At 45.1% G+C, this 230686-nt stretch carries 212 protein-coding genes and 2 pseudogenes (2 of these 214 only partly in view); 158 read left to right on the forward strand and 56 right to left on the reverse strand.

The genetic code is table 11. The features are described from left to right. The 7 genes from QP794_RS05260 to QP794_RS05290 all read left to right on the forward strand — a co-directional run. Window positions 1–470, forward strand: partial view of a hypothetical protein gene (locus QP794_RS05260; RefSeq protein ID WP_285075256.1) — the 3' end only. 922 nt of this gene lie to the left of the window's left edge; only the last 470 of its 1392 coding nucleotides appear in the window; the start codon falls outside the window, past its left edge; the stop codon is at window positions 468–470. A 22-nt stretch (window positions 471–492) separates the two neighbouring features. Next, a complete protein-coding gene (locus QP794_RS05265; protein WP_285075257.1) occupies window positions 493–1599 on the forward strand; it encodes a glycosyltransferase family protein in 1107 nt (368 codons plus the stop codon). Continuing rightward, entirely contained in the window at window positions 1571–2746 is a 1176-nt protein-coding gene (locus QP794_RS05270) for a radical SAM protein (RefSeq protein ID WP_285075258.1), read from the forward strand. The genes QP794_RS05265 and QP794_RS05270 overlap by 29 nt, the downstream gene beginning before the upstream one ends. Before the next feature lie 60 nt (window positions 2747–2806). Beyond that, window positions 2807–3790, forward strand: coding sequence for an ABC transporter ATP-binding protein (locus QP794_RS05275; protein WP_079349192.1), 984 nt, complete (start codon window positions 2807–2809; stop codon window positions 3788–3790). Beyond that, on the forward strand, window positions 3787–4596 hold the full coding sequence (locus QP794_RS05280; RefSeq protein WP_079349191.1) for an ABC transporter permease: 810 nt from the start codon (window positions 3787–3789) through the stop codon (window positions 4594–4596). Before QP794_RS05275 ends, QP794_RS05280 begins: the two co-directional genes overlap by 4 nt. A 24-nt stretch (window positions 4597–4620) precedes the next feature. After that, window positions 4621–5412: an ABC transporter permease gene (locus tag QP794_RS05285; protein ID WP_285075259.1), complete on the forward strand. Its 792-nt coding sequence runs from the start codon at window positions 4621–4623 to the stop codon at window positions 5410–5412. Between the two features lie 64 nt (window positions 5413–5476). Then, window positions 5477–6520: a hypothetical protein gene (locus tag QP794_RS05290; RefSeq protein ID WP_285075260.1), complete on the forward strand. Its 1044-nt coding sequence runs from the start codon at window positions 5477–5479 to the stop codon at window positions 6518–6520. Window positions 6521–6605: 85 nt separating this feature from the next. Here QP794_RS05290 and nrdF read toward each other — a convergent pair whose 3' ends face one another. Genes nrdF through nrdI form a run of 3 tightly spaced genes read right to left on the reverse strand, consistent with a single transcriptional unit; the run spans window position 6606 to window position 10041 of the window. Next, window positions 6606–7568, reverse strand: a complete 963-nt coding sequence (gene nrdF, locus QP794_RS05295) for a class 1b ribonucleoside-diphosphate reductase subunit beta (RefSeq protein WP_285075261.1) — start codon at window positions 7566–7568, stop codon at window positions 6606–6608. A gap of 42 nt (window positions 7569–7610) precedes the next feature. Beyond that, entirely contained in the window at window positions 7611–9695 is a 2085-nt protein-coding gene (nrdE, locus tag QP794_RS05300) for a class 1b ribonucleoside-diphosphate reductase subunit alpha (protein ID WP_285075262.1), read from the reverse strand. Continuing rightward, the gene (nrdI, locus tag QP794_RS05305) at window positions 9682–10041 is read right to left on the reverse strand and encodes a class Ib ribonucleoside-diphosphate reductase assembly flavoprotein NrdI (RefSeq protein ID WP_024634092.1); all 360 of its coding nucleotides are present in this window, start codon (window positions 10039–10041) and stop codon (window positions 9682–9684) included. Before nrdI ends, nrdE begins: the two co-directional genes overlap by 14 nt. A 417-nt stretch (window positions 10042–10458) precedes the next feature. Between nrdI and QP794_RS05310 the strand changes: the two genes are divergently transcribed. From QP794_RS05310 to cydC, 12 genes are all read left to right on the forward strand, one after another. Further along, on the forward strand, window positions 10459–11187 hold the full coding sequence (locus QP794_RS05310; RefSeq protein ID WP_285075263.1) for a response regulator transcription factor: 729 nt from the start codon (window positions 10459–10461) through the stop codon (window positions 11185–11187). Window positions 11188–11215: 28 nt separating this feature from the next. Beyond that, window positions 11216–12058 carry a sensor histidine kinase gene (locus QP794_RS05315; protein ID WP_285075264.1) on the forward strand — a complete coding sequence of 281 codons (843 nt, stop codon included), beginning with the start codon at window positions 11216–11218 and terminating at the stop codon, window positions 12056–12058. Next, window positions 12058–12711, forward strand: a complete 654-nt coding sequence (locus tag QP794_RS05320) for a response regulator (RefSeq protein WP_285075265.1) — start codon at window positions 12058–12060, stop codon at window positions 12709–12711. The genes QP794_RS05315 and QP794_RS05320 overlap by 1 nt, the downstream gene beginning before the upstream one ends. Window positions 12712–12892: 181 nt before the next feature. Continuing rightward, entirely contained in the window at window positions 12893–14251 is a 1359-nt protein-coding gene (locus tag QP794_RS05325; protein ID WP_285075266.1) for a right-handed parallel beta-helix repeat-containing protein, read from the forward strand. Then, the gene (locus tag QP794_RS05330) at window positions 14248–14835 is read left to right on the forward strand and encodes a nitrous oxide reductase accessory protein NosL (RefSeq protein WP_350338848.1); all 588 of its coding nucleotides are present in this window, start codon (window positions 14248–14250) and stop codon (window positions 14833–14835) included. Before QP794_RS05325 ends, QP794_RS05330 begins: the two co-directional genes overlap by 4 nt. A 25-nt stretch (window positions 14836–14860) precedes the next feature. Beyond that, window positions 14861–15682: an ABC transporter permease gene (locus QP794_RS05335; protein WP_285075763.1), complete on the forward strand. Its 822-nt coding sequence runs from the start codon at window positions 14861–14863 to the stop codon at window positions 15680–15682. Next, window positions 15675–16388 carry a heme ABC exporter ATP-binding protein CcmA gene (gene ccmA, locus QP794_RS05340; protein WP_285075267.1) on the forward strand — a complete coding sequence of 238 codons (714 nt, stop codon included), beginning with the start codon at window positions 15675–15677 and terminating at the stop codon, window positions 16386–16388. Before QP794_RS05335 ends, ccmA begins: the two co-directional genes overlap by 8 nt. A 38-nt stretch (window positions 16389–16426) precedes the next feature. After that, a complete protein-coding gene (locus tag QP794_RS05345) occupies window positions 16427–16966 on the forward strand; it encodes a redoxin domain-containing protein (RefSeq protein WP_285075268.1) in 540 nt (179 codons plus the stop codon). Between the two features lie 528 nt (window positions 16967–17494). Next, a complete protein-coding gene (locus QP794_RS05350; protein ID WP_285075269.1) occupies window positions 17495–18871 on the forward strand; it encodes a cytochrome ubiquinol oxidase subunit I in 1377 nt (458 codons plus the stop codon). Further along, window positions 18868–19884 carry a cytochrome d ubiquinol oxidase subunit II gene (locus QP794_RS05355; protein ID WP_079349178.1) on the forward strand — a complete coding sequence of 339 codons (1017 nt, stop codon included), beginning with the start codon at window positions 18868–18870 and terminating at the stop codon, window positions 19882–19884. The genes QP794_RS05350 and QP794_RS05355 overlap by 4 nt, the downstream gene beginning before the upstream one ends. A 69-nt stretch (window positions 19885–19953) precedes the next feature. Next, window positions 19954–21792, forward strand: a complete 1839-nt coding sequence (gene cydD / locus QP794_RS05360) for a thiol reductant ABC exporter subunit CydD (RefSeq protein ID WP_285075270.1) — start codon at window positions 19954–19956, stop codon at window positions 21790–21792. After that, window positions 21789–23522 carry a thiol reductant ABC exporter subunit CydC gene (cydC, locus tag QP794_RS05365; protein ID WP_285075271.1) on the forward strand — a complete coding sequence of 578 codons (1734 nt, stop codon included), beginning with the start codon at window positions 21789–21791 and terminating at the stop codon, window positions 23520–23522. Before cydD ends, cydC begins: the two co-directional genes overlap by 4 nt. A 195-nt stretch (window positions 23523–23717) precedes the next feature. On the opposite strand, the gene QP794_RS05370 is transcribed toward cydC, so the two are convergent. Further along, window positions 23718–24197, reverse strand: coding sequence for an immunoglobulin domain-containing protein (locus QP794_RS05370; RefSeq protein WP_285075272.1), 480 nt, complete (start codon window positions 24195–24197; stop codon window positions 23718–23720). A gap of 707 nt (window positions 24198–24904) precedes the next feature. Here QP794_RS05370 and QP794_RS05375 point away from each other — a divergent pair. Together QP794_RS05375 and nspC are read left to right on the forward strand one after the other, a co-directional pair. Then, window positions 24905–26143 (forward strand): saccharopine dehydrogenase family protein, encoded by a 1239-nt coding sequence (locus QP794_RS05375; RefSeq protein ID WP_094936163.1) that lies wholly within the window; start codon window positions 24905–24907, stop codon window positions 26141–26143. Between the two features lies 1 nt (window position 26144). Beyond that, window positions 26145–27272, forward strand: a complete 1128-nt coding sequence (gene nspC / locus QP794_RS05380; RefSeq protein ID WP_024634076.1) for a carboxynorspermidine decarboxylase — start codon at window positions 26145–26147, stop codon at window positions 27270–27272. Window positions 27273–27366: 94 nt separating this feature from the next. Here the strand turns inward: nspC and QP794_RS05385 are convergent, their stop codons facing one another. Next, a complete protein-coding gene (locus QP794_RS05385; protein ID WP_285075273.1) occupies window positions 27367–28140 on the reverse strand; it encodes an SDR family NAD(P)-dependent oxidoreductase in 774 nt (257 codons plus the stop codon). Window positions 28141–28249: 109 nt separating this feature from the next. Between QP794_RS05385 and QP794_RS05390 the strand changes: the two genes are divergently transcribed. Together QP794_RS05390 and QP794_RS05395 are read left to right on the forward strand one after the other, a co-directional pair. Next, complete coding sequence (locus QP794_RS05390; protein WP_285075274.1) at window positions 28250–28606, forward strand: MerR family transcriptional regulator; 357 nt, start codon at window positions 28250–28252, stop codon at window positions 28604–28606. Window positions 28607–28728: 122 nt separating this feature from the next. Next, complete coding sequence (locus tag QP794_RS05395; RefSeq protein ID WP_024634073.1) at window positions 28729–29601, forward strand: YitT family protein; 873 nt, start codon at window positions 28729–28731, stop codon at window positions 29599–29601. A 105-nt stretch (window positions 29602–29706) separates the two neighbouring features. Here the strand turns inward: QP794_RS05395 and QP794_RS05400 are convergent, their stop codons facing one another. Further along, window positions 29707–30525: a MerR family transcriptional regulator gene (locus tag QP794_RS05400; RefSeq protein WP_285075275.1), complete on the reverse strand. Its 819-nt coding sequence runs from the start codon at window positions 30523–30525 to the stop codon at window positions 29707–29709. Between the two features lie 20 nt (window positions 30526–30545). Next, window positions 30546–31082: a GNAT family N-acetyltransferase gene (locus QP794_RS05405; protein ID WP_285075764.1), complete on the reverse strand. Its 537-nt coding sequence runs from the start codon at window positions 31080–31082 to the stop codon at window positions 30546–30548. Window positions 31083–31349: 267 nt separating this feature from the next. On the opposite strand from QP794_RS05405, the gene QP794_RS05410 reads away from it, so the two are divergent. After that, window positions 31350–32246 (forward strand): cation diffusion facilitator family transporter, encoded by an 897-nt coding sequence (locus QP794_RS05410; protein ID WP_094936169.1) that lies wholly within the window; start codon window positions 31350–31352, stop codon window positions 32244–32246. A gap of 95 nt (window positions 32247–32341) precedes the next feature. On the opposite strand, the gene QP794_RS05415 is transcribed toward QP794_RS05410, so the two are convergent. Beyond that, a complete protein-coding gene (locus QP794_RS05415; protein WP_285075276.1) occupies window positions 32342–33205 on the reverse strand; it encodes a helix-turn-helix domain-containing protein in 864 nt (287 codons plus the stop codon). A 233-nt stretch (window positions 33206–33438) separates the two neighbouring features. On the opposite strand from QP794_RS05415, the gene QP794_RS05420 reads away from it, so the two are divergent. The 4 genes from QP794_RS05420 (at window position 33439) to QP794_RS05435 (ending at window position 37163) form a co-directional block, all read left to right on the forward strand. Continuing rightward, window positions 33439–34659, forward strand: a complete 1221-nt coding sequence (locus QP794_RS05420) for an MFS transporter (protein WP_285075277.1) — start codon at window positions 33439–33441, stop codon at window positions 34657–34659. Between the two features lie 373 nt (window positions 34660–35032). Next, on the forward strand, window positions 35033–36229 hold the full coding sequence (locus QP794_RS05425; protein WP_285075278.1) for an MFS transporter: 1197 nt from the start codon (window positions 35033–35035) through the stop codon (window positions 36227–36229). Beyond that, window positions 36220–36579: a GIY-YIG nuclease family protein gene (locus QP794_RS05430; protein WP_285075279.1), complete on the forward strand. Its 360-nt coding sequence runs from the start codon at window positions 36220–36222 to the stop codon at window positions 36577–36579. Before QP794_RS05425 ends, QP794_RS05430 begins: the two co-directional genes overlap by 10 nt. Before the next feature lie 104 nt (window positions 36580–36683). Then, window positions 36684–37163: a DUF6530 family protein gene (locus QP794_RS05435; protein WP_024634065.1), complete on the forward strand. Its 480-nt coding sequence runs from the start codon at window positions 36684–36686 to the stop codon at window positions 37161–37163. 89 nt (window positions 37164–37252) lie between these two features. On the opposite strand, the gene QP794_RS05440 is transcribed toward QP794_RS05435, so the two are convergent. After that, complete coding sequence (locus QP794_RS05440; protein ID WP_285075280.1) at window positions 37253–37666, reverse strand: MerR family transcriptional regulator; 414 nt, start codon at window positions 37664–37666, stop codon at window positions 37253–37255. Between the two features lie 248 nt (window positions 37667–37914). Here QP794_RS05440 and QP794_RS05445 point away from each other — a divergent pair, with 248 nt between their 5' ends. After that, window positions 37915–38955 (forward strand): NAD(P)-dependent alcohol dehydrogenase, encoded by a 1041-nt coding sequence (locus QP794_RS05445; RefSeq protein WP_079349161.1) that lies wholly within the window; start codon window positions 37915–37917, stop codon window positions 38953–38955. 118 nt (window positions 38956–39073) lie between these two features. Here QP794_RS05445 and QP794_RS05450 read toward each other — a convergent pair whose 3' ends face one another. From QP794_RS05450 to QP794_RS05465, 4 genes are all read right to left on the reverse strand, one after another. Continuing rightward, on the reverse strand, window positions 39074–39496 hold the full coding sequence (locus QP794_RS05450) for a hypothetical protein (RefSeq protein WP_024633183.1): 423 nt from the start codon (window positions 39494–39496) through the stop codon (window positions 39074–39076). Between the two features lie 216 nt (window positions 39497–39712). Further along, entirely contained in the window at window positions 39713–40543 is an 831-nt protein-coding gene (locus QP794_RS05455; RefSeq protein WP_079349160.1) for a carbohydrate ABC transporter permease, read from the reverse strand. A gap of 1 nt (window position 40544) precedes the next feature. Further along, window positions 40545–41417, reverse strand: a complete 873-nt coding sequence (locus tag QP794_RS05460; RefSeq protein WP_024633185.1) for a carbohydrate ABC transporter permease — start codon at window positions 41415–41417, stop codon at window positions 40545–40547. Between the two features lie 68 nt (window positions 41418–41485). Beyond that, window positions 41486–42799 (reverse strand): ABC transporter substrate-binding protein, encoded by a 1314-nt coding sequence (locus QP794_RS05465; protein ID WP_285075281.1) that lies wholly within the window; start codon window positions 42797–42799, stop codon window positions 41486–41488. Window positions 42800–43005: 206 nt separating this feature from the next. On the opposite strand from QP794_RS05465, the gene QP794_RS05470 reads away from it, so the two are divergent. From QP794_RS05470 to QP794_RS05485, 4 genes are all read left to right on the forward strand, one after another. Then, window positions 43006–44769, forward strand: coding sequence for a cache domain-containing sensor histidine kinase (locus QP794_RS05470; RefSeq protein ID WP_285075282.1), 1764 nt, complete (start codon window positions 43006–43008; stop codon window positions 44767–44769). Window positions 44770–44787: 18 nt separating this feature from the next. Further along, entirely contained in the window at window positions 44788–46296 is a 1509-nt protein-coding gene (locus QP794_RS05475) for a response regulator transcription factor (RefSeq protein ID WP_285075283.1), read from the forward strand. Window positions 46297–46481: 185 nt separating this feature from the next. Continuing rightward, window positions 46482–46997, forward strand: a complete 516-nt coding sequence (gene paiA, locus QP794_RS05480; protein WP_285075284.1) for a spermidine/spermine N(1)-acetyltransferase — start codon at window positions 46482–46484, stop codon at window positions 46995–46997. A gap of 168 nt (window positions 46998–47165) precedes the next feature. Further along, window positions 47166–48299, forward strand: a complete 1134-nt coding sequence (locus QP794_RS05485; protein WP_285075285.1) for a serine hydrolase domain-containing protein — start codon at window positions 47166–47168, stop codon at window positions 48297–48299. 121 nt (window positions 48300–48420) lie between these two features. Here QP794_RS05485 and QP794_RS05490 read toward each other — a convergent pair whose 3' ends face one another. From QP794_RS05490 to QP794_RS05500, 3 genes and pseudogenes are all read right to left on the reverse strand, one after another. Next, entirely contained in the window at window positions 48421–49365 is a 945-nt protein-coding gene (locus QP794_RS05490; protein WP_285075765.1) for a DMT family transporter, read from the reverse strand. 151 nt (window positions 49366–49516) lie between these two features. Next, a complete protein-coding gene (locus tag QP794_RS05495; RefSeq protein WP_285075286.1) occupies window positions 49517–50776 on the reverse strand; it encodes a TraB/GumN family protein in 1260 nt (419 codons plus the stop codon). 15 nt (window positions 50777–50791) lie between these two features. Next, window positions 50792–50932 (reverse strand): annotated as a pseudogene (locus QP794_RS05500) (heavy metal-binding domain-containing protein); the annotation flags it as partial. Between the two features lie 144 nt (window positions 50933–51076). On the opposite strand from QP794_RS05500, the gene QP794_RS05505 reads away from it, so the two are divergent. From QP794_RS05505 to ppsA, 3 genes are all read left to right on the forward strand, one after another. Then, on the forward strand, window positions 51077–51829 hold the full coding sequence (locus tag QP794_RS05505) for a response regulator transcription factor (protein ID WP_285075287.1): 753 nt from the start codon (window positions 51077–51079) through the stop codon (window positions 51827–51829). After that, entirely contained in the window at window positions 51826–53565 is a 1740-nt protein-coding gene (locus QP794_RS05510) for a sensor histidine kinase (RefSeq protein ID WP_285075288.1), read from the forward strand. The genes QP794_RS05505 and QP794_RS05510 overlap by 4 nt, the downstream gene beginning before the upstream one ends. Window positions 53566–53923: 358 nt before the next feature. Beyond that, window positions 53924–56539 carry a phosphoenolpyruvate synthase gene (gene ppsA, locus QP794_RS05515; protein WP_285075289.1) on the forward strand — a complete coding sequence of 872 codons (2616 nt, stop codon included), beginning with the start codon at window positions 53924–53926 and terminating at the stop codon, window positions 56537–56539. 104 nt (window positions 56540–56643) lie between these two features. Here the strand turns inward: ppsA and QP794_RS05520 are convergent, their stop codons facing one another. Next, window positions 56644–57069, reverse strand: a complete 426-nt coding sequence (locus QP794_RS05520; protein ID WP_285075290.1) for a MaoC/PaaZ C-terminal domain-containing protein — start codon at window positions 57067–57069, stop codon at window positions 56644–56646. A 427-nt stretch (window positions 57070–57496) separates the two neighbouring features. Here QP794_RS05520 and QP794_RS05525 point away from each other — a divergent pair, with 427 nt between their 5' ends. The 9 genes from QP794_RS05525 (at window position 57497) to QP794_RS05565 (ending at window position 65467) form a co-directional block, all read left to right on the forward strand. Further along, a complete protein-coding gene (locus QP794_RS05525; RefSeq protein WP_285075291.1) occupies window positions 57497–58486 on the forward strand; it encodes a LacI family DNA-binding transcriptional regulator in 990 nt (329 codons plus the stop codon). Next, complete coding sequence (rbsK, locus tag QP794_RS05530; RefSeq protein ID WP_079349148.1) at window positions 58479–59360, forward strand: ribokinase; 882 nt, start codon at window positions 58479–58481, stop codon at window positions 59358–59360. The genes QP794_RS05525 and rbsK overlap by 8 nt, the downstream gene beginning before the upstream one ends. Next, window positions 59357–59758: a D-ribose pyranase gene (gene rbsD, locus QP794_RS05535; protein WP_285075292.1), complete on the forward strand. Its 402-nt coding sequence runs from the start codon at window positions 59357–59359 to the stop codon at window positions 59756–59758. Before rbsK ends, rbsD begins: the two co-directional genes overlap by 4 nt. Before the next feature lie 15 nt (window positions 59759–59773). After that, complete coding sequence (locus QP794_RS05540) at window positions 59774–61255, forward strand: sugar ABC transporter ATP-binding protein (protein WP_285075293.1); 1482 nt, start codon at window positions 59774–59776, stop codon at window positions 61253–61255. A gap of 1 nt (window position 61256) precedes the next feature. Then, the gene (locus tag QP794_RS05545; RefSeq protein WP_063562749.1) at window positions 61257–62228 is read left to right on the forward strand and encodes an ABC transporter permease subunit; all 972 of its coding nucleotides are present in this window, start codon (window positions 61257–61259) and stop codon (window positions 62226–62228) included. Window positions 62229–62242: 14 nt separating this feature from the next. Further along, window positions 62243–63172 carry a ribose ABC transporter substrate-binding protein RbsB gene (gene rbsB, locus QP794_RS05550; protein ID WP_079349146.1) on the forward strand — a complete coding sequence of 310 codons (930 nt, stop codon included), beginning with the start codon at window positions 62243–62245 and terminating at the stop codon, window positions 63170–63172. A gap of 194 nt (window positions 63173–63366) precedes the next feature. Then, entirely contained in the window at window positions 63367–63732 is a 366-nt protein-coding gene (locus QP794_RS05555) for a hypothetical protein (protein WP_285075294.1), read from the forward strand. A gap of 100 nt (window positions 63733–63832) precedes the next feature. After that, the gene (locus QP794_RS05560; RefSeq protein WP_285075295.1) at window positions 63833–64405 is read left to right on the forward strand and encodes a TetR/AcrR family transcriptional regulator; all 573 of its coding nucleotides are present in this window, start codon (window positions 63833–63835) and stop codon (window positions 64403–64405) included. Between the two features lie 306 nt (window positions 64406–64711). Next, the gene (locus tag QP794_RS05565; RefSeq protein WP_285075296.1) at window positions 64712–65467 is read left to right on the forward strand and encodes an SDR family NAD(P)-dependent oxidoreductase; all 756 of its coding nucleotides are present in this window, start codon (window positions 64712–64714) and stop codon (window positions 65465–65467) included. A gap of 84 nt (window positions 65468–65551) precedes the next feature. Here QP794_RS05565 and QP794_RS05570 read toward each other — a convergent pair whose 3' ends face one another. The 4 genes from QP794_RS05570 to QP794_RS05585 all read right to left on the reverse strand — a co-directional run bounded on the left by QP794_RS05570 (window position 65552) and on the right by QP794_RS05585 (window position 72383). Next, window positions 65552–67261 (reverse strand): extracellular solute-binding protein, encoded by a 1710-nt coding sequence (locus tag QP794_RS05570; RefSeq protein WP_285075297.1) that lies wholly within the window; start codon window positions 67259–67261, stop codon window positions 65552–65554. Then, window positions 67255–68988, reverse strand: a complete 1734-nt coding sequence (locus QP794_RS05575) for a sensor histidine kinase (protein WP_079349142.1) — start codon at window positions 68986–68988, stop codon at window positions 67255–67257. Before QP794_RS05575 ends, QP794_RS05570 begins: the two co-directional genes overlap by 7 nt. Window positions 68989–69006: 18 nt before the next feature. Beyond that, window positions 69007–70644, reverse strand: a complete 1638-nt coding sequence (locus QP794_RS05580; RefSeq protein ID WP_285075298.1) for a response regulator — start codon at window positions 70642–70644, stop codon at window positions 69007–69009. A gap of 170 nt (window positions 70645–70814) precedes the next feature. Beyond that, a complete protein-coding gene (locus QP794_RS05585; protein WP_285075299.1) occupies window positions 70815–72383 on the reverse strand; it encodes a glycoside hydrolase family 31 protein in 1569 nt (522 codons plus the stop codon). A gap of 282 nt (window positions 72384–72665) precedes the next feature. Between QP794_RS05585 and QP794_RS05590 the strand changes: the two genes are divergently transcribed. The 4 genes from QP794_RS05590 (at window position 72666) to QP794_RS05605 (ending at window position 77866) form a co-directional block, all read left to right on the forward strand. Beyond that, on the forward strand, window positions 72666–73955 hold the full coding sequence (locus QP794_RS05590; RefSeq protein ID WP_285075300.1) for an ABC transporter substrate-binding protein: 1290 nt from the start codon (window positions 72666–72668) through the stop codon (window positions 73953–73955). Between the two features lie 108 nt (window positions 73956–74063). After that, window positions 74064–74900 carry a carbohydrate ABC transporter permease gene (locus QP794_RS05595; RefSeq protein WP_236703350.1) on the forward strand — a complete coding sequence of 279 codons (837 nt, stop codon included), beginning with the start codon at window positions 74064–74066 and terminating at the stop codon, window positions 74898–74900. Between the two features lie 12 nt (window positions 74901–74912). Further along, window positions 74913–75749, forward strand: coding sequence for a carbohydrate ABC transporter permease (locus tag QP794_RS05600; RefSeq protein ID WP_285075301.1), 837 nt, complete (start codon window positions 74913–74915; stop codon window positions 75747–75749). A 212-nt stretch (window positions 75750–75961) separates the two neighbouring features. Next, window positions 75962–77866 (forward strand): DUF4832 domain-containing protein, encoded by a 1905-nt coding sequence (locus tag QP794_RS05605; protein ID WP_285075302.1) that lies wholly within the window; start codon window positions 75962–75964, stop codon window positions 77864–77866. A 318-nt stretch (window positions 77867–78184) separates the two neighbouring features. Here QP794_RS05605 and QP794_RS05610 read toward each other — a convergent pair whose 3' ends face one another. After that, window positions 78185–78796, reverse strand: coding sequence for a TetR/AcrR family transcriptional regulator (locus QP794_RS05610; protein ID WP_285075303.1), 612 nt, complete (start codon window positions 78794–78796; stop codon window positions 78185–78187). A gap of 177 nt (window positions 78797–78973) precedes the next feature. Between QP794_RS05610 and QP794_RS05615 the strand changes: the two genes are divergently transcribed. From QP794_RS05615 to QP794_RS05635, 5 genes are all read left to right on the forward strand, one after another. Then, a complete protein-coding gene (locus QP794_RS05615; RefSeq protein ID WP_285075304.1) occupies window positions 78974–79711 on the forward strand; it encodes an SDR family NAD(P)-dependent oxidoreductase in 738 nt (245 codons plus the stop codon). A 307-nt stretch (window positions 79712–80018) separates the two neighbouring features. Next, window positions 80019–82598: a glycosyl hydrolase gene (locus tag QP794_RS05620; protein ID WP_285075305.1), complete on the forward strand. Its 2580-nt coding sequence runs from the start codon at window positions 80019–80021 to the stop codon at window positions 82596–82598. Between the two features lie 159 nt (window positions 82599–82757). Continuing rightward, complete coding sequence (locus tag QP794_RS05625) at window positions 82758–83195, forward strand: ribonuclease (protein WP_285075306.1); 438 nt, start codon at window positions 82758–82760, stop codon at window positions 83193–83195. A gap of 15 nt (window positions 83196–83210) precedes the next feature. Further along, window positions 83211–83489, forward strand: coding sequence for a barstar family protein (locus QP794_RS05630; protein WP_285075307.1), 279 nt, complete (start codon window positions 83211–83213; stop codon window positions 83487–83489). A 96-nt stretch (window positions 83490–83585) separates the two neighbouring features. Further along, window positions 83586–84800: a GNAT family N-acetyltransferase gene (locus QP794_RS05635; RefSeq protein ID WP_285075308.1), complete on the forward strand. Its 1215-nt coding sequence runs from the start codon at window positions 83586–83588 to the stop codon at window positions 84798–84800. A gap of 196 nt (window positions 84801–84996) precedes the next feature. On the opposite strand, the gene dapA is transcribed toward QP794_RS05635, so the two are convergent. Continuing rightward, window positions 84997–85893 (reverse strand): 4-hydroxy-tetrahydrodipicolinate synthase, encoded by an 897-nt coding sequence (gene dapA, locus QP794_RS05640; RefSeq protein WP_285075309.1) that lies wholly within the window; start codon window positions 85891–85893, stop codon window positions 84997–84999. A gap of 111 nt (window positions 85894–86004) precedes the next feature. On the opposite strand from dapA, the gene QP794_RS05645 reads away from it, so the two are divergent. Further along, window positions 86005–86877: a LysR family transcriptional regulator gene (locus QP794_RS05645; RefSeq protein WP_285075766.1), complete on the forward strand. Its 873-nt coding sequence runs from the start codon at window positions 86005–86007 to the stop codon at window positions 86875–86877. 114 nt (window positions 86878–86991) lie between these two features. Here QP794_RS05645 and QP794_RS05650 read toward each other — a convergent pair whose 3' ends face one another. Both QP794_RS05650 and QP794_RS05655 read right to left on the reverse strand, forming a co-directional pair. After that, the gene (locus tag QP794_RS05650) at window positions 86992–89298 is read right to left on the reverse strand and encodes an MMPL family transporter (RefSeq protein ID WP_285075310.1); all 2307 of its coding nucleotides are present in this window, start codon (window positions 89296–89298) and stop codon (window positions 86992–86994) included. 48 nt (window positions 89299–89346) lie between these two features. Continuing rightward, window positions 89347–89970, reverse strand: coding sequence for a TetR/AcrR family transcriptional regulator (locus QP794_RS05655; protein ID WP_079349129.1), 624 nt, complete (start codon window positions 89968–89970; stop codon window positions 89347–89349). Window positions 89971–90296: 326 nt separating this feature from the next. Here QP794_RS05655 and QP794_RS05660 point away from each other — a divergent pair, with 326 nt between their 5' ends. Beyond that, complete coding sequence (locus tag QP794_RS05660) at window positions 90297–91178, forward strand: phosphotransferase family protein (RefSeq protein WP_285075311.1); 882 nt, start codon at window positions 90297–90299, stop codon at window positions 91176–91178. Between the two features lie 35 nt (window positions 91179–91213). Here QP794_RS05660 and QP794_RS05665 read toward each other — a convergent pair whose 3' ends face one another. Further along, entirely contained in the window at window positions 91214–92137 is a 924-nt protein-coding gene (locus tag QP794_RS05665; protein ID WP_285075312.1) for an alpha/beta hydrolase family protein, read from the reverse strand. A 15-nt stretch (window positions 92138–92152) separates the two neighbouring features. Then, window positions 92153–93265 carry a helix-turn-helix domain-containing protein gene (locus QP794_RS05670; protein ID WP_285075313.1) on the reverse strand — a complete coding sequence of 371 codons (1113 nt, stop codon included), beginning with the start codon at window positions 93263–93265 and terminating at the stop codon, window positions 92153–92155. A 333-nt stretch (window positions 93266–93598) separates the two neighbouring features. Between QP794_RS05670 and QP794_RS05675 the strand changes: the two genes are divergently transcribed. From QP794_RS05675 to QP794_RS05690, 4 genes are all read left to right on the forward strand, one after another. Continuing rightward, complete coding sequence (locus QP794_RS05675; RefSeq protein ID WP_285075314.1) at window positions 93599–93868, forward strand: CD3324 family protein; 270 nt, start codon at window positions 93599–93601, stop codon at window positions 93866–93868. A 153-nt stretch (window positions 93869–94021) separates the two neighbouring features. Further along, on the forward strand, window positions 94022–94993 hold the full coding sequence (locus QP794_RS05680) for an alpha/beta hydrolase fold domain-containing protein (RefSeq protein ID WP_285075315.1): 972 nt from the start codon (window positions 94022–94024) through the stop codon (window positions 94991–94993). A gap of 327 nt (window positions 94994–95320) precedes the next feature. Then, window positions 95321–96628 (forward strand): NtaA/DmoA family FMN-dependent monooxygenase, encoded by a 1308-nt coding sequence (locus QP794_RS05685; protein ID WP_285075316.1) that lies wholly within the window; start codon window positions 95321–95323, stop codon window positions 96626–96628. 77 nt (window positions 96629–96705) lie between these two features. Beyond that, the gene (locus QP794_RS05690) at window positions 96706–97653 is read left to right on the forward strand and encodes an ABC transporter substrate-binding protein (RefSeq protein WP_285075317.1); all 948 of its coding nucleotides are present in this window, start codon (window positions 96706–96708) and stop codon (window positions 97651–97653) included. Window positions 97654–98023: 370 nt separating this feature from the next. On the opposite strand, the gene QP794_RS05695 is transcribed toward QP794_RS05690, so the two are convergent. Both QP794_RS05695 and QP794_RS05700 read right to left on the reverse strand, forming a co-directional pair. Beyond that, window positions 98024–98929: an SDR family oxidoreductase gene (locus tag QP794_RS05695; RefSeq protein ID WP_285075318.1), complete on the reverse strand. Its 906-nt coding sequence runs from the start codon at window positions 98927–98929 to the stop codon at window positions 98024–98026. A 285-nt stretch (window positions 98930–99214) separates the two neighbouring features. Next, the gene (locus QP794_RS05700) at window positions 99215–100216 is read right to left on the reverse strand and encodes a DUF3500 domain-containing protein (protein WP_285075319.1); all 1002 of its coding nucleotides are present in this window, start codon (window positions 100214–100216) and stop codon (window positions 99215–99217) included. A gap of 162 nt (window positions 100217–100378) precedes the next feature. Here QP794_RS05700 and QP794_RS05705 point away from each other — a divergent pair, with 162 nt between their 5' ends. From QP794_RS05705 to QP794_RS05730, 6 genes are all read left to right on the forward strand, one after another. Then, on the forward strand, window positions 100379–100963 hold the full coding sequence (locus tag QP794_RS05705; protein ID WP_285075320.1) for a TetR/AcrR family transcriptional regulator: 585 nt from the start codon (window positions 100379–100381) through the stop codon (window positions 100961–100963). Between the two features lie 480 nt (window positions 100964–101443). Next, window positions 101444–101731: an S-layer homology domain-containing protein gene (locus tag QP794_RS05710; protein WP_285075321.1), complete on the forward strand. Its 288-nt coding sequence runs from the start codon at window positions 101444–101446 to the stop codon at window positions 101729–101731. Window positions 101732–101804: 73 nt separating this feature from the next. Then, the gene (locus tag QP794_RS05715) at window positions 101805–102731 is read left to right on the forward strand and encodes a helix-turn-helix transcriptional regulator (RefSeq protein ID WP_285075322.1); all 927 of its coding nucleotides are present in this window, start codon (window positions 101805–101807) and stop codon (window positions 102729–102731) included. Between the two features lie 93 nt (window positions 102732–102824). Continuing rightward, a complete protein-coding gene (locus QP794_RS05720) occupies window positions 102825–104729 on the forward strand; it encodes a class I mannose-6-phosphate isomerase (protein ID WP_285075323.1) in 1905 nt (634 codons plus the stop codon). After that, window positions 104726–105763, forward strand: a complete 1038-nt coding sequence (locus tag QP794_RS05725; RefSeq protein ID WP_285075324.1) for an ROK family protein — start codon at window positions 104726–104728, stop codon at window positions 105761–105763. The genes QP794_RS05720 and QP794_RS05725 overlap by 4 nt, the downstream gene beginning before the upstream one ends. Beyond that, window positions 105717–108233 carry a glycoside hydrolase family 38 N-terminal domain-containing protein gene (locus QP794_RS05730; RefSeq protein WP_285075325.1) on the forward strand — a complete coding sequence of 839 codons (2517 nt, stop codon included), beginning with the start codon at window positions 105717–105719 and terminating at the stop codon, window positions 108231–108233. Before QP794_RS05725 ends, QP794_RS05730 begins: the two co-directional genes overlap by 47 nt. 156 nt (window positions 108234–108389) lie before the next feature. On the opposite strand, the gene QP794_RS05735 is transcribed toward QP794_RS05730, so the two are convergent. Beyond that, on the reverse strand, window positions 108390–109166 hold the full coding sequence (locus QP794_RS05735) for a hypothetical protein (RefSeq protein WP_285075326.1): 777 nt from the start codon (window positions 109164–109166) through the stop codon (window positions 108390–108392). Window positions 109167–109326: 160 nt separating this feature from the next. Between QP794_RS05735 and QP794_RS05740 the strand changes: the two genes are divergently transcribed. Both QP794_RS05740 and QP794_RS05745 read left to right on the forward strand, forming a co-directional pair. Continuing rightward, a complete protein-coding gene (locus QP794_RS05740; protein ID WP_285075327.1) occupies window positions 109327–110043 on the forward strand; it encodes a response regulator transcription factor in 717 nt (238 codons plus the stop codon). A 1-nt stretch (window position 110044) separates the two neighbouring features. Next, window positions 110045–111508 carry a sensor histidine kinase gene (locus QP794_RS05745; RefSeq protein ID WP_285075328.1) on the forward strand — a complete coding sequence of 488 codons (1464 nt, stop codon included), beginning with the start codon at window positions 110045–110047 and terminating at the stop codon, window positions 111506–111508. Between the two features lie 94 nt (window positions 111509–111602). On the opposite strand, the gene QP794_RS05750 is transcribed toward QP794_RS05745, so the two are convergent. Beyond that, window positions 111603–112469 carry a helix-turn-helix domain-containing protein gene (locus tag QP794_RS05750; protein WP_285075329.1) on the reverse strand — a complete coding sequence of 289 codons (867 nt, stop codon included), beginning with the start codon at window positions 112467–112469 and terminating at the stop codon, window positions 111603–111605. 126 nt (window positions 112470–112595) lie between these two features. Between QP794_RS05750 and QP794_RS05755 the strand changes: the two genes are divergently transcribed. From QP794_RS05755 to QP794_RS05795, 9 genes are all read left to right on the forward strand, one after another. Continuing rightward, entirely contained in the window at window positions 112596–115061 is a 2466-nt protein-coding gene (locus QP794_RS05755) for a beta-mannosidase (protein ID WP_285075330.1), read from the forward strand. A 57-nt stretch (window positions 115062–115118) separates the two neighbouring features. Then, window positions 115119–116012 (forward strand): ABC transporter permease, encoded by an 894-nt coding sequence (locus QP794_RS05760; RefSeq protein WP_285075331.1) that lies wholly within the window; start codon window positions 115119–115121, stop codon window positions 116010–116012. A gap of 1 nt (window position 116013) precedes the next feature. After that, a complete protein-coding gene (locus tag QP794_RS05765; RefSeq protein WP_285075332.1) occupies window positions 116014–116910 on the forward strand; it encodes a carbohydrate ABC transporter permease in 897 nt (298 codons plus the stop codon). A 71-nt stretch (window positions 116911–116981) separates the two neighbouring features. Then, window positions 116982–118616, forward strand: coding sequence for a type 2 periplasmic-binding domain-containing protein (locus QP794_RS05770; protein ID WP_285075333.1), 1635 nt, complete (start codon window positions 116982–116984; stop codon window positions 118614–118616). A gap of 208 nt (window positions 118617–118824) precedes the next feature. After that, window positions 118825–119046 (forward strand): DUF896 domain-containing protein, encoded by a 222-nt coding sequence (locus tag QP794_RS05775; protein WP_285075334.1) that lies wholly within the window; start codon window positions 118825–118827, stop codon window positions 119044–119046. Window positions 119047–119321: 275 nt separating this feature from the next. Beyond that, window positions 119322–119561 carry a ribbon-helix-helix domain-containing protein gene (locus QP794_RS05780; RefSeq protein WP_024633241.1) on the forward strand — a complete coding sequence of 80 codons (240 nt, stop codon included), beginning with the start codon at window positions 119322–119324 and terminating at the stop codon, window positions 119559–119561. Beyond that, window positions 119536–120717 carry a DNA polymerase III subunit beta gene (dnaN, locus tag QP794_RS05785; protein ID WP_285075335.1) on the forward strand — a complete coding sequence of 394 codons (1182 nt, stop codon included), beginning with the start codon at window positions 119536–119538 and terminating at the stop codon, window positions 120715–120717. The genes QP794_RS05780 and dnaN overlap by 26 nt, the downstream gene beginning before the upstream one ends. 213 nt (window positions 120718–120930) lie before the next feature. Beyond that, window positions 120931–121467, forward strand: a complete 537-nt coding sequence (locus QP794_RS05790) for a sigma-70 family RNA polymerase sigma factor (RefSeq protein WP_285075336.1) — start codon at window positions 120931–120933, stop codon at window positions 121465–121467. Next, window positions 121443–122711 (forward strand): DUF4179 domain-containing protein, encoded by a 1269-nt coding sequence (locus QP794_RS05795; RefSeq protein ID WP_285075337.1) that lies wholly within the window; start codon window positions 121443–121445, stop codon window positions 122709–122711. Before QP794_RS05790 ends, QP794_RS05795 begins: the two co-directional genes overlap by 25 nt. 109 nt (window positions 122712–122820) lie before the next feature. Here QP794_RS05795 and QP794_RS05800 read toward each other — a convergent pair whose 3' ends face one another. Further along, on the reverse strand, window positions 122821–124173 hold the full coding sequence (locus tag QP794_RS05800) for an MATE family efflux transporter (protein WP_285075767.1): 1353 nt from the start codon (window positions 124171–124173) through the stop codon (window positions 122821–122823). A gap of 169 nt (window positions 124174–124342) precedes the next feature. Between QP794_RS05800 and QP794_RS05805 the strand changes: the two genes are divergently transcribed. The 3 genes from QP794_RS05805 (at window position 124343) to QP794_RS05815 (ending at window position 127415) form a co-directional block, all read left to right on the forward strand. Continuing rightward, window positions 124343–125023, forward strand: a complete 681-nt coding sequence (locus QP794_RS05805; RefSeq protein WP_285075338.1) for a TetR/AcrR family transcriptional regulator — start codon at window positions 124343–124345, stop codon at window positions 125021–125023. 280 nt (window positions 125024–125303) lie between these two features. After that, window positions 125304–126194 carry an AraC family transcriptional regulator gene (locus QP794_RS05810; protein WP_285075339.1) on the forward strand — a complete coding sequence of 297 codons (891 nt, stop codon included), beginning with the start codon at window positions 125304–125306 and terminating at the stop codon, window positions 126192–126194. A gap of 156 nt (window positions 126195–126350) precedes the next feature. Continuing rightward, the gene (locus tag QP794_RS05815) at window positions 126351–127415 is read left to right on the forward strand and encodes a Gfo/Idh/MocA family protein (RefSeq protein WP_285075340.1); all 1065 of its coding nucleotides are present in this window, start codon (window positions 126351–126353) and stop codon (window positions 127413–127415) included. Window positions 127416–127612: 197 nt separating this feature from the next. On the opposite strand, the gene QP794_RS05820 is transcribed toward QP794_RS05815, so the two are convergent. Continuing rightward, window positions 127613–128077, reverse strand: a complete 465-nt coding sequence (locus QP794_RS05820; RefSeq protein ID WP_285075341.1) for a VOC family protein — start codon at window positions 128075–128077, stop codon at window positions 127613–127615. A gap of 109 nt (window positions 128078–128186) precedes the next feature. Between QP794_RS05820 and QP794_RS05825 the strand changes: the two genes are divergently transcribed. Next, the gene (locus QP794_RS05825) at window positions 128187–129098 is read left to right on the forward strand and encodes a helix-turn-helix transcriptional regulator (protein ID WP_285075342.1); all 912 of its coding nucleotides are present in this window, start codon (window positions 128187–128189) and stop codon (window positions 129096–129098) included. Between the two features lie 70 nt (window positions 129099–129168). Further along, the gene (locus tag QP794_RS05830) at window positions 129169–129684 is read left to right on the forward strand and encodes a P-loop nucleotide/nucleoside kinase family protein (protein ID WP_285075343.1); all 516 of its coding nucleotides are present in this window, start codon (window positions 129169–129171) and stop codon (window positions 129682–129684) included. Window positions 129685–129743: 59 nt separating this feature from the next. On the opposite strand, the gene QP794_RS05835 is transcribed toward QP794_RS05830, so the two are convergent. Then, the gene (locus tag QP794_RS05835) at window positions 129744–130628 is read right to left on the reverse strand and encodes a LysR family transcriptional regulator (protein WP_285075344.1); all 885 of its coding nucleotides are present in this window, start codon (window positions 130626–130628) and stop codon (window positions 129744–129746) included. Between the two features lie 160 nt (window positions 130629–130788). On the opposite strand from QP794_RS05835, the gene QP794_RS05840 reads away from it, so the two are divergent. Together QP794_RS05840 and QP794_RS05845 are read left to right on the forward strand one after the other, a co-directional pair. Continuing rightward, entirely contained in the window at window positions 130789–131532 is a 744-nt protein-coding gene (locus QP794_RS05840) for an acetoacetate decarboxylase (protein ID WP_285075345.1), read from the forward strand. Between the two features lie 44 nt (window positions 131533–131576). Beyond that, window positions 131577–132608 (forward strand): ketopantoate reductase family protein, encoded by a 1032-nt coding sequence (locus tag QP794_RS05845; RefSeq protein ID WP_285075346.1) that lies wholly within the window; start codon window positions 131577–131579, stop codon window positions 132606–132608. A 210-nt stretch (window positions 132609–132818) separates the two neighbouring features. Here the strand turns inward: QP794_RS05845 and QP794_RS05850 are convergent, their stop codons facing one another. Next, window positions 132819–133781 (reverse strand): helix-turn-helix transcriptional regulator, encoded by a 963-nt coding sequence (locus QP794_RS05850; RefSeq protein ID WP_285075347.1) that lies wholly within the window; start codon window positions 133779–133781, stop codon window positions 132819–132821. Between the two features lie 106 nt (window positions 133782–133887). Here QP794_RS05850 and QP794_RS05855 point away from each other — a divergent pair, with 106 nt between their 5' ends. The 3 genes from QP794_RS05855 (at window position 133888) to QP794_RS05865 (ending at window position 136166) form a co-directional block, all read left to right on the forward strand. Then, complete coding sequence (locus QP794_RS05855) at window positions 133888–134367, forward strand: GyrI-like domain-containing protein (protein WP_024633256.1); 480 nt, start codon at window positions 133888–133890, stop codon at window positions 134365–134367. Window positions 134368–134385: 18 nt separating this feature from the next. Further along, window positions 134386–134850 (forward strand): phage tail protein, encoded by a 465-nt coding sequence (locus tag QP794_RS05860; protein WP_285075348.1) that lies wholly within the window; start codon window positions 134386–134388, stop codon window positions 134848–134850. A 215-nt stretch (window positions 134851–135065) separates the two neighbouring features. After that, a complete protein-coding gene (locus tag QP794_RS05865) occupies window positions 135066–136166 on the forward strand; it encodes an NAD(P)H-dependent flavin oxidoreductase (RefSeq protein ID WP_285075349.1) in 1101 nt (366 codons plus the stop codon). Between the two features lie 30 nt (window positions 136167–136196). Here QP794_RS05865 and QP794_RS05870 read toward each other — a convergent pair whose 3' ends face one another. Next, window positions 136197–137549 (reverse strand): response regulator, encoded by a 1353-nt coding sequence (locus QP794_RS05870; RefSeq protein WP_285075350.1) that lies wholly within the window; start codon window positions 137547–137549, stop codon window positions 136197–136199. Continuing rightward, the gene (locus tag QP794_RS05875) at window positions 137549–139177 is read right to left on the reverse strand and encodes a sensor histidine kinase (RefSeq protein ID WP_285075768.1); all 1629 of its coding nucleotides are present in this window, start codon (window positions 139175–139177) and stop codon (window positions 137549–137551) included. The genes QP794_RS05870 and QP794_RS05875 overlap by 1 nt, the downstream gene beginning before the upstream one ends. A gap of 398 nt (window positions 139178–139575) precedes the next feature. On the opposite strand from QP794_RS05875, the gene QP794_RS05880 reads away from it, so the two are divergent. The 5 genes from QP794_RS05880 (at window position 139576) to QP794_RS05900 (ending at window position 145863) form a co-directional block, all read left to right on the forward strand. Next, entirely contained in the window at window positions 139576–140460 is an 885-nt protein-coding gene (locus QP794_RS05880; RefSeq protein WP_285075351.1) for an ABC transporter permease, read from the forward strand. A gap of 18 nt (window positions 140461–140478) precedes the next feature. Continuing rightward, window positions 140479–141348, forward strand: a complete 870-nt coding sequence (locus QP794_RS05885; protein ID WP_285075352.1) for a carbohydrate ABC transporter permease — start codon at window positions 140479–140481, stop codon at window positions 141346–141348. A gap of 65 nt (window positions 141349–141413) precedes the next feature. After that, window positions 141414–143099, forward strand: coding sequence for a type 2 periplasmic-binding domain-containing protein (locus QP794_RS05890; RefSeq protein ID WP_285075353.1), 1686 nt, complete (start codon window positions 141414–141416; stop codon window positions 143097–143099). 71 nt (window positions 143100–143170) lie between these two features. Beyond that, entirely contained in the window at window positions 143171–144883 is a 1713-nt protein-coding gene (locus QP794_RS05895) for a discoidin domain-containing protein (protein WP_285075354.1), read from the forward strand. Between the two features lie 41 nt (window positions 144884–144924). After that, window positions 144925–145863, forward strand: a complete 939-nt coding sequence (locus QP794_RS05900; RefSeq protein WP_285075355.1) for a family 43 glycosylhydrolase — start codon at window positions 144925–144927, stop codon at window positions 145861–145863. Window positions 145864–145963: 100 nt separating this feature from the next. Here the strand turns inward: QP794_RS05900 and QP794_RS05905 are convergent, their stop codons facing one another. Both QP794_RS05905 and QP794_RS05910 read right to left on the reverse strand, forming a co-directional pair. Next, a complete protein-coding gene (locus QP794_RS05905) occupies window positions 145964–146491 on the reverse strand; it encodes a DinB family protein (RefSeq protein WP_285075356.1) in 528 nt (175 codons plus the stop codon). Between the two features lie 144 nt (window positions 146492–146635). Continuing rightward, window positions 146636–148657, reverse strand: coding sequence for an ATP-dependent DNA helicase (locus QP794_RS05910; RefSeq protein ID WP_285075357.1), 2022 nt, complete (start codon window positions 148655–148657; stop codon window positions 146636–146638). Window positions 148658–148850: 193 nt separating this feature from the next. On the opposite strand from QP794_RS05910, the gene QP794_RS05915 reads away from it, so the two are divergent. Both QP794_RS05915 and QP794_RS05920 read left to right on the forward strand, forming a co-directional pair. Continuing rightward, window positions 148851–151103, forward strand: a complete 2253-nt coding sequence (locus QP794_RS05915; RefSeq protein WP_285075358.1) for a glycoside hydrolase family 3 N-terminal domain-containing protein — start codon at window positions 148851–148853, stop codon at window positions 151101–151103. A 276-nt stretch (window positions 151104–151379) separates the two neighbouring features. Next, a complete protein-coding gene (locus QP794_RS05920; protein ID WP_285075359.1) occupies window positions 151380–152522 on the forward strand; it encodes a phosphotransferase enzyme family protein in 1143 nt (380 codons plus the stop codon). Window positions 152523–152599: 77 nt separating this feature from the next. Here QP794_RS05920 and QP794_RS05925 read toward each other — a convergent pair whose 3' ends face one another. Next, window positions 152600–153451: a helix-turn-helix transcriptional regulator gene (locus QP794_RS05925; RefSeq protein ID WP_483311881.1), complete on the reverse strand. Its 852-nt coding sequence runs from the start codon at window positions 153449–153451 to the stop codon at window positions 152600–152602. A gap of 177 nt (window positions 153452–153628) precedes the next feature. Here QP794_RS05925 and QP794_RS05930 point away from each other — a divergent pair, with 177 nt between their 5' ends. Continuing rightward, window positions 153629–155035 carry a family 4 glycosyl hydrolase gene (locus QP794_RS05930; protein WP_285075361.1) on the forward strand — a complete coding sequence of 469 codons (1407 nt, stop codon included), beginning with the start codon at window positions 153629–153631 and terminating at the stop codon, window positions 155033–155035. A gap of 162 nt (window positions 155036–155197) precedes the next feature. Here the strand turns inward: QP794_RS05930 and pdxR are convergent, their stop codons facing one another. Beyond that, a complete protein-coding gene (pdxR, locus tag QP794_RS05935; protein ID WP_285075362.1) occupies window positions 155198–156676 on the reverse strand; it encodes a MocR-like pyridoxine biosynthesis transcription factor PdxR in 1479 nt (492 codons plus the stop codon). Window positions 156677–156808: 132 nt separating this feature from the next. On the opposite strand from pdxR, the gene pdxS reads away from it, so the two are divergent. The 12 genes and pseudogenes from pdxS (at window position 156809) to QP794_RS05995 (ending at window position 168794) form a co-directional block, all read left to right on the forward strand. After that, the gene (gene pdxS, locus QP794_RS05940; RefSeq protein WP_285075363.1) at window positions 156809–157690 is read left to right on the forward strand and encodes a pyridoxal 5'-phosphate synthase lyase subunit PdxS; all 882 of its coding nucleotides are present in this window, start codon (window positions 156809–156811) and stop codon (window positions 157688–157690) included. Between the two features lie 283 nt (window positions 157691–157973). Beyond that, window positions 157974–158179, forward strand: a pseudogene (locus tag QP794_RS05945) (phage tail protein); the annotation flags it as partial. A gap of 33 nt (window positions 158180–158212) precedes the next feature. Continuing rightward, a complete protein-coding gene (locus QP794_RS05950; protein WP_285075364.1) occupies window positions 158213–158608 on the forward strand; it encodes a VOC family protein in 396 nt (131 codons plus the stop codon). A gap of 257 nt (window positions 158609–158865) precedes the next feature. Beyond that, window positions 158866–159195, forward strand: a complete 330-nt coding sequence (locus tag QP794_RS05955; protein WP_079349093.1) for a PadR family transcriptional regulator — start codon at window positions 158866–158868, stop codon at window positions 159193–159195. A gap of 14 nt (window positions 159196–159209) precedes the next feature. Next, window positions 159210–160073 carry a pentapeptide repeat-containing protein gene (locus QP794_RS05960; RefSeq protein ID WP_285075365.1) on the forward strand — a complete coding sequence of 288 codons (864 nt, stop codon included), beginning with the start codon at window positions 159210–159212 and terminating at the stop codon, window positions 160071–160073. Window positions 160074–160085: 12 nt separating this feature from the next. Beyond that, entirely contained in the window at window positions 160086–160847 is a 762-nt protein-coding gene (locus QP794_RS05965; protein WP_285075366.1) for an ABC transporter ATP-binding protein, read from the forward strand. Further along, on the forward strand, window positions 160848–161615 hold the full coding sequence (locus tag QP794_RS05970; RefSeq protein ID WP_285075367.1) for an ABC transporter permease: 768 nt from the start codon (window positions 160848–160850) through the stop codon (window positions 161613–161615). A gap of 263 nt (window positions 161616–161878) precedes the next feature. Beyond that, window positions 161879–162619 carry a LytR/AlgR family response regulator transcription factor gene (locus QP794_RS05975; protein WP_285075368.1) on the forward strand — a complete coding sequence of 247 codons (741 nt, stop codon included), beginning with the start codon at window positions 161879–161881 and terminating at the stop codon, window positions 162617–162619. Window position 162620: 1 nt separating this feature from the next. Then, the gene (locus tag QP794_RS05980) at window positions 162621–163919 is read left to right on the forward strand and encodes an ATP-binding protein (protein ID WP_285075369.1); all 1299 of its coding nucleotides are present in this window, start codon (window positions 162621–162623) and stop codon (window positions 163917–163919) included. Between the two features lie 116 nt (window positions 163920–164035). Further along, window positions 164036–166087 (forward strand): serine hydrolase domain-containing protein, encoded by a 2052-nt coding sequence (locus QP794_RS05985; RefSeq protein WP_285075370.1) that lies wholly within the window; start codon window positions 164036–164038, stop codon window positions 166085–166087. A gap of 185 nt (window positions 166088–166272) precedes the next feature. Further along, window positions 166273–167652, forward strand: coding sequence for an FAD-binding oxidoreductase (locus QP794_RS05990; protein WP_285075371.1), 1380 nt, complete (start codon window positions 166273–166275; stop codon window positions 167650–167652). Window positions 167653–167885: 233 nt separating this feature from the next. Further along, window positions 167886–168794 carry an RCC1 domain-containing protein gene (locus QP794_RS05995; protein ID WP_285075372.1) on the forward strand — a complete coding sequence of 303 codons (909 nt, stop codon included), beginning with the start codon at window positions 167886–167888 and terminating at the stop codon, window positions 168792–168794. A 158-nt stretch (window positions 168795–168952) separates the two neighbouring features. Here the strand turns inward: QP794_RS05995 and QP794_RS06000 are convergent, their stop codons facing one another. The 4 genes from QP794_RS06000 to QP794_RS06015 all read right to left on the reverse strand — a co-directional run bounded on the left by QP794_RS06000 (window position 168953) and on the right by QP794_RS06015 (window position 173134). After that, the gene (locus tag QP794_RS06000) at window positions 168953–169663 is read right to left on the reverse strand and encodes a YetF domain-containing protein (RefSeq protein ID WP_285075373.1); all 711 of its coding nucleotides are present in this window, start codon (window positions 169661–169663) and stop codon (window positions 168953–168955) included. Window positions 169664–169864: 201 nt separating this feature from the next. Next, window positions 169865–171379 (reverse strand): DHA2 family efflux MFS transporter permease subunit, encoded by a 1515-nt coding sequence (locus tag QP794_RS06005; RefSeq protein WP_285075374.1) that lies wholly within the window; start codon window positions 171377–171379, stop codon window positions 169865–169867. A 77-nt stretch (window positions 171380–171456) separates the two neighbouring features. Further along, window positions 171457–172071 (reverse strand): TetR/AcrR family transcriptional regulator, encoded by a 615-nt coding sequence (locus QP794_RS06010; RefSeq protein ID WP_285075375.1) that lies wholly within the window; start codon window positions 172069–172071, stop codon window positions 171457–171459. A gap of 163 nt (window positions 172072–172234) precedes the next feature. Next, window positions 172235–173134: a LysR family transcriptional regulator gene (locus tag QP794_RS06015; protein WP_285075376.1), complete on the reverse strand. Its 900-nt coding sequence runs from the start codon at window positions 173132–173134 to the stop codon at window positions 172235–172237. Window positions 173135–173297: 163 nt separating this feature from the next. Between QP794_RS06015 and QP794_RS06020 the strand changes: the two genes are divergently transcribed. Genes QP794_RS06020 through QP794_RS06035 form a run of 4 tightly spaced genes read left to right on the forward strand, consistent with a single transcriptional unit; the run spans window position 173298 to window position 177920 of the window. After that, entirely contained in the window at window positions 173298–174401 is a 1104-nt protein-coding gene (locus tag QP794_RS06020; protein ID WP_285075377.1) for an ABC transporter substrate-binding protein, read from the forward strand. 12 nt (window positions 174402–174413) lie between these two features. Beyond that, the gene (locus QP794_RS06025) at window positions 174414–176162 is read left to right on the forward strand and encodes an ABC transporter permease (RefSeq protein ID WP_285075378.1); all 1749 of its coding nucleotides are present in this window, start codon (window positions 174414–174416) and stop codon (window positions 176160–176162) included. Window positions 176163–176179: 17 nt separating this feature from the next. Continuing rightward, complete coding sequence (locus tag QP794_RS06030) at window positions 176180–177265, forward strand: ABC transporter ATP-binding protein (protein WP_285075379.1); 1086 nt, start codon at window positions 176180–176182, stop codon at window positions 177263–177265. Continuing rightward, the gene (locus QP794_RS06035) at window positions 177258–177920 is read left to right on the forward strand and encodes a metallophosphoesterase (RefSeq protein ID WP_285075380.1); all 663 of its coding nucleotides are present in this window, start codon (window positions 177258–177260) and stop codon (window positions 177918–177920) included. The genes QP794_RS06030 and QP794_RS06035 overlap by 8 nt, the downstream gene beginning before the upstream one ends. A gap of 98 nt (window positions 177921–178018) precedes the next feature. Here QP794_RS06035 and QP794_RS06040 read toward each other — a convergent pair whose 3' ends face one another. The 3 genes from QP794_RS06040 to QP794_RS06050 all read right to left on the reverse strand — a co-directional run bounded on the left by QP794_RS06040 (window position 178019) and on the right by QP794_RS06050 (window position 179818). Next, a complete protein-coding gene (locus QP794_RS06040) occupies window positions 178019–178345 on the reverse strand; it encodes a cupin domain-containing protein (RefSeq protein WP_285075769.1) in 327 nt (108 codons plus the stop codon). Between the two features lie 108 nt (window positions 178346–178453). Continuing rightward, a complete protein-coding gene (locus tag QP794_RS06045; RefSeq protein WP_285075381.1) occupies window positions 178454–179281 on the reverse strand; it encodes a helix-turn-helix transcriptional regulator in 828 nt (275 codons plus the stop codon). A gap of 177 nt (window positions 179282–179458) precedes the next feature. Further along, window positions 179459–179818, reverse strand: a complete 360-nt coding sequence (locus QP794_RS06050) for a MerR family transcriptional regulator (protein WP_285075382.1) — start codon at window positions 179816–179818, stop codon at window positions 179459–179461. Between the two features lie 104 nt (window positions 179819–179922). Here QP794_RS06050 and QP794_RS06055 point away from each other — a divergent pair, with 104 nt between their 5' ends. After that, on the forward strand, window positions 179923–180633 hold the full coding sequence (locus tag QP794_RS06055) for an SDR family NAD(P)-dependent oxidoreductase (RefSeq protein ID WP_285075383.1): 711 nt from the start codon (window positions 179923–179925) through the stop codon (window positions 180631–180633). A 162-nt stretch (window positions 180634–180795) separates the two neighbouring features. On the opposite strand, the gene QP794_RS06060 is transcribed toward QP794_RS06055, so the two are convergent. Further along, a complete protein-coding gene (locus QP794_RS06060; RefSeq protein WP_285075770.1) occupies window positions 180796–181977 on the reverse strand; it encodes a YhgE/Pip domain-containing protein in 1182 nt (393 codons plus the stop codon). A 172-nt stretch (window positions 181978–182149) separates the two neighbouring features. Here QP794_RS06060 and QP794_RS06065 point away from each other — a divergent pair, with 172 nt between their 5' ends. The 3 genes from QP794_RS06065 to QP794_RS06075 all read left to right on the forward strand — a co-directional run bounded on the left by QP794_RS06065 (window position 182150) and on the right by QP794_RS06075 (window position 184463). Then, window positions 182150–182770, forward strand: coding sequence for a TetR/AcrR family transcriptional regulator (locus QP794_RS06065; RefSeq protein WP_285075384.1), 621 nt, complete (start codon window positions 182150–182152; stop codon window positions 182768–182770). A 40-nt stretch (window positions 182771–182810) separates the two neighbouring features. Continuing rightward, window positions 182811–183386 carry a TetR/AcrR family transcriptional regulator gene (locus tag QP794_RS06070; RefSeq protein WP_285075385.1) on the forward strand — a complete coding sequence of 192 codons (576 nt, stop codon included), beginning with the start codon at window positions 182811–182813 and terminating at the stop codon, window positions 183384–183386. Window positions 183387–183572: 186 nt separating this feature from the next. After that, on the forward strand, window positions 183573–184463 hold the full coding sequence (locus QP794_RS06075) for an SDR family NAD(P)-dependent oxidoreductase (protein ID WP_285075386.1): 891 nt from the start codon (window positions 183573–183575) through the stop codon (window positions 184461–184463). A gap of 192 nt (window positions 184464–184655) precedes the next feature. On the opposite strand, the gene QP794_RS06080 is transcribed toward QP794_RS06075, so the two are convergent. After that, on the reverse strand, window positions 184656–185273 hold the full coding sequence (locus QP794_RS06080; protein WP_285075387.1) for a TetR/AcrR family transcriptional regulator: 618 nt from the start codon (window positions 185271–185273) through the stop codon (window positions 184656–184658). Window positions 185274–185451: 178 nt separating this feature from the next. On the opposite strand from QP794_RS06080, the gene QP794_RS06085 reads away from it, so the two are divergent. The 4 genes from QP794_RS06085 to QP794_RS06100 all read left to right on the forward strand — a co-directional run bounded on the left by QP794_RS06085 (window position 185452) and on the right by QP794_RS06100 (window position 188677). After that, window positions 185452–186402 carry an ABC transporter ATP-binding protein gene (locus QP794_RS06085; protein ID WP_285075388.1) on the forward strand — a complete coding sequence of 317 codons (951 nt, stop codon included), beginning with the start codon at window positions 185452–185454 and terminating at the stop codon, window positions 186400–186402. Next, window positions 186383–187285: an ABC transporter ATP-binding protein gene (locus QP794_RS06090; RefSeq protein ID WP_285075389.1), complete on the forward strand. Its 903-nt coding sequence runs from the start codon at window positions 186383–186385 to the stop codon at window positions 187283–187285. Before QP794_RS06085 ends, QP794_RS06090 begins: the two co-directional genes overlap by 20 nt. Next, window positions 187278–188063: an ABC transporter permease subunit gene (locus QP794_RS06095; RefSeq protein ID WP_285075390.1), complete on the forward strand. Its 786-nt coding sequence runs from the start codon at window positions 187278–187280 to the stop codon at window positions 188061–188063. The genes QP794_RS06090 and QP794_RS06095 overlap by 8 nt, the downstream gene beginning before the upstream one ends. A 98-nt stretch (window positions 188064–188161) precedes the next feature. Beyond that, complete coding sequence (locus tag QP794_RS06100; RefSeq protein ID WP_285075391.1) at window positions 188162–188677, forward strand: hypothetical protein; 516 nt, start codon at window positions 188162–188164, stop codon at window positions 188675–188677. A 94-nt stretch (window positions 188678–188771) separates the two neighbouring features. Here the strand turns inward: QP794_RS06100 and QP794_RS06105 are convergent, their stop codons facing one another. After that, the gene (locus QP794_RS06105; protein WP_285075392.1) at window positions 188772–189713 is read right to left on the reverse strand and encodes an NADP-dependent oxidoreductase; all 942 of its coding nucleotides are present in this window, start codon (window positions 189711–189713) and stop codon (window positions 188772–188774) included. Between the two features lie 256 nt (window positions 189714–189969). On the opposite strand from QP794_RS06105, the gene QP794_RS06110 reads away from it, so the two are divergent. From QP794_RS06110 to QP794_RS06195, 18 genes are all read left to right on the forward strand, one after another. Continuing rightward, window positions 189970–190698: an HXXEE domain-containing protein gene (locus tag QP794_RS06110; protein ID WP_285075393.1), complete on the forward strand. Its 729-nt coding sequence runs from the start codon at window positions 189970–189972 to the stop codon at window positions 190696–190698. A gap of 293 nt (window positions 190699–190991) precedes the next feature. After that, the gene (locus QP794_RS06115; RefSeq protein WP_285075394.1) at window positions 190992–191990 is read left to right on the forward strand and encodes a VanZ family protein; all 999 of its coding nucleotides are present in this window, start codon (window positions 190992–190994) and stop codon (window positions 191988–191990) included. A 204-nt stretch (window positions 191991–192194) separates the two neighbouring features. Further along, window positions 192195–192701 carry a hypothetical protein gene (locus QP794_RS06120; protein WP_285075395.1) on the forward strand — a complete coding sequence of 169 codons (507 nt, stop codon included), beginning with the start codon at window positions 192195–192197 and terminating at the stop codon, window positions 192699–192701. Next, a complete protein-coding gene (locus QP794_RS06125) occupies window positions 192698–193777 on the forward strand; it encodes a CehA/McbA family metallohydrolase (RefSeq protein WP_285075396.1) in 1080 nt (359 codons plus the stop codon). The genes QP794_RS06120 and QP794_RS06125 overlap by 4 nt, the downstream gene beginning before the upstream one ends. Beyond that, the gene (locus QP794_RS06130) at window positions 193774–194526 is read left to right on the forward strand and encodes a glycerophosphodiester phosphodiesterase (RefSeq protein WP_285075397.1); all 753 of its coding nucleotides are present in this window, start codon (window positions 193774–193776) and stop codon (window positions 194524–194526) included. The genes QP794_RS06125 and QP794_RS06130 overlap by 4 nt, the downstream gene beginning before the upstream one ends. After that, window positions 194511–195575, forward strand: a complete 1065-nt coding sequence (locus tag QP794_RS06135) for a LacI family DNA-binding transcriptional regulator (protein WP_285075398.1) — start codon at window positions 194511–194513, stop codon at window positions 195573–195575. The genes QP794_RS06130 and QP794_RS06135 overlap by 16 nt, the downstream gene beginning before the upstream one ends. Then, window positions 195551–196375 carry an ABC transporter permease gene (locus QP794_RS06140; protein ID WP_024633298.1) on the forward strand — a complete coding sequence of 275 codons (825 nt, stop codon included), beginning with the start codon at window positions 195551–195553 and terminating at the stop codon, window positions 196373–196375. The genes QP794_RS06135 and QP794_RS06140 overlap by 25 nt, the downstream gene beginning before the upstream one ends. Window positions 196376–196417: 42 nt before the next feature. Next, a complete protein-coding gene (locus tag QP794_RS06145; protein ID WP_024633299.1) occupies window positions 196418–197458 on the forward strand; it encodes an ABC transporter ATP-binding protein in 1041 nt (346 codons plus the stop codon). Window positions 197459–197472: 14 nt separating this feature from the next. Then, a complete protein-coding gene (locus QP794_RS06150) occupies window positions 197473–198636 on the forward strand; it encodes an extracellular solute-binding protein (RefSeq protein ID WP_079349068.1) in 1164 nt (387 codons plus the stop codon). Then, a complete protein-coding gene (locus QP794_RS06155) occupies window positions 198633–199472 on the forward strand; it encodes an ABC transporter permease (RefSeq protein WP_285075399.1) in 840 nt (279 codons plus the stop codon). Before QP794_RS06150 ends, QP794_RS06155 begins: the two co-directional genes overlap by 4 nt. Window positions 199473–199721: 249 nt before the next feature. Continuing rightward, window positions 199722–200261: a glycerol-3-phosphate responsive antiterminator gene (locus tag QP794_RS06160; protein ID WP_024633302.1), complete on the forward strand. Its 540-nt coding sequence runs from the start codon at window positions 199722–199724 to the stop codon at window positions 200259–200261. A 140-nt stretch (window positions 200262–200401) separates the two neighbouring features. After that, window positions 200402–201115 (forward strand): glycerophosphodiester phosphodiesterase, encoded by a 714-nt coding sequence (locus QP794_RS06165; RefSeq protein ID WP_285075400.1) that lies wholly within the window; start codon window positions 200402–200404, stop codon window positions 201113–201115. Window positions 201116–201133: 18 nt separating this feature from the next. Further along, window positions 201134–201967, forward strand: a complete 834-nt coding sequence (locus QP794_RS06170) for an HAD-IIA family hydrolase (RefSeq protein ID WP_285075401.1) — start codon at window positions 201134–201136, stop codon at window positions 201965–201967. A gap of 37 nt (window positions 201968–202004) precedes the next feature. Further along, the gene (locus QP794_RS06175) at window positions 202005–202841 is read left to right on the forward strand and encodes a metallophosphoesterase family protein (protein WP_285075402.1); all 837 of its coding nucleotides are present in this window, start codon (window positions 202005–202007) and stop codon (window positions 202839–202841) included. A gap of 24 nt (window positions 202842–202865) precedes the next feature. Next, a complete protein-coding gene (locus tag QP794_RS06180) occupies window positions 202866–203954 on the forward strand; it encodes an ABC transporter ATP-binding protein (protein ID WP_285075403.1) in 1089 nt (362 codons plus the stop codon). Beyond that, the gene (locus tag QP794_RS06185; RefSeq protein WP_024633307.1) at window positions 203951–204823 is read left to right on the forward strand and encodes a carbohydrate ABC transporter permease; all 873 of its coding nucleotides are present in this window, start codon (window positions 203951–203953) and stop codon (window positions 204821–204823) included. Before QP794_RS06180 ends, QP794_RS06185 begins: the two co-directional genes overlap by 4 nt. A gap of 19 nt (window positions 204824–204842) precedes the next feature. Then, window positions 204843–205667 carry a carbohydrate ABC transporter permease gene (locus QP794_RS06190; protein WP_053779416.1) on the forward strand — a complete coding sequence of 275 codons (825 nt, stop codon included), beginning with the start codon at window positions 204843–204845 and terminating at the stop codon, window positions 205665–205667. Between the two features lie 24 nt (window positions 205668–205691). Further along, window positions 205692–207002 (forward strand): ABC transporter substrate-binding protein, encoded by a 1311-nt coding sequence (locus tag QP794_RS06195; RefSeq protein ID WP_285075404.1) that lies wholly within the window; start codon window positions 205692–205694, stop codon window positions 207000–207002. 84 nt (window positions 207003–207086) lie between these two features. Here QP794_RS06195 and QP794_RS06200 read toward each other — a convergent pair whose 3' ends face one another. Continuing rightward, on the reverse strand, window positions 207087–207944 hold the full coding sequence (locus QP794_RS06200; protein WP_285075405.1) for an SDR family oxidoreductase: 858 nt from the start codon (window positions 207942–207944) through the stop codon (window positions 207087–207089). A gap of 222 nt (window positions 207945–208166) precedes the next feature. Between QP794_RS06200 and QP794_RS06205 the strand changes: the two genes are divergently transcribed. The 5 genes from QP794_RS06205 (at window position 208167) to QP794_RS06225 (ending at window position 213326) form a co-directional block, all read left to right on the forward strand. Continuing rightward, entirely contained in the window at window positions 208167–208760 is a 594-nt protein-coding gene (locus QP794_RS06205; RefSeq protein WP_285075406.1) for a TetR/AcrR family transcriptional regulator, read from the forward strand. 249 nt (window positions 208761–209009) lie between these two features. After that, window positions 209010–209750 (forward strand): type I methionyl aminopeptidase, encoded by a 741-nt coding sequence (map, locus tag QP794_RS06210; protein ID WP_024633312.1) that lies wholly within the window; start codon window positions 209010–209012, stop codon window positions 209748–209750. A 163-nt stretch (window positions 209751–209913) separates the two neighbouring features. Continuing rightward, a complete protein-coding gene (locus tag QP794_RS06215; RefSeq protein ID WP_285075407.1) occupies window positions 209914–211113 on the forward strand; it encodes a phosphoenolpyruvate hydrolase family protein in 1200 nt (399 codons plus the stop codon). A 142-nt stretch (window positions 211114–211255) separates the two neighbouring features. Then, entirely contained in the window at window positions 211256–212503 is a 1248-nt protein-coding gene (locus QP794_RS06220; RefSeq protein ID WP_285075408.1) for a Tm-1-like ATP-binding domain-containing protein, read from the forward strand. Continuing rightward, window positions 212496–213326, forward strand: a complete 831-nt coding sequence (locus QP794_RS06225; RefSeq protein ID WP_285075409.1) for a phosphoenolpyruvate hydrolase family protein — start codon at window positions 212496–212498, stop codon at window positions 213324–213326. The genes QP794_RS06220 and QP794_RS06225 overlap by 8 nt, the downstream gene beginning before the upstream one ends. Window positions 213327–213510: 184 nt before the next feature. Here QP794_RS06225 and QP794_RS06230 read toward each other — a convergent pair whose 3' ends face one another. Further along, window positions 213511–214530 carry an alpha/beta fold hydrolase gene (locus QP794_RS06230; protein WP_285075410.1) on the reverse strand — a complete coding sequence of 340 codons (1020 nt, stop codon included), beginning with the start codon at window positions 214528–214530 and terminating at the stop codon, window positions 213511–213513. A 142-nt stretch (window positions 214531–214672) separates the two neighbouring features. Here QP794_RS06230 and QP794_RS06235 point away from each other — a divergent pair, with 142 nt between their 5' ends. The 9 genes from QP794_RS06235 to QP794_RS06275 all read left to right on the forward strand — a co-directional run bounded on the left by QP794_RS06235 (window position 214673) and on the right by QP794_RS06275 (window position 221955). Continuing rightward, entirely contained in the window at window positions 214673–215563 is an 891-nt protein-coding gene (locus QP794_RS06235; protein ID WP_285075411.1) for a LysR family transcriptional regulator, read from the forward strand. Between the two features lie 316 nt (window positions 215564–215879). Next, window positions 215880–216320 carry a DM13 domain-containing protein gene (locus tag QP794_RS06240; RefSeq protein WP_285075412.1) on the forward strand — a complete coding sequence of 147 codons (441 nt, stop codon included), beginning with the start codon at window positions 215880–215882 and terminating at the stop codon, window positions 216318–216320. A 100-nt stretch (window positions 216321–216420) separates the two neighbouring features. Then, window positions 216421–216894, forward strand: coding sequence for a DoxX family membrane protein (locus tag QP794_RS06245; RefSeq protein ID WP_285075413.1), 474 nt, complete (start codon window positions 216421–216423; stop codon window positions 216892–216894). 5 nt (window positions 216895–216899) lie between these two features. Next, a complete protein-coding gene (locus QP794_RS06250) occupies window positions 216900–217586 on the forward strand; it encodes a response regulator transcription factor (protein WP_350338850.1) in 687 nt (228 codons plus the stop codon). Then, complete coding sequence (locus tag QP794_RS06255) at window positions 217555–218634, forward strand: sensor histidine kinase (RefSeq protein WP_285075415.1); 1080 nt, start codon at window positions 217555–217557, stop codon at window positions 218632–218634. The genes QP794_RS06250 and QP794_RS06255 overlap by 32 nt, the downstream gene beginning before the upstream one ends. Before the next feature lie 51 nt (window positions 218635–218685). Then, window positions 218686–219369: a cytochrome c biogenesis CcdA family protein gene (locus QP794_RS06260; protein WP_285075771.1), complete on the forward strand. Its 684-nt coding sequence runs from the start codon at window positions 218686–218688 to the stop codon at window positions 219367–219369. A gap of 37 nt (window positions 219370–219406) precedes the next feature. Then, the gene (locus tag QP794_RS06265) at window positions 219407–219982 is read left to right on the forward strand and encodes a TlpA family protein disulfide reductase (protein ID WP_285075416.1); all 576 of its coding nucleotides are present in this window, start codon (window positions 219407–219409) and stop codon (window positions 219980–219982) included. Between the two features lie 54 nt (window positions 219983–220036). Further along, entirely contained in the window at window positions 220037–221236 is a 1200-nt protein-coding gene (gene msrB, locus QP794_RS06270; RefSeq protein WP_285075417.1) for a peptide-methionine (R)-S-oxide reductase MsrB, read from the forward strand. A gap of 62 nt (window positions 221237–221298) precedes the next feature. Further along, complete coding sequence (locus tag QP794_RS06275; RefSeq protein WP_285075418.1) at window positions 221299–221955, forward strand: peroxiredoxin-like family protein; 657 nt, start codon at window positions 221299–221301, stop codon at window positions 221953–221955. A 192-nt stretch (window positions 221956–222147) separates the two neighbouring features. Here QP794_RS06275 and QP794_RS06280 read toward each other — a convergent pair whose 3' ends face one another. Next, window positions 222148–222903 (reverse strand): class I SAM-dependent methyltransferase, encoded by a 756-nt coding sequence (locus QP794_RS06280; protein ID WP_285075419.1) that lies wholly within the window; start codon window positions 222901–222903, stop codon window positions 222148–222150. 150 nt (window positions 222904–223053) lie between these two features. Between QP794_RS06280 and QP794_RS06285 the strand changes: the two genes are divergently transcribed. The 5 genes from QP794_RS06285 to QP794_RS06305 are packed head-to-tail and all read left to right on the forward strand — an operon-like array spanning window position 223054 to window position 227963. Next, window positions 223054–224649 (forward strand): ABC transporter substrate-binding protein, encoded by a 1596-nt coding sequence (locus QP794_RS06285; protein ID WP_285075420.1) that lies wholly within the window; start codon window positions 223054–223056, stop codon window positions 224647–224649. Next, the gene (locus QP794_RS06290; protein ID WP_285075421.1) at window positions 224619–225596 is read left to right on the forward strand and encodes an ABC transporter permease; all 978 of its coding nucleotides are present in this window, start codon (window positions 224619–224621) and stop codon (window positions 225594–225596) included. The genes QP794_RS06285 and QP794_RS06290 overlap by 31 nt, the downstream gene beginning before the upstream one ends. Further along, the gene (locus QP794_RS06295; protein WP_285075422.1) at window positions 225593–226396 is read left to right on the forward strand and encodes an ABC transporter permease; all 804 of its coding nucleotides are present in this window, start codon (window positions 225593–225595) and stop codon (window positions 226394–226396) included. Before QP794_RS06290 ends, QP794_RS06295 begins: the two co-directional genes overlap by 4 nt. Beyond that, the gene (locus QP794_RS06300) at window positions 226397–227200 is read left to right on the forward strand and encodes an ABC transporter ATP-binding protein (protein WP_285075423.1); all 804 of its coding nucleotides are present in this window, start codon (window positions 226397–226399) and stop codon (window positions 227198–227200) included. Then, a complete protein-coding gene (locus QP794_RS06305; protein WP_285075424.1) occupies window positions 227193–227963 on the forward strand; it encodes an ABC transporter ATP-binding protein in 771 nt (256 codons plus the stop codon). The genes QP794_RS06300 and QP794_RS06305 overlap by 8 nt, the downstream gene beginning before the upstream one ends. A gap of 83 nt (window positions 227964–228046) precedes the next feature. Here the strand turns inward: QP794_RS06305 and QP794_RS06310 are convergent, their stop codons facing one another. Beyond that, window positions 228047–228670, reverse strand: coding sequence for a DUF2306 domain-containing protein (locus QP794_RS06310; protein WP_285075425.1), 624 nt, complete (start codon window positions 228668–228670; stop codon window positions 228047–228049). Window positions 228671–228720: 50 nt separating this feature from the next. Continuing rightward, the gene (locus tag QP794_RS06315) at window positions 228721–229755 is read right to left on the reverse strand and encodes a DJ-1/PfpI family protein (protein ID WP_285075426.1); all 1035 of its coding nucleotides are present in this window, start codon (window positions 229753–229755) and stop codon (window positions 228721–228723) included. A gap of 168 nt (window positions 229756–229923) precedes the next feature. Here QP794_RS06315 and QP794_RS06320 point away from each other — a divergent pair, with 168 nt between their 5' ends. Next, window positions 229924–230610, forward strand: coding sequence for a response regulator transcription factor (locus QP794_RS06320; protein WP_285075427.1), 687 nt, complete (start codon window positions 229924–229926; stop codon window positions 230608–230610). A gap of 1 nt (window position 230611) precedes the next feature. Further along, on the forward strand, window positions 230612–230686 hold the 5' end (the start) of the coding sequence (locus QP794_RS06325) for a sensor histidine kinase (RefSeq protein WP_285075428.1). The gene runs 1257 nt beyond the window's last position; the window shows 75 of its 1332 coding nt (coding positions 1–75); it begins with the start codon at window positions 230612–230614; its stop codon lies beyond the right edge, outside the window.

Here is a 230686-nt window from a genome sequence, read left to right on the forward strand (position 1 = left end):
TATTGTCCGAGGACGGATATCACGGTTTCGTTTGCTTCGACTCCATGATTTTGGAGGGCGGGGATGTCGTACCCATTGTTGAGATTAACGCCCGCAAGTCGATGGGTCTCATTAATGCTTATCTTGATAAAGGTTGGGAAACATACGGCCATACCGGCCTGCTTACATTTCTGTCTCTCGGTCTACCTGAAGGCTTTGCGTTCGGAAGGCTGCTGGACGCTCTGCATATATCTGGTCTTCTATTCACAGGTCAAGGTGCGTACGGAATTGTTCCTCTTTCCTCTAACACCGTAATGGTGAATGATATCCTGACCTCAAGACGTATAACCGAGGGAGTTCAGAGTAAGCGGGGCATGCCAAAGGGACGTCTGTATTTCTCGGTGGTGGGCCGTGATGACGAACATCGCAGTGAGCTGATTGTGAGTCTGAGGCAGGTACTCGCCGACTTATCTATTAAAGTGTACAACTAAATCTGGAATGCGGAGGCTGCGCATGAATTCATCTTCGGTTACCCTGCTTGCGTCGGGGAATTCGCTTGGCGCATACATTCCGGCTATGCATCTGCACACGTACCTGCAAGGTAGAGGTGTCAGGACAGACGTTCACGTTCTGGAGAACCTGTACCATGATGAAATCAGGCGCAAGATTAATGCCACCAAAAAAGCATTTCATGCCGATTTTTCTGTTGCCCTTATGGGTCATAAATTGGCCAAGCCTGTTGACGCCTCATTGAATGAGGCGGAAGTCCAGCTACTGTTGGACACCTGGATACGCGACGGTGTATGTCGCTTTGCTGTGTTTACCGGTTTTTGGCTCCCGATCCTGGAGCGTTACAAAACGATGGCGCAGACGCCTCTGGATATTCAACTGATCCGGTTGGATGCATGCGATACACCATCGTTTAAGGTACACAAGTCCTTGTATCCCGACTACAATAACGTCTGGCTTTACGACGCTTCGAGGCTATCTCCAGACGGCTATATTGCTTCAGATGATATGGAACTCCTACCTTACGCACAGCGTTCGGGACGCATTCTGATCCATGGCGGCGGCTGGGGGATCGGGACGTACGCAGCAACGATCTCAGAGCTTCGTCAACTCGGTTATCCGTTGGATGTGATCGTGTATGATCCTTCCGAGGTGGAAGAGGACGATGGGAGCACACGCTACTTCGGAACAGATGTTTCATGGAACCCGTGGAGCAGAGATGCTCAGGGAAAGCATTCGTTTCCACCAATGAACCGATATGTGAGTGAAGATGGCATTCTTCGGGTCATTCCGCTCCGAGATTACTCTGTTTACACGGACCTGCTGCGTAATTGCGCTGCAATAATCAGCAAGCCGGGAGGAGCGTCACTGAACGACTCGCTGTCTTACGGAATCCCTTTTGTCATGTTGGAGCCGTTTGGCGAGCATGAGCTTCAGAATTCAAACTATTGGGAGTCCTGCGGTTTTGGTATCCGATTTGCAGAATGGAAAGCCCTAGATTACTCGGGACAACATCTGGAGGAAATGTACAGACGTTTGTTGGAACAGCGATCAAAAATCATCCATTTGGGGAGGAAAACGCATGCAGCCGAAAACAGCAGTTACGTTTGACCAGCAGACATTCCAAAATATGAAAAGGACCCTCGTTCCCTTAGCAGAAACGGGAAGGAAGCGCCGGGAAGACCCGACGTATGCCGCACCCGTGCCTTATGAGATCGGAATCAAGCTTAATAACGGCTGTAACCTGCGCTGCAAGCATTGTTTTGAATGGAACCCGGATGGTTTCCATCACGGCTTTGCTAGTGAAGTGAAGAGAGACGAGATTGAAATTCCCGTCGTGGAGAAACTATTGGCCGAAACGAGAGCACGCAAATCACGTGTATTCCTGTGGGGCGGAGAACCGCTATTCTACTCCAAGTTCGATGAACTGGCAGAACTGCTGGCTAAGGAAGATCGGCACACGACCATTTGTACGAACGCAATTCTCATTGAACAAAAGCTGGATTCTATTTTGAAAATGTCAAAGAATTTGGTCATGCTCGTCAGCCTGGAAGGCTTCGAGAAGGAGAATGACGCGATCCGGGGCAAAGGCACGTTCAAGAAAGTGATTCACGCCATACAGCTGCTGTTGGATCTGCAAAAGCAGGGCTTGTACAAAGGTAAAGTGTCCGTAGCTCTGACTGTAAATGACCAGATGGTCGACCAGCTGTATAACTTGATGGAATTCTTTGAAGAGATGGGCGTGGATTCCGTTTACTTCTGCTTCCCATGGTACATCCCTTCGGATACGGCGGAAAAAATGGACACCTACTTTGATGCCCACTTCCCGCATCTTGCCTCCCGCTTTGCAAGCGACCACAAGAACAGCTGGCACTCTTTCACGTTTCACATCTCGCCTGACCGTTTCGACACGTTAATCGAGGAATTTAAACGAGTCAATTCACGTGTGTGGAATGTACGTATCCGCTATCAACCTGCGCTGGAGCCCGAAGAGGTAGAAGGATTTATTCGCGGTAGTGAAAAGCCGGCGATGAATCGGACCAAGTGTTTCTCGATTTCGAACCGGATGGATGTAATGCCAGACGGTAAAGTCAATCCATGCAAATTTTTTCCGGAATTCAGTGTCGGTAATTTGTACGAAGAAAGTGTGGCAGATATTTTCCACGGTGAGGATTTGCGAAAACAGCGGGAGATTCTGGCCTGTGGTCTGACACCGATTTGTTCGAAATGCGTTCTTCTGTATAACAACGGAGTTTAATCGCTTTAACTTTCAGCCGCCCAATAAGGGAAAACATGCAATCATTCAGGAGGAGCGGGGATGGACTTTATCCGTGTGCGGGAACTGCACAAATCGTTCGTATATTACCGGAAAGAAGCTGGACTCAAACATTCTTTGAAAAACTTGTTTGCTCGCAAATCACTTGTGAAGGAAGCGGTTAAATCCGTTTCCTTCGATATCGGCCCCGGAGAGTGTGTTGGATTTCTGGGGCCAAACGGAGCAGGGAAAACCACGACGCTCAAAATGTTATCGGGCATTCTATATCCCACAAGCGGAAAGGCTGACGTACTTGGCTATGTACCTTGGGAGCGAAAGAACGAGTTCAAACGGCTTTTCTCCATTGTGATGGGCCAGAAAAATCAGCTTTGGTGGGACCTTCCTGCCAGTGACTCGATTTATTTGAACAAATGTATATATGACGTGGAGGATGAACTCTACCGTCGAAGTCTTGCCGAACTGTCGGAAATGCTTGATGTGCAAGACCTCCTGGATGTGCAGGTACGCAGGCTGTCCTTGGGTGAACGTATGAAAATGGAGCTGATCGCCGCTCTGATCCACCGACCGAAGCTGCTTTATCTCGACGAGCCGACGATCGGCCTGGATTTTCCCTCGCAGAAGAGGGTGCGGGAGTTTCTGAAATACTATAATGAGCAGTTTGGCGCGACAATCCTGTTGACGAGCCACTACATGAAGGATGTGGAGGACCTGTGCAAGCGGACGATTATCATTAACGAAGGAAGTCTTCTATATGACGGAGATCTTCACAAGATTAATGATCTGTTTGGTGAGCACAAAATTGTGAAATTGCGATTCTCGGAGCCAGTTGCCGAGCAGCGGTTGATCAAATTCGGGAAAGTAATCAGCTCAGACGATTACAGCGTTGTTTTGGAGCTGCCCAAACATCGCTTAAAAGAAGTGTCGCGCGCTGTGCTCGATTCGTTCCCGATTGTTGACTGGACGATTGAGGACGTGCCGATTGAGGAGAGTATCTCGATGCTCTACCAAAAGGAATCCGTCGGATGAATGGACGCAAATTGTATACGGCTGTTTTTTCGATGGGTGTGCAGCAATCGATGGAATACCGATTTCACTTCTTTCTCGGTCTTCTCGGAGCCGCGTTTCCGATTCTTGTTCAGTATTTTATATGGACAGCGGTGTACCAACATTCTGGCGAAGCAGCGCTGTTCTCGTATTCATACAATCAAATCATATTGTATACCATCTTGGCGGGCTTGGTATCCAAGCTGATCGCTACCCAGTTCGAGCACCAGATTGTCGATGATATCAAAAACGGCGGCCTCAACAAGTATTTGATCAAACCAGTCAGCTACTTCGGGTATCGGCTAGTATCCTTTTTCGGACAGAAGGCGATCTATTACGGAGTTACAGCTGTGCTGCTCGTTGGAATTATATGGATCGCATCTGCCGGGGGCGTGCTTGAGTTCCAGGTCATACGGCTGATCCTCTTCGTCGTCACACTGTCGGGGGCACTTTTGCTCAATTTCTTAATCTCCTACTGCATCTGCGCAAGCGCTTTTTATCTGAATGAAATCTCTTACTTTTTCGTCATTACGAGTCTACTCATCAATATTTTGAGTGGAGGCATGTTCCCGTTGGAGATTTTCGGGGATTCAATTGTGGAGGCACTTCAGTACACGCCATTTCCATATACTATTTATTTTCCAGTTAATGTCCTCAGCGGTAAGACGGAAATGGCGGCCATGTATCAGGGATTGCTCATCCAGTGCGGGTGGATACTCCTGTTCTTATGGCTATCCCGTCTAACGTGGCGGATATCCATGAAGAAATATTCGGCGGTTGGGGGGTAGCGGGCATTCCATATGTTTAGAACCATGAGAAAATACGCACATTTGTACGGCATGTTCATCAAAAATTGTCTCATTGCCCAGATGGAGTTTCGCGGCAATTTCATGATGAGCCTGCTGGTGGAATCCGTCTACCTGCTCGCCAAACTGTTATATGTGCTCGTCGTGTTCCGCACCGATCTTCACGTAGACGGCATACCGCCTGAAGGGCTGCTTCTATTTATAGGCATGCACACCGTGGTGACAGGAATTTACGTGGGGCTGTTTTTCACAAATTTCACGAAAATTCCGGAATATATTAAGGACGGCTCGCTTGATCTAATGCTAACGAAGCCGGTTTCTCTTCAATTTATGGCTTCCTTGCGTTATGTCGATCTGGCGCTGCCAATCCCTGATATTTTGGTTGGTTTCGTCATGATAGGTATTGGCTGGCATGCCATGGACATACCCCTGACATTTCTCCAGCTTGCCGGGTTTATGCTGCTGTTATTCGTCTCCGTTATCATCACATACTGTCTAATGATTATCCCTGCGCTGCTGTCATTTCGGTTCGTTCAGACGGGTTCTGCATCGGAGATCGCTCATTCCGCGTGGGATGCCAACAACTTTCCGATGGCGATATACCCGACTTGGGTCCGTCGGATCGGTACCTTTGTCATACCGCTGTTCCTGATTACCAATTTCGGACCGCTGTTCCTGCTGGGACAGCTCAGCTGGCTCTATACAGGACTGGCGCTGGTCGGTTCACTTATACTTTTCACAGCTGTACGATTGCTCTGGAAACAGGCCGTGAAGGGATATAGTAGTGCAAGCAGTTAAGCGGATTCTCGACATCAGGTAGAGTAGACGGGTAAAGTCTCAGAACTCAGAAGGGGGAGAAAGAATGGATGCTGTTCAGCTACCCGTGTTAAACCCGCCGCTTAAAGGATTCCTGCGGTGGGCTTACACACTTTCAATTACCAGTGCACATGAGGAAACGATTCCTTGGTATTACAGCAATTTCATTCAGTTATCCTGCAAGAAAACCTTTCTGGAGGATGGCAGACAGTTTTATATCGATTTCTTCCGGGGCAAGCCCAACGAATTGAATTTCAACAATCCATTTCTACTGACATGCTCTGTGAATTATACGATTCTGGAGCATTTGGCGCTGGACGTTTGGCCTCAATTTTTCGCGGATCAGATTCGCAGCGGTTATTATTGCGTCGTGTTTTTGGATGAAGCTCAGCTACCGCCAGCGGCGGCCTATCAGAAAGAACCGTTTCCTCATCATCTCTTTTTATACGGTTTTGATTGGGACAAACGTGTTTTTGATGCTTCCATGTTCGATCATACAGGAGTTTACCGCAATTTGCAGATTTCGTTCACAGACTTTCAGGATGCTATCCATTCCATGAGACATCTGCTGAGAGAGGGGCTCACCGCAGATCACCACACGTATTTTTACAAATACGAGCCGCATTCCCCTTATCCTTTTGATCGAATCGTAGCACTCGACCAGCTGCATGATTATCTGAACGGAGAGACCCATCTGAACCGCATTAATTACAATCCTGACGAAGAACAGGCTTTTGGCCTTGATGTCTATGACTATTTGCAAATGTACTATGATGCCGTAGAGAGCAATGATCCCCGGCTTGGTGAACGTAACGATGTGAGACATCTTCATGTACTCTGGGAGCACAAAAAAATGATGAACGAGCGGATTGGCTACTTGGTCGATGAGGGGATCATCCCTTACGACGAACAACTTGTGAATGGTTATCAGGATATAACTACAAGGGCAATGAAGTTAAGAGACCAATACATCCGACATGAAATACGTAAAGACAATGAAATATTTGCAAAGGTAAGGCTCCGATTGGAGCAATTTCGAAAGGAAGAGCCTGTTCTCCTGCAAAGACTGATTTCATTTCTCGAAGATTAAATAAAGAAGGCTATTCCTCTGTGGGGAACAGCCTTCTTTATTTATATTCATTGGCTACACGTAGTCATTGTAATCATGTAATGGTTTATTCAAACTTGAAATCATCATCCGTCAGAGGTTCCACATTCAGTGTGCGAATATAGCCGTTGCCTTTTTTAGAGAAAAAGTCATGCTGCTTAGTATGGGTACTGATTCCATTTAACACAATCGGGTTAACTTCCTCGTCTTCAAATAATGGTTCAAAACCGAGGTTCATCATCGCTTTGTTAGCGTTATAACGAAGGAAGGTTTCCACTTCTTCAGTCAAATGAATAGGGGTATATAATTCCTGCGTATATTGCAACTCATTTTGATGAAGAAGCTGTATTAAATCAACCAAACTTTGGTACACATCATTCCGCTGTGTTTCATCAAAGCTGGCGTATATTTCCTGGGCCAACACACCCACATATACACCATGAATACTTTCATCCCGCAGAATCAGATCAATGATCTCACCACTGCAGGTGAGTTTGCCTTGTCCAGCTAAATAGAGTGGATAGAAGAATCCGCTGTAAAACAAATAACTTTCCAAAAGTACGGAAGCGGCCATCGCCATATATAAATCTTTTGAAGTTTCAATGTTCATATAATACTGACGTATAACCGTCGCTTTGGTTTGCAGATATGGATTTTCTTCCACCCATTTAAATACACCGTCAATTTCTTCGGTTGATGCCAATGTGGTAAAAATACTGCTGTAGGATTTCGCATGAATCTGTTCCATCATCGCCATAAAGCTCAGTACGGCCTTGCGTTGCAGTCCATCCACATGCTCCATAATCTGCGGCATACCTACACCGCCCTGAATGGTATCCAGAAGCGTTAGACCTCCCAAAACTTTCATATAAGCGTCTTTTTCTGTATCACTGAGCATGCCCCAGGTCTTTTTATCATCGGATAAAGGAATCTCGTCATCGGTCCAAAATTGCATAATGTTCTGATTCCAGAACATGAGAGTGAAATCATCATCAGCCCGATTCCAGTTCACAGCTTGAATTGCCGGCATGTTATATCAAACTCCAATCGAATACCCAAAAGGGAAATTTGTTTATATTGAGCAAGCAATGCATTCTTCCATCGTTAGCTTGTTGGTTCTTGTATAATACAGAGATTTCAACCCCTTATGAGCAGCATACAGGTAGCAGCGAGCCAATTCTCGAGTGGATACATCACTGTTCACATGAAGAATTGTGGAGATTCCTTGGTCCACATGCGGCTGAATCTCCGCAATCAAATCGATCACTTTGAATTGATCCATCTGATACGCTGATTTGTAATAGAAGACGTTATCCTTTTGCAAATAGGGCATCGGATAATACGTGGTTGAATTGGCATAAGTTCGTGTCTCAATTTGTTCTACGATTGGCATTACACTGGATGTTGCATTTTGGATATAAGAGATGCTTGCTGTTGGAGCAATAGCCATGCGATAAGCATGATAGAGGCCATTTTCCATCACTTTAGATTTAAGCTGTTTCCAATCATCGGGCGAAGGAACATCAATTCCGTTAAACAATTGTTGTACTTTCGATGTGTTGGGACGGTAATCCGTGGTCATATAACGATCAAAATATACACCAGTCGCATAGTCGGACTTATCAAATCCATGGAACCGTTGGCCGGTTTGCATTGCAAACTCCATACTTTTCTCCAGAGAATGATAATTCATGGTCATAAAGAAGGTACGTACAAAATCCTTGGCTTCCGAGCTCTCATAAGCAATCCTGTTTTTGGCTAAATAACCGTGCAAATTCATGGCACCCAAACCAACGGAATGCATTTCGGAGTTGGCTTTGGCTACACCTGGAGCATTGGCAACATGCGTCATGTCGCTAACGGAGGTCAGTGCGATCATTCCCTCATGAACGGATTCCTTGATCTTGCCGCTCTCCATAACATTAACAATATTGAGGGAGGCCAGGTTGCAGCTAATATCTTTGCGGATAATATCCGGTTGACCATAGTCTGTAATTTCAGAAGTCTCCTGAAGTTGGAAGATCTCTGTGCAGAGATTGGACATTTTGACTTGTCCTACGTTTTTTAAGGCATGTGCTTGATTGGCATTGGTTTTATTAATGATATAGGGATAGCCGGATTCAAGTTGAATCATCGCTATTTTGGTCAGCATGTCCCGTGCACTCAACGATTTTTTCTTCTTCACACGGTCGTCAGCCAGTAAGGTATCATACATCACATCCAGATCCATATCATCCAAATGTGTTCCATACGCCTTATAGACACTATAAGGTGCGAAGAGATACAGGGGCTCATTATCTTGAGCCAGCTTATAAAAACGATTAGGGACAATAAGTCCGATAGAGAGAGTTTTTAGACGGATTTTCTCGTCCGCATTGATCTTTTTACTGTCCAGCAGTTCCATAACGTCCCAACCGAAAATATTATAGTATGCTGCGCCAGAACCCTTCCGTTGACCCATCTGATCGGCGTAGGAGAAACCATCCTCCATCAGCTTGAGAACAGGCGTAATGCCTTTAGCAGCACCTTCGACACCTTTAATGACTTCTCCGCGAGCACGCAACTTCGACAGGTTGACAGCCACTCCACCACCGATTTTGGATAACTGCATACAAGTGTTCAGTACATAGTTTATGGAGTTCAGTGAATCATCCATTTCAAGCAGGAAGCAAGAAACCAGTTCACCGCGCCGACTTTTTCCGGCATTCAGAAAAGTGGGGGTCGCGGGTTGAAGACGCTGCTCCATCATAGAACGAGACAGCAAACAAGCCGTATCAAAATGTCCTTGACCCAGATGAAGTGCTACGGCTGCGACTCGATCCGCATATTGTTCAAGGTATGTTTTTCGGTCATATGTTCTCAACGCATAATCGGTGTAGAACTTGGACGCTGCCATATAGGAAGGAAACTTATACTGATAGCCGCGTGTAATTTCGAATACGGTTCTAACTTCGTCGGTTGTATAGGAAGCATAGAAATCCTCGTAATAATCATGTTCAATCATGAATTGGACTTGTTCATCAATGTTGGCGTATACCATACTTTTATCTTTGATTTCTTTCATAAACTCCTCTACAGCCTCTTGATCCTTATGTAACTGGAAGAAGCCATCAGAGTTGCGCTTTAACAGCATGTTATTCAATTCAATATGACGCAATGCGGCTCACCTCCTGTTCAAAATACTCCACATCTCTTTTAGAACCAGATAATTCAAATTTACTGATAACCGGGACGTTGTAAGATGCAGATATCAGATCTGCACTTTTGGCAAAACGCTCACCCCAGTTACGGTTACCGCTGGCGGCCACGCCAATCAGGTATTCAGAGTTTTTTTGCAAAAAAGAAGACACCTTATCAGGTATCTGTCCAAAACCTGTTGTATATGTCACAAGTACGTACGGTTCATCAATCGTCATTTGATTCTGAATCTGAACAGCCGGCAGTTGAAGCTTGGAAATAAACCTCTTAACATTCCCGGTTATCGAATCATACACAATTAGCACTATCATATCCTCCTTGACAAATGAAAGGTGATCAAAAACAAACACTATATATAGATTATATTTTTAATTTTATATCAATATATAGCTTTGTCAAATGTATTTCGGTATCGATTTTGTGAAAAACCTGATGAATGGGCTCTATTACTAGGTTTAAAAAATTTGGGGCTTAGTAGATATCCATATTCGAAGCCATGATAATTGGTGCATGTGAGAATTGGGATTGACAGTGAGAATGGTTAAGGTTGCCGACGATGTCGTTACAGCTGTCTTACAGCAAGAAATAGCCTGAACATAATCGTTCATACATTGTCTACAATTCGAAAGTAGATTATCAAAAGGCATGGCTCTATGGAGTCATGCCTTTTAAGTATGATGAAGGTATGCTGATTACATATCATAAAGAAGTGGAGGTAAAACATGAACGGGACCCTGCCGCAACATAGAATATTAATTGTAGATGATGATGAACGGGTCCGAAGACTTCTTCGAATGTATTTGGAGAAAGAACAATTTATCATCGAAGAGGCTTCGTTGGGCTGGCAAGCCTTAAGTAAGCTTCATCAGGAGTCGTATGCCATGATCATTCTGGATTGGATTCTTCCCGATGTTAAGGGAATTGAAATATGCCATTACCTGCGGACAAACTTCAGCATACCCGTCATGTTTCTGACAGCCAAGTCAGAAGAAGGGAATCGGCTTGAAGCTTTCAAAGCAGGGGCGGATGACTTTGTGATGAAACCATTTAGTCCGAGGGAAGTGGTTCTCCGTATCAAAACCATAATGGCTCGTTATACCGGTGTGGTTGAGCCTGCGCCAAAAGATCATTCAGCGAGCGAGGTGCTGATTTCCTCCATTTTAATCAATCCAGCTTCCCGAAGGGTCACAATAAAAGATGAGGAAATTCATATGACGCCCAAAGAATTTGATTTGCTTTATCATCTGGCGACACACTCGGAAATAGCTTTCTCCAGGCAGGACCTGCTGAGAATTGTCTGGAAAGTGGAGCATGAGGAAGATCTGGATTATCGAACTGTAGATACTCATGTGAAACGGCTGCGTGACAAACTATCCGAGCATGTGCCGAATCGGGAAGAGTTGATTCAAACCCTGTGGGGATTTGGTTATATTCTTCGTTTGCCTCACTGATTCTTATCTGGATGTGTAGGAGGAGAAAATGTCTTACAAACAAATCAAGTGGATGATTCTGCTCATTCCTACCTTGACCGTTGGACTCTGGGAATATGTACGACATCAGTTTTTGCTCCCCTATATATCAATGGATCTGGGCAACTGGCTGACGCCTGTCATTGTATATGTTGTGAGCATAACGTTGTTAACTCGGCTATTTCTCATGTTGGAACGTATCCAAAAAGAGCTGGAGCATGAGCGTGAAGTCAAAGCCGCATTTGAATCTCGGGAAAAGATGGCCAAGGAACTTCATGATGGAATTGCGCAATCCCTTTTTTTATTATCGGTGAAGGTCGGACGTTTGGAGGAGCAAGCCAAGCAGGATCAACAGCTGGACGATGTGTATTCGATCAAAAAAACGGTTCATGAAGTCAATCGTTATGTGCGTCAGGCCATTGCAGATTTGCGTTATGATCCTAACGTTGATCAAGCCTTGACTATGAACGAATCGGTCACATGGATTGGTCAGATTCGAAGAATTTCCAAAGATATCCCTGTCCGAATTGAACTGGACTGGAGCATCCCGGAGGATGCATTTTCTGACAAAGAGAGAGTAGAACTGCTCGCTTGTATTCGGGAGGCTCTTTTTAATATTCAAAAGCATGCATCAGCATCCCAAGCATGGATTCAGGGAAACGGGTACAAGCAGTGCTGGAATATCACGATTCGAGATAATGGAAAAGGGTTTGAGATGAATCCTTTTGAACGAAAGGATCGATATGGATTAAAAATCATGCGAGAGCGGATGAATGAACTGAACTTTAATATGCAATTCCGAAGGGAAGAGGAGCATACCGTTGTCGAATTTTCAAAGGATGGTGAGATGTAATGAGCCATACTCGCGTACTTGTTGTGGACGATCACGCTCATGCGAGAGAAGCCATATGTGAAATTTTATCCATAGATCCCAGCTTCGAAGTGATTGGCGTCGTATCGGACGGTCAGCAGGCGATTGATTATACAGAACAGTGGCTTCCCGATCTGATCCTTATGGACATTCAGATGCCGATCCTGAACGGTCTGGAAGCAACACAACGGATCAAATTGGCCTTTCCTTATGTGAAGATTGTCATGATTACCGTCTCGGATGATGTACTTCACCTTTTGGAGGCGTTGAAGCGGGGAGCTCAGGGCTATCTTCTCAAAAACCTTGAACCGTCCATGTGGCTGGAATATCTTCATTCCATCGTTACAGAAGAAGCTCCTTTGAGCCGCGAGGTGGCTTACCAAATCCTGAAGGACGTCTCACTAACGGAGAAAAAAGAGCCTGATGTTCCATTAACCACAAGAGAAAAGGATATTCTATATGGTGTAGCTGCAGGATGGACCAACAAAGAAATCGCTGCAAATTATACGATCTCAGAGTATACCGTCAAGAATCACTTGAAAAACATTTTGCAAAAACTGCAGGTTCAAAATCGTGTTCAATTGACACGTTATGCATTGGAGCAAGGGCTTATTACAGACCATAATCGTCTGTAATAAGCTTTTTTTATTATATCCGGGCGTTCTTTCTGAGTAGTGGAATGTCATTCTTTTTGCTTTTAACTCCAACGGCCTCACAAATTGGACACAAAAAGTACAGTTCTATAGCCAGAATGAGCTATATGGTAAAAATTTGTTTTTATGTACACTATGGGCAGTGTGTTTCATGAAGGAGGTTATGATGTTGAACAAACGGATTGTCCTAGGAATATTACTCATTCTGGGTATACTGGCGATCCTATTACCTTATCCGCTTGATGCTGCAAACGCTGCTTCTGGAACAAAAGGCGCTATTCCACTCCAGCCACTCATTGATGGTTCTAAACCTGGTGAAGTGCTTGTACTTGAGCCTGGTACTTATGCTGGTCCCGTAAGTATAGACAAGAGTATATCCATTCGAGGGGACTCGTCCGTAACAGTATTGAATACAGAAGCTGAGTCCACGATCACCATTCATTCAGATGGAGTGACATTACAGGGGTTCACGATTCAGCACTTAACGAATGAACCCACTGCGGCGATTCAGGTTGAAGGAGATCGTGCAGAGATCAGGGACCTTGATATTCAGAGTCAAAGTTTCGGAATTGTGCTGCGGGGTTCCCGCGATGGGCTCGTACATAGCAATAACATTTCATGGGCTGGATCAGAATCGGCTTCTAGTGGTCAAAAAGGGAATGGCATTGACTTGTACAATTCCCATCGTAACACCATTGAAGAGAACCAAATTACGGGCATGCGGGACGGGATCTACTTGGAGAACAGTCGCAATCTTACGGTTAAGGGTAACACGCTGCTGCATACCAGGTATGGTATCCATTGTATGTATATCGATGGTTCTTCTGTTGTGGACAATGTGGGGGAGAACAACAGTACAGGGGCCATGGTGATGGGTGTCAAGAATACGGTTGTATCCGGAAATTCCTTTCGTAAACAGAGCGAAAATGTGCATTCACAAGGGATTTTATTGTATGACGTACAGCGATCCTCAATTCATAACAATGTTGTGGAAGGTAATCGTGTGGGCATGAACATTGCCGAATCCTCAGGAAATGAAATTCGCAGCAATGCGGTGCTTCGCAATTTCATTGGTATCCAGCTCGTTCTGGCAGAGGACAACCAGTTTACCAGAAACCAATTTGTTTCGAATGTGATTGAAGCTTCAGCGATGGACAGCCGGAACAATGAGATGAAGGAGAATTACTGGGATTCCTTTCAGGGTCTTGACCTGAACGATGACGGAATCAGTGAACTTTCCTATGAGATTAATCCTTTCTATGAGCAAGTGGTCAACCGAAATTCGGCTTATCAGCTTTTCTTTCAATCTCCAGGCATGCTCTTTGTAAGCAGCTTGTTTACGGAAGGCAAGGAAGAGTGGACAACCGACAGATCACCGTTAATGAGCATGAAAACGGAATCACTGACGACGGGAACAGGTGCACAAGCGGTGAAAGAGACGACTGAGGTTTGGATCATCGGATGTATCCTACTGGGCATGGCAACTTTTATTATGATCTATATGGGGGGATTACGAAAATGAAAATGAGAGCGAAAACAAAAACAAGTTTGAAAACAGTCATGGTGCTTCTCTTTGGGGTGCTGTTATTAACAGCATGCGGAAAAAAATACGAGGCGTTGCCCATTAATGAAGACGTGGATATCTGTGCCATTTGCAAAATGCAGGTGAAGGATGATGCCTATGCCACGCAGCTTACCACGAAAGACGGTAAAAATTATAAATTTGATGACATCGGTTGCATGCACCAGTGGAAAGAAGAGAACGGAACAGATAACATCGGGATGGATTTTGTTCGTGACTATAATGACAAGGAATGGATTGAATACAGCAAAGCTACTTATGTATACGATGCTTCACTGCGTACACCCATGGCCTATGGCATCCTGAATTTTAAGGATAAACAATCTGCCGAAGCTTTTGTTACTGAGCAGGGTGTGGGAACGATCTTGACCGCTGAAGACCTCGCCTCCCACGATTGGAAACAAAACACAGAGATGATGGATATGATGGGTGAGCATGGCCATTCCGAAGAGGGAATGGGTGAAGGCATGCATGAAGGAACACATGAGGAAAGCGAATCCACGGAAGATTCAGGCCACAAGTAATGGCCAATAAAGATGGTGATCCATGATGGGAGATATGTTGCAAGTCGTTCGAAGAGAAATGAAAATGGGGTTTCGCAATCCCTGGGCCTATTCATTTTTGATTCTTTTCTGCGTATTTAGTCTGAGTTTGCTGATCATTAATTCTCAGAATTTTGTAGCAGGATACTCTGGCACGACAGGTTCCATGTTAAATCTTATTCTTTATCTTTTGCCGCTGATGACTCTCTTTCTGGGTTCGTTCTCGTTGACTTCTGAAAAGGAAGAGGGCAGCTGGCAGCTGTTGTCCACATACCCCATCGGCACGTTGTCTTTTATCGTAGGAAAATATTTGGGTCTCACGGTGGTATTAATGACTATAGTTACATTCGGATATGGATTGATGGGTCTTCTTAGTGGATGGGTTGGCAGCCCTTTAGATGTGATGACCTACCTTTTGTTTCTGGTATTCTCCTGCGGACTTGTGCTGCTATTTCTGACGATTGCATTGTTCATCGGCTCGTTATCCAAAAATCGGTGGCAAGCGTTAACGATATCCGTATCCGTTTGGTTTTTCGCTGTGATCGGATGGCCGACACTTCTAATCTCCGTACTGGGACTTATGCCTTATCAGTGGGTAAAACCCTTACTCACCGTTCTAACCTTTATCAATCCGGCTGAGCTGGTACGTTTGTTTGTTGTGATCAAACTTGGCGGGGGCTCCATACTGGGACCTGAATATTATCAGTGGGTTGATTGGGTACAACCATCCAGCGGAAGCTGGATTTTTACGGGGATATGCCTGCTGTGGATAGCATGTTCTATTGTGGCAGTCTACGGGATCTGGGAGAGGGGGCGTTCTCATGGATAACGTGGAAGCAGAAATTGTTGGACTGTGCAAATCCATCAAAAAACAACAGATTGTTGAAGATATATCCTTTCGCGTTTCTTCTGGCCATGTGCTTGCCTTATGTGGAGGAAATGGGGCAGGAAAGAGTACTGTGCTGCGTATGATGGCAGGTATTCTTCAACCTACCTCGGGTGAAATCATGGTAAACAAAATGCGCTGGTCCAAAGAACGAAAGAGGTATTCGGAACAGATCGGATATATGCCGGATGATTATCATTTCAATCAGGGTCTGACAGCAGAGGAAGTGCTCCAGTTCTGGGCGGCGCTTAGAAAGGTCCCCAAAGCGCGAGTATCGGAAGTGCTAACCCTGGTTGGCTTGGCCGATCAAAAAAACAAGCGGGTCACAACCTTTTCCAAGGGCATGCGGCAGCGTGTGTTATTTGCCCAGGCTCTGTTGGCCAAGCCCCCGCTACTAATCATGGATGAGCCGACGAATGGACTGGACCCCTTCTGGATGCAGGAATTTGCAAATCTCATCAAACAAATCAAGGAGGAGGGACATATGGTCGTGTTCTCAACCCACCAGCTTGAGATTGCAGATGATGTTGCAGATCACATTGTTTTTATGAACAAAGGACGTAATGTAGGAGATGGCCCTACTGAAAACTTTCGTCAACAGTTTGGGTCGCTTCATGCTGCTTTTCATCATAGTCTCGGCTTGAAATGAAGGTGAATCAATTGGGGAAAAAGAGTGCGAGAATCAATGTGAAAATAAGACGTTTAATCACAATCCTGATTGGAATCGTTGCTTTGCTGACCGCTGCGTGGGCAATTTACCAAGGGAATTTATCATCAGAGTCCCAGAGAATCGGTGCTATTGAAACCGGTGCAGTTGCTCCTGAATTCACTGCCGTTAATTCAGCCGGAGAACAGGTGAAGCTCTCCGATTATCGGGGCAAAGTTGTGATGATTAACTTTTGGGCTTCCTGGTGTACCCCTTGTGTGAGGGAGATGCCGATGATTAATCAGATCGCTCAGACATATCAAGAAGACGTGCAGACCCTGTTTGTCAACGTAGGGGAAGCGAAGGGGACCATTCGTGAATTTATGAATAAACAGCAATTCGATTTCCCTGTAATCATTGATGTGACCGGAAAGGTCTCCGGTCTGTATCGCATCACCGGGCTGCCAGCGACCATGATCATAGATCAGGAAGGCATGTTCAGTCACATTTTGCTCGGTGAGTTGACCAAGGATATTCCCTTGCAGCAATGGCTGGAGGACACCGTCCAACAAAAGAATTGAAACCTTGTAAGATTTAAGAACAAAAGAAGCCGCTATATGAGCGGTTTCTTTTGTTTTTTTTGTAAGCTACAAGAGCCAGAACAACTGCAAACGGTTGGGTTTCGAAAACACCTTTCACCCATAGTGGAAATGAAATGCAATACCACGGTTGTGCCCAATGAATCAATAGCCCCTTTGGGTGCTTTTTACGCTTTTCACCGAGTTGTCGGAAAGAGTTGATCCTTTCTTGAACATTTAGGGACGAAGACGTGTCAGTGATTGAATTGCTCATTCACAAAGATATAATAATTTTAACTATTAGGTCTCGTTCAGAACTTGGTTGGGCAAAGACTCCCTCGTCTCTGACTTTGTGAAAAAATTCTCTTTCTACATACAACATCGGAGGAGCGCTTTATAAACCAATTCTGAACCAATGGCGTAGCTGCCCAATCCTGATATTGAAAGTAGTTCAAGGGCTGACTGACCTAATGATTAAATGCATCAAATCATTGCTAAAATCGAACAGAGTTTGAAAGGAGGCAGTAAAGAATGGCAATTGATACAGTGATGTGGAGCAAGCTGGTGACAGGCATGACGCTAGGGTTCCACGTTATTTTTGCGACACTTGGAGTCGGTGTGCCCCTAATGATCGCTATTGCAGAGTTCATGGGGATCCGTAAAAAAGATCCTCACTACACACTAATGGCGAAGAGGTGGTCACGAGGGTTTGTCATTTCTGTGGCGGTAGGTGTTGTGACCGGTACAGCGATATCACTGCAACTGGCCCTGGTATGGCCGAATTTTATGAAATTGGCGGGGAACGTCATTGCACTTCCGCTATTTATGGAAGTGTTCGCGTTCTTTTTTGAAGCGATCTTCTTGGGCATTTATTTGTATACGTGGGATCGATTCAAAAATCCGTACATTCACTGGCTGCTGACGATTCCGATTGTTGCCGGGGCAGGTATGTCTGCCGTGTTTATTACGACGGTGAACGGCTTCATGAACCAGCCTGGGGGCTTTGTCATGGAGGCAGGCCAATTCACAGCGGTTGACCCGATACAGGCGATGCTGAATACGGCGACGTTCTCCAAGGTGTTCCATGTATTAAGCTCGGCGTATCTGACAGGAGCTGCCCTGTTAGCCGGAATTGCAGCCTTTGCAATGCTGAGAAAAGGGGTATCCGCATACCACAAAAAAGCCTTGAACCTCATGATGGCGGTGGTGCTGCTGTTTGGCGTGCTGAACACGTTAGCTGGAGATGTGTCCGCCAAGTTCTTGGCAGAGCATCAGCCGGAGAAGCTAGCAGCGGCAGAGTGGCATTTTGAGACGGAAAGCGGCGCGGATTTGATTTTATTAGGCTGGCTGAATGCAGAGCATGAAATTATAGGAGCTCTTCACCTGCCAAAACTGCTCAGCTTCCTGGCCTTTAGTGACTTTAATGCCGAGGTAACCGGACTGGAGGAGTTTCCGAAGGACGAATGGCCGCCGCTGCTCGTTCACTACTTGTTTGATTTGATGGCTGGAATCGGATTTACTCTGCTGGCGATCTCGGTTCTGTATTTCCTGTTTGTGTTCTGGAAAAAGCGCAATGAACTGAACAAGTGGCTGCTTGGAATCATAGCACTGGGCGCGCCAATGGCTTTTCTCGGGGTTGAGCTGGGCTGGTTCTATGCTGAACTTGGACGACAGCCGTGGATTATCCGGGGATATATGCGTGTAGAGGAAGCCGCCACTTCATCACCCAACATAAGAATGATCTTTTTCTTCTTCCTGCTTCTCTACATCGTTCTGGGAGTTATGTGTGTTCTCGTGCTAAGACGTTTGTTCAACAATAATCCGGCAGAAGTCGAGATGGAGAAATGGATGAAGGAAAAGGAGAAGGAGAAGAGCAATCCGACTACAGAAAAGGGTGAAAATGCATGATGAGTTACGAGTTGATTGGCATCTCGGTGCTCTGGCTGTTCTTGTATGGCTATTTAATTGTAGCCTCCATTGATTTCGGGGCGGGCTTCTTTGCCTTTTATGCACGCTTGACGAAACAGGATCACCTGATTAATCGTCTGATCTCCCGTTATTTATCCCCGGTATGGGAGATTACGAATGTATTTTTTGTTTTTTTCTATATTGGCATCGTTGGATTCTTTCCGGACACGGCTTATTATTACGGATCAGCACTGCTCGTACCGGGAAGTATTGCGGTCATTTTGCTCGCCATTCGTGGTTCGTTTTATGCCTTTGAGAACTATGGCTCCAAAACTAATATCGTGTATCTGTTTCTATACGGGGCGTCAGGTTTGCTTATTCCTGCTTCGTTGTCAGTGGCGCTAACACTGTCGGAAGGCGGTTTTATCGTGAAGGAGGGTTCGACGGTATCTCTGGATTACTGGACGCTGTTTACCAATCCGTTATCATGGAGCATCGTTGGACTGGCGATTGTGTCCGTTTTGTTCATAAGCAGCTCATTTTTGGCCTTTTATGCATCTCGGGCAGAGGATCACTCTGCGTTGAAGCTGGTGCGGAACTATGCCCTGTTCTGGAGTACACCGACGATTATTATCGCACTGACTGCATTTATATATTTGGGACAGCACAATGAGCGACATTTTCAAAATATGATGGATTTATGGTGGCTGCTTGCGCTTTCCGTTGCATTTTTCATGATTGCGATGTGGCTGTTATACAACGGACGCCGTTACGGATTAGCGTTTATATGTATCATGCTGCAATTTTTCTGTGCCTTTTTCGCTTACGGAATTGGTCAATATCCTTATATCCTTGATCCATACATTACGATTCAAAACAGCGTCACCTCACCAGCGATGGGCTTTGCACTGGTTGTTGTGTTTATCGGTGGCATGTGTATGTTGATTCCTTCCCTGCTCCTGGTCTTCAGACTGTTTCTGTTTGATGCGGACTATGTAAAGGGAAAAAAATAGAGTGAATTTATTTATGCAAAGTGAGGAAGTACCCTGCCTCATAGGTTCATAGAAAGGAGGAGCGTTTGCATGAAGAGGAAAACAAGTCTGCTTGCTCAACAAATGTCTGGCCAGCGAAAACGTCTCGTGCTCATGGCTGTTATTTCACTCGCACTCGGTATAGCCATTGTGAGTCAGGCCGCACTGCTTGCTGAATCAGTTCAACGGATTTTCGTGGAGAAAGCTTCCCTCTCGTCGGTCGTCATGCTGCTCGGGTTGCTTCTAGCTGCCATGGTCGTACGCACAGGGTTGTCTTATGGGAACGGGAAGGTTGGTTTGCATATGGCTGCCAGTGCCAAGACGAATATGCGGGCAGCCGTGCTGCAACATTTGACCCGTGCGTCGATGCCATCAACCCTTCGTGGGCAAACAGGGGGAAAGGTCAGCGTTGCTCTGGATGCTGTGGATGAGGCTGACAGTTATTTCAGTCTGTATATGCCGCGTATGATGGAGGCTGCCATCATTCCGATTCTGATTTTAATTGTAACGTTTATGCAGCATGCCAATTCAGGCTTCGTTATGCTGTTTACGGCCCCGTTTATTCCTTTGTTCATGATTTTGGTGGGACTAAAAACGAAAAATAAATCAGAGGAAAAATATGCGCAGCTGGCCGAGTTCTCCGGTACATTCCTGGATTCTCTTCAAGGGCTGGTTACGTTGAAGATATTCGGACGGGCACATCGTCAGCAGAAGAAAATTGAACGCAGCAGTTTGGATTATCGTGATGCCACGATGGGCATTTTGCGGATTGCGTTTACAAATACCTTTATGCTGGAATCGATCGTCATGTTAAGTATCGGTATCGTTGCTCTCGAACTGGCAATCCAGCTGCTTGTATTCAAATCGATGTCGTTCCACACCGCGTTTCTCGTGTTGCTGCTCGTTCCCGAATTTTACAGTTTGTTGAAAAATACGGGAACCGCCTTTCATAGCGGGCGAACAAGTATGGGAGCGGTTAGTAAGGTAGAGCAGATGCTCGAAGAAACGGCTGGAGAGAGCAAGTTGGTAGATGGAAAAGGAGGATTAGGTACATCCGATGGAATCGACGAGGTCGACAGCATGAATCGGATGGAAAGGGAGAACGGGATAGGTACATTGCAAATGGACATTTCCAATGACAGTTCCATGCCACCATCCATGATATTAAACCATCTCCGATTCCGATACGCGCCAGAATCATTTGAGCTTGAAACTGGCCGGGTCCAGCTTGATCCGGGAGAACATATTGCCATTGTCGGCAAAAGCGGCTCAGGGAAAACGACATTACTACATCTCATTGCGGGTTTGCTTAAACCAGCATCAGGAGAGGTTCTGGTCAATGGACAACCGCTATCCAAGTATGATGAGGCTGCATGGTTCGAACAGGTCAGCTACATTACACAGCATCCGTATATTTTTGCAGGTACATTTGCGGAGAACATTGCGATTGGTGCGGGTCGGAACGTCTCCAGGACTGAAATTGAGCAGGCGGCAGAAGATGCGGGGCTTGCCGAAGTGGCTGCACAATTGGAGCAGGGCTTTGATACCTTGGTTGGTGAAGGTGGCCGAGGTCTGTCTGGTGGGGAAAAACAGCGGCTTGCCTTGGCACGTGCTTTTTTGAAGCGGCCTTCCATCATATTGTTTGATGAACCCACGGTGGGTCTGGATCTGCACACAGAGCAGATCCTGCAACGCTCCATTGCCGCATTGGCAAAAAGGGCGACGATGATTACGGTGGCTCATCGGCTATATACCATTCAACATGCCGACCGCATATTGTTTATGGACCACGGTGTGTTAGTGGATACGGGACGCCATGAAGAGCTTCTGAAGCGACTACCCGCGTATGCGGAGATGATTGATGTTCAACGAAAAGGGGGCTTAGCATGAACGAACTAGCGATTTTATCCAAAGCATTGATTCAGGAGCGAAAGGATATTATCCTTTCGATTCTAGCTGGGTTTATTGCCGGCATAGCAGGAGTGGCCCTCTTTTCCGCCAGTGGGTATATGATTTCGCAAACGGTCTTTGCTCCACCGCTCTACACCTTAATTGTACTCACCTCAATGGTCAAGCTGCTTGGCCTGCTTCGGGCTGCGAGTCGTTACGGGGAGCGCTTGTATTCCCACAGGGCAACGTTCTCCATGCTTAGCCGTTTGCGTACATCCTTCTTTGCCCGACTCATTCCTTTAACGCCGGGTATATTGAACAAAAAGCGAAGCGGGGATCTGCTTGCCCGAATCGTTGGGGATGTGGAGAGTCTACAGCATTATTTTTTACGTGTTGCTTATCCACCGATCATTGTGGTCATGGTCTTTTTGGCTACGGTGTTGTTTACTTCAGCCTTTTCATTCTGGATTGCGGGTCTGTTTGTATTAGGCATGCTCACAACGGCATTGGTTGTACCGGGAGTGGTTTTGCTTGGGCAGCGGAAAATACATGGACGTGTTCGCGAGCAACGGGCGCTGCTTTCCACGGAAGTCACCGAAGTATTGTATGGATTTCGGGATTTGAAAGTGTACGGACAACTGGCACAGCGAGAGCAACAGCTTCAGCAGGCTTCTGCGGCGTTGACGGTTCAGCAGCAGCGGGCTGCCGGACACTTGCTGCGCGGGCAATCCATGCACACATTGGTTACGTTTCTTATTTCCTGGGTCGTGTTGACGCTTGGAGCCTATCTTATTATTGACGGAGCGCTCGCTGGCGTGTTTCTTGCAATGCTGGTTATGGCCTCATTAACCGTTTTCGAAGAAGCTGCTGCAATGGCTACATTACCCTATTATAAGCAGGATAGCGAGCATGCTGCGAAAAGACTGACGGAAACCATACAGACCTCTGATGTACAGTCTGAGTCTGGGCAGCCCGACGGAGTGTTATCTGGTAATCAGGCGGTATCGCTTGAGCTCTCCAGTGTTACGTTTCAATACGAAGGGGAGTGGAGACCGGCATTAAAGGACATTTCGCTGCATATTTTACCGGGCTCCAAAACGGCAATTGTCGGACCGAGCGGATCAGGAAAATCAACAATTATTGAATTGCTGCTTAAACTGCAAACACCTACGACCGGGGAAATCCGTTTAAACGACATTTCGGTGAATGAACTGGATGAGACAAGCATTTGGCAATCGGCTAATGTCGTGCTGCAGCAAAGTCATTTCTTCCGGGGAACGATCCGGGATAATCTGCTGTTGAATGATGAAGAACATTCGGATGAACAACTGGTAGATGTGTTGGAAAAAGTACAGCTACCCAATACATCATTGACCGATGTAGTCTATGAAAAAGGGGAAAACCTGTCGGACGGCGAGAAGCAGAGGCTGGCTCTGGCACGGGCGATGCTTCGCAAGGGACGGTTGTGGCTTCTCGACGAACCTACTTCCTCACTGGATTATGTTACAGAAGAACGTGTGATGAAACATCTCTATGCACAAGCGGCAGAGGATACGCTTCTAATGATCTGTCATCGCCTTACGGGTCTGGAAGAGATGGATCGGATTGTGGTCATGGAAGAGGGAAGAGTAGTGGAGGCAGGCTCCTATGCGGAGTTAATGGAGCGAAAAGGCTATTTTTATGAAATGAAGATGATTGAGCGGCAAATGATCGGAGAATCTGGAGTGTAAAGAGCAAGATATGCACTGATGCAAATAAAAGAGTGTACTTCATCGCAGTTTTAACATTCGCCATACAAAAAAATACACTCGCACATGTTTACACTGTGTGGAGTGTATTTTTAGTTTAAAACCCGAAACGAATGAGGACAAGCATCAATCCAATGAAGCTTCGATTAAACAGCTTGTGCTCCAATACAATAGACCTTAATGGCCTCCTGTATTGGAAGCCCAGACAGGATACCAGCCTGCACTCGGGGTTTCTGTATTGTACAGCACTAAATTGCCGTCGTTTTGAACGATGAGCACGTTACCTCTGAGGTTGGGTGGCACATTGTCCGCTCCATAGTACGATGTAGACCATGCCTTGTTGTCTGACGTCCAGTAAGGTGTGTTTTGAGGATCCTGGAGAACTAGCTTTCCACTCCAATAATCAATCTTGAAATGATTTATTCTGGTGTCACTGGTCTTGGTGTTCCATAACATCGTGCGTGTGCGGTTATCCCAGAGCTGCAGGTCGCCGTAGACGCTGTATTGCAGAGAAAACCTGATGTTGTTGGATACGAGTGGAATCGAGTTGTTATACATGATGTCGTTAATAAGGCGGTCTCCAGCCGCAGATGCTGAAGGAGCGATGGAAAGCAAAAACATGAAAATTGCAGCAAATAGCAAAACGACTCTTTTCATAAGATCCTCTTTTCTGGGATATATTTTAAATTACCTACCAAATATATCATATCCCTCTATCAAAAATGTATAAAATTTCAAGTTAAATGAAAATACGATTTTTCACAATACTCAGCTATGCCTAAGAGTGGAACGCGAGTTCCAAAATGATGAAAAAATAAATTTTTAGTGATCACTTGATTTTTTTTAATGTATCTGATATCGTAAGACCTGTGATTTTGGAAAGCAGATATATCAACATAAATCAGGTCTTTCCAGCAGATAATTTTTGACCACTTCCCCAAAAGGAAGTTAAGGCCATACGGACAGCCGGGTCAAACGCCGATTGGCAACTTATGTTGCCTTATTGATTGAGTTAAAAGCTCAAATTTTATAAGTTGGTTACTTTACAACCAGTGCACCTGCACATCAACTTGTGAAACGGTCAATAAGAGTGGTAAAGGCGAATTATTTGCTATATAGACTCTGATCTGATATTGGTATACATGAAGAAGCTTTCCGCTGGAGGAGTTCTTTTGAACTTTTTTAGTTATGGAGACTTTGCGTCTTTTTTATGATGTATATCGACAAGCAAGTGTGATGATGCGCGATTGTGGCATTTTTCACCTTGCTTTTTTTGTTGCTTCAAAACGGGCGAAAAGTGAAAAATGAGAAAAATAATAAAGTTAATTTTTAAAAAAATTCATATTGGGTTAGGAGAATGGAAAATGGGAAAAGCACTAATCATCGGCGCCGGCGGCGTAGCTTCAGTAGCAGTTCATAAATGCGTTCAAAACAGCGAAGTATTCGAGGAAATCTGTATCGCAAGTCGCACGAAATCCAAATGTGACGACCTTAAAGCCAAGCTGGACGGCGGTAAAACAAAAATTACAACAGCTCAAGTGGATGCTGACAACGTTGACGAACTGATTGCCCTCATCAACGAAGTTAAACCGGATATCGTCATGAACCTGGCATTGCCTTACCAAGACCTGACAATCATGGATGCTTGCCTTGCAACGAAAACAAATTACATGGATACAGCTAACTATGAGCCGGAAGATACGGCGAAATTTGAATACAAATGGCAATGGGATTACAAAGAGCGTTTTGAAAAAGCCGGAATTACAGCTCTGCTCGGCAGTGGATTTGACCCAGGTGTTACGGGTGTATTCTCTGCTTATGCGCTGAAGCATTACTTTGACGAAATTGAGTATATTGACATTCTGGACTGCAACGGCGGGGATCACGGCTATCCGTTCGCAACCAACTTCAACCCTGAAATCAACATCCGCGAAGTTTCGGCTAACGGAAGATATTGGGAAAAAGGCGAATGGATCGAAACTCAACCAATGGAAATTAAACGTGTCTATGACTTCAAAGAAGTTGGCGAGAAAGACATGTACCTGCTTTATCATGAAGAACTGGAGTCCCTGGCTAAAAACATGCCTGGTCTGAAACGGATCCGTTTCTTCATGACATTTGGTCAAAGCTACCTTACGCACTTGAAAGCACTTGAAAATGTGGGCATGACTTCGATCGAACCGATCGAGTATGAAGGCAAACAAATTATTCCGCTGCAATTCCTGAAGGCGGTATTGCCAGATCCGGCGTCTCTTGGACCACGTACTGTGGGCAAAACGAACATCGGCTGCATTTTCAAAGGTAAAAAAGACGGCCAAGACAAAACGTACTACGTGTACAACATCTGTGATCACCAAGAATGCTACAAAGAAGTCGGTTCCCAAGCTATTTCTTACACAACAGGCGTTCCAGCTATGATTGGTGCAGCGATGGTGATGACTGGCAAATGGAACAAACCAGGCGTATACAACGTTGAAGAGTTCAACCCGGATCCATTCATGGAAGAGTTGAACAAATGGGGTCTCCCATGGGTTGAAGATTTCAACCCAGTACTCGTTGACGAACTGCCAGAAGAAGCCAAAGAATCGGAGCTCGTTCGTTAAGATGCGGTTTGAGCAATTACCGACGCCATGCTTTGTTGTTGATGAAGGTCTTATCGAGAGAAATCTCAAAATTCTGAACGGTGTCATGCAACGTACAGGGGCCAAAATCGTGCTGGCTCAAAAAGCATTTTCCATGACCACAATGTATCCGCTCATCGGAGAATACCTGAGCGGTGCAACGGCAAGCGGGCTGTATGAAGCCCGCCTCGGTCATGAGGAGATGGGCAAAGAGAACCATGTCTTTGCCCCAGCCTATCGTGAAGATGAGATCGATGAAATCCTTTCGATTTCCGATCATATTATTTTCAATTCATTCTCCCAACTGGAGAAATTTAAGGGCAAGGCACTTCAGGCTGGACGCAAAGTGGGCCTGCGTATTAACCCTGAATGCTCGACACAGGAGGGGCATGAGATTTACGACCCATGTGCTCCTGGTTCCCGTTTTGGTGCCAAACAAGAGGATTTCCGCGCAGAGCTGCTGGAAGGTGTCTCTGGACTGCATTTCCATACATTGTGCCAGCAAAATTCAGACGATCTGGAAACGACGCTGAATGCGGTAGAAGAGAAGTTTGGACAATGGCTGCCACAAATGGAATGGATCAACTTCGGCGGTGGGCATCACATCACACGCGAAGATTACGACATACCAAGACTGGAAGCTTGTATCAAACGCATGCAGGAGAAATATGGCTTGGAAGTATATCTGGAGCCGGGCGAAGCGGTTGCTCTAAACGCGGGCTTCCTGGTTACTTCTGTGCTCGATTTCCACAAGAACGGTATGGACATTGCCATTCTGGATACCTCGGCCACATGTCACATGCCGGACGTGCTGGAAATGCCGTATCGCCCGCCGCTTATCGGTTCGGGAGAAGCGGGAGAAAAACCTCACCTGTATCGTTTGGGTGGGCAAACTTGCCTGTCGGGTGATGTAATCGGCGATTATTCATTTGACCAACCACTCAAAACGGGTGACAGATTGGTATTTGAGGACATGGCAATCTACTCCATGGTCAAAACCAATACATTTAACGGCATGCCATTGCCAGCCATTGCCGTGAAAAGAAAAGATGGCGATTGCGAAGTAGTTCGCGAGTTCGGCTATCAGGATTTCAAAATGAGATTGGCATAATACTTTTTACAGATATAGCAAGAGCAAAAGGGAACCTGATCACAGGTTCCCTTTTGACGTTTAACATAGGATGGGTTAACGGTTATGTATATGATTAATCGTTGGGTTTCGAGGCTGCTCTCGTCGCATACGGAAAGATCGGTTCTTTCAATTCAAATTCATAGGTTAATCCATTTACAATACCGACGACGCTTTCGCTGTCATATAATTCAAGCAAAAATCCAGCCATTTGTTCTGCTGTATGGAATTGGGGAACACGGCCCTCATATTCGAACTGGTCTATATCAAAAGATCGTTTTGCAAATTCCGTTTCTGTTGCAGCAGGCGCGAGTACTTTTGCTTGCATTGCTGCATGATTGCCTTTTAATTCTTGTGCAAGTCCTTCCGTAAAGGCACTTACATAGAACTTTGTTGCACAGTAGGTTACTGCATCCGCCACGATGGTATATCCACCACCAGAAGAAATGTTAATGAGCTGTGTGCCCTCTACCTCTGCATAATCACGTACATACAGGGAAGAAAGAATGGTTAATGCTTCTATATTCAGATGAAGCATCTGTTCGATTTTAGGTAGATGTTGTTCACCAACCGAAGCAAAATTTCCGAATCCTGCGTTGTTAATCCATGTTCCGATAGAGTAATGATGGAGACTTTCGTAGAATGCATGGACATTGGCAGCGATGGACAGATCCACCGGGCGAATGACGATGTCCAGCTCAGGATCAATTTCAATTACTTTCGATTTTAACTTCTCCAGTTCGTCGCTTCTGCGTGCAGCCAGGATCAAATGTTTGCCGCGAGCCGCAAAAGCCAAAGCTGCTTCATAGCCAATGCCCGAACTGGCACCGGTAATCACTGTATATTTCATGGATATTCCTCCTGGATTTCAGTTCATTATTTATTGTGATATGACTACGTGTTGATTATACTGATTAGAGCTTACTCTAAGTCAAGCGGAATATAGAAGGAGGATCACCATGCATACAATCGGTGAAGTGGCTGAACTACTCGGTATCAGTGCCCACACATTGCGTTATTATGAGAAGGAGCAGATTATCATACCGCTCCGTGATACTAGTGGAGATAGACGATACAACGAATCGCATCTGAAATGGTTGCATTTTGTAATCAAACTAAAAGAGACTCAAATGCCCATCGCTATCATCAAAAAGTATGCATCCTTATTTCAGGAAGGTGAGCATACGGCTGCAGAGCGTTTAAAGTTGCTGGAAGAGCACAAAGAGGCGATTCAACAGCAGATGCACACACTTCAGTCAGCAGATCAGATGCTGGAGAATAAAATTACGGCATATCGAGTATTAATCGGGAAATAATGTAATCTGATCGAGGAACGAGCAGAGCGAATTCAGTGGTTGCATATATGACGATCTATTGCCAAAATAGTGAATTTTGTTATAGACTATTTTTTATGTTTGTTCATCAAGGGGGAAAAGGAATGAATCAAAGGAATGTGCAAAAGTCTAACAAGCTGAAAATCATCTCCAAAGTATTGCTGATTATGATCGGGGCTTTTATTACCTCATATGGTCTGGAAGCCATATTAATTCCAAATAATGTATCAGACGGCGGTGTGACAGGTCTGAGTATCGTAGGCTCACAACTGTTTGGTTTACCGTTAGGGATGCTGATTGGTATTATCAATATTCCATTTGTCTGGTTAGGTTATAAACAGATCGGTAAAAGCTTTGCTATTTATTCCATCATCGGTATTGCCTCGTTAGCTGTGGGTACAAGCCTTATGCACCATGTACCAACGATTATTCAAGGGGATACATTGTTAATTACCGTCGTGGGTGGTATTATCATCGGTTTTGGTATGGGTTTGGCGCTGCGTAATGGCGGGGCATTGGATGGAATAGATATGTTGGCTGTCCTGCTTTCACGGAAATTACCTTTTGGAACGAGTGATTTAATATTATTCCTGAACATGTTTGTATTTATTGTTGTTTCGACCGTATTTGGTCTTCAAGGGGCGATTCTGTCTGCACTTGCTTATTACATTGCTTCCAAAGTGATTCATATTGTTGAAGAAGGTTTGAGCGGGTCCAAAACCTTTAAAATTATCACAAATCAACCTGAGATCATGGTCGAAACGATTCGCGACCGTTTAGGTCGTGGAGCAACCTATACCGATGCTTACGGGGGTTACTCCAATGAACAATTCAAAGAAATCACCTGCGTAATCAACCGTATGGAAGAAAGCAAGATCAAGGATATCATTCACGAAATTGATCCCAATGCTTTTATTGTAGTTTACGATGTGGCCGAAGTTAAGGGCGGCAATTTCAAAAAGAAAGATATTCACTAATCCCTAAATATACATAGAAGTCGCTAATATAGCGGCTTTTTTTGTTATAAGGGTAGAAGTTATGGTATAAAGTCGCCTCCAATAACTTCAACCCTTTGAAGTTCATCATACTTTGGCAATCCGTAACTGTATTTCAGTCAAGAATTGCTCGGTAATGATCGTATCCCGATTATCAATTTCATAAATTTCAAACGGATCTCCCATTAAACGGAGCCCTTTATTATTGGCATATGCAACGACCTCAAGCATTTTTTTATGACTTTGACGGTAGTTACCCCGATAAAATAATGACAGGTAATCGCCAGCTGGCAGGAGATAATCATATTCAATTTTGCCGGAATCGTCAGGACTAAAGATAAAGAAAACGGAGTTGAAAACATCCCGTACACCATGCTTTAATTCCTCAAGTGACACGGAAGCACCGTACAATTGGTTGCCGAAGTCGGGAATGTGACTATTATGCTTTTGATGCAGCTTCTTAATGGCATAATCCATCTCCTCATCCCGCGTTATACGTGTATTGAGCTGCAGACAAGGCCGATCAGGATACGTTTTGATAGAGTAAACCCCCGTCTGAATGCTGCTTGCGTCAGTCAACACCTTGATTCTGCCCTGGATAATACGCTGCGTAGTTTCGAGCTTGGCGATTTGTTCCTTAATCAGCTCCTGTTCAGTGAATAACAATTCAAGCGTATTTTCTACACTTTGCTGATCCAAATACGCTTTGATCTGTTGCATAGTGAAATCCAACTGACGCAGGTCCCGGATGATATTCAGTTTATACATATCCTGAAGGCTGTACAGCCGATAACCGTTACCGTCTCGCCGGGGCTGCAGCAGCCCTAATTTTTCGTAATAGCGAAGTGCGTCAACACCTATTCCGTAAAGCTTCGAAATCTCATTGATTTTATAATCATTTTTCATCGTTTTATCCTCATTTGAACTTAGCTATTATATGTGTGCGCGTAAGTTGGAGGCGCGCCATACACTTCCTTATACAGCAATTTTCTAACTATTTCAAATTGTGTCGGGGTCAACTTTGCCGGATAACTCATGATCTGTAATGAAAAGTTTTGCTGCCTTACAGCACGAAGAGGCGGTTGAACATAAGAATGATCTCCCAGGTAGAATCCCAGGCGCTCATAAAATCCGATCCTTCTCTGCTTCAGCTCATCTACTGGCAATTCGACTTCCAATATAACCGGCTTGGCGGACTGCTTCATGAATCGATCCATTAAGCGCTTGCCTATGCCGCCTCCACGAATGTTCGGGGAAACAGCGACATGCTCGACGTATCTGAACGACTCGAACTCCCAGCCTGCGAGAAAGCCAATCACTTCATTATGCTCATTCTCTTCTGTGAGAAGGTGATAGCATGAATTGGACAGCAGCTTCTTCTGTTCTGAATATTCCCGATATTCAGCTTCGGGAAACGACTGCTTCATAATTTCAAACACTTGGTCAAACTGTTTTTGCAACATCAACTGAACCACTCCTAATTTGTAAAAGCCATATTTGCGCTATATTTACGATAAACCCTGGTACGATACCAGAGTCAAGCAATATGGCAGAGATCACAATTCCTGAAGTAAGTTTACTTATTACAACTTTTTTTGGCCGGGGTCAAACTCTTTCATTGTACAGACATTGTTTTACTTGGTTCAAAACGTTTCTCTAGACCCACACAATATCGTGGTGATACCATCGTAAAGTGCTAGAAAACAATTGGAATCAGGGGGATTTCGTTAGTGGAGCAAATAAAATACGACAACTTAAAACTGGGGGAAAAGGGAGCAATCATCAGTATTATTGCTTATATTTGTCTGACTGCAATTAAAATGGTCATCGGTTATATGTCTAATTCCGAAGCTTTGAAAGCGGATGGGTTAAACAATGCTACCGATATTATAGCTTCAATCGCGGTTCTAATCGGTCTGAGACTTGCTCAACGTCCGGCTGATAAAGATCATACATATGGACATTGGAAAGCAGAGACTGTTGCCTCACTGGTTGCTTCTTTTATCATGATGGCAGTAGGTATACAAGTGTTATACGAAGCTATCACTTCCGTATTTCAGGGGAAAAGCGAATCTCCAGACATCTTTGCAGCATGGACAGGCATTTTCTGTGCCGCAGTGATGTATCTGGTTTACCGATATAATAAAAGACTTGCTTTAAAGATCAAGAGCCAAGCGGTTATGGCAGCTGCAAAAGACAATATTTCGGATGCCTGGGTTAGTATAGGAACAGTTATCGGCATCATCGGTTCCCAATTTGGCCTGCCATGGCTCGACCCATTAACAGCTGTAGCGGTGGGCTTTCTAATATGTAAAACTGCTTGGGACATTTTTCGGGAAGCTACACACCATCTTACGGATGGGTTTGACGAAGAACTCATCAAGGTATACAGAAACACGATTGCCAATATTGATGGGGTAGAGGCAGTTAAAGATTTAAGAGCTCGTAGTTACGGTAATAATGCTGTTGTGGATGTTGTCATTCTTGTACGATCGGATCTGGATCTTCAGAAGGCTCATGATATTTCAACAAATGTAGAAGACGAATTGTTAAGAGAACATGATGTGTACACTGTTCATGTTCACGTTGAACCAGACGAAGCTCCTAACGAAGCGCTTTTATTATAAAACATGAGCGACAACTACAAGGACTTTCCAGTAAACAGGAATATTTCTCTTCTTGATGTAAGACAGAACAGGTAGCCCGATGGCTACCTGTTTTTTTAGTTGAAAGGGTCTCCGAACATGTCCTTTTGATTCTTTTTGCGGAAACTTCTCGGAGACTCACCAACCGTTTTGGTAAAAAGAATCGTAAAGTAGTTTGGGTTCTCGTACCCGACCAACTTGGAGATTTCCCATATTTTTTTCTTGGTAGAAACCAACAATCGGGTCGCTTCTCCCATTCTTCGTTGAATGAGGTAATGATAGGGGGAGGTACCGTAGCAGTTCTTATACATATGAATTAAATAGTAGAAATCGATATGGAATTGATCAGCCAAGTCCTTCAGCTTAATATGCTGCCGGTAGTTCGTATCCAAATAGTCTTTGATGCTTTCGGCGAGAGTATTGCTCGGAACGATCTCACTTGCTGTGCGCTGATGGTGCGACATCCGATCGATAATCAGCAGAACGGCATGCAGCAGATGATGGGAAATAGAGACGTATCCGTCTTCCCGGATTGAAAATTCTTTGAACATGGTCTGCATTAACGAACGGATCTCTTCCGAATAACGGTTGGCACGAACAACGGGTTCACTGCCGGGAGGAACAACCCAATCGCTGTTGGCGCGAGTACCCTCTTTGAAACGAAAGCCGCAATAGAAGGTGGATAAAGGGAATTCGGGATCCGATTTTTCCTCGTGAAGTGTTCCTTTGTTATATACAAGAAGATCTCCCTTTTGGGCGGAGTGCTTGATCCCATCAATCGTGAACGAGCCACGGCCGTCATTCACGTAAATAATCTCATGCACATCGTCATGCTTATGGGTTGGAAAACTCCAATGGGGGTTGTCTGCCAACTTCCCAACATAAATAATAATACAATCTTGATCTTCATCCATTGGTTCGGATTCATGGCGTGTATTCATTAATGTCTTCCCTTCAAGATTCTGTGGTGAAATGACAACATGCATAATGTTTTGGAAGAAGACCACAACAACCTTTATTGTCGCTTGGCATGTCTGACAGTACAATTTCACTATTAATAATATGTACTATATAACGATCGGAAGGGATGTGGAAGCAAAATTTGATAGGAATGGATTCTAGTTTAAGAAATTGAAACGCTTGCAACATTAGAGAGAATTGTGAGGGCTTATGCATGACTAGAAAAAGAGAGAATTTACTTATTTTAACACTTACATTCGTTAGCTTTGTATTGGGAACAACCGAATACGTGATTGTGGGCGTATTGAAGGAAATCGAAACCTATATGAAAGTATCGCTGGCTGCCGCAGGTGCGCTCGTATCCGGCTTCGCCATCGCCTATGCGATTGGAACACCGTTTGCCGTTGCATTCTTGGCCAAAATTCCCCGAAGAAACTCCATTTTAATTGGATTTGCAGTCGTGCTTGCCTTAAATGTATTAACCATCTTCTCAACGACATTCTTTTCCCTGATGATTATTCGGATCGTCTCGGCTGTCGCTTGCGGACTTACGATATCGCTTTCGATTTCAATTGCAAGCGATGCAGTCATCCGGGAACGAAGAGGGGAAGCGATCGCCTGGATACTGGGCGGGTTTTCCATTGCCAATGTGCTTGGCGTCCCGCTCGGCACCTTCATCGGACAGCATCTGAACTGGTCCATGACGTTTGTTGTTACGGCCTGCATCGGTGTGATGCCATTCATATTCATGTTCCGTATTCTTCCACGACAAACGATGACCATTGCCGGTTCATTCAGTGACCAGATGGCTCTATTCATGAAGACTCGCATACTACTGGCCTGTTTGATTCCGGTCCTTGGAAACAGTTGTATTTTTGTGATCTTTACGTATATCACTCCGTTGCTGGGACAGTCCATGGGCATACCCGCAGGTTGGATTAGTGCTGTACTCCTCATCTATGGTGCCTGCAGTATACTGAGCAACTGGATTGGGGCCAAAATAGCAAAGGGAGATTTCTTACCCAAGCTCAAATGGCTTTTCGCTATTCAAGCCGCTATCTTTTTGGGGCTGAGTTTCACCGTATCTCATCTATGGCTGGGCTTGGCGTTTCTGTTCCTGATCGGTTGCCTGTCATCCTCGATGAGCGCGGCTTCTCAACTCTATTTGTTCGATGTCTCCGGAGCGATAGCGCCAAATTCCAGACCGTTTGCTTCCACCTTGCTGCCCGTAGCGGCAAATGTGGGTATAGCGCTTGGCTCTGGAGTCGGAGGTCTTGCTGTCGATTTGGGTGGTGTAGAGTGGGTGCCTCCTGTAGCTGTGGTGCTCGCTTTATTAGCCTTTGTTATTACAGTGGTGTGCCAACGTTCCATTCAATTGAAGCCGGAAGAAGCCGTTTCTCCTAAACTGGATTACAGCATTCCAAGTACCCATTAGTAGATCCTGAAGTCTGCTCTTTAATCCACGATTGTGTCTTTTCCGTGAGTGAAACCACATAATCATACATGTTCGAGAATGAAAGTCGCTAATCTAGCGGCTTTTTTTGTTTTTACGGATCAATTGTTTACCCGGAAATTAGGGAAAGAATGAGCTGAGGAAAGACGGAGTTAAAGAAAACGGTTGACGAAGGAAGTGATCCTGTATAAAATGAAGCCGTGATTTAGTAATTTAGTAAATTAGTAAATTACTAAATCTAAAGTTTGAGGATAGGAGGGGAAAATTGTTCAGTTCTGGCCTTGCAGAATGATGAAATAAATAGGGAGCGGCTGCACACGGTAGTAAAAATCTTAAAGGATAAGGGGTATTGAAAATGTTTGCGAATCGATATGTCCGAACCATTATCCTTTCCAGGGTGCTGCTACAACTGGGAATATGGATTCGGAATTATGCTGTACTTCTTTATGTTTCCGAATTGACACATAACAATCCGGTTGATATATCACTGATTTCGGTTGCGGAATTTGCACCGATCTTTATATTTGGCCTGATTGGCGGGACCTTTGCCGACCGATGGAGGCCGAAGAGAACCATGGTCTGGAGCGATGTGTTATCCGGCTTGTCTGTCGGGGCAGTACTGCTTGCAGTTATGAATGGTGGATGGATTGCACTTCTGATCGGATCATTTGTTTCTGCCAGCTTATCGCAATTTTCTCAGCCTTCGGCGATGAAGCTGTATAAACGGCATGTACCAGCCGAACAATTGCAGGGTGTTATGGCGATGTCCCAAACGCTGGTCGCTGTCTTCATGGTGCTTGGACCGGTGATCGGTACCTTTATTTTTATTAAGTTTGGCATTAACGTATCCCTGTTCTTGACAGCAGCTATGTTTCTGGGATCCTCGCTTGTATTATCCTCTCTTCCCCGAGATGTAGAGGAAGCTAGGTCAGGGAATACCGGCAGCTTCGTCAAGGAGATGACCGACGGACTGCGATATATTGGGGCCAATAAATCCTTGAGAACACTTGGATTAACCTTCTCGGCAGTCGGATTAGCGTCAGGATTGACTCAGCCGCTTCAAATTTTCCTTGTCATTGAGAATTTGGGAAGGGATAAACCTTTTTTGCAATGGCTGGTGATGGCTAATGGGGGGGCCATGTTGGTTGGTGGTGCTGCAATCATCGGAATCTCTAAAAAAGTAAAGCCACAATTATTGCTTTTGGTCGGTTTACTTGTTAATGCTGTCTGTACTGTCGGAATGGGTGCGTCTAAGCAAGTTTGGCTGACTATTGTTCTGCTCGTGATCAGTGGTCTGTTTTTTCCTTGTATCCAAGGTGGAATTCAGACGCTTCTTGTGAGAAACACGGAGGGGGCATTTATTGGCCGGGTATCCGGAGCGATCATGCCGATTTTTATGGGAATGATGGTAATTGGCATGTTTATCTCCGGATATATCAAGGATACCTTCTCCTTGCTTAGTGTATTTATGACGAGTGGTGTTTCTGTGGTTATCGGAGCGCTGTTACTGCTCCCTATTGTCAAGGAAAAGGAGAGAGAGACATGGATATGAATAAGCGCAAGGAGCTGCTGGAGGAATACAAGCAGATCAAGACTTATATGGGCGTAGCCCAAATCAAAAACAAAATAAACGGAAAAATCTATATTGACAGCTATCCCAACTTGAAAAACAAATGGTTCACTCTGCAAATGCAGCTGGATCAAGGGAGATTTGCAAATCCTCAGCTGCAAAAAGAATGGAGAGAATTTGGAGAAGATGCATTCACTTATGAGGTACTGGAGCAGAAAGATATCGATAAGGTGACGGATATACGCTGGGAACAAAAGCAGCTCCTGAAGTCTTGGCTCCAAAAGTTACAGCCCTATGGAGACAAAGGCTATAATAGACCTCCTAAGGATTAAAGGATGATGCAGTTAATGAGGTTTGACTAACGGTGAAAATCAAGATAAGATGAAACCGTCGTTTAGTAAATTAGTAAATAAGTAGACGGGATGAGGGAATAAGATTGAAAATACCTACAACGTTAAAACATAAACCGGTTATCGTGTCGGATAATTATGAGAAGGTTGACGGCCGAATGGCTGGGAATACCGACGCAAAGGGTCTTTCCCTGGGATTGGCTCAGTGGAACGACAGAGGAAAGGTCGATATTTCAGCCAAGGTATGGAGGTATACCGGAGAAAAATGGTCAAGACAATCCGAGGAACTGCCTCTCCATCGCGTGCTTGATTTGTCCATCCTCATTTGTCGGTCCCTGGAACATTTTCGCGAGGCCTATAGATATGAGCATTTGTATGACCCAGAGCAGCCTGTCATTGATCGGGTAGGCCTGCAAGGAGATGCGATGTCTGTGGAGATCTGTACGGACAATGAGAGAATTAATGAAGACATTAAGCTGTTTAGCCAAGCGCTTAGTGATGACGATGAAATGATTGGTGAGCGTTTACGCACATTATCCAAAATATTAAAGGATATGGGTTATTAAAAAGAAAACGTACACAGAAGTGGATTGATCAACAAAGACCTAAACGCCTAAAGACGTTTAGGTTTCTTTATTATGTTGAGCATATTCGATCAATTGGCGATGAAGTTTCCCATTCTATGATTTTTATGAATCTCTTCCGTTCCAGCATTAAGGGCAGTCCTGTAGTAATCACGCTTATGTTCAATCACTTCCATCGTCTTTCTAAGTTCTTCCATTTGCGCTTCCACATTAGCCTTGCGTTCTGTGAACATGTCATATCGCTCCTGTAAGGTGGAATCTCCCTCGGAACACCATGCAATAAAATCCTTGATATCCTTAATCGGCATTCCGGTAGATTTCAGACATTGAATGATCTTTAAAAAATCGATGTCGGATTCTTTAAAGTTTCGTGCTCCGCCAGGGGTTCGTTCAACAAAAGGCATGAGTCCTTCCTTGTCGTAGTAACGCAAGGTATATACGGTTAGATTCAATTCTTTGGCAACTTCGCTAATCGAATATGACATTCATTTTCCCCTTTTCTTACTAGTATAGACTTCGAGCTAACTCTAGGATCTTTCGGAGATTCTATCATGCTGTATGTGGGATGTCAAAGTTTCTAATGACATTTGACCTAGAGTTAACTAGAGGGGTTAAGATCGTATTGCAGGAGAAAAAGCAGGGCTGAATTCAATGGAATTCAAGCCAAGTCATGACTTGTACCCTATGAGCGTGACTCTCTTGGAAGAATGATAATCTTAGGAGGTTTTTAAAGATGATAACTGCGAAAGCACGAGCTGTTGACGGTCCGGACCAATTGTTTCGGGCAGCCGAGATTAAACGACGTGATCTTGATTTGCACGATGTCCTGATCGAAATTAAATATGCAGGCATATGCCATTCTGATATTCATACTGCTCACGGCGAATGGGGACCCGTAAACTATCCGCTCGTTCCTGGACATGAGATTGCAGGATTTGTCACAGATGTAGGAGCCGAAGTTTCAAAGTATAAGGTTGGTGATCGAGTAGGGGTCGGATGCATGGTTGACTCTTGTGGCGAATGTGAAAACTGCCGCCAAGGTGAAGAGCAGTACTGTCTCAAAGGAAATATTCCTACCTACGCGGGCGTTGACAAGTATGGCGAACCCACACAAGGCGGGTACTCCACTCACATTGTCGTAACAGAGGACTTCATCGTCCGGATTCCTGACAATATCGAGCTTGATGCAGCTGCACCACTGCTTTGCGCAGGTATTACAACATACTCGCCGCTAAATCGTTGGGGAGCTGGTCCTGGTAAAAAAGTAGCGATTGTGGGTATGGGCGGACTTGGTCACATGGCTGTCAAAATTGCACATGCCATGGGTGCAGAAGTAACTGTACTGTCACAATCTTTGAAGAAAAAGGATGATGGCTTGCAATTCGGGGCAGATCATTATTTCGCGACAAACGAACCGGAAACTTTCGACAAACTTGCCGGGTATTTTGACCTGATTATTAACACCGTAAGTGCGAGTATCGACATCAATGCTTACTTCTCACTGCTTACTCTGGATGGTACTCTGGTGAACGTGGGTGCTCCAGGGGAGCCGTTGTCTGTAAACGTGATGTCGCTCATCGGACAACGTCGTTCGTTCGCAGGCTCATTGATCGGAGGCATTCGTGAGACTCAGGAAATGCTGGATTTCTGTGCAGAACACAGTATCGTTCCTATGATCGAAGTCATCTCAGCCGACCAAATTGATGAAGCTTACAAGCGAGTGTTGGTATCAGATGTGAAATACAGATTCGTCATTGACACGAGCACAATTTAAGTCAATTAAACTATAAGTAAAAAGAAGAAAATCCAATCGCTCATAACATGGCGATTGGATTTTCTTCTTTTATGGTGAAACAGACTGAAAGAAAGAACTAAAGGAACATGCAATTTTATTAATCTGAAACGACGAATCCATCAAAGTTCTCAGGACCAACACGGATCGTACCCAACAAGTTGGAGCTTACGAATGCAGAGTATGTCAATTGAGGGGTAATTGGAGGATTGAAATCATCCGCAGAGAACGTAATAACTTGAGGCGCCAAAACACTCAAACTAAATGTGGAAGTGGCTGAGTATATTACAGGGTCAGTCGGCAAAGTACCTCTTACAATAGTAATCGTTACGCCGACAAGAGCTAATGGCAATTGTACAGAAACCGTCCCCTTAAATTGAGCTCTAGGGTTAGTGCCTGCGCCGGCTGTCTGAAGACCAATTTGGCCGAACAATTGCGGCGTGTTAATTACGAGGATCGGAATAGCAATCGAGTTAGCCAAACTTGCGTTTTGCGATGTTCTCGCATCAAGAAATGTTGTCATTGAATCTACCTCCTAATCAATGGAATAGAATAGTATATTCGAGGGTTATTAGTATGCTTGGACTTCTGGATATAATCAAAAAAAGGCATTTTAATAAACGAATAGGCAAAATTTCAGATAAATACAGATGATGAAAATTAGAGAACATGAACAAAAACGCTTTAGGGAATGAACCCAAAAGCGTCTCTAAGGTTATTTCTATATACATAACAATATTCACCCTTTGACTGCTCCTGCCGTAAGTCCGCTAACGATATATTTCTGACCAAACAGGTAGAGGATAAAAACAGGCAGTGAAGTCAGGACAAGGTTAGCAAAAATCAAATTCCAGTCTCGGCTGTATTTACCGTAGAAATTGTAGATCGAAAGCGGCATCGTCCACGTTGAACTGTTCGTAAGGAAGTATACCGGAATCGTGATATCATTCCATACCGACATAAAGACCATGATCGCAACTGTTGCGTTTACGGGCAGGATAAGCGGTGTAACGATACGGAAAAACACCCCAAATACACTGGCGCCTTCCAGAAACGCGACCTCATCCAGCGCTTTCGGGATAGTTTTGATAAATCCACTATATAAAAATACGCTGAAAGCGGTATTTAGTGCTGCGTAAATCAGAATGACACTTGATATGCTGCCGTAAAAACCCAATCCCTGCACGACCCGAATCGTTGTAATGATGGACATCGGTGCAATCAGTCCCATGAAAAAATACATATATATTGTGTTTGAGACTCTGGTGTCTCGGCGTGCCAAAATGAAAGAAGCAGCAGATGAAGCGACTATGTTGATGATGGACGAAATGCCCGTAATCCAGATGCTGTTCAGGAATGCCCTGGACAGACCACCTTCTTCAAATACCCGGACATAGTTTGAAAACTGCCATTTATCCGGCAAGCTCAAGGAGAAGCTGAGTACTTCAGCGCTCGTTTTGAACGAACCGAGAATCAGAATCACCAGAGGCAGCAGAATGAGTAAAGAGGCGAGGAGCAGAAATCCTTCAACAATATAGTTGCGAATAGCGAGTTTGCGTGTATATCCCATGTTATTCCGTAACCTCCTTACGCCGCATGAAAATCAGTAGCGGTATAGCAATAATCGTGACAACCACAAACAGAAGGGTATTGACTGCGGTACCAAGTCCCCAATTTCCTTCCCCGAAGGAGCGGAGAATGATCGTACCCACAACCTGTGAAGCGTTGCCTGGACCTCCGCCGGTCATGACATATACTTCTGAGAATACTTTGAGTCCGCCAATCAGTGTCAACATCAGATTAATATTGATGGCTGGCAGCAATAGGGGCAGCGTAATTTTGAAAAAACTTTTCCAGGAGCTTGCGCCGTCAATCGTCGCCGCTTCATAATATTCTTGTGAAATAGATTGCAACCCAGCCAGATAGATAGCCATTTGGAATCCGGCGCTTTGCCAGATGGACACGATGGCAATCGTCCAGATGACAAGGGAAGGATTGGTCAACCAGGCCTGGCTCAATGAATGTAATCCAACCGCCTCCAACACGCGATTGATCGTACCCTCCGTGCGCAGCATGGGAGTGAACAGGATGCTGATGACAAGAATGCTGAGTATGGATGGGGAGTAGAAGATGGCGCGTAGCAGGTTCTTCGTTTTTAATCTCATATTTAGGGCCACGGCCAGCAGCAGGCCAATAATATTTTTGCCAGCAACTGTAACAACGGCGAAAATCGCCGTATTTTTAAGCGCCAGGATAAGCGTTTTGTCCGAGAAAATTTTCTCGAAATTGTCCCATCCGATAAACTTCAGATCAATTCGATCCAGACGCCAATCCGTGAAGGAGTAGTAGAAAGCAGCAATAGCCGGGATAACAAAAAAGATGGAGTAAATAAGTAGTGCTGGAAATACCATGTAATAGGAATATAAATTTTTTGCCCTTTTCATTTCTCACGCTCCGTTATGGCTAGGCAGCACATCATTCAGGAATGACCTGCTGCCCTGTATTTCACTTCTTAGAAACCGGAAACGCCTTTATCCTGCATCAGTTGACTGAACTTCTCATCCCAGGATTTCAATACTTCCTCCGGTGTCAAACCGCCAGCGAATTGATCCTGCAGTAACCTGTATAATTCGCTACGATCTACCAGCATGTAAGCATCCGTGGTCAACACGGTTTTCTTGGGCAGGATGTAATTGTCGACGATATCCTGTTTGTATGCAGGTAACTCTGGTGTCGTGACGTCGTTAAAATTGGATACATAACCTTTGGAATCGACGATTTGTTGTGCGATCTCTTTGGAGGCGATAAAGTCCAGAAACTGTTTGGCTTCCTGCAAATGCTTCGCTTTCTTTGGAATGAACAGCTGTCCTCCAAGCGGACTTGCACCCAGTTTGGCATCATCGGAGGACGGAATTGGGAATACGCCGAGTTCCATGCTTGGATCCTGCTGTGCTACGCCTTCGATTAACCAGTCTCCCATAAACATCATCGCAACTTCTTTGTTCAGGAATTTGCCAACGGCCATGTCATAGCTGTCGCTAAGCACATCCGTGTTGGTATACCCCTTGGTGTACACTTCGTATTGCTGCTCCAAAAACGTTTTAAACTCGGGAATATCAGACCATTTCTTCTTGTTGCTGTTGAGCTCCTCAAAAAAAGTCGGATCATTTTTGGCTACAAAATCGGCAAATGCTGCTGCAGGCCAAATGTTGGCAGCCCAAGCATCTTTGTAGGGCATGAATACCGGAGTGATGCCGCTAGCTTTGATTTTTTCACAAATGGCCAGAAACTGTTCATAGCTTGTCGGAATGGACAGACCCAGGTCGGCAAAAATCTGTTTGTTGTACACGACTCCTTGCATGCCCGTGTCCTGACTGACATGGAAGCTGTAGACATGGCCGGCAGCGGAGAGCACATCCTTGTTTACAATTCTGCTGGCCCAGGACTCGTTATCCAGAATTTCGAAATTGCGTTCAAGATTCAGGTCCGTAATCGCGCTGGCCAAATTGTATTGAATGATATCGGGCGTTTCGTCTACAGCCAACTTGGTTTGCAGCACGGTCGTTGTTTGCTCAGCCGGAATGAGCTGCAGATTGACAGATATGTTGGTCTGTTTTTCAAACTCATCGAGAACATCCTGCTGAATAAACGCGGAATCCTGAGAGCTCTTGGAAATAGCCAGTTCGAGTGTGACCTTGGCGTTCTTGCTACCATTGCTCGTAGACGTACCAGAATCCGTACCTCCTGATCCGCAAGCGGTCAGCGAAATGGACAACAGGCTGGCCAGAACAATGGATGCTGCTTTTTTTCTTTTATGCAGTTTCAATGCAAATCCCCCTCTGAGACATTTAATGAATCCGTTTACAAGTCCAATTATAAATTCCAATTCTACTCCGGTACATGTCTGTGCTTGAATGTTTATGTGTAAAATCCTGAACTTGAAATCGCTATCATTTCATTCAAACGCATGCTACAGTTAGACATGATGCAGACGAGTTACACAGCATTGCAGGACAGGAGGCTACACGAAGAATGATTAAACTTATACATAAAGCCACACAATTCAGCTTGCAGACCAAAGTATTTTTGACATTTCTGGCTCTGCTTTTGTTCGTGTTAGGCTGCTTCATCGTATATGTGAACCTTGTCGTTATCCGCCCGCTTACACAAAAAACGGAGGAGGACACACGTATCACTGCTACAAAGGTACGTGAACAGGTTGACTTGTACGTAGAGCAGCAAAACCAGATGTCCCAGCGTATATTGTCCAATAAGGACATCTTTGCAACGATGGATAAGAGTTCCTTGGCTCCAAGTAATTATGAAAGACTGAAACAAATCAGGAAATTAAAAGATATCATGTTCCAGGCGATCGGCCCCAGCATGAACATCAAGGACATGTCCATTTATGATAAACAAGGTGTGCTGCTCACATCGTATATTGGTTCAGGACATGCTCCTACGATCCTGAGTACCATGCTGGAAAAAAGCAGGAGTGGACGAGAATGGAACGGGAATGGTTTTATCCTGCTCCGACAGGCAGACGTCATCTCATTTGTCCGAACAATAAATGATCAGAATGGGAAGCTGTACGGATACCTTAGTATTCAAATGGATCAGGCTTACATTCAAAAGCTTACGGAAGGAGTTACAGCAGGGGATGTTTTTATTCTAAACAAGCAAGGGGAGCAGATGACCGGCTCCGAAGTGAGAAAGCACGCCTTAGAGTGGACGGAGCCATTATCCGACGAGGGACTGGCAGTTGATGAACAAAATAATTATGTGACACATGCCACATCTCACGAAACGGGTTGGATTACTTTTATCGTAACACCGAAAAATTCAGTGTTAGGCTCGATTCATTCTGTACAAAGCATGTCCATTCTGCTGATTACAGCCTTAATGCTCATTTCTTTTGTGTACATTTTCTTCTCCACGCGCAACCTGCTGCTTCCGATCCGCAAGCTTCGCAGCCAGATTTGGCGCATCAATTACAGCAATATGAAGTTGAAAGTAGAGGATCGTCCCAAAAATAACGACCTGCTCCTGCTGAATGAAGCTTTTCAGGATTTGATGGAGCGATTACAGGAGTCCATTGACCGCGAGAAAAAGGCATTACATGAAGAAGTCACCGCCAGGAATTCCGCCCTGCAAGCTCAGATTGCTCCTCATTTCCTTCATAACGTCCTTTATTTGATCAGCATAGCTGCTCAAGAGGGGAAGACCCGGGTCGTGTCAGACATGTGTAAACATCTATCAGACAGTTTGCGTTATATTGTTTCATCCCCTTATGCACATGTGACAATGGCGGATGAGCTTGAGCATACGAGACATTATTTGTCGTTGGTACAGCAGAAGTATGAAGAAGATTTGGAGTGGAACATCGATGCTGATGAACTGGCGAGCGAGGTCCGGCTGCCTCGGCTGGTGATTCAGCCTTTTGTGGAAAACTGCATTGAGCATGCTTTTTTTAATATTACACCGCCTTGGCGTATTCAAATTACCGTGAAGCAGTATAACGGATTATGGGCTTTGGAGATCAAAGATAACGGAGAAGGCTTCCCGCCAAACAAAATAGAAGAGGTTTTATCCAATATCCAGAAGTCCGGCACCGGAATGAATCAATCCCCCGATCGCCAAACCGCACTTGGCAGCATGGGTATCGTCAATAGCGTTAATCGGCTTAAACTGATGTACAGCAATCGGCTAATTTTTAACATGTACAACAATCATACTGACGAGGAAAAAGGGGCAACCATTCAAATCATCGGCTCAATGACGAAGGATTTTTACTGATCACAGGAGGAGCAGATTATGTATAACATCATGATTGTTGAGGATAGCAAACCCATATTACGCAATATTAAAATGCTTTTGAGCAAGCTGAATTTTCCAATTCACGTGGCGGTTACGGCTACGAATGGGAAAGAGGCGCTGGCAGTGCTCCAGAAGGAGACAATCGATCTCCTGTTGACAGACATTCGCATGCCCAAGATGGATGGTTTATCCCTCATTGAGCAAGCGAAGCTCGCCCAGCCGGAGTTGAAGGTCATACTCATCAGTGGATATAGTGATTTTGAATATACGCGAAAAGCATTGAATTTGCAGGTGTTCGACTATTTGCTGAAACCTGTTGAGCCAGAGGCGCTGGAGGAAGTCATGGGCAGAGTTATTAAGGAGCTTGATCAATTGAGGTCAAGGAACGTTCATCAGTTACAGGAGATCGTTGATTCCCATAGTTATGCTGAACTTAAGCCAGGAGAGAATTTTACTTTTTTTGCCCAAATGATGATCATTATACGCAGACAGCCCTTCACCCGGGAACGGGAACGATGGGGACAAAGGACGTTACAGGCTTCTTTGGAGGATTTTTTTGCTCCACGTTCCTGTAAAGTATTTCAGAGCCAAACTCCGCATCAATTCATCGTTTTTGTGAATAAGGGGATTGTTGATGTGTATTCTTCTGTACATGAATGTCTCGAATCGTTAAGACGCCATTTGGCTGTACAAGGTATGGATACAATCATCGGGGGACAAGGGGTAGGGTCTGAAACGGTTAATTTGCCGGAGCTTTACTACCAAATTTCGTCCATTTTATCGACGCATCAGCGACTGAACCATGGATTGGTGCTGGACAGCGGAAATCCTGTGTCTATGGCGAGATCTGAGGCAGTCTCCCTGAATTCCATATTGGAATTGAATTTTGTCCACATGATACAGGCTCACCAGAAGGAACGGTTTGCCCTTAAGCTGTCTGAGCTGATGAATCGATGGACAGAGGAAAACGTTCATGTAAAAGAAGTGGAACGATTTATCAATTTAGTTGTTGATACGTTCGCACATTTGAATGAAGAGCAGGGGGTGGGGATTAGGCTTGGTCTGGATCTTAGAGCAAAAAAACTATTTGATGAAGAAACATATGACGATTTCTGTCGTGAATTAACGGAATGGATCAGTCAATGTTTTGAAATGCTTCAATCCCATGATCGGAAGAGCAGAGAAGTTCTGTTTGAGCAAATGGATGAGTACATCAAACGGAACAAGTATACCCCAATATCCATCAATGACATTGCCATGAAGTTTCACGTCAGCCCCTCCTACGTTAGCAGAGTGATTAAAAACGTAACGCAAGTCACGTTTGTTCAGTACTATACCAACCTTAGAATTAAGGAAGCATGCAGACTGATGGAGTGTCAGCCGGAGATGAAGTTTAAGGAGTTATCAGATCTGTTATCGTTCAGTGATCAGCATTATTTCTCCAAGGTGTTTAAGGAATATACGGGACTTAGTCCGACAGAATATAAAGAAAGACTGCTTAAATAGTCCGTTCAAGGAAAAACGTATTCAAATTCCGAAAACGTTTGCCAATTATTTCAATCTGCCTGATTTCATTATTTTATGTTGCAAACTATACAAAATTAGCGTAAATTAAGTTTATAATAATTGTTGTATTTGCAACAAAATATTCTAAACAAGCTATTGATTCAAAGAAGGAGCGATACATCATAATGACAGTGGAAATAAGAGCGTGCAGTCGCGAGGATTTACAAAAACTACAAGAGATTAGTATAGAAACATTTAACGATACATTTAAAGATCAGAATTCTCCTGACAATATGAGAGCCTATCTGGAAAGAGCATTTAACGCTAAACAGTTGGAGGCTGAATTATCCAATAGCTGTTCAGACATCTTTTTCGTCTACTATTATGATGAACTTGCGGGATATTTGAAGCTGAACAGGGATGAAGCTCAATCCGAAAAAATGAGTGATGCATCACTTGAAATTGAGAGAATCTATATCAAGAAAAAATTCCAAAAGCATGGACTGGGTAAATATCTGCTAAATCAAGCCATAGAAACCGCATTGGAACACAATAAGAAGAAAATCTGGCTCGGGGTATGGGAAAGAAATGACAATGCCATAGCTTTTTATCATAGAATGGGGTTTGTTCAAACGGGCTCGCACTCTTTTTATATGGGGGATGAGGAGCAAATAGATTTCATTCTGGTCAAAACACTCTAGTCGTCGTACCGATTTTAAAAAATGTAGAGATCGTTTATAAATAGCTTTCTAATAGGTAGTGGTCAATGCACGCAAATGGTCGTATATTAAATATAAGTGGGTCATGTGGATGAACATAGATCCACTTTGTGCATTGATATACGATTCTACATAGAAGGACGGGGAAATATGGACTTTAAACCGCTTGCTTCATTTATTGACCGTATCACATCATGGAGAATTCCATGGGCAGAGGTGCTTGTGATGCATCAAAATGATACCGTTTTCCGTTACCGTAATGGTTACGCCAACCTGGAGGAGCAAACGCCTATCGGCGAAGATGCGATCATTAATCTCTACTCCATGTCAAAAATCATGACCTGTGTGGCAGCGCTTCAGCTCGTTGAGAGAGGGCAAATGCTGCTGAACGATCCAGTGTCCGATTTTCTGCCCGAATATGCCGAAATGACGGTAAAGAAAACATTACCGAACGGCGAGATCAGACTGGAAAAAGCGACAAGAGCGATTACGGTACGCGACTTGTTTACAATGACTGCCGGATTCTCCTATGACATTGGCTCACCAAGCATTCAGGAAGCTGTGCAGAGCACTAATGGCAAACTACCGACACGTGATTTCGCGAAAGCGCTCGCCAAGGAACCGCTTCTGTTTGAACCAGGTACGCAATGGAACTACAGCATGTGTCATGATGTCCTCGGAGCTTTGGTGGAGGTTGTAAGTGGCAGACGCTTTGGAACGTATCTGCAAGAAGAAATTACCGGACCGCTCGGCATGAATGATACGGCATTCGACCTGAACGCTGAGCAGCAAGCACGCCTGATCCCGCAGTACGCATACAATGATGAGCTTGAGAAAGCTGTTCGTATGGATGGAAACGGATTCCGGGTAGGGACTGAATTGGAGAGCGGCGGTGCCGGGCTATTGTCTACCGTTAGCGATTATGCACTGTTCCTGAACGCACTGACTGGACGTGGGACTAGTCCGGAAGGCGTGCGCATTCTGTCACAGGCTTCAGTGGAACTGATGCGCACGGACCATCTGAATGATCTGACCCGTGGCGATTACTCCTGGGATCAAATGGGCGGGTATGGTTATGGGCTGGGTGTACGTACACATGTCTCCAAGTCGCGCAGCGGCTCGTTAAGCCCACTTGGTGAATTTGGATGGAGTGGGGCTGCCGGTTGTATGGCCATCATTGATCCGGACTCCGAGCTCACCGTCATGTATGCGCAGCACCTGCTGAACAGTCAGGAGCCTTACGTTCAGCCTCGGTTGCGAAATGTCGTTTACTCTTGTTTGTAATGCGGAAAATTGAAGTCGTAATACACAAAAAAGTCGCTATCTTAGCGACTTTTTTGTGTTTAGGGAGTTAGTTCTTGTCCAATCAAAGTGGGTAATCTTCATTCGTTTGCACAGAAAAACATTATTTTGATGAGGTTACTCGATTGACCATATAAATACCGATCGACACGAACAGCAATGCGATCAGATTTTTGAATTCCATAATCGTTTCTCCCAGAAATAACGCCGATAGCAGAGTGCCGAACACAGGGATAAGAAAGTTATACACCGATACTTTCCCCACTTTGTTGTATTTTAGCAGCAGATTCCACAAGCAAAATGCGGCTGATGAAAGTAAAACTAAATAAATCAGGATTCCCGTTGATTCAAATGTAAAATGTGTAACCCTGCCGCCAAGCAGGAGGCCCAGTAGAGTGAGTGCCAGTCCGCCGACAAACAGGCTAACTCCGGTAATAACCAGGACGTCGATGGAGCCAGTTAAATGTTTTGCATATATGGCTGTAATGGAAAAAATAAGAGCCGCAATAATAACGAAACCTTCACCCGTGAGAGAGAAGGAGAATTCCAACAGATCGGAGTGAAAATTAACAATAATTACGCCAATAAATCCTAGCAAACAGCCGAGTATTTTATTTTTGCTCAGTTTATCATTTTTATATAGAAAATGAGCTAGAACAACACTGAAAAAGGTCGTTGTCGCATTCATAATCGATCCTTTAACACCTGTTATATTGGCTACACCTACATAAAAAAACATATACTGCAGCCCCGTTTGGAACACGCCAAGTAATACTAAGCTTGAAAATTGAAGTCCAGACAGCTCAAATTTTCGTTTAGTCATAACACGAAACAAGAACAGGAGCAGTAATCCAGCTAAAACAAATCGGTAACCCGCAAATACAAATTTTGATGGAATATCTTCTGACAGGATGTCAAAAGCAATATATCCAAGCTTAATAAACGGGTAGGCACTTCCCCATAACAAGCAACATATACTTGCAACTAGCGTTACAAATAAAGGGTCGCTAAATTTGATTGGTTTCTCCATTGCTTTTATCTCATTCACTTTCAATCTTCTCCTCGCATGATATGTAAATGTGTAAGGGCTCATCGCACCTCACTGACCATATCACAAACTGCCAGTAGCTGTAACAAAAAAATGAAATTCCATTTCATAAAAAGACTAAAAGGCTTATTCCTTCGGAGACCTATAATTACTACTTTCTTTCCACTTTAAAGCCCTCTTTCTCCAGCAATGGCACTACACCTTGATCTCCAAGCATATGCAGCATGCCAAGGACCACCATATATGTTTCTTTTTTATCACTGTTCAGATAGCCTTTAATCTTCTCAGCCATGTCTACATTGCGGTCAGTCAGAAGGGCTTTGTGATATTCAGCATCCCAATCCGAAGAATTAGTATATTCATTTAATGCGTTATCATCGCCCTCAATCCACATTTTGGATAGGTCATCGAGTCCTCCATCTGGAGAAAGGATGACCGGAGCAGATGGGTCTACGGTTTGCAGCAACAGTTTTTCCTGCAGAGCGTCGGAGTAGTTGTTGTTCGTTTGGAACTGGGAATCAATAGTTTCCAGCGAAATAACCGGTTTGGTTGCTTGATTGGCTTTATTTATCAGATACTGGTCAATCCCTATCTCTGATTGATATCCTTCATTTCCAACGATAATGCCCAGAATGTTTTGTTGAACGAACCACGGTTTAAAGCTATCGAAGCTGTTTTCCGGCAACCCGTTCGCTTTCAGTAATGCCGTAACCTTGTCATACGTATCTGGAGATATATGATCTTTCAGTGTCGTGCCGTCTTTATATACACCAAGGTCCAATATATGTTTTTGCAATTCTTCAGGAGCAATCTTGGACAAGTCAACCTCCACACCCAAGTAATCCGCAGCGTTCAACGCATTTTCAATCTCTGGACGAAGAGGGTACATGCCTTCCTGTACATAATGAATGGAGCCGAGCAGATATACTGTGTTGCCTTTATGCTCTACTTTCCATAGGAACCCTTGGCTTTCATCGGATTGATGCTTGGAAGTAAGGGAAACCTGGCGCAGCGTATGATCCCAGGCCACTTGATATCCTGCAGTTTCAGCGACAAAGCGGAGTGGCACATACGTTACATTCCGAATTTGCTTTGGCGCTGCCTCCAAATTGACTGCTTGGCCATTTGCAATTGCATTCGTGCTGCCAACCTTGAGAGATAAGGAAAGACCATCTTTGACACCTGTGACCGTATGGGTCGCTTTATCCCATTTCACATGGACATCCATCTTCTCCAGTAAGAGACGAACGGGCACAAAAGTTACCCCTTGCTCTACGACCGCTGGGGACTGATTAAACTGAATCGACTCGCCATTCAGCGATACGGATAACGCTTTTTCTGCTGCATGAACGGATGAGAGTCCGGAGGTAAATAAACATAGGGACAGGATTGAAGCCGTGATTTTTTTCATCTGCATGTAAGCTCCTTAAAGTGAATTGATAATAACTGCCGTTCCGCTGACAGCGACCATGAGCATACCTTGACGCACTACTTCGTAATTCAGTTTGGCGCCGATTACGGCACTGGCTCCCATCTGTGAGGCTTGCTGTGTCATTTCTTCAAATCGTTTCCTCCTAAAGCAAAATAGATTTGCCGCGGTTTCTCATTTCCCATGCTAACAGTGTTACTGAAACAGAGCCTAAACGCGTTGATGAACAAGCGCTTAAGTTTGCTCAAGCTGTTTAGGTTCTGTTAATGTGAGTATGCTACGATGAAATGGGTGAAAACGATGACCAATCAAAATGATATTAAAATCGCAATTGTCGACGACGAACCCTCGATTGTCACCATGCTGCAAATGGTGCTTCGCAGGGCAGGGTTTCATCAGCTGTACGATGCTTCGACCTGTGCAGAAGCTCTCCATCTGGTACAGCGCGTTGCCCCGGATATCGTCCTGCTCGACATTACGCTCCCAGACGGGAGCGGTCTGGAGCTCTGCTCCAAGCTCCGTGAATACGGAAATCCGCATATTTTGTTTCTGACAGCTAAGGCATCCGATCTAGATGTGCTGAGGGGATTCGCCATGGGCGGGGACGATTATATTACCAAGCCCTTCAATCCATTGGAGGTAGCTGCAAGAATACAGGCACGCATACGTCGTTTGGAGTCAGAAGCTCCAACTGCAAATCAGGTGAAACGTCCTGAACCGGGGATATACCGATTCGGTCGCTTCATCGTCAACGAGGCGGAAGGGGAGTTACTCGTGGAGGGACAGCCGGTTCCTTGCCCTGCCCAAGTCTTCCATCTGCTGCTGCACTTCTGCAAGTTTCCGGGGGTCGTATTTTCCAAAACACAGCTCTACGATCAGGTGTGGGGAATCAACGGACAGGGAGATGACTCGACGGTAATGGTACACATTCGGCGCATACGAGAGAAGATCGAGATCGATCCAGGAAATCCAAAGCTGCTGCTGACCGTACGTGGGCTCGGCTACAAGCTGTCAAAGGAGTTTCAGGAGCAATGAAGATACAACAGCGCATATCCTTCCACTTCACGTATCAATTGATCTTTTATGCCCTGATTATTCTGGCGATTACTCTCATTGCTTGCATTATATTTTTTCAAAACACGACAAATAGTGAGTTGCGCCGGAACTTTCCTGTTGGCGCCTTGCAACTGATTGCTCAAGAAGCTTCTTCAAAGGACGGGACGATTCAGATTTCCCCCAAGTGGAATAAGCTCATTGAGGAAAAAGGAATGTGGATGCAGGTTGTAAATGCCGAAGGAGAGGTCATCTACAAAGTAAATACAAACTCGCATGATGGACTGTCGGTTTCGTATTCTGTTGCCCAACTTCTTGATATGCAGGAGACGAGAACACTTGGAACGTATGCTGTTCAAACTCATCTGAATTTTGCTTTTAATGTGCCGGTTCTGTACATCCTTGGCTACCAAAGTACTAACCTTGACCAGCTCATGACCTGGTTTGACGCTTACGGGCAGCAGGGGATGGTATCTGGCGAAAAGGCTTCTATTCTGGATCAGCAGCTGCGTGAAACCGGCAGCTACCTGCAGGTAATCAACTCTGCGGGGCATACCGAGCAAGCCATTGGTGATGAAACGTACTTGCAGAAGGGGTACCGTCCACTGGACATTATGGCGATCCAGCAATCGCCCAGCAACTATGATACGAATATTGTCGCCCATCGTGATGAGCTCAGCGGAATGACCTGGATCCTTTATACGCCCAATCCAACGGGAGATCCTTTGAAACATCCCGCGATGGATACGGCAACCCGCGGACTCATGTGGTTTGCAGGCCTAGCTCTGCTCTTGGCAGTACCCTTATCGATCTGGCATGGCTACCGTTACGGTCAGCCGCTGATTTTATTCGCAGGCTGGTTCGAGCGGATGGGACGTGGGCAGTATGATCAGGTTCTCACCGCCAAGGACAAGCGCAAGATTTTCCGCCCCAATGGCACGATGCGAAACCGCTACAGGCTCTATAAGGAAGTCATCGAATCCTTCTATCGAATGGCTGATCAACTGGCCCAAACTGAGAAGGAGCGTGAGAGGCTGGAGAAAGAGCAAAGGGAGTGGATGTCAGGAATTTCGCATGATCTGCGCACGCCACTGTCCACCATACAAGGTTATGGATATATGCTGGAGAGCTTACCGGAACAATGGAGCCAAGAGGAGATGCGAACCATGGGATCGACGATCCGGGAAAAGGGGGATTATATGCTTGAGCTGATCTCTGACTTTTCCATGATCCATCAACTCAAGCAAGGCGACTCAATGATGCAGCTTCGAAAGATCGATTTGGTTGAGCTGGTGCGCTGCTCCGTACTGAAGTACGTTAATGACGTTACCCTGTCTGAGTACCAGTTTCATTACATCGGGGAGGAGCTTCCTCTATGGGTACAGGCTGATGAAACCTGGCTGCTGCGGTTAATGGATAACTTGCTATCCAACGCAGTGAAGCATAACCCGTCAGGCGTGAATGTTACCGTCTCCATCGGTAAAATGAACGATAAGGCATGCATACGTGTATTGGATAATGGCAAAGGCATGGACGAGGAAACGCTGCAGCATTTGTTCAATCGCTATTATCGGGGAACGAATACAGAAGAATCAACGGCTGGCTCTGGACTCGGCATGAGCATCGCCAAAACGATCGTGGAGGCGCACGGCGGAGAAATTCATGTACAGTCCAAAGAGTGGCAAGGTACCAAAATTGAGATTTTATTGCCCTGCTGAAATGTTTACCCGCCCTGGGAAAATGCCTTTACAGAAAAAGCAGCCTACCTCATTCGAGGACAGGCTGCTTTTTCTGTTGGCTTCAACATTCGGGATCCAGAAATGATGCGCTAAAGAAATCTGGTTGAGGAGAGCCATGTTTCTATAGGATTAGTATTATTTGAAATCAAAAAAAGAACTTAGATAATTATCCCAGGTTCTTTGATATTGTATACAAACAAATACAATGATATAATCAGATTACATTTCTTTTGATGTGGAAGGCATAAGTATTGTATCTTATATTTAAATCTTATCATGGCGGTAAACTCTTTGTCAAATGTTTTTTTTCTCAATTTACTGGTTAGGGGAGATACGAATGAGTTCTTTGGTTATCGGATTTCAGGAAATGGAAAAATTGCAGCTTGCACTCGTTGGCGGAAAAGGGTTAAATCTAGCGAAGTTATCAAAGATTGAAGGCGTACTGGTCCCCGAAGGATTTTGTATTACAACCGTTGGCTATCAAAAAGCCATTGAACAAAACGAAACGTATCATTCTTTGCTGGATCAATTAACCTTGATGAAAGGTGATGAACGAGAGCAAATAGGTGAAATCAGCAGAAAGATCAGGGAACTTATTATGGGCGTAGACATTCCTGCCGATGTTGAACAAGAAGTTGCTCACTATCTCTCCAAGTTTGGAGAAAGACATGCGTATGCAGTGCGTTCCAGTGCGACCGCTGAAGATTTACCACATGCCTCTTTTGCTGGCCAACAAGACACGTACTTAAATATCATCGGCAAAGAAGCAATCATGCAGCATATAAGCAAATGCTGGGCTTCCCTGTTTACGGATCGCGCGGTAATTTATCGTATGCAGCATGGATTTGATCATGGTCAGGTGCAGTTATCCGTTATCATTCAAAAGATGGTTTTCCCAAATGCCTCTGGAATTTTATTTACAGCTGATCCGGTTACGTCCAACCGGAAAGTGCTATCCATTGACGCCGGTTTTGGACTGGGTGAGGCGCTTGTATCCGGCCTGGTATCTGCCGATTGTTATAAAGTACGGGATGGTGAAATTGTCGATAAGAGGATAGCCACCAAAACGTTGGCGATCTATGGACGGAAAGATGGTGGGACGTATACACATCAGGTCGATCCCGTTCTGCAGCAGACGCAAACACTTACTGAACAACAAATTTTAGAACTGGCAAGCATGGGAAGACAGATTGAAACACACTTTGGTTTTCCACAGGATATCGAATGGTGTTTGGCGGATGATACGTTTTACATTGTTCAGAGTCGTCCAATCACTACTTTGTACCCGATCCCTAAAGCGAGTGACCAGGAAAATCATGTGTACCTATCTGTGGGTCATCAACAAATGATGACTGATCCCATGAAACCTCTGGGCTTATCTTTCTTTCTATTAACGACTCCGGCACCCATGCGTATAGCTGGCGGAAGATTGTTTGTTGATATTACACCTAGGCTGGCTTCGCCTGTCATGAGAGAAAACTTCATAAATACCATGGGACAATCCGATCCGCTCCTTAAGGACGCACTTACAACCATACTCAAGCGAGAGAATTTCATAAAATTGTTACCTGCTGATGAGTCAGCATCAAGTCCTCGTACTGATAATAAACCGAGCACGTCAGAGGCTTTCCAAGCAGATATTGAAAATGATTCAACGATTGTCTCTGATTTGATTAAGAGCAATCAAGCCTCAATAGATGAGCTAAAACGTAGCATCCAAAACAAATCTGGATTGGAATTGTTTGATTTTATCCTTGAAGATCTCAAAGAATTGAAGAGATTTCTATCTGACCCACGAAGTTCAAATGTGTTCATGACGGCCATGAAGGCTTCAGCATGGATCAATGAAAACATAAAAGAGTGGTTAGGTGAGAAAAATGCAGCAGATAAGCTCTCTCAATCTGTACCTAACAATATCACTTCGGAAATGGGTCTGGCGTTACTCGATGTTGCAGATGTGATTCGTCCGTATCCGGAAGTCATCGCTTATTTGCAGGATGTGAAAGAGGATAACTTTTTGGATGAGCTGGTTAAGGTGGAGGGCGGACAGGAAACCCGAGACGCCATACAGGAATATCTGGACAAATACGGAATGCGATGTGCCGGAGAAATTGATCTTACCAGAACCCGTTGGAGTGAAAAACCCATTACGCTTGTGCCAATGATTCTGGGTAATATCAAGAACTTTGAACCTAATGAAAGTAAACGGAAATTTGAGCAGGGCCGACAGGAAGCGTTGAAGAAAGAACAGGAAATATTGGATCAATTGAAGCTATTGCCTGACGGTGAACACAAAGCCCAGGAAACGAAACGAATGATCGACCTGGTTCGCAACTTCATCGGTTATCGGGAATATCCCAAATATGGGATGATTAATCGCTACTTCGTATACAAACAGGCTTTATTGAAAGAAGCCGAACGACTTGTAAAAGCAGGCGTTATTGTTGAAAAAGAGGATATTTTCTATCTCAATTTTGAAGAACTTCGTGAGGTCGTACGCACCAATAAATTGGATAAAAAGATCATCAGCCAGCGGAGAGACGATTACAAATACTATATAAAACTAACTCCACCTCGTGTGCTCACGTCTGATGGCGAAATCATCTCAGGTCAGTACCAACATGAAAATCTGCCAGCCAATGCTATTGTAGGGCTGCCTGTTTCTGCCGGAGTCGTAGAGGGGCGCGCGCGCGTCATCTTCAAAATTGAAAATGCTGATCTGGAAGATGGAGATATACTCGTCACCCCCTATACGGATCCCAGCTGGACACCCTTATTTGTATCTATTAAAGGACTGGTCACTGAAGTGGGTGGTGTGATGACCCATGGAGCTGTGATTGCACGTGAATATGGGTTGCCAGCCATTGTCGGAGTGGAGAATGCGACCCAACGCATAAAAGATGGGCAGCAAATTCGGGTGCATGGAACAGAAGGATACATCGAAATTTTGTAATGGTTGGTGTTTGGACTAAATGGTATAGTAAACGACCGTGCATCAGACTTGATGAGCGGTCGTTTTTATTTTCAAAATCCATAACGAAACCGTACGGTACAAATTCAATTACTAATTAGAGCACTTAATTCTGCCTGAAAGACCTTTTCATTCTGTTGATTAAAAGTAGTGAGCAATATGGTAACGATACCACCATAATTCCTTTTTGGAGCCAAATCAATTACTTCTGCCAGAACATGAATTTCATCATCTGGGAACACAGGTTTGATGAACTTTATATCATTCATGCCCGTTCCTGCAACAATATCTTCTCCATATATCCCTAGTTCCACCCAAAGCTTGAAGGACGTGCTCATCGTCTGCATACCTGAAGCAATGAGGCTGCCGAAACGGCCTTCTTTGGCTTTTGCTTCGTCTACATGCATATATTGAGGATCATAAATTTTCGCAAAATCAATAATATCCTTCTTTGACAATTGGATAGACTCTGTTCTATAAAACTCACCTTTAACATACTCGTTAAATTTCAATGATGTACACCTCCAATAACTACTCTAATGGATAGGTCGAATTTAAGGCAAGCCGATAATGAAGAACATTCAAATTTTCGAATTCCGAAATCATTGATCCCTATCCAAGGAGAATCCCCTACAATTCGTTTGCTTATTCCAGGTCAGCAACTTCTCTAAGGGAGTGAATTCACCCCCAAGATATCGGAGTATCTCCTTGAAGCAGATGATTTTAGTCCATGATTCTGAGAACTAATGAATGAAGACGATTTAATTTGCTTTTGTATACATAGACCCATTTAGAAAGATGATATATCTTGATGATGAAGCTTAAATTTACGGCTTTTCTGGCTATTTGGATAAATTTCCAGTAATAAAAGCATTGTCAAACTTAAAAAAATATGATATTTTCATATCTGTAACCGGTTACACATAGGAGTGAACGTTCATGACAACCATTAAAGATGTAGCTAATTTGGCTGGCGTTTCGGTAGCCACTGTATCAAGGGTCATTAATGAAAGAGGTTATGTTCATGCGGACACTCGCAAGAAAGTGGAGGAAGCGGTTAAGCAGCTTAACTTCTCTCCCAATGAAGTGGCCCGCTCTTTATACAAACGAAAGTCCAAACTGATTGGCCTGCTGCTACCGGATATTGCAAACCCTTACTTTCCGCAGCTTGCCCGCGGCGTAGAGGACCGGATGCAGGAGCAGGAGTTCAGACTGATTTTTGGAAATAGTGATGAGGACGAACAGAAAGAAAAGGATTACATCCAGACTTTTATCCAGAATAATGTGGTGGGCGTAATCTCTTCAACGAATTACCCTCATTCTTCAATATATGAAAACTTGAAGATCCCCGTGGTGTTTCTGGACAGGACGCCGCTGGACAGTCCCTCCGTATATGCGGACGGCAGAGAGGGCGGACGCCTGGCTGCGCGAGAGATCATCAAGCGTGGAAGTCGCCGAATCACGGTTATGCAGGGACCGACACATATCAAACCTGCGCAGGATCGTTTTGAAGGCGCAATTGAGAGCATACGTGAGGCCGGTCTGGATTACCGCGTCATCCAAACGACATCCTTTTCCTTTAACGACGTTGGGTTATGGGCGGATGAACTTTTTAGCAAGTACGGTGATACGGATGGAGTGATTGCCAGTAATGACATCGCTGCTATGGCGGTGCTACATGAGGCATTGCGAATCGGAAAAAAAGTTCCGGAGGATATGCAGATTATCGGCTTCGACGATATCCCGATGAGCAGCCTGCTATCTCCCGCGTTGTCGACCATTCACCAACCGGCATACGAGATGGGAAGGGAAGCCGCCGGTTTGCTTATCAAACTTGTGGAACAAGCTCCAATCGAAAATAAACACATACAGCTGCCGGTCAGTTTCATTGAACGGGGCACAACAAGAAAGGTGAATTCAGATGGCTAAAATATGCGTAATTGGCAGCAGCTCCATGGATCTGGTTGTCACTTCATCAAGACGGCCGGGGGCGGGTGAAACCGTCCTTGGCGATAGCTTCAAAACAGTGCCGGGGGGCAAAGGAGCAAATCAGGCAGTCGCTGCGGCAAGGCTGGGGGCCGAAGTTACGATGATCGGCCGGGTAGGCGATGATGCGTTCGGTACGGACATTTTAAATAACTTCAAAGCAAACGACGTAAATACGCAGAATGTGAAACCGGTTACACATATGGAAAGCGGTACGGCTCATATCGTGCTGGCAGAAGGTGATAATAGTATCGTTGTCGTAGAAGCGGCAAATCGCGAAGTTACACCAGCTTATATTGATGAAGCGGCAGAAGTGATCCAACGTGCCGATATCGTGCTAATTCAGCAAGAGATTCCGGAGGAAACGGTAGTTCGTGTCAGCGAGATTTGTGCTCAAAGCGGAACCCCTCTGTTATTGAATCCGGCTCCGGCCAGAACAGTGCCAGATGAGGTCATCGACAAAGCTGCTTATATCACGCCGAACGAGCATGAGGCGGAGATATTGTTTCAGGGCATGACTCCGGCAGAGGCGCTGCGCAAATATCCAAACAAGTTGTTTATTACAGAGGGCAGCAACGGAGTTCGTTACTTTGACGGGGAACGGGAAATCGTTGTACCTACTTACAAGGTGGAACCCGTAGATACAACAGGAGCGGGGGATACGTTTAACGCCGCATTCGCTGTCGCTTTGGCAGAAGGTAAACCGCTGCAAGACAGTATTCGATTCGCTAACCGGGCTGCTTCGCTATCGGTGACCAAGTTCGGGGCGCAAGGCGGCATGCCGATGCGGAGTGAAGTGGAGGAAAGTCTGAAATGAAGAAGCAGGGAATATTGAACAGTCATATCTCCAAGGTGCTGTCCGATCTGGGGCATACGGACACGATTGTCATCGCGGATGCTGGCCTTCCAGTTCCGGAAGGAGTACTCAAAATCGATTTGTCCCTGAAACTGGGGACCCCGAGTTTTCAAGACATCGTGGATCTTATTGCGGACGATATGGTCGTTGAGAAAGTGATTCTGGCAGCAGAGATCAAGGCAGGGAATCCAGAGGCTTTGCAATTTATTACCGAGAAATTTGGCGATGAAGCCGTTGACGCTTCCATCAGTCATGAACAATTCAAGGCATTAACCCGGAATACCAAAGTGGTCATTCGTACGGGCGAAGCTACGCCATATGCCAATTGCATTTTACAATCGGGCGTCATTTTCGGTTAAAAGGGGGACGGCATCATGCATATTCAGATGCAAGACATATATAAAGCCTTTGGCACCAACCAAGTACTGAGCGGGGTGGATTTCGAACTGAAGGAAGGCGAGGTTCATGCCCTGATGGGTGAGAACGGGGCCGGCAAATCCACGCTTATGAACATTTTGATCGGTCTTAATGGACGGGATCAGGGAACTATCTCCATTGACGGCAAAGAAACCTATTTTGCCAATCCGAAGGAAGCTGAGAAGATGGGGCTTGCGTTTATCCACCAGGAATTGAACGTCTGGCCGGAAATGACAGTGCTTGATAATCTCTTTATAGGCAAGGAAATAACCTCGTCATTTGGGTTGCTGAACACAAAACAAATGAAAGCGTTTGCCGCTGAGCAGTTTGCCAAGCTATCCGTACAGATTCCACTGGATCGTCCTGCTGGGGAATGCTCTGTCGGTCAGCAGCAAATGATTGAAATCGCCAAAGCACTGATGACCGACGCCAAAGTCATCATTATGGATGAGCCGACAGCAGCGCTTACGGAGCGGGAGATACAGAAATTGTTTGGCGTAATCACTTCGCTTAAGAAAAATGGTGTTTCCATCGTATATATATCGCACCGGATGGAGGAAATTTTCACGATTTGTGATCGCATTACGATCATGCGTGACGGCAAAACGGTAGATACGAAGTCGATCCCGGAGACGAGTTTTGATGAAGTGGTGCGGAAAATGGTTGGACGGGAGCTTACGGAGCGATATCCGGCACGAAATCCTTCGTATGGTGAAGTAGTCCTGGAGGTACGGGACGCCAGCAGCAAAGGATTGTTCCAGAATATTAGCTTTACGGTGAGAGCAGGCGAAATTCTCGGGTTCTCCGGGTTGATGGGTTCTGGACGTACAGAGATCATGCGGGCCATCTTCGGTTTGGAACCCTTGGACGGTGGCGAAATTATGATTCGAGGCAAAAAGGTTCACATTCGGAAACCTGCCGATGCGGTTAAACATGGAATTGGATTTATTACCGAAGACCGGAAGGATGAAGGCCTGGTATTGGATTTCTCCATTCGTGAGAATATGGCATTACCGAATCTGTTCAGCTTCTCAAATAAAGGGTTCATTTCGACTCAGAAAGAACAGGAATTCGTCGATACGCTCATCAAACGTTTGCAAATCAAGACGCAATCATCCGAAACGGCAGTACGAAACCTGTCAGGGGGCAACCAACAGAAGGTGGTTATCGCCAAATGGGTCGGCATTGGCCCAAGTGTACTCATCCTGGATGAGCCGACACGCGGCGTGGATGTTGGAGCCAAACGGGAGATTTATCAGTTGATGAACGAGCTGACGGACCGCGGAGTTGCAATCATTATGGTATCTTCCGAGCTGCCTGAAGTGCTCGGCATGAGTGATCGAATCGCGGTTGTGCATGAGGGACGCATTAGCGGTGAACTGGCAAAAGAAGAGGCAACACAGGAAAACATTATGACAATGGCTACAGGGGGACAATGACATGACAACTTTGCAGGAAAACCAACCCGCCAAAAGCGGCTTCCGCTTGACGAATCTGACACAGAAATTAGGTCCGCTGCTCGGGCTGATCATTCTGATTATTATCGTATCGGTATTAAATCCAAGCTTTTTGGAACCGCTTAACATTCTGAATTTATTGCGTCAGGTTTCAATTAACGCGCTGATTGCTTTTGGTATGACATTTGTCATTCTGACTGGGGGCATCGACTTGTCGGTGGGCTCTATACTGGCTCTATCCAGCGCCTTTGTAGCCAATATGATGCTGTCCGGCCTGGATCCGATTCTGTCGATCATTATCGGGGTTGCGCTCGGCGGTGTTATGGGTATGGTGAACGGATTGATGATTACGAAGGGCAAGATGGCTCCGTTTATTGCTACATTGGCAACGATGACGGTGTTCCGGGGATTGACGCTGGTGTATACGAATGGTAACCCGATTACAGGGTTGGGCGACAGCCTGCTGTTCCAACTGTTCGGTCGTGGTTATATGCTTGGTATCCCGGTGCCAGCGATCACAATGCTGATTACCTTTGTAATTCTGTGGACGATACTGCACAAAACGTCCTTCGGTCGTAAAACGTACGCGCTTGGTGGCAATGAGAAAGCATCCATTATCTCAGGTATTAAAGTTCACCGCGTAAAAATCATGATTTACTCCCTGGTAGGTATGCTGTCAGCGCTGGCAGGCGCAATCCTGACCTCCCGCCTGAATTCCGCGCAGCCAACAGCAGGTACTTCATATGAGCTGGACGCCATTGCTGCTGTAGTTCTGGGCGGAACAAGCCTATCAGGTGGTAGAGGACGGATCGTCGGTACATTGATCGGGGTCCTGATCATTGGCGTGTTGAACAATGGTTTGAATCTGCTCGGAGTGAACTCGTTTTATCAAATGGTTGTAAAAGGCGTCGTTATTGCCATCGCTGTCCTGTTGGACCGCAAGAAAACGGCTTAAGGAGAGAAGCGAACATGAAAAAACTAACCATATTGCTTGTAAGCGTAATGATGATCGTTCTGGCTGGATGCTCTCTGGAGCCTCCGGGCTGGGCCAAGCCCGACTCTGCCGGAAGCAATGGACAGAAGAAAATCGGCCTGTCGGTTTCCACGTTGAATAATCCCTTCTTTGTTTCCCTCAAAGACGGGGTAGTTGCAGAAGCCAAGAAACAAGGAATTCAGGTCATCGTGGTTGACGCGCAAAATGATTCGGCCAAACAAACGAATGATGTGGACGACCTGATTCAACAAGGTGTGGATGCCCTTCTGATTAACCCGGCGGATTCCGCGGCAATCTCTACGGCTGTTCAGTCTGCCAATAGTGTGGGCATTCCCGTGATTACACTGGACCGTTCAGCAGACAAAGGCGACGTGGCTGCTTTGGTTGCATCCGATAACATCAAGGGTGGACAAATGGCAGCGGAATATTTCGTAGAACACCTTGGCGAGGGAGCGAAAGTAATCGAACTTGAGGGTGTACCTGGAGCTTCCGCAACAAGAGAGCGGGGGAAAGGTTTTCATGAGGTTGCTGACCAAAAACTTAATGTAGTTGCCAAGCAGTCTGCCGATTTCGATCGTTCCAAAGGCTTGAATGTAATGGAGAACTTGCTGCAGGGCAACCCTGACGTACAAGCGGTATTTGCCCATAACGATGAAATGGCACTGGGCGCGATCGAAGCAATCCAAAGCTCTGGTAAAAACATTCCCGTAATTGGATTTGATGGTAACGATGATGCGATCAAATCCATTCAGGACGGAAAGCTGACAGCCACCGTCGCTCAGCAGCCGGTACTGATTGGCCAGCTCGCTGTGCAAGCTGCTCTGGATGTGCTGGACGGCAAGCAGGTAGAAAAATCAATCCCGGCTGAATTGAAGCTGGTGACCAAGGAAAACGCAAACAAGTAAATGATGATATGCATCCCGTTTTGGACGAAAATGTCTAGGGCGGGATTTTTTTTATTGGTCCAGTATGGTGGGAACGATAGTTATCCATTGAAACCTGTGGTAGTTTTGGCCCATTATAATATTTATAATATTGATCCCATCACGTTGGGCATGTAAATTAGTTGTATGCATGAGAAAAGGAGTGACAGCACCACATGGAAAATGTATCAGATGAAGAAAAATTGGAATCCATCCAAGCCTTCCAATCGACAATTCGTAAATCGGAAAACGCCTTGACTAATTTGACCCAGAAAGGTAATAACACGACTCTTTTAAAGAAACGTCTCAATGCTTTATACATCGGCTTAGCGATACTGGAAACGACTTGGAACCAAACACCTCATCAGTATACAAAGGAAGAGATAGCAGAAGCTCGCGATGTTTTGACTGGTTTATTCCCATCCCTTGAGAACATGTATGGTAAGTCAAAAGCGGGAAGTCCTCAAAAGACGCTTTTAAAAAGAAGAATTAAAGCATTCGAACGAGCTGTTCGAGCGATGGATGATGTTGCAATTCAATAAATCCCTCTTGATACATGCCTTACCTGTAATCTATCCCTTTTTCATTTCCAGTTTGCCGATTGTTGACTTCAATGTATAATGTGTATTCGAGGTGATGACGATGGCAAGATCCAAAGAATTTGAAGTAAATGAAGTATTAGATAAAGCCATACATTTGTTCTGGACACAAGGATATGAGAAAACTTCAATGCAGGATTTGGTTGAGTATATGGGCATCCACCGAAGAAGCATCTATGATACGTTTGGGGATAAGCATGCTCTATTTATGAAAGCTCTTGAACGATATGAAACAAAGCAGAGCAATAAAATGAGCTTTTTGATTGATACACATAAACCAGTTAAAGAGATCATTCGGGTTTTGTTTGAGTCGACAATAAGAAATGAAGGACAACCTTTAGGATGTTTTCTTGTAAACTCAGGAGTGGAACTCGGGGTGTTGGATCCTGAAGTTGCCTCTTTGGTTAATGAGAGTAATTTGCGAACAGAGGAATTCTTAAGAAACCTTGTTCGGGAAGGCCAACAAACGGGCGAAATCAAGGCTGACCTTGACCCTGTAGTTATTTCTCACTATTTAATGAATGCATGGGTGGGGATACGTACGTTGGTTAAGACCACTACCGATCAGCAAAAATTAAAAAATATTATGGATATGACATTATCCGTCTTAGACTAATAGAGGTTTACAGCATGAGAAGCAAAAGGAATTGCCTTCATGAGGTGGCTTTGTTTTAGTGATACAGGTTCTTGTCCTCTTGACCTTATGGAGAACTTGTATCGCATGTCTGGAAAAACTCAAAGTTCCCGTTCCAACAACATGAAATATGAAGCAGAAAATAATTCTTTACTGTTCGTTCTAGAAATGCTATTCTAAATAGCAAGTTAGATCTAACTGTTTTTTTTGCACTATTAAGAACGATCGTTCTAGATTAATTTTGAAAGCTTATCTAACTAAAATACATGTTGAGAAGGAGAAAACAGGATGAACTATACAGTTATTACAGGTGCAAGTTCAGGGATTGGATATGAGACAGCATTGGCGTTTGCGGCACGAGGCAAAAACTTAATCTTGGTCGCTAGAAGATTGGACAAATTAGAAGAACTCAAATCAACAATTCAAAGTAATGATCCGTCTGTAAATGTTATTGTTCATACAAGTGATCTATCGGATACAAGTCAAGCATACACACTGTATAACACGCTTAAGGAATATCATATTGAGACTTGGATTAACAATGCCGGGCTGGGGGAAGGATCTTTTGTAGCAGAACAGAATCTGGAAAAAGTTGAAACGATGCTGCGTGTGAACATTGAATCCTTGACGATCCTTTCTACACTATATGTGCGAGATTACGCAGATGTAGAAGGAACTCAGTTAATTAACGTTGCATCCGCACTCGGATATGCCATTGCTGTTGGAAGCGTTGCTTATTCGGCATCGAAATATTACGTGAGTGCCTTTACAGAAGGGCTGGCTAAAGAGCTTGAAATCAAAGGTGCAAAACTTAAAGCAAAGGTCCTGGCTCCAGCTATAACGGAAACGGAATTCGTGAAAAAATCTTTAGATACAGAAGAATTTGATTACAAAGCAAACATGTCTAAATACCACACCGCCAAGGAAATGGCTGGCTTCATGTTAGATTTATATGATAGCAGTGAAACAGTGGGGATTGTAGACATGAACTACAATTTCAATCTGAGAGGTCCAATCTATCCAATCATATCTGAATTGAATTAATATCTCATAAACATGGCGTACAATTCAACATTGTGCGCCATGTTTTTAATTTTTAAATAACCCACAGAAAACAACTATTATTGATTAGTTTTTCCCCAGCGATGTGTACCATTCGTTCACCTCTTCAGTTATCTTATCACCGCCCAGCTCATGCCATCTAGCGACGACGAGATCGAAGCTTGACAGGGGCTCCTGTCCGTACACGATTTTGAGCATCGCATCATGCAGTAACTCGTCAAGGGCGTCACCGATTTTTTCCATCGTCGGCGTCGGCGCTCCGGTGAAGGCGTCTGTCTTGTAGACAGAGGGATTGCTTTCGACGATTTGCCAACCCTTCAGCTCCTGAGGCGTACGCAGCAGCTTGTTTTTGATGTCATATGACGTCTGATTGGATGCACCGCTGTTGATGCGAGCAATGGATTGACTGAGCAAGTTAGGGACCGAGGGGAGCGACAGGCTTAGGAGATACTTTTGGGGGTCCGCAAATCCGCCTGGAACCTGGCTTTCCAGGAATGTCACCTTGCCCTCTTCATAGCCGTAGTCGTAGCCTTCAGCGATACCCCAACGATAGGGCGAGCCAGAGGGAGGATCGACGAAGTTGTCATAAACAAAGTTCATATAATTGAAAAAAAATTCAGGATTCGCCATTTCTGCGTTGATGGCAATTGCACCATACTCCGGCGGCGTGCCGCGCGTACCGGATAAGCTGCTTGGCCCGACGGGGATCGGGTATGCCTCGAACCGGGCATCCGGCACGTTCGCAGTCACATCCCCTAGCGGCCATCCTGCGGCCCACAGCGGCGCCACAATCATGCCTGCCTTGCCCAGCTTCCATGATTCCGTCGCTTGAACCTCATCGAGAATCTCAGCATCCTTTGGCACGTAGCCTCGCTCCATCCAGCGCTTCAACGTCGTTAGACCTTGCCGAATACTTGGCTGGACCGATCCGTAAGACAGAATTCCTTCATCGTCTGTGCTCCAAATGTCTGGCATCTCCCCGTAAGCACCAAACACGAAGCCCGCATCCGACATCCAGGTGAAAAACGAATTTTTGAGGCTAATGCTAAGTCCATAAGTGTCGTCTTTACCATTGCCGTCCGGGTCAAGATGAACGAATGCATCCATGACATTCTCCATCTCTTCAATGGTGGAGGGGGCCGACAAACCAAGTTTGTCGAGCCAACCCTGACGGATGTACAATACCTCGTTCGAGTTCATGTTGCCGTCGAGGATCGGTATTGCCATTTTTTTGCCGTTGATCATATACCGGTCCCACGATTCGGGCGCCTGTGCCATGGCTGCTTTCCACTTGGGTGAGGCATACTGCTCGAACAGCTGTCCTACTTCGCGGAAAGCACCGGAGCGCAGCAGCGGATACATATTTTGTCCACCCTTGAATGTGACGATGTCGGGAAGCGACTGACCAGTCGCGATCAAGGTGTTCAGTTTATTGATGTAGACGTCCTCGTCACCCGTCGTCGTCCAGAGGTAATTGACCTTGATGCCAAGCTTGTCCTCAAACAATCGGCTCAGTACGTTGTTCTGAAGATCTTCACCGTTTTTGAAATCGATGTCCGGGTAGAGATGCCCAACGGTCGTCAAGACCACCGGAGACTCATATTTCCCACCGATGAATGAAGGGGCAGGCCCTGTAGGCGTGTTCTTTTTTTCCTGAAGTTGGGAGGGTACTGTTGGATCTTCCCAAAAGATGAACGAAAAAATCATGACGACGAGGAACAAGATCATCGCGAGGCCAAACAGCCCTGTCTGCTTCAACCATTTCCAGATTAACATATCTCGGTAACCTCCTGTTCACGGACAACTTTCCAGCGCAATGTCACCTGAAGTCCGCCCAATTCTCCATTAGCCAGCTCCATATCGGCCTCTGAGCCGAGCACCGCTCTCATCCGCTCATATACATTGTGAAGCGCCCACGCAGTATTGGCGTCCGCGTCATAGTAGATTGCATTACGGAGCGTGTCGATGCGACCAGGCTCGACACCACAGCCGTTATCCGCCACAATCAGCTCACAGTATTCTCCGTCGGAATGACCTGTAATCTGGATGTCTCCGACCGTGCGAAGCGACTCAATGCCATGCAGAATGGCATTTTCCGCGAGCGGTTGCAGCAGAAGCCGCGGTACCTGTAAATCGAGAAGATGCTCCTCGACGTCAATAGTGAAAACGAAGCGGTCCATCTGAAGACTCTGGATCGTGAGGTATAACCGGACAAGCTCAAGCTCGTCCCGCACCGTTGTATACGTGTTCTCGAACTTGATCGTTTGCCGGAAATAACGGCTTAAGCTTATGGACATGTCAATGACGGCCTGCTTCTCGTCAAGTTCGGTCATACTTTTAATAAACGCAAGCGAGTTGTACAGGAAGTGCGGCTGGATCTGGGAGTGGAGCTGTCGCAGTTTTGCCTCCTTCGAGCGAATCTGTTCCATGTAAACCCTTTCAATTAACTCTTTGATTTCTTTGGACATCTCGTTGAAGCGGTCAAACAAATACATGAATTCGTCATTACTCTCCTGGCGAAGTGTGATGGAATATTGACCGGATGTGATTTTCCTGACGCCCCAGAGCAGTTTTCGTATCGGGATCTGCACGTCCCGGTACAACAACAGGGCGAGCAGAATGCTGAACAGAAGAAGGAAAACACTGGAGAAATAGTAGAGACGCTGGTTGGCATAGATCGGATTGAGCACCTCACTGATCGGGGTATAATCCACGATGTACCAATCTTTGAAGTTACTCAGAACAGAGAAATTAACGAGGTATTGCTCACCGTCCAGTTTAATAAGTCGGTTACCACTCATCTCTTGGCCAATCTCAAGCCGCCGTGTCAATTCATGGATGAAAGGAAGCTTTTCTGTGTCGCTTGCCAGCACATCCCCAGCTGCAGACAACAAAATTGCGCTGTTGTCGTTTGTTCCCTTGGCACGGTCCAAGTAAGCAAGTACATTTTTGGTATCGATCTTGGCCCTGACGACATAAGACACTTCCTCCGGATCAAACCGGAAAGTGTACGGATGCGCCAAATAATACGTCAAATACCCACCGTCGCCCGTCTGCTCATACTGCCAGAACGGGCGGAAGTGTGTCTCCAGGTACAGTTCGCTTAGCTTCGACGAAGAGGATGTTGAAGAGAAAGCTGAGCTGTCCTCATCGTAAATCACCATAAATTCGGCGTTCCAGTTGTTCAGGGCATGCAACAGGTTCAACTTGTCCGACACCCGCAGCTTCAACTTGTTCAGTTCAAAATCTCCTTCCAAAAAGGAAGGAGTCGCAAGCAGTCGAACATCTTTGTCGAGTACGAGAAAATCGCTAAAGGACGATACTTTGGACAGATTATTGTCGATGTCTCCGGCCAAGAAAGTGAGCTCATTCAGCTTCACGCGTTGGATTTCCTGCTTGATTAGCCGTACGCTGGAGCGATTGGTCAGGTAGTACAGAAGCAGGGTAGAGACAAGCAGTAGAAAGATGACAAGCACAATTTTTGTGAAAATGGTTAGTTTCATTAAAGTGTCCCCGTTCGGTCAGGAGGATTGGTGACGGAAGTCTTGCGGTGTCAGCCCAAAATGCTCTTTGAACAACTTGATGAAGTACTGCGGCTTATGGTAGCCGATCGCCGTCGCAACGTCGCTAACCTTGAGCTCTGGCTGCTCCATAAGTATTTCCCGCGCCCGCTGCATGCGCACTTTGTACAAGTACTCACTAATATTCTCGCTTGCCTTGCTTTTAAATAGAGCAGACAAGTAGGCGGGGTGCAGGCCGACGTGGTCCGCTGCCGTCTGCAGCGTGGCATCCGCGAGATGCGCGGTGATGAATTGCTGGACCTTACGGATGAGCGCCACTTGCTCGTTGTTCCATTCACTTTTGGTCATCTCCCGCAATTGCTCCAGCGTGGACATTATCCAATGCTGAAGCTGGTGCATATGGCGGAACCGGTTGGTTTCAGCGGCCTTGTCCAGCTCCGGGGGGAGAATCTCAAGCAGGCTGAGTCCGTTTTTGTGGGCAAAAAAACTGAAGGCGCCCATCGCGTGATAATAGAGCTCAAGCAGCGTCTCCCGTGAATCCATTCGCTTGTTTGTCACCTCAAGGAAAATAGCGTCCCACTTGGCAGCGATCGCCTCCCACTGGTAAATTTCGAACAACTGGATCATCGTGGGCGATTCGTAAAGGCTATGGACGCGGTAGGGCTTTTCGGGCACTAAGGCGTCCTGCAGGCGGATTAAGAGGTCCGTCTCACCGCCAAGATGGCGGGTCAGTATAGCCAGTGAATCCTGGTAAGTCTCACGCAGGCCGTGAGCCATGACCTGCCAGTGGCTCACGACGATTGAGATGCTGCTTTTGAGAAAGTGCCTGACGTGTTGCTGCAGTCTGGCAGCCAAATGTTCGAGGGACCGCTGTCGATGAACCTCCGGTTCCGTCTCCCGCGCTAGCCATGACTCTTCCCGCACCTTGAGAACGAAGACTTCATGCTCGTACGCATCACGTCCATGCCACACATGGAACAACTCGGAGAATGTTTCCTCAGCGATATTTGCGACGGCTGAGGAGAGCAAGGACTGGTCCATCCAGTTCGACTCCTCTGCAGACGATTCAATGCGGAGCAGGCATATTGCAGTTTCGTCGCTCGGACAGAACGGCAACCGGTAATAAGCCATTTTTTCTTCGAGCAGCTTGGGAGGCAGCTTTCTTCCTTGAAGCAGATCAATGAGCAGCTTCTCTCGAAACAAGGGCATATGTTCGGTGAGCATGATCATGGCCTTCTCCTGCTTGCCACGTTCGTCCCATTCAAGGCGGAGCACTTCCGTGAGTTGGCGCAGCATGTCGGCCAGCTCCCTTTGGTCGACCGGTTTGAGCAGGTAACCATCCACCTGCTGTCTGATGGCCTCCTGCGCGTAGTCCCATTCGCTGTAGCCGGATAGCAGAATGCTTTTGAAGTGTTTGTCGTATTTTTTTATATGCTCAATCAGCTCCAAGCCGGAGATTCCGGGCATTCGAATATCGGTGATGATAATATCGACGGGATAGCTCTTGCAATGTTCAAGTGCCTCTTCGCCAGAGAAAGCTTTGTGAACCTTGCCGATGCCGAGCGCTTCCCACGGCATGGTGCGTTCGAGACTGTCCACGAGATGAGCATGATCATCAACGATTAAAAGCTCATACATGCTTAGATCCCCCAGTCAGTTTTCGGTTGTTACGGTTGGCGTATCTTCAATCTTTTTATTATCTAAGCATAACTGTTCCTTTGTCAATTGGAGTTCGAAGAGTGTAGCTAAGCAGTTCTCGGGTGCCAGCACCTATCAGGGAAAGCTTATATTTCTTGGAGACATGCCTCCTATTGAATTTTGCGATACCAGGGCAGACGTGAGAGTGGAGCATCAACTTGCAATTCGGTTGGCCCATTGATGACGTTTCCATCATCGCCTTGCCATTGACCCTCAGGGAAAACTACGGTTCTGGACGTCAGCCCCTTAACGACGACTGGCGCAACGAGCAGATTCTGACCGAGGAGAAACTGATCATTTACGAGCTCATAGCCGCAATCGGGATATTCAAACTCCAGACTGCGCAGTATCGGCAGGCCATCTGCAGCGGCCTGGCGAGCAAGGGCGAGCAGTTCAGGGCCAAGCTCAGATCTTAGCCTTACGGCGTCAAGGCACCAGGTTAGCTCCTCACCGTTCAACACGCGCCAGGGTGCCATGGAAAACTGCATAACAGGGAACAGTGCGGCACACTGGGTATACCTTACGAACAACTCGCTGTCAAAGTGAAACTCCGGGGAGTTGATGTCGCCGTCCATACCGCCGCCGATCATGTCGGGGCAGTTAAATGCATAGCCAAGCAGTCCCTGAGCAATTGCGTTCGGAATGAGTCCGCTGAGCCCCGTAGCGTCCCACGTATGTGTCTTGTCCCGCTGGCGCTGGATGAGTCCTTGGCCACCGAGCTTCCAACACATCCGCAGCTCAACCAGCGAGTAGCCAACTCCGAGGTTGGCGTAAGCTTCGCAGTCCTCAAGCAGGCGCAGGGGACGAGTCCATGCAACGGGCTGGGTCGTGTCCGCTCCGCTCGGCAAGATCGGCTCGCCAGCATCAAGTTTAAAACCATCAACGCCGTAATCCGTGATCAGACGATCCATCTGCCGCTTGAACCAAGCTGCACCTTCCTCTTTCGTATAATCCACAACTGCGCTGTAACCATTCCACCAATGTCGGATTAATGGTGCGTTGTCCACACCTTTTAGAAGCAGATCTCCCGCCCGCAATTCCTTAAACATCGTGCAGTCTGGACTCACGTATGGGCACATCCAGAGCATCACCTTGAAGCCCATGCCGTGAAGCGTATCGATCATCTCCCGGGGATTCGGGAACCTGTGCTTGTCAAAGTACCACATGCCATAATCCATCATCCAATTGTCGTCGATAATAAGGACGCCGGGCGGTAGTCCGTTCGCTAGAATGGATTCGGCATAACGGATGATTTTCTCCTGTGTGGGGTTATAGAACATCTCGACCCAGGTACAGTACTGCGGAGCTGTGAATACCAGGGCGTCGGGTACCTGCTGTGACGGCGGGAAATGTGTGCCGGCAGCATGACGGTATGCACCCTGTAGTGTGTTGAGCTCCTCCTCCACGACGACCTCACCAGCAATATCAAAAACGGAAAGCCCATTCTCGTCCACATGGAAAGCAAATGGCTCCTCGCTCCAAATATATCTGCCCTTATTGGAGAGCAGCAAAGGCGAGGCCTGATTGTCGTCTGTCATGCGCAAATCCCTCGTATACGCAGTCTGGCCAAACGGCATCGAGCTGCCATCGTTGATTACACCGCCCCACCAGTATTCACCGGGCAGACGGGTGATTGAGATATTATTCATGGGAGAATTCTCCTTTGGAATTGCGGACAAAATCTTGTGGAATATTTGCCCCAATCGTTTGAATTTTGATACGGCTTTTATTATGCAGAGATCCTCTGCCCTTTGGAAGGGGATCTTAAAAATGTGGTTTGAATCTTAAAATTTGGGCATTTAAACCGGATTTTCCCTGATTTATGATGAGAACGTCAAGAGCTCACGACGATCGACTGGCGGAAAAAAGCGCAATTTTTCCGTCCTCCAGCTTTTTGAACACGACTGCTGAAGTAAAGGGACAATCTTCATTTTTTAAGAAAAGTCGAGGGGAGTATTACGATGAACATAAGAAAAAAATGGGCCGCAGGGCTCGCCAGCTTACTGCTCGTCTCGTTGATGGCCGGCTGCAATAATTCTAACGACGGAGGCGGGGCTGCCGACAGTGGTGCCCAGAAGAAGGTTACGATCTCTTATACGATCTGGGACAAAAACCAGCAGCCGGCAATGGAAGCGATCGCCGATGCGTTCACGGAGCAGCACCCGAACATCAAGGTGAAAGTTGATGCTATCCCTTGGGGCGAATATTGGACGAAGATGTCCGCCGCAGCACCAGCAGGAATGTTGCCCGATGTATTCTGGATGCATGGTGGTCAGTTTATGAAGTACGCAGAAGGCCAGTTCCTCGAGCCGATCACGGACAAGGTGCAGGCGGGCGAAATCGATCTGGACAACTACGCGTCCAACCTCACCTCTATCTATACGGTGGATGGGCAAAACTACGGTATTCCAAAGGACTTCGATACCATTGGACTCGCCTACAACAAGGAGCTGTTCGATCAGGCGAACATTGCGTACCCGGACGACACGTGGGATTATGCCAAGCTTGCTGAAGTTGCCAAACAGCTCAGCCAGCCAGACAAGGGCATTTACGGTTTTGGTGCAAAGCTGGACACCCAAGCGGGTTACTGGAACGACATGTTAGCGAACGGTGGTTTCATTTTAAATGACGATATGACGAAATCCGGTTACGACGAACAGGCATCGATTGAGGCACTAAAGGCTCGTTATCAGATGATTCTTGATAAGGCTTCGCCGACGCACCAGCAGATGACCGACACGGATTCGGTTGAAATGTTCAAGTCTGGCAAGCTGGCGATGATTTTCGACGGATCATGGGACAATGGCAATCTGGCGAGTAGTGAAATTATCAAAGGAAAGTACGATTGGGCACCTCTGCCGAAGGGCAAGGTCAAACGCGGCAATATCATTAATGGCATCGGCAACGTCATGTCTACTAAAGGTAAGCACAAGGATGAAGCATGGCAGTTCCTGAAATTCCTCGGCTCCAAGGAGGCCGCTGAGATCACGGCCGAGATGGGTGCGGCGATTCCGGCGTTCAATAACACGCAAGACGCATGGGTGAAGAACAATCCTGATTTGAACCTGCAGGTATTCATTGATCAGGCGGCGGACGCGACTCCGTACCCGAGTGGTTCAAAATCATACCCAGTCTGGTTCTCGAAAGAAGCAGAAATCATGTCACAGGCATGGGGCGGCGCGATATCAATCGAAGAAGGCGCCAAGAAAGTGGCGGAAATGATGAATCAGGCGATTGGGGACGCAAAGTAAGCTCCCTACGCCAGGCAAAATTGTCGATGGTATTCCGGTTAACGGAATACCTATGGCACAAATGAGGTGAAGGCAATGCATTCGAAAAGCAGATATATATGGGCTTATATGATGATCGCTCCGACGTTGATCGGAACGCTCGTTTTTTGGAGTTGGCCAGCCGTTTATTCCATTTATCTGAGCTTCCTGAAGTCCGAAAACTTCGGCCTTGTCAACCACTGGGTTGGTTGGGCCAACTACGAGAGATTATTTATGGACGAGGAGTTCTGGCAAAATCTACGTAATACGATACTTTATGTCGTGCTGTTTGTGCCTACAACGATTATACTTTCCACGTTTTTTGCCGTACTGCTAAACGCGAAGATCAAGGGCCAGTCTGTCTACCGGGTCATTTATTTTCTACCGCAGGTTACAATGGCGGCCGCGGCTGCTATGGTGTGGGTCATTATTTTTGCGCAGGATTACGGACTACTAAACTCCGTACTCGGCACTCACATTGCGTGGATATCTGACAAGCGCTTCGCCATGTATGCCCTTGTCATGGTCGGCGTTTGGGGCGCGATCGGCTTTAACATGCTGCTGATTCTGGCCGGACTTCAAGGAATTCCACGCATTCTGTATGAGGCTGCTGAGATTGATGGCGCTGTCGGCTTTCGCAAGTTTCGATCCATTACGCTCCCGCTATTAACACCGACATTATTTTTTACATCGATCGTACTCGTGATCGGTGCTACACAAATTTTTGACAGTATCTATCTGATTATCGGTAAAACGAATGTTGCACTACCCGCGGTGCGTTCTCTCGTATACGCTTATTACCAAAATTCGTTTATCTACTACGATCAGAACTATGGAGCTGCCATCGTCAACATCTTACTAGTGATCAACCTGGTTTTGACGGGTATCCAGTTCATGCTGCAAAAAAAATGGGTGATTTACGATTGAGGAGGTTCGAAAGTGAGCAGAGTTGTCTCTTCGAAGCATAGAAACAACCTAATTATTCATTTGGTTCTGATCGCTGGGGCAGCCGTCATGGTGCTTCCATTTCTCTGGATGATCCTTACGTCGCTCAAGACGACGACGGAGGCGACCCAGATTCCGATCACCATACTCCCTGCGGAGCCAAGCTTCAGAGGTTATGTGGATGCCCTCAAGCAATCAGCCTTCCTGCATTACTATGCGAACACGCTGATGGCTGCGTTTATGAAGACGTTGTTCCCTGTTGTCTTCAGCGCGATGGCGGCCTTTGCGTTTGCACGCATTCGTTTTCCGGGTAGAGGACTGTGTTTTTTTCTGATCATTTCGGTGATGATGATCCCCAACCCGGTGTTCTATACACCGCAATATTTGATGATGAGCAAACTTGGATTGGTGAATACGACGACTGCACTTTGGATCACCTCGCTCGTCAGCCCATTTGCGACATTTTTGCTGCGTCAATTTTTCCTCGGTATCTCCAAAGAGTTGGAGGAAGCAGCAGTGCTCGACGGGTGCAATCCGTTCCAAATCTTTCGCTATATCATGCTGCCGCTTGTCAAGTCAGCGCTGGTTGCAGTCGTCATCATTCAACTGCTCTGGTCATGGAATGAACTACAGTGGCCACTAATCATCAACAGTTCGCCGGAAAAATTGACGCTGTCGGCAGGCCTCGCGACACTTGTCTCCATGTTCGGTACGGATTATCCTGTATTGATGGCTGGTGCGTTCATGGCTGTCGTTCCGATGCTCATACTGTTTTTCATTTTCCAACGGAGATTCATCGAGGGTGTCGCTTTTAGTGCCAGTAAGGGATGACCCGATGACCTTTTGGATCATGTCCATGCAATCTGTGAAAATTGGCTGGGGGCGTACCACCACGTTTACTAGCTATTTGCAACAAGTAGAAACGAGATGTGTGCTCACTAATGCGTAGAATTCCGAGCTGGAGAGGGGGTGAGTATGGCTGGGGAGTAAGTACGTTGCCCTTTTTAATAGATAAACTCATACGAATAGGAGTGAACGATGCAATGTCGAATGCAAGACTTGCAAGGCTAGGATTGATGATGGTCGTCTTTTGTCTACTTGGCTCGATCGTGTTTATGAATTTCAAGCCTACACATGCCTACGCGTCCGGAGAGTGGCAGGCTCAAACCTATGACCCGAACAAAGCGGGGCTGGAGCTAAATCCACTGAAGGGCTTTTTACCCTTCTCCAAGCTCCCTTCGGAAAGTGTTGATCCGAACAACAGTTTCCCGCACAGCATGGAATGGTTCTACGTTTCGCTTCGCGACCTGATGACGGACTGGAACACGTACAACTGGGCACCGCTGGATGCCTATCTGAATGACATCGCTAGTCGGGGTAACCAAGCGGCTTTCCGCGTCTACGTCGACTATCCGGGTCGTACGAGTGGTATTCCGCAATTTCTAATCAACGGGGGGCTTATGACCCGGGATTATGACCAGAATGGCAACCACGATACATCTACGCACAGTTTGGCCCCCGATTGGAACGACGCTAATCTGAATCAGGCAATGCGACAGTTCGTCGCCGCACTTGGGGCCCGCTACGATGGCGATCCTCGGATCGGCTTCTTGACGACAGGGTTATACGGCTTCTGGGGAGAGTGGCATACGTGGCCCTACAATACCGATCCAACAAATTGGGAGATGAACCAGAGCAACCGTGACGGGCTGCTTTCCGCATTCAAGGGTGCGTTTCAGAAGACCCAGGTCCTGGCCAGGTACCCTTATTCGGCGAGTACAGCAGATTTGAAAAACGCTTTTGGCTACCATGATGATTCATTTTCGTACGAAACGCTGTTCGAAAATGACTGGGGATTCTGGAATTTGATTACGCAAAACGGCCTGCAGAACATCTGGAAGACTCATCCGATTGGCGGCGAACTCTATCCACCGCTCCAGCAGGATGCGAGTTTTTGGCAGCATTGGCCCAACCAAAACGGTGAGGACTTCCAGACCTCAGTCGAAACGACTCACGCTTCTTGGCTAATGTACGATCGTGTGTACAAAAATTCTCTACCGGATGAGACGGCTAAGCTTAATGCGCTGCGAGCTCATAAAATGCTTGGCTACACGCTGTACAATTCCTCTGTACAGTTGAGCGATTCATCGGCGTCTTCACTGCAAGTCAACGTCAAACTTCAGAATAAAGGTGTCGCCCCCTTTTACTACAATTGGAAGGTTGAGTTTGGTGTACTGAATGCTGCTGACACATGGGTTAAGTCACTCGGCACGGAATCGTGGAATCTGAAAAGCGTCTTGCCTGGAGCCACGGACTATTCCTTCTCGTATAGTGCGAATCACAACCTTCCAGCCGGGGACTACAGGCTGGTCATGCGAGTTGTCAACCCACTTTCCGGTGGCAAAACCCTTCGCTTTGCGAACACCCGTCAGGATGCAAATCGAGATGGCTGGCTGACACTGTCCGGTTTCCATGTTTCTGCGAGTGCTACGACTTCTACAATACTGACTGATCCACCTGTGACGCCGGTTACACCTCCGACTTCTGGTGCTAACAGCTATGAGGCAGAGGCAGTAGGGAACACATTAGGGGGCTCTGCAGTCATTGCGGACTGCACGACTTGCTCAGGCGGTGGAAAGGTGGGCTATCTAGGCAACGGTAGTGGCACGCTGAAGTTCAATGGTGTATCAGTACCGTCCGCAGGCAACTACAAATTGACCATCCAGTATCTGAATGGCGAGGCTTCCCGAGCCGCCATATTAAGTGTGAATGGAGCGGCGGGTACGACGCTCAATTTCCCAAGCTCCGGCGGCTGGACAACAGTTGCCTCTCAGGAGACGACCGTGCATCTGCAAGCGGGGTCCAATACGCTGTTATTTTCCCAGCCGACGGGGTACGCGCCGGATATCGACCGCATCTTAGTGAGTGTTACGGGTACAGGAGGGTAAAAAGAGGACCTGCGACCCCTTTTCAGTAAAACAGTGATGAGAATGACTCTTACCATTGGAGTGAATGGAGCTGACCTCCACATGCAGACTATCGAAAAGATAGTTCTCTAAATATGGATTGTTAAGGGGAAATTATTAATTATATACTATAAGTAAAAGGGGAAAAGACAAAGAATGGAGGATAAGATTCTCCTTCTTTGTCTTTAAATTAAATTTATCTTACTGGTACAACAATAAATCAATTACTGAACGGAGGGGGAGCGGAGCAGCGTGTGATGATGCTGAGATTGATGTGAACTTAAAAGTTCATCTGTACAATTAATCCAACTTGATCCCTACATAATGAAAAGAATGAATATGTGTTTTTGACAGTTCGATCACATTTTTGATAAACATATCACGTGATTCGCGAAAATCGCTTAATATCCAATTGTTTAATATCCCAAAAAAGCCGTAAGCCGTGTAGTACTTAAAATACTCCATGTTCACAGGGGAATCGTTGATCGTCTCGAAGATAAACTGCTCTTCGTATATTTTCAGGATTGTCTGAGGAAAACCTGTATGTAAACCAGGTAATGTGTCATCATATCGAATCAGTTCGAAGAAGTCTCGGTTTTCATAGATATAATCAACGATTTGAAAGGATTCCAAATTAAGCTTGTTGGTATAGACCTTTTGACCATGTGAGTATGGCTTGCCTACGGCGAGTCTAAGACCTTCGAGCTTCGTATCCAACAAGTCTTCGGCGAGCACAAATTTATCTTGGTAGTGTAAGTAAAAAGTACTGCGATTATAACCCGCCTGATCAACGATGTCTTTGACAGAGATGGCATGATAGCCTTTTTTCTTAATGAGCTGAATCAGAGCGCTTTTAAGATGCTCCTCGGTTCGATTGCGCTGTTGAGATTTCATAATTTGTTCATCATTCATACATAAAAACTCCTATAAAAATAGACATTGTTTCACCAAGTGTCTATGTAGTAGACATATCAACGTATCTTAATGATTGGATTGTTACAATTTTAAGCATACAATTATATTTGTAAACGTCATATAGCACATATGTGAATAGGTGCTATTCAAAATAGTATACTGGAGGATTTAATCATGGGCAAACTTCAAGACAAAGTGGCAATTATTACGGGAGGGGCATCCGGAATCGGCGCAGCGACAGCACGTTTATTCGTTTCAGAAGGAGCCAAAGTGGTCTTGGTGGACCTAAATGAAGAAAAAGGTAAGGCGTTTGAGCAAGAACTGAAAGCGCTTAAAGCTGACGCCCTTTTTATTAAAGCGAACATCACAAGTGAACAAGAGGTTGCTGAGATTTTCAAAAAAACCGTAGAGGTTTTCGGTAAAGTGGATATCGTATTTAATAATGCAGGAATCGGGCGTGTTCATCCATCGCATGAGCTTGACTATGCTGAGTGGCGCAATACGGTGAATGTAGATCTGGACGGCGTATTCTTGGTCGCACGTGAAGCGATCCGAGAAATGCTCAAAATTGGCGGAGGGACTATCGTCAACACGGCTTCCATGTACGGATGGGTTGGTTCACCTGGTTCTGCTGCCTACAATGCAGCAAAAGGTGGCGTCGTGAATCTTACTCGTTCACTCGCACTCGAATATGCTGAGAAAAACATTCGGGTGAACGCACTTTGCCCAGGCTTCATTGATACACCGATTATTCCAGAAGAGAGTAAGCAGGCTCTTTCCGCGGCAACACCAATGAAGCGGCTCGGTCAAGCAGATGAAATGGCCAAAGCCGTACTGTTCCTAGCTAGCGACGATTCATCCTATATGACAGGAAATAGCCTGATCGTTGATGGAGGATATACCGCCCAATAAGAGGATTACATTTGCCGGAAATGAGAGGATTAACATTTTGAAAGCCGCAATTTTGCGGCTTTTTTATCGTTACAAGATCTTTTTCTGTTACGAGTACTTTTATAGAGTTGATATGAAACACCTGCAGTGGAATATAGCTGCTAAATGAACTTCATTTGCATGATAAAGTGCTATGATAATGTACTGGAATTTCCGCCCATATATTTGCAAAAATTGATACATATGCTATGTTTACAATGAAAGCGCCATCATGAGTGAACAGAGGAATCATTCTTTATCATATTTTAAAATGGGAAGGAAGATGATAATGAAGATTTTGCTCAAAAAGACAGGCGTATTAATGCTGGCATTGACTCTGCTTCTTGGATTGATGACGGCACCCGTTCATGCAGATTCACCACTTTTCACGATCGAAAGCGAAAACGCTTTACTTTCCTCCGATCTTCAAGTGACGACAGAAATTTACGGACAACCCAAGCCCGGATTTTCAGGAAGTGGATTTGTCTGGATGCAGAATTCCGGCACGATAACCTTCACTGTGACTGTCCCGGAAACGGGCATGTATGCTATCTCCACCCGATACATGCAGGAGTTAAGCGCTGACGGCAGACTACAATATTTATCCGTTAATGGCGTTACCAAGGGCTCATATATGCTGCCTTATACCACCACATGGTCTGATTTCAATTTTGGATACCACAAGCTGGACCAGGGAAGTAACACAATTCAGCTGAAGGCTGGTTGGGGATTCGCTTATTTCGACACCTTCACTGTGGATTATGCCAATCTGGATCCCCTGGAGGTTCAGCCTGTCCTCACCGATTCTCAAGCCACACCCGAAACACAACTTCTGATGAATTATTTAACCGAGGTTTATGGCAATCACATTATCTCCGGTCAGCAGGAGATTTACGGAGGCGGAAATGATGGCAATACGGAGTTGGAGTTTGATTGGATTCATAATTTAACCGGGAAGTATCCGGCTATCCGCGGATTTGATTTTATGAATTATAATCCACTCTACGGATGGGAAGACGGTACAACGGATCGAATGATCGATTGGGTGAATAACCGGGATGGAATCGCGACCGCTTCCTGGCATATCAATGTGCCCCGAAATTTCACGACCTACCAGCTTGGGGATCATGTGGATTGGAAGGAGGCCACCTACAAGCCAACAGAAACCAATTTTAATACAGCCAACGCGGTGATTCCAGGTACGAAAGAATATCAATACGTAATGCGTACTATTGAGGATCTGGCGGAGCAGCTGTTGATTCTGCAAGATAATAATGTGCCGGTTCTTTTCCGGCCATATCATGAGGCAGAGGGAAACGGTGGGTTAAATGGGGAAGGCGCGTGGTTCTGGTGGGCTTCCGCAGGTGCGGATGTGTACAAACAACTATGGGATCTGCTCTATACTGAACTTACAGAGACATACGGACTACACAACTTGATTTGGACTTACAACAGCTACGTGTATAATACCTCTCCTGCATGGTACCCTGGTGACGATCAGGTAGATATTGTCGGTTATGATAAATACAATACGATCTACAACCGGAATGACGGTCTGTCGGGTGTACCGAATGAGGATGCTATTACCTCGATCTTCTATCAGCTGGTTGATTTAACTAACGGCAAAAAAATGGTGGCCATGACGGAGAACGACACCGTCCCAAGTGTACAGAATCTGACGGAGGAAAAATCAGGATGGCTCTACTTTTGTCCATGGTATGGAGAGCATCTCATGAGTTCCGCCTTTAATTATCCGGCCACTCTGAAAACGCTTTATCAAAGCGATTATGTGATTACGCTGGATGAACTGCCTAATTTGAAGGTTAACAATCCATCTACAAATGCGTCCCTCACACCTACAACCGTTGAATTTGACAAAAACACGCCCAACCCAAGTGACAAAGCCATAACCGTAAATTTTAACGGTAATACGTTAACCGCTCTCCGGATAGGTACAACTACATTGACTGCAAATCAGGATTATACGTTAAGCGGAAGTACGTTGCTGTTGAAAAAAGAATTCTTGGCCGGACAGCCGGTTGGCGATCATTCTATCGTTTTTGATTTTAATCAAGGGCAAGATCCTGTATTAGAAGTTAAAATTGTTGATTCCACTCCAAGCACAAATGCTGTAATTTCGCCCGTGAATGCAACATTTGATAAAGCAGCGAATCTAGCGCAGGATGTTTCCTTGTCCCTTACCTTAAACGGAAAACAGCTTACAAGCATAACGAATGGAAATTATACACTTGTATCGGGCCAGGATTATACGGCATCAAGCACGGCTATCGTTTTGCGCAAATCTTATCTTTCCACGCTGCCGCTAAGTCAGCAAGCGATAACCTTTCATTTTAACGGAGGAAATAACGCTGTTCTTACAGTAAACGTAGTGGACAGCAGCGTTTCAGTACCCTCTGGGGACTTGACGATCCAAGCCTTTAACGGCAATACAAGTGCGTCCACCAACGGAATCTCACCTCGATTCAAAGTAGTCAACAACGGTAATTCGGCGATTCAATTGAGTGATGTGATAATAAGGTATTACTATACGATTGACGGGGAAGAAGCACAGAGCTTCTGGTCTGACTGGGCCAGTGTCGGGAGTGCAAATGTAACTAGCAAATTCGTTAAATTGGCAACGCCAGTTACCGGAGCGGATTATGTTTTGGAAGTTGGTTTTTCGAGTTCTGCTGGAACACTTTATCCCGGACAAAGCGCAGAAATTCAAGCACGGTTCTCCAAAAACAACTGGTCCAATTACAACCAGACTAACGATTACTCGTTTAAGGCATCCAGTACTCAATTCGCAAACCATGAACAGGTTACCGGGTATATCAACGGTCAACTGGTTTGGGGGATCGAGCCGTAAGCAGGCAAGAATAATATAGGTTGGAGCGGGGGGATTCCTGCTCCAGCCTTTTATTTTGGGGATGGCTGAAAGTCCGAGAAAAGAATATAAAGAGGAGTCTACGAAAGGAACATGTTATGATGGGGAGGATGCTAATTTTTCAGAAGGAGATCAAAATCAATGTTTGTAAAAAAATGGTTAGGTGCTTTGCTTATTATTCTGGCGACCATCCTGTTCACAGGCTGCTCACTCGAAACGGTATCATTAAATGGCTCATCTCAAGAGAATGCATCTCTTACGCAGTTTGATGAAGTAGCCAAGTATATTTCGGAGCATAATGAACTTCCGGAAAATTATATAACCAAGAAAGAGGCTAGAGTATTAGGGTGGGAGCCTAGCAAAGGCAATTTGGAAAAAGTGGCCCCAGGCAAAAGCATAGGCGGTGACGTATTTCAAAATCGGGAAGGGCTGTTACCCAAGAAAAAAGGAAGAACCTGGTACGAAGCAGACATTAACTATTCGGGAGGAACGCGGGGGAGCGATCGGATTTTATACTCCAATGATGGTTTGATCTATAAAACAACTGATCATTACCGTACGTTCGAACAAATCGAATAGAGAAAGGGTGATATTATGAAAACCGTAGTCATCAATGGAAAGGATATTCATGGTAAAGAAGAATTACATGACGTGCTTCAGACCAGACTCGAATTAGGACAAACGTATGGCCGGAATTTGGATGCATTATGGGATTGCTTAACTGGCTTCATGCCCATGCCACTTACCATTCAGTGGATTGATTTTGATGCAAGCCGCAACTCCCTGGGAGAGTATGCAGATCATTTGTTGGACCTGATGCGTGAAGCTGAAGAAGAGTTGGAAGGATTTACATTTGAGACTTTTAAAAGCTAGTACCTGCAAAAGAACGAACGTAAAAAAGGTTATGCCAGCATTATTCTCAAGCAATTGGTAAATAATATAATTTAAAACTAAGGGAGAATAACTGGCATGCACCGTAAGCAAAATTTAAAAATGAAAAAAGTGGATTTATCCCATTTAGAGCAATACAGTCAGCTGTTACGTTATGTATTTCAGGTCACTCATAATGATCTTCACAAACATGGATGGAAAGAAAGCGAAATCCTCCATGAGAAGTCACCTGTTTTACAACAAGCAGATGTACTTGGATGGTTTGACGGAGAAAAACTGATTTCTCAGGTATCCATATATCCATTTGAGGTTCGGATATTTAACCAAACTTACGCTATGGGTGGCGTAACAGGTGTAGGTACTTTTCCTGAATATTCCGGTCAAGGCTTAATGAACAAACTGCTGCTGCAAGCTCTCACCAATATGCGTGAAAAGAAACAATCCATTTCTTACTTGTATCCTTATTCCATACCGTATTATCGCCGTAAAGGGTGGGAGATCATTTCTGATAAAATTGTATTCGAGGTTCAAGACTTCCAATTACCCAAAAACAAACCTGTTCCTGGTGATGTGGCACGTGTAGAACCCGAAAGCGAAGATGTGAGGACGGCTTATGAACGTTTCTCCATGCAAACCCATGGGGCCATGCTGCGAAAAGAACTTGCGTGGAGTGAGTACTGGCGCTGGGATTCCGATGACTTAACTGCAGCTGTCTATTATGGGGAAGACGGTCAACCTGATGGCTACATATTATATTGGATTGAAGAAGAAGTATTTCACGTCAAAGATATGATTTTCATTCATGAAGAGGCGCGAAGTGGGCTGTGGAATTTCATTAGTGCGCATTTTTCAATGATTTCCAAGGTGGTTGGCAATATTCATACCGATGAACAGCTTGCCTTTCTGCTGGAAGATGCTGATATTAAGGAAACGATTTCCCCATACTTTATGGCACGGATCGTGGACATAGAGCAATTTATTTCAAAATATCCGTTCAAACCCGCAGCGATGGAGAGAGAATGGACCTTTACATTGCAGGACCCTTTGCTGTTCTGGAATCAAGGCACATTTACACTACACATTGAACCGAATGGAAGCGGAAGAGTGACTCGAAGTCAAAGCCGACGTAGTGGAGATAGCATAAATATCCAAACGATGACGACCATGTTGTTAGGCTATAAGCGTCCTGAGTACTTGCATAAGATTGGCCGCATTAAATGTGATCCAGAAACGCTTGATTTGTTAGAAGATGCTATCGAGCAGCAGGCGCCTTACTTTTCTGATTACTTTTAAAATTCAAAGTAGTGAACAGCATTCCCTTATGATGGTGGATTAGCATGATCTCGTTCTCCGTCTAGAGATCTGTAGTTAAAGTTAAAACAACCCGTATTGAGTTTTATCAATACGGGTTGTTTTTTGTTTCCAAACCAATCTGACTCACTCTATCAGACTGAATGTGTTCATATGTCTTAGCAAGATATGTTTTTGTTTAAGTAGGTACGACCATATTTGCGAGTGTATCCGACAGCCTTTGTTTTGCTTTCTCGGATGCGCCAGTCAGCGGCAGACGCAATTTTGCAGAGGCAATTAACTGTTGCTGAGCAAGCCACCATTTGATCGAGGCTGGAGCAGGTTCTGCAAATACATCACTAATCAGCGGTTGCAGTTCCTTAAAGCTGTCTCTAGACGCATTCACGTCACCAGATGCAAAGCGCTGATATACTTCCACATACCGTTGGGTATGAATATTGGCAGAGGCCACCATCCCGCCTGCGGCACCTTGACACAGCATCGCATGGAAATACGTATCCTCGCCGCATAGTACAGGCTTCGTCTTATATTGGGTTAGAGCGAGCAGCAGATCCAAACCGCCAGTGCTGTCCTTCAGGCCAATAACCCCGTCCAGATCCAAGACTTTTCTCATCGTATCCAAGGTCATTCGACTTCCGGTTCGAGCCGGAATCTCATAGACCAGAATCGGCAGTCCTGTCCGGGACGCGCTGGAGAAATGCTCCAGAATGCCTTCTTGCGTGGGCCTGTTGTAATAGGGAGTGACCACTAGGGCTGCATCTGCTCCTAATTCTGCGGCCATTTCGGTCCGATGAACCGTCGAATAGGTGTCATTTGTTCCTGTCCCTACGACGATGGGTATGGTTTTGTTCAGACTTTTCAAAATCTCTTTGGTAACCTCAACCATCTGCTTTACTTCATCCCAGGAGACGGTCGGAGATTCTCCTGTCGTGCCGTTTACGACCAAACCCTGAATGTCATGTTCCGCAAGATGGGTAACATACTTCCGATACGATTCAATGTCCAACTTGTTGTCATCCGAAAAAGGGGCAATTACCGGTATATAAATTCCTTGAACATGTTGTTCGTTCATCATAATCAACGACCTCTTCCCGTTATATTGAAACTAATGTATCATAGGAACCAGCATCACAGTTACCTATAACAAATGATGGTTGTCATCAATATTTTCGATGAGGTGAGCAAGTTGGACTTAATCTATCTTCAGACGTTCAGAGAAGTCGCCATTCGCGAGAGCTTTACCAGAGCCGCAGAAGTGCTGGGTTATGCACAATCCAGCGTTACTACGCAGATTCAAAAGCTGGAAAAAGCATATCAAGTCAAACTGTTTGAACGCTACAGCAATAACAAGATTCGTTTAACTTCTGCCGGGGAAGAGCTGTTCAAGCTTGCCGGACAGATGTTGGAATTGTTTGAGCAGTCCAAGGAAAAAATGGCGAAGCAGGGCGGTGGCTCTTTGACGATTGGTACGATGGATTCCATCGCTTCTTACTTTTTACCTCCATATATGCAAGCTGCCCGTAAGGAATACCCGGATCTCAACATACGATTGCATACGAATCGTGAGGGATTGATTTTGCATCAAGTCAGAGAGGGTGAAGCCGATATCGGGCTTATTCTCGCAGATGATTCGAGTGATCCAGCTTTGCAGTGGATTACCATTCGTCAAGAACCTCTATTGCTGATCGTCCATCCGCAACATCCGCTGATCGCCAAGGCGCAGATTGAATTGAATGATCTAAAGGACATGGAATGGATCATGCCTGAAGATACCTGCAATTACAGGCAGCTGCTTGAACGGGTACTTCGTGCAAATTCAATCCCCTATCGGATTGGTCTGGAACTTGGCAATCCGGAAGCAATCAAAAGAAGTATTAAGTCAGGAGAGGGTATCTCAATTCTGCCGCAAATGGCTGTAATGGAGGAAATCGAGCGGGGGGAACTGAAAGTCTTGCCCCTTGAACATGCGGAACTTCAACTCGAAATTCAGCTCGTTCTTCATCCAAAGAAGTGGGTATCCAACGCACTGCACTATTTTATGGAAAGCTTGAAGAAGTAAAGCAATATAAGCTGGGTTGAATCATTTTTTAAAAAGCGGAAGATAAACAAAACGAAAGCCCATTGACCAGTTCGGTCAATGGGCTTTTTTGTACTATCATCAAATACTTGACGATCAAAACTTAGAATTGGAATGATCTTTAGCATTAAGTGTAGCAATCAGCTTCTCGCCCTCAACGTCCAGATTCGGTAGAATGCGATCCAGCCATTTTGGAAGTGACCAAGCCTTGTCACCGAAAATAGCCATGATGGCAGGAACCAACCCCATCCGAATAATGAAAGCATCAATCAGAATTCCTACAGCTAATGTGAAACCAATCTGTTTGATCATGACGTCATCTGTGAAGATGAACCCAGCAAATACCGAGACCATGATTACTGCTGCGGCAACAACCACACGACTTACCTGGTTATAACCATGAACAACAGACTCTGTTCCTCTGTGACCGTGTACGTATGATTCCCGCATCGAGCTGACAAGGAAGACTTGATAGTCCATTGCCAAACCATACAGGATACCTGTCACAATGATCGGCATAAAGCTAAGCAGCGGGCCGCCAGTGTCGAAACCAAAGAGCGAATGGAGCCAGCCCCACTGGAATACAGCAGTAGTGATCCCGAATGTAGCCAGAATGCTAAGAAGGAAGCCGATCGTTGCTTTAATTGGAACGATAATCGAACGAAATACCAAGAGCAGAATGATAAGCGACAGCAGGATAATAATTCCTACATAGATCGGGAATACCTGCGCCAATTTGGCTGACATATCAATGTTAACGGCAGTGAAGCCGGTAACACCAATCTTAACGTCATTCGTCTGTGCAACGCTCGATTCAGTAGATCGCAGCTCATTCACCAGATCTTTGGTGATTTTATCGTTGGGACCCGTTTCGGGAATAAGACTAAAGATAGCCAAATCTTCTGTCATGCCTAGCGGTGTAACCTGTGCAACGTTATTTTGGCTTTGGAGTTCCTGCATAAGACTGCCCACGAGTTCCGGAGTCACCTGAGCGGAAGAATTGTTAGGCTCTGCGACCAGAATAAGGGGTCCGTTAAATCCTTCTCCGAAGCCTTCGGATATGGCGTCATAGCCTTGTCTTGCTGTCGTGTCCAGATTCGCTGAAGAAGCTCCTGGGATACCCATTTCCATTTTTGTTATAGGAGTGGCCGCCGCCCCAAGAAGCACGACGATGGCAATAATGGTGATCCAACGATACTTGATAACGAATTTCACCCATCTGTGAGCAATCCCGTGGCCAGCCGCTTTAGGATGTTTGGTGCTTTTCTCGCGTGCTTTAGGAGAACAGATGCGTTCACCCACCAATCCAAGTAAAGCGGGCAATAGCGTAAGGGCAACAAATACGTTAATAAGAACGGTAGCCGCGGCAACTAAAGCCATCGTAGATAAGAAGGTGAGACCGATGACAAGCATACCGCACAGTGCAATGATGACGGTTAATCCGGCAAAAAATACAGCGCTGCCCGATGTGCCAATGGCTCTTGCAGTCGCCTCTTGTGCACTCAAGCGTTGATCAATTATCATTCGCCGCTGGCGATTGACAATGAAGAGAGCATAATCGATTCCGACGGCGAGACCAACCATGAGAGCCAGGACGGAAGTGACACTTGGCATTTCTATAAAATTGGAGATGGAGAAGGCGCCACCTACTCCAATGGCAACGCCAAGGAGTGCAGTGACAAGAGGCAGACCTGCCGCAACGACGGAACCCAGGGTGATTAGCAAAACAATAATAGCAATGATCAGTCCGATAATCTCTGCCGATCCCACACCGATCGCTACCGTTTTGAGCGTTTCGCCCGGTAGAACGGTGATGTTGGTTCCTTGCTGGGCAGTCATAACGGAGTCAATTACAGAATCAAAACCATCTTGGGTAATTGCAGACTGCTCAATGGTAAACTGAAATTGGAACAGAGCAACTTTGCCGTCAGAAGAGAGAAGAACACCAGGTACAGGAACGCCATCCACCATTAGAGGACCATAGGGAGGAGGAGAGGCTGCAGCTGATTGCTGCATATTCGCAGCTTGAGCCATGTCTGCGGATGCACCCGAATTGCTAGCTTCAGCTGCATAATCCGCAGGATTAATCACATCCTTCAATCCGTAAACTTCACGAACAGCTTTCGTTATTGCAGCCAAACGTTCAGGTGTATCCAAACGCTCGTTGTCAGGGGCTTTGAATACCACACTTCCTTGCCCGCCAGAGGCGGCTGGTAATTCTTTAGCTAATTGATCCAAGACTTTCTGTGATTCTGTGCCTTCAATTTTCATTTCAGAACTGATATGAATACCATTGATACTGATCATAGAAATGACAATACCCAGAATCAATACCCAACCAATGATGAAATACCCCGGTTTGCGAAAAGCCGTTTTCCCCAATCTATACAATAATGTTGACATTTCTCTATTTTCACACTCCCTTTATGGTGAATACGGGTTGCTGGCGCATCAGAATCCTTTGCGCAAATAACTAAACATGGTTTCTAAAAACTCATCAAACGGTACAGCTTCAGTGGTTGGATAGTCATTTTTCTTTTGTCCAGGGAGCAGCACATTAAGCCTTCCGTCAATTAAAGGAAGAATGATCCCGTAAACTGCGTTTATAAGAAGATAAGTATATACCTCGTCATCATTTCCGTTAGACAAGTCTAACAATGTTTCTTGCGCAGTCGTCTGCATCTGGTGCAATACTCCAAGGAAATGCGGCTCTAACACCGGATATTTTTTTGAAAGTACCAAAAGCTCACGCAATCTTCCTATGAGATCCGCTGTAAGCTGCATCTGGATGAGCTGATACAGAACGTCAAGCAAGGAGGTATTTGGGGGAATCTGGGTGAGCAAATTCTCGAACTCAGTAGTGTTATGAACAGCTGTAGCTCCCATCGCAACAGCTTCTTCCTTACATGTGAAATAGTTTGCGAAAGTTCTTCTGGAGTAACCGGCTTTTTGCACGATATCTTCAACAACGAAGCCGTCCAGACCATGTTCAAGTGCAAGTTCAAATGCAGCAATCGCTAGCGATTGCTCTGTCGCTTCTTTTTTTAAATGTCGCAAAGTTGGTTTGGTCATCATTTTCCGCTTATGCGTACACCTCAAACTTGGCTGTTTCTGTGGGGAAGCGATCGTAAGTTGTTGACTTCATTTGCAATTCACACGACTCCTTTCTCAGGATCATCTTAACTTAAGTTTGCCCTTTAGGCAAATTTGCTCAAAGGGAAAGTTTATACCTGTGCGATAAACGTAAAGCTTTGTCCTTTGTCGGTTTCCGACATCTGACGACGAACAGGTTGAAGGGCCTAGTTTCGAATTGTATTATGGAATGGCAGAGCATTAAATCAGCGATCACATCAAACAGGCTCGCTGATTTATATTAGAGCGCCAAATAGAGAAGGTTCCACATGAGTTCCATTCTAAACGTTATAGAAAAGCTAAAGTTGAACGTCTTAAATATTGAAGATGTTCCGGAATCATTTAGTTCAGATGTATATAAACTTACTCTTGCTAATGGAGAAGACGTTTATGTAAAGATTCCATTTAACAAGGATAAGCTTTTTCGTGAATTTCAGATGCTTGAAACATTGAAGGGCGTATTACCTGTTCCTAAGGTATTGGACATTTGGTATGGGGATGAAATGACTACGGGTGCGTTGCTTCTCTCAGCAATTCAAGGTGTACCTTGTACAGAAAATATTGATGAAAAGCTATCTTTTCAAATGGGGGTGTATCATGCAATGCTCCATGAGGTGAAAACGTCAGGATATGGTTATCATTTAGCCGACGGCTTTCATTTTTTTGACCAAAATAATTGGCGTCTACACATCAAAAGTAATTTTGAAAAGTGGAAAGAGCCCTGTAAAGAGCTCCTCGATCCAGCATTGTATGAACGTTGCATTCTTCATTTTGATGGTGATTTCTCTGCTTTACCAGATCCTGACGGACCATGTTTTGTACATATGGATTTTAGACCAGGCAATATACTGGTGAACGGTAACAAGGTTGCTGGTATTATTGATTTCGAGAGTGCTCGCGGTGGCTCCACTGAAATAGATTTCACTAAAATCAATAGATATATTTGGGAAGGGAACCCGAGAACAAAATCCCCGTACATTGAAGGTTATGAAACGATTCGTACGATGTTAAATCTCGAAATCGTATTGCCATTTTATAATTTTTACGATGCTTTTAGCGCCGTTGCTTGGTGTAAAAACAGAGGAAATGAAAAAAATCAGTCGTTTCTTCAGGAAAATATAGAAGTTTTGAAGAAATCAGTAGGTTATTGAATTGAATAAACGTCCAACAGGTTTGGCTGGTTTTCCTAAATGGAAAGAATCCAGTCTGAAATGTCATTTATCACTTTCTTATCAACATGCTGCGCAACTTTATACTCTTTTTTCATTTTTAATATCTCTCCGTAAACAGCTGGCATAAATAAATGATTTAAGTTGGGGTAAAGTTTAAACGTTACATTTGGCTTTTCACCCAATAAGTCTTTGTAAGCCTTAAAATCTTTGTCTACGGATACATGGAAATCTCGATCTCCCTGCAAAATGAGTACGGGTTTATCTAATACGTTGAGGTAATTAATCGATGGATGTTCTCCCATCTCTTTGAAGTAGTAGGCTCTCGAATATTTCCCCAAAACTACAGTTGATTTTGCTTCTTCATCACTTAACGTATAGATTTTATCAAACTTGGATGATAGTGCTGCGATTTGTTTCTTAGCAATCATTTTCAAAAACTTATTCAACGACGCTAAAACATCGTTATTTTGGTCCATCAAAATTTCTTCTAATTTTCGTGGAGACCCACCCATAATAATGATACCAGCAAAATGTCCACCTTCTGCATCAATTCGTGGAGCTAACATCCCGCCTAAGCTATGACCGATAATAAATATTTGGTTTGAATCAATACGTGAGTCTTTACGTAATAAATCAGCTGCGAGGATAGCATCTTCGATGGTTTCTTCTTTCACGGATAATCCGGTTTCGTTTTTCATTTCTTTTCCATAGACGAATGTTCTTTTATCATACCGCAGCACGGCAATTCCTTTTTCCGACAACCCTTCGGAAAGGTCTTTAAAAGGGTAGTTATTGCCGACTTTTTCATCCATATCCGCAGGGCCAGAGCCATGCACCAATACCACGGCTGGAACTTTGGATGAGCAATTCTCTGGCAATGACAAAATGCCATTCAAAGGATATTTCGTTTCTTGGCCAATGATTAGCTTCTCATTCATACCCATAACCTCCGATCAACTTTTTTCTTGCAAAAAATGATTCATTTTTTGAATTAGTCCTTGATACTCGGGTACTTCACGTAACGAATTGAACGCTGGATTCATCAGAACATCCCTCATCATGCTATTCTTGATAACCTGCTCGCTGCGGGGAGCGGTGACGTCGAAATCTTTCAGCCACGGATCAATCAGATCAAAGAAGGAATCTCCACGAAGCTCAAAAGGAAAGAAGCCTTCCACGCAGGTATCCACATATTTTTCAAGGAGTTCAATTGATTTCTCAGGAAATTTGTTCACGCAATATAGATGAGCGCCTAGTGCGTAAAGCAGGACGACATTGTTTGGATTTAGCCGTTTCATATCAAAAATCCGTGCAAAATACGACGCTTTCTTAAAAGCTTCTTCTGCTTTTTCGATATGATCCATATTTAATTGGAGGACGTTCAGCAGCCCTTGAAAAACTGCCATTACGTGCTGATACAGTTCAGCCTGCAAGGTTTCTTTGGCTTTGCCGATATTGCCCATAAGCTGATATGCCTGTGAAATTAACGCGCCCTTTGGCATCATGGGCCGGACGGTCTCCCCCAGTAAATCTAAGACCCGCTGCGGACTCCTTAGCGATAGAAAACAAACGGATTGATACAAAACCGCATCGCTCGAAAGCTGCATATCACCACTTTCGGTCTGAATCCGTTCACATAGCGTCACGGTTTCGTTAAGAAGAACCTCTTTTTGCTCTTGTGTTCTCGCCAGCGTGAAGTGATTTGTGTACAGCCTAACCATTTGCAATAAGAGTGGAAAGCAGGCGTAATATTTTTTGATGATCGCCGTACATTCTGCAATCACCTCATCAAAAGGGAGAGAAGCAAAATCATTAGCGAGTCGGGTGTAGAGATTTGCGATGTCCGACTGCTCCATTTGAGGGGAATAGCCCATCAATTCGTCAATGCTGATGTTAAAATAGGCCGCAAGTCGTGGAAGAAATGTGATATCAGGATAGCTTTGTCCCGTCTCCCACTTGGAAACAGACGCTTTGGAAACACCGATAAATGCAGCAACCGCCTCCTGTGTTAATCCTTTTTCTCTGCGTTTTGCTACAAGAATCGATGATAAATTAATTTCGTTCATTCAACATCACCTCTGATTATGATTATACGGTTTATAAAATCAACTCCCAAGCGACTTGTCGTTGACTTATGTAGAAAAAATCAACCATAGAGAAACCTGATTGAGAAAGAATCTGGTCCGAAGTGATTATATTTATGCTATACTGGCAACGTAAAAGGGGGGTGCTTTACTGATGGAGAATCTGTTAAGATTGTCTGTGACTTTCTTCACTTGTGCAAAGCCAATATTGGAGAAGCGTTACTTTGCATGGGGCTAAATCTTTTCTAACGCTAAATAAGCTTTTCTAATGCTTTGGCTTTGCACCTTATTTTCTAAAATAAGGAGTGAAGCAGAGTGAAATATACAAACGCTAAAAAAATATTGCCCGAAAAGCTAATTATAATGATTCAAGAGTATGTCCAGGGAGAGACGATTTACATTCCGAAACAAGAAAAGGAATATAATCATTGGGGGAGTTTGAGTGGCGGGAGGCAATGGTTAGATCACCGAAATGCCACGATTAGACAAGCCTTTAAGAATAAAAGCAGGATTGAGCAGCTTGCTAAGGACTACTTCCTCTCTGTTGAAACCATTAAGAAAATTGTATATTCCAAAAATAAGTAGTCAACGGCACTGATGAATTTCTTCATCAGTGTTTTTTTACGTCAAAAACAATTCTAACTTATTGTTTTCATTTGAATCGTTTATTTCGTTCTTTACAATATGAATAGGCAGTTGAGAAGTCGATCCAGCGAAGAGAGCGAGGAAATGATAACTATGAATGAACCAAAAAGCAGAAGCAGGCATCTGATCGATCAGGAGATCGTGAGTGCGATTGATTTAATACCAAGCACCGATCTTTCTGCTGGCACCCTAATGGAAGCACGGGAAAGTCAAACAAAAATGATGCCGCAAATCGATGTAACGCAGCTGTTTCCTGTCACATTCGAAGAAAGGGCGGTGCCAAGTTATTTTGGCGGACCTGATATTCGTATAGAAATTATCAAACCACGCCAACCAAAGCACAGTAAGATGCCGTTATATTATTCTATTCACGGTGGGGGAATGGTTATGGGCAGTCCGGTAGGAGACCGACAAGGCAATGCGGCACTGGCTGTCCAACATGGTTTTTGTTGTGTATCTGTTTACTATCGGCTAGCGCCGGAACATATTCAGCCAAGTCAGTTGCAGGATTGTTATTCGGGTCTGAAATGGTGCATTGAGCATGCCGAGGAATTAGGAATAGATACTGAGAAACTCGCTCTTGCGGGCAGCAGTGCTGGTGGTGGACTGGCGGCTGGTCTAGCCCTCTACGTTCGTGACCAGAAGGAATTCGCCATCCATCATCTCAGACTGCGCAGCCCAATGCTCGATGACCGTACGAGTATTTTGCCAGATCATCCGTATGCCGGCGAGTTTGTTTGGACCAAAAAAAGCAATTATTTCGGTTGGAAATCAGTTTTAGGTCACGAACCCGGACAAGAGGGAACAAGCGAGTATTACGTACCAGCACGTGCAAAATCTTTGGCTGGTTTACCATCCACTTATATGAGCATAGGCAGCATTGATTTGTTCATAGATGAAACCTTATTATTTGCCAAACAACTTGCCTTTGACGGTGTCTTAATCGAATTGCAAGTACTCCCCGGTTATCATCATTTGGCTCCAATGTTTCCGAATGCACATTTTTCTCAAATAGGTGCCACCTCTAGTGAGTACGCTTTGTTGAAAGCTCTGGAGTTACTTTGATTATAAGACTGATTTAGAGATGGAATCGAACCGAGACAACTGGGCAGCAAACAGTATAGATGACACAAGTTAGAGCATTGAAAGATACAAGCCGCGTTGATGCGGCTTTTTTCGTGTCTTTAAAGATAAACAAGAACTTGACCTTTTACCACCAACCATATTTTAGATAATTGTGCATATCGGATTTGTAACTTGTGTATTCAAATTTGATTAAATCCTTGCTAAACTTTGTTTTGATAATGAGAATCATTATTATTATTGAATAGAGGATGGATTTGACCGGAGGGCTTTCTAGGAGCAAATCAATGATAAGAAAGGTTGGTAGAAATGACTTCAAACAGACAACTATGTATTGGATTGTCCTTAAATGCAACGTGGAATAAAGGTGACGGTTGGCGAAACCCTGATAGTGGAGTGGAGCAAACGGGATCCATTGACTATTATATTCATTGGGCAAAAATGGCGGAGAACTCAAAGCTCGATTTTCTTTTCAGAGCGGATTATCTATATATTAGCCCGCAGATGTTAGGCGATTCTTCTAATTTCGGCAGCCCGGATCCTACTTTGTTTTTTGCAGCAATAGCTCGTGAAACCGATCGGATCGGACTGGTTACGACCATTTCTACCACGTTTAATCCGCCGTATATTGTTGCTCGGCAGCTTCAATCCTTGAACTGGCTAAGCAATGGACGTGCCGGCTGGAATATTGTTACTTCTATTGAGGGCGCCGAAAATTTCGGCAACTCTCCAATGCCATCCCCGGAAGAACGGTATGCGAAGGCAATAGAATTTACGGATGTGGTATGCAAGCTTTGGGATAGTTTTCCGAATGATGCTATCGTTATTGACCGTGAGTCAGGCATGTTTTCTGATAAGGGAAAAGTGAATGCTATTCATCATTCTGGTGAATTTTTCAGCGTAAAAGGGCCGCTAACTCTACCTTCTCATCCATCGGGAAGCATTCCTTTGTTTCAAGCGGGAGCTTCGGATATTGGACGAAATTTTGCCTCTTCCGTAGCGGATGCTATTTTTGCGGCAATGCCAGATCTGGAATCAGGCGTGGAATTGCGAAGTGATTTGAGAAAAAGAGCTGTGGAACATGGGCGCGATCCGAACACGATTAAAGTTTTGCCGGGGTTATATTTTTTCCTTGCCGATACGCACGAAGAAGCGCTTGAATTACATAAGGCTGCTCATGCCCATTTAAGTCTTGAGCGCAGACATGCCTCTCTCCAATCGTTAATGGGCCTGGATTTAAGTGGTTGTTCCTTGGATCAACGCGTAACCGAAGATATGCTTCCAGATCCTGATCATGCTGTCCGCAGCCGTACACATGCTGAGCTGTTGCGTCGATATATTACAAAATATCAGCCTACAGTGAAAGAGATTCTGGACCGGCCGGAGGTTGTCGGATCTGCCCATTGGGTATCTGTGGGGACAGTCGAGACGGTAATGAATGATATTATTGAGCGGGTTGAGGCAGGTGCTATTGATGGGTTCATCGCCCTGCCAGGTGGTTCAGAAAAATCGATGAAGATATTCTTTGAAAAGCTGATTCCAAAGTTGGTTGAAAGAGGTTTGTTCAGAAGTGAATATACCGGGGAAACGTTGCGTGATCATTTGGAGGGTTCATAGGTCATTACTGTTTTTTTATTTTTAGAGCGAGAGCATGGGTACACACAATATGGATAACGTATCGTAGGGGAGAACATATGAAAAGACTAACAGGATTGATTTTATCTGTAATTGTATTTGCAGGGGGGATACTGGCTGGATGTTCCGAAACGCCCGTTGCAGTTACTCCTGAACCCAGCAAGATCGATGGTGAAGGATGGCCAAGAACCATTAAGGATGCCAGCGACAATGGAGTGGTGCTTGAGAAACGACCAGAGCGTATAGCGGTGCTTCATCCCTTATATTTGGATTACTTTTTTGCTTTGGATACTCCTCCAATCGCATCAATCAGCGCGGGGGAAGCATTGGAAAAGTTTGCTACGTTACAGCCTTACGCCAAATCTGCTGATATTATTGATTTGGGAAGCGACTCAGCGAATTTGGAAAAGATTATTGCCGCTCAGCCTGATGTAATTGTAACCTTCAAGGGGGCTGTGGACACCATTTATGATGAGTTGAACAAGATTGCTCCAGTCATCTTAATCGACTACACGGATACCTGGGACAAAACGACGATGCTTCTTGCTGAGGTTGTTGAAAAAGAGAAGTTGGCGAAAGAACTGATTAAGGAAACCCAAGAAATGATAGCAAATACGAAAAAGCATTTAGGTACTCTTGAGGATAAGACCTTTGCCTTGTTGCGGGTTGATGGAAAAGCAAATTTTTATGCTCAAGGATCTAAAAATACGATGTACTATAATCAAACTGCGGGCTTTGGGTTGTTGGCACCGAAGGGGTATCCTGAGGGTGGTGAATCGCTTACGCTGGAAGGGCTATACGACATGAATCCCGATTATATTATTATCCAGCATGATATTGACGTTGCAAAGGCAGCTGTGAAGGAAAAAGAATCTTCAAAGGTATGGAATTCACTGGAGGCTGTAAAAAACAACCGTGTTGTTATATTTGATAATTCCCTCAATAGTGCGAGTATCCTGGCTGTCCGTTTGGCCTCAGAGTATTTTCTGAAATTGGCTGAACAATAATTATTATACAAAAGATCCGATTGCTGATTCTGAGCGCAATCGGATCTTTTAATGTAGGAAGACAAGAACATTATCGTATTGATGTATCCTTAATATTGGGATTAAAGGAAATTATAGAGTGACAAAAAGTGGTGAACGGCCGCACCGCCCGGAGTAACCAGGCAAGCGAAGACGATGACACTTGCGTCAACGATCCACAGCATCTCCGACGAACTCGGATGCAGTCGGCTGACCGAGTCCATTGGAACCGCCAGATTGATGGCGGCAACAAGGCCAACGACCAGGATGATGCACGCGCAAACGCTGGCCAGAATCAGCCCCGGTTGTCGTGACGTTTTCACGGCAACCGTGGAAACTATCTTAGGGGCACTTATGGTTTTCCGACATGCTTGTACGCACCAGCCATGATGTCATCTCTCAGAGTTGGCGAAGCTGGCGTCCATCCGAGAAGTTCGCGAGTATGTGCGCTGGAGCCGGTCATGGATAGTTTAAAGAAGCTGCCGACCAATCCGAAGTGCGCATCGGCGTCTTCTGCTGCAATCGAGGCTACCGGGATGTTGAGGGTGCGCCCGATTGCTTCGGCGATCGCTCGAGTGGTGATGGCTTCCTCTGCGATCGCATGTAGACGTGATCCTGCCGGCGCCTTTTCGAGTCCCAGCCGGAGGAGCCGGGCTGCGTCGGAACGGTGCACTGCAGACCAAGCGTTGGAACCGTCACCGATGTACCCGGACACGCCCTGCTTGCGGGCCGCGGACATTAGGAAATTAATGAATCCCCAATCTCCAGTCCCGTGGACGGTTGGAGCGAACCGGGTGATAATGGTCCGCACTCCGCGACCAACGTAGTCGAGAGCAAGATTCTCGGAGCCGCCCCTGTCAGAGCCCGGGCCCACAGCTGGGGACGGGTCAGCCTCCAACACCGGACGCCCTTGAACCAGACCGGAGATGGCATTAGCGACTATGAAAGGCCGGTCAGTACCGATCAGTGTCTCGGCGAGAGTTTCGACTGCAGCCCGTTCAGCACGATCCGACTCCGTAGGATTCGCCCAGTCATGCTTGTTCGCCAGGTGGATGACAGCCTCAGCTTCGGACGCCCCACGGCGGAGGGCGTCGAGGTCATCGAGATCCCCGCGCAGTGCAGTCGCGCCTTTTTCTTCAAGTGAAGCCGCAGAGACGTCCGACCGAGCCAGTCCGACGACCTTGTAGCCTGCTCTCAGCAACTCATCTACGGTGGCCGATCCAATCCATCCCGTTGCTCCAGTAATAAATACATTCATCTGTGTTACCTCCTTGTAGCCCTTCCACAGGCTACACTTCATATTTTTTTACGGTTACTCGCATTGTCAGGATTCACGACAATGTCCGCTTCTGACAATTACGAGACACTGTGTAACTTAATATAACAGTTACAATACAATGTGTCTAGTAATTATTTTTGAGTAGGGACAAGACGCGTGGGAAGACCTGTGGATGCATGACGTGAGCGAATGTCGGCTTAGTGACGAGCGGGTTTGGAGCAATCATCAATCAGTGTTGCGTGATCGCCAATGGGCAAGTTTGTTTTAGAAGGCATTCCCACCATAGTCCGTGTTCTTGTCGCGCCACACAGCGTGTGGATGTGGGTCTGAAAGGATTATACCGCTGTGCATAGAAAACTCGATCCACACCGAAGGACCGTCGATACGGATATAGTCCTTCGGTTTACTTACGGAGGTTGAGCCCGAATAAGCGACGTACGTGAAATCGAGCTCGTCCTCATAGCCAGCGAGGATTCTCGCAGCGTTCTCGTCATCGATGCTGCTGACATAGGTTTCAATCGCTGCTAGCAGCAGGGCTCTCTGGTCTTCGCGTAATTCGGAGCCCCGAATGCCCTCAGCCGTCGTAGGGAACGCCCAATCCTTGCCTGGGCCTAGCAAGAGATCCCGGTACTTGTCGCGGAGTCTGGATAAGGCTAACTGGTCATTGTCAAATGAGGCGAGTAGAGCTACGAATGTTCTCTGTGCCTGCTGCTGGGGTTGATTGCTTATGCCGTTGTACTCGAAGGTCGAGAACGGTTCAATACCACGGAACGAGGGGGTTGCTCCAACGAGGTTACCATCTGTGTAAGTGTTGGCGACTGCGAGGTGGTGTCCGCCGAATTGCAGCTCCCATGTCCCCGAATCGGATGGCGTACCAAGGAAGGCAACGTAGAAGTTCTCCCGCCCGTAGTCCCGGGTCACACCGTAATCACGAAGATAGTCGTCGGCATTAAGGATCTGTTGGATCTCGTCATAGCCCTTGTTCTTGCCTGAACCGGTAGCCGCCGCGAGTAAGACGTTCAGCGATGTCCATTGTTCTTCCGAGAGCGTGCCGATCCGGAGACCGCTTCGGCCGCGGTGACCCATCGTTGCCTGGGGATAGTTCGACCAGTTCACTACATTCCTCAGCGAATAGTCCTGGTTCAAATCGCGGAGCTGGTCATAGGAGAGCGTAGCCGCGAACGACTTCGCGAGCTCGACGACTTTGCCGTTCAAGGTTGTTGGGCAGTTGTACGTATGTGCCACTCTAGCCGTAGATATGCGCATAATAATTGTTATCTCCTTCGTAGCCCTCTTCGGGCATCAATTGAAATGATCGACACAGTTTCGAGTCACCGTGCACCGAAAATATATCATATACGAGACACTGTGTCCACATATGTGGTTTGGAATTGGACAAAGAGGACTGTCTCCGTGTATAGTTGAGACATGAAAAAAGAACATTATCATGGCGGTCGTCCCCGAAGTGAGCAAGCGAGGGCGGCTATTTTGGATGCGGTTGATGACCTCTTGGTCGAGGTCGGATATGCGGCAATGACGATGAAGGGCATCTCCGAAAGAGCAGGAGTGTCCCGGCAGACTTTGTATCGTTGGTGGTCACACAAAGCGGAAATCCTCTTCGAAGCCAGTGTAGCCGATGCCGAGGAAGAATTGGAGATTAGTCCCACAGGGGCTCCGTTGGATGATCTAAGAGCATACCTGGAAGCACTCGTTCGCTTCCTTACGCACTCACCGGCAGGCGCCGCTTATCGGGCTCTCCTGGGTGAAGCACAGCACGACTCTGCCGTGGGGGAACTGCTCTCTGCGAAGGACCTGCTCGGCGACAGCGCCCGGGTCGTGATTGAGCGCGCGCTCGGGAAGGACACACTTCCAATTCCAATCGATCAGGCAACAGCCTTGTTGATTGGACCGACATTCTTCTGGATTCTGAGCGGACGCAATCCCGAACAACTGGTCCCACTTAAACTTGCCGAAGACTTCATGAGCGACCTTCGTGCAAGACAATTGCGCTGAAGAGGCGCTTAATTGTAATGACCGCCTGCTTGAACGACTGGACAAGATGAAGAATAGAATCCACATACTCATGGCTCACGTGGTTATACTGCATAGAGAGCTTAGAGTAAACGAGGTACTATTAATAGCAAGATAGCGACTTGAAGGTCGGTATCTTGCTAATTAATAACTTGATCATTGGAGATTGACAGTCGCGCTTTTCAGCAGATGGATACTCAATTCCTTTTTAACATTTTCTTATTGTGTAAAATGCTGGGGATCAAAAGGGCGGTACACAAGTACAAGTTCTTGTTCACCGTCAATAGATTCGTAGATTATAGAGATGGGTTAAAGGGGTATTTTGCGGTACAAAACATATACCAGAAAGTCGTTAATTTAGTGGCTTTTTTTATTTTAGCCTTTACTTCTTTCGGTTTCGGAAAGCATTGCGTTGAAATATAACAAGAGTTCATTCCTCTGTTTTGAATAATTGATGATTTCATGATTACGGGTACCACTTTTCTTTCCAAAATCAAAACTCATTTGCCAGAGGTCTCCGATACGACTAAAATGGTACTTTCTAAGTATACAGATGCGGATCAGGCAGGAATCTGGTCCAAGGAAGCATTAGCGATTAGCATTGAGCTTGGTCTCATTCAAGGAACAACGGATCATAAACTAAATCCGAAATGTAATCTGACGCGAGCTGAGGCAGCTGTTTTATTTAGCAGATTATTAACGTATTTCTCAACAGACAAATCTGATTTACCTGGTTGGAAAATATTCTAAAGGGCAGACCGACTTCCGGTTTGCCTTTTTGCTATGCAAACGTATAATGAGAGCTTGAAGGGAGAGGATCGTCATGACCATCGAAGCCAGCTTTCGCCGGGCCAATCACATATGCAATCGTTATATTACAAAAGTGGAACAGACGGGGCTTTCCTTATCCATTTTGTACTGGGGATTCATGCCCAATCATTTCGACAATGCCTTCCACCGGCATTCCTTTTTCGAGGCCTGTTATGTGGTAGACGGTGAAGGAAGCTACATAGAACAGAATCAGCATTACGCTTTAACTAAAGGAACAGCTTTTCTATCTCTTCCAGGCACATGGCATCAAATCCGCAGCCAGACCGGACTGACGCTTTGTTATGTTGCTTTTGAACTGGATGAAGCGCACACCGATGTTTATTATACCGAATCCTTCCGTCGTCTTGCCGAGCTTGGGCAAAGCGTAGTCCAGCAAGCGGACCTTACACCGACTGGCCATTTATGGCAAGCGCTCATCGCTTCTTTCGACTTACCCGGGGCAACTCTTCCTCTTGCTGTAAAGCAAATTTCCGCTTCTCTTCTGTTATCCATAGCGGATTTGCACGTTCCTGCCAGAACAGATTCGGCCGATATAGGAGAGCAACCCGTGGAACCCAATACGTTGTTCCGCCAGGCTAAACGGTATATTGATGATAATTTGATCAATGAGCTTACACTTATGACGGTGTCGAGCCACCTCCACATTTCGTCCCGTCACCTAACCCGATTGTTTCAGGAAAATCTGGGGCAGTCCTTCGTCCACTACATTCAGGAACGACGTGTCCAGAATGCCGCTTGGCTCCTGTTAAATGAACAGACGCCAATCAAAGATATCGCCATCCAGTGCGGGTTCCAATCCGTGCATTATTTTACCCGAATCTTCACCCGCGAGCTTGGCGTTTCCCCGGCTAAATTCCGCCGCATTCAGTTTGCCGAAGGCCGTTCTGGCAAAATGCACTTTCCGCCCCAAATGTCCTGATTGTACAAAAACACAGCTTGATCGTTTAAAGACACCATCTCCAACTCCCTATAGAATGATGTCATAAATCGATAGAGAGTTGGAGGTTTAAACATGCCCCGAATAACCCCCTTGCCCTTTCATGCTGAGCCGGTCAATTTCATCCGGCATCAGCCCGACCAAGAGACAGAACCCGGGATCTGCAATGGGTATGAAGAATGGCTTGGTCAAATTTGGCCTGACTGTGTACAGGGTGATTCGCTTCCCTTTTATATGGTCATTGATGGTACACACGGCACTGCATTCAGCGAATGTCTGAAAAGGCTCCGGTCGCGCTGCCACCGGGAGAACAGGGTATTCATTGAAATAGATAGCGCGGATTATTTAAAACCTTCAGCAGATTTGCTACAGCAGTTTCACCCTTACCTGACGGATAACCGCGCTTTTGGTGTTGTGGCCTCGGACGTCAGCGTTGAGGATTATTTTCGGCCAGATGCTCAGTCGGTCTGGCTCAGTGATGTAGAACATCAACTGCGGCTTTATGATTCTGCTGAAAATGCAGAGGCCCAGTCACCCAAGGCAGATCAGTTGGCCCCCATGGTTGTAACCTTTGGACCAGGCTCTGGTTTCCTTTCTAGAGTATCAGGTCCGGCCAACGTTTCTCTTTTTTGTGACTTATCCAGAGAGTCTCAGCAGAACCTGCACCAGCAGGGGATGGGTTCCCTCGGGTTAGGACCTTGCCGGGATACGGTCGAAACCTACAAACAGGCCTTGTTTCTAGAGTGGCCCGTCTGGGAGGAATATCGGAAACGCCACTTGTACAATTTTGACTACTATGTGGATACGAACAACCAGGAACGGCCCGTTCTGGTCACCGTTCCCATGCTGCGCCGACTGTTGGCTTCAGTGGCCCAGCAGCCTTTTCGAGTAAAACCATTCTTTGCACCGGGAATTTGGGGTGGACAGTATTTGAAAGAGCTGTGCGGCCTGCCCCGGGAATGGAATAACTGCGCCTGGGGTTTTGAACCGATCGCACCGGAGAACACGCTTTTAATCGGCTATCGGGATTTTATATTGGATCTTCCTTTTCCACTGCTTCTGTCGGCTCATCCTGAGGCAATTATGGGGGAGCGAAATGTACGGCTGTTCGGTGACTATTTTCCGATCCGGTTTGATTATCTCGATACGATAGACGGGGATCATCTGTCTTTGCAGGTCCATCCTCAGCAAGCTTACATTGAGCAGACGTTCAATGAAACGATGACACAGCAGGAATCCTATTACATTATGGAGCAGAAGGAAGGCGCCAAACCTTTTGTGGGGCTGGGCTTCACGGAGGGAACAACCGGGGAGGAGCTGCTTCAGGCGGTTGAATCCGCCCATTCCTCGGGAAAACCGCTAAAGGTCGAAGAATATGTGAATATCCTAGATGCGAATAAGGGCGACCTGTTCCTGATCCCGCCTGGAGCCGTACATTTTTCGGGCAAAAACAATCTGGTGCTGGAGATCTCTTCGACAACCTGGTGGTTTACCTTCAAAATTTACGACCATTTGCGGGTCGACAGAGACGGTCGGCCGCGACCGATCAACAGCGATCATGCCAGATCCAACATGCAGGAGAAATTCGACACCCGTTACGTTCAGGAACATTTGATAGCGGTTCCAAGGGAGTGCCGGGTACAGGGAGCCAGCTGTGAAGAGCTGCTAGGTGAACGGGAGGATCTGCTTTTTCAGGTCAAAAGATTAAAGCTGGACGGAGAGTGGATCGACGATACAGCTGGAGAGTTTGTCATGTTCAACCTCGTAGAAGGCGAACGCGTGAGGCTCACTCCGCTTGATGATGAGGCAGCGGCCGTGGAATGGGGGTACGCAGAAGCGTATATCGTTCCCGCCTCCGTTGGAGCCTTCCGAATGGAGTCTTTGGGTGACCGATCGTGCACCCTGATCCGGGCACAGGTTTCGCCAGAGTGGAACATGCCTCTGCTTCCGCATCACTGGAAATCTGGTGGGCATCTATGAATCCTGACGTCACGATCGCCATTGATGCAGGCGGGACTTTTTTGAAGGGTGGCGTACTGAGTAACGGGGATCTTTTGCCTCAATTTTATGTCAAAAGGTCGTCGCGCTCCAACAGCAGTGCGTATGAAATTGCCGCCAACCTGGCCGATGTGATTCAGGAGCTTGCCGCCGGATACGTCGCCTACATGGAGCAGCTTAGCTCCGATAAAGAGACCCCGGTCGGATTTCCCAACTTTCATATCGGCTTTGCTTTCCCCGGGCCTTTTGAATACGAAACAGGTGTTTCCCGTATCCAAGGATTGAATAAATACGAGCAACTTTATGAACGCAATTTAAAAACGCTGCTGCGGCGCAAATTAACGGCGCTTGCAGCGGAACACTCAGCCCCTACATGGATGACCCGGCTTGCCGCCGCAAATATTTGTTTTGGCAATGATGCTGCTATGTTTGCTCTAGGGGTCAGTCGGCTTTTTCCACAGGACAGGTTGCTTTGCCTTACACTGGGAACCGGCCTCGGCTCCGCCTTTGTTGAGAACGGGTCCATAGTTAGCGGAAAATGGGGAATTCCTGACTCAGGCATGTTGTATGCAGAGAAGTACAAGGAAGAAACCGTGGATGATCTGTTCGGAAGCCGGGGGATTTTGGCTTTGGCGGACAGCCATGATGCTCGAAAGGAGGGGGAAGACGTGTACGATCTGGCCATAGCGGCAAGACGGGGAGTTTCCGCCGCCAACCTTGTATGGCAGCTTTACGGCCAGCGGCTAGGAGAAATGCTGCGTCCGTATGTGGCAGAGTTTCGCCCCGCGCGTCTGATTCTGGGCGGACAAATTGCGGGCACCTATGATTTGTTTGGCGAGGCGCTTTCAGAAGCACTCTTGCCCGAGGTGATTCCTCTGTACCATGAGAAGCAAATGCAGGAGCACGTGTTTCACGGGATTTTCCAGCTCGTAAAAAATACCTATTCGACCAACAAAGGAGAAAATAAATATGACGCTCGAACAACAAATCAAGCAAGCCGCCATCCCGACGCTTGAACGAAAATGGAAAATATACGTCATTCACCATTCTCATACAGACCTTGGTTATACCGACAGGCAGGAAAAGATTGAACAATATCATGTCGACTTTATCCGTCAGGCGCTGCGTATTGTTAATAATGCTCAAAACAGCGTAAAGCCCGAGTGGAAAGGGTTCCGCTGGACCTGTGAGACCTTCTGGGCCGTGGAACAATTCCTGAAGCAGGCCGGGGACGAGGAAAAAACTGCATTTGCCGATGCCGTGCGGCGCGGTGATATCGAGCTGTCCGGCACGTATCTGAATATGACTGAGCTTCCCGACCTGCAGTTGCTAAACAAAATACACAGCAAGGCTCAGACATATGCCGGCTCGATCGGTCACCAAATAGACAGCGCGATGACAGCGGATATCAATGGCTACAGCTGGGGATATGCCGACAGCCTGCTGGATAACGGAATCCAACATTTATTCAGCTGTATACATACCCATCACGGCATGTATGCGCTGGGCCGCAAGCAATCTCCGTTCTGGTGGGAGGCCCCAAGCGGGGAACGCCTGCTGGTCTGGAATGGAGATCACTACATGCTTGGCAACGAACTCGGCTTCTGCCCTGGTGCGCTGGGCAAATACATGATTCGTGATGAATTCAACCATAGACTTGTTGAACCGGCAAATATTCACGATCAAATCGCCAATACTCGCATCCATCGATATTTAGCCCAGCTTGAGGCGGAGCAGTATCCGTATGATTTTGTGCCGGTGATGCTGTCCGGACTGCCTACAGACAATGGATCGCCCAACAGCGCAATCATAGAATGGATCGAAGCGTGGAATCAGCAAAACGGTGAGAGAATTATCGTAGAGATGAGCACATTGAGCGGCTTTTTTGCCCGGCTGAAGAAGGAAGGAACGGACGATCTACCCGTGCATAAAGGGGATTGGCCAGACTGGTGGTCGGATGGCGTAAGCTCCACACCGATGCACACCCAGATTTACCGGGACGCACAGCGGACACTCCGCAAGGTGGAAAAGCTCGATCCCGAACAAAACAGTGTCAGTCTCCAGGAAATTGAGGCTGTGGAGCAGGCGCTGGCTCTCTATGCCGAACACACATGGGGTTATCATTCTTCTATTTTTGAACCGTGGCACAAAAATGTTCAGCTGCTCGAGGTCCGCAAGACGGCGCACGCTGCAGAGGCAAGCAGGCTTGCTTACCGGGCGCTGGATGAGGCGCTGCTGGACGATAACGCGGCTACCTTGTACCCGGGGCGTCCTTACCGCTTCAAGGTCACGAATCTGTCCGAGCGAGAGGTCACCGAGTTGGTTGAGCTGAAGCTCGAAGGCTGGGAACCGGATGAACTGTTGAACGGAGTGGAGGTGATCCGGGAGGACACGGGAGAGGTGCTGATTAAGCAGTCCACCCACGCGCAGACGATTATTGCGGAGCTTAAACTCCGAGGGAGGGAGAGCTGCATACTGATCCTGCGCCCGCTTCAGGCAACACAACAGGGGTCTTCTTCCTTAACGACAACTTCCAATTCGAAGCTGATCGGCGCTGATCAGGTGTACGACATGGAGGATATGTATACCTTAACACCGGGCGGGCTGCAAGGGCCGATCTCCGTTTTTCAAAACGGGCTGGAGTCGCCTTTTGTACGCTTGACTTGGTCGAAAGAGCGGGGCATCGTGTCGTGGATTGATAAGGAGACAGGCAGCGAGCTGCTGAAAGCGGATGATCTGTATGGGGCTTTCACACCCATCTATGAGGTGACAAATCCGTCAAATCCTTTGGATGCTTCTCAGGTATGGAGTGTCCGTTCAAAAATGGGTCGCAACCGTAAGGGTATAAACGTGGAACGTTCGGTAGGTCAGCTCATCTCTATCCGCGCGGTAGATAACGGACCGCTGTATGCTACTGTTGAGCTTGGTTATCAGCTAAAAGGCATTGCCTATTTTTCACTGTTCCTGCGGATATATACCCGTCAAAACAGAATGGACATTTCGGCACGGTTCCATAAAGAAAGTGTTTGGAATCCGGAGAACGTATATCTGGCTTTGCCGTTCACCCCGGGAGGAAGTGGGCCGGTTACCCTGTTTGCTGATAAGCCGGGAGGCCTCGTTCGCCCCTGGAAGGATCAGATTCCGGGAACCTGCCTGGATTATTCCTCCGTGCAGGCGGGCATCGCCTGGCAGGATAACGAGCGCAGCTTGCTGCTTGCCGTACCGGACACGCCGCTTGTTCAATGGGGAACACTGGATTACGGGCCTAGAAAGGTCCACACCCAGCAAGCATCTGATGCCCAACCGGAAGCGTATGCCTGGCTGATGACGAATTACTGGGAAACGAATTTCAAAGCGACCTTGGGTGGATTCTATGAGTTTCAATATCAAATATCGGCTGGCGGCAGACTTTCGGCTGAAGACATGGCAGCAGCTTTACAAGCACTGAACGAGCCGTTTGTAGTTGCCCGGGTTAATGAACAATAAACCGAATAGTAAAGGCTCTTCTTATAGTCAATAAACCAACAACCAGCAGGCCTCCACATGGAGGCTTGCTGGTTGTTGGCGTCCGGTCATTCTGTAGCGTATGGAGATTTCCAGCTTTGCTTACTGATGTAGGAGATGGGAAATGTATCTCTATGTTTACTCTTGATTAGCTTCCAGTTCGACAATTTGTTCCTTGTATTGCTTCAACAGCTCGGCAAGAGAAGTCTTGATTGCGGCTGAATCCTTGGCAGATACAGCATTATTCAAGTTAGTCTGAGCTTTGAAGAATGCACTGGCAGTAGGATCAATACTGCTGATTTGAAACGTTTCTGCATCAGCGATTACCGCGCTTGTTACTCCGGTTGTTTTTTCGTCAAGTTCCACGGTGCTGATGGCTACTGCCTCTCCAGGTTTGGCGTTTTCCACTAATTTGTTCAGATCAGCACTACTTGTGGTGATCGAAAAAGACAGGGTGTTCTTGCTTTCGGAATGAGGTATTTGTTCGGCTTTTACGGCCTTTACTCCCTCAATTGAGGTAAGTTTGCCTCCCTCAATCTTCAAAGTCTGCATTTCTTTCATCTCATCTGGTTTAGCGTTCTCGGAAGTTCCCTTCCATTGGTCAGAGTCTATGTCAACAGCAACCAAACTGGCCAATCCAGCGGACATAGAAGTCTGTGAAAGAAGCTTATTGTAATTGGCCAACGTTTTTTCCCATTCGCTTACGGTATCTGGTGCGTATTTTTTAGCCAGTTCCACTGGATTAGCCATTGTGAAGGCTGCAATGGAGAATTTCGCTTCTTTCAAGGTGGCTGTTCCGTTTGTGACAGCATTGGCGTTAGCGTCGCTGTCGGCATTCGCGACAACCGGTGCAGAGATCGCAGTGAGCAGCAGGGCGGACAGGGCAACATTTCTGAATTTCAAACTGTAGTTCATTTCGTAACACTCCTTATGGTTTGGTTTGTCTTACAGTTATCAATTTACCGAAGGAGTGTGGCACAATATTGGTGTAATTGTGGAAAAACAATGGCAAAGCTCTTTCCTTCCATCTTCCTTTGGTATACTCACTATAGAGAAAAGTACTGGAGGTCCGTTCATGAATAACGATTACCTCATCGCGGTTGTAGACGATGACGAGAATATACGCACACTGATTCAAGCTTATTTGCACAAAGAGAACTTTCGGACGATAGGCCTTGCGAATGCGGAAGATGCCTGGTCCTTACATAGAATAAGTCCACCGAGCATGTGGGTGATGGACATTATGCTTCCCGGCATGGATGGCTATGAATTATGCAAACGCATCCGTAATGAAGGAGAGGTTCCCATTATTATGATCTCGGCAAAGGATAATGAGGTGGACAAGATCCTTGGCCTTGAGTTGGGCAGTGATGATTATTTGGTGAAGCCTTTCAGCCCCCGTGAGCTGGTAGCCCGCATCAAGCGGCAGCTGGAACGCTGGATTAGAATTACCGGAGGGGGAGAAAAAGCGGTTGTAAGCGAGGCTGCTACGCCACGAATTGATACCGGAGAGCTCCAATTAATGTTGGAAGAGAGGCGCGCCATATGGCGCGGGGAAGAAGTGGACCTGACCAGTAAAGAGTTTACCATGCTCAAGGTACTGGCTGAACATCCGAATCGTGCGTTTACCAGGGACGAGCTGCTTAGCTTTGTCTGGGGGGAAGATTATTTTGGCAGTGACCGTGCTGTGGATCATTTAATTAAGCGGATTCGCAAAAAGATTGAGGAACTGCCTGTAGAGTCGGTGTGGGGACACGGGTATCGTATGCGAACAGATCGGAGTGAAGTTTAATATGAAACTCGTTCATCAAATCAACCTAGCGTTCGGCCTGTCACTGGTTCTGATTCTCTCCGTCACGGCCGTTCTACTCCATTATGTGCTGTTGGATCATTTCATTGGGACAGAGAAAAATGATCTTAAGACATTAAGTGTCGCGATGTCTGCTTCTATAACTGAAGCGGGTGATTTTGCAATGAGTCCTGTTCTTTCCACTGGAGATGTCACTCTTCCTAATTCGAATAATACGGGTATGCAGTCCGTCCAATTGGTAACAGGGGAGGTTGCGAGTGCTCCCACAACACTCATTCCTGCCGATGTTGAAGCTTTTGTAACCGATTTTAACGGCAATGTGCTGTCGGGTACGACTTTGTCTGTGAATGGAATAACCGGAAAGGTGAGTAGCGATACATTGACTGAAGCAGTTCCTGCCAACTTGCAGCAGTATACAGCGGTCACGTCTTCCAGCATCAAGGACCTATGGTCCGGAACGGACGGGCGTTATGTTATGGATGTCAGTCCCATTCCTCAAGGAACCCTGACCCTGTTGACTCCCATGAGCAAGATCAAAGCGATTGAACAGGCACTTCTGGGCCGGCTCATCCTGGTAATCGTTATCGTTGGAGCGATGATGTTCCTGCTGAGTCTATTTATTACGAAAAGGCTGATTCAGCCATTAATGAATCTGAAACAGGAACTAAAAAAGGTCAAAGAACGTCATTTCACGGATGTGCAGCTGGTCAGGGCTGGCGGTGAGATTGGCGCTGTCGCACAGACGGTATATGAGATGGCAGGCGAACTGAACAGGTTTAACGAGGTACAGAAGCAGTTTTTCCAGAATGCGTCCCATGAGCTGAAGACGCCTCTGATGTCCATTGCAGGCTATGCGGAGGGCATCCGGGATGGAATCTTTGAAGGTGATAATGTTCGTAAAGGGCTGGACGTGATCCTGGGGGAAAGCAGCAGATTAGGGAAGATTGTCACCGAAATGACGCTGCTCGCGAAGCTGGATAGTGAAGAGGATATTTTCAAATCTTCCGAGGTCAGCCTGAACGAATTGCTGACGGAAACGTCAGAGCGTGTTAATCCACTACTTGTTAAGAAAGGACTTACCCTTCATATTACCTGCCCGGAGAATCAAGAGTTGTTCATTATGGCTGATCAGGATAAACTGCTGCAGGCACTCCTTAACGTCGTGACAAATGCCGCAAGATACGCCAAAAAAGAAATTCGCATCAATGCAAGCTTGGAAAAGGGAAAGATCGCGCTATCCGTCTCGGATGACGGTCCCGGATTTCCACAGGAGCTGCTGCCCACCTTATTCCACCGCTTCGTCAAAGGAAAAGACGGGGAGTCCGGACTGGGACTGGCGATTGCCCGGGCTATTGTGGAACGCTGCGGCGGACTGATTCAGGCCACCAACCGTAAGGAGGGAGGAGCTGTAATCTCGTTCGGCTTTCCTTCTGCCCAACGTGTCTGAACGGAAAGGACGGCCATATGCCATTAGATATGCTACTCTCCCTGTGTACAGGGAGAGTTTTTGGGTTTGGGTCACTTCTGATTCGGCAGTAACGTTAATCGAATGGCTGTAGCGATTCCTTATTTATTGTGGCGTTCTTGCGGAAATCTAGCGGGGCTTGATTATAAAATTTTTTGAACTGATGGTAGAAGTGGCTGACGTTCTCAAATCCCGCTTCCAGTGCTATCTCAAGCACGCGTAACTCAGTGGTAAGCAGCAAGTTCTTGGCTACGTTCAACCGAAGCTGATTAATATACTCTGTTGGTGTCTGATTCAGATATTGACGGAAGGCGCGATTTACATGACCAACGCTTCGACCTGACAATTCATAGAGGGCATGAAGACCACAATTCATGTTCTCTTTCAGCTGCATTTTGGAGATCGCATGCTCTAACCACAGCGGGAGTATGGGTTCTTCCATCGTTTCCAACGCAAAAAAATGCTGCGTCAAGATTTGAATAATCAGACCTTTTGCATATACACGAGCTTTCTTCTTATCAACGGTGGAGAGCATCATGATCCGTTCAAAGCTTCGAATTATCTCGGTCATTTCTAACTGAGATAGCATGGCGATCTGAGGAAAGGGTGCCTGCAATAGTCCTTGTGCATACTTCTGCTCATTCAAGTAAGCAAATGCTTCTTCTATTACAGCGGATCGACAAGGGCTATTCAAAAAACGGCAGTCCTGAGTGCCTTCCGGCTCATAGCGGTGAATATCATGTGGTCGAATAAAGACAAGGCAGCCCGGCTTTAAATGCTGGGTCGTTCCATTGACGATATGTTGGCACTGCCCTTCACTTAAAATGAAAAATTCATAAAAGTCATGGGTATGCTCAGGTGATACTTTTGATAAGGAATCGACCCAGAATGGATCTACGAGCAGGTCGTTATGAATGTGAGTAGACGCTGTATATTTGATCATGGCTCGAACCTCTCCTATTGTTATAATGTCAAAATAGCACACGAATTCTGTGAACACAACATAAGAAAGTATGGGGGCCTCTTGATAGAATGAAATAGATTACAAAGACATCAGGAGGTATCACAAATGTTGCTTATCGATCTAAATGGCAGGTGGAAAATGAAGAGAGTGGATCATGCCGAATGGATTCCAGCGACGGTTCCTGGCTCGGTCTTTCATGATTTGCTTCAGGCTGGACAAATGGAAGACCCCTACTACCGCGAGCAAGAGCAGGCTGCACTTGAACTGTGCAATTATGATTATGAGTACATACACTCATTTGAAGTGAACGAAGCGGATCTTAAGCATGACCGGATCATCCTGTTATGTGAAGGAGTGGATACACTTGGCGAATTAATTCTGAATGGAATGAGTATCGGGAATGTAAGCAATATGCACAGTACTTATGAAATCGATATTACTTCTGTTATCAAACAAGGTGAAAATACCATACACATTATTCTTCGTTCCCCTGTGGAGTATGTGCTGCGTAAACAAGCCGAGCGCCCGTTGATTAACTGCAGTGATGCGGTAGAAGGGATCTCCCATTTGCGGAAAGCACATTCCATGTTCGGTTGGGATTGGGGTCCACAATTACCTGATTTGGGGATCTGGCGGAATATTTCCATTCAAGGCTACGATCATGCCCGTTTGGATGATGTCTACATTACACAGATGCATAGCGAAGGCAAAGTGACCTTAGATGTGCGCGTAAGGACATTCGGTTGGGTCGAAGAAGAGCGGGAGATCCAGGTCTCATTAGATACTCCTTCCGGGGAGACATTGAAAGGATTCACGTCTGTCGTGAATGATAGAGATCATCACATCTGGATTGAAGTGGAGCATCCCGAGCTATGGTGGCCGAATGGTCTGGGCAAACAGCCATTGTATCATCTGAGCGTTATGCTCATGGAACAAGGTGTCGAGCTGGATCGAGATGAGAAGCGTATTGGACTTAGAACATTAACCGTCAAGCAAGAGAAGGATCAGTGGGGCGAGTCCTTCGAATTCGAAGTGAACAGTGTATCCATTTTCTCGATGGGTGCGGACTATATTCCGGAAGATAACATCTTGCCGCGCTGCAATCCAGAACGAACAGAACGATTGATTAAGAGCTGTGCGGAGGCCCATTTCAATACGATTCGTGTCTGGGGTGGCGGACATTATCCTGAGAATTACTTTTATGATTTATGCGATGAATACGGCTTGATTGTATGGCAGGACTTGATGTATGCCTGCGGTGTATATGAACTGACCGAGGAATTCAAGCAGTCGATTACAAAAGAGACCATCGACAACATGAAGCGCTTGCGCCATCATGCCTCGTTAGGCATCTGGTGTGGAAACAATGAGCAGGAGATGGCTTGGGTCGAATGGGACTGGGCAAAGAAGACATCCTTACAGTTACAAGCGGACTATATTAAGCAATACGAGGTATTACTGCCGGCTATTGCGAAGGAATATGATCCAAACACGTTCTACTGGTTGGCTTCACCTTCGTCCAAAGGCAGCTTTGATGTTCCGAACGATGAGAATTACGGGGACATGCATTACTGGGATGTATGGCATGGCAAGAAACCTTTTACCGAATTTCGCACTTTGTACCCGCGTTACATGTCCGAGTTCGGATTGCAATCCTTTCCTAATCACAAGACCATTGAGACGTTTACGTTACCGGAAGACCGCAATATCTTCTCACCAGTTATGGAATCTCATCAGAAGAACGGTACGGGAAATGAGAAAATTCTGTATTACATCGGGGAAACGTATCGCTTGCCGAAGGATTTCAATTCCCTGTTATATGCTTCGCAGCTCATTCAGGCTGAAGGAATTTCGTGCGGGGTAGAGCACTGGCGCAGACATCGTGGCCGCTGTATGGGCGCATTGTACTGGCAATTAAATGATTGCTGGCCTGTTGCTTCCTGGTCCAGTATCGATTACTTTGGTCGCTGGAAAGCGATGCATTATGCAGCCAAACGCTTTTTCGCACCTATCCTTGTATCGGCTCGGGAAGATGGTCCGAAGGTAGAACTTCACGTATCGAATGAGAGTAGGAGTGATGTGCAAGGAGAGTTGAAATGGAGGCTCATGGATTCACGTTCCAATGAAATCGTAACTTCGTCAAAAGCAATAGAGGTGTCAGCGTTATCAACAGCATTATTCGAACAGCTTGATTTCACTGAGATGCTCGATACAACTGCTAAGAAGCGGAATACGTATTTACAGTTTTCCTTTGTTGTGGATGGTGAAGTTGTAAGCGAAGGTACGGTGTTATTTGTGAAGCCAAAGCATTTTGGTTTTGTTGATCCTGCAATGGAGACCACGATGAAGGAAGAAGAGGATCGTTTTGTAATTACGGTTGATTCAAAAGCCTTCGCGCGGTTTGTGGAGCTGGATTTCAGCGAATTAGACGGTATTTTCAGCAACAATTATTTTGATATATCAGCAGGTGAGACAAAGACCATTGTTCTGAAGAAGGACGATCTTACCAGATCAGCCTCCCTTGAGGAACTGCAATCACAGCTAATCGTACGCAGCGTATTTGATTTGTAAGCTGTTTTATGTTACCGCTTTCAATTTGATCTCCATAATGATGGCAGAGGTGGTTAAATGATTGAACGACTGGCAAAATACCGTTGGCAGTATGTAATGATTCTACCTGCTGCGATCCTGCTGCTTCTCTTCAGCTACATTCCGATGGTGGGCATCCAAGTGGCATTCAAGGATTTTCACATCGGCAGCACCATGTGGGGTAGTGAATGGGTTGGTTTTGAAAACTTCTCATTCCTGCAAGATGAACAGTTCTGGATTGTGGTGAAAAATACGATTTACATTGCGATTCTCAAGTTTGTGTTCGGATTTCCTGCTCCTATTATGTTGGCCTTGCTTATCAATGAGGTGAAAAATAACAAATACAAGCGGTTCGTGCAATCCGTGAGTTATCTTCCACATTTCTTTTCATGGATCGTGGTAGCTTATATCCTGCAATCCCTGCTGACGTTGGACGGTGGATTGGTCAATCAGCTGATTGAGAAGCTGGGCGGAGATCCTGTCTTTTTCTTGGGATCTACAGAGTGGTTCCGGCCCATGATCGTAGTCAGCGGTTTATGGAAGGAGGTTGGCTGGAATACGATCTTGTATCTGGCAGCAATTACGACGATTGACCCGCAGCTCTATGAAGCCGCAAGAGTGGAAGGGGCAGGACGGCTCGCACAAATACGAAACATCACCTTGCCTGGTATAATGCCGACCATCTCCATCGTGTTGATTCTCAGTATGCCTGGACTGATTGCCGTAGGAATGGATCAAATCTATCCTCTGATGAATCCGGCCAATCAGCCAGTCGCGGATGTACTCGACACTTACATTCTTCGCAACGGCTTACAGCAAGGTTATTTTGGAATGGCCACTGCGGTCGGTCTCCTTTCCTCGGTCATCAGCCTGGTGTTGGTACTGTGCACTAATCAGATGGCGCGAAAGTTCAACGGAGAGGGGCTTTGGTAATATGAGATCTTCCATGAGGGAACGTGTGGGTCAGACCATCATTGTATCTCTGTTGGCACTGCTCTGTATCTCGGTAATCTATCCCTTCATGTATATGCTCGCTGTCTCCTTAAACGTTGGCAGCGATGCGGCAAAGGGTGGTGTTTATCTGTGGCCGAGGGAGTTTACTTTGTACAATTATGAGGTTGTGCTTGGGAATTCGGTTATTCAACGTGCCTACCTCATTACGATATCCCGTACGATCATAGGCACTTTTGTAGGCTTGCTGATCACGCTTCTGGCGGCTTATGGCTTGTCCTATCGGCATCTTCCTTTCAGGAGATCCTTACTGGGGTACGTGCTGATTACGATGCTGTTTAGTGGCGGATTAATCCCTTTGTACATCCAGCTTAATCACATGTCATTATTAAACACATTCTGGGTGTACATCATCCCGTCTGCATTCTCGGCGTGGAATATGTTTGTGATGATGAAATTCATCCAGGGTATTCCGGAAGCACTGATCGAATCGGCTGAGATTGACGGCGCCAATCCTGTCCGCATTCTCTTCGTCATTATTATGCCGCTTTCGAAACCCATGCTTGCAGCCATTGGTCTTTTTACTGCAGTGGGGCACTGGAATGACTGGTTTTCTGGCGCATTTTATGTCTCAGATCAGAGTCTGATTCCGGTTCAAACGTTTTTGCAACAGCTGCTGTCTGCCCAGGATATTTCGACTGTCCTCGGATCCAACAATAATCAGGAAGCTCTGGCACGAGGTACCATGCTCTCTAACGTTACACTTATGTCCATCAAAATGGCGACAGTCATGGTAAGCGCGCTTCCGATCCTTTGTGTGTACCCGTTCCTGCAAAAGTATTTTGTAAAAGGTGTGCTTATTGGCTCAGTGAAAGGATAGTCCAATATTAAGCAACAGGTTGGGTTTTCTAATCCTATACAATTTCAAAACAACCGAGGGGGACGCATGTGATGAGTCTACGTCAACAGAAGGGAAGAAAGCTGGCTCTGGTATCCATGGCTCTACTGATGTTTGGGATAACGGCATGCTCAAGCAGCAGCACGGAGAGTGGCAGCAGTTCCGCAGATTCTTTTAAGCTATGGCTAGGATGGAATGCAACGATTAATAATCAGAATATGGTCCAAACATATTGGAAAGAAAAGGAACCGGGCATTGACGTTCGTCTGGAAGCTACGCAGGGCGATGTAATGACAGAGCTTAACCTGAAATTGAATACTGGTGGCTTTGATGATGGCGCCTTGTTCTCACGCAGTGATGTTGTCACCACTGCGATGACGCGTTCGGGCAGCGTTCTTCCGCTAGAGCAATACTTTGATATGCCAGATAAATATCCGGGGCTGGCCTCCATTCCGAAAATCTATCTGGATCAGATGAAAGCTCCAGACGGACATATTTATTCCATTCCGACCTGGTTTGATCAAAATCCCGATGATCCTTGGCCCGGCTGGGCTTCCTACGGCTGGTTTGTCCGTACAGATGTGCTGAAGAAAACCGGCATGACGATGGACGATCTGAAATCGTTGGACGGTATAGAGAAGTATTTGAGATCAGCAGCTAAGCAGAAGGATGAAAACGGGAAACCTTTGATTCCCCTTAGTTTTCTCTCTGACGCGGGCGATGAAAATGTCATCCTGAGTACGTTTGGCGTTACGGTCAGCACAGCTGGCGGCGTTATTCCAGTGGAGAAGCAAGGTAATGACTATAAATTCATCTATGACAATTCGCAATATAAAGCGGCTTACCAATGGATGAACAACATGTTCCGGGAAGGGCTTCTGGATCACGAAGCAATTACAGACAAGAAGGAGCGTTACAAGGAAAAAAACAAATCCGGACGTGTAGCCATGAATACGGGTGGATTCTTCAATATGGACGCCCAGTTATGGGAGGTTCTCGACGGACCAACCGATCCGGCATGGTACTATGATGTCATTCCGTATCCGAAAGTGGACGGCGTGAGTGAGATTGGGGCTAATCAGATTATCAATCCGTATCCTGCCAATGACGTGTTTATCAACAAAAATACAAAAAATCTCGATTCCATTCTTGCTTTCTTTGATTATACACTACAGCCCAAGCCCGAACAGCAGCAGGTCGTGAATGAAGGTCCGCCTGGAGTGTTCTGGGATTGGGTGGATAAACCGTTGGGAAAATGGTTGTATACGGACGAGAATTATAAAGCCTTGCATGACTCCGGAGATCAAGCGAAGAAGGCAAGCACGACACCAGAGCTTTATGCGGCTTCTTCCTATAGTAATGACTGGTATCCATGGTGGAATTACGGGGTTACTGATCCAAAGGGGAGATTCAAAACGATTGAATTCACCGAAAAGATTGGCAAAATGGGTGGAACCAGGGTTGCTCAAAACTACGATATGGTGAAGGCCAAACCAGGTGGCTTATGGGAGAAATATTTGCCTGAACTTGATAATGTGCGAAAAGAGTATAAAGCCAAGCTGATTATGGCTAAGGATGATTCACAATTTGAGCAGGCATGGAGTGATTTCCAGGCTGCACTGGAAAAACGGGCTCATTGGAGCGAACTCAAACAGGAATGGTATGAGGGGCTTCAAGGTAATCAATAGTTAGAAGAAGGGAACTGTCGAATATGACAGTTCTCTTATTGTTTTGCATATTTATGTGGTGGTAAGGAAAATTAAATAAATGTGAATCAAGAATTAGAGGAGAGAGAGTGGTGCCATATTTCTCGGCATTATCTAATAAATAGGTGCAGCGTATGCATTTCAGTGCTAGACTACCAGTAAGATTAATTGTACTAGAGGAGAGGAAAAAATGATTAAAAGTTTAGATCGCATTAATCAATTGGCAAAAAAACAGCGTGAAGAGGGTCTGACAAATGCTGAACGAGTTGAACAACAAGTATTACGAGAAGACTATTTACGGGAAATTCGAGGGCAGGTTTTAAACACTTTTTCAGCGCTTACAATACTTGATCCAGATGGAAATGATGTAACACCAGACAAAGTACGAAATGAAAAGGGAATCGATATATAGGAAGGATTAGCTTGTTCGAAAAACGAAAAACCCACGATTATTCATTGACAGAAATGGATTGTATAAATACACTTTTTCTCTAATTGATAACGTGGGTCCTTCTCGTACACTTTATAAATTATCTTTATAAATTTAATATATAAAGTGTTTGATTGGTAAGAATTCCGGATTTCGGTCAATGAGTATTAAATCACTGGAAGGAAATAGATTTATATGATAAAATCTGAGTATGTATAATTGATTTAAGTAACTTAATTCAATGGAGATGATATAAGATGGAGGACAAACAATTTAAGATAGGTCTTTCTAAGAAAGACGGTCAGCTCGGTTTTGTTTTTACCCGTGGAGGGCCGCGTGAAGGAGCAGGAAGAAAGGGAATTGGTGTGACAAAGAAGGTTTCCTTGACTTTAACTGAAGATCTTTGGGAAGAAGTTGATCGTGAGTGTAAAGATTTAGACATCTCTCGGTCTTCATTTTTAAGACATTTGATTGAATCTTATTACGAAGCTAATTGAAAGGCAGGTGAATAAGTTGTTAATACACATATCAAGAGATTTACTAATTAAGTCTATTCAACATGTCTTTAAGGCTTTATCGAACAATAATCAGGGAATATTGTCCGGGCTATACATATATGCAGGAAAGGAAGAGGTCGTTTTTAGGGGGAGCAATACAAGCCTAACGGTTCAATATAAAGCTTGTATTACTGATAGTAAGATTCATATTTTTAACGAGGGGAGCATTGTCTGTCCAGCAAAGTATTTATATGAAATCATTCGTAAATTGAATGATGGCAATGTGATCTTGGAGGTGAATGAGCAGCTCATACTGAGTATAACTTCTGGAAACACGCGCGTTTGCCTGAGCGGAATGTCGCCTATTGACTACCCATTTATCCCAACACAAAATCATCAACAGACAGGTAATGGAATAGATGTATCGTGCAACTCATTAAAGTATTTGATTAAACAGGTTGCGGGGGCATGTTCAACATCTGAGGGGAAACCAGTTTTGACGGGTGTATCGCTGGAGGTTCAAGGGAATCAACTCACTATGACTGCTACAGATGGGGTTATTCGAATGGCGACAGGGTCAATCTGTATCAAGAACGGAATGGGATTCTCGGGAAGTGCAGTAATTCCTGGTGTTAATTTAATAGAGATAGTCAAACTATTGGATGATGACGACCATGGAATGGTAACTATACAATGTAGCCCTCATGAGATCAGGTTTATAACGCAAAATCAACTTATTGAATCGGTCTTAATCGAAGGTCTTTACCCTCCAACCAGAAATCTTGTCCCAACTTCTCATGTCTCCGAGATTATTCTTAATATCAAATCATTTAGACAAATGATTGACCGCGTATTTGTTTTGGCTGACTATCATTTAATTACAATGCATATATCAGAGAAAAAGTTGGAGCTTATATCCAGTACGGCCGAAATTGGTGATGTAAGGGATACGCTATTTTTAGAAGATAAGAACGGAGTGAATTTTAGCACTACTATTAATGGAAAGTATCTTCTGAGTACGTTACGGTGCATTGAATCAGATAGCATCCGAATACGGTTTACTGGCACAAAGAGTCCCCTTGTTCTGCTTCCAGTGTTGGAAGACAGCAGATGGCTATTCTTATTGAATCCTGTTATGAGAAGGATAAACATATAAATTTTAAATTATTTATTAAAAAACGATAAATCCAGCAGAAGTTACCCTACATATGGAAATTCTCGCAATACACTTATAAATTTAAACTTACGATTTTTGCTACACGAGAGTACGCCCTAAGAAAGTGCTGGTTTTCTCCAAAATTTAAAATTTGAAACCTCTTTGCGATGTTGTGCATCTAACATTTGTCTAAACGGAAGGAGGGGAAACTTATTGGACGTACTCAATGAGGTGAAAAAAGCTCAAAAAGGCAACGTTCACGCCTTTGAGAACTTGATTCAAGCTCATAAAGTTGTCATGTACCAAGTGGCAAAAACCATACTTACAAACGATGTAGATTGCAGGGACGCCATGCAAGAATCGATTCTGAAAGCTTTCGAGAAGATAAAGACATTAAGGGAACCTGCGTTTTTCAAAACATGGCTGTTGCGCATTGTAATTAATGAATGTAATCAAATCCATCGTCAAAATAAAAAGATTACTGAGCTAGGGAATTTTACGTCTCTCTCCACACATGAGGATGGATTTGAACAGGTTGAACTGGAGCAATTATTAGAAATATTGCCTAAGGAAGATAGACAGCTCCTTGAGCTTTATCACATTAATGATATCTCCATTAAGGATTTAGCAGAAATTTACCAGAAGCCGGAGAACACAATTAAGACGAGGTTACGCCGCGCACGTGAAAATGCACGTCATATTTTTAGGGAGCAGGAGGGATTTTCATGGAGAAATGGGAGCAGCAATTAAAGAAACAAGTGAATCGTTCGTTACCTGAAGCTGTTGATAAGCACATTGAGCGAACTCTTGACGAACTAACAATAAGAGACAAAAAATCGTCTAAGACATTATTTTATATTATAAGTGTTATAGCTGCTTCCTTATCCATCACAGTGGGTATGACGTCTTTGTCTCCAGCTTTTGCCGAGGCGATGAAGTCTATTCCCATAATCGGATCTGCATTTGAGCTAGTTGGGGGGGCAGGGGTGAAAAGAGGAAGTCAATTGGGATTATCTCAACAATTCAATCAGCAAGTTCAAATCGGCGTTCATGAGATCACTTTTACAGAGAGTCTATATGACGGTTCAAATATCAATCTTGGCTGGGTTGCATCAGCGGATGACAAGGATCCGTTTGAGTTTGTTGATAATGTTATTTTTGCGGTGGATGGTAAGAGGTTGTATAACTTCAGCATGGATGCTCCTGCGCTAAAATTGGAGAACGGAACGTATGCTGGAACACTCCGAATTGATCCAAAAGAGCAACTGTCCGACAAGTTTATTCTCGACATTATGTCCCGAGATGAGACAACCACCTACGCTAAGATACCCATAGAGCTTCAAGGTGGGTTCCAATCGATCCCTATTACCAAATCCGGAATTTGGAACGAGATAGAAATGGATTATGATGCTCTTGTCCTTTATCCAACAACGACAGAGCTCTCCGTTCGTCTAAAAAATACGGACGATAACATAGCCAGAATATTGAAGTTCAAGGTGAGCGATGATCAAGGTCTTGTTTTGGGTAGTACCGGTTATCATGTGTCCGACTTCTTGAAGGACAGTGGAGAATATAAGTTCTTTTTCGAGCCCTTTGAGATTCTTCCCAAAAAAGTAACGATTGTACCTTATATAAGCAGTGCATATACTACGGTAAAAGTAAATGGGGATTGGAACGGAACCCCGATCACTATCCCCCAAGGGAAAGTGGGATCCATCATCATAGTAGATCAGAAATTAGAGAAAAATAATTTAACTTTTACTTTCGAAATTACAGGAGAACGAATTTATGATCAAGTGAGTGAAATCTGGCTTTATGATCATAAGGGAAATCCGTTGCCAAGAGTCAGTCCACCGGTTCGTATATCAGGGAGCAATAAGTATGAAATCACTTTTGCTAACGTCAAGAGCTCGGACTCTATCCAGATAACCACACCTGTATTTAATCCTACAAACTATCTCCGTGATCTTGGTGTCACCTTGGATTTAAAATAATGGAATAGAAAACATTGAAACAAAAAAAGCATGAGAGTGGGGATACCACTCTCATGCTTTTGCATACATCACTCAACATGCATCTTGCTGTCTTCTGAATTATTGTTTTCTAATGTACTAGATTTTCCAATTCCGGCTGCAATTTGTTTCGCAGAATATATAGCATAATAGCTCCAACAAGGAACGCGACGACATCTGCAATGACGAGGGACCAAACCACCCCGTGGAAGCCGTTCAGTCGGTTGGCGATATAGAGCACAGGAATGAGAGTAATTCCTTGAATGACTGACATAATGAAGGCAGCGGTACCTTGCGCTGTTGCTTGGAAAATCCCCACAAACAACGAGGTCATTCCTGTAATAAATAAGGATAAGAACGTGACATGCAGAATGTAGCTGCCCATTTCGATTAATTGCGGGTCATTTGTAAATAAACCAATCAAGTGGTCGGATATCAGATAGACGACAACGCCGAACACAACAGCTAACGCTACAATGGCTTTGATCGTAAATCCAATGGTATGCTTCATGCGTAATTTATTCGCTGTAAAAGAGAAGGCGATCAACGGCACAACTCCCTCGCATAAGCCCATCAGAATAAACTCAGGAAATTGCAACAAACGTGATGAAATTCCGTACCCCGCTACGGCCTGATCCCCATACTCGACAAGAAAATGGTTCAAAATGAGTGACATTGCACCCAAGAAGATACTCATTATAAAAACGGGAACTCCGATTTTGAAAACATTGCTCATAATTTCCTTGGAAGCCCTGAACCATTTTACGGAGATAGTCAAAAACTGGCTCTTATATCCCATATGGAATGCGTAAAAAACACTTGCAATCAAGTTAGAGATGACCGTAGCAGAAGCAACGCCGATCACACCCCAATGGAAGATGAAGACGGCTATCGCATCAAGAATAATATTTACAACGACACTGAGAATCATACCGACCATCGACGTGATCGCTGAACCCTCGGAGCGCACAATATTCTCGAGTGTGAAGAATAAGATGACGAATGGTGAACCAATAAGCATAATCGTGACATAGTCCTTCGTAAATTTGAAGGATTCAGGCGTTGCTCCCAAGCCCTGAACGATTGGATCGATCAAAGGAAGGCCAACGGCAATCACTATAAGACCAAGAACTAAGCTGCTGTAAAAGGCGAATGAAGACACATGCTTTAGATCATCATATCTTTTTTCACCGAGCAAACGGGAGATGAATGTACCGCTACCCATACCAATCAAGTTACCGAGCGCCATAATCACCGCGAATAAAGGCAAGGTTAAAGCGAGTGCGGTTAACATGGCCGTATTGCCCAGTGTACCAAGGAAATAGGCATTTAAGATGGAATAGATGACACTCATCGACGTGCCTAACATCATGGGTACGGCGAAGTGAGCTACGGCTTTTGCAATCGGTGCTTTTTCAAAATAATGGAGGTTTTCTGCATCCATGGGTTTCACTTCTTTCTTCATTTATTTTTAAAATGGTCTGGAATTCGAACAATATATTCAACTTCCAATCTAACAGTGTTAGTTTGTACCTTACAGTGTTAGATGGTATCATGAACTTATGAACCTGTAAAGCATAATCTTACACTGTTAGATAAAAGGGCGGATATCCATGAAAAAACAACAACCTCAAATTTCGGAGGATAAGATTTTGGAAGCTTCGTGGGAGCTTCTTGGGGAGGAGGGTATCGAGAAATTCAGTTTGAGGCGGTTGGCCGATCGGCTGGGGATTCAGGCACCCTCCTTGTATTGGTACTTCAAAAGCAAGCAGCATCTATATCAGCGTCTGGCCAACCAGGTTTCGAAAATAATTCTGGAAGAGTTCCACTCCGAGGGAGACTGGAAGGAGCAGCTAACGGGTCTTGCGGAAACGGTACGTAGTGTGCTCAGCCGGTATCCCTGCTCCACACAGCTCATGATGATGACGCTGCCCCACGAACCGGACATTATTCGGTTCACCAACCGCATGCTGCTCTGCGTTGAATCGACGCCGCTTGAGCAAGATCAGAAAATGCAAGTGGTTACTACACTTGTGAACTATGTCTTTTACTTCGTTCTGGATGATTATCAGCATCAGCGCAATGTCGCCGCAATCTTTAAGGACCAAGCAGCACTTCCTGGTGAAGAGATGATTCGCCTTTTGGACTCCATGGGCGAAGCGGAAGCAGGATTGTTCAGAAGAATGTTCACGAACGGCTTGTTTCAACTTATGGGAACCGACGGAGCGTTTGAATTTGGCTTGAAGCTGATCCTTTTGGGAATTGAGCAGGTAATTAAGGAACAAGAGAATTAGAATGTAAAAAAAATCGCGCATCCGGATATTCGGATGTGCGATTTTTGATAAAGGCTTATTGTTAATTCTATATTGCACCGTTACCGTCAAATTCGACTTGATGATGCAGGATTATTCAGCAGCAATCACGATGAGAAAAACATTTATAAACACATTCTTTTAAATTTTATGATTAGATCAACAGAGAATGAACAGAAGGAATTTGCACATGAAGTTGCTCCGAAATCGGTTACATGATATGTATTGAATGAAACATATTTAAGGAGGATAGCTAACGTACATGAGTTTATATCTGGAAATCCCGGAACTTGACAAACGACTCCCATTTCGGAGCTTTATTCACAAAGGGGATGTGCTCTGTTACCCTCACTGGCATAAGGAAATTGAAATTATTTATGTTACCCAAGGAAGCTTGGATTTGGGCTTGAATGATAAGGTGATTCGTCTGAAGCAGGGGGAAGTCCAATTCATCAATGGCGGTGACGTCCACTTTTTTTTGTCATCCCCAGACAGTGAGCGAATTGTTATTCAATTTGATCTGAATCTGTTTCAAGACGTATCCACACTAATTTACGATGATCGGTCGCTTCGTGACATTTTTACTCAAATTGAGCAATCAAGCAGGAACTGGCCTCATGAAACGGCAACCAGGCTTCTTCCTCTTCTTCAAAGCGTAAGCACAGAAGATGACGAGCGCAAAGAGGGCTATGCATATATGATCAAGGCTAAGCTTTACGAAATGTTGGCTTTTATTCTAAGAGAAGTACCAAGGGGGAATGAGACACATCGACCCCAAATTTCGGAACATATCTTGACTCCGACCAAAGAAATGCTTTTAAAGCTGGAACGAATTTTCGAATATGTAGAAAGGCATTACCAGGAATCAATTATATTAAAGGACGTTGCCGACTATATAGGGTTCAGCCCGTATTATTTCACTAAGTTTTTCAAGAAAAATACAGGAATGACCTTCATAACCTTTCTAAATGAATATCGACTTAATAAAGCGAAATGGATTTTGCTCAATGAAAATTATTCAATTACCGAAATAGCTGAGCAGGCGGGATTCAATAGCGTTAAGACGTTTCATCACTTCTTCAAGGAAGCAACGGGGACATCGCCTTTAAAGTATCGCATGACAATATCCGGGAATAAAACAGCAAGAAAATAGGAAGATAGTCTTTTATCAGACTTGTATGATAAGGGTATTAAACAAGTTGAGGTGCTATACATCTTGCATAGAATCAAGGTCGCAGCCACTCATCTTTTTTTACATAAAGTTTGCTGTGAGAAGTCTATGTAGGCATAGTCAAAATGGGAAAGGACGATGAAGATGAATAACCGAATTTATAATATAGCAATTGTTGGCTTTGGGGGGATGGGCGGCTATCATTGCCAGTTAATTGAGCCTGTATCACAGATTTCCGTAATCGGTGTATACGATACGGTTGAATATCGGATGGAATTGGGCAAGGAAGCCGGCTATAAAACATATGCAAGTCTGGATGCTGTTCTAACAGATGAGCTGGTGGATATCGTTTTGATTGCTACACCTAATGATGTTCACAAAGATATAGCAATTCAAGCTCTGCAGGCTGGTAAACATGTAATTTGCGAAAAACCGGTTACAATAACCAGCAAGGACTTTAATGATATCGTCGAGGTAGCGAACCAGGAGAAACGCGTGTTTACGGTCCATCAAAATCGTCGTTGGGATGAAGATTTCCGGACTGCCAAGGACATCATCGAGAAAAAGACTTTGGGCGAGCTGTTCCATTTGGAATCCAGGGTTCAAGGAGCCAACGGCATACCTGGCGACTGGCGCCAGCTGAAGGATTACGGTGGAGGTATGCTGCTGGATTGGGGCGTGCATTTGCTGGACCAACTGCTGCAGATTACAGATAGCCAAATTGAAAGCGTTGCGGCTAATTTAAGTTATATTTTAGGAACTGAAGTGGATGATGGTTTTACGAGTTATATAACGTTTAAAGATGGCCTGACGGCACTGATTGAAGTGGGAACGACCAATTATGTGAAGCTACCGAGATGGTATCTCAAAGGAACGGAAGGTACTGCAGTGATTCGGGACTGGGATTTAAGTGGAGAGATTATCACTCGAAATCCGGATGTTGCTCATATAGAGCCGAAACCTATCCAAGCGGGGCAGGGATTGACCAAAACGATGGCGCCGCCGTCCGAACAGTCCACGCTAAAGTTTGCAATACAAAAGCCGGACTTGGAGGAGCAAAGCTTCTATGAAAATTTTGTCTCTGTACTCGAAGGGAAATCTGAAATTGCAATTAAGAATGATGAAGTTCACAGAGTACTTGTACTAATTGAGACTATTTTTGAGGCAGCCGAGACTAAATCTGTGATCCATAGAAGTATTTAACACGCTTTCTGTTATTGCTGTAACTACCAGATATGCATTAAATCGTGTAAGCCGTCAATAATGACGGCTTTTTGTCTGTCTAGATTTAAATTTACAACAAAATGTGACCAAATGCCGTCCTTGAGAGTGTTAGAGATATAAAGGAGGGAAGCCCACGTACTGCTCCAACTTGAGCAGCACGTGGGCTTCGATTTGCATTACTGTTGATTAGAAATCACTCTATCCAGGAATGTATCAGCGTCGCTATTAAACTTCCAAACGATACCAAATTTATCAACCAACATTCCGAAGCAGGAAGACCAAGGCATTTCTGATAAAGGCATGATCACATAGCCACCTACAGACAAATTAGAAAAGTATTTTTCACTTGCCTGTTTATCATCAATAATGATACTAATGATTACATTGTTGCCTTTAACCAGCTCACCTGTTACGTTCTTCATTGAAGGAAGAAGATCCGACAACATTATTTTTCCACCAGCGAATTCTAACGATGACTCCATAATCATATTCAACTCATTTTCGGGTAAAGGGTAGTTTGGATCTTGTGAAAAATCCTTGAATTTCACTTTTTTTACCTCACTTGCGTTTAAAGCTTCTGAATAAAACGCGATGACTTGCTCAGTGTTCCCATCAAAATTTAAATATGCAATAACTGACATGATAAAACCTCCTTCTTGTAATACATGAAGTGTAAGCTATAATAGGTGACAGCTATATTGTCACCTATTATAGCTTTGTTCAAAATTTATTTACTTAAAGAGGACTATCATGAACAAAATTGAAAGATTAATATCTATCATAATGATCTTGCTGCAAAAGAATGTGGTATCAGCCACCGAATTTGCGAAATTATTCAATGTATCCAAAAGAACGATTCTACGTGATATGGAAACACTTGGATTATCTAACATTCCCATTTATTCTATTAATGGAGTGCACGGCGGATACGGGATTATGGATGAATACAAAATAGACAAACGACTTTTAAGTAGTAAAGACTTAGAAAATATACTAACTGCACTGGGCGGATTAGGAAAAATTCTATTTAGTGACGAAGTAGAATCAACGCTTAAAAAAATTGAATCGATGATAGGTTCAACAACTTTGGGAGGTACAATTCAACTGTCATTCTATAATTGGGATGGTCGTCCTGAAATTGTGCAAATCTTAAAGACTTGCCAGGAAGCAATAGTGCAGGGAAGGTTACTTACATTCGATTATATAGATCAAAGTGGAGTCAAGTCGCAGAGACGGGTCGAGCCATACCAGCTTCATTTTAGTGAAATGAGTTGGTATTTGAAGGGGTTTTGTTTAGATCGAATGGAATATCGAACTTTTAAATTGTCCAGAACGGATAATCTGAATATTGATATTAAAACCTTTGTTGCCAGAGACTATGAGACTGAGCAGAAAGCAGAGCAATACTATCAACCGAAACTAATTACAATTAAAGTATTGATCTCACATCGGATAAAAGATCAATTTATTGAAAGATACGGTCAAAAAAGGATCGAAGCCTATAATTCGGAGCTCCTAATAGCCGAAATAGATATGCCACAAAACCACTTTGGATTTCGGTTTTTAGCTGGTTTTGGGACGGATTTGGAAATTATAGAACCTAAAGCATATGTTGTAGAATTTCGAGAGTTTCTAAATGCCATGATAAATAAATATGTCTAAGAACCCATGTTGAATGTTTCTTCTTTGTATAGGCTTGTCTCTTTTTATGATAAGAAGGAGGTACTAAGTTATGGAAAAAGCGATCTATTTAATTACAGGCCTAATGGCTTCTGGTAAGTCAACAGTGTCGGAGCTGCTGGCTTCCAAGCTGGGAAAAGCCGTGCATCTGCGTGGTGATATATTCCGTCGCATGATTGTATCCGGCCGTGAAGACATGTCCGCTGAACCGTCGGAAGAAGCAGTCCGTCAATTATATTTGCGTTATCAGCTAGCCGCAAATGCCGCAAAAACCTATTATGAGAATGGTTTTTCTGTAGTTTTGCAGGATAATTACTACGGTGCAGAATTAGTCTATATGATGGAGCAGTTAAAGGATTACCCGGTTCAGTTAGTTGTGCTGTGTCCTAAGGTAGAGGTGGTAAAAGAGCGTGAAAAATCAAGAGGAAAGGTCGGGTACACTGGCTTTACGGTAGAGAATTTGTACTCGGAATTTTTGAAAGAAACGCCTCAAATCGGATTTTGGCTGGATAGTTCGGAGCAGTCCCCTGAGCAATCCGTGAATGAAATTTTACAGCACTATAGATGAAAACCAATTATTAATTTCAAGGCGCAAAAAGTTACAGAATGCTCCGAATATGTAGTTTTTCAAACTTTGTACAATGCATAATGATCATTAAAATATGCAATGATAAAGTCCCGGAAACTTCTGGCCGAAGAAGATAAATGTCTATCCTTCACCCAAGATAGTCCCACTGGATAGGTAGGATTAATATCCGCGATTCTGACGTAAATCAAATCCAATTTTCTACAGACTGAAATAGGGAGCAACGCGATACCCTGATTAACCTTAATAATTTCCGCCAGTAAATGAGAATCTACCTCGAATATATTCTTGGGAGTGAATCCTGCTTTTTTGCAAAGCTCGGTTGTAAAAAAGCTATACTCCTCATTATTAGCAAGGGAAATAAAAGATTCATCAGCCACTTTGATTAACGAGATTTCAGATTTTGTCGCAAACTTGTGAGTGGATGGTAAAACTAGCACGATATCTTCATTAATAAGGACACAACTTTCAATCTCATCGTCCGCTATAGGTGGACCTGCGATCCCCAAATCAATATCCCCTTTTTTTAAGCTTGCAAGGATATCATTTCTAGCTCCAAGTCCTTGTTGTATATTGGTATCCGGCCACTGGGTAATGTACCTGCTGATTAATCCAGATAGGAATCTTGGATTTGAAATCGATATTTTGATGGTATGATCAATTGCCATATCCTTCGTCCTTATTTCCATTTTTGCATTTTCAATTTCGGTGAAAATCCTGTTGACATGTTTCAATAGGATTTTTCCGGATGCATTCAATTGTATATTTCTCCCTTTCCGATCAAACAAGGTTGTACCCAACTCATCCTCAAGTCTCTTTATCGTTAGACTTAAAGAAGGCTGAGCAATATTTAATTGTTCGGCAGCCTTAGAAATATGTTCTGTATAAGCGACTGTCTGAAAGTATTTCAATTGAAGCAGCTCCACTATAGTGCACCTCTTATATTTATTATAATAAATGAGTTTATATATTATCATGTATTAGATTAAATGTAAATTGAGATGTAAAATGGTTTTGTAATCATCATTTCGATAGAGAAATCAGACAACAGAATGAAGAAATTAGAGATCGGAAGGTGTCGTTCAGATGAGGAAGGAAGAAGTGGTTAAGCAATTTACAACTCCGCTGGATGCAGGGGCATTTCCTTTGGGGCCATATCGTTTTTATAATCGCGAATACCTGAACATTTTATATAGAACTGATCTGGAACGCTTAAAAAAAATCGTTCCGGAGCCATTGGAGGTAACCTCTCCGCTTGTAAGGTTTGAGATTATGAAAATGCCGGATGTAACAGGCCTTGGTTCCTATACAGAGTGTGGTCAGGTGATACCTGTTAACTTTGAAGGGGAGGAAGGAGACTATCTCCACGCAATGTACGTAGACAGTTTTCCTGCAATCGCATCAGGCAGGGAAATAGGTGCCTATCCTAAAAAAATGGGCAAACCCAGTTTGTATGTAGATTCCGACACATTGGTTGGACTTATGGATTATGGCTCTTTGAGAGTAGCTACCGCGACCATGGGATATAAGCATGTTCCGCTTGATCACTCGGAGGCGCTACAAGAGATTGTTAAACCAAATTATATGCTGAAAAAGATGCCCGGTTATGACGGATATCCAAGAATCTGTGAATTGGTACGGAGCCAAATTACGGATATTAAAATACAGGGTGCCTGGTCAGGCCCTGCAAGACTGGAGCTATTCGCTCATGCTCTTGCGCCGATGGCAGATTTGCCTGTACTTGAGGTTGTTTCGGCTTCCCATATCATAACAGAGCTTTCGCTGCCTTCTCCAACAGTGATATATGATTATTTAGCTGATGAAAAATAAACGTCATTAAAAGCAATCAAAAAGAAAAGGTAGGGAAAATCCAAATGAGAATCGCAGTTTTAGGAGCAGGTTCCTTAGGAACCATCGCTGGTGCATATATTGCTGCCGGCGGACAAGATGTAGAGTTAATTGATGTCTATCAAGCACATGTTGACGCGTTAAACCAGACAGGGGCCCAAATTACTGGCACCACTGATTTTCAGGCAATGGTGAAGGGCATTACTCCTGACGATATGTCAGGAACATATGATTTAATTTTGCTTTTAACCAAGCAGCTATATAACGAGTCTGTCCTGCAAGATCTGTTGCCATTTTTAGATGAGCAAAGTGTTGTGCTCTCTTTGCAAAACGGTATCCCTGAAGAAAAGGTGGCTTCCATAGTTGGACGAGAACGTGTAGTTGCCGGATCTGTTGAATTTGGTGCTACGTTTATTGAACCGGGAGTATCAAGACTCACAACAGAGTTCAATCGATTTAAGCAGTACGCTTTTCAAATTGGCGAATTAAATGGTGAGACAACCGATCGAATTCAACAGATCAAATCTATATTAGACCTAGTAGGTGGAACACATATTTCCGATAACCTGGTGGGCACGAAGTGGTCCAAATTGCTTATTAACAATGCATTTAGCGGTTTATCTGCAGCACTGAATGTGGAGTATGGCGCCGTGCTTGATCATGATATTAGTATTGTAAGTGCCGTTCGTATTGCCGATGAGACGATCAAAGTTGGACACGCAAATGATGTGAAATTTGCCATGATGAGTGGTTTTGATATTGAATCTTTGGAAATACAAAGTGATAAGGATATCCCTGAACGTATGGACACACTTCGGGTTCTCATGGAGTCCTCCCGACTGTTAAAAGCAAGTATGCTACAGGATTTAGAAAAGAAACGGAAAACCGAAATTGACTATATCAATGGAGTCGTTCCACGGTCAGCTTCAGGCAAAAATATCTTAACACCTTATAATGATATGGTTGTAAGATTAGTCAAACAAGCTGAGGAATCTCAATCCGTGCCCAATTTCAATACTAATATTAAGTTTTTCGAAGAGCTTAACAAAGACAGATGATGTAAGCAAGGTATAGATCACCAGAAAACGTGTTGAGGAGATAGTCCTCAATACGTTTTTATTTTATGAAACGCTAAATGTTACCTTAGTTTTTCTTTCGATGGACAATTGGGATAATGTCCCATAGTAGATCTCAGTAAAAACAGCAGATAATAAAAGCACGGTCAAGCTCCAAATGATCAGGGATGAAACTGCAAACTGTCCACTGACTTAGGAGCAATATAAGCTAAATCTCTCTTGTACACCTGCAAAGACTTCTTCGGGCATCTCCTTGACCTTGATATCTCCTCCCAGGAAAAGCAACCAATTGGTTATTTCGGTTAATTCTTCTGGATGATGAACATTGATAAACGCCTTTATAACGGCTGTGGTTTGGTAAGGATTCGTATATGAAAGAGAAAACTTTAAAGGGTGATACTTCTTGAACTGTGCAATCGCCTTTGGACCAAGCTCAAGGACAAGATTGATAACCTCTTCCTGCTTGCTTAGTTGTTCTAAAATCTTCTTCTTACTGATCCTTTTCTTCGGTGGGTATGGTTCTACATGGGTGAGATTGTCAACAGATAAAATTTGCCTCTTTTCTGTATCTAAGTCAAAGCCTTCAATGAGCCATAGACTTTTTTCACGATAAAGGTGCAAGAGATAAATGGGATAAGTCTTTATGTCCCTCTCTTCTCTGACGGTAACCAATAAATAGCTCTCTAAAAGAATAATCTGAATGAGTTTTTCCAACATTGGATGTGGCAGGTCTGATAAATCAAGCAAGTCGGGATTATGAGGGTTGGTTCCTTCAAATAGCAATATTTGATTTAAAAGAACCAGGTCGTCCTGCTGATTTTTGGAGATGAGACCCAGTAATTTTTCGGTTAAAGACTGACGACTCTTCAGATAAGGAAGTTGTTGATTTCTAGTGGCCATAAAGGCAATAAACAAAGCTTTGATCTCATTATCAGTAAAGCGGACCGTGGGAAGGACAGAATTGTTCATGACAAAATAACCCCCATCTCTCCCAACTTCAGCGACAAGTGGCATGCCCATGGCTTCAATTTCCCTGATATCTCGAATAGCGGTCGAACGTGAGATGTTAAATTCCCGCATGATTTCAGAAATGGTAAAGTGGGCGCGGTTGTTGATATACCTCATGATGATATTAATCCGTTCAACTTTTTTCATCGGGCCTCCCTAAACAGTATCATAATTTGACATGATTTAAGGTTATTATAAACCTATCAAGTGAAAAGACAAACCACTGATAAATTTAAAGAGGACGGTGTTTATGATGAGTAATTATCAATTTGAAGAAAAAGACAGCTTTATCGTTTTGGGTATTGGAACTGAGCTTAAGAGCCACTACACAGATTTTGCTGGCATTAACAAAGAAAAAGCGGATTTTTGGTCGGCTGTGAAACAAGATGGAAGTCTCGATGCTTTAAAAGCTGTAGCGACAAATGACTACATTTTTGCTGTGAACGAAGCAGTGAATAACAAAATGATGTATTATGCTGGCGTCATGACCGAAGCAACATTGCCAGAAGCAACTAGAGTAATCCAATTCCCTAAGGGTGAATATCTGGTGATTAAGGGGGAAGGGACAACGGCTGAAGAGTTGAGTAATAACCTTACTGGCGTTGCTTTTGGGCAAGTTTTGCCACAAGAAAAGAATTACGCTTATGTAGGTGGGCCAAATACAACGGTTGAGATGGGGCAGCGAAACGGCTTGCTGTTTGGTGAAATGTGGATTCCTGTAGTTAGGAAATAACGAGAAGGAGAGATCGTGATGTCGTATAGCGTTGATTTCAAAAATGTGTCTACAGTTGGTTTAGAGTCTTCACCGGTAGCTGAAGCACTGGCTGGTTTACGTGCAAACGAAGCCCGTTATTTTATGAACAAATATAAGCATGAATTCACGGTTGTACCCGCTAGCGAAAGTCAGGATACTCTTGAATATGTAAACCGAATATTGAAGGAAGAACGAGATATTGAGTTTGCGGCCAAGCCCTTGGAAACGTCGGCTTTTCAAGTGGAAAACATTCGATTTTCCTACGTCTTTTATGAAGATGGACTTGCTCTCAATGTCATGTATACGGTTGATGACCCTAAGAAGCGGGCTGTTGGTTTTAAGCTCTCTGAGGGGATGGAGGTACCAAAAGAATTAGAAGAAAAGTTCAAGTTTGCCAGACAGAAATCGAAGTTAGCTGGAACCATTCGGGGATCGTTTTTCGTAATAAAGAAAGAGTATTAAAATAAGCAAAAAGCATATGTGGGGGATTTCATCCATTGAAAGTCGCTGTAATAGCGGCTTTTTTTTGTTCTATTTGCAGGAGTTCTTGACCCGATGACTGAAATGGACAAATAGAGTTAGAATTCGATCTATCTGAAATGGTGATATGTAGCATCTGATTTACGGATTATACATGATGGGTAAACTCGATGTAAACTGAAGAAGAACCCAATCCAATGAATGAGGAGAACATATCGATGTCTATTCAATTAAACAGCAAGCTCTGTGAAAGCTTCAATATTCGTTATCCAATCGTTCTTGCGGGCATGGCGGGTATCGCCAACATGGCCCCCTTAGTCGCTGCGGTTTCCAATGCAGGTGGGTTAGGTACGCTAGGCGCTGCGTATATGAGCCCTGAAGAGCTAAGAGATGCTATACACGAGATTAAAAAACGGACTCAAGCACCGTTTGCCGTAAATATTTTTGCTCATGTTGGACCAGATCAATATACGAATTTTGATGCAGTAAACGAAGAACTGACCTCGATTCAAGAGTCCTTAGGTGTGAAGCGGCGAACTAAAGATGAAATCCATTCACCTAATCATTTTGAGGAACAGTTCGGTATCTTGTTGGATGAAAAAGTCCCGATTATTAGTACAACGTTTGGATTGCTTTCTGAGCATCATATGCAGAGGGCAAAATCGTTAGGGATCAAAATCATGAGTAAGGTCACCACGGTAGAGGAAGCTATTCAAGCGGAGAAGCGCGGATGTGACGTCATTGTTGCACAAGGTAGTGAAGCAGGAGGACATCGAGGAACTTTTGATGTATCATCTCAGCCTGGCGGAGCGAACATCGGAACCATGGCACTTGTTCCACAAATTGTAGATCATGTCCATATTCCAGTCGTTGCTGCGGGTGGAATTATGGATGGCCGAGGGCTGGTGGCTTCACTTGCTTTGGGGGCACAAGGTGTACAAATGGGGACCCGTTTCTTGACATCCGCTGAGTCTGGCGCACATGAGGTATATAAACGTGCATTACTTGATAGCACAGAGGAAAGTACCGTAATAACAAATGCATTTTCTGGACGGCCAGCGCGTGGTATAAAGAACGATTTTATACAACATTGGGAAGCATCCCGTACTAAACCGCTACCCTTCCCTACCCAAAATACATTAACTCGAGAGATCAGAAATGCTTCTGCTCGCCAAAATAATTCAGAGTATATGGCCCTTTGGGCAGGGCAGGGAACGAGAATGTTAACAGATAACCAATCTGCAGGCGATATCATTAATCAAATTGTAGAAGAGGCCAGAACTATTATTCAGTTGTGAAGGTGATTCATCTCACGACAGGGTCCATCTTCACTTGTGAATCATGTTTCTTCGGTACTGGTACGGCGTAACCCCGTATTCTACTTTGAACAATTGGATAAAATATTGATTTTTTTTGTAACCGACCATCTGCGCTATATCGTTTACACGAAGTTGAGAACCCTGAAGCAGTTGGGAAGCTTTCTCCAACCGTTTCCTGGAAATGTAGTTTGACACATTTTCACCCGTCTCTTGTTTGAAAAGTTTGGAAAGATAGACGGGGTGGAGGTGTGCGACTTTCCCTAGTTCATCCAGACTAAGGCAATTTGAAAGATGGTCTTCGATGTACGTTTGCACTTTATCGACGATAGTTTGAATGGACATCTGTTTGTTGTTTCTGATCCGGTTAACCCTTTCGATGAGCGTCGACCAAAGTTTATCAGGATCTCGTAGCCGATTGAAAATCCAATCCGCAGTCTCAGATGCATCCCGATTCTTATCCGACAGATATATATAAAGGATGGTCTCCATGAGAAAGATTAGTTTTTGCTTTCTGTCACTGATTCGATCATATGTTTTGATGATGTTTCCGGTATACTCCCATTCTCCACATGACGGAGAATGGTTAAACAAGCCAATGAAGTCGTCAAAGTGTATGTCCTCATTTAGAAAGAATCCGTAGAACATCTGCCGAGCCATGTTTCGATTGGTCAACGAAAAGGGAGGAGACACGACCGAGTGATTTAATTTGGTGGTTAGTTCCTCAGCAACTTCTTCCGGAACAAAAGCGACCAGTTGACTTCCCGCAGTGTAAATGAGTCGATCCAAATTTTCTCCAACAGCACGTTTTATATGGTCCTCATGTTCTTGAGTAAAACCATCCACCTTGAAATAGCAAAGACGGCGCCCCCCTAAAAACTCAGTATAAACATCGAACTCTTTTCTTAAGTTCTCGTTTTCTCCAAGAAATGAAAGCAGATACCCCAAACCATCGAAGTTCTCCCATACGACGGGTAGAACGGGCCGTGTCTTTATAATATTCTGGATGGCTTTAGACATTGCTTTCTCCACATCATCTTTATCTACAGGTTTGAGCAAATAGTCGAGTGCACCTAAACGGATTCCTTGTTGCGCATATTCGAACTGGGAATAGCCAGAAAGGATGATGACTTTGGTCGGTAAGTTGTGTTTGTGGATATGTTGCAGCAGATCAATCCCAGAAAACTCGGGCATTCGAATGTCAGTGATCAGAATATCGATGTGGCTTTCATTCAACATTTCTCTGGCTTCAATCGAGTTGGTCGTCGTCTCGATCTGATCAATACCAAAGGTGGTTTTCCAATCAAGCAAGTGCTTTATATACTCAACGACATGATGTCCGTCATCAACGATTAATAATCGCATTAGCTTGCTCCCTTCTCTGCAAGAATATGGATATGTAGCAAGACGGACAAGCCTCCCCACTCATTGGTAGAGAATTGCAGTCCGCTAAGCTCACCGTACGTATTCTTCAGGCGCTTGTTTACATTCCAGAGCCCAACACCACTAGTTCCCTCAGGCTGAATGCTGCTCTCAAGTTGAGCCTCCAGCTTGCGGATATCTTCCAGCGCAAGACCTTTGCCGTCATCCGAGACCTTGATTGTAATCCCAACTTCCGTATCTTTCACATCAATAGTTACCCGATGGGCTCCCTGTTGTCCTTCAATGCCATGTTGAATGGCGTTTTCGACGACGGGCTGGATGATCAACGGCATAAGAGGGAGGGAAGCAAGCCCCGGTGGCAGATCAATGTTGTACTCCACTTTTTTGCTGAGAGACATAATGATCAGAAAATGTTCCGCAAACTTAAGCTCGCTTTTCAGAGTGACTTCATGTCGGTCCATTTTGGTTAAATAGCGGTAATATTCGGCTAGATGTTTACTCATGCGCATTACCGCATCCGGTGAAAACTTGGCCACAGACATAATAAAAAACAAACTGTTGTATAAAAAATGAGGGTTAATCTGAGCTTGAAGTTGTTGAAGTTCCGCACTTCGTCTCAATTCCGTTTCGGTCTTCAATGATATGAACAGATCCTGGATTTCGGCAACCATATGGTTGAAGCTCCTGAACAGGCTGTAAAACTCTTTGTCGGTATTTTCGGTAATCCGCGTGTTGTGATTGCCTTGCTCGACCTGTGAGAACTTTCTCTCCAACAGACGGATATTACGGTAGTAGTTCCGGTAAAACGTAAAAATAACAACCAGACCAAGCGTCAAAACCGCCAAAATGCTGGCAAGGAAAACTTTACGGTTACGGTCAAGCGGCTGCAGAAAATCATTTGTCCGAGTATATGTAATGAGGTAAGAATCGATCGGTTCAATATAACGGGAAAGAACATAATAATCATCCGAATTGGTATGATAATCATATTTTATGGTTGCCTCTGTTTCGGGTGAAAGCATAACGGTAACCGCTTTCAACAAATCGTTGTCGACTTCTTTCTCACTCCATAACTGATGATGGTTAAACAGATAAAAAGCGTTCGAGCTGTCGTTGTTCACAGCCTTTTTGAGCAGGCTTTTCAAATAATCAGTATTCAGCTTTACACCAACCACATATTGAGCTGGCTCATTTTGGCCAGACTTTAGGATATAAGGATAGACGGCAAAGTAATACAAGCTGTCACCGATGATCTGCCATCCCCGTTGATGAGCATCCTTGAATGGAAGTCTTGCCTCCAGCGTATTGTTCGTGGACAAAAACGTTTCTTCAGACTTCCAGTAAATGCCGATCGATTCAATAGATCGACTGGAAAGGAGTGTTTGTCGCAAGCGATCAACTATATCATTCTTCTTCATTTGTGAATCGTAATTGCTCAGCTCAATAACATGGTTCTGATAAAACCGGACATCACTGTCAGCTGCAAACTGAACCCCGTACATGTTTGCCTCATACATAATTCCGTCAAGAATGCCCTTCACATAATCAAGTTGGTTTTTGGAAGCGACGATCAGATTTTCTTCCAGAGTTTTAGAGCTCAATCGGTTCATTACGAAAAACAAACTCAATGTCAGCAGGAGAAAAAAAACAAAGAAATAGATAAATCGCTTCATGTACATTTTCTTAATCATATGCTTTCCCTTTCATCTCACAAAACCTAGAAGTTAAAACTCCATATCGAATTAACTTTAATATAAGCCAAACCTCCGAAAAGCGGAAGGGTGGTAACAGCATTAAATGAAAGCGGTTTTAAAATGATTCAGGTTGAGGTGATGATCTTGAAATTTTGGCATTTTGGTGTGAAAGCGCTTTTGTTAAGCTTAACTGCAAGGATTGCTATCGAAGAGCCGTCATAGAGGAGGTATGCAACATTAACGAGATTGGTTCGGTTACGTCTGCTAAAAAAGCAAAAACAAAGGTATCGCAGCTCAATCCAATGAAAAAGGAAATGAGGAAAAATTGGCCTTTGTATGTACTGTGTATTCCGGCTTTTGTGTTTGTTTGCCTCTTTTCTTATGGACCCATGGTAGGTTTACTCATGGCATTTCAGGATTACAAACCCTGGCTAGGTATCGGGGGTTCCCGGTGGATAGGGTTGGATAATTTTGAAAGGATTTTTCAGTACAAAGAAGCAACACAAGCGATCGTCAATACGCTGATTATCGCCGTTTCCAAAATTATTGTCGGTATTATCGTTCCTATTGTCATGGCTATTCTGCTGAGCGAAATTCGAAATGTTGGGATTAAAAAAAGTGTACAGACTCTGGTGTACCTGCCGCATTTTTTGTCCTGGGTCACTGTTGCGGGGTTAATGATCGACATTCTCGGATTAGACGGAGGCGTCAACCAAGTTTTGACCTGGATGTTCGGGAACGATCCCATTTACTTTTTGGGTGATCCTGATCTTTTTAGATTCACGGTTGTGGTCAGTGATGTGTGGAAGAGCTTCGGATTCGGCATGATTGTCTACTTGGCGACGATAGCGGGAATCAACCCTTCCTATTACGAAGCGGCCGAAATTGATGGTGCCACACGACGGCAGCAAATCCGGTACGTTACCTTGCCTAGCATGTTGCCCATGATTATCGTCATTTCTACACTAAGTCTGGGAAATATTCTGGATGCTGGATTTGATCAGGTCTTTAATCTGTACAATCCGCTTGTCTATAGTACGGGAGATATCATTGACACCTATGTCTACCGTTCATCCTTGTTAAGCGGGCAATATGGGTTCGGAACCGCTGTAGGGTTGTTTAAGTCAGGGATCAGCTTGATCTTGATTGTCGTTTCCTACAGGCTGGCCTATAAGTATGCCAATTATAAAATATTCTAACAAGGAGGGAGAGGCATCATGTACCATAAGACAACGGGCTACAGAGTATTCTCATATTTTAATTATGCGTTCATGATATTGGCGGGACTGGCGTGTTTCCTCCCACTGCTGCATTTGCTCGCGCAATCGCTTAGCAGCAAAGCGGCTGTCAGCGGTAATATGGTGTCATTTTGGCCGGTGGGATTCAATGTGGACGCCTATGTAAAAACGTTTAACAACTCCAATTTTAATGGTGCGATGCTCACATCCATCACTCGGACGGTTTTGGGGACCTCCATCAGCATGTTCATCCTTACCTGTGCAGGATATGCCCTGTCTAAGGAATTCCGGGGCCGCAACGCGCTGATGTGGTTTTTCATCTTTACCATGCTCTTCTCCGGAGGATTGATACCTTCTTACATTTTGGTAACAGCTCTTGGGTTAAAGGACACCATATGGGCCCTTGTGTTGCCGGGAGCTTTCGGTGCCTATAATCTGATCCTTCTCGTCAATTTCTTTAAAACGATTCCAAAAGCTTTGGAAGAAGCTGCATTCATTGACGGAGCATCCTTTTTTGTTATTCTTAGCAAAATCTATTTACCGTTATCTCTTCCCGGGCTGGCGACCGTATCCTTGTTCATTATGGTGGGACACTGGAATTCCTGGTTTGACGGAATTTTGTACATGTCCGATGCGAGCAAGTATCCGCTGGCTTCTTTCTTACAGACTGTTGTCGTACAAAGCAATATGCAGAATATGGCGATGAGCCAATCTGAAGTCGCAGCCATGTCGGAACAAAGCATCAAGGCGGCCCAAATTTTTGTCAGCACATTACCCATCATTATGGTCTATCCTTTTTTGCAACGTTATTTCGTTAAGGGGATCGTGCTAGGGGCTGTGAAAGAGTAGGCGCAATGAAGAGATAATCGAATCAGTAGAAAACAAAACCAATAGATCAAAGGGGGCATGTTTCTATGAAGAAAAGAAACGATTTATGGAAAATAGTAAGTATGGTCATGCTATCGGCCACTCTCATGGCTGGCTGCAGCGGAGGAGAAAGCGCTTCCGAAGATATATCGGCATCGGTGTTGAAAGACGGGAAATACGATCCTCCTTTGACAATAACGATCGCGAAACAACAGGATGAGAATGCCGGAAAGTACATCAATGGTGAAAGTCTGAATGACAATGTATTGACCCGTTGGGGTGAACAAAAACTGGGCATTAAGATCCAAACTACCCTTCTGGGTGGTGATGCTTCGCAGTACAATACCAAGCTGCGGCTGGCGTTGACGGGTTCCGAGAAGCTACCAGACGTTCTGCCGGTCTATGACACCATGCTGGTCAATGATCTGATTGAATCGGGACGGGTCAAGGAGATTACGGAAGATATTTCTACTTACATGCCTGACCGGCTTAAAGACATATACAAACAATATCCGACCACCTTCAATCCAGTCGTTAGGGATGGAAAGGTTTACGGGATGGCGATTGCGCCGAATTTAACCGAAGGTGAAGTCATGCTCATTCGTCAGGACTGGCTGGACAAGTTGAATTTGAAAGCACCGACGACGATTGAGGAGTTCGAGAAAGTCATTGCTGCGTTTAGTAATGAAGACCCGGATGGCAACGGCAAACAAGACACATATGGATTTACATTTTCCGGTAAGGATTCCTACAACACAGGTTGGGTCAGCGATCCGGTCATGATTTTCAGCGCATATACGGGCAAGTACCTTCCACGCCAATGGTATAACGACAACGGCAAACTGACCTATGGATCGGTGGCTGATGGCAATAAAGAGGCACTTGCCAAACTGCGCGATTGGTATGCAAAAGGGTACTTGAACAAAGAATTGGCCACCCAGGGGGCGTGGGACGCGCTATCAGATTTTACTGAAGGGAAGGCGGGCATCATCATAGGGCGTCCTTGGCTTTACGACAGTGTGAAGGACGTAGAGAAAAATGTAGAGGGCGCGAAAATTAGTGCTTATCCAACCATTCAAGGCGTGAATGGCGATAAAACTTATCAGTCCGCTCAGTTGAACGATGGCGTGTTCATGTTTAACAAGGACTTTCAGAACATGGAAGCCTTCTTCCTGTACTACGATAAAATGTACGATGCAGCGTTCAGCACGGGAGATTTCAAATACGGCTACGCTCAGGGATACGATTACGATATCGTCAATGATGAAGTAACATTCGATCCAACGAAATTCAATACGCCATTAGAGGCTGTGCAAGGCGTTGGGAAAATGGCGTTCACCAAAAATACACCGAGTGTTGACGGTCCCGGCAAATCTTACTTCGATCTAGCGACAGGTGTTGAACCTGATACGGGTGTCCTTATTCAAAGCGCTTCGAAGGATCAAACTACCAAAGATGGATATCGGATTTCTTATGAAAACAGGGACGTCTTACTGCCAAATGAGTTTAATGGTCCACCAACTCCAACAATGCAAAATGTGTGGGAACAGCTGACCACCATGGAGCAAGAGACGTTCACCAAAATAATATATGGCAATGAGCCCATTGAAGCATTCGATACCTTTGTCAAACAGTGGCACGAAAAAGGCGGAGACCAAGTGATTGAAGAGGTAAATGATTGGTACAGTCAAGCCAGCAAGACGGATGTCATGTCACTGATGAAGTTGAAATAAAGTCAAGTTTCACCTGGATCAGCCTTCCGGCAACAGGAAGGTTGGTCTTCTAAAAAAGGAGATGATGAGACATGATCAAAGGTAAATCGTGGATTGCTATCGTCATTGCATTGATGTTGTTAACACTTCATTTAACGTCCTCAGCTCAAACCGTTCACGCTGCTGTTGAAGAGACCAATATTGCTGCAACACTGTTTGTGCTGAAGAATGAATCCGAAGTATCCAATGCCAAAATCCATTGGGCACCTGTTCATGGAGCGACAGCATACGAGTTGAATAGATTAGAGAACAATGAACCCTATACTTTTCTGCAGAGCTTAACCGGTACAACAACGGATGATTATGACCTCAACATCGGTAGTACGTACAAATATCAAGTGAAAGCATATGGCGGAAATTCCTTGCTGACCTCTGCTTTCTCGCCAGAATATACCCCTTACAGCCTTCCAGAAAACCTCACAACTTTTGATAATACAACGCAATCAACGCTAGTACTCCCAAATGAACTTAAAGTTGGGGATACCTACTACAGATTTAACTTTGTTCAAAAGCCATCAGGCGGGTTTGGTGAAATGGTTCAACAGACATCAACTGATGATATCACCTATGGTAATGACAAGGTGGTACTTTCCTACACGGATCATCCGGACCTAGCCAATTCCAAATTTGAAGGGATCAATATCCTTTACCATGCTCCCACGAATAAATTTGTGTTTTGGGCCCACTATGAAAACAGTACAGACTATACGCTTGCCAGGGTATCTGTGGCTTCTGCCACGCCTGGAGAAAACTTTACATTTCACAAAAGCTTTCGACCGGAAGGGAATGAGTCCAGAGATATCTCCATTTTCAAAGATGATAATGATTCGGCTTATCTGATCTCTACGGCCAATAATAATTCGGACACGATTTTGTATCAGTTAACATCCGATTGGCTGGATGTAGATCATCAAGTTTCTGTTATTTATCAAAATCAACACAGAGAACTGCCTAAGATGATCAAAAAGGATGGCATTTATTATTTGTTCTCTTCTCAGGCGGCAGGTTGGTATCCGAGCATACCCATGTATTCTTCAGTAACAAGCATTGACGGGGATTGGTCTGAACTACGGACGATTGGCAACACGTCAACCTTCTCGGCGCAGTCGGGGTCCGTCATGCGAGTGAAGCCAGACACAGGCAACAACGTGGTTATGGTTGCTTATCGCTGGATGTTCGGCTGGGCAGGTACGCAAAATGGAACAACGGAGGAACGATTGCTTCCCATTTGGTTCTCTAATGGTTACGCTTTCTATGATTACTTTGATCAAATTCAGTACAATGCTAACCATGATGTTGTCGTTCCCGTACAGAACGGAAGACTGTTGTCTCAAGGTAAACCTGCAACAGCCCAGACGGCCACGGGTAATAACCCGGCAAGTTATGCTAATGATGGAAGCTATCAGACCGAATGGATAGCCACAAGCAGTTCCTGGCCACAGTGGTGGAAGGTAGACTTGGGCTCTATTCAACAAATTAGTAACGTGCAAATTTCCTGGTGGATGCAAAAAGGATCTGAGGGATTTTACAAATACAAGATTGAGACGAGTAGCGACAATGTAAACTGGACCGTTGCATTGGATCGAACCGACTATACATCATACGGTTTCACATCGGACAGTTTATCAGCTACGGCTAGGTACGTAAGAATTAATATGCTTGGTGCGACTCTACATAATAACCCGAACAACTGGTATACGCCAAGGCTGTGGGAAGTAAAGATGTTTGGAAGCGATAATGATTAACGACACTCTCAAATGAAAAAAATAATAGAACAGAGGTAGCTATGAATACAAGACTAACGAATGGTACCGTTTGGAATGATTCAAGTGGACAGGCGATCCATGCCCATGGAGGACATATTCTATTCCATGATCACTTCTATTACTTGTATGGCGAAGACCGCAGAGACAATATTTATGTCAGTTGTTACCGTTCCAAAGATCTATTCAACTGGGAGTTTCAGAACCATATCCTAACGACTTCTACTCCGGTTGCACCCATCCGAGTTCGGACGAATCTGAAATTAGTGAGCGACAAAGGTGGAAAGGTGAATCTTGAACGGCCGAAAGTGCTTTTTAACTCGGTGACGAAGAAGTTTGTTCTCTGGGTTCATTATGAGAATGGTGATAATTACAATGATGCTGCATGCGCCATTGCCACGTCTGATTTTCCGGATAGCCATTTCGTTTATCATGGTAGCTTTAATCCTTATGGATATATGTCTCGTGACTGCACGCTCTTTCAAGATGATGACGGGGAGGCGTACTTTATTTCAGCTGCCAGAGACAATGCGGATCTTCACGTATATCGGCTGCAGGAAGATTACCTTAATGTCGAAAGCCTTGTCGGAAAACTGTGGCAAGGGGAATACCGGGAGGCACCGGCCGTCTTCAAGCGGAACGGGAAGTACAATATGCTGACTTCTTTTTGCACGGGATGGAATCCAAATCAAAGTAAATATGCAATGGCGGATTCCATGGATGGACCTTGGGGAATGCTTAGCGATTTTGGCGATCAAACAACATATCGAACGCAGCCAGCATTTGTGCTGAAGCGATCAGAGCAGGAGTACCTATACTATTCGGATCGCTGGAACGGATCGGATTACTTTCAATCTAGCTATGTGGTACTACCTATTGAATTCAATGAAGAGATTCCGAATCTGAGTTATTACTCCAAATTATTTTTAGGAAAGAATGCAGATCCCATTACTTTTGAATGATATATCGGCTGATGAGAAAAGACTTTGATCCTACAGAGAATGAAGATTCAAAGTCTTTCCGTTAGCACGGGCATGCAATTCAAAAGGCAGTCGGGGTGGATTATAAGTTCACATCCAGCGAATAGCGATCGCGAAGTACTGACAGATGGTGGAGCTCATGTCCAACCATAATACAGGCTATCGATCTAGCGGAAGCAGGATTATCACTAACGATCCCTCTGCAGAGCCAAGCTTCCGGCGTGAGGCGACGGAGCATAAGTATGGTTGAGCGGCGTGTAACGGCATATTCTTCGTTCAAATCGGATACTGTATACGCATTAAAGGGATGGCTTTGCATAAGCACGTCCTGATCATACCCGGGATGATTCGCTTTGTCGCCTCTGGCGATGCGAAGCAATCGACTGCTCATGATGCGTTCGTTATCCAAAAGGTGGCCGATGACCTCCTTCACGCTCCATTTGCCTTCGGCGTAACGATGATTTGCTTGCTCCTCTGTCAATGTAGAAAGCAACGTTTGTACGATATTGGCCTGCTGCTCCAAAAGTTCGATGATGTTCCCTTCTGGAACCAGCTGCATGTACCCTTCATAGAAAGCTGCATACTCCTCTGTAGTTGGTCTTTCAACCATGAAAATGCCTCCTTTGAGATTCATATATTTGGATTATATACTAGCATATATTTTGCGTGCAGCATGAAATTGGCTCTTCCGCTTTATGGACGGAAGGGCCTTTTTATGTGAATTGCACAGTTTTATAGTTTGATTGTTCCATTATCAATCCGTACGTCGTATCCTCTTTTTGTGGACAAAATTTTCCAAAACCGAAAAATCCTCTGTTACTTTTTTGAACGGTAATGTTTCCAGCACCTGTTCCCGGTAACTCTTTTTTGCCCCTGCGCTAAGTCGGGAGTCCAGTATGCTGAGTATGCCAAGGTCCGTTTCACTGCGAATCAGACGACCGGTTCCTTGCCGTAACCGGAGCAGCATGTCCGGTACAAACACCTCCATAAACGGATTCTCCGTTACAGATGCCTTATATTCATAAATGGGATCAGAAGGAACAGGGAAGGGCAGACGGAAAATAACGACCTGCGACAGGTCGGGACCCTCGATATTCACGCCTTCCCAGAATACACCGGTACTTAGGAGTACACCTTTGCTTTCCCTGAATTCGCTGATGACACCGTCCTGGGAAGACCCTTCTTTTTGAACATGGACTGTCCATGTATACTCATTAGTTCTTGAAACCAACTTCTTATGAATGTACTTCATGTCCTCCTTTGCTGAAAAAAGGACGATTGTTCTTCCTTGTGTTAAATTACAGAGTTGAATCAATTCTTTGTAGGCTGCTTCAAGATAGTTTTCGCGCTGTTCATGGTGGTAATAAGGAACGTTGTTCGAGATGTACATCATGGCATGGTTGGTGTAGTCAAAAGGGGAGGATTTGCGATCCAAAAAATCACCCTTATAACCGAGGGATTGCGTCATATAAGAGTACTGTTCCTCCAGTGTTTCCCCGCCTTGGCACAGTGTTGCCGATGTTAGGATAACAGGCGCCTTGCCATTAAATAAAGCGTACTTCAGAAATTGGCTTATATCTTTGGGACAAATACTGATCATGGCTGCTCCAAGAGGACTGCTTGCCCATATGAGATAGTTGTCCTCTATTTCAGCCAAGACATTTATGAGGGTAATAAGCCCGTTTATGGCTTCAAAAGCGTCATCAATCTCCCGCTCGTGGCGGGAGGTCAAAATGGAAAGGCGAAGACTGAGATCTTTCAAATCGTTCGAGACTTGGTTTAACGGTATACCCTTGATCTCGGATACTTTTATACGGTCGCTATCCTGTTTGGCATGGTGGAGCAGGTCCGCGTTTATCTGTTTAAAGATACGCTGGGCGCAGTTTTTTATGAACTTGGATTGTGAAAAGAGACTTTTATCCCCGGACTGCTTCGTGAGAAGCTGCACAGTGGTATCGAGAGTGCGGCAGACGCCCCGATAAGTGAACTCGAGCGTTCTGGCATCTCGAACTTTTGCTTCCAGATTATGCGCTTCATCAATGACGATGAGAGCAGGCTGTTCCGAGATGATGCTTCTGTTTCCTTCTTTTTTCTTCATCAAATCCCGTATGAGCAGGTCCTGGTTCACGATAATAAAATCAATCTCGTGAGCCTTTGCATTCAATTTGGCTCTCATATCGTAAAACAAGCAGCCATTTTTATGATGACAACGTTCATATTGGCAATCATTCACGGAAACATTGGACCACTCGGCATCGCGAATTCCACCTTTAATATCCGCTCGTTCATCAATTTCATAAGCTAAAATGCGCTGGGCAAGGGTAGACAATGAGGAGTTCGGATCATCTGGCCTGAACAATTCCGCCGCTCTGCTTCGGCAGGCATACTGGGCCATGCCTTTTCCCACGACGGAGCGAACCGTTGTGAATCCCAACCGGCTGCCAATGACCCTTAAATCTTTATGTATCTGTTCCGACAGTTGAATGGAGGATGTAGCTATAATGACCGGTTGATGGGACATTTGATTCGTGAGCAGGCTTGGTATCAGGTACCCAAAAGACTTGCCGATTCCGACACCGGCTTCGATCATGGCGTTACGTCCATGGATATAAGCATCGGCTATATCGAGAGACATTTCTTGCTGTCCGATTCGCTCTCTAAGTCCAATTCGTGGAAAGCGGTCATACACCCGAAAGATGGCATCAACCAAAGAACGTTCGAGGTCCTTTTTCGACTCACGCTTCTGTGATGTATAGAGTTCATTCAACCAATTCATGATGATCACCTCACTCCCAAATGTAAAATGAACCTGTATGGATATTTTTAGTGAAACCTTAATTATCTTTGAAGCTGCCATAACAGTCAAGTGTTCATAAGGAGGTAACAGGAAATAAAATATATATACGCAACAAAATGTATATCGGAAGCGTCTATTTATCTTACATAAAACAGCAGCAGGAGTGAGATAGATGCAACTAAAAATGATGACAATATGTGGTGCCGTTCTCGGTTCTTTGCTCGTATGGGCAGGAAGTGCAGCTGCGGAAGAACGTTTTAATGATCTGCAGCATTCAAAGTGGGCAGAAAACGGAATAGAGTATATGGCCAAACGGGGAACAATCGCAGGATACGGCAATGGGAAATTTAAGCCCGAAGGTTTGGTAACAAGAGCACAAGCCGTCACTTTTCTGATACGTGAGCTTTATCCAGAACAGTTAGAGATACCAGTGGAAGGCACGACATATTCGGATGTTCCAACAACACACCCCTTCTATCGAGAAATAACTATAGCTGCAAAAAAAGGGCTGGCTAGCGGGTTGCCAGGTGGCACCTTCCGTCCAGATAAATCGCTTAGTCGCGCTGAGACCGCGGCATTCCTTACTCGCGCGTACTCACTCTCGGAAGGCAAACAATCCGCCCATTGGTCAGATACGGAAAAACATTGGGCAGCAGCACCTATTCTTATCATGAGCTCGAACGGTTTGGTCGGCGGATATTCGGATGGCACCTACCGTCCGAATCAGACGGTCACGCGGGCCGAATATGCCGTATTTATGTCACGAGTGATTCGGTTCGAACGCCAGGCTGCGATACAGTCCCAAGATTGGGATAAGCTAATTTCATATATGACGGTTAGCGAGCAAGTCGGCCAAATGCTTATGCCTGATATTAGGCAATGGAATGGTAAAGCGACCACGACTGTTCATGATGGGCTGAAAGATATCATCCACGATCAAGATTTAGGCGGACTTATTCTTTTTGACAAAAATATTGTAGACACTAGGCAAGTCACGACATTCACGCACACTCTGCAAACAGAAGCAGGGGACATACCTATGTTTCTTGGCATTGATCAAGAAGGAGGCGTTATTCAGCGAATCCCAGGTGGAACCAATCTGCCGGGTCAAATGGCTCTTGGTGCAGCCGGAGACACAACGCTGGCCGAAGCGGCTGGAAAACTGACGGGGGAGGAGCTGAAAGCACTTGGACTAAACATTAATTTTGCGCCTGTGCTCGACATTAACAGCAATCCGGACAATCCGATCATCGGTATGCGGTCGTTCGGCTCGAATGCGGATTTGGTAACGCGGATGGGTCTTGCAACCATAAAAGGACTACGGCAAACGAACGTAATTGCGGCGGTCAAGCATTTTCCAGGGCATGGGGACACGATGGTAGACTCCCATCTCGGAATGCCGGTGCTGACACATAACCTTGAGCGGCTGAATTCGGTAGAGTTAAAACCATTTCGGGCTGCGATCGAGAACGGTGTGGAGATGATCATGACCGCGCACATTGCTTTCCCTGCCATAGATAACGAACATGTCACTTCGCTCAAAGACGGAAGCAGCGTGCCGATACCTGCTACGTTATCTCATAAAGTATTGAATGGACTGCTTCGTGAAGAGATGGGATATGAAGGTCTCATCATTTCCGATGCGTTCACCATGAAGGCGATTGCGGAGCATTTCGGTGAAAATAAAGCGGTGGAACGTGCAGTCTCGGCAGGTGTGGATATTGTACTTATGCCGCAAGATTCGGCTGCCGCACATCAAACCCTAGTGAATGCCGTGGAGGGTGGGACGATCCCGATCGAAACTGTGCATGCGTCCGTGAAGCGTATTTTGGAGTTGAAATCGAAATATGGTTTATTTAAACGTAGCGAAAGTCTTTCACATAAGTTAGCCAAGCTTAACACAGTCATCGGATCTGAGGAGCATCGCACGGTGGAGAGGAACATTGCAGAACGAGCGGTCACATTATTGTTCAGCCGTGACGGCGTGCAACCAGATCAACTTCATCAGGGAGACAGGGTGGTTATTGTCGCAGCTGAGGAAGAACAGGCGAAGCAGCTCGAGAAGCATCTGAAGCAAGCCTCAAATAGCCTGTCGTTAAAGACGGAGATTTCCGTTATCGGTCAAGGGAAAACGAATGAGGCGGTTGCGAAGGCGGATTACGTTATCCTGGCCTCCTATCAGTTCCGTAACGTGGCAAGTCAGTTCGGATGGAACGTTTATCAAACCTTGATCGATGCGATGAATAGTCGTAATCAGAGGTACACGCTTTTATCGCTCGGTAATCCGTACGAGATGATTTATTTGCAGAACGTGCGCTCTGCACTGGCCGTTTATGGCAAGCAGGAACCCAATATAACAGCGGGGATTAACGTGCTGGTTGGCAAAAAGGAAGCTGGTGGAATCTTGCCCGTGAAAATAGAGTAAGCAAGGTTAGTAATGATCAAAAAGAAAAAGAAGACGGATTCCAACTTACGGAATCCGTCTTTTTAGTATTTTGATTTTGATCTCTGGTTTAATCGGTTGTTGGAATAGAAGGTGTATTATCCAATGGGAAAACGGTTTTGCGACATCTCCTCTGGATTAATATGGAATTGTAGGATAACATATAACCATCTGAACAAAAAGGAGCGAATTTCAATGACTAACAAGGTGATTGTGCTTTAGGTTCACAGAAGGATATTTGCGTAACAGGGATTCCTTTTGTGGACATTGCAGTGCGGGAAACCGTCCCATCAATGTTTACTGGAGGAGATCATTATTAACTTTAACGAAGCTGTTAACATTAGCAACACGCATGTACTGGCTAGAGTATCCGAATTGTTCGAATTGGAAGGCTACGAGATTCAGCTTGTTCCTCCTCATGAGGGAGGACGCAATATCATTTACACCTGTGAGCAAGAGGGGTGTGAATCGCTCATTCTCCGAATTTCATTCTTGCCTGGCAGAAACCGCGAAGATTACATTGCCGAACTGGAATATGTCCAGTATCTGTTTGATCATGGAGCCAGCGTTTCGAATGTAGTGAATTCCAAGAAGGGCAATCTGCTGGAAGAGATTACTTATGAACATTATACCTTTTTTGTCAGCCTGTTTAACAAGGCCAAGGGCAAGATGCTAGTAGATAACAACTATCAGTACCGTGAAGGAGTTCCAATTACCGAGCATTATTATAATTGCGGTAAAGTCCTGGGGAAAATGCACCAAATATCAAAAGGGTATACTCCTGTCCATCGCCGGCATCATTTTTTTGATAATTACAAGGGTGAATATATCGATAACATGATACCTGAATCATTCTCTCTGCTTAAGGAGAAGATGGTCGAGCTCCTGAATACCTTAAAAGGGTTGGATACAAACCAGGAAACATTCGGGATGATCCATTTCGATTATAACGATGGGAATTACTCGATCGATTTTGATACCGGTCAAATCACGGTGTATGATTTCGATAATTCATGCTTCGGCTGGTATATGTATGATCTGGCAGATCTATGGACACACGGTGTGGGCTGGATACAATTTGAACCTGACGCCGGTAAACGCAAAGCGTTCATGGATCAATATTTTGAAACCGCCCTCGCGGGTTATGCTTCCGAAACCAAGATCGAAGATTCGATGATGGAGAAGCTGCCTTTATTTATTCAAGTGACCCTCTTGGAGAATATTTTAGGTCAATTTGAGGAAATGCAGCATACTGGCGAAGAACCGGAAGCTGACGACGAACTGTTGTATCTCATTAAATGCCTGGAAGAGGATATACCGTACAAGGGGTTTTTCCATGATATTTATTCGAGTGAAGCACCCTTTACATTAATGAGGAACGCTGAAGAGACATACACCTAAAACGTGAATAACCATGACTAAACAAATGTGGAGGCAGCCGGCATAGACCGGTTGCCTCCATGTTTGTCTACGACACGCTATTCAAATTTGGAAGGAGGCACGTTGTAAAAATTTTTGAATGCTTTGGAGAAGGTGAAGGGATCGGGATAGCCCAGAAATCCGGAAATCTGCTGGATCGTATATTTTTTCTCATACAGATAGTCACGTGCCCGGTTCATCTTGATTTGATTGATGTACTGTCCCGGCGTAATACCCAGAATTTTCTTGAACAAAGAAATAAAATATTTCTCAGAGACACCTGCAATGGCTGCAAGCTCTTTAACTCGGATGACACGATGCAGATTCGCATCCACGTATGGGAATACGTTCTGCAGAACCTCCAGACTTCCTTCCGTCTTCCTCGGTTTTCGGTCTTTTAGAAACTCACCATTATACAGACCTTGCCCGTGAAGCTCCAAAATTTTTGCAATAACCAGAAGCAGAGAAGCCTTCAAGTAGAGCGGACTTCCGGAAGCCCCGCTTTCCTGTTTGAGCCTTCGATAGGACGAGGTGAACAGCGTGGATTCCTCCCGAACCAGGTTGCCTGGTACGATGCCTGGCAGTTGAAATTCGCCCAGAATTCGCTTTTGCTCAGCGATGCTGAAATCAAAGTGCATGTATACGAATCGGCATAGCTCTCCGGTTGTGGAAGCGATATAGGGCATGTCCGGATAAAAAAACACGACGTCACCCCGGTCCGCCATATGTTCGATCCCATCGATGGTAATCTTGACGGAGCCTGCTGTAATGAACCACAGATCATAATCGGAATGTGACTTGTGCTCCATCCAATTGCTGTCGTGAGTTTGTTCCAAATAAGAGCTCATGCGAAGTGTGATATACTCCGAAAGTTCGTCGATTATACTCATATTCACGGTCCCTGCATGCATATGATTCAACTCATTCCTCTCCACTTTGTGACATCCTTCAATTTTCATCTAATACAATCAAGAGTTTATCTCTTATTAATGATCGTACCATATGACATGTTTTGAAAACTATCACACATTCCGATCTCAGGCCCCTCACCTATAATGAACTTATATCGTTAAGAGGAGGGGTTAGTAATGGATGGTACAAACATACAGCACCCAAAGGTAGTCGTTATTGGAGCGGGAAGCCTGTTTTTCGGTCGACAATCCATCTGGCAGATGGTTCACTCACCATACTTGAACCAGGGAACTTTGGCTTTAGTGGATACGGACAAAGAGCGGCTCTCGAAAATGGTAACCCTGGCAGAGATGGTCGCGCGGGAGAACAATGTATCCTTAAAGATTGAGGGCTCGGTGGACCGGAGACAAGTGCTGCCGGGAGCTGACTTCGTTGTGCTTAGCTTTGCAGAGCAATCCGTCAAATACCGGGGAATGGACTGCCAAGTCTCTCTAAAGTACGGCATTCGCATGTGCTCCGGCGATACAATTGGCCCGGGTGGAATCTTTAGGGCCATGAGAGAGCTCCCGGTCATTATGGAGTGTGCCAAAGACATTGAAGAGCTATGCCCTGATTCCTGGGTGATTAATTATATTAACCCGTCTACCGTTCATGGCATTGCGTTACATCGTTATGCACCGAAGCTAAAATCGTTTGCGCTGTGTGATAGTCATCATATGCCGCATAAGAAAGCCTATTACGCTGTACGAGCCGGCATCATCCAAGAAACAGGTGAGTTCACCCATGAGATCGACCGGAAATTTGATTTCCGTATCGCTGGCGTCAATCATTTCACTTGGCTGCTCAAAGCGGATTTTGAAGGGGAAAATGTGATGCCCCTAATCGCGGAAGCCATGCGCAAAATGGCTGGTGATGAGAACAACGGCGGTGAACGCGGTGCAAAAGCTATTTTTAACGACGCCATTACCTATGAGCTGTATGACATTTTCGGAATCATTCCCACTTGCACGGCGCATACGAAGGAATACGTTCGGTATTGGCAAGGTCTCGGCAAAACTACAGACCCGATCCCGCCACTATCCATCTGGGAGACAGAAGACAGGTACCAGCGTCACGACGAAATGTGGCGTCAAGTGGATGACTTTCTTGCCGGAAATGTCCCGATTGCCGATTACATGAGCACCTTTGGCCCGGATCATGCGACTGATATCATAGAGAACATGGTAGGGAATTTGGGGAAGAAGTTTTTCATCAATACACTTAATCAAGGTGCGGTAACCAATATGAATTCCGATTCGTTCCTGGAGCTGCTGTGCGACGTGGACATGGATGGAGTGAAGCCAGTTCCTGTAGGCGAGATGCCGCGCGGAATAAGAGGCATGCAAGAGCTTGTATTGGATACGCATGAGCTTACGGTCGAAGCTGTTTTGGAACAGAGCTACGAGAAGCTGAGAAGGGCGATGCTCACCGATCCGCTTGTGAATTCCATCAGTGACGCGGACAAGATCATTCATGAATTGTTGGAACTGGAGCGGGATATGATCCCAGACGTCTGGTACAAGGACAGACTGCAGTATAGCTAAGGAATAGGTAACGATCCAAAGAGAACGTTGTTTCCTTGCCAAAGGGTAACGTGGTCTTTGATTTTATTAAGAAGTCCTTGTCCACACATTTGCTGGCAAAATATGCGTTCGGTGTGTACATTAGCTAATGTTCAGTTTAGAGAGACGAGAGAGCGAGGTACCTCACAATGGAGCTGTGACAGCATGTTTTAATTTGGATACGCCATCCTGTAACTGAACTTCTGACAAATGTGCAAATGATAAATATATACCATACTTTGTACCTTCAGGTGTTGAACTGCTGACTTCTGAATATACAACCCCTTCTGACCTGGCTGATGCGCGAAAGACTTCATAAGTGGACGCATCACCTCGCCACCAGCCAAACACGTGAAGACCCGCTTCATTTTCCACCCAATCAAACCATGTCGAGAGCTGCTGGTTCAATAGTGTGAGTAAAAGATGAAATTTGCGACTGTATAGACGATTCATTCTGCGCAGATGACGCTCATATTGACCACTTGTCATGAATTCAGCTAATGCCCGTTGCTCGATCAGATTGACGGGTCTTGGCTCGTATAATGCTTGTGCCTTTCTAAAGGTGTCTGCCAAGGTGGGGGGAAGGACCACATAACCAAGTCGTACTTCAAGAGGCAAGGTTTTCGTGAAGCTGCCAAGGTAGATTACACGCCCCCCCTTATCGAGTGTTTTCAGAGGTTCAACATGCATCCCGCGATATCGGAATTCACTATCATAATCATCCTCGACAATCATAGCGTCATGACGATGTGCCCAGTCCAGCAAGGTTTGTCTGCGTTCCAGACTAAGCATTTCGCCAGTAGGAAATTGTCTTGAGGGCGTCACAAACAACATACGCGCTTCCCAGTTTTGGGGTACAAGTCCCTGACCATCAAGATTGGCTTCAATCAACTTTGCGCCCGCAGCTGTAATCGCTTGAGAAATCCCGACATAACAAGGACTTTCCGTAACCACATGATCCCCGGGATCTGCAAGTAATTGAGTGAGTAGAGCTATAGCTTGCATAGAGCCTGCAGTCACTGCGATATGACCCGCATCGACTTGAATCCCCCGCATCCTCCGAAGGTAGGCAGCAATCGCTTCTCTCAATTTCGGCTCCCCTGTTGAACTAACATAAGCAGAGGTTGTATTCATGTGATGCTCACGATGTCGTATCTCTGCATACAGTCGATTGTTCCATTCATCATAAGGAAATTTGGATAAATCAGGCTGATATTTGCTGAAATCTATAACTGCGTCGCTCTCTATTCTGGCATCGGTTGTTTGAGCATTTCTTAGAGTCGTCTGCTGTTCAAACTGCTGAATACGATTTCCCCAGGCGGATAAGTGATGGGTACAAGCTTTTTCTGTGGAAGAATCCTTGCTCAAATCTAACTGATAAGCAACAAAAGTTCCTCTTCCATGTTCTGAATGAAGGTAACCTTGAGCAGTCAACGTATCATATACCTGATTCGCTGTTCCTCGGGAAATGTGATACGTCGCAGCTAATTCTCTTGTAGAGGGTAACTTCTCGCCATATGCGAGATTACCTTCATGAATAGCATCACGAATCGCATGATAAAGAGCCTTCATCTTGGTATATGGTCGGTTCAAATATGAACTGTAAGCTACATGAAATTGCATAGGTCCTCCTATGGTCGTTTGAAGTGGTACAATAAAAACCGAAAATATTGGATCTTTTTAGTTGTCCATTCTCATTTTATACTAAATTATAGATTGAAGTGAAACAAAAAAGTAATTAGGAGGAATACAAATATGCAAACAGGTACAGATCGTGTAAAAAGAGGAATGGCTGAGATGCAAAAAGGCGGCGTCATCATGGACGTTATGAATGCAGAACAAGCTAAAATTGCTGAAGCATCAGGAGCAACAGCTGTTATGGCTCTTGAGCGGGTACCCTCTGATATTCGCGCAGCCGGCGGTGTAGCTCGCATGGCAGATCCAACCATCGTTGAAGAGGTTATGAAGGTTGTGTCTATTCCAGTTATGGCCAAGGCTCGTATCGGTCATTACGTAGAAGCCAAAGTGCTTGAATCTCTAGGGGTAGACTATCTTGACGAAAGTGAAGTTCTGACGCCTGCAGACGAAGTGTTCCACATTGATAAGCATGAGTTCACGGTACCATTTGTATGTGGAGCCAAAGATTTGGGAGAGGCTATTCGTCGTATTGGCGAAGGTGCATCGATGATTCGTACAAAAGGCGAGCCTGGAACGGGCAACATTGTTGAGGCCGTTCGTCATATGCGTGTGATTAACAGCCAGATTCGCAAAGTGCAAAACATGTCAAAGGATGAGCTATACGCTGAAGCCAAAAATCTGGGCGTAGCTTATGAATTACTGCGCGAAGTTCATGAAAATGGAAAGCTTCCAGTCGTTAACTTTGCAGCGGGCGGTGTAGCTACTCCGGCAGACGCAGCACTAATGATGCATTTGGGAGCAGACGGTGTGTTTGTAGGATCCGGTATTTTCAAATCAGATAACCCTGAGAAATTCGCTCGTGCAATCGTTGAAGCTACAACACATTATACGGATTACAAACTGATTGCCGAAGTATCCAAAAACTTGGGCGCTCCTATGAAAGGGATTGAAATTTCCAAATTAGCTCCAGAAGAGCGTATGTCAAACCGTGGTTGGTAAGAGTGAATAGAACAGCTTTTTAAAGCAGTGTTATGATTCTGCACAGCGCTGTAAATGAGCATTGAGCTTAAATAGAGTATAAATAGATATTAGACAAAGCCGATCAGTGGAGCAAATTGATCGGCTTTGTTGTTATTTTTGACAATAATGAATTGAAAAGGGAGAGGTTTAAGTTGATATAGCGCATGATGATATTAATCCGTTCAACTTTTTTCATTGGGCCCCCTAAACAGTATCATATTTTGACATGATTTAAGGTTATTATAAACCCATCAAGTGGACAATTAATTTTTTCTATGTCTTTTATGAAGATGGTCTTGGTCTCAATGTCATGTATACGGTTGATGACCCTAAGAAGCGGGTTTTAAGCTTTCTGAGGGGATGGAGGTACCAAAGGAGTTAGAAGGGAAGTTTAAGTTTGCCAGACAGAAATCTAAATTAGCTGGAACCATTCGGGGCTCGTTTTTTGTAATTAAAGGAGCGTATTAAAGTAAACAAATGTGTATGAGAAGGGGTATACCTATGAGGACATTAGGGTCAATGAATGTTGATGTTATAACGTTATTTGTGGAGGACTTGCCTAAGGTGAGGGCATTCTATCAAGACGTATTCGGAATGTCCGCTGTATATGAAGACAATGTTTCTGCCGTATACAACTTCGGAAATATGAGTATTAATCTCCTGAATATCTCCGAAGCACACGGTCTGATCCATCCTGGAACAGTCGCAAGTCGAGAATCCGGATCTCGTTTCCAGTTTACCATCCGAGTGGAAGATGTGGATGCAGTGTGTAACGAATTGAAACCACATGGCGTTACTCTGCTTAACGGTCCAGTGGATCGGCCTTGGGGAGTACGTACAGCCGCCTTCACAGATCCGGCAGGACATGTCTGGGAGATTGCGCAGCAATTAACGTAGAGATCATGTATGGACATTAACTTATATCCATAGCTGATCAGATGATGTGTCTAATGTTGATTAACACGAGATAAGTCGATAAGAGTATATACGATTAAAAGCCGCATTGTTGCGGCTTTTTTGAGTTTTAACGCTATATGTCCTTGTCCAAAGCGTACAGACAAACACAGAAGTGCATTCAACAGAGTATTATAATTAAAACACTACCTTGACAGTCACAGTAGTGTATCGTATGATGCAGATGTGGAGGTGCTTACATGAGCGATAACAAAATCACATCCGACCTGCTGCGCGGCCATACCGACACAATGATTTTACGACTTTTATCCGAAGCTGACCGATACGGCTATGAAATTGTCAAGCTGATTGGTCAGCGCTCGGGTGGAGAGTATGAATTAAAAGAAGCCACGATGTACTCCAGCGTACGTCGGCTTGAGGCCGACGGTGATATCGAGTGGTATTGGGGCGATGAATCTCAGGGCGGACGGCGTAAATATTTTAGGATTACCGAAAAGGGCAAATTGGCTTATGCCCGCAACAAAAGCAACTGGGAGTATGCAAAGCGTGTGCTTGAAAATTTATTATAAGGAGAGTTGACGTGATGAATGACAAATTGAACAACTATTTGAACGGCGTGTTTGCACCGTACGATGGGGTAAAAAGTGTCACCGAATTAAAGGCTGACCTGCTTTCCGATCTGCAGGAGCGTTTCCATGAACTTAAAGCCGAGGGCAAGGACGATGAAACCGCGTTTGAAATGACCATTGAAAGCATCGGCGACATTGAGCAAACGGTACAAGAGGTGGCTAACCTTTCCCGATCGCTGGAACGACAGGTGGTAACCAATTTAAGCGCGAGCAACCTGGTGAAGAGTGACTTTGCGGGCGTCATCGCGCATAAAGGGAAATTTGAAGCGAGTGCGTTACAGGGCTCTGACTTTACGGGTGCTGACTTGACTGGTAGCACATTTGCGAGCAGTGATGTCCGTGAAGCTATTTTTGACCAGGCCAATCTGACTGATTGCAATTTTTCAACCCTAGACCTATCGCATGCGAGCTTCCATAAGTCCATACTTGTACGAACCAATATCAGCAAATCGGGGCTAGACGGAGCAAAATTCAAAGATGTAAAACTGACTGACGTTAAACTGACCATGAACGACCTCAGAAAAACCATCTTTGAAAACTGTATCTTTGATGGCGTGGAGTTCAAATCTTCCGATCTGGGAGGGGTGTGTTTTGACGGGCAAACCTTCATCGGCGTCAAGTTTGACAAATCGGCGCTAAACAACGTTACGTTTAAGGACGCGACCCTCAAAAATGTGTCTTTCCCTGTGTCCGTCCTCTCCAAGAAGTATTACCGTGCCATCAAAACCATCAGGTTTGATGGAGCAATGATGGATAAACTGACCTATGCCGCTCTTAAAGGCATGAATGCCGATTTGTCAAAGGTAACCGTTATTTAAGGAGGGGAAAATATGCAAATCAAGTCGATTCAAGTGAGTGGGCTGCAAAAGTCCTACAAGCAGCTGCAAGTCCTAAAGGGCGTAGACTTCGAGGTGGATAAGGGAAGTATTTTTGCCCTGCTCGGCTCCAACGGGGCGGGCAAGACAACGGTTGTCAAAATTCTCACCACGCTGCTCAAACCAGACAGCGGAACTGTCACCGTAAACGGATTCGACGTTGCATCCAAGCCCGACAATGTGCGACAGGAGATCAGTCTGACCGGGCAATTTGCCGCCGTGGATGAAATGCTGACCGGACGGGAAAATCTGATCATGATTGCCAAGCTGCGTTACCTCAAAAATCCGCGTCAGGTTGCAGACGATATGCTTACTCGTTTTGGTCTGACTGAGGCTGCCGACCGTAGGGCGTCTACGTATTCAGGTGGTATGCGCCGCAGGCTCGACATCGCCTTGAGTCTCGTAGGAAAACCACAGATCGTTTTCCTCGACGAGCCGACCACTGGGCTTGACCCCGAGTCGCGCATCGAGGTTTGGAAGATTGTCCGGGAGCTTGCCGCTGGAGGTACGACGATATTTCTCACTACACAGTATTTGGAGGAGGCTGAGCAGCTTGCCGACCGAATTGCCATTCTGCACGAAGGCAGAATTATCGCGAATGGCACGCTCTCGGAGCTGAAAAAGCTGTTCCCACAAGCCAAGGTGGAATATGTTGAAAAGCAACCGTCATTAGAGGAGATATTCCTCGCAATCGTCGGTAAGAAGGAGGCCATGTAAATGGAAGCCGTAAAGAAACACTTTTTTAGCGATATGGGTGTTATGCTCGGGCGCTCCATGCGCCATATTACCCGCAGTATGGACACCATCGTCACTGTCACCGTCATGCCGATCGCAATGATGTTGCTGTTCGTCTATGTATTAGGCGGCGCCATTCAAGCCGGAACGGATAACTATGTGAATTACCTGTTGCCCGGCATACTACTGATTGCTATTGCCAGCGGAGTATCCTACACGGCTTTCCGTCTGTTCACCGATGTACAACGGGGCATAATGGAGCGGTTTCACACCATGCCGATTTCACGATCCGCCGTTCTGTGGGGACATGTGCTGACCTCTCTGGTATCCAACACCATTTCGGTCGTTGTCATCATTCTCGTAGCGCTTGTTATGGGCTTTCGTTCATCGGCAGGGATTCTGCCATGGCTTGCGGTAGCCGGCATACTCTTAATGTTTACGCTGGCATTGACTTGGGTCGCAGCAATCGCAGGTCTGTCCGCTAAAACGGTGGATGGCGCAAGCGCCTTTTCCTACCCGATTATCTTCCTGCCATTTATCAGCTCGGCGTTTGTGCCGACCGAGTCGATGCCATCGGTTGTTCGCGCCTTTGCCGAAAACCAGCCGGTGACAGCGATCGTGGAAGCCATTCGTGCGCTATTGTCGGATCAGCCGGTTGGCAATGATATATGGATCGCTCTTGCGTGGTGTATTGGGATTTTGCTCGTAGCGTACTTATTTGCAATGAGGGCGTACAAAAAGGGAATATGAACTAACTAAGGAAGCATTTAAAAGAAAACGCCAAACTGGGGACATAATCGCAGGCTTGTGTTGAGAGGCAAAGAAACATTATCCCATTAAAAGTCGCTATTTTAGCGGCCTTTTTTGTTTTATTGGGATACTTTCTCATGGGTCCAGCATTTTAGGGTCTGAATAATGCATTTCATCCCATATTCGCTCCGAAACCTATGATAATATAGTATATTCGAGAGTGAAATTCAGAGTCGATGTCAATGAAAGGCGGATGTTCAGACATGTTCAATGTTGCAATCTGTGATGACGAGGAGAAACAAAGAGAACTTGTGAAAATGATGCTGATCTCCTTATCTCTAAAAACGAATATTGATTTCCAAGTTACCTTATTTACATCCGGTGAACAGTTGGTCTCACACTATAAAAACGTGGGGGACACGTTTCATATTCTCATCATGGATGTGGAGATGAGCGGAATGAACGGAATTCAGACAGCCAAAGAAATCAGGAATATGAAGTATCTGGATGTGCAAATCATGTTTCTGACCAGCTACCCCGAGTATATGGTAGAGAGCTTTGATGTGGTGACGTTTCAATACCTGATCAAACCGATCAAGCCACAGATCTTCGAGGAGAAAATGATTAAGCTATGCCAATATTTTAAAGCGTTGGACAAAAAGTATGTACTCATCAAGTCAGACTATGAAGAACTTTTGTTGAAATACGATGATATTCTCTGGATTGAGGTCATGAAGAGTTTAACGGTCAAGAACAAATTGAAATTTGTGACCCAGGAAAACTCACATGAGAGCAAAGGCATTCTATCCAGTTATGCCGCCGCCCTGAAAGAGCATGGTTTCTTGCAAATTCATCGCTCAATTATGATTAACCTGCTGCATGTTCAGAAGTTTGTCGGCACCCGTGTCGTCATGTTGAATGGAACCGAATTGCCCATTGGCCGCTCCAAAGTGAAGGAAGTCAAGGATGCCTATACGAAATATATGATTATGAGGATTCAATGATATGGATATATATGTGATCTTGTCTTTCATCGTCGTTCCCTTACTTATGGCATTCCAGGTGAATTTTTATTTTGATTCAGTTCTGGGTAAGTCCAAACGAAAGCCACACAGGGCAATCTATTTCATTGTATTTGTCGTAGTGGGATATTTCTATTTGGTATCATCATTTTCACCTGTCGTTTCGTCCGCCGTTGCTTTGTTATTTATCTTCAGCCTGGCGCAATCCTATGAGGTGGAATTCATACTTAAACTTGCTTTTACCATCCTGTATGCCGTACTACTCACAACGGTAAATTACATTGCTATATATATTATAGGGTTACTGGACTCCAAAGATTACAGCATATGGGATCATTTCAATGTGGAGCATCATTGGGAACTCTTCAAAGTGATGCTGCTTGGTTGCAGCATCATGTTTATTGTCACCCTGATTGTGCGTTTGATTGCCAAACGCAGAAGTTTTGCTGTGCACTATCGTTATTATTTCTTGTTTCTGATCGTACCTACCATTACGATATATCAGATCAATGTGGCCTCAGCTTATAGTGAAAAAAATATCTATTATGTCGTTTCCGTGCTAGGCTCCCTTTTTCTTAATGTGTTCATTGTATATGTAATCGATAATATGGTAGAAAAGGTACAGCTCGCCCATGAAAATGCCCAGTTTCAGCGTCAGATGGATTATCAGGATGCCAACTATGAGAAGACGGTACACAGTTTCAAAAACATTAAAAGCATCATCCATGATATCAACCAGCAGTTTCTGTACATTGATGAATGTATCAAACGCAACGAACTGGCAGCAGCAGGTGATCATATCAAACTCACGTTGAATAAGATTGAAGGAGCGTACCAGCGGGTGAACTCCGGCAATCTCGTTATCGATGCTCTTGTTACGAATATCATTGCAATAGGGCAGGCAAACGGAATCAAGATCGATACACGGATTGGGCTTCACTCGCAACATGTCCACATTGATCGTTATGATCTGTGCGTTGTGCTTGGTAACATGCTGGATAATGCCATTGAGGCTTCCAAGAAAGTCAGACTTGCCGAAGACAGGTATATGCTGATCGCGATTCATTCCACGGCGTCTGCACTCGTCATCCAGATTATGAATCATGTGGAACAAAAACTGACTCACTTCAAGAGTGAGAAGCCTAATCCGGAGTATCACGGGATCGGCCTAACCAACATATCCAGAATGTGCGAAAAGTATGGTGGACATATGAGTATCGAGAATCATCAACGGTCATTCAATAACATGGTCGTGCTTCCTTTTGACGTGAACAGTCACTGAACCTACCGTTCGGGGATTGTTTTTTTCCATTCAGGGTCTTTTATCGTTCCATTTATTTCTTCTCCGATATGATGAATGCAATCAGATGAGCAGCATCATAAGGAGGAAGTTATTAGATGAAAAAACTGATCAGTATGTTATGCACGGCTGTGCTTGTGGTCACACCGATGACACATGCCATGGCAGAGTCGAACAAGGGCTCAACAATTGAAGTTCAGGCCAACAAGATCGCCACAGAGATGGTGCAGAATTATGGTGTCACAGGGTTGCAATATGCCATCATGGATGAAGGAAAGATTATTTTGTCCGACAGTGTTGGATTCCACGACAAGGCCTCCCAGACACTCATAGACAAGGATACGATGTTCGGAATTGGTTCAGTTAGCAAAATGGTTGTCACGGCTGCCACCATGATACTGGTTGATTCCGGCAAGGTGGATCTGGATCAGCCCCTCATTTCGTATATTAAAGATTTTGAAATGGCGGATGCCCGATATACCCAAATAACGCCACGCATGCTTTTGAACCATTCTTCCGGACTCTATGGTACTCATTATGGAAATAGTATGTTATTTGACGATACGGATACCCGTAATCATGACGAATTACTGCTCAAATTAAAGTCAGAGCAGCTGAAATCGAACCCGGGAGCCTTTTCTGTATATTGCAATGATGGTTTCCAGCTCCTTGAGATATTGGTTGAACGGGTAAGTGGACTAAGCTACAGCGAATTTATTGCCAAGTTCATCAGCGATCCGTTACAGCTGGAAGCAACCAAGACACCACTCGATTCGTTTGATAGAGAACGATTATCTGAAACATATTGGCCTACGATCGAAACGAAACTGCCTATCGAAAATGCCAATATCCTCGGGACAGGTGGAATCTATTCGACTGCAGAAGAATTGAGCCAATTCGCTGAAGTGTTGATGGGGAACAGACCCGACATTCTGTCCAAATCTTCGGCAGAGTCCATGCAAAATCATGAATATCGTCATGGAATCTGGGTGCCTGAAGAGAGAAATACCTTCAACTACGGCCTTGGATGGGATGCCGTTGCGCTTGCGCCATTTAGCGATTACGGCATTACTGCACTTTCCAAAGGTGGAGACACCATGTTATATCATGCATCGTTAATAACCATACCTGAACATGATATTTCGATGGCTGTTCTTTCTTCGGGTGGGTCTTCCATCTACAATCAGATGTTTGCCAGCAAAGTTCTGCTCGAGGTTCTTGAGGATCAAGGCATCATCGACGAGATAGCGCCTGATCAGACATTCACACCACCTGTCAAAGTGAAGATGCCCACGGATCTGGCGGCGTATTCCGGCCTCTATGGGACGGTAGGCACAACCCTGGATATAGAGGTTAAGGATGGTGAGATCACCCTTCCAGCTATGCAGGGAGGACTTATCCCGGGGCAGAATTACGTGTACACTGGTGAAGGACAATTTACGAGTAGTGACGGAAGTGTGAAAGTCAGCTTTGAGAAAGAAAGTAACAACAAGATATATTTTAAAGTTCAGGCGAATATAACGTTACCCGGATTAGGCCAAACGGTGATGAACACATATGATTATCAAAAATTGGATCATCATTCGCTAGATACGGCAACGAAAGAGAAATGGAAGGCTCGAAACGGCTCGAAATATTACGCGCTGGATGAAAAAATAACGTCGATCTTCTATCTGGTTCCAACCATGCTGATCAAAAACCTGTCGGTAGATGCAGAGAACGGATATGCGAATGGCACCCGAGTTGTTGACCCGGACAATGCAGTGAATGTTGCCCAGATTCCTGTGATGAACGGAAGAGATGCGTTCGATCTGCACTTCCGTACGAAGAATGAAACGGAGTACTTAATTCAGGGTGGACAGGAGTACATTGCGGAGAATGCCATTACACCCATCTTCGGTGGGAAAACAGGAATCACCACCATCCCGTCAAACGGTCAAGCACGCTGGTATGCCATCGACTCCCGCTCGGCGAATAAATCGTTAACAGTGGATTCCCCGGAGAGCGGAGGTTATGCGGTATATAACGACAAAGGTGAAGTGGTTCAATTTTCGAAAGCAACCAATCAACAATCAACGAAGCTTCCCAAAGGTGGTTTTATCGTTTTTGGCGGTGAAGCCGGAGATGTCTTCAAGATCCAACTAAAGTAAATGGTTTGGCAAAAGTGATTTCATTTGAAAATATCGGATCCCGAGCTTACGTTGCTCGTGATCCGATATTTTCTTTTTTTTATAAGCCCAAACTCATTATGATTCTCCTACATAGGTTATATGGAATCAGCCTAATTTGTTAATGAAAAGTATGTGTTTTCATTACTAAGGAGTTGGATAGAAGCGTGATTTCAAAAGTTAAGCTTACAGGGCGAGTGGTGTTTAGAGGTGATCCTGGTTATGAAGTAGCTCGGAAGAACTGGGATCCGCATACGGACAGATTTCCTAAGGTTTTTGTGTTCGCTCAAAAAACACAGGATGTTGCAAATGCCATAAGATGGGCACGCCAAAATAAGGTCCCTATTCGTCCGAGAAGTGGTAGGCATGCCCTTGAGCCGAACCTTTCACAAGTCAATGGTGGCATTGTCATCGACGTTAGTGAAATGAAGAGAATCAAGTTAAACAAAAAAAGCGGAACAGCCGTCGTTGAGACAGGTAATCGGGTAGGAAGACTCGTGGATACGCTGGCTCGACAAGGATTCATGGCCCCTTTTGGTGACAGTCCAACGGTTGGGATTGGTGGAATAACACCTGGTGGAGGAATTGGTCCACTGCAACGGACAACGGGTCTCATTAGCGATAATCTAATCGGACTCGAAATGGTTGACGCTAAAGGGCGAATCATTCGGGCAAACAAAAAACAAAATTCTGATCTTCTGTGGGCTACACGTGGCGGTGGCAGTGGTAATTTCGGCGTATATACCAAATATAAATTCAAAGTGCGGCGCTCTCCAGCCAAAGCTACTGTATTTAGTATTACTTGGCCATGGGAACAGTTCGAAAAAGTCGTGAAAAAATGGCAAGTGTGGGCGCCTAAGGCCAGCACCAAGTTGGGCAGTGAATTAAGTGTTGGTCCAAAAAAAGGCGGTAATGTTAGCATGTTAGGGGTATACCTCGGATCGAAGAGTGAAGCTCTCCGTCAGCTGGAGCCCATTCTTAGCGTAGGAACGCCTACTAAAAAAAGCATTCTGTACCTGCCATACAGGGCAGCCACGAAGTTTTTGCTAGCCCCAGATCCTGTGCTCACCCAAAGATACAGCAACCAGTTTTCCAGTGGCTTTGGCAGACAGCCATTCCCGGATAAAGCCTTCAAAGTCATGCGCGAGTTTCTGGAAAAAGCAGAGGAAGGCACACCAGCCGGTTTCTATTTCCTTAACTGGGGCGGTGCTGTAAGTCGAGTTGCTCCTCAAGCCACTGCGTTCTATTGGCGAAAAGCTGAATTTTATGTGGAATGGAACAGCTCATGGGTGAAGCCATCCCATGCCGCTAAAAATATTGCCTTAGCTCGGAACACGAGAAAGAAATTACAGCCTTATATTGTAGGGTCCTACATTAACGTACCAGACCAAGGTATTAAAAATCCAGGGCCAACCTATTATGGTAAGAACTACCCAAGACTGCGGAAAGTAAAAGCGAAATATGATCCAAAAAATGTATTTAATAACCCGCAAAGCATTCCACCGGCTACATTTATGAAATTGAATGCGAATCGTAAAGAAAACTAGTATATAAATAATCTAATAATAAGTCACCGAAGAAAATAAATTTCTAAACCGTTAATTTTTGAAAAAAGGTTAACGGTTTTTGTTATTAAAAAAGCTGGATATGATCTCATTGAAAAGAGGTTTTAACCTCCTCCTGTCTAATCCTTATACTGCTATCTAATGTAGAGTAAGATGAAAAGAATTTTAAATTTATATGGAATATCGGGAATCAGGTACTTTCAAGGAGGTAAAACATGGATTACAATTCGCCGAATGAAACGGCGTTGAAGGTGAAGCGCCCCAAATATACCACCATAGCGGCGGGTCGACGTCATAGTATTGGTCTTAAATCGGACGGTACAGTGATGGCAGTGGGTGATAATAAAGTCGGTCAATGTGATGTGAGCGACTGGCGCGATATTGTGGCCGTCGCGGCTGGTAATGTTCATATGGCAACAAACACAGGTAATTCACATACCATCGGCCTTACGTCCCATGGTACGGTTGTAGCTGTAGGTTGGAACAAACACGAGCAATGCAATGTAAAGGACTGGCGAGATATTATGGCAATTGCGGCGGGATGGCGTCGAACCGTCGGCCTTAAATCGGATGGCACAGTAGTTGCTGTGGGACGAAATAATGAAGGCGAATGCGATGTAGGCAGCTGGCGTGATATGGCGGCTTTGGCCGCGGGGGACTGGCACACCGTTGGGCTTAAATCAGACGGAACGGTGACGACTGTGGGCAATAATCAGTATGGGCAATGCGATGTAAGTGTCTGGACTGATATCGTCGCAGTAGCAGCAGGATACCTTCATACTGTTGGACTTAAATCGGATGGCACGGCGGTTGCTGTGGGTAGAAATACACATGGCCAATGTGATGTAAGCGACTGGGGCGGTATTGTGGCGATAGCTGCAGGCAGTAATCATACCCTTGGCCTCAAATCAGATGGTACGGTTGTGGCTGTGGGATTGAATAAGCATGAACAATGTAATGTAGGTGACTGGTCTGATATTGTGGCAGTAGCTGCGGGTTGCGCCTATTCACTTGGTCTGAAATCAGACGGCAAGGTAGTTGCTGTAGGTGATAATGAATACGGTCAATGCAATGTGATTGGTTTGCAAGTCCCTACTTCGTCTCCTGCTGTCAAAAAGGTTTAGAAAGAGTGATATTTTACTGAATAATCTATCACATGGCGTTGATTTATGACCAGATCGGGGAGAGAATCATGACTTTCGCTGAAACGGACAAATAACACAAAAAACCGGGAGTCCTTTCCCGGTTTGTCATATGTGCACCCATTAAACGGCTACTGGTCTCATCTCATATTCCTAATGATCGTTCGGTTTTTCTTTTTCTTTCTCGGTATGATATAAAGCGTTCCATCCTCACTGTACTCTGCGTAAGCTATATCCTTAATATTGTCATATCCCTGTTTTTGCATCTCGATTCTTATCTTATCCGTATCCATTTGCCTTCCTCTCATCGACATTTTCAGTAATTCCCCATTATCAATCACTGTTATAGCCAAACTATCGGAACGTGCCTCGAGGCCCAGATCCTGGGCAGATGGTGGTTCATATTCAGGTTTGCGAAGGACGGACAAAGACCCGTCTGTTTCTAAGACGGCATGCTTGACTTCTTGAAGCGAGAAAACATTCTGTTTTCGAAGCATGGAAAGCAATTGTTTAAACTCAATATCATATTTCTTGATCAAGCTCTGATTGACCTCTCCATTATCAATTAAAAGTGCAACCCGCCCTTCGGCTACATAGCCAAATTTTACGAATCGGGTGGTTACTTTCTCAAAAAGGTAAGAGAGGGCACTCCAGACTGCCAATGCATATAAAAGTTGAGATATCTTTACCTGATCATCATAAAGCGTATTCCCTACAATTTCACTGAGTACTAATGAAGATAGGAAGTCTAGTGGTGTAAGTTGGCTGAGCGTTTTTCTACCGGTAATAAAAGTGATAGCCCACAGCCCAAAAAAGCTAATAACTAGCTTGATGGTTAATTCCATAAACATATTTAGGTAACCTCCCTAAAGAAACAATTCTTTGATGAATATTACCCGGCCGATTAGATTAAAAACATACATAAGATGTAAGTTTAAAGGGAAGAAAAAAATGGAGCCTGCTATCCTTAAGATAGCAGGCTCCATTTTACTATTTATTCTTTGATTATGTCTCTTATTTTGTCTGTATTGTTTTTGATCAAATGCTCTTCATTAATTTACCGTGGCTTTTGTTTCAGTCTTGCCCTGTTGATTTTTTGAAGACTCGAAACGTTCATCACTTACTTCCGCACGTTTAATGAAGAAAACTAATATTAATGCCACAATATTAATGCCAAGTGCTACATAGAAAGAATATTGAATTCCGGCTAATAACGCTTCTTGGGTTAATAAAGCTTTATTGGCTGCTGTCAAGGTTGTTGGATCAACGCCTGTCATTAAATCTTCAGCTTTTGTTTTTGTCACAGAGTTCATAATCGTGATCAGAATAGCCGTACCAATTGAACCGGACACTTGCTGAGCGGTATTGTTGACAGCTGTACCATGCGGGTTTAAGCGTGTTGGCAATTGATTAAGACCATTCGTCATGATCGGCATCATCACCATTGCCATACCAAACATGCGCAGCGTGTACACAAGGATGATATAGGCGTGACTAGAGTCGACTTGCAGGTTAGCCAACATGTACGTTGAGATCGCTGTAATCGTAAGACCGATGACGCCTAGAACACGTGGACCATATTTATCAAATAGTTTACCTGTAATGGGTGACATAATCCCCATGATGATCGCACCGGGCAACATCATTAAACCTGAATCAAGCGGTGTAATACCTCTTACATTTTGGACATATGCCGGTGTTAAAATCATTCCGGAGAACATCGCTACTGCGTTGACAATCGCAATAACAGAGCCAAGGGCAAACATCGGATACTTGTAAACCCGTAAATCCAATAATGGCTCATCCATTTTTAATTGACGGACTACAAAAGTGATCAGGGAAATTGCTCCTACGATTAAAGTGATTAAGACAACTTGATCTGTCCAGCCATCGGAGCTTGCTGAGCTGAACCCGTACAGCAAACCGCCAAAACCGATAGAAGATAATATGATCGAGAAATAGTCCAGTGTTGCATTTTTGTTCTGCTGCATAACATTCTTGGATTTCCAAATCCCTAACAGTAAACTAATAACGGCTAATGGTAAAATCATTTCGAAAAGTAAACGCCAGTTATAATACTCTACAATAAAACCGGATAATGTTGGCCCGATTGCTGGAGCTGTAATCATAACCAATCCGAAAATACCCATTGCTGTTCCGCGTTTTTCTCGCGGGAAGCTTACCAGCATGATATTCATTAACAGGGGTCCCATTACCGAGGAGCCTACGGCTTGAACCATTCTTCCTGTAAGTAATAAAGCAAAATTGGGTGCGATCGCTGCTATGGCTGTACCTAGAGTGAAAACAGCCATGGAGGTAATAAACAAACTTCTATTAGAGAAACGTGTTAATAAAAATGCTGACGCCGGAATCAATATACCACTGACTAGCATATAGCCGGTAGAAAGCCACTGGATCGTGGAGTAGTCTTTAATGTTTAAATCCACCATGATGGAGGGGAGCGCTACATTTAAGAGCGAGTTATTTAGAAATGAAACAAATGCACCAATAAAAAGAATCGCAATCATTAAATAGGGTGTTTTTTTTTCTTGTAAAGCTGAATCCATATATTTCTTTTCTCCTTTTTGATACTTCATTTGATCCCTTAGCTCGTTTAATTATGTGTGTGTAAATTATCTATTTATTAAACTTTTTCAAATCCTCGTTTTAACAATTCCATCTGCTCACCATAATTTTTTAGAGCTTCTTCATAGGTTAGATCCTTTACGAACACTTGTATCAGGTTATCAAAAGTTACAGCGATAATGATTTTGAGAATATGCTGCAGTTCCCGTTCCCCTTGTATATTTAAATTTTCGGTATTCATCAAGCTGATTATAGGTAAAAGCTGACTTTTTCGATTTTCTTCATAAATATTATTCGTAAATGTTTTTTCCGTTTTATAATTCATATTCAAAAAAGCATTTCTGAAAAAGTTCTTGTGCTCTTGATTGGTGTGATCCTGAATCATAAATTGAAATGAATCGATAAAGGCTTCAAAGATATCTCCATTGTTCTCCTTTAAAGCCTCGATAAACATTTCATTATTTTTCTGTGAAGACTGGTTCAGCAGAAAATAATATAGATCCTCTTTTTCCTCGAAGTATTGATAAAAGCTTCCTCTGGAGATTCCTGCGTCTTTAATAATATTGGCGATGGATGCTTCATGTAAGGGAACTCTGGAAAATTCCCTTTTGGCACATTGAATTAACGTGTCCTGTTTTTCTTTCGATAAGTGAAAAAATGTTTTTTTTGGCAAATATAATCCTCCCATCCTCATAGTGACACGGTGTCACAATTACTGATTAATGAATTATATATGACACCAATGTCATACGTCAACCATAAAAATGACACCGTGTCATATGCAGGGGTATGAAAGAATTTATGGGGAAATACAGGGGGGATACTCAATAAAGTACTCATGCGTTTCGAGCTGAGAAGCTTGTAACAAGCATATGCCAAAACAGGCTTAAAGCTGGAGTAACCAGTTTATTGCGATGTCTTACCGCATAGATCGTTCTGACTGGAGTCCAGTCGGGAATGGGGATTGCTTTTAACTCCCCCTTTTGCAGTTCCTGAATAATCGACGCTTCAGAAACCATACCGATGCCGAGATTAAGGCGTACAATGGATTTCAGTGCCTCGGAACCGGATATTTCAATAGCATGGGTAAACTGAACTTCATGTTCATCTGCCCATTGATCTATTAACTTACGACTGCTTGAGCCCTCTTCATGGGCAACGAGCGGATAGGACTGCAAATCCTTGGGTTGAACTAGAGTTTGATGAGCCAGCGGATGATCGGGATGAAAAATGATGACGAGATCATCTTTCATCAGCGGCTCAAAGATCAGATCAGCGTCATCCGGGGAAGTATGGGAGACGACACCCACATCCAATTCGAAATACTTTATTTTCTCCATGATGTAGCGTGCCGGTTTTACATCAAGACTCAGCAGCAGATTATGCTGCTGTTTGAATTCGGATAACAATACTGGAAGCATATATGTGGCCGGTGTGTGAGTGCTTCCGATCAGCAATCGACCAGCCGCGGAGCCCCTGTGGTCATCCAGAGTACGGAGCATTTCCTCATTTAGGGCTACAATCTGGGTGGCATAGTGATACAGAGCCTTGCCCGCTTCCGTCAATTTGATGACATGATAGGTTTTGGTATGGAATAGAGCAACCCCTGCATCCTCCTGCAGCTTGTTCAGATGGAATGTCACTGTCGGTTGTGTGATATTCAACTTATGAGCGACTAAGTACAGCTTTTGCAATTCAACCACGTAGACAAACACCTTCAATTGCTGCAAATTCATCCTCTAACGACTCCTTTACGTCTTAAACATTGATATCATCTATCATATCATACAATACATTAATATCATTTAAATTAGCGTTTACTTTCCCCTAATATGAATCTCCAATAATAGCTTTAGGATAAAGAGAGGTTGAACAAGCAACATATTGAGGGGGAGAATCATGAAGAACATTTGGGGAAAAAGTTTAGGTGCAATGAGCTTGCTGCTTGTATTAATTACGGCAGGGTGCGGAGGAGGAATGGTAACAACGGGAAATGGATCGTCTAATGGCGAAACTGCTGCACCTGTCTCGTCGACAGCTGTATACAGCAGCACAGTTGAACGGGAAGAGGACACAGGAGAGAGCATCTATCTGTATGGAAATGACTTTGTTGATATTGTTGCACCCGAATTTGCCAAACAGACCGGATACAAAATCGAGGCAGTACATTACGGGGGCGGGGAGGCCTTGGCCAAAATTGAAGCCGAGCAAGGCAATCCGCAGTGGGATGTTGTCATGATGGATGGTCACGGATCGATTCGCAATCTGGCTGACAGGGGATTTCTGATGACGGATTGGACGCCTGAAAATATTGGCAATCTGACCGAATACGGCTCCTCCCTGGTTCCAGAGGATCACGCTTATACTCCAATCAGTATCCATGCATCAGCAGTTATCGCATACAACACCAATCGTCTTACCAAGGAACAGGCGCCTAAGACCTGGGATGAGTTTTTTGAATACAAGGGCACAGCGGGTCAGGCTGATCCGGCTGTTGCGGCACCTGCATATCCGCTCGTTTCGGCACTGTTTTACAAGTGGGGTATCGATCAGGGCGAGCAAAAGTATGCACAAATGATGGGCAATGGTCTTAGAGTTTATCCCAAAAATGGTCCTCTGGGCAGTGCCCTTGTTTCAGGAGAAATCGATATTGCAGCATTGCAGGAGAGCAATGCATATGACCTGAAGTTGTCGGGGGAGCCCGTCGATCTAATCTGGCCGGAAGATGGTGCGCCGGGAAGTCTGCGTGTTGCTGCCATCAGTAAATACACCAAAAATCCTGCTGCTGCAAAGGCTTTTGTAGAGTTCATGCTCAAACCGGAAACACAGCAGATGTTAGCGTCCCTCGATTCATCTGACAGCTTCTTTACACCATTGGTTGAGGGAGTAGAAGCGAGGAAGGAGCGGGAAACCAATGCAGAATTCATTCTTCCGCCAGCTGAATGGGCCGCCGAGCATGAGGTACAGATCAAAACCTGGTTTGCTGACCAGAATGTAAAATAAGAGGAATAACCTATGAAAAATTCCGGAACTCGTTGGGGAGTCGGCTCAGCTCTTCTGTTATTCATCATGATTTTTCTGCCGCTGCTTGCGGTTCTGTTGAACGCGGTTTTGCCAGGATTGTTTTTTGGCAACATACAATTTCAGGGCTTCGGATTGCTCGGGGAGATTTTACACCGTCCCTTGTGGCGCCAGTCGTTGTTTAACTCCTTGTGGCTTGGCATAGGAACAGCACTGCTGGGCACGTTGATTGGAGCTTCGTTAGCTATGGTAAGAGCACGCTGGAACTTTGCATCTGGACGTCTATTGGATGCCGGAGTCTGGCTGCTGCTCATCGCGCCCTCATTCATGCTGGCGCAAGGGTGGGTGCTGTTTGCTGGTGCCGACGGACTTGCCAGCCGATTACTGGGTATGAACTGGGTAACAGCTGCTCTGTTTCAACCATACGGACTTATGGTCATCATGGCCCTGAGCAAATTTCCTCTGGCTTATCTGACGGTTCTTGCCGCAACCGAATGGAATGTCAGCCAGTATGGACATGCTGCCCGTTTGAATGGCGCACACCCATGGACCGTATGGCGCACTGTGGAGCTGCCACTTGCAGCTCCTTCCATTGTAGCGGGAGCCACGCTGGTATTTATAGATACTGTCGGTGATTTTGGATTGCCAGCAGCATTGTCCACTGTCTACCGTTTTCCTACACTGACGTATTCAATCTATTCTGCTATCTATCAATCTCCTGTTCGATTTGACATGGCTGGGGTACTTGCTTTTTATTTGGTCGTACTACTGGCAATCGCCATGGCGGTACTCCTGTTGTCCCTGCGCAGGTCCAGGTTTGATTTTTTGAATGCCAGAGCGGTCAGAATGCTTAAAGTCAGACCGAAGAAAACAATCCTTTTAAATGCAGTAACCATTATATTTTTAATGATGAGTATCGGTATTCCGGTGGGCAGCAGTCTGTGCGTTTCCCTGATGAAAAAAGCGGGTAACGGATTGGTTCTGCAAAATTTGACCTTCGAGCATTATTTTTCTCTGTTTGCAGGGTCGTCCATAGATCACAAACAGCTCAGTTTTTTGGAAGGGATGCTTCATTCATTAACGATTGCTGCAATCGCGGCAGGCATTAGTATCATCATTGGATTTATCGTAGCTTATGTTCTTACATTTACGGAATTTAAAATGAAGATCTGGCTGCAGTTATTTTCAATCATATCGCTGGCTGTACCGGGGATTGTAATGGGTATTGGCTACATTTTCATTTGGAATCAAAAGTGGCTGGAAGCAGTCAATCTGCATCTCTATGGGACTCCTTCACTGCTAGTGATCGCAGTAATTGCAGGCGCCATTCCGTATGCCGTACGTGTTCAGTTGGGATCTTTCGGCACAATCTCGTCCTCGATCCTGAATGCTGCAGCAGTACAGGGAGCAGGAACAATGGCCCGGATGCTGCATATTGTTCTTCCTTTGGTACGCAGATCATTGCTGCTTGCCGTCCTGACAGCTTTTGGCACAAGTGTATTTGATCTTGCTCTGACTTCAATGCTGCAGCCAGCCAATTATGTGCTGATGCCGCTTGTGATTGATCAAGCCTTTGAGTTTGGCCGTTACGGTTATGCAACCGCAGCAACTCTTCTCAGCGGAGGTATGGTTCTCCTAATCATTGTACTCACTCAATTGGCAGGAGAGGCCATATTTAGATGGAGTGATCGCCGAGAGGGTAAAAGAAGCAACTTACAGGAAAGGCATACCCATACGGGATAACAAGGAGGCTTAACCATATGAATTCAATTCTTAAACTGGACGGGGTGCACAAATCCTTCGATAAACAGGTCGTGCTCAGGCCGCTGTCTTTTACCATGAATCACGGGGAGAGGATCTGCATTCTCGGGCCTTCGGGATGTGGGAAATCCACCTTGCTGCAACTGATTGCTGGACTGCTGAGGGTGGATGGAGGAAGCATTGAAATGGACGGAAAACGAGTGGACAGCCGCCAGCAGTATATCCCTCCTGAAAAGCGTCCCGTAAACATGGTGTTCCAGGATTATGCCCTGTGGCCTCATATGACAATTCGTCAGAATATCGAGTATGGCATGAAGCGGGGGAAAATTGACTCCATTACTCGTAATCAGCGACTGGATCGCCTGCAAGCGATGCTGCAGCTGGACGGGCTGCTGGACCGTCTGCCCTCCCAATGCTCGGGTGGGCAGCAGCAGCGCGCCGGAATGGCGCGAGCACTGGCAACGGAACCATCCATACTACTGATGGACGAGCCGTTATCCAATCTTGATGTGAAGCTGAGGACCGAAATGAGAAGTGAACTGGGACATCTTTTGTCGGACCTGGAGACCACCGTGCTGTATGTTACCCATGACATGCTGGAGGCTTTTACTTTGGCTGACCGGATTTTGGTGCTGCGTGAAGGGAAAATCGATCAATATGCCGAACCTCAGCAATTGTTTACCCGTCCGGCAACACCCTGGGTTGCCCGATTAATGGGTTACCATAACCGGCTTAACGGGATCTATACAATAGGAGCATCATCCGTAATGATTGCAGGCCAGTGTATAGTCGGGAAAATGATGGATCAAGGTGTGGGCGGACAGCAAGCGGTAATTATGCTTCATCCGGATCAATTAGCGCTTCGTGCAACAGAAGAGGAAGGAAATCATAATGAGATCAGAGGAACGGTTACACAAACTATTTTTGAAGGCATACATTGGAGAGTAATTATCGTTACAGAGGATAATCAACGTATCCATGCTTTTCATGTTGAACCTCTGGAACCGGGCTCGGCATGCTGGGTTCAATTTTCCCCCGAGCAAACCATGATCTACCGGGGAGGAGCACACACGGAAGATGAGTAGACTACTGGCCGTGTCTGATATACACGGACATGGACATCTTCTGGAGCAGCTGTTGGTTGCTTCAGGTTATAATTCTGAAAGGGACCGCCTCGTTCTTTTGGGAGATTACGTAAATAAGGGGCCGGATTCCTGGGGAACGCTCCAGTTGGTGCATGAGCTGACTAGAAAAGGGGCTGTTGCCTTACAGGGGAATAATGAACGCAAGTGGCTGCGTTCCATGCCGGATTCAATCCCGGCAAGCAACGATGAGATCACATATGTTCGCCAATTTCTGGATCAAATGCCGCTATGGCATACATGTGATTCTTATTTGTTTGTACACGCTGGCATTCGTCCTGGAATCCCACTGGACCTTCAAACTGCTGAAGATCTGACGGAGATTAGACAACCATTTTTTGAAAGCCCGGTTAACCCTGAGTATATGATTGTATTCGGTCATACCTCGACGTACCGTTTTCTTGTTCCTCCATGGCAAATATGGGTTGGAGCAGGAAAGATGGGAATTGATACAGGTGCGGGTCACGGATATTATGTCAGTCTGATTGATCTTACACAACGGTTACAATGGTACGTTTCTGTCCATTCCCCCTCCATAATCAGATGTACTGTCATCCCCGGCTCTTCCGACCTGGAAGACAAGAGTTTATATTCATAGCTTTTTCATAGCTTTCGACTTAAAGCCATCCGAAACGTATTCCATGGATCTTGCAACTTGATCCATGGAATGTTTAATTTAAATTCAAATCTGAGAAGTTATGTGGCCGTGTTTACTTCGCTTCTAGGCTCCATCAACATGATATGACATTCCTTTTCGGAGGAAGGCTTGATTTCGAGTCCTTTCGGGACAATAAACATCTCATCCTTGGAAATTCTCACTTGACCATCACGAAGATCAATGATCATTTCGCCTTCGATCACAAAAAATAACTTATTGGTTTCGTGATGAACATGCCATTCATATTCCCCAGTAATCTTAACGATTTTAAATTGGTAGTCATTCATTTCACCAATTAATTTCGGTGACCAATGATCGTTTAATTTAGATAGTTCTTCACTTAGTTTAATAGTTTGGTAATGGATAGTAATCCCTCCTTGTTTGTTTGACTACAACATCTAGCATGATGTTTTATTTGGCCTGCCGTAAGTATACTCATTTAATGATTTGTTTAAAATGGATGCCTGTTGAAGTTAGCATGGATTATTGATGAACTTCTGTCGATATTCAGTAGGAGAAAAACCAAATTGTTTCTTGAACACTTTACTAAAATAAAAGGGGTCAGTAATGCCAACAGTTTGTGCAATTTGCTGTACGGGAACATCACTTGTAAATAGCATTTTTTGCGCCATGTTGATGCGGTATTTTAATAAATATTCTGCTGGCCCCATGCCTGAATACTTTCTAAATACGTAAGAAAGTCGATTTCGATTAACGTTATATTGTTCTGCGAGCGATGATATTGTAAGGCCTTGATAATAGTATTCATGAATATAATTAGATACCCGTTCGAATAAACCATGTGATTCACTGCTAATTTGCCTATTCACAACACATATTAAGGCTTCGTTCAGTACATCGCGAAACAGCATCTCGGTCTGAAACATCGAAATGCCTCCACGCTGATTATACACATGCCAAAGTCGCATAATTAATTCGAGAAGACGAGGAGATTGTCCGGTTAATAATTCAAAATGCTGATGAGAAAAGCTCGACTTTTCTAGTTCTGAGTTACAGATCCGATATTGAACAAGGATATACTCCCAGTTGGTGTTATCAAACATTTTTTTATCCAGTTTCATTTTCGCTCCCCCGTGCACAACTTTTCCTGGCGAAAGAACATAAGGCATTCCATTAAAGTGAAATTGGATCTTCCCTGTAAGTGGAAAAACAAACCCGGGAAAAGAGCTTGTATAGTCTGCGTGAGGCACCCCTGGATTGGTAGCATATCGATATATTCCTTCTACTTGAAAAGGAATGTGTGCAAAATGCTCTGCTAATTGATTCACATCTATTTTCATGTTGCGTACCTCATTTCGATAGTAGTAAGCCGATAAACCTGAAATTAGTCGTTGTACACCTATGTCCACATTATTGATAACGATTATCACTGTCAACATATAAAAACAAAAGGCGGCCGATCATCGTGATCGACTGCCTTTTGTTTGTTCAACGTCTGGCTTGTGCTAATGCTTATATTAATAATTTTCTCCGCGATAATAACGCTCCAGTTTGTTATCCAAATGAACAAGCTGAGCTTCTTTCTCCTCCATGTCTTTCAGCAGCTTTTGCTTTTGATCTTGAATCAGCTTGATTCTTTTCGGCAGGGTTGAGGTTCCTTCATTTACCATATCATAATAGGTTTTGATGTCCTCGACACTCATCCCGGTTTCGCGAAGACATTTGATAAAAACGAGCCAGTTCAAATCATCATCCGAGTACAGACGATTATTTTGCTCGCTTCGCGCAGCTGGTTTCAACAGTCCCTTTCTTTCATAAAAGCGGATCGCTCCGATTCCAATTTCGACTTTCTTCGCCACTTCTCCAATCGTTAACATGCCAGCCCTCTTTTTCAATAATTTATTGTTGACCTACACTAAGTGTAGCATAGTAACTTATACATTGTTAAAGATGAAATCAAATCAGAGAAAGAGGGATTCTCATGAAAAAGACCGCTTTTGTAACAGGAGCAAATAAAGGAATAGGATTCGAAGTCGTTAAACAGTTAGGTCAAGCAGGCTGGAAAGTTATCCTTGGTGCACGCAGTGCCGAACGGGGAGAAGCCGCCGTTTCCGAGTTAATCTCCGAGGGATTAGATATCGAATTTGTACAAATTGACATGGCTGACTTGAAAAGCATTGAACGGGCAGCCGATATGATGATCAAGAATTATCAGGACTTAACGCTTCTGATTAATAATGCAGGTATGCCAGGTGCGTTCTCCCGTTCTTTTACGGATACCAAAGAGGAGAATCTGCGGAACGCTTTCGAAGTCAACTTTTTCGGAACCTTCCGTCTGAATCAGCGTTTGTTCCCGTTAATTAAAGACAATGAAGGCACAATTATCAATGTATCGACCGACATGGCTTCTCTGGATCATATGCAAAACGCTGGATTTGCTTTAAACGCATTCGATTATAATTCATCCAAAACGGCCAACAATGCCATGACAGTCTCGATGGCTTATGAACTCAAAAGCAGCAGGGCTCAAGTATTTGCGGTAACGCCTGGATTCACATCAACAGATCTTAATGGCAATGCTGAAGGCGGCAAAACAAAAGAAGCAGCCGCTGCGATAATCGTGGGGTATGCGACAGATGGCAAACATCATAACGGTGAATTTTTGGATGAGAAGGGCGTATACGCCTGGTAATTCATAGCTTCATAAGCTCGCTATAATCATTGAGAAACAGACGTACTAAGCCGGAGAATCCGCTTAGTACGTCTGTTTTTTTAAAACGATGAATAGCAAAAAATATGATTTTATCTAGTGGTACTGGTACTCGTGATTGTTCATTTAATGGAACGATTTGCTCTAATTTAGATTATGCTGGAGCTCTTTCGTGCTCTCCTTTTTGAGATCGGGCATGAAAGCAGTGGCTAAAATGACGGCCATACCCGCAAGTCCGATCCAAATCAGAACGGATAACGGTGTATTCCAGGTCAATCCATGACCGAAGAAGAATAACTCCCGTAAACCGTCTACCATATAACGCATTGGAAGCCAAGAGTATACCCAATCCCGGTAAAAGGGGGACATCATCTCTGGAGCTAGAGCCAGCAGCGGTCCGCCAAAGAATAACAGTAGTGCAAAAATGGAAATTCCGCCAAATCCAACTAGGGAAACCACAGCCGAAATCAAGAGGAAAAAGCTGAAGAAAGATATGGACAGGAACCAGGCCGTATCTGTAAATTGTGGAATTTGCAGCCCAATCATTCCATCAGCGATCCAGGCAAAGCCGAATCCCACCACAACGGCGATGACCGCTCCTGTTACAATCTGTCCTATTTTTAAAGTAAGACGATCTCTTCTTGAACGGGACGGCACTTTTTTTATCGCCATAAAAATAATGGCTGCACTCGCCAGGCTGGACATCCACAGAGGCTGGAACAAAGAAATCGGCGCGTTACCATTAGCGCTGTGTGTACCAATTCCGTTCACATTGGTGACTTTCTTGGTGATAGGATTCACCAAAAGAGATGCCTGTTCTACGGTTAGTGTCGCTCCTTGAGCTTTGAATCCCTCCATTAATTGGGAACGGACCGTGTTATTCATATTATCGACGATTCCGTTTAGCATCTGTCCTGCCAAAGTGGAGGCCGCCGTGTTCATGCCTTGGTTGATCAAAATTTGCACCTCAGGCGAAGAAGGGGCTGTTGTCATAAGGGATGCCTGCTTAGAGCTAAAATCCGCAGGAATAACGAATGCTGCATAATACTCCTTTTGGTCCAGCCCTTTTTGAACTTCCGCCAGGCTGCTTACGTTAACCCATTTTACTGCCGGTTCTTCATCCTTTCCTGAGTCTGCTGTTTTTTGTATCATTTCCACGATGTTCTGTCCCATATTCAATTTAGGTTGATTAGGGATCTCTGCTCCCTCATCTTCGTTTACGATTGCAATGGGCAAATTCTTGGGCTGGGGCTGAACCGACGGAAACAACGTCAACGAAAAGACAAAGATGATGACCAAAGCAAGAATGGGCGATATCAGCACCATCTTATTTTTGAAAAGATTCAACAAACTTCACTCCTTATAATGATCATAATGTTGATTAACATTCACATTGTTGATTATAATAATTGCACCAAGAAATACAATAATCACATTTTTATAAAATGGGCATTAATCAACACCATTCGAAAAGGTGTTCAATAAGGAGTGGAGCGAAGTGGATCATCAGGAAGATAAGATGGATCGACGCAAGATCAGAACGAAGAAGTTGATTCGTCAGGCCTTGTTGGAATTGACGATGGAAAAGGGGCTTAACAAGATCAGTGTGATGGATCTGGCTGAACGAGCAGAGATTAACAGAGGCACATTTTATCTGCATTATCGTGACGTAGCTGATCTGGTAGACCAATTGAAGCAGGAGATTTTTGAAGGAATCCAGTTGCTTGCGATTGATCTTAATCCGATGGAAGTACGGCCATATGCAGAGCGTGGAGAACCCTATCCTTCTATTCTTAAAATATTGGAATATCTTTTGTCGCACGCAGATTACCTGCGCGTCATGCTAGATCCCAAGGGTGATTTGCAGCTCTCCATTCAGCTTAAAGAACTGATGGCGAAGCGCATGATTCAAAAATTCGAATCCCACCTCCCAAGAGAAACGGTTATTCGATGGGATTACTTCTTAGCTTTTACCGCCTCAGCCAATATCGGACTATTAACGCATTGGATGGCCCAAGGCAATGATCTATCGACCCGGGAGGTTGCCTTGATCATGACTCAAATTACAAGCCAGGGACCTTTAGAAACGCTGATGAGAGGAATAGGAAGTACAAAATAGACGGTTTTTTGCTAGATTTTTGAAAGGGGCATGGATGAATATGGCGGATAAAATACATGACCAAATGGTAGAAAGAACTCGCCGATTAATCAAGGAAACCCTGTTGATTTTGATAGAAGAGAAGGGTTTCGGCAATGTAACGGTTCGGGATTTGACGCTGAGGGCTAAGATCAATCGGGGTACATTCTATCTTCATTATCAAGATAAATATGACTTAATTGAACAAATGGAGCAAGAATTCCTGAATGGCTTACGACAATGTATGCACCTCTTAAACTATGAAGATATAATGCAGTGCCATATGGAGAGTACTCCTTATTTTCCATTGGTTGAGGTATTCCAATACTTAAAGGAAAACAGTCGGCTATTAAAAGGACTGCTCGGAGAAAAAGGAGATCCGGCTTTTTCGCAGAAAATGAAGTTGTTTCTAAGAGACGGATTTTTCAAGGACTTCATTGAGACTTTAGAAGATGAATCGATACCCAAATCCTATTTTTCTGCTTTTGCCACGTCGGCTTACCTTGGTGTCATTGAAGATTGGCTGAACAATGAAATGCAACAATCACCGGAAGAAATGGCCATCATCTATGTGAAAATCAAATTTTTTGGAAAATAACACATTTAATGATGTTGTTGGATATCCAACACACTGAACCGATCTGATCATTGTTGAATTGGAAAACTCTAATTATAATTAAACTGCAGATTAAAACAACGCGTTGTTGGTTTATTTTCTGTGTAATAGGAGAAGACAATATGTAAAAGGAAAAGGCAAGAATATTGTAATGAAGGGAGTTTTATTATGAATATTTCGATTCCTAATCCAATTGCTTATGATCGTATGTTATCACTTGAGGGAAAGTGTGCAGTCGTCACAGGGGGCAGCCGTGGAATTGGTGAGGCTATTGTGATGCGAATGGTTGAGGCGGGTGCCTCAGTCGTGATGACAGGCAGAGGGGCAGAGGCTCTGAAGCGTGTCGAAGAGAAAATCACCGCAATGGGAGGAAAAGCCATCGGTATTCAGGCTGATTCCAGCAGCGTTGAAGATTCTAAAAAGGTAATTGACGCAGCAGTGGAGAATTTCGGACGTATTGATATTCTGGTAAATAATGCCGCTGTATTTCCGGCAAGTACGGCAATGGAAATGACTGAAGAAGTATGGGACAAGACATTTGACACCGATACTAAGGGGGCGTTTTTTCTAGCCAAATATGCCGCCGAAGCGATGATCACTGCAGGTCACGGTGGACGTATTATTAACATTTTGTCGACTGCTGCTTTTCAGGTCGCTTCTCCACTAGTGGCATATGGTGCGGCCAAAGCAGGACTATGGTATATCACCCAAGCGATGGCTCAGGAATTGGCCGAACACAGCATTTTGGTTAATGCAGTGACACCTGGAGCTACCATGACCTCCGAACGCCTTTCTGCTATGTCTAAAGGCACCATGGTGGAGGATGTATTGGGTTCCAAAGTACCTGAATCGATGAAGAAATTACAAAGCGATCTGGCCGAGAATGGCATAGTCAAAATGTTATCAAGAATAACCCCGCTGGGCCGCCCTGGTTATCCTGACGATATTGCAAATGCGGTTCTATTTCTGGCATCCGACAGTGCAAGTTATATCAATGGAGTTAACATCACCGTCGATGGAGGCCAAACCCTGCAAAACTCAAAATTTCACGGCGTTTAAGATAATGAGCTAACCCGCCTTAAGTAGAGCGATCAAAGTATAGATATAGTTGGTTTCAATTTTACAGGAAAGAGCTGCTGAATGGGAAGAACACTTCATAAAAACGGCGCCTTATAATGGCAGCCGTTTTTATGTTGATGTTATTGGCTTTAAAAACAAAATATGCCGAGTATTGGCCGAATGTAAATTGAATCAATTGTCCAGTCCAGCTGCAGTAAAAGGGCCTTTCACGGTAATTGTAGCAAGGATACGGGCCATCTCTGCCGGAGATTCTGTTCCGTCACTATTCAACCATTGTTCAATGACGCCGATATGGGCAGAGGCCAAATAAGCAATTAAATACTCACTCGGGACAAGCAAATTTTCTTGCTTAATCAGAGGAAATTCTTTTCTTACAAACAGTGTATTCCACAAAAAGTCCTTCATCTTGGTTTGGAAAGACTGACCGCCATTGGGACCGGATACCGCTCTCATGAACCTTCTGTTTTGGTCCAGATACTCAAACATGGAAACCATGACATTAAAGGGAAGCGTAGCGGGAACGTTTGACTTAAAATCCCCATTCGTATCGGTAACGTTTTGTTTAACGATTTCTCTCATATTGCTCATAAACTCTTCTTGACTTCGTGCCATCAGATCAAATTTGTCCTGATAATGCGAATAAAAGGTTCCGCGATTAATTCTGGCCTTTGTCGTAATGTCCTTCACCGTGATGGCTTCGAATCCTTTTTCCTCAATTAAATCGATTAATGCTTCCCGAATGAGCTCCCTGGTTCGAATAATTCGTAAGTCGTTGCTTGGCTCACGCATCAATAATTCAGCTCCTTTATGAATAAAATATACACAATCGCAAAAAGTGTTGGATATCCGGCACATCGCATGATTCTGATTATTGTTGATCAGTTACATAGCCATTATAATTAAAAACATCAAGATAAACAACACGTTGTCCTTTTGGACGTGAATTAGAGAAAGGGTGGATCTGAACATGCCCGTCATTGAGATTGAGCATTTAACGAAGGATTACGGCCATCAGCGCGGGATTTTCGACGTTTCCTTTAGCATTGAAAAAGGGGAAGTGTATGGATTTTTAGGACCAAACGGAGCCGGTAAAACGACGACGATTCGACATATTATGGGCTTTTCCCGTCCTCAGCAGGGAAAAACTCTCGTGAACGGCCTGAACAGTTGGGAACGTGCGGCTGACATTCAAAAGCAACTGGGGTATTTACCGGGAGAAATCGCTTTGCCCGAAGCTCTTACGGGGACACAGTTCATTCACATGATGGCAGGCTTGCGAGGCATCACGGATATGTCACATACGCAGGCTTTAATGGAGAAGTTCGAGCTGAATCCTGCGGGGAGCTTAAAGCGGATGTCCCTTGGTATGAAAAGAAAGCTGGCCATCGTCACCGCATTCATGCATGACCCAGACGTACTGGTACTGGATGAGCCTACAAGCGGATTAGATCCGATTATGCAAAATTTGTTTATTGAGTTCATTAAGGATCAAAAGGAAAAAGGCAAAACCATTTTGATCTCAAGCCATATTTTTTCCGAAATTGATGCGACTTGTGACAAAATTTCCATCATTAAGGATGGACATTTAATCTCGTCCTTTGTAGCGGATGATTTACGTCGTAACGAAATCAAGACATTCAAGATGGAATTGCTGACCGAAGAAGCATTCAATCGCTTCGGGGATGAGGTGAAAGCACAACAAAACATAGAAGTTGTTTCCTTAACGCCTCACAAACTACAAGTGATATTGCGTATCCATGATCAGAATATCAACACCTTTATTTCCTTCATTTCCGATTATGAAGTGAAGTTTTTCTCCGAAATCAAATTCACCTTAGAGGATTATTTCATGAAGTTTTATGACCGCAACTCGACGGTTACAGGGGAGGCGACACCTAATGTCTTACATCGAAATTAAACATTTAACCAAAAATTATGGAAAGGGACAGGGCGTATTTGACCTCAACCTGACGATCGATAAAGGCGAGGTATTTGGCTTCGTTGGTACAAATGGAGCTGGTAAAACAACGACCATTCGGCACATCATGGGCTTTTTGAAGCCTCATAACGGGACTGTAACTATCAATGGAATGAATAGCTGGACGGAATCTGCCGAGATTAAGAAATTAATCGGTTATATTCCTGGAGAGATTGCTTTCCCGGATGCACCGACGGGCACAGAGTTTCTAAGAAGGCAAGCCGAAGTCTTAGGATTAACGGACATGTCTTACGCTGAACGTATCATCAAAAAATTGCAGCTTGATCCCACAGCCAATCTGAAAAGAATGTCTAAGGGGATGAAACAGAAAACGGCGATTGTTGCTGCTTTGATGGCCGATCCTGAAATTTTGATACTAGATGAGCCAACGACAGGGTTAGATCCTCTGATGAGGGCTGAATTCGTGGATATTTTGAAAGAGGAAAAGAAAAAGGGCAAAACGATATTTATGTCCAGCCACATGTTTGAGGAAGTCGAGGATACATGTGACAAAGTAGCTCTAATCAAAGGAGGAAAGCTGATTGCGGTCAAGCGCACCTCCGAGGTAAAGCATAATGAAAACAAAGAGTATAAAATCGAATTTTTAGCCCATGAAGATTATCAGCACTTTTTATCGGAGCCGTTTCATTTTGTTAAGAAGCGCGATGAACATAATCAAGTGGTGATTCAAATCAACGATGCGGAGATCAACGTGTTATTTGGAACCTTGAAGAGGTACCCAATCAAATTTATGAAAGAGATAAAGTATACGCTTGAAGATTACTTCAAAGGGATTTACGAGGAGGAAAACATCAATGCTTAGCAAACCGATTTTCAAACAAACGCTAAAGGCCAATATCAAATTATGGCTCATTTTTACAATCATCATGACGGCATTACATGTCATTCTCATAGCGGTGTTTGATGCAAGCACCATCTCTGATATGTCGGGCATGGTCAAAGACACCCCACTAGCCAGCCTGTTAGGAGAGGCTACATTTCTGGGCATGCTGGCCAAAACCTTCTATGGGATTCAGGGTGTACTTCTGCCCATCGTATTTATTATCATGACCGCTAACAGCCTCATCGCATCACAGGTTGATAGAGGGTCTATGGCCTATCTGCTCTCGACTCCGACCAAGCGGAGTACGGTGGTTCTAACTCAGGCCGTTTACTTGATCACGTCACTCATCGTGATGATCCTGATTATCACTTTGGCGGGATATACGTCAATCCATGTATTCCAGGGTGATGTGGATATCAATATGACGAATTATTTCATGCTGAACCTCGGTTTGTTCCTTTTAATGTTTGCAACCAGCAGTATTTCATTCTTTTTCTCCTGCGTATTCAATCTCACGAAAAATTCCTTGGCGTGGGGAGCGGGCATCCCAATGGCATTCTTCCTTCTTAAATTGATGGGAGATGTGGACAGCAGTTTGGAAAAATTAAAGTATCTATCGATGAACTCGCTTTTCGACACACATGCCATTTTAAACGGAGGCAATTATACGATTCAGTTTGTCTCACTGGTCGTGGTTGGCATTGTACTTTATTTCCTAGGCATTCGCATCTTCAAAAACAAGGATTTGCCATTATAATTATTACTCTCTGACAAACACAGATGTCCTATTCGCACAGGCAAGAAGTCCACTTATCGCGTAAACTGAAGTAAATCAGTGGAGTGAGGTGAAATTCCATGGCTAAAACCAACGAGATACGTCTAAAGGCAAAACGGTATAAGACCCGTCCCGTCTACGTGACTCTTCATAGTGGTGAAACGTACATCGGTTACATCTCTGACGTGAATAACGGAGGCCTGGTACTTACCGGGGGAGGAACAATATCGCCCAAGGTAACCAAAGAGGGCAGTTCCCGTGCTTCCAAACGAAAGGTCGTTTCACGAAACAAGAGTGGTCGTTCCCAGGACCGGAAACGGGTGAATGGCACACGCAAGCCGTCTACTCGTTCACGCACAGTGTCGCGCGCGCAGGTTTCATCCTTTCTGCCTATGATGGGTTCGCTGTTTGGCGGGCTTGGCGGGGCTTCGGCTGGAGGCATGCTTGGCGGCGGTTTGCGGATGTTCGGCATGATCCAGCAATTCATGCCGGTTGTGAAAATGGGCTACGGCATGATTAAATCCATCCATCCGTTCATGGGTGCCGTCAAAGGTTTGATGGCTCCGCCTAGTCAGGCCGAAGAGCAAGAGAATTAATCCGATATAGCAAAGACAACGGTACAATATGAAAAGCAGTCCATCATCAAAGATGAACTGCTTTTTATATTGTGCAAGTTAACGCATGATTTATTTACTTAATATCTTCAACGAGCAGAAGAACTTTTCCGCGCATTTGCCCCATTTTTTCATGAACGGAAGTCAGGCTGCTTAACGGATGTCTTTCTGTAATATACGGTTTGATGTGACCATCATTTACAAGCTTAGCAATTTGAGACAATTGCTCTGCATTACGTTGCACAGCCATTCTTACTGCTTGAACTCCCAATTCTTTCGCCACGTCTTCATCGGCTGGATTCAGAGCAGTAACAAGGGTGCCGCCTTCTTTGAGTATGTTTAGCAATTTCGTAACTTCCTCGGAAGAAAGGGGGGCGAGATTGAAAATCAGATCCACTTTCTCTGTCACTTTCTCTTCTACAGATTCGTTCTTGTAATCGATGATTTCATCGATACCCAGTTGTTGAAGATCAGAGAAACTGCTCTCCGAAGCTGTACCAATGACGTAAGCACCGCTCCATGTAGCTAACTGAACTGCAAAGGAACCGACACCTCCAGCAGCTGCTGTAATCAATACACGCTGTCCGGATTGCAAATGTCCATTGTGGAATAAACCTTGCCATGCTGTCATCGCTCCACCTGGAATAGCAGCAGCATCCTGAAGACTAATGTTTTTAGGCGCAAGAGCAACATCAACCGCTTTGCTGACTACATATTCTGCGGCAGCACCATTTCTGGACATATCGAGAAAAGCATATACCTCATCGCCTACATTCAGCCCTGTAACCGTTTCGCCAACTTTCTCAATGACACCGGACACGTCCACGTTTGGAGTGAAGGGCAGCTCTAGTGGCAGAAAATCTTTCAACGCACCCATTCGAATCATGGCATCAGCCGGATTGAAGGCTGTTGCTGCTACTTTGATCAACACTTCATCTTCCTGTACTACTGGAATTGGTGCTTCTTCATACTTCAGAACGTCTGCTGCACCATATTGATGATATCTGACTGCCTTCATTTTAAATGCACCTCTGATTCTATATTGTAATATCCAATGAACAACGTGTTGATCGTCATTCGATCTGATTCTATCTTAAAATACAGGTTGTTCATATTCAATCAACAGTATAATCGCCTGTGTTGAGTGTTTGTTTTCTTGTTAAGTGAGTTCCTGAAGAATGTTAAACATACCTTTGGAAAGAAAAAGGTCAAGTAAAGCTTCACTATTTCATGGTTCACAACTTTTACTCGACTCATTGATGAGGAGGATACAAATGAATAATTTAAGTTGGTTTGATATCGCTTGGCCATTCATTGGAGGCGCTGGAGCACTATTTTTGCTATTTTTGTTATTTCAGACGAATCGTTTACGCAGTGATATGACCAAATCGCGTTGGTACGATATTGTTTGGTTATCCTGGCTCGGTGCGGTAGCCTATTTGATTCATAACTTTGAGGAATACGGCATCGATATCTACGGCCGTCTACATGAATTTCCGGAAACGTTTGCTACCATTCTTAACACGGCCAATTCTGTTGGAGGAACGCCACCGAACGCCTTCTTTACAGCAATCAATCTTTCGATTGTATGGGTCGTGGCACCAATAGCTGCATTATTGAGTCGACGTCATCCATTAATCGGTTTAGCTATGTATGGCATTATGTTTGTAAATGCCTTATCTCATATTGTCCCTGTGCTAACGGGGATAGGTTACACACCTGGGCTTCTGACCTCAATCGTGATCTTTCTTCCGCTTTCAGGATGGTGTGCTTATGCTTGTTTCGGAAGACACAAATTGAGCTATGCAGCTATGTTCACCGTGATTCTCGTATCCATTATTGCGCATACAGTCTTACTTGGATCGGCCATGTTATTTATTAATGGTGTAATCAGCAGCGATGTTGTCGTATTTATTCAAGTGATAAACGGGGGATTGGTGTTGTTGATCTCATGGCTTGCAGAAAAGTGGCGCCATGGCAAACTCATTCAACCAAGGGCATGAATGCAAAGAGGGGATTTCTCGAACTGCATTAACAAAAAAGCTTAGTGAACAAAAGATGAATCCAAGCTTCATTGCCAATTTTCAGAGCTGAAACAACAGGTGAGTCAGCGTAATTGACAACGCTTAAAGTATTCTCTTATACTGATAGCAACGAAACAGAATATCCACAAGCCTCTATGGGTTATGGCTTTTCTCAAAAAATTACTATTAACGCTACACGATAGCCTTGCTGGCTGTCGTGTGTTTTTTTTTGCAAAAAGTAGCGATAACACAGACCAGAAAGGATTTGCTGTATGTATCAAGGGAAGTCACGGAGAATCGTCGTTGTTCTGTTGGGGTTATACACGATATTAACTTTATTCTTTTTATTTGTAGGTTTTAATAGGTCTTCTTTTATCCCTGACCAAGGTCTAAGATACCATTTAACATTTGAAGGTATTCCTTTGCATTTTCCTATGGGAAGAGACTTTCAAATTTGGTTCTTTGACTTAGGCAATTTTCTTGCTTTTATCCCATTTGGAATGGTCATCCCGCTTCTGTATCGTTGCAGTTTCACCCGATTTATCTGCTTTTTTATGATGGGCATCACGGTTATAGAGTTGATTCAAATGTTCTCCCGCTTGGGGGCGTTTGATATCAACGATATCATCATAAATACATTAGGAGCAGCAGTAGGGTATTGGTCACAGCGAATCATAATACAGCATAGAGATACATTTAAGGGAATGCTTAAAATCGCCCTGACAGCGGTAGTCATTTCTACCGGAATGATTCTTGTTGTAGGAGGCATCAATCATTATTTAGATAACGTTAACGGAGAAGTCGTGGCTCTGAATGAACTTGCGGTCAACGAAGGGACTGTGCAATGGGATGCAAATCTGACCACCTTTGCTGCGGGAACGACTCAGGTTGAACCTCAACTCAATCTGTACAGCCTGGAAAACAGAAAAAACAATGCGTTTTCATATCTATTAAACGGCAATTATGCAAAGGTTGAGGGCTATGTCGCCATATCAGGAAATGCTGATGACACTGCAAGCAGCGATAGAAACGAAATCATCTTTATCGCAGACGGAGCAGAAATCTATTCCATCAGTTTGGGAGGAGAGCGTGAACCGGACTCTTTTCAGTTTACTCTGAAGGGTACCAAAGAACTGACCATCAAAGTTCTCGACAACGGTACAAATCCGAACACCAATATCGTGATGTGGGATGTTACTCTAACCGAGGTGAACAAAGGCCAAAGAATGATAAACATGATTACTGATCCGATTAAAGAAGTATTCAAGTGAAATTGAAAGCCCTTTGTATGCAGTGCGAAAACAATTTAGCGATCAAAAGATAAGATGACCAATCTTCTTTTAATAGAAGATCGGTCTTTTTTGTATTTACAGAACATTAACATGATGCAGATACGGGTCTGATTTTTTTCCCGTAACATAAGTGATAGATGTGGGAACGGTCCCACACTCATCCAACTTTGCATCACGAAAGCCGTGCGAAGACAACCAAAAGATGAAAGGCGGTGCGGCGTAATGGAGCTGCTGGATCTACAAGGATATGCGTCTCCTGAGGATTCAAAGACACATATCCGCATTCCTTTTGAGTTAAACGAGGGCTGTGGGAAGCTGAACCTTCGATTACAATATGCGCCGAAGACGCTCGAGAATCGGGAGAAGGCGCTGCAGCTACTTAAGAATAGTTATGACTTATACATTTTGCCGGAAAATCGGGAATTCGCAATGGAGAATGCCGACAGGCACCTCCCCCTGAAAAATTTGATCACACTCTCGCTGGACGACGCGCGGGGATATCGAGGAGCGTGCCACCGCCAGGATGAGGTGCAGGAGTTGTTCGTATCGGAGCGAGATGCTTCACCCGGTCTCATGCCGGGTGAGCTGGTTCCCGGCTCCTGGAGCGTCACACTCAGCCTGCACTGTATCGTGACAGATATCTGCGATTACCGGCTGCAAATCTGGACGACGGAGGAGGACATCGTATGAAATGGCTCGCCTGCGAATTGCATACACATACGCTGCACAGCGACGGCAGCCAGACGCTGGAGGAGCTGGCGGCAGGGGCGGCCAATCTGGGCTTCGACGCCATCGCGCTGACTGACCATAACACGATGTCCGGCCTGATCGGCAAAGAAGAACTGGAGCGGGAATACGGACTTCGAATTATTCCCGGCATGGAGTGGACGACCTTTTACGGTCATATGGTGACGATAGGATTGAACGCTTTTGCCGACTGGCGTCAAGTAGATCGGGATAGGATCGATGAGGGGATTGAAGCCGTACATCGGCTCGGGGGAATCGCCGGGCTTGCCCATCCGTTCCGCATCGGCAGTCCGGCTTGTACCGGCTGCTTCTGGGAATACGAGATCGGAAATTGGTCCGCCGTCGATTATATCGAAGTCTGGTCCGGAACGTTCCCTTCCATACAGACAAACAATCGGCGGGCATTTGATCTGTGGACACAAAAGCTGAATGAAGGGTATCGGATCGCCGCAACTTCGGGCCGGGACTGGCATGCGCAGGTCGAAACGGAAGAGCCGATATCGGTCACATACCTCGGTATCGAGGACAGCGCAGTTGAGGAGAGTGGTGATCCGGTATCTCTACCCTTACATGAACAAACCCTGATTCAGGCGCTGCGGGAAGGGCGCGCTTCCGTAACCATTGGTCCTCTGCTGACCTTGAAGCTAAACGCTGGTGGTTCTGACTATCCGATCGGCTCTACGGTTCCATCGGTAGTCGAGAGACCGGAAGCCGCAGCGCAGCCGATCCAGGTGGTGAACTTGACGCTGGACTTCTCGGTCCGCGCCGGACTGTGGTCGCTGCCGACGCAGGTCTGCAGATTGAAGCTGTGCTCCAATCTGGGCGAGGAACTAAGTCTGGAAGTACCTTATTCATTGGACGGACAGATGATGCAGTTCGAAGCCCAACTGACGGAGTCCACGCCTAATATTCCCCGCAGGTGGATTCGCTCCGAGTTGTGGGGAACGGTGCAAGGCGCTTATGTTCGGATTGCCTTTACCAACGCGATTTATTTCGAAGAAGGAGGATACCCGCGATGAACAAATTTCCGCTGGTCACGGCCCACACCGGCTGCATGGGTCATCCCGATCATTCTTATGAGTCGCTTCAGGCGGCTCTGACACTTGGCGTGGATATTTACGAAGATGATATCCGGTCGACTCGGGACGGCGTACCGGTACTCGCACATGACGACGATATTACTTTGGCGGATGGAAGCCGCGGTAGCCTAGCAGAATTAACGCTGAAAGAGTTGAATGCCAGCTTGTCGGTGCCAATTCCGACCCTTCAGGATGTGCTTGGGCAGATCCGGGAAGCCGGTAAAATCATGAATCTCGATATCAAAACGGACAGTGCCCTCGAGCCCGTGTCCATCCTGGTCGAACGGATGGGTATGACGGAAATGGTGTTTCTCAGCGGCTGCAATTATGGGACGGCGGTCAGAGCTGGTCGCTACGCGCCGCACATCCGTAGGCTGCTTAATGTGAACATGCAAAGCTTCGGAAGTCTGCCCTACGACGAGGCAATGCTCCAGGCCTGTGCAGAAGGCCGCGAAGCCGGCTGCTTCGGGCTTAACGTACCGTATCAGGCAGTGCGGCCAGAACTAATGGAAGCGGTACGGGGGAATGGTCTGGATCTCTACGTCTGGACAGTTACGGAGGCGGACGACATGCGGCGACTTGCGCAGTTGGGCGTCAATTCGATAACAACCCGCGATCCGGCGAAGCTGATCGCCGTCCGGGGAGAAATGGAATGTGCAGAGGAGAATAGGGATTGGACAATAAACTGAATCATAGTCTGCGGGAGCTGGCGCAGTTGGCCGGCGTATCGAAATCTACCGCATCTCGGGTCATCTCCGGAAATGGATACGCGAGTCCCGAAGTCAGGGAACGCGTGCTTAAGGCGGTCGAGCAGCTTCGTTACAAGCCGAGCGCCGTCGCCCGAGCGATGGTCGCGAAGCGGACGCACAACATCGGAGTCATCGTTTTTCGCGACAGGCTGCCGATCGTATCCCACACACTGTACGGCAGAATCATCGACGAGATTCTGATGGCTGCTGAAGCACTGGGCTACTCGATCTTCCTGAAGACCGACCGGGAGATGTCGCTGCGCTCCACCGATTATATGCTGGAGCAGCGGGTCGATGGACTCATTCTGGTCAGCAGGCTGCAGAAGAACGTTATCGATTACGTTAAGAACTTCAATATCCCTTACCTGATGGTGAACGGATCGACCGAGGATCCGGATGTGGTTCATCTTGTGAGCAACGACGAATCCGGCGGAGAACGGGCGGCAGAACATCTGTATGCGTGTGGACACCGCAAATTCTTCATCATCGCCGGACCGGGTGAGCATCGGAGCCACTCATTGCGACTGGCGGGCTTCCGCAAGCGGCTCGAATCCCTCGGCGTTTGTTCCGGCCAGGACGGGTTTACCGTCGTCGAGTCTTCGGAATCCAGTTTCGATTCAGGCCGGAAGCTGATGGAAGAGCACTATGCGGCATTCCTGGAGGGAGGATATAGCGCTCTGTTTAGCACGAATGACATGCTGGCACTGGGCGCCATGAAACTGCTGATGGAGCGCGGCGTCCGCATTCCGGAGGAAGTGTCCGTAATGGGTTACGACAATACCGAAGTGGCGGGGATGTATCACCCGTCGCTGACGACTGTCAGTGTGGATGCGTCCGGTATAGGCCGAGACGCGGTATCCATTCTGGACCACCTGATCAGCGGCGAGGGGAGCGTGCCGCGCCTGATTGAATACGAAAGCGAAGTGATCGTTCGTCAATCGACAAATGGAAAGGAGGATGGGACATGTTGTGGTACTGGAAACACGTAGGCCCGAGAAGAATTATCGAGTTTGTGCTACTGACTGTGTTCGCCGTTTTTTTCGCGGGTCCGCTGGTCAACCTGCTGGTGCTTGCTTTTAGCGAAAAGTGGAATTATCCGGACATTCTGCCCCAGGTATGGGGTTTCAAATGGTGGGAGTTCGTGCTGGCGAAGGACGATATCGTCTCGTCGATCTCCCTATCGTTCCTCATTGCCACCCTGGTGACACTGCTGTCTATCGTCGTTTGCATCCCGGCAGCGTACGCCTTCGCAAGACTTCAGTTTCCGCTGAAGCGGATGTTTCTGTTTTCGTTCCTGCTGACGCATGCCTTTCCGAAAATGGGGTTGTACGTCTCCATCGCAGTCCTGTTCTACCGGATCGGCCTGATGAATACGCTGCTCGGTGTTGTGCTGATTCATATGATTAATGTGTTGATGTTCATGACCTGGATTCCAACGTCCGCTTTCCGCAACGTGCACCGTGCACAGGAGGAGTCGGCACGAGACGTTGGGGCGAGCCCGTTCAAAGTTTTTCGCAGCATCACACTACCAATGGCAATGCCGGGCATCGTGGTCGCTTCGATCTTCACGTTCCTGAATTCGCTCGACGAAGCGCAGGGGACCTTCCTGGTCGGCATTCCCGATTACAAAACGATGCCAATCGTCATGTACTCCATCATTTCCGATTTTCCGAGTAGTGCCGGGGCCGTATTCTCGATCATCCTGACGCTGCCAACCATTATCTTGCTGGTAGCAGCCCAGCGGCTGGTGAGCGCGGACGTGCTGGCGAGCGGTTTTCAAATGAAATAGAAATGCTTCGGTCACTATACCGGGGCAAAGGGAGGCAGAAGCATGCAGTTGTCTGTACGAGAGTTAGCCAAACGCTACAAAACCGGTGACGGGGTCAGCGGCATCAACATTGATATCGAAAAAGGCGAGCTAGTCACCCTCCTGGGTCCTTCGGGGTGCGGCAAAACCACTGTGCTACGAAGCATCGGGGGTTTTCTGGAACCGGACTCCGGTGACATCTTGATCGAGGGCAAGAGTGTCATTCAGCTTCCACCAGAGAAACGGCCAACCTCGATGGTGTTCCAGAGCTATAATCTGTGGTCGCATATGTCGGTATACGACAATCTGGCGTTCGGCCTGAAGATCCGCAAAATGCCGAAGGCAGAGATCCGCACCGCGGTCGAGGATGCGCTCAAGCTGGTCCGGCTGTCGGGCTTCGGGAAGAAGTATCCGGCCGAGCTTTCGGGTGGACAGCAGCAGCGGGTTGCGCTGGCTCGATCCCTGCTGCTTAACCCGGCGGTACTGCTGTTGGACGAGCCTTTCTCGGCACTGGACGCCAAGCTGCGGCACGAAATGCGCGAAGAACTGCGCGAGATCCAAATGAAGACGGGTCTCACGATGGTCTTTGTCACGCATGATCAGGAAGAAGCACTGTCGTTATCTGACCGCATTATCGTCATGAATCATGGGCACATCGAGCAGATTGCTCAGCCGCAGAAGATTTACGATGAGCCGGCTTCCTTGTATGTCGCCGGTTTTATCGGCAAAATGAATTTCTTGAAGGGGGTGGCGGAAGGGGAGAGCATACACATTGGAAGTCTTAGCCTACCGAACGAGAAGGGGCTAAGCGGACAGGTGACGGCGGCGGTCCGGCCAGAAGACGTTCAGGTGAGCAGTACCACGATGGGTGAAGGTATTTTGGCAGGCAAGGTCAAGCAGGTGATGATTCTGGGACATTACGCGGAAGTTACCGTGGAACTGATGGAATTCGGCATCATACGTGCTTTTCTGAACAAGGAATTCGTTGAGCAGCTGCAGGTAGGAAAAGACGTTGGGATCTCGATATCGAAAATGACCGGATTCCCGGTCGCTGAATCGAACTGAGGAGGATGAATGATATGCGTTTGAAGAAGCCATTTGTATCATTGTTGACTGTTGTGGGATTGTCCATGTCACTGCTGGCCGGGTGTGGAAGCGGAAGCGAGAATACAAGCAGCTCCACCGATGGAAATGCTGCGGCATCGGGTAATCCGGTATCTTTTAACTTCTATTTTACTGGCTCACAAAACGTCAAGGACCTGTGGGATTCGCTGGAGCCGATGTTCGAGAAAGAGCATCCGGATATCGATGTGAACCTGGTCTACATCCCGTCTGGTACCGGCGCTGAGCCGACCTACGACCGGATCGTGGCTGCTAAGAAGGCGGGCAAGGGCTCAGGAGATATCGATCTTTACGAGGACGGCATCAACTACGTCGCGCAGGGCACAAAGGACGGGATTTGGACACAGCTGAACGAGAAAGACATTCCGAACCTGAACAAAGTCAACGCGGACACGATGAAGGATGTGGACAACTTCGCAGTGCCGTATCGCTCTTCAGCCGTAGTTCTGGCCTATGACAGCAGTAAAATCTCCAATCCGCCAACTACACTGGACGAGCTGCTGGAGTGGATCAAAGCCAACCCCGAGCAGTTCGCTTATAACGACCCGTCAACGGGTGGTTCAGGCAGCTCTTTCGTCCAGACGATCGTCTATAAGGATCTGCCAGAAGAAGACATTCACAACTCTGATCCGGCAATCATGGAGAAGTGGAACGGCGGCTTTGATACCCTCAAAGAGATCGGACCGTATGTTTACGGAAAGGGCATCTATCCGAAGAAAAACCAGGGCACACTGGATCTGTTGATGAATGGTGAAGTATCCTTAATTCCAGCTTGGTCAGACATGGTGCTGCAGCAGCTGAACGAAGGTTTGTTGCCAGATACGATCAAGATGCAGCAGATAACACCGGGGTTCAACGGTGGACCGACTTACCTGATGGTCAACCAGGAGTCAGACAAGAAGGAAGCAATCAACGAGTTCCTTAATTTCGTCCTGTCCCCCGAAGCACAGGAGGTCATCGTGGACAAAATGAACGGCTTCCCGGGTATTGAGCTCTCCAACATGTCGCAGGAAATGCAAGATAAGTTCGACGGTGTGGCCGAAGGCTTCCGCACGTTCAACATCGGGGATCTGGGCACGGAGATTAACAAACGCTGGCAGAGCGACGTTGCCGCAAAATGAGTAAGGAAGCCAGACAGTCGATTACAGGCCTGGCGATGGTGCTCCCCTCCTTCGCCATCCTGCTGATCGTCGTTATTATCCCGATCGTGCAATCCTTTATCATGAGCCTGAGTAACGGTTCGGGCGGATACGATCTGAGCCGCTATACGTACCTGTTCACGGATAAGGGGATGCGGAGCAATATTGTATTTACGCTTCGGGTGACCGCCATAACGTGTGTTGCCGTGATATTGGTAAGCTACACGCTGGCGATTTACATGCGCTTCAACCAGGGGCCAATTGTCAATCTGATTCGTAAAACGTACATGATCCCGCTGTTTATCCCTGGTGTCATCGCCACCTACGGCCTGATCAACCTGCTTGGTAACCACGGCTGGCTAGCCCGTATGCTTGAGGTGGTCGGGATTACGCTGCCGCGCATCATTTTTGATGAAAAAGGAATCATCATCGCAAACTTATGGTTTAACATTCCATTTACGACGATGCTGCTCAGTTCCGCGCTCTCGGGCATTCCTTCGTCGGTTATTGAGAGTGCTAAGGATGTGGGCGTAGGCAAACTGACGCTGTTTACACGGTTCATTTTCCCGCTGTCGTACAAGACATTTCTTGTCGCCCTGACCTTTGTCTTCATGGGAGTGATTGGCTCGTTCACCGCGCCCTACCTCATCGGAGCCAATTCTCCGCAGATGCTGGGTGTCTCCATGCAGCAGGTGTTCAGCGTCTTTCAGGAGCGTGAACAAGCCGCAGCGATCGCGTTCTTCTCATTCCTGCTCTGCTCGGTGCTGGGTGCTTTCTACATCCGGTCGATGGCAGAGGAGGAGAGGGCAAAGATATAGACGGGGTGCAGAAGAGCATGATTACCGTATCACTTTGCAGAATTATTAATAAATATAGATCGGTAGATGAGCAAGTGTTCTGTTAGTAGAAAGCCGCTAAGTGCAAAGCATTTAGCGGCTTATTTTTTGAAACGATGATCGTTCCAATAGATAACCTGAAATTAACAACCCGTTTACATAAAGATGATACATCACGAATATTTACGCTTTAACATTTAAAATGACAAACGAGGGAATGAGGACAGACTCATGAAGAATTATCCGATCATAGCCTCCATTACGGTAGATGAACAGATTTCACAAGCGATAGCAAGCGATGTTAAACGAGTGATTTTGATGACAGGGAACATAACCAATCTTGGTTCGATCATAGACAGTCTGCATCAAAGCGGTAAACAGGTATATGTGCATACGGAGATGGTATCCGGGATTGGACGAGATGCCTCTGCCATTCAATATCTTGCTGATGTGTTTAAAGTGGACGGGATTGTAACGACGAAGAGCAACGCGGTTTCTGCCGCGAAGCAAGCGGGCATCTTAAGCATCCAGCGCATATTCGCCATTGATACGGCAGCAATAACGACTGCGGTTCGTATGATTATGAGCTACAAGCCGGATGAGGTTGAACTGATGCCAGGGCTTATGCCTCGAGTCATTCAAGAACTGAAAGAACGCATTACACAGCCTTTGATTGTGGGAGGCCTTATCCGGCACGAGGAAGAAATACAACAAGCATTAAAGAGCGGAGCAGATTTTGTTTCCGTAGGACACGAGAAATTCTGGAATTAATTTCATACATTTATCCTTGGGTGGAGACGACGAGAAAACCCGGTGGTAAGTAAATCAATACAACCTTGATGTTGAAGGAGGGTGATTTGCTGCTGGGTTTTTTGTGTTGTCCAAAAAATACAAACAGGAGGTAACAAAACATGATGATTCAAGGAGTTGCTCATCGCGGTTATCCAAAAAAGTATCCTGAAAATACGATTTCCTCCTTTTTAAAGGCGGTAGAGCTTGGGTTCACACATCTGGAACTCGATGTACATCTCAGCAAGGATGGAATTCCAGTTGTCATTCATGACCATACACTTGACCGTATGACCAATGGAACGGGCAGGGTGGTCGATTACACAGCTTCGGAGCTGCAATCTTTAGAAATGGAGCAAGCGGAGCATATTCCAACCCTGGAAGAGGTACTGCGAATTTTAAAGGGTAAGATTCAACTTAACATCGAGCTGAAGCAGATGGGAAACTATTATCCTCAGCTGGAGGAAAGGGTTCTTGAAGTGATTGAGGAATTCGACATGCTGAATCAGGTGGTCATTACGTCATTTGATTTTGATGCCCTGGAGAAAATCAGGCAACGTTCAGGCGATGTACACATCGGTCTCATCACCTTTGGCTGTTCGAAGGCTATTCTTGACTGGTCTCAAGAAATGGGGGCGACATTCTTGTCCATACACCATGCCTTTGTGACCGAGCATTACATTCAACAATGTAAAGAATTAGGAATTCAACTGATGGCTTGGACAATTAATGAGACTTCCGTCATGAAGAAATTTCAGGAGTATCCGTCCGTATGGGTCTGTACAGACGAACTGGAATGCTTCATAGATGTATTGGAGTTGTCCAGCTCATTGTGAGCGGGCAGGCGTAGGGTTATGGAGGATTTATATGCTTATGATGCTTATTGCTTTGATTTGGACGGAACAATCTATATTGGCCAGATGAGACTGCCTGGCGTGAATCGCTTTATAAACAGCTTGCGGTCACGAGGCAAACGTCTGTTGTTCCTTACCAATACTCCTGTTCTTACCAAGGAGGATTGCTACAAGCGGCTGCTGAGTTTGGGCATTTCGTGCCAGCCTGATGAAATTCTGACCGCAGGCTTTGTGTCAGGAATGTATTTTGCAGAGCATGCGCCGGACGCCAAGGTGCTGGTTGTAGGGGAAGAGGCTTTGCAAAGAGAACTTCGGGCAATCGGGATAGCAATTACGGAGGATCCCAATCAATCCACGCATGTGTTAGTCGGAATGGATCGGGAATTTCATTACGATAAGCTTCATCGGGCGGCAAAAGCAGTGCGCCATGGAGCAGCTTTGCTTGCAACTAATCCGGACAATTGCTGCCCCGTTCCAGGGGATATCATCCCGGACACCGGAGCCATTCTAAGCTCGATCGAGGCGGCTAGCCAGCAGAAAGCATCGGTCGTGATTGGCAAGCCCTCTCGCTATTATGCAGAGAAGGCGCTCCAGCTTTTGGATGTGGATAGCAGCAGATGCCTCATGATAGGCGATCGGCTGGAAACAGACATTTTATTTGGACAACAGAATGGGATGAAGACTGCGCTCGTGCTTACGGGTATCTCATCAAGAGAAGATATCGCAAAGACAGATATCGTTCCGGATTATATATGGCCTTCCCTCAACGAATGCATCATGGAGCAGCAGGTCCATTCAAAGACTTTAAATGTGCTGCAGGTAGAGAAGGCTTAAGCGGCAAGGTGACCAAAAAAAGATGGAGGTGGCGTTTATGCGTCTGGCGTTACTTGGCGATCTTCACTATTCAAGCATGAGTCACGGGACAGAAGAAGTGAAGGCTGCAAGAGTCCGGGCATACGAGCATATGCTCAAGGCTTTTCTGAAGGAGGAGGCGGACTTTCATATCTCTATTGGGGATTTAACGCATGAAGGAACGGCTCAGGAACTCCGATCGATTTACTCTATTCTTGCGAAAAGTGAACGGAGCTTCATTCATGTTCTCGGCAATCATGATACGTATTCATTGCCAAAGCATGAAATTTCCACGCTTACAGGTCAGCCATGCTATCGAGCCATAGATACGCCTCACGCCAAACTGATTTTTTTGGATACGACCAAGGAAATGAACCGTTCGGATTGGGGAGGAGAGTTGAACGAAGAGCAGCTGATATGGCTTAAAGAGCAGCTTTCCGATTCACATCAGAAGCAAGTTCTGCTTTTTGGGCATCATCCGGTATTTGATACAACTGCGCGCTCGGCGCTCGATAAGCTGTACATTCGTCCTCAGGATGAACTAAAAGACATGATCAATAGTAGGCCACAAGGAGGCATCTATTTTTGCGGGCATAATCACATGAACTCAATCGTGAAGCAAGGAAATTGGCATTATGTACAGACCGCAGCTTGTCTCGATGTGCCAGCATACCGCGTTATTGAAGTTCATGAGAACGAGGTAACCATAACTCACCGGCTTATACAGGATGCTGATCTTAATCATGATATTCAGAGCTTTTGTCTTGATACGCCTGGTTTTGGCCCTGTTGCGGATGCGCTGGGAGAAGAGAGCGACCTACTGTTGACCGTTCAGATAACGTCGGCTGCACACTAATATGAAGAAAAAGGAGGGATTGGCATGGCACAAATTGTACTGAAGCAGATTGAGAAAAGCTTCAAGCAGGATAAAGTCATCGAAGGTCTCAATCTGACCATTGAGGATGGGTCATTTACGGTATTGGTTGGCCCGTCCGGCTGTGGAAAATCGACGACACTCCGCATGATCGCAGGACTTGATAAGGAGTCGGGCGGTGAAATTTGGATCGGAGACCATTGTGTCAATGGAGTGGAGCCGGGCAAGCGAAATATTGCCATGGTATTTCAAAACTATGCACTATATCCAATGATGACGGTCAAGGAAAACATCGAATTCGGCTTAGTGAACCGCAAGGTGCCCCGAACGGAGCGGGAGCGTCTTGTTAAGGAGATCACCGAGGTTGTCGGTCTAGCCGAATATTTGCATAAGAAGCCGCAGGCTCTGTCCGGAGGTCAGCGGCAGCGGGTTGCCTTGGCTCGGGCCATGGTTAAAAATCCAGGGGTCTTCCTGATGGACGAGCCATTGTCCAATTTGGATGCCAAGCTTCGCCATCAGATGCGAACGGAGTTAATTCAGCTTCACAAACGGCTAGGTACAACCTTTGTCTTTGTTACTCATGACCAGGTTGAGGCCATGTCGATGGGAGATCGTATCGTCATCATGAATAAAGGACGTATTCAACAAGCGGATAGTCCAATGAAAATCTACGATGATCCGGATAATGTTTTCACAGCCCAGTTTATCGGCACACCACCGATGAATGTGATTGATCGTGAATGTATCCTGCCTTTGCTACATGGGCAGCTGCATGACGAAATTGGGCAGCTTGGCTTCCGTCCCGAGAAGGCAACGATGACGACTGAGAACAGGCCGCAGCCCGGCCAATTGCAGTTCCCGGCTCGCATCCTGACACGCGAGACACTGGGAGCAGAAATCATCTATCAACTGGAATCCGCGCTTGGTCTTGTCTCCGTAAAGAGCTTTTTGAAGCCGTTGGAGTCAGCATCCGAGGTATACGTCTCCGTGTCTATGCAGGATCTGTACTATTTTGACCGGGGCGGTATGCGCGCCCGCCAGCATGAGCGGGCCGAAGTTGGAGAGCTTATTGTTCTGGGAGGGAACTATTCATGACCGTTTGGTCCAGGCTTCGTCCCTATGCCATGGTGGCTCCCTCCATCGTAGTGTTCTCCATTTTTTTCATCTATCCGATCTTTTATATGATCTTCTTGAGCTTTTACAACTGGGATTTCATTAATCCGGTCAAGGAGTTTGTCGGCTTTAACAACTTTGTCGAGCTGTTTAAGGATAATGAGTTTCTTCAGGTGCTGAGCAACTCCTTGAACTATACGCTTCTTTCCGTATCCTTATCCATTGTAATTTCGCTTCTGCTAGCGATATGGCTGAATCGGGAAGGGGCATGGTACGGATTTGTTCAGGGAGCACTCTTTAGTCCACATATTGTTTCACTTGTATCTGTATCCCTGGTGTGGATGTGGCTAATGGACCCCAAATTCGGATTGCTTAACGCTTTACTGGACATAGTTGGCTTGCCCAAGCAGACATGGCTGAGCAGCCCGGACAGTTCATTACTGTCGCTTGTGCTTGTTTCGGTCTGGAAGGGAGTGGGCTACAATGCTCTCATCTTCATCGCTGGTCTGCAAAGCATACCTAAGGATGTGTATGAGGCTTCAGCTCTGGACGAGGCCAATTGGTGGCGGAAGTTCTACAAGATTACGCTCCCCATGCTTTCGCCGACCCTGTTTTTCTTAATTATCATTAATTTGATCAGTTCATTCCAGGTGTTTGAGACCATTGCCATTATGACTAATGGGGGTCCGATCAATTCAACGAACACGCTCGTCTTTTACATCTACGAGTACGGATTCCGCTACTTCAAGATTGGTTACGCTTCGGCAGCGGGAGCGATCCTGCTCGTTGTCGTTGGTTTACTTACGCTAGTCTACTTCAAGTTGCTGAGCCGCAAGGTTCACTACCAATAGAGAGGGGAAGGGAAATGTCATGGCAAGGAAGTCGTTGCTGCGTATCCTGAATATTACTGCCACGATCGTTTTGGTTGCGATTTTTGCAATCCCTTTTCTATGGATGATTTCAACATCATTGAAGTCTTACCCGGAGACGGTGATCTTTCCACCCAAGTGGATTCCCTCCAAGGTGATGTGGAGCAATTTCCAAGCGGCGTGGGAATCAGGGCCTTTTTTGAAATATCTACTGAATAGCGTTGTTGTATCAGTCAGTATACTCATTCTTCAATTCACGACCATTATATTGGCAGCCTATGCTTTTGCAAGGTACTCCTTCAAAGGAGACAAGCTGTTATTCGGGATAACGATGGTGACCTTGATGATTCCGGGTCAGCTCATTTTCCTGCCTGTGTATTTGTTGATGAGCAAGTGGGGACTCATTAATAATTTGCTGGCACTCATTCTGCCCTTCTCTTCCAGCGCCTTCGGCATATTCATGCTCAGGCAGTCATTCAAGCAAGTACAGGAAGAGCTTATTGAAGCGGCACGGCTTGACCAAACGCCGGAATGGAAAATCATTCTCAAAATTATGGTGCCGATGGCCCGTCCAACACTGGTCACCTTTGCATTGTTCAGCTTCATTGCACACTGGAATGATTACTTCTGGCCGCTCGTGATGACAACCTCCGATGCAGCAAGAACACTTCCGATTGGGATCTCTAAGCTGCGCGAGGTGGACGGAGGAGCTGCCTGGCACATTCTAATGGCTGGAAACATGATTTTGGTCGTTCCGATTCTGATTGTTTTCTTATTTGGACAACGTCAAATTATTAAAGCATTTGTCTATTCGGGTGTAAAATAATTAATTTAATAGGAGGATTTATCCATGAAAAAATTTGCATCTATTTTGTTAGCGGCAACGCTTGCCCTTACTGTAACTGCTTGCGGTGATTCCAACTCCGCTGGTTCAACCGATAATGCTGCTTCCGGTAGTTCGAATGGCACGGCCAACAAACCCATAGAGATTACATATTGGTACTCATGGGGAGACAAAATTGCCGAGAACAATGAGAACTTGGTCAAAATGTTTAACGAATCCCAAGATGAAGTGGTTGTGAAGGCTGAATATCAGGGGACGTACGCAGATCAGCATTCTAAAGCGCAGGCTGCATTCGCAGCGGGCAATGCCCCCGAAGTATGGCAAAATGAAATTTCTTCAGTTGGTGTGTTTGCCGAATCGGGCATGACGCAGGAGTTGACTTCTTTTGTTGAGAAGGATCAGCTGGATATGGATGATTTTATTCAAGGGCTCATGGGAAATTCCTATGTGAATGATAAACTGTATGCTCTCCCTTATTTACGCAGCACACCGATCCTGTACTTTAATCGTACGATGCTGAAGGAGGCAGGACTTGATCCTGCTGGACCAAAGAATTGGGCGGAATTTGAAGATTATGCGCGCAAGTTAACGATCAAGGATCAGCGCTACGGCATCTCAATGCCTGTTGATATTTGGTTCTATGAGGCTTTTGTGAGACAGAGTGGAGGAACGATGATCAGTGAAGATGGAAAAAGCGCGGCGTTCAACAATGAAACCGGAATTGAGCCTGTGAAGCTGTGGCTGAAAATGAAGGATGAAGGCATTATGAACATTGGTACGACGGATGATGCTGGTACGCAAGCGAAGACGGATTTCCACAATCAGCGTTCAGCGATGCTGTTCTCCTCTACTGCGGACCTGACAAACAATATGAAGGTTGCAGAAGATCAAGGCTTTGAATTGGGAACGACATATATGCCAGCGAATGATACGTATGGGGTGCCGACAGGCGGCGCCAATCTGGTTATGACTTCTGGCCTGTCTCCAGAAAAGCAGGAGGCAGCATGGAAGTTCATCAAGTGGATGACTGCCAAAGAGCAAACGATTTATGCAAGCTCCTTTACCGGATATTTGCCTAGCCGCATCAGTGCAGTGGAGAGCGATGAAATGAAGAAGCTTTATGAGGAAAAGCCGCTGTTCAAGGTGGCGGTTGACCAACTGGAATATGCCGGTCCACGTCCAATGCAGAAGGTGTATCCAGAGATTGGTGAGATGATCAAAAATGAGATTCTTCGCGCGGTTGTTGATTCTTCCGTTTCGGCAGAGGCAGCTGTAGCTGAAGCAGCAAAGAAGGCCGATGCCTTGCTGAGTAAGTAAAGTTATGATTTGAAATGACCAAAGAGCTAGGCGGCATATGTGCCGCTTGGCTCTTTGGTTTTGGTCGTTAAACGAGAAAACGTATTATTGAGAAATTGAACCTTTAAAGAAATCCGTAAAATTCACTGGGGATCTGCCAATCAGGTTTTCCAAAGCGGGATGGGTATGCGAGAAATCTCCCTGTCGACTTGCCTGAAACATTCCCGTAAGCATGCCGACCATTGCTTCCGGAAGTCCACGGGATATCAAATGGTTCCGATATTCATCATCCGACACGACAATTCGCCGAATCGGTCGATCCAAAACCTTGGAAGCAATCGAAGCGATTCTATCCATATCAATCGCTTCGGAAGCCGTAAGGTTAGGAGTTATACCTTCATATTTCTGTTCTGTCAGGATTACTGCTGTGGCTTCAGCCAAGTCGGAATGGGTTGTCCAGGCAACAGGACCATCTTCCGGAGCAATCAATTCTCCTGTTTTCAAGGCGTCACCCATCCACATTATCGCTGATGCGGCATAGAAGCCGTTTCGCAGCGACGTGAAAGCCATTCCTGAAGATTTTAGTAACTCTTCTGTAGCAGCATGAACGTTCATGGGAGAAAAATGCGACGTTGCAGATGAAAACATTTGACTAGTATACAGCAGTCGACGAACACCGGCTTTCTTTGCCGAGTCAATTGCGGCTTGATGCTGACGAACAGCCACTTCTCCCAAGGAGTGGGAGGAGATGAGGAGAACTTGAGATGCTTCCTCAAAGGTGTGAAGGAGACTTTCAGAATTATCGAAATGTCCTTGCCGAACACGAACTCCGCGTTCTTTTAAATCCTGAGCCGCGTTCACATCACGGACACTTACACCAATATCCCTGGCAGGAATACGCTTGAGAAGTTGCTCTACGATTTTCCGACCTAATTTTCCGTTCGCTCCTGTAACAACAATCATTTCTACACTCATCCTTTCGTATGCAAATCAAAAAAAAGTTAGTTGTTATACGATTTTGTTTGTGCAATCATAATCGTATAAGTGCGTGTTGAATAAGTCGCATAATCAAAAGATAAAAGGATTGAGTTGTGCGAACAACCTGCAAAAAGCTGTTTTTGTTGTGTTCCCAACATTTTTGTCCTTTTGTCTGTTAGTGTAGTTCCAAGAGAAAGGGGTCGTGAAATGTCGGTTAATCCTCAGGATCCGCGTGTTAAAAGAACCCGTCAATTGTTCGTCCAGGCTTTTAACGATCTGATTGGGAAAAAGAGAAACGTATATTCCATTTCTGTGCACGATATCACGAATCAAGCAATCGTAAATCGGACAACATTTTATGCGCACTTTCAGGATAAATATGACTTTCTAGAATATTGGATGACGGAAAAATTCCAAATGACGATAAGGGATAGACTGCCGGAAGAAGCAAGATGTAATGAGGACAATTTGCGAATCCTTATGCAAACCATATTCGATTTTCTTTTGCAGTTTAAACAATGTAGTACGCCAGGAGACAAGCAGTTTGAATCTCTGTTTGAAAATGCCATGCATCAGGATCTTCATCGACTCCTGCTTAAACGAATAAATGAAGTGCAGACAAAGGACTTTTCGCAAGAAAAATGGGAAGCCATGGCACTCGTTATCAGTTGGGGCATATTCGGATCGGCATTGCAGTGGAGCCGGAACCCCCAGGATCGCTCATTCGAAACGATGTTTGAAGAAGTCATTGAGGTTTTATCGTTCAATTTGGCCCCATATTGGGAGAGCACAACCCGTTAGAGACAAGCATTTTTTGAATGCTTTGATCCCGTCGATGTAGTCACCTAATGATTCACAAAGCATACTTATAGGAACAACACGAAAAACGTCTTTTCATAACTAAAAAGTAAAGGGGATATACAGGGCATTTCACTAACGCTCCGACGATTTAAAAAAAGTTGCGAAGCTTTGCCCCTTTAGATATGATTATCTAATGTGTGTTTCAGCTTATACAGTTAATTGACGATTAAAGATAGTGAGGTAGGAAAAATGATTGCAAAAACAGAAGAAGACTTTAATGGTTTGAAGGAAATTGGCAGAATTGTTGCCTTAATTCGAGATGAGTTGGTGCAAAGAACCATTCCTGGCATAACGACGAAGGAGCTTGATGATATAGCTGGGGAGCTTTTTGAGAAAGAAGGCGCAGTTTCGGCTCCCAAAAGTGAATATAATTTTCCTGGCTTTACTTGTATTAGTGTTAATGAAGAAGTGGCACATGGTATTCCAGGGCAACGGGTTATTCATGAAGGAGATCTGGTAAATATAGATGTTTCTGGCTCCAAGAACAGCTATTTCGCAGATACTGGAATTTCGTTTGTAGTAGGCGAAGGAGAAGAAGTGTTAACGAAAATATGTGATGTCGTTAAAGAAGCATTTGAAGCCGGCCTTAAAAAAGCAAAACCCGGTTCCAAAAAAAGTGGAATTGGGAAAGCCGTATTCCAAACAGCTAGACAGCATGAATTAACGGTTATTAAAAACCTTACAGGACATGGTGTTGGACGTAACATACACGAAGCACCTAACCATATTTATAATTATAACGATACTTCGGATGATGAATTATTAAAAGAAGGCATGGTTATTGCCTTCGAACCATTTATCTCTACCCTAGAAGAAGAAGTATTCCAAAAAGAAGACAATTGGACCTTTGCTACAGAAAAAAGCTATGTAGCTCAAGTGGAGCATACGATTATCCTGACTAAAAATGGTCCGATTATTGTTACACTTTAATGAAATGAATTGAAAGAGAGCTTCTTTTTAGGTCGATTTCCCAACTGGGAGATCGGCTTTTTTGATTCCGCTTAATCAATTGCTTACATAACTTTAAGGTACAATAATAATATTGAGGGACAAAAGCTACAGTTGTTAAATTGGGATGAGGAGCGGATGGGGCTTGAACAGAAGAGTTATACTGGAACGTCTTCAATCAGAGCTGCGCGAAGGTAATCACATCATCGGAGTCTCGACAGGCACAGGCATTACAGCCAAGTATGCAGCTCAGAGCGGAGCGGACTTTATATTAATGCTGAACTCCGGCAGGTTTCGCCAGATGGGGAGAAGCTCTCTGGCGGGCTTTTTACCGTTTTGCAACAGTAATGAGATGGTGATGGATTTTGCGTCAAGAGAAATTGTGCCGCTGGTGAGGCATTCTCCCGTACTCTTTGGACTGAATGCGAATGATCCAACTATAGAAGTGGCTGAATACATGAAGGAAATCAAGGAAAGAGGCTTTTCGGGGGTCAACAACTACCCTACAGTCGGGTTGATAGACGGGTTGTTCCGAGAGGCTCTGGAGGAAGACGGGATCAGCTATGACATAGAGGTTGAGGCCATACGCCTGGCTCATCGACAGGAGTTGTTTACGGTGGCGTTTGTATTTGATGAACTTCAGGCGGCCCATATGATTGAGGCGGGGGCAGATGTAATCTGTGCTCACCTCGGTCTCACTGAAGGCGGATTATTGGGCGCACGGAAGGTTGTATCCTTAGAGGCGGCCAAATCAAAGGCACTGCGTATTTTTGATACCTGCAACCAGCTTAAGCCGGATGTGATCAAGATGATTTACGGGGGGCCGGTCAAGACGCCAGTCGATGTCCAGTACATGTATAGCAACAATACAGACATTATGGGCTATATTGGCGGGTCTGCTTTTGAACGAATTCCTTCGGAGAAGTCCATCACGTCAATTACTCGCGATTTTAAACGACTGGGTAATCTGGATGAGGACGATTTTATGGTTAAAATGCTGAAAGGCATCACCAAGCATTATGATTACGTTGAGTTTGTCAAAGAATATGTAGCACAAAACTACAACAGTGAAATTGTTTTTTCGGATCTGGCCAAGGTGGCTCATGTTTCCCGCAGCTATTTGAGCAGCTTGTTTAAAAAGGAAGTTGGCTGCAGCTTTCAGACTTATCTGGTGAGCTTCCGCATAAATAAAGCCGTTACGCTTCTTCATGCCCCGCAGCTTCAATTATCCGAGGTGGCCGGCATGGTAGGGTATCCTAATTATGCTCAATTCAGCAAAATGTTTAAAAAGCTTAAGGGCTGTTCTCCCAAGCAGTACAGATCTAACCTAAACACAAAAACATAGAACATAAAAGCGTTTTCATAACTAAACAGGACCAGTATGATGAAGCTATAGCGATCGTACTGGTTTTTCTGTTAGAGAAAAATCAGCCTGCTGCCTGCGATCGAGCTTTTGTTCTATATGAGTCATACGAGGAGGCCATGGAATGAAGACCGTCGCAATCATTGGTACGTTTGATACGAAGGGTGATGAATACCTTTACATTAAGAGCATTGCAGAGGAACTTGGGTTGGGAACCTTGATGATCCATACAGGTGTATTCCAGCCGTCCTTTGTTCCGGATGTGTCTAATCGGGAAGTCGCCCACGCCGCAGGCATGGTCATAGAGGAACTTGCGGCAAAGAAGGATCGGGCTTTGGCTACAGAGGTTTTGTCCATAGGATTAAAAAAGCTGGTACCTCAGTTATACAAGCAGGGTAAATTTGACGGAATCATTTCCTTTGGTGGCACTGGCGGAACCTCACTGGTCACACCAGCCATGAGAGCTCTGCCAATTGGTGTTCCGAAGGTGATGGTATCGACCGTTGCATCTGGCAACACAGCTCCATACGTAGGCACGAGTGATATTGTCATGATTCCATCCGTGGTGGATGTAGCAGGATTGAATTCGATTTCTACGAAAATATTTACAAATGCGTTATTTGCGATGGCGGGTATGCTCAAGTTTGAGCATACGCACAAACCGGATAAGAAACCGCTGGTTGCAGCCACGATGTTCGGAGTGACAACACCATGTGTTACAGCGGCAAGAAAATATTTGGAGGAGCGGGGCTACGAGGTGCTCGTGTTCCACGCCACGGGCATCGGAGGGCAGTCGATGGAGGCGTTGATTGAAGCGGGATTCATTGAAGGGGTATTGGACTTGACGACGACGGAGTGGGCGGATGAAATCATCGGCGGTGTTTTGAATGCGGGGCCGAATCGCTTGGAGGCTGCAGGACGCAATCGCATTCCGCAGGTGATCTCGGTGGGCGCCTTGGACATGTGCAATTTTGGGCCGACAGATACTGTGCCGGAGAAATTCAAGGATCATAAGTTTTATCAGCATAATCCGACGGTAACCCTGATGAGAACCACGGTGGAAGAGAATGAACAGATTGGCAGGAAGCTTGCGGAGAAGCTGAATATGGCAAAAGAAAGCACCGTGCTCATGCTGCCGCTTAAAGGTATTTCCGCAATCGATGTGGAGGGGCAGCCTTTCTACGGACCGGAGGAAGACCGAATGTTGTTTGATACCCTGCGCCAGCACGTCGACCGCTCGATTGTTGAAGTGATTGAAATGGATTGCACCATCAACGATCCGGCCTTTGCAGAGGCTGCAGCACAAAAGCTGATCACTCTCATGCATGCAATTCCTAATGAATCCAATAAGGAGGATATACGAAATGAATAAGTTGAACAGATCAGAAATTATGGACAAATTCAGGAAAGAAGTAAAGCAGGGTAAAATTCTACTGGGTGTCGGGGCAGGTACAGGCATAACAGCCAAGAGCAGTGAAGCGGGCGGAGCAGATATGCTAATCGTATACAATTCCGGTCGGTACAGAATGGCGGGTCGCGGCTCGTTGGCGGGTTTGCTCTCCTATGGTGATGCCAATCAAATAGTTGTTGAGATGGGAGCCGAGGTACTGCCCGTCGTCAAGCATACGCCTGTTCTGGCAGGGGTATGTGGCACCGACCCTTTTCGTATAATGGAGGTATATTTGAAGCAGCTGAAGGAGCAAGGCTTCAGCGGTGTTCAGAACTTCCCAACCGTTGGTTTAATTGACGGGGTGTTCAGACAAAACCTGGAGGAAACCGGTATGGGGTACGATCTGGAGGTAGAAATGATCCGTATCGCCCATGAATTGGATCTGTTGACCACTCCGTATGTTTTTGATTCTGCTCAGGCAAAGGCCATGGCGGAGGCAGGGGCTGACATTTTGGTTGCGCATATGGGCTTGACGACCAAGGGCTCCATTGGTGCAAAAACAGCGCTGACACTGGACGACTGTGTAGAACGAATCGAGGCAATTATTGAAGCCGGTCGGGCTGTGAACCCGGATATCATGATTATTTGCCACGGTGGACCCATTGCAGAGCCGGAGGATGCGGCTTATGTCATTGAGAGAACGAAGGGTATCGATGGATTCTTTGGCGCGTCCAGCATCGAACGCTTTGCGGCGGAGAAGGGCATTACACAGCAGACAGAGTCCTTCAAGTCGATTCGGAAATAGCTTCTCTCTGGTAGCAACCTGAATAATTAAAGTTTGTTTAAAATAATAAAAAGGCAGCCGAACAGAAATGTTGCGGCTGCCTTTTTTTGCGTACCCAAGTATTTGAGCTAAATAAACAAATAAAGTGAGCTTAACAGCAAAGAACCATATTTGTATTATTGATATTTATGAGACTCCTGATCGTCTATTCGCTTGCATGACGTTCCAACAATTGTCTCAGGTTGTCGTCAATGAATTGATTATCGACGCTGTTGATTCCGCGACCAGCAAAGTGTCCCCAGATCGAATGAATTGGACTAAATATCGCATTAGGCATTCGCTCTGCTTCGTATAGGTTATCATCGGGTGTGCAGAAGAGGTCAGTGCTCCCTGGCATGATGCAAGCTAAAGCTTTAATACTCCTTAGAGCTCCTTCAAAATCTCCGTTATACGTGGGGTTAGCGCTAATATCTGCAGACTGGCCTGTACTAAACATCGCCAAGACGTTGTGCGGATCCATCTGCATGAAGGCATCTTCCCAGAAACCAGTCACGAAATCGGCTACGGAGTCAAATCCAAACTCCCGATAGAGCTCTTCTCTATAAAAGGCCTGCGAAAATCCCCATCCCGCATAGGCACGCCCAACGGCGCGCAAATCAGCAGAAGTCAAATCATTCAGTTTGCTTGCATCGAAGTGGGCGATAGCCAGAAGCGGAGCGCTTACCCCATTCAGGACGACAAACGTCTGCGGCCAAGTCTTGGCAACGCCGGCAATGGGTGCAATTCGTTCTACCATGTCTGGATAACTTGCCCCCCATTGGAATGCCTGAATACCTCCCATGGACCATCCAACGACAAGGGCAATCTTCTGAATGCCAAATTTTTCGATGACCAGCCGATGTTGAAATTGAACGTTGTCATAGATGCTGACCCGAGGAAATTGAGCTCGGTCGAATGGAGGCGGCGTGTTGCTGGGAGACGAAGATAATCCGTTGCCCAGTAGATTCGGAACGATAATAAAGTATTTTTGCGGATCTAGTGCCATGCCATTGCCAATTAGCCATTCATTCTGAACATGCTGGTCCCCAAAAGCTGTAGGATAGAGGATGACATTATCTTTCTTCTCATTCAATTCTCCATACGTTTTATAAGCGAGGAATGCATTGGGTAATGTTACCCCAGATTGTAAAACTACATCACCCAAATTAAAAATTTCATAATCCATCCTGTCTCTCTCCCTTCAAAATGAAACCACATATACGAAATGTAATTTCTTGTTGTCAGTATAAACTCGTGGTATCCTCAGTAAAAGTGAATAGAATTCAATGTAGTCTTCAATAAAATTGAAAGTAAAAGGAGATCGCAAAATGGAATTGCGCCAACTCAACACATTTTGCACAGTTGCAACCACGTTAAATTTTACACGGGCCGCGGAAGTGCTGAATTATGTTCCTTCGAACGTTACGATGCAAATCAAAGCATTGGAAGAAGAACTGGGTGTTCGTCTCTTTGATCGTCTCGGTAAACAACTCGTGCTTACAACCGCGGGTAAACGATTTTTAACTCATGCCCAAGCTGTACTTAACCGATTGGACGAAGCCCGCAGCATGGTTCATGACGAAGAAAATCTAAGCGGGACCCTGACAATCAGTGCCAACGAGGTTCTCTGCGCCTATCGGCTTCCGGTTGTCTTTCATTTGTTTCGTTCCCGATTTCCGGGAGTACGACTCATTTTTCGCTCCGTTCCCAATCAGCAACTTAAGGAAACACTCTTTGAGGGCACTGCGGATGTCGTTTTTATGTTGGATGAATCCATTCGTTCAAGTGGATTGACCGTCGAACCGTTGTTAGAAGAAACGTTTCGCTTTTATGTTGCTCCAGACCATCCACTTACGAAACGCAGTTCATTACAGTTGAAAGATTTTCATGACGAAGTATTCCTGACGAATGAAAAGGGCTGTACCTACCGAACGATGTTTGACCGGGGATTTGAGAAAGAGGGCATTGATAGCATTACGTATTTGGAGTTTCAAAATGCCGAGGCTATAAAACAATGTGCCATTACGGGAATCGGCATAGCCTTTCTTCCTGAAATGACAGTCAAAGCCGAAGTTGAACGGGGCGAACTTGTGGTACTTCCTTGGGAGATCCCGGACTTGCATGTGTATACTCAGATGCTGTGGCACAAAGACAAATGGATGTCACCCATCATCTCGTCGTTTATAGAGGCTGCTAGAGAAGTGATTGCCGATAACTGAAGGGGCACATTTCTCCTAAGTATCACACATATCTCCTAAGTTCATGGTTCAAGCCATAGACTGTAATGGATTGTAGACTCGTCCGATATTTTGAGGGAGAACACTGTCCGACTATAAGTCGCTAATATAGCGACTTTTTTGCTTTAAGGGGGGCAAGTTTTGTCCAAATTTCGAAGAGCCCAACGGATGTACTCCACCATAAATTTAATGCTTACTTAATAAAGTCCTTATAGATGCTTAATTTCAATTCCGTTAAGGGCAATCTATACTTTATACATAGGCAAAGCAATAACACATATATGGATGGAGTGATTATATGAAAAAGTTTTTATCCACAGGAATTTCATTGATGGTGGCTACAGTAGTCATGGCAGGGTGCGGGATGCAAGATACACCAGCAGAGTCAAACAAACAAGCTTCGACTGCAACGGAAATGCCGCAATCCAAAACAACAGAGATGCCCGTAATGAAAACGGGAATGTTAAGCGGAGACGGAAAAGAAATCTCCGAAGGCAAGGTGGAGATCAAAGATGGAAAGATAATGCTCAGTGACTTTAAAACGTCAAAAGGGCCGGATCTGCACATCTACCTGACAAAAGGGAAAGATGTAACAATGGGCAAAAGCTTGGGCAAAATCGACCTGAAGCAAACAGAGCAAAGTTTTGATCTTACAGGAGTAGACCCGGCTGAGTATGATACAGTTTTGATTTATTGTGACAAGGCTCATGTAATCTTTGGAAGTGCTTCGTTAAGTTGACCTGTACAGGGCAGTCTCTCTTTTATCCGAATTCGGGTCGAAAGAGACTGCCTCCTTATCGTCAGAGAGAAGGTGCTTCATGCGATGGTTTCACAGAATCATGGGTTGGATTTTTAGTGGGACTCGCGTCTTTATGGGCTGGTTATGGATCAGTTCCGGGTATTACAAATTAAGCGGGGGATTCGGAGTTGAAAGTCTGGTACCGGTTGTTGCAGCAAATACGGACTCGCCAGATTGGTATAAAGTTTTTTTTCAGAATATCGTGCATCCATTGTCCCCCGTCTTTGACATACTCATTCCAGTTGGAGAGATTATGATAGGGGCAGGGCTTATCATTGGATTGTTAACCTTGCCAGCTCTGCTGTTTTCCGTATTTGTCCATGTTAATTATATCTTAGCGGATATGGTCTTTACTTATCCCGTAGAGATTATGATATCGGCTATCCTGCTCTCCAGACTGGGGTGGACTACAGATTGTAGTCTTGAACGTTTGTTATACCCGCAATGGAGGCGCAAGTTCGGATGGAAACAAGCATCTGCTAAACCTGAGCAAAGGGATGTGACTATTCATTGACATCAGTGCTGATTGTAGATGATGAACTGCCGATCGTTGAGATCTGTCAGTTATATCTGCTGAATGAAGGCTACACCGTTTTCACGGCTACGAATGGAGAAGAAGCTGAAAAAATTGTGAAGAGTAATGCGATTGATTTCATGGTTGTAGATATTATGATGCCTAAAAAAAATGGGTATGAGTACGTGGAGCAGTTACAGGCAGAAGGGTATGATATTCCGTTTCTCTACTTGACGGCTCTCAATCAGGAGAAGGACACCTTGTATGGACTTGCTCTGGGCGCGGACGATTATATGACCAAGCCGTTTAGTCCAAGAGAGCTATTGTTTCGCATTCGCAATATTTTGAAACGGGCGAATAAATTCAAGCTTCATGAACCAGCAGTACTTCAAGAACAAGGCTTGCGCCTGAATAAGGACGAACGTGCTGCGTATATGAATGAACAGATGCTTGACCTCACCAACAAAGAGTTCGATTTGCTCTGGACCCTTGTGGAAGAAAAGCATCGGGTACTCTCCAAGTCTGAGCTGTTAAAAAAAGTATGGGGTTATGATTATTATGAGGACTCCAGTACTGTGAATGTGCATGTTCATCATTTGCGTGAAAAGCTGGCTACGCTTGATCGGGACAAAACGGTAGTCATCAAAACGGTATGGGGAATTGGATATCAGTTCAAAAGTAGCGAAGGATGAAGGTGAGAACGGAATGAAATTGCGCACAAGTCTGATTCTTTCATATCTGGTTAGCTTGCTGCTGGTGACCGTTGTGCTGTTTGTTGCTTACAAGCATATGTTTTTGGATTACGAACGTTTACAGATGGCTATGCTGATCACCGTCGCATCCAGTATCCTTTCTTTGGTTATTAATGCTTTTTTTATTTTTCCGATGGCCAAGGGAATTTCACGTCTGAGTGAACAAAGTCATGCGATTGCTCAAGGCAACTATGACTTTCCGGTTTCATCCAGCAAAACAAAAGAATTGCAGGAATTGAGCGAATCACTTCACCATATGTCCCAGGATATAAAAAGTAAAATTGAAGCTTTGCAGCTTGAGGAAAATCGCCGGAGTGAACTGATTGCCAATCTATCTCATGACATCAAAACACCGCTTGCTTCCATTCGGTCTTATTCAGAAGCTTTAATCGATGGAATTGTTCAGGATCCTGACAAAATGAAAACATATTTATTGGGGATTGGGGAGCAGACAGAGCGTGTTGTCTCATTTGCCAATGAATTATTTGCGATAACCGCCATTGACCAAAGAGCTATTGCTTTTAAAGTAGAGCAGCTGTGGATAGATCATCTTCTGGTAGATGTGTTGCAGTCTTTTGAGCCTCAGATTACTTTGGAGAACCGGATGATTGATATTAACTTGAATGCGGAGAATCTTTGGCTATATTCAGATAAAACGTGCATGGAACGTATTTTGTGCAATTTACTGAGCAATGCGTTGAAATTCTCGCAGCCAGGAACAAGGATACAAATTAATGTAATCTCTCAAGGGGATCGTATTCGTTTTGAAATTCAAGACGAGGGAATCGGGATCTCAGAAGATAAGTTACAGCGAATATTTGAGAGATTCTACCGTGTGGAAGAATCTCGCAATCCCAATTATGGAGGCTCTGGGATCGGACTTTCCATAGCGATGGAGCTCACGGAAATGCTCGGAGGGCAGATTCAAGTCACATCTCAATATGGAGTAGGGAGTCAGTTTACACTCATTTTCCCTAAGAAAATATAGACTGGGGGTAGGCGTAATTTGTTTACAGAAAATGTATACCTTTGGAGTGTATTGACTGCGGGGATTCTCTCCTTCTTCTCTCCCTGTATTCTCCCGATGCTTCCCGTTTATTTTTCCTTTCTTGGGAGCTCGGAGGCTGGACGTTTGTCAGAGCCATCGGATTCAGCAAGTTTCCGTCCAAATCTCAGGTTGATTCGACACACCCTGCTATTTATTTTAGGTTTATCGGTCGTTTTCTTGCTTCTTGGTTTTGGAGCAGGAGCACTTGGCAGTGTGATTAACAGTTCCTGGTTTATGATCGCCTGCGGTGCAATTGTAATCGGGTTTGGCATTCAACAGACCGGATTCATTCAATTGGCTTTTATGGAAAAGGAGAAACGTTTGCAGCTAGGATCGGGAAAACAAAGGGGTGCCTGGGGAGCATTTCTGCTGGGCTTAACATTCAGTTTTGGCTGGACTCCATGCATTGGTCCCGTACTAGCTGCTATCCTGGGTCTGTCTGCCAGCGGTGGATCAGCAGCCTATGGTGTCTGGATGATGTTCATTTACACAGTTGGAATGGCCATTCCATTTCTGGTTCTGGCAGTGTTCTCAGATATGCTACTGCGTCATTTGCGAAAATTGTATCGGTATACGCCAGTAATCAAAGTCGTATCTGGCGTTATCCTCATCGTGATGGGGGGTTTGCTGATGACCAATAATCTGGCCATCATTACAGCTGCTTTTAATTTTTAGTTGTAGATTCTCAAGCGAATATAAGGAGAGGATTTTTGTGCATCCCAAACCAACTACAGCTAAAGTCAAAATAACAGGATTGCTGGTGTCCTTCCTGGGGGCAGTTCTGTTGCTATCTGCTTGCACTGCTTCTTCGTCAGCTGCACGTAATGCTGGTGACGATCGTTCTTTATCGGCGAAGGAGAGTGATGCTGCATCTGCCGCTCCAGATTTTAACTTAAAGAACCTGGAAGGCGAGGCGGTTCAACTTCATGATTTCAAGGGGGAAAAGGTCTACATTAAATATTGGGCATCCTGGTGCTCCATCTGCTTGGCTGGACTGGATGAATTGAATCAGCTGGCAGGTGAAGACCCGGATTTTAAAGTGATTAGTATTGTATCTCCTGACTTCAAGGGCGAGAAATCTGCTGAAGATTTTTCCAAATGGTATAAGAGCTTGGATGAGAAGAATCTCACTGTCTTGCTTGATCCTGATGGTACTTATGCACAGCAGTTTGGTGTGAGAGCATATCCGACGTCTCTCTATATTGATACGAAGGGTAAGCTTGCCAAAACGGTTTTGGGTCATAACAGTAATGATTTGATTCGGGAAACGGTTGCCCAGATTCAATAATGCCTGTTCAGCTTCGTTCTGCATAACAAAGACGATCTTCAAAGGAGGAAAATCATGATGTCCGTTCGCTTCCGCACTGCTATCAAATCATCACTCTCCCGCAGATCAGGATTCTGGCTCATCACCAGCCTGCTGCTTTTGCTTCCTGCTTTGGCAGGTTGTTCTCCAATAGGGTCGGGATTGGTCACTGCAAGCTCCGGTCATACCCGAGCAGTGGATGTACCCAACCCGAATGAAAGCCTGGATTTTACAGGGGCAGACCTGCATAAGATTTATTTGGCAGGGGGGTGTTTCTGGGGTGTTGAAGCATATATGAGCCGTATCTATGGCGTGAAAGATGTGGTATCCGGCTACGCAAATGGTAGTGGAGAGCAGCCTTCCTACGAGGATGTTTTGAAGGGGGATCGCGGTTTCGCTGAAACAGTCGAAGTCACTTATGACAAGAATCGCGTCTCTTTGGAGGAACTGCTGCAATCTTTTTTTAAGGTAATTGATCCGACATCACTGAACCGTCAAGGGAATGATCAGGGTGTCCAATACCGCACAGGAATGTACTACGTAGAGGAGGCAGAAAAGGGGATCATCCAGCGTGTACTGGGTAAGGAACAGGACCGCTACAATTCGCCAATCGTTACCGAAGTACTGCCACTGCAAAATTTCTATGAAGCTGAGGAGTACCATCAGGATTATCTGGAGAAAAATCCTCAAGGATACTGTCACATTGACATGGGGGTGCTTCAGGAGCAGTCTGGTTCGACAAGTGACTCTGCCGACAACACAAATGCTATTGGGGAATTCAGTATTGATCCTGCGGATTATCCAAAACACAGTCAAGCTGAGCTGAAGCAGATTTTGACGGATGCCCAGTACAAAGTTGCCGTAGAGGAGGACACAGAGCGGGCGTATTCGAATGAGTACTGGGATACGTATGATCCGGGAATCTATGTGGATGTGAGCACCGGAGAGCCTCTTTTTGCCAGTGAGGATAAATATGATTCCGGTTGTGGCTGGCCAAGCTTTACCCGTCCAATCTTAGCAGAGGTTGTGACCTATCGAGAAGATACTTCCTATCATATGATCCGGACAGAAGTCCGGAGCCGCTCAGGGGATATTCACCTTGGTCATGTTTTTGATGATGGGCCCGCAGATCAAGGAGGCAAGCGTTACTGCATTAACAGCGCTTCGATTCACCTCATTCCTTTGGCGGAGATGCAAGCAAAAGGCTACGGGAATCTAATTTCAGTGGCCAAGTAACATTGACTAGGAGAATAGGAAACATATCAATTTAAATTCTCAAAAAAAGGGAGCGTTTCTAAATGAGTAAAGAGATTTTAGGACTGAATCAGCAGCTTGATCGTATGAAGCAGGAATTTGTCGCGAACAGTCCCGCGGAAGTGCATATGGAAATGTTTCGAATGATTCGTGAAATTCAGCAGGAAGGAATCGCAACGGGCTTGCCGGCAGGTGCCAAAGCCAAAGACTTCTTATTGCCGGATTCCTTGGGGGAACAGATTTCATTATATGAAGAGCTGGCTAAAGGACCTGTCGTTCTTACTTTTTATAGGGGTGGATGGTGCCCATACTGTAATCTGCAGCTGAGAAGCTATGAAATGATCCTACCCGAAATTAAAGCGTTGGGTGGTCAGTTGATTGCTGTTAGTCCGCAAACTCCTGATAACTCACTGAGCCAAGTAGAGAAAGAGCAGCTTACCTTTCGAGTGCTCAGTGATAACGCCGGTTTAGCAGCAGCAAGCTACGATCTTCTTTTTGACGTTCCAGACTATATCCAGAAGCTGTATCAAAACTTTGGCATAAACCTTGCAGAGTACAACGCTGCTGCCAATTGGAAGTTACCAGTGCCTGCCACCTTCATGATTGACGAGCATGCAATCATTCGATCAGCCTATGTTAATTCTGACTTCATGAAGCGGATGGAGCCCAACGAAATTCTCGCCGAATTGGCCAAACTCTGATTTCTTGAATAGGAAATCCTGAGCAGATGGCGTACTGCAATTATATACGCACGGTTAAACAAAGCTATCGCATAAGCGATAGCTTGTTTTTTTGGAATACAGAGATAATCCAGCAATAGGAGCTTTATTACGATGTAGGATTATAAAGTCAACATATCCTTATCTATGCTGGTCAGATCTTTCCCAGAAATGCTATTTTTCAGCAACGATCGCAAACATAGGTCTGTGTCGATTCAGAATTTGTTCACCTGTATGATACATTTCCGCATCGAATCCTTGATGAATTTGGATTTGGGCAAAACCGATTGAACGGAGCATTTCACTGTCCCATTCAGGTCTTCTTACATAGCTCAATGGCAACGTAAGTGCCAGTTGGTCTCCTTCTTTGACATCCTTCTCTGGGCGGTACGGCACGTACCCTTTTGCGGCAGCCTCCTCCTTGTCTTTTTGAAAAAGCTCTGCCTCCTTTGGATCCGTTAAAAATAAATTCCAATTCGCATCAAAAATAATAACCTGGCCTCCGTCATTAAGCATTCCATGCCAATTTTGATATGCAGCTACAGGATTGTACAGGAACCAGGTCACATTTCGTGAAATGATGATATCATATTTTTCTTCTGTCTTATATTCCATAATATCTGTCTCAATAACCTCGATACTGCAATTATATTTATGGGCGTTTTGATTAGCTCTAGCCACCATTTCCGGGGAAGAATCAATAGCAGTAACCTGATGCCCCATCTGGCTGAGCAGAACCGCGAAGAAACCAGGCCCCGTACCTACATCGAGCACTTTTAAATTACTTTTCCCGGACAAAAAATGACTCAGGATTTCCTTCCATTGATCATATCGGTTGGACGTAAATTCGGTATCCACAATTTCATCATAGACAGCTGCTCCTTTGTCCCAATAATCCCGATATTGTTGTACAAGTTTATGCTCACTCACTAACATCGTCTCCTTGTTATATAAAAAATTCCTTGCTAAACGTAATGATTACGATTAATAATATACAAAGATTGTTCAACTAGCAAGTATTCATGAGAAGAACAGCTATGCAATCATAAACAGCTTAGAAGAGGAATAGGAGGAGTAGGGATGTTTGGAAGATCTGGATTTGGAGTCATTGCTGTTGTCTTATTGTTGTTCATTATGGGGTGTTCACAACATGTGAGCTCACCCTCTGCAGCAGAGGAGGACAAGAACATTGTGGTCGCAGTCACGCAGGATACTGAAGCAGACAAGCTTGATGCGTCGACTTACAATGGTTCCAGACATACGCATGCGGCTATATATGATGCCCTTGTAGACTATAAAGGAAAAGGTGAATTTACGCCCAGCCTGGCGGAATCCTGGGAGATATCCGATGATGGCAGGACTTACATTTTACATCTGCAAAATCAGGTCCTGTTCTCGGATGGCAGTCCACTGAATTCAGCAGCCGTGAAGTTTTCTTTGGAAAGAGCGGTAAGCATGGAAGAGAATGCTTCGCTTGAAATATCCCGTTTACTGCAAAAAGTCGAAGCACCTGATGATCAGACGGTCGTACTTTCCTTTAAGGAGACAGCAACGCAAGTGTTGTACGAGCTTAGTCAGGCAAGACCATTTCGAATTATGAGTCCGAACTCGGTAACCCCTGAGGGAGATGTGAATGGTACTTTTCAAAAAGCGATTGGAACGGGTGCCTGGAAAATAGGAGAGTATCAACAGGGGATTCAGACAGTTCTAATCCCGAATGAACATTATTGGTTAGAACAACCATCCGACTATTCACTTGTTTTCAAAGTCATTACAGATCCTCAGGCAAGGGTATTGGCATTGCAATCCGGAGAGGTGGATCTTGCGGGCGGGGAACTTGGTAATATCCCCATGGAAAGTCTCCCGGTATTTCAGAACAACGACAACTACGTAATCGAAACCGGAAGCAGTACAATGTCCTACTTTATGGTTATCAACCAACACAATACTACTCTAGCTGATAAGAATATCCGCCAAGCTATCAATTATGGCAATGATACGAGCAAGTATGCGGGTGGTAGCGGGGACCCTGTCGGAGGATTGTTCCAGGAAAAGGTTGCATTTATATCCGACAGTAATCAGCCTTCTTATCCGTATAATCCCGAAAAAGCCAAACAGCTGATTGAAGCGTCGGGCTACCAATGGAATAACAACAAGCAGCTCTATGAAAAAGATGGACAAGTTCTACAGCTTCGTCTGGTCATCCAAACGGAAGAATATCCTGAATGGAAAGAGATGGCTGAAATTTTTCAAGACAACATGAAGCAGATCGGCATTCAAATCCATATTGTGAATCAGGAACGGGCAGCTTACTACGATACCCTGTGGAGCACGAAAGAATATGATCTGCTTATGTATCGGACATATACAGATGCTCAATTACCTTATCGATTCCTGTCCTCCTTATTCTATGATTCGCCATCCTCACCGGGAGTTGCGTATCAGGACAAGCCTTTATCCGATTTGCTGGATCAAATCGCGGCTACGGTTTCCACTGAGCAGCAGCAAAAGCTGTTCAATCAGGTGTTCCTCCGCATGCATGAGGAAGCCATGTCTGTTCCGATATACTACGCGAAGCAAACCTTTGTTCATTCAAACCAAGTGGTTGATTTTAGATTCAATGCTATTGAGGACGATCCGTTGAAGTGGCATTACCTGAAGAAAGAAGCGAAGTAATGCTCCGCTCCATGATTCGTCGTCTGTTCATGTTGATAGTCACGTTTGTTTTATTTTCCTTGTTTGTTTTTACATTAATGCGTTTGGCGCCGGGTGATCCGGCGTCGATGCTGCTGCTGGAAATCGGAGCCGTACCGGAGCAATCCATCGTAGCTGATTTACAGAAGCAATGGGGACTGGATCAATCGTTCATTCAGCAATATTTAGCATGGGCCCATCATGTATTCCAAGGAGAGCTCGGACATTCCTTTTCATCCGGAGAGCCTGTATTAAGTGAAATGATGGAGCGTTTAGGCTCAACGTCGAAACTCATTGCAAGCTCTTTCTTATTAACCCTCTTCGTATCCATACCGATTGGAATCTGGATGGGATTAAATGAAGGCACAATGGCAGATCGAGTGGTTTATTCAATGACCATTTTGGGGTTGTCGATCCCTTTATATTGGCTTGCTATTCTTCTAATGTATGCCTTTGGCGTGATATGGCCCGTCCTGCCTGTTGTAGGCAGCTCGACCACACGGCATTATATTTTGCCGGTAACTGCCATGACGCTGGTGCAAAGTGTTTACTTTATTCGGATGGTTCGATCCTATACGATTCAGTACAGCAAGTTCTCGTATATTGAGGCTGCAAAAGTCAGGGGATTGCGGCCGAGCATCTTTTATCCATCTTACTTACTGCGTTCCATGTTCATCCCGATTCTGACATTGATCACAACGAGTCTACCCGGCTTTTTTGGAGCTTCGATTATCACCGAGACGATTTTCAGTTTTCCGGGATTCAGCAAATACATGCTTGAAGCTATTTTTCGCCGTGATTTTCCAGTCATTCAAGGGAGCGCACTCTTCGTGGCAGCATTTATTTTTGTTTTTAATTTTATGACCGACCTGTTGTACTTCCTTGCTGACCCGCGTGTTCATCTTGACAAACAGAGGTGGGAAGGTTGATCAGTATCATCCGAGCGAATAAACTGCCAACGGCAGCGTTGTTATATATCATCCTACTTATTATTACAGGGCTTGCGGCCCCGTGGATTTCACCTTATGATCCATTCCATACCAACCATCAACAGAAGCTTCTTCCTCCCAGCGTTGCTCATCCATTTGGAACGGATTATTTGGGAAGAGACCTGTTAAGCCGGGTCATACACGGGATTAGTGAATCGGTATTTCCCGTTTTTATTGTACTTAGTGTTGTGATGCTGATTGGTCTTCTGGTGGGGACATGGAGTGCCTTTTTGGGGAACAAGCTGGACATGTTCATGATGAGCCTAACCGACATTTTCACAGCATTACCGAGTATGCTGCTTACCATTGTGGTCGTTGGCTTCCTTGGCTTTGGCATGGAAAATGTATATTTTGCGGTGATTCTCTCCTGGTGGGCCAAGTATGTACGAATTATTAGAGGACTAATTCATGATGTGAAAAAGGAACCTTATATTACCGCCAGCAGGGTAAGCGGGGCATTTGGAATTAGAATAATAACCAAACATATGATTCCGAATATTACACCTCAGATTGGAACGATGCTCATTCTGGACGTAAGTAAGGTCATCCTGACTTTATCCGGTTTATCCTTTTTGGGCATTGGTGCTCAGCCTCCTTCTCCCGAATGGGGCGTCATGCTATTGGACGGAAAAAATTATTTGCAGGTCGCCCCGTGGATGGGCTTCTTTCCAGGCTTTATGATATTTCTGACTGCCGCCTCGTTCCAAATTATAGGCGAGCGACTGAGGAGGGAACGCTAAATGACGACCTTGCTCGAAGTCAAAAATCTAAATATCAGAAATACGGAAGGTCAATCGCTTGTGCATAATAGCAGCTTTTCTCTGGAGTCAGGGAAAACATATGGCTTGATTGGGGAAAGCGGCAGCGGTAAAACGCTGACAAGTAAGGCGATCTTGGATATGCTGCCTGCTCATCTGCACATGTCAGGTGACATCGTGTTACAGGGTGAACATCTACAGCAATTATCCAGGAAGCGCTGGCGCAGCATCAGAGGGAGCCAGATCGGCGCCATCTTCCAGCATCCGGAACAGGCCTTGCATCCGTCGATTCCGATTGGCCAACAATTCGTTGATCTGATGCGCAGTCACTTGCCTGTTTCGAGATATGAGGCTGAGAAGCAGGCCAAAAAAATGTTGTCCCAAGTTCTCTTAAAGGACACGTCCCGTGTGATGAGCAGTTATGCTCATGAGCTAAGCGGTGGAATGAATCAACGTGTCATGATTGCGATGGCGCTTCTGTTAAAGCCGAAAATTCTGATAGCCGACGAGCCAACGAGTGCACTGGATGTCAGTACACAGGCTGAGATCATATTCCTTCTGAAAGAGCTCATTCTGGACACGGACATGAGCATGTTGTTTATTACCCACGACTTACTTATATCCAGCTATCTTGCGGACACGATTGGTGTTATGCGTGAGGGGAGAATAATAGAGCAGGGCAGTAAGGACAACATTTTAAGCGCACCAGAACATGAATATACCCAACAATTGTGCAGGCATTGCTCTCAAAGATTTCTTGGCAAAGGAGAGATAGCTTATGCTTGAAATTCAGCGGCTGTATAAGGAAATAAACGGAAGACCTATTCTGGAAGATATTCATTTTGGAATAGATGATGGAGAAGCACTGGCCATTGTAGGGGAGAGTGGCAGTGGTAAATCCACGCTTGCCCAGCTTATCATGGCCTTAAAACAACCAACCTCCGGCCATATTTTCTTTGACGGGCGGCCCTTGCCCAGCAAAGGAATATCATCGTTTAAGGATTGGTATCGCGATATCCAGATTGTTTTTCAGAACACGGGCTCTACATTAAATCCCGCCATGAGCTTGTTTCAGTGCCTGGAAGAACCTTTAATTAATTTCACCCGTTACAACAGAGCCGAGCGCAAGCATAGAGTCCTTGAATATTGGGGAAAAGTGGGCCTGAATGAGAAGCTTCTTCGAAATCGCCCCGGAAAACTGAGCGGAGGTCAGTATCAAAGAGCTTGTCTCGCCAAAGCTTTGTTAACGCGTCCCAAACTGTTAATCTGTGACGAAATGGTCTCCAACCTCGACGTTGTATTACAACAGCAGATGATTGAACTGCTCATGTCCATTCAAAAGGAACAGGGATTGTCACTTCTGTTTATTACGCATGACCTTACGCTGTTACCGGGTCTATGTTCAAAAATTATGGTTTTGAAAGAGGGAAAACAGGTTGAGCTTTTCAGTACTACTGCCCTCTATGACGAAGCAGAGAGGGACCCCTATACCATTACGTTACTGGACTCCAGTAAGATGTTTGAAGCAGCATGGAAACCATTTTTGTAGGTTGTAACGAAATGCATAAGGAATAACAACATGTAAAGACCTTGCATCCGCATAAACAACGGTGAGCTAAGGTCTTTTACAGATTATATGCTCTTCATTCTGATAAAGCATTCAGGAATAACTAGCAGTAATGCAATAGATCCATATATGCCTATCGTGTAGCTGGTAGCATAAATCATTCCGAATCCCTGATGAAGGAGGGAAGTGATGAGATGAATCAACATGTTCGTGAAGCAGAAGGCATAACTTCGGACCATCCAGTTCCGGTGCTGAATCATACGTTTTTGTTTAATCTGAATGAGAGCCGTAATAGTAATGAATAACCAGATGATATTAAGGACATTGAAGCCCATACTGCTTATTTTCCCGCCAGTGGCGTAAGGAGCCATATAACCGGAAGTCAGTACAACAAGCACTACGGACACAATATATACATAACCGTTTATACGGTGGAACCTGCGGCTCTTTTCAAAGATCCGATTAGAGAAATTCACCAGTCCGGACGCCATGGCCAAACATGCAAATGCAACATGAACGTACATGACATTCAACCAAATTGGAAGATGAAGCTCACGCTTCAAACCCGTCTTGTGGCTTAAAAAGCTTGAGGCTTCTGGGTCTATCCAATAGTTTTTCACCAACGCATATACAATAACTAAACTACTGACACAGACCAGCCAGCCATATAATGTTCCTCGTTTCTTCATATCTGCTGCAATCCCCCCGAAACTCCTTTTTGTTCATATAGATAACCAGGCTAGTTTATTCGTCTTCCTGATAATTTGGAAGCAGGGAGAAGACCTGCTTTAGCGATCCCGTTCATCTGATCTCCGTCCACAGTAACTTCGAATTTCAGATTCAGACGCATGGGTTTGGTAATCGGCAGGGACCAGGTTAACTTGTTGTCGTGGCATACGGGATTTAAAAATCGGATTGTTTCATCACCTTGTATTGCTGTCCCCTGGATCACATCGAAACTTGTCGTTATGTAGAGCTTAACTTCCAGCTTACCGACAGGTGTAACGATTGTAGTATCCCAATTCCCGTCGAAGACGGATGTCTCTGTATTCTCGTTCTGTAATATGACAGAGGTTACGGCCGTTTGATTCGTTACATTACTCTGTTCGTTATTCGTTAACGACTTGTGAGTGCTGGGTGCAGTGCCTGTCTCTTTCCAAACGGTTCCTCTTCGTTCATATTCGAACAACTGCTCTATCTTGTGTGCGATACGCGGTCCCAGTTCACGTTCGACCAAATACAGCGCTACATCAAGTCCCGAGGTCACACCGCCCCCGGTAACCAGGTTACCATCATCCACTACGCGAGCCGGAATTGGAATCGCTCCGGTCGCACCAAGTAAATCCATCCCCAAGCGATGTGTTACCGCATGTCTGCCTTCCATGAGACCTCCCATGGCTAATAACAAGGAACCGCCGCAGACCGTGGCAACAACGATGTCCTTATGGTCGAGAGCTTCCCTGATCATAGGGGTCAATTCCGTATTCATGGACCTGCCGAGAATAGCCGGGATTGAATCTGGACCATCTCCTTCAACATCACCGGACGCGCCAGGCACCACGATAATGCCCTCATGTTTCGGATCAAGCCTGCCGCTTGCTTCCATTTTTAATCCATTGGTACCACTGGTCACTGATCTCGGCCCTTCAGCTGTAACGAGCTCTACTTCTAACACATGATCAGCATACATGGCAGCGGCGTGAAAAACTTCATAAGGTGCAATGGCATCCATTAGGTCGAAGCCATCGAATAACACGATTTGAACAGTTAACATCAATAATTCCCCCTCACTTTAAGTTCCTCGGGAAGAATCATAACAAACGAATATCTCAAAGGAGGTTTTATAAAGGTCACAAAATGATAAACAAATGATCACAAAGTATAACCTCGTCTTGGTAATAGAGGAATAAATGATAAACTAGATGACAGAGGTGGGATAAGCATGAGTAAATATCATACGATACTTGTTGTAGATGATGATTTGAGTATCGTCGAGCTGTTAAGAGATTTTCTGGAGAATGACCAATTCCACGTTAAAACGGCTTGTGATGCGGAACAAGCATGGACCATACTTCAACAAAACTCCATTGATTGCATTGTTCTCGATATCATGATGCCTGGACAAGGCGGATTTGAATTATGTCGCCGGATTCGAGGGGAAAGTGATGTTCCAATCCTTTTTTTGAGCGCACGCAGTGATGATGTGGATAAGATTCGGGGGCTGACGCTCGGCGGCGATGATTATATCGTCAAAACGGCTTCGCCTGGTGAAATTGTGGCCCGAGTGAAAGCCGTTTTGCGGCGCATTGCTTCCAGACAGTCCGTGCAGGGGAAAGTCTTGGATTACGGACGCATCCGGTTGAATCTGTCTGCAAGAGAAGTCCTGATCGAAGGAATAAAAGTTGAGCTTACGCCTAAGGAATATGAGTTATTGCGATTATTTGCGGAACACCCGCGACATGTTTTTACCTATGAGCAATTGCTTGCAAAGTTTTGGGATGGTGTGGGTGACAGGCATACTATAAGAGTCCATCTGAGCCGGCTTCGCGAAAAAATTGAAACCGATCCAAACGATCCACAATTCCTGGTCAACGTATGGGGAGTCGGATACCGATTTGAGGGAGCATAACATGAGAAAACTTCGCATTCGTACATTCACATTGCTTTGCTTATTCGTCTTGCTGACGTTGCCGTGGCTCTTTTTT

This window comes from Paenibacillus sp. UMB7766-LJ446, from assembly GCF_030226665.1.
Taxonomy (GTDB): domain Bacteria; phylum Bacillota; class Bacilli; order Paenibacillales; family Paenibacillaceae; genus Paenibacillus; species Paenibacillus vandeheii.

Bases quoted from the DNA above. Each gene is read 5' to 3' on its own strand.
- QP794_RS06225 (WP_285075409.1), top strand. From the start codon at position 212,496: ATGAATAAGTTGAACAGATCAGAAATTATGGACAAATTCAGGAAAGAA.
- QP794_RS05560 (WP_285075295.1), top strand. From the start codon at position 63,833: ATGGCAAGATCCAAAGAATTTGAAGTAAATGAAGTATTAGATAAAGCC.
- QP794_RS05915 (WP_285075358.1), top strand. From the start codon at position 148,851: ATGCAACTAAAAATGATGACAATATGTGGTGCCGTTCTCGGTTCTTTG.
- QP794_RS06105 (WP_285075392.1), bottom strand. From the start codon at position 189,713: ATGAAGGCAGTCAGATATCATCAATATGGTGCAGCAGACGTTCTGAAG.
- QP794_RS05685 (WP_285075316.1), top strand. From the start codon at position 95,321: ATGACTTCAAACAGACAACTATGTATTGGATTGTCCTTAAATGCAACG.
- QP794_RS05505 (WP_285075287.1), top strand. From the start codon at position 51,077: ATGAAATGGGTGAAAACGATGACCAATCAAAATGATATTAAAATCGCA.
- QP794_RS05355 (WP_079349178.1), top strand. From the start codon at position 18,868: ATGATGAGTTACGAGTTGATTGGCATCTCGGTGCTCTGGCTGTTCTTG.
- QP794_RS05455 (WP_079349160.1), bottom strand. From the start codon at position 40,543: ATGGGATATACACGCAAACTCGCTATTCGCAACTATATTGTTGAAGGA.
- QP794_RS05350 (WP_285075269.1), top strand. From the start codon at position 17,495: ATGGCAATTGATACAGTGATGTGGAGCAAGCTGGTGACAGGCATGACG.
- QP794_RS06150 (WP_079349068.1), top strand. From the start codon at position 197,473: ATGCGTTTGAAGAAGCCATTTGTATCATTGTTGACTGTTGTGGGATTG.
- pdxR (WP_285075362.1), bottom strand. From the start codon at position 156,676: ATGCAATTTCATGTAGCTTACAGTTCATATTTGAACCGACCATATACC.
- QP794_RS05810 (WP_285075339.1), top strand. From the start codon at position 125,304: ATGAGTTTATATCTGGAAATCCCGGAACTTGACAAACGACTCCCATTT.
- QP794_RS06200 (WP_285075405.1), bottom strand. From the start codon at position 207,944: ATGATTGTTGTTACAGGAGCGAACGGAAAATTAGGTCGGAAAATCGTA.
- QP794_RS05575 (WP_079349142.1), bottom strand. From the start codon at position 68,988: ATGAAACTAACCATTTTCACAAAAATTGTGCTTGTCATCTTTCTACTG.
- QP794_RS06275 (WP_285075418.1), top strand. From the start codon at position 221,299: ATGAGTAAAGAGATTTTAGGACTGAATCAGCAGCTTGATCGTATGAAG.
- QP794_RS05925 (WP_483311881.1), bottom strand. From the start codon at position 153,451: ATGCATGCAGGGACCGTGAATATGAGTATAATCGACGAACTTTCGGAG.
- QP794_RS05470 (WP_285075282.1), top strand. From the start codon at position 43,006: ATGATTAAACTTATACATAAAGCCACACAATTCAGCTTGCAGACCAAA.
- QP794_RS05395 (WP_024634073.1), top strand. From the start codon at position 28,729: ATGAATCAAAGGAATGTGCAAAAGTCTAACAAGCTGAAAATCATCTCC.
- QP794_RS06140 (WP_024633298.1), top strand. From the start codon at position 195,551: ATGTTGTGGTACTGGAAACACGTAGGCCCGAGAAGAATTATCGAGTTT.
- QP794_RS06020 (WP_285075377.1), top strand. From the start codon at position 173,298: ATGAAGAACATTTGGGGAAAAAGTTTAGGTGCAATGAGCTTGCTGCTT.
- QP794_RS06025 (WP_285075378.1), top strand. From the start codon at position 174,414: ATGAAAAATTCCGGAACTCGTTGGGGAGTCGGCTCAGCTCTTCTGTTA.
- QP794_RS06050 (WP_285075382.1), bottom strand. From the start codon at position 179,818: ATGTTAACGATTGGAGAAGTGGCGAAGAAAGTCGAAATTGGAATCGGA.
- QP794_RS05750 (WP_285075329.1), bottom strand. From the start codon at position 112,469: ATGATCAAATATACAGCGTCTACTCACATTCATAACGACCTGCTCGTA.
- QP794_RS06080 (WP_285075387.1), bottom strand. From the start codon at position 185,273: ATGCGTGAGCCAAGCAACGACTTACGAATTATTCGAACCAGGGAGCTC.
- QP794_RS05845 (WP_285075346.1), top strand. From the start codon at position 131,577: ATGAGAATCGCAGTTTTAGGAGCAGGTTCCTTAGGAACCATCGCTGGT.
- QP794_RS05545 (WP_063562749.1), top strand. From the start codon at position 61,257: ATGACAACTTTGCAGGAAAACCAACCCGCCAAAAGCGGCTTCCGCTTG.
- QP794_RS06115 (WP_285075394.1), top strand. From the start codon at position 190,992: ATGTATCAAGGGAAGTCACGGAGAATCGTCGTTGTTCTGTTGGGGTTA.
- QP794_RS06095 (WP_285075390.1), top strand. From the start codon at position 187,278: ATGCTTAGCAAACCGATTTTCAAACAAACGCTAAAGGCCAATATCAAA.
- QP794_RS06155 (WP_285075399.1), top strand. From the start codon at position 198,633: ATGAGTAAGGAAGCCAGACAGTCGATTACAGGCCTGGCGATGGTGCTC.
- QP794_RS06230 (WP_285075410.1), bottom strand. From the start codon at position 214,530: ATGGATTATGAAATTTTTAATTTGGGTGATGTAGTTTTACAATCTGGG.
- QP794_RS05690 (WP_285075317.1), top strand. From the start codon at position 96,706: ATGAAAAGACTAACAGGATTGATTTTATCTGTAATTGTATTTGCAGGG.
- QP794_RS05445 (WP_079349161.1), top strand. From the start codon at position 37,915: ATGATAACTGCGAAAGCACGAGCTGTTGACGGTCCGGACCAATTGTTT.
- QP794_RS05565 (WP_285075296.1), top strand. From the start codon at position 64,712: ATGAACTATACAGTTATTACAGGTGCAAGTTCAGGGATTGGATATGAG.
- QP794_RS06310 (WP_285075425.1), bottom strand. From the start codon at position 228,670: ATGAAGAAACGAGGAACATTATATGGCTGGCTGGTCTGTGTCAGTAGT.
- msrB (WP_285075417.1), top strand. From the start codon at position 220,037: ATGATGTCCGTTCGCTTCCGCACTGCTATCAAATCATCACTCTCCCGC.
- QP794_RS05985 (WP_285075370.1), top strand. From the start codon at position 164,036: ATGAAAAAACTGATCAGTATGTTATGCACGGCTGTGCTTGTGGTCACA.
- nspC (WP_024634076.1), top strand. From the start codon at position 26,145: ATGCGGTTTGAGCAATTACCGACGCCATGCTTTGTTGTTGATGAAGGT.
- QP794_RS05720 (WP_285075323.1), top strand. From the start codon at position 102,825: ATGCCCCGAATAACCCCCTTGCCCTTTCATGCTGAGCCGGTCAATTTC.
- QP794_RS05495 (WP_285075286.1), bottom strand. From the start codon at position 50,776: ATGAAAAAAATCACGGCTTCAATCCTGTCCCTATGTTTATTTACCTCC.
- QP794_RS05680 (WP_285075315.1), top strand. From the start codon at position 94,022: ATGAATGAACCAAAAAGCAGAAGCAGGCATCTGATCGATCAGGAGATC.
- QP794_RS05855 (WP_024633256.1), top strand. From the start codon at position 133,888: ATGAGTAATTATCAATTTGAAGAAAAAGACAGCTTTATCGTTTTGGGT.
- dapA (WP_285075309.1), bottom strand. From the start codon at position 85,893: ATGATGAACGAACAACATGTTCAAGGAATTTATATACCGGTAATTGCC.
- QP794_RS05595 (WP_236703350.1), top strand. From the start codon at position 74,064: ATGATGATCGCTCCGACGTTGATCGGAACGCTCGTTTTTTGGAGTTGG.
- QP794_RS05375 (WP_094936163.1), top strand. From the start codon at position 24,905: ATGGGAAAAGCACTAATCATCGGCGCCGGCGGCGTAGCTTCAGTAGCA.
- QP794_RS05415 (WP_285075276.1), bottom strand. From the start codon at position 33,205: ATGAATACACGCCATGAATCCGAACCAATGGATGAAGATCAAGATTGT.
- ppsA (WP_285075289.1), top strand. From the start codon at position 53,924: ATGAGTTCTTTGGTTATCGGATTTCAGGAAATGGAAAAATTGCAGCTT.
- rbsD (WP_285075292.1), top strand. From the start codon at position 59,357: ATGAAGAAGCAGGGAATATTGAACAGTCATATCTCCAAGGTGCTGTCC.
- map (WP_024633312.1), top strand. From the start codon at position 209,010: ATGATTGCAAAAACAGAAGAAGACTTTAATGGTTTGAAGGAAATTGGC.
- QP794_RS05955 (WP_079349093.1), top strand. From the start codon at position 158,866: ATGAGCGATAACAAAATCACATCCGACCTGCTGCGCGGCCATACCGAC.
- QP794_RS05655 (WP_079349129.1), bottom strand. From the start codon at position 89,970: ATGATGACCAAACCAACTTTGCGACATTTAAAAAAAGAAGCGACAGAG.
- QP794_RS05815 (WP_285075340.1), top strand. From the start codon at position 126,351: ATGAAGATGAATAACCGAATTTATAATATAGCAATTGTTGGCTTTGGG.
- QP794_RS05800 (WP_285075767.1), bottom strand. From the start codon at position 124,173: ATGGATGCAGAAAACCTCCATTATTTTGAAAAAGCACCGATTGCAAAA.
- QP794_RS05760 (WP_285075331.1), top strand. From the start codon at position 115,119: ATGATTGAACGACTGGCAAAATACCGTTGGCAGTATGTAATGATTCTA.
- QP794_RS06185 (WP_024633307.1), top strand. From the start codon at position 203,951: ATGACCGTTTGGTCCAGGCTTCGTCCCTATGCCATGGTGGCTCCCTCC.
- rbsB (WP_079349146.1), top strand. From the start codon at position 62,243: ATGAAAAAACTAACCATATTGCTTGTAAGCGTAATGATGATCGTTCTG.
- QP794_RS05660 (WP_285075311.1), top strand. From the start codon at position 90,297: ATGAGTTCCATTCTAAACGTTATAGAAAAGCTAAAGTTGAACGTCTTA.
- QP794_RS05615 (WP_285075304.1), top strand. From the start codon at position 78,974: ATGGGCAAACTTCAAGACAAAGTGGCAATTATTACGGGAGGGGCATCC.
- QP794_RS05385 (WP_285075273.1), bottom strand. From the start codon at position 28,140: ATGAAATATACAGTGATTACCGGTGCCAGTTCGGGCATTGGCTATGAA.
- QP794_RS05265 (WP_285075257.1), top strand. From the start codon at position 493: ATGAATTCATCTTCGGTTACCCTGCTTGCGTCGGGGAATTCGCTTGGC.
- QP794_RS05670 (WP_285075313.1), bottom strand. From the start codon at position 93,265: ATGAACGAAATTAATTTATCATCGATTCTTGTAGCAAAACGCAGAGAA.
- QP794_RS06045 (WP_285075381.1), bottom strand. From the start codon at position 179,281: ATGAAAATAGATGTGAATCAATTAGCAGAGCATTTTGCACACATTCCT.
- QP794_RS05780 (WP_024633241.1), top strand. From the start codon at position 119,322: ATGGAGGACAAACAATTTAAGATAGGTCTTTCTAAGAAAGACGGTCAG.
- QP794_RS06240 (WP_285075412.1), top strand. From the start codon at position 215,880: ATGAAAAAGTTTTTATCCACAGGAATTTCATTGATGGTGGCTACAGTA.
- QP794_RS06130 (WP_285075397.1), top strand. From the start codon at position 193,774: ATGAACAAATTTCCGCTGGTCACGGCCCACACCGGCTGCATGGGTCAT.
- QP794_RS05320 (WP_285075265.1), top strand. From the start codon at position 12,058: ATGAGCCATACTCGCGTACTTGTTGTGGACGATCACGCTCATGCGAGA.
- cydC (WP_285075271.1), top strand. From the start codon at position 21,789: ATGAACGAACTAGCGATTTTATCCAAAGCATTGATTCAGGAGCGAAAG.
- QP794_RS05665 (WP_285075312.1), bottom strand. From the start codon at position 92,137: ATGAATGAGAAGCTAATCATTGGCCAAGAAACGAAATATCCTTTGAAT.
- QP794_RS05695 (WP_285075318.1), bottom strand. From the start codon at position 98,929: ATGAATGTATTTATTACTGGAGCAACGGGATGGATTGGATCGGCCACC.
- QP794_RS05745 (WP_285075328.1), top strand. From the start codon at position 110,045: ATGAAACTCGTTCATCAAATCAACCTAGCGTTCGGCCTGTCACTGGTT.
- QP794_RS05610 (WP_285075303.1), bottom strand. From the start codon at position 78,796: ATGAATGATGAACAAATTATGAAATCTCAACAGCGCAATCGAACCGAG.
- QP794_RS05730 (WP_285075325.1), top strand. From the start codon at position 105,717: ATGACGCTCGAACAACAAATCAAGCAAGCCGCCATCCCGACGCTTGAA.
- QP794_RS05725 (WP_285075324.1), top strand. From the start codon at position 104,726: ATGAATCCTGACGTCACGATCGCCATTGATGCAGGCGGGACTTTTTTG.
- QP794_RS05980 (WP_285075369.1), top strand. From the start codon at position 162,621: ATGGATATATATGTGATCTTGTCTTTCATCGTCGTTCCCTTACTTATG.
- QP794_RS05285 (WP_285075259.1), top strand. From the start codon at position 4,621: ATGAGAAAATACGCACATTTGTACGGCATGTTCATCAAAAATTGTCTC.
- QP794_RS05960 (WP_285075365.1), top strand. From the start codon at position 159,210: ATGAATGACAAATTGAACAACTATTTGAACGGCGTGTTTGCACCGTAC.
- paiA (WP_285075284.1), top strand. From the start codon at position 46,482: ATGACAGTGGAAATAAGAGCGTGCAGTCGCGAGGATTTACAAAAACTA.
- QP794_RS05795 (WP_285075337.1), top strand. From the start codon at position 121,443: ATGGAGAAATGGGAGCAGCAATTAAAGAAACAAGTGAATCGTTCGTTA.
- QP794_RS05870 (WP_285075350.1), bottom strand. From the start codon at position 137,549: ATGCGATTATTAATCGTTGATGACGGACATCATGTCGTTGAGTATATA.
- QP794_RS05910 (WP_285075357.1), bottom strand. From the start codon at position 148,657: ATGAATTGGTTGAATGAACTCTATACATCACAGAAGCGTGAGTCGAAA.
- QP794_RS05820 (WP_285075341.1), bottom strand. From the start codon at position 128,077: ATGTCAGTTATTGCATATTTAAATTTTGATGGGAACACTGAGCAAGTC.
- QP794_RS06220 (WP_285075408.1), top strand. From the start codon at position 211,256: ATGAAGACCGTCGCAATCATTGGTACGTTTGATACGAAGGGTGATGAA.
- QP794_RS05805 (WP_285075338.1), top strand. From the start codon at position 124,343: ATGAAAAAACAACAACCTCAAATTTCGGAGGATAAGATTTTGGAAGCT.
- QP794_RS05430 (WP_285075279.1), top strand. From the start codon at position 36,220: ATGGATATGAATAAGCGCAAGGAGCTGCTGGAGGAATACAAGCAGATC.
- QP794_RS06245 (WP_285075413.1), top strand. From the start codon at position 216,421: ATGGGTTGGATTTTTAGTGGGACTCGCGTCTTTATGGGCTGGTTATGG.
- QP794_RS05555 (WP_285075294.1), top strand. From the start codon at position 63,367: ATGGAAAATGTATCAGATGAAGAAAAATTGGAATCCATCCAAGCCTTC.
- QP794_RS06125 (WP_285075396.1), top strand. From the start codon at position 192,698: ATGAAATGGCTCGCCTGCGAATTGCATACACATACGCTGCACAGCGAC.
- QP794_RS06090 (WP_285075389.1), top strand. From the start codon at position 186,383: ATGTCTTACATCGAAATTAAACATTTAACCAAAAATTATGGAAAGGGA.
- QP794_RS06190 (WP_053779416.1), top strand. From the start codon at position 204,843: ATGGCAAGGAAGTCGTTGCTGCGTATCCTGAATATTACTGCCACGATC.
- QP794_RS05630 (WP_285075307.1), top strand. From the start codon at position 83,211: ATGAAAACCGTAGTCATCAATGGAAAGGATATTCATGGTAAAGAAGAA.
- QP794_RS05325 (WP_285075266.1), top strand. From the start codon at position 12,893: ATGATGTTGAACAAACGGATTGTCCTAGGAATATTACTCATTCTGGGT.
- QP794_RS05840 (WP_285075345.1), top strand. From the start codon at position 130,789: ATGAGGAAGGAAGAAGTGGTTAAGCAATTTACAACTCCGCTGGATGCA.
- nrdF (WP_285075261.1), bottom strand. From the start codon at position 7,568: ATGCCGGCAATTCAAGCTGTGAACTGGAATCGGGCTGATGATGATTTC.
- QP794_RS05700 (WP_285075319.1), bottom strand. From the start codon at position 100,216: ATGCGCATATCTACGGCTAGAGTGGCACATACGTACAACTGCCCAACA.
- QP794_RS05315 (WP_285075264.1), top strand. From the start codon at position 11,216: ATGTCTTACAAACAAATCAAGTGGATGATTCTGCTCATTCCTACCTTG.
- QP794_RS05310 (WP_285075263.1), top strand. From the start codon at position 10,459: ATGAACGGGACCCTGCCGCAACATAGAATATTAATTGTAGATGATGAT.
- QP794_RS05950 (WP_285075364.1), top strand. From the start codon at position 158,213: ATGAGGACATTAGGGTCAATGAATGTTGATGTTATAACGTTATTTGTG.
- QP794_RS05400 (WP_285075275.1), bottom strand. From the start codon at position 30,525: ATGAAAAATGATTATAAAATCAATGAGATTTCGAAGCTTTACGGAATA.
- QP794_RS05635 (WP_285075308.1), top strand. From the start codon at position 83,586: ATGCACCGTAAGCAAAATTTAAAAATGAAAAAAGTGGATTTATCCCAT.
- QP794_RS05420 (WP_285075277.1), top strand. From the start codon at position 33,439: ATGACTAGAAAAAGAGAGAATTTACTTATTTTAACACTTACATTCGTT.
- QP794_RS06320 (WP_285075427.1), top strand. From the start codon at position 229,924: ATGAGTAAATATCATACGATACTTGTTGTAGATGATGATTTGAGTATC.
- QP794_RS05770 (WP_285075333.1), top strand. From the start codon at position 116,982: ATGAGTCTACGTCAACAGAAGGGAAGAAAGCTGGCTCTGGTATCCATG.
- rbsK (WP_079349148.1), top strand. From the start codon at position 58,479: ATGGCTAAAATATGCGTAATTGGCAGCAGCTCCATGGATCTGGTTGTC.
- QP794_RS06235 (WP_285075411.1), top strand. From the start codon at position 214,673: ATGGAATTGCGCCAACTCAACACATTTTGCACAGTTGCAACCACGTTA.
- ccmA (WP_285075267.1), top strand. From the start codon at position 15,675: ATGGATAACGTGGAAGCAGAAATTGTTGGACTGTGCAAATCCATCAAA.
- QP794_RS06100 (WP_285075391.1), top strand. From the start codon at position 188,162: ATGGCTAAAACCAACGAGATACGTCTAAAGGCAAAACGGTATAAGACC.
- QP794_RS06085 (WP_285075388.1), top strand. From the start codon at position 185,452: ATGCCCGTCATTGAGATTGAGCATTTAACGAAGGATTACGGCCATCAG.
- QP794_RS05705 (WP_285075320.1), top strand. From the start codon at position 100,379: ATGAAAAAAGAACATTATCATGGCGGTCGTCCCCGAAGTGAGCAAGCG.
- QP794_RS05885 (WP_285075352.1), top strand. From the start codon at position 140,479: ATGTACCATAAGACAACGGGCTACAGAGTATTCTCATATTTTAATTAT.
- QP794_RS05590 (WP_285075300.1), top strand. From the start codon at position 72,666: ATGAACATAAGAAAAAAATGGGCCGCAGGGCTCGCCAGCTTACTGCTC.
- QP794_RS06070 (WP_285075385.1), top strand. From the start codon at position 182,811: ATGGCGGATAAAATACATGACCAAATGGTAGAAAGAACTCGCCGATTA.
- QP794_RS06035 (WP_285075380.1), top strand. From the start codon at position 177,258: ATGAGTAGACTACTGGCCGTGTCTGATATACACGGACATGGACATCTT.
- QP794_RS05330 (WP_350338848.1), top strand. From the start codon at position 14,248: ATGAAAATGAGAGCGAAAACAAAAACAAGTTTGAAAACAGTCATGGTG.
- QP794_RS05570 (WP_285075297.1), bottom strand. From the start codon at position 67,261: ATGTTAATCTGGAAATGGTTGAAGCAGACAGGGCTGTTTGGCCTCGCG.
- QP794_RS06005 (WP_285075374.1), bottom strand. From the start codon at position 171,379: ATGGATTCAGCTTTACAAGAAAAAAAAACACCCTATTTAATGATTGCG.
- QP794_RS05735 (WP_285075326.1), bottom strand. From the start codon at position 109,166: ATGAACTACAGTTTGAAATTCAGAAATGTTGCCCTGTCCGCCCTGCTG.
- QP794_RS05825 (WP_285075342.1), top strand. From the start codon at position 128,187: ATGAACAAAATTGAAAGATTAATATCTATCATAATGATCTTGCTGCAA.
- QP794_RS05965 (WP_285075366.1), top strand. From the start codon at position 160,086: ATGCAAATCAAGTCGATTCAAGTGAGTGGGCTGCAAAAGTCCTACAAG.
- QP794_RS05865 (WP_285075349.1), top strand. From the start codon at position 135,066: ATGAATGAGGAGAACATATCGATGTCTATTCAATTAAACAGCAAGCTC.
- QP794_RS06160 (WP_024633302.1), top strand. From the start codon at position 199,722: ATGAAGAATTATCCGATCATAGCCTCCATTACGGTAGATGAACAGATT.
- QP794_RS05715 (WP_285075322.1), top strand. From the start codon at position 101,805: ATGACCATCGAAGCCAGCTTTCGCCGGGCCAATCACATATGCAATCGT.
- QP794_RS06180 (WP_285075403.1), top strand. From the start codon at position 202,866: ATGGCACAAATTGTACTGAAGCAGATTGAGAAAAGCTTCAAGCAGGAT.
- QP794_RS05895 (WP_285075354.1), top strand. From the start codon at position 143,171: ATGATCAAAGGTAAATCGTGGATTGCTATCGTCATTGCATTGATGTTG.
- QP794_RS06015 (WP_285075376.1), bottom strand. From the start codon at position 173,134: ATGAATTTGCAGCAATTGAAGGTGTTTGTCTACGTGGTTGAATTGCAA.
- QP794_RS06075 (WP_285075386.1), top strand. From the start codon at position 183,573: ATGAATATTTCGATTCCTAATCCAATTGCTTATGATCGTATGTTATCA.
- QP794_RS05370 (WP_285075272.1), bottom strand. From the start codon at position 24,197: ATGAAAAGAGTCGTTTTGCTATTTGCTGCAATTTTCATGTTTTTGCTT.
- QP794_RS06060 (WP_285075770.1), bottom strand. From the start codon at position 181,977: ATGGTGCTGATATCGCCCATTCTTGCTTTGGTCATCATCTTTGTCTTT.
- QP794_RS06305 (WP_285075424.1), top strand. From the start codon at position 227,193: ATGCTTGAAATTCAGCGGCTGTATAAGGAAATAAACGGAAGACCTATT.
- QP794_RS06315 (WP_285075426.1), bottom strand. From the start codon at position 229,755: ATGTTAACTGTTCAAATCGTGTTATTCGATGGCTTCGACCTAATGGAT.
- QP794_RS05290 (WP_285075260.1), top strand. From the start codon at position 5,477: ATGGATGCTGTTCAGCTACCCGTGTTAAACCCGCCGCTTAAAGGATTC.
- QP794_RS06145 (WP_024633299.1), top strand. From the start codon at position 196,418: ATGCAGTTGTCTGTACGAGAGTTAGCCAAACGCTACAAAACCGGTGAC.
- QP794_RS05335 (WP_285075763.1), top strand. From the start codon at position 14,861: ATGGGAGATATGTTGCAAGTCGTTCGAAGAGAAATGAAAATGGGGTTT.
- QP794_RS05510 (WP_285075288.1), top strand. From the start codon at position 51,826: ATGAAGATACAACAGCGCATATCCTTCCACTTCACGTATCAATTGATC.
- pdxS (WP_285075363.1), top strand. From the start codon at position 156,809: ATGCAAACAGGTACAGATCGTGTAAAAAGAGGAATGGCTGAGATGCAA.
- QP794_RS05475 (WP_285075283.1), top strand. From the start codon at position 44,788: ATGTATAACATCATGATTGTTGAGGATAGCAAACCCATATTACGCAAT.
- QP794_RS05905 (WP_285075356.1), bottom strand. From the start codon at position 146,491: ATGGTTGAAAGACCAACTACAGAGGAGTATGCAGCTTTCTATGAAGGG.
- QP794_RS05390 (WP_285075274.1), top strand. From the start codon at position 28,250: ATGCATACAATCGGTGAAGTGGCTGAACTACTCGGTATCAGTGCCCAC.
- QP794_RS05765 (WP_285075332.1), top strand. From the start codon at position 116,014: ATGAGATCTTCCATGAGGGAACGTGTGGGTCAGACCATCATTGTATCT.
- QP794_RS05860 (WP_285075348.1), top strand. From the start codon at position 134,386: ATGTCGTATAGCGTTGATTTCAAAAATGTGTCTACAGTTGGTTTAGAG.
- QP794_RS05605 (WP_285075302.1), top strand. From the start codon at position 75,962: ATGTCGAATGCAAGACTTGCAAGGCTAGGATTGATGATGGTCGTCTTT.
- QP794_RS05875 (WP_285075768.1), bottom strand. From the start codon at position 139,177: ATGAACCGATTGAGCTCTAAAACTCTGGAAGAAAATCTGATCGTCGCT.
- QP794_RS05625 (WP_285075306.1), top strand. From the start codon at position 82,758: ATGTTTGTAAAAAAATGGTTAGGTGCTTTGCTTATTATTCTGGCGACC.
- QP794_RS05450 (WP_024633183.1), bottom strand. From the start codon at position 39,496: ATGACAACATTTCTTGATGCGAGAACATCGCAAAACGCAAGTTTGGCT.
- QP794_RS05525 (WP_285075291.1), top strand. From the start codon at position 57,497: ATGACAACCATTAAAGATGTAGCTAATTTGGCTGGCGTTTCGGTAGCC.
- QP794_RS05850 (WP_285075347.1), bottom strand. From the start codon at position 133,781: ATGAAAAAAGTTGAACGGATTAATATCATCATGAGGTATATCAACAAC.
- QP794_RS05890 (WP_285075353.1), top strand. From the start codon at position 141,414: ATGAAGAAAAGAAACGATTTATGGAAAATAGTAAGTATGGTCATGCTA.
- QP794_RS05280 (WP_079349191.1), top strand. From the start codon at position 3,787: ATGAATGGACGCAAATTGTATACGGCTGTTTTTTCGATGGGTGTGCAG.
- QP794_RS05580 (WP_285075298.1), bottom strand. From the start codon at position 70,644: ATGTATGAGCTTTTAATCGTTGATGATCATGCTCATCTCGTGGACAGT.
- QP794_RS06205 (WP_285075406.1), top strand. From the start codon at position 208,167: ATGTCGGTTAATCCTCAGGATCCGCGTGTTAAAAGAACCCGTCAATTG.
- QP794_RS05930 (WP_285075361.1), top strand. From the start codon at position 153,629: ATGGATGGTACAAACATACAGCACCCAAAGGTAGTCGTTATTGGAGCG.
- QP794_RS06165 (WP_285075400.1), top strand. From the start codon at position 200,402: ATGATGATTCAAGGAGTTGCTCATCGCGGTTATCCAAAAAAGTATCCT.
- QP794_RS06030 (WP_285075379.1), top strand. From the start codon at position 176,180: ATGAATTCAATTCTTAAACTGGACGGGGTGCACAAATCCTTCGATAAA.
- QP794_RS06170 (WP_285075401.1), top strand. From the start codon at position 201,134: ATGGAGGATTTATATGCTTATGATGCTTATTGCTTTGATTTGGACGGA.
- QP794_RS06055 (WP_285075383.1), top strand. From the start codon at position 179,923: ATGAAAAAGACCGCTTTTGTAACAGGAGCAAATAAAGGAATAGGATTC.
- QP794_RS05540 (WP_285075293.1), top strand. From the start codon at position 59,774: ATGCATATTCAGATGCAAGACATATATAAAGCCTTTGGCACCAACCAA.
- QP794_RS05275 (WP_079349192.1), top strand. From the start codon at position 2,807: ATGGACTTTATCCGTGTGCGGGAACTGCACAAATCGTTCGTATATTAC.
- QP794_RS06300 (WP_285075423.1), top strand. From the start codon at position 226,397: ATGACGACCTTGCTCGAAGTCAAAAATCTAAATATCAGAAATACGGAA.
- QP794_RS06195 (WP_285075404.1), top strand. From the start codon at position 205,692: ATGAAAAAATTTGCATCTATTTTGTTAGCGGCAACGCTTGCCCTTACT.
- QP794_RS05880 (WP_285075351.1), top strand. From the start codon at position 139,576: ATGAGGAAAAATTGGCCTTTGTATGTACTGTGTATTCCGGCTTTTGTG.
- QP794_RS05425 (WP_285075278.1), top strand. From the start codon at position 35,033: ATGTTTGCGAATCGATATGTCCGAACCATTATCCTTTCCAGGGTGCTG.
- QP794_RS05740 (WP_285075327.1), top strand. From the start codon at position 109,327: ATGAATAACGATTACCTCATCGCGGTTGTAGACGATGACGAGAATATA.
- QP794_RS06285 (WP_285075420.1), top strand. From the start codon at position 223,054: ATGTTTGGAAGATCTGGATTTGGAGTCATTGCTGTTGTCTTATTGTTG.
- QP794_RS05970 (WP_285075367.1), top strand. From the start codon at position 160,848: ATGGAAGCCGTAAAGAAACACTTTTTTAGCGATATGGGTGTTATGCTC.
- QP794_RS06110 (WP_285075393.1), top strand. From the start codon at position 189,970: ATGAATAATTTAAGTTGGTTTGATATCGCTTGGCCATTCATTGGAGGC.
- QP794_RS05485 (WP_285075285.1), top strand. From the start codon at position 47,166: ATGGACTTTAAACCGCTTGCTTCATTTATTGACCGTATCACATCATGG.
- QP794_RS06175 (WP_285075402.1), top strand. From the start codon at position 202,005: ATGCGTCTGGCGTTACTTGGCGATCTTCACTATTCAAGCATGAGTCAC.
- QP794_RS05755 (WP_285075330.1), top strand. From the start codon at position 112,596: ATGTTGCTTATCGATCTAAATGGCAGGTGGAAAATGAAGAGAGTGGAT.
- QP794_RS05650 (WP_285075310.1), bottom strand. From the start codon at position 89,298: ATGTCAACATTATTGTATAGATTGGGGAAAACGGCTTTTCGCAAACCG.
- QP794_RS05775 (WP_285075334.1), top strand. From the start codon at position 118,825: ATGATTAAAAGTTTAGATCGCATTAATCAATTGGCAAAAAAACAGCGT.
- QP794_RS05830 (WP_285075343.1), top strand. From the start codon at position 129,169: ATGGAAAAAGCGATCTATTTAATTACAGGCCTAATGGCTTCTGGTAAG.
- QP794_RS05995 (WP_285075372.1), top strand. From the start codon at position 167,886: ATGGATTACAATTCGCCGAATGAAACGGCGTTGAAGGTGAAGCGCCCC.
- cydD (WP_285075270.1), top strand. From the start codon at position 19,954: ATGAAGAGGAAAACAAGTCTGCTTGCTCAACAAATGTCTGGCCAGCGA.
- QP794_RS05975 (WP_285075368.1), top strand. From the start codon at position 161,879: ATGTTCAATGTTGCAATCTGTGATGACGAGGAGAAACAAAGAGAACTT.
- QP794_RS05620 (WP_285075305.1), top strand. From the start codon at position 80,019: ATGAAGATTTTGCTCAAAAAGACAGGCGTATTAATGCTGGCATTGACT.
- QP794_RS05270 (WP_285075258.1), top strand. From the start codon at position 1,571: ATGCAGCCGAAAACAGCAGTTACGTTTGACCAGCAGACATTCCAAAAT.
- QP794_RS06000 (WP_285075373.1), bottom strand. From the start codon at position 169,663: ATGTTTATGGAATTAACCATCAAGCTAGTTATTAGCTTTTTTGGGCTG.
- QP794_RS05710 (WP_285075321.1), top strand. From the start codon at position 101,444: ATGATTACGGGTACCACTTTTCTTTCCAAAATCAAAACTCATTTGCCA.
- QP794_RS05405 (WP_285075764.1), bottom strand. From the start codon at position 31,082: ATGTTGCAAAAACAGTTTGACCAAGTGTTTGAAATTATGAAGCAGTCG.
- QP794_RS05440 (WP_285075280.1), bottom strand. From the start codon at position 37,666: ATGTCATATTCGATTAGCGAAGTTGCCAAAGAATTGAATCTAACCGTA.
- QP794_RS05460 (WP_024633185.1), bottom strand. From the start codon at position 41,417: ATGAAAAGGGCAAAAAATTTATATTCCTATTACATGGTATTTCCAGCA.
- QP794_RS05900 (WP_285075355.1), top strand. From the start codon at position 144,925: ATGAATACAAGACTAACGAATGGTACCGTTTGGAATGATTCAAGTGGA.